This is a genomic window from Bradyrhizobium sp. PMVTL-01, assembly GCF_051861855.1.
Taxonomy (GTDB): Bacteria; Pseudomonadota; Alphaproteobacteria; order Rhizobiales; family Xanthobacteraceae; genus Bradyrhizobium.
Map to the genome: position 1 here is coordinate 7,005,143 of NZ_CP193982.1, position 224,951 is coordinate 7,230,093.

Consider the following 224,951-nt stretch of genomic DNA (forward strand, 5'->3'; position numbering starts at 1 on the left):
CGGGGGCGGTACCCGGCGCCTCCACCAAAGCCCACATCGGGCAGGCCCTGAAAGCGGGCTTTGGCGGGGGCGAAATAGGATCGACGAGGGCGTAAAGGGCGTACTTTTTCCCGGTATTGTTCCGCCGTTATCGGGCTACTGCAATAGTTGCCAACGACAACTTTGCTCCGGTTGCTCAGGCTGCGTAACGCAGTTTGAAAGACCACTCTAAAGTCCTAGCGGGTTAAGCTCCGCTAGGCGGGGTTCGGAGGCACCTGGCAACAGAAGCCTCCACTTACCTCTCATTTCCTCCCCTGCGGGGGACTCCTGCTGACCCGTCAGGCGCGATACTATGCGGCTTGGCGAGTCGGGCCGGCAGGGCCCAACTCCTGGAATGCGACAGGACCACCATGGCGACCGATCATATCCGATACGATGTGCTGGCCCGCGACGCGCTGCGCGGCGTGCTGCGGAAGGTGCTGACCGACGCCGCGGCCCATGGCCTGCCCGGCGAGCACCATTTCTTCATCACCTTCGTGTCGAAAGCCGAGGGCGTGAAACTGTCGTCGCGGCTGCTGGCGCAATATCCTGAAGAGATGACGATCATCCTCCAGCACCAGTTCTGGGACCTGACCGTGCACGAAGACCGCTTCGAGGTCGGCCTGTCCTTCGGCGGCATTCCGGAACGGCTGGTGGTGCCGTTCAGCGCCATCAAGAGCTTCCTCGATCCGTCCGTGAAATTCGGACTCCAGTTCGACACCTCCGATGTCGCCGAGGTCGCGCCGGAGAATTTGCCGGCAACGCCCGCTCCATCGGCTGTCGCCGTGCCGGCGCCGGCTGCTGAAACGGCAGAGGCCACGGAAGAGCCGACGCCGCCGAGCCAGGGCGGCGCCGAGGTCGTGCGGCTCGATCGTTTCCGCAAGAAATGATCCAGGTTGGGCCCGCCCCCGTCGCGCCCGGCCAAACTCGCTATATAGAAGAGCACATGAAGAAGCCGCGCGGCATCTCGCGCGGCAGAATGGATGTGCTCATGGCCAAAGCTTCCCGCGCGAAGACCGCCCACCCCGCAACCCGCATCGAGACTGACAGCTTCGGTCCCATCGAAGTGCCCGCCGATCGCTATTGGGGGGCGCAGACCGAGCGGTCGCGCCAGAATTTCCGCATCGGCACGGACCGCATGCCGATCGCGCTCGTGCATGCGCTCGGCATGGTCAAGCTCGCTGCCGCGCAGTCCAACCTCGAGCTCGGGCTGCTCGATCAGCGCCGCGCCAACGCCATCATCCGCGCCGCGCGCGAGGTGATCGACGGCAAGCTGGACGACCATTTCCCGCTTGTCGTGTGGCAGACCGGCTCGGGCACGCAGAGCAACATGAACCTCAACGAGGTGATCGCCAACCGCGCCAATGAGCTGCTCGGCGGCGAGCTCGGCGCCAAGAAGCCGGTGCATCCCAACGACCACGTCAACATGAGCCAGTCGTCGAACGACTCCTTCCCGACCGCGATGCACATCGCAGCCGCAAGCCGCATCAATGCCGATCTCGTCCCGGCCCTCGGCGAGCTGCTTCGCGCGCTGCGCAAGAAGGAGAAGGAGTTCTCGAAGATCGTGAAGATCGGCCGCACCCATACCCAGGATGCGACACCGCTGACGCTCGGCCAGGAATTCTCCGGCTATGCCGCGCAGGTCGAGAGCGGCATCGCGCGGCTCAAGGTCGCGGTGAAGGATCTCTATCCGCTGGCGCAGGGCGGCACTGCGGTCGGTACCGGCCTCAACTCGAAGCCGCGCTTCGCAAAGCTGTTCGCAAAGCACGTTGCCGGGATTACGAAGCTGCCCTTCACCAGCGCCGCCAACAAATTCGAGGCGCTGGCCTCGAACGATGCCTATGTGCTGGCGCACGGCGCCATCAATTCGGTCGCGACCGGCCTGTTCAAGATCGCCAACGACATCCGCCTGCTCGGCTCCGGCCCGCGCTCGGGGCTGGGCGAGCTGATCCTGCCGGAGAACGAGCCGGGCTCCTCGATCATGCCGGGCAAGGTCAATCCGACGCAGTGCGAGGCGATGACCATGGTGTGCTGCCAGGTGTTCGGCAATCACACCGCCATCACGGTCGCCGGCAGCCAGGGCCATTTCGAGCTCAACGTCTACAAGCCGGTGCTGGCCTACAACATGCTGCACTCGATCCGCCTGATGGCGGATGCCGCGCGGTCCTTCACCGAACATTGCGTCAGCGGCATCCGCGCCGACGAAAAGCGCATCAGGGAGCTGATGGAGCGTTCGCTGATGCTGGTGACGGCGCTGGCCCCGAAGATCGGCTACGACAACGCCGCCAAGGTGGCCAAAACCGCGCACGCCAACGGCACCACGCTGAAGGAGGAGGCGCTGCGGCTCGGTTTCGTCTCGGCCGACGAATTCGACCGCCTGGTGCGCCCGGAGAAGATGACCAGCCCGGGCTAGATTTCCGAATTCCGATAGTCATCCGTAATGATACGGACGCCGGACGGTCAGAAATATGCATTTTTGGGGTCGGGACTTGATTACCGTCAATGTTCCGGTGGGGCGCCGTGTTACGCAGCCCCACCGCCCTTGAGGGGCGAAATTCATCGTTTGATGGCCCGAAGGGCCGATTGACGAGGACCAGCGAATGGCGATCAAGTCTTGTGGGGCGCAATGCGCCACCCTGTTTCTGAATATTTCATCCTGCCTGCAGAGGATCGGATGATGGAGACGCGGCATGGGGAACGTCATCAACCTGAATCGTTTCAGGAAGCGCGCCGAGCGGGAAGCCTCGGCGAAGCAGGCGGACGCCAACCGGGCGAAGTTCGGCCGCACCAAGGCGGCGCGGTCGGCGGAGGAGACGCGCGCGGACAAGGCGAAGGCGCACCTGGACCAGCATCGGATCGATCGCGAGGAGCAGCCATGAAGTCGCCCGTCGTGAAGCGATCGATCGTGGTCGCCGGCCACAAGACCAGCGTCAGCCTGGAAGAGGCGTTCTGGAACGGTATGAAGGAGATCTCGGGCCTGCGTAACATGACGCTGTCCGAGCTCGTCGGCGAGATCGACGGCAACCGCCAGCAGGGCAATCTGTCCTCGGCGATTCGCCTGTTCGTGCTCGACTACTTCAAGAGCCGGGCCATGGCCGCCCAGCCGGACAAGGTCCCGGCGCAGTAGCCGCCGGGGCGTGTTTCCGGCGCGGCTCCGCCCCCTGCACTTTAAAATTACTCTAAGGTGCAGTTTCGGTCGCCGTGCGCGCTTGACCTCAATGCCCTGCGTTGAAAATACAGGGCATGACCGACCATGATGATACGCGCCCGCATATGCCGCTGGGTCTGGCCCTGCGCGGCTATACCGGCGTCATCCAGCACCTTTCCACCAAGGACACGGGTTCTGCGCTTTCGGACATCGAGCTCGAAAGCCGGCTGATCGAGCTTGGCTTCGTCGAGGGCGCCCGGGTCGAGGTCCTGCACGAAGGGCTGGTCGGGCGCGACCCGATCGCGGTCAGGGTCGACAGCATTACGATCGCGGTCCGCCGGCGCGAAGCCATGGCCATCATCGTCGCCTAGTCGGCGACCGGATAACTGCCCCCAGGCCTTTGATCCCATGGAAGCACCCCTGCTGCATCTCGCCCTGGTCGGCACGCCCAACAGCGGCAAGACCTCGCTGTTCAATGCCCTGACCGGCAGCCGGCAGAAGGTCGCGAACTATCCCGGCGTCACTGTCGAGCGCAAGGAAGGCTTCTTCGTCACCCCGCTCGGCCGCCAGGTCTCCGTGGTCGACCTGCCCGGCACCTATTCGCTGCGTGGCCGCAGCCCGGACGAGGAGATCACCCGCGACTTCGTGCTCGGCAAGGCCTCCGGCGAGACCGTGCCCGATCTCGTGCTGTGCGTCGCCGATTCCACCAATCTGCGCCTGACCATCCGCCTGCTGCTGGAGCTGAAGCGCACCGGACGGCCGATGATCCTCGTGCTCAACATGTTCGACATCGCGTCCCGCCGCGGCATCACTGTCGATGTCGAGCGGCTCGCGAGGGAGCTCGGCGTGCCCGTGGTGACCTCGATCGCGGTGCGCAAGGGCGGCACGGCCGACCTGCTGGCGCTGACCGACGAGATCTCGGCCAAGCTCGCTAGTGAGCCGCAGGAGAACAGCTGGCGCGCGCTCAGCGTCTCCGAGCTGCGTGCCACCCAGCGCGAGGCGGACCGCATCATCGCCGACTGCGTCAGCCTGCCAAGCCGGCCCGACACCTGGACCGCGCGGATCGACGCCGTGGTGCTGCATCCCGTCGGCGGTCTGATCGTGCTGGCGCTGATCCTGTTCGTGATGTTCCAAGCGGTGTTCGCCTGGGCGCAGCCGGCGATGGATCTGCTCAAGTCGGGCTTCGACGCCCTCGGCGAGTTCGTGAAAGCCACCCTGCCCGACGGCCTGCTGCAGAGCTTCCTTCAGGACGGCGTGATCTCCGGCGTCGGCAGCGTCATCGTGTTCCTGCCGCAGATCATCCTCATCTTCCTGTTCATCCTGCTCTTGGAAGATTTCGGCTACATGGCGCGCGCGGCGTTCCTGATGGACCGCATCATGGGCGGCGCCGGCCTGCACGGCCGCGCCTTCATTCCGCTGCTGTCGAGCTTTGCCTGCGCCATTCCCGGCATCATGGCGACACGCGTGATCGACAACAAGCGCGACCGGCTGACCACGATCCTGATCGCGCCGCTGATGACCTGCTCGGCGCGCATTCCGGTCTACACGCTGATCATCTCCGCCTTCATTCCGGCCAGGGACGTCTGGGGCTTCATCAACCTCCAGGGCCTCGTGATGTTCGGCCTCTACACCACCGGCATCGTCAGCGCGCTTGCCGTCTCGTTCGTGATCAAGTTCTTCATGATCCGCGACTACGCGCCGGCCCCCTTCATGCTGGAGCTGCCGGACTACAAGATGCCCCGGCTGAAATCGATCGCGATCGGTATCTACACCCGCGCAAAAATGTTCCTGCAGCGCGCGGGTACCACGATCTTCTCGATGATGGTGCTGATCTGGTTCCTGGCCTCGTTCCCGCAGCCGCCGGCGGGCAGCACCGAGCCCGCCATCGACTTCAGCCTCGCCGCCATGATCGGCAAGGCGCTCGAGCCCCTGCTCGCGCCCGTCGGCTTCAACTGGCAGATCGCGGTCGCGCTGATCCCGGGCATGGCCGCCCGCGAGGTCGCGGTCGCGGCGCTCGGCACCGTCTACGCCATCGAAGGCGGCAAGGAAGCCGCCGAGCAGATCGGCCAGGTGCTGGCGACGAAATGGTCGCTCGCCACCGCGCTGTCGATGCTGGCCTGGTACATCTTCGCCCCGCAATGCGCCTCGACGCTCGCCGTGATCCGGCGCGAGACCGGGAGCTGGGGATGGATGGCCGTCACCTTCACCTACATGCTGGTGCTGGCCTATGCGGCGAGCCTCGTGACCTACAACGTCGCGGTGGCACTCGGCGCAGGCTAGCAGACCTTCCAAACGAAACTGCGAAAACAACCCCATGCACAGTAGGCGGGGACTGTGAAATCAATGGCTTACGCGAGTGCCAGCCCGTAGCCCGGATGGAGCACTGTGAAATCCGGGAATCTCGCCCAAAGCACCACCGGACCCGGATTGCGTTGCCCTCCATCGGGGCTGGGGGCTGCACCCCATCGCCGGTTGCGCCGTCGGGCAAAACACTGGCATGATGGCATCATCGCGAAAATCATCGACGCTGCACACGCTTCATCTCGTGAGGCGCGGTTTATGCGATTGGGTGCAAGCTTCGGTCATGCGCAGCCTGGCAGGTACCGGCTGCCCGATAGGCAAGACGTTCTTGCCGAGAGCGTCACCGCGGCGCGTTGCTTGCGCTCCACTCGGAGTTCGACCTTTGATTTCTGTCAATGGTGGGACTCATCGGCATGTCACGTTTTCTCGTCGTGCAAAGGGAGAGAATACATGACCAAATATGCCAAGCTGCTTGGACTGTTCGTAGTCGCCGCGCTGTTCACGGCAACGCCCTTGTCGCTCCGCTACTCGCCGGTGGATGCGTTGTCAGTGTCCACTGACACGGCCGAGGCCCGGGTCGGGCGTCCCCTTACACCGATGAGCGTTGCCGGCGTCAACCGCAGGGTCCATCGGCGGGCGTATTACGGTGCAGCAGCGGCAGGAGCCGCAGCCTATGGTGCCTATGGCTATCGCCGGGCCTGCGGATACTACCCCTACCCGCCCTGCTATTGAGGGCCGCACGATCGCATCCAGACATCAAACAGATCAAAGGAGGCGGCCTGAGCCGCCTTGCTGTTGCTCGACGAGCCAAGCTGCGATCCGGACGCCGGAATGAGCCGCCTCGGAAGGCGGGATTGATCGTGCCCGCGAAGAGAGCGAAGCGTTCATCGAGCTTTGCGCGCGCGAACAGCTTGGCCTCGGCCTCCGTCGCAAAGGTCTTCGTCTCGCGCGGGCTGCGTTGTCTTGGAAGTAAGCCTCGCCTTCGAACAGAGGTGACTTACCAATTCGGGACCATTGCGCCAGCCAGCGGTTCGAGTGTGCGCTGGCTATCGTAAACCTGCATTTTCCACTGCGACGGTCGGAACAAATAAACCCAGGGGATAGCAGTTCCATTCTGTTGCGACGACGCCGACCTGAACAGTCATTCAAGAAAGTTTCGTCGCTGTTCCTGCAACAGGCGGAGGCGACGGTCGTTGACTCGCGACGAACGCAAGCCAAGGAGGAACAGATGAAGAAGCTGACTTACGCTCTTGCAGCGCTAGCGACGCTTGCAATCGGTACCCCCACAATCGCCAACGCGGCCGGCTTCGGCGTCTATATCGGCGGCGACAGGGATTACTATGACGGCCGCCGCGCGCGCATCTACGAGCATGACCGTGGCTGGCACCGTGGCTGGTACAATCACGATCGCGACTACGACCGAGGCGTCGTGATCCGTCGTTACCATCACTGGGACGATTAGTGCGAACCAGCATGATCGAACAAGGAGGCCCCGCTTCGGCGGGGCCTTTTTGTATTTGCGTGGACGCAATGAAGGCGCGGCCCAGAGCTGCAGCCTACCTGAAATATCCCACCACGAGATCGACGTCGGAGCTGCGGGCGGCGGTGCCGTTCAGCTCGGCGTCGATGACGCGGCGGCAGGCCTCGATCGCGGCGTCGTCGCCGAGGTCGTTGGCGGCTTCGAGCACGAGCCAGGCTGCGTCCACCGAGGCCTTGTCGGGTGCTCCGCCGCCGAGATCGGTGGCGACAGCATTGTTGAGGTTCTTGTTCTTGCGAACTGCGGTGCCGAATTGAGGCAACATCTGCAATACTCCCCTCTCGAATTCCTGCTCAGTACAACTGTTCAGTGAACCTGGAGCTCGGGCTGACGGCCCGCGGCGGAATCGGCACCCGCGCTGTTCTTGCGCGACTGGTAGAATTTCAGGATGCTGCGCGACGTCTCGATCTTGAGCCGGCCGTATTCGCGCTCATTGTCCTGGAGGTCGCGCGCGGTGATCAGATGATCCTTGGCGCCGAGGAAGAGCAACGACATGGTCGTGTCCCAGGAGAAGTCGAGCGCCTTGCACAGCACGAGCAGCATCTCGCGGTTGCGGTCCATCAGCGCGCGTTCGATGACGTCGACCGGCAGCGCCGACAGCAGTGACAGGCCGATCTGCACCTCGTCGAAGCGGTGCTGGCGCGCATAGTTCGCGATCGAGTCCTCATTGAGGTTGCCCTGCCGGTACTGCGTCGTCACCACGCGCTTGGCGACGAAATAGCTGCGCGAGGACGGACCGAACTTGGATTGCAGATCGCCGGTGACCTCGGTCACCGAGCTCTGGATCTGCGGCATCATCTCGGGACGCTCGGTCTCGAGGCGGCGGCGGACGTCTTCCGACGCCTTCGCGATCAGCTGCTGGAAGATGTGGCGCGGCACGTCCTTGCGCAGGCCAAGCTGCTCGGCAAGGATCGAATCGCCCTCGGCACGGCGGACCATGTGCAACAGGCCAGAACCGGAGAAGCGCGCGCCCGCGTTCTTCGCAACCGAGGTCACGACCTCCTGGTTGCCGCGCTTGACCAGCACGTCGGTCACGGCCTCGCCGATCGACTGGCGCTGCGAGATCGCGAGCAGATGCGCCTGGCCCTTGGTCAGGGCACTCGCGACCAGCATCTTCTCGTCGATTCGATTGGAGTCGCGCAGTACGGGACCGGCGACCTCGATCTCGTCGTCCAGCGCGAGCTTCTCGATGACGTTGAGCGGAGCGTGGTCGCAGGCCGACATCAGCTCCGAGAGCTGCACGCGGGCGGCGACCTCGATCTCGTCGGCGAGCCGGCCGATCACCTCGCCGAACATGCTGATCTCGTCGTCGCTGTAGCGGCCGGTGATCAGAATGTCGGTCGCGTGCCACAATGCGCGTGCCCGGCTTTCGTCGGTGCCACGCGCGATCGCGTCGTCCAGATCCTGTAGAAGCGATTTCGCCCCGTTCATCTCGATACCCCAGTTCTTGGTCGTTCTTCGGCGAACCGTTCGCCTCAACTGGCGCGACGCCGAATTCCTCTGGGACCGACGCTAGAGATGAAACGCGAGAATTCGGTAAAATCGGCAAATCAGTTTTACCGACTAAAATTCATTCAAATGCGAGGGAATGGGTTAACCGGCATGCAAGTGGCTGCGCGGGCGGTGCGGCCCCTCTCCCGCTTGCGGCAGAGGGTTGGGGAGAGGGTGTCTCCCCAACGGGACTATCCCCTAGAGGAGCAGTGCTATCGCATTTGAAAACTTTTCCCGCGGCCATCCTTCAGGCGGGCTCCCCAGGATGAGGACGGAGTGCGCGGCAGCAGTTTCAACGGGCACTGATGCTGATTAGCCTCATCCTCAGGAGGCGCATAAGCGCCGTCTCGAACGACGAGGCGTGCGCGCAGGCCGCCGCAACGAATCATAAGCGATAGCCCTGCCTAGAGGAGAAAGCCCTCACCCGCGCCTCCGGCGCGACCTCTCCCGCAAGCGGGAGAGGTTAAGAAAGCTCGCGGCTCAATCCACATAAACCAGGTTCAAGGATTCTGCGGCGTCAGCACCAGCGGCGGCTTCGGCCTGGGTTTTGCGGGCGCAGGACCCGGCGCCGGCCGCACCTCGATCGGCGGCGGCAAGGGCGCGACCTGCTGGCTTGCGAGCGGCGGGCTCGTGAGTGGAGGGCTCGTGAGTGGAGGGCTCGTGAGTGGAGGGCTTGGCGCTGCGGGCGCGGCATGCGGCGCCTTCGGCGTCGGCGCGGCCTTCGCCTTTGGCGTCGGCATCCGGCGCGGATCGCGGCCGGGCACCGGTACCTCCGTCAGGGCCGGCTCGGGCGCGGGCTCAGGCGAGACCAGCGTCGGCAGCGCGGCGGTGGCCGGCGGCGGCTCGCCGCGCTCGATCGCATCGAGCCGGCGCGTCTCGCGGTCGATCGTGCGCACCGCAAGCCATGACGATAGCGGCGCAAGATCGACGGTGCGAGTGAGCTTGTCGGGGGGACCGGCCGCAAACAGCTGGATCTCGGGCGGCGCGCCGGAAAGCCCGGTCATGATCGGTGTCAGGCTGGCGCGGATGTCGGCCTGGTCGGCGGGAATGTCGTAGCCGCCCGAGACGATGGCGCGGGCATTCTTGGCCTCCAGCGGCGTTGCGCCCACGCGCAGCCGTCCGTCGCGGATGGTGAAGGGGATCTGCGCCGAGGCGACCGCGATGGGGCCTGCCGACAGCGCCGGCTCGACCAGTTGCCGCAGGCGGTTGTCGTCGCTGACCTGGCCGCCGTCACTGGCGCGAATGGCGATCTCGAAGGCGCGCGGGTTGAGGCCGCTGATCTCGGCGGATTCGAGCGTCACGGTGCCGTTGCCGGCGAGCGCGCCGGTCAGCGCCGCGACGCTGCGGCCCTGGGTGGTCAGCGCCATCTGTACCGAGGCACGGCCCTTCGGCAGCGCGAGGTCGCGGTAGCGCAGCACGGTCGCATCGACATTGCTGAGCTCGATGCGCGCGTTCAGCGCCAGGCCATTGGCGCCGTTGCGCGCGTCGAAACTTGCCGACATCTCGCCGCCGCCGAGGACGCCCTTGAGGCCATCGAGCGCAAGCGACTGGCCGTCGCTGCGGATCATGCCGCCGAACGGGCGCAGCTCGATGCCGCCGGGCATCGTGCCGCGCAGCGCCTGGAACGCGATGCGGCCGCGCCAGCCGCCGAGCAGCCCCGCACTCAGCGGCTCGCTCGCATCCCGTCCCGCCGCGCCGATCGCCCTCGCGAGCGCTGGCCCAAGGTCGAGCGTATCGAGGCCGACCTCGCCGTCGACGCTCTTCTCTGGATCGAGCGTGACCGCGAGACGGCCGCGCAGGTGCGAGCCGGCCGCGCTGCCGTCGAGATCGTTGAAGGTCAGGCTGTTGCCGGAGAGTGTGAGGCGGGAAGACAGGTTGACGCTCTGCACCGACTTGTCCGCCGTGCCGGTCCCGAACAGCGGCGCAAGGTTGACGTTGCGCACGCGCAGATTGACGCCGGCTTTCGGCTCCGACAGCTCGACGGTCCCTTGCGCATCCGCGTCGAGCCCGCCGCCGCTGATTTTCGCGTTCAATTGCAGCGGCCGCCGCCAGGCACCGCTCAAGCGGCCCTCGAACTGCGAAGCACCCTCGCCCGCGGCCACCACGCGATCGAGCCCGAGCAGCGCCAGCAGCGCGCCGGCCTGCGGCGTCGAGGCTTTCGACTCCAGCGTGAAGTCACTGCTCTGCAATTTGTCGAGATCGATGCCGTTGACGGCCGCCACCGGTGTCTGCCCGACCAGCGTCGCACTGGCCTTGAGCTGCGGCGCGTCGAGATCGAGCACGGCCCGGGCGGCGCTGCGATCGGCATGCTCGGCGTTCTTCTCGAGGCTGAGGTCGAGCTTCAGGCGAGCTGCGCCCGGCAGCGACGGCAGCGCGTCGAAGCGCGCTCGCACCGACGGCGCGAACGGCTCGAGCAGTGCGGTGAGTTCGTGCAGCGAGCTGCCTGAGGATTTCAGCGCGAGCTTGCCGGTGGCCCTGGTGCGGTCGAAGCTGCCGCTCGCTTCCGTGGTCACGCCGCTGGCCTGGCCGAACCGCAACTGCTCCAGCGACAACGCGTTCGGCCCGTAGCCCAGCTTCGCCGCGAACGGCCGCAGCTCCTGGCCGGCGGAGATGGCGCGGCCGACATCGAGCGACAGCTTGGCTTCCTCCGGCCATTCGCCTTGCGGCCCCGCGAGCGCGCGGACGAAACTCGCGGCGGCGTCGAGATCGAGCCGATCGGCTCTCAGCTCGGCGTCGATCCGCGAGCCCTTGCTCGCGCCGGTCTGGACGAAGGCAATCCGTCCCTCGACCGCGCCGCCCTCGATGTCGGCCTTCAGCCTGTCGACGGCGAGATGGTTGGCGGCGATCGTCACGTCGCCGGCAAGGCGCAGCGGCCGGGTGCTGCGGCGGTTGATCTCGCTGCGGCCCTGGAGCCAGGCCACCAGCGTGTCGGGGTCGGACGACTCGACGTTGAGGCGGCCGCTGAAGCTGTCGGCGCCGGGCGTCGCGCCGTTGAGCGAGAGCTGCGTCATGCCGGGCGCGCGCAGCTCGAGCCGCCGGAAGGTCCAGGAACGGCCGTCGGTCGCAAGCTCAGCCGCGATATTCTGGAGCGGGCGGCCACCGAGCATGATCTGGTCGGAGTTGAACTCGATCTGCGCCGGGATCGGCGCCTGCGGGATCGCGGCGAGGCCTGCGCGCAGCGCCGGCAGGATGCGCAGCGGCTCGGCATCGTCCCTGCCCGCGAGCTTGTCGGCATCGACTTGTCGTGCCGACAGAACCGCGCGCAGCAAAGGCGAGGCGCCGAACCTGAGCTCGCCGACACCGCCCGCTTTCAACGCATTGTCCTCGGCGCCGAAGCTCGCATCGATCTGGTCGAACCTGGCGCCGGCCGGATCGGCCTTGAGTTTTGCGGTGAGCTTCCAGGGCGTCGGCCCCGCCTCGCCCGGCTTCTTCGCCGCTGGCACGGCGAGCGTCAGCGCGCCGTCGAACTTCGGCTGGCGGTTGTCGAAGGCGAGCACGCCTTCGAGATCGGCCAGCATCGCGCGCTCGCCGGGATCGATGTTGAGATGCAGGCGCGTGGCGCTGCCGTCGGCGCTCGGGCCCGAGGAAACGCGGAACGGATAGCGCGTGCCCGACAGCTTGAAGCTGCCGTCGCCGCGCACTGAGCCGGCGAGCGAGCGGACGTCGCCGGCGAATGCGATGTCGGTCAGCTCCAGCGTCGAGCGGCTGGCGGCGTCGTGCAGCGCGATCCGGCCGGTGAGGTTCAGCCGCTCGATCGCGAGCGAGGCCAGGTTGAAGCTGCCGCTCGCGGTGGACGGCAAATCGACCCGCCCGCGCGCATCGAGCCCGAGATCGGCCGCCATGCCGCCGACGGTCAGCTCGGTGGCGCGCCATTCGCCGCGCATGAGGGAGCCAAGGCTGAACTCGACGTCGAGCTTGTCGGCGCGCAGCCGGCCGAGATCGTTGTTGCCGCCGAAGGTCACGGAACGCAGCCGCAGGGTCGGCGCCGGCAGGAGCCGCGCGTCCAGCTCGCCCGCCACCCGCACCGGCACGCCGATAATCCGGCCGGCCTCCGCCTCGAACCGGGGCCTGAACTGGTTCCAGTCGATGAAGTAAGGCCCGATCAGCGCGGCCAGAAGCGCTAAGATGAAGGCAATCGCCAATCCGAGCAGCGTCGTCTGCACGGGTCTCCCCTCGGCCAAACCGGCACCCGGGCCACATCTTGGCCCTGCAAACCTTGGCCTTGAGGCTTCAGGCGCGCCGGAACTGCCCCTTATATAGAGGGAAGTGTGGCGAAGTCACAGCGCCTGTTGCGCGCGGAGGTTAACGCGCCGGCTTCGCCAGCTCGCTGGGAGCTGCGTCAGGCCGCGCAGCACGAAGGTCGGCCGCCATTTCGGGTTCTCGACGTCGTCGATGCGCAAATCGGGCAGCCGCCGCAAGAGCGTGGCGATGGCGATCTCGGCCTCGATGCGCGCCAGTTGGGCCCCGAGGCAGAAATGGATGCCGCCGCCGAAGGACAGCGGCTTCACGTTCTGCCGGGTAACGTCGAGCCGGTCGGGGCGATCAGGGTACACGGCGGGATCGCGGTTGGCCGAGCCGAGCAGGCAGAGCACGGTCTCGCCCTTGGGGATCCGCCTGCCGCCGAGATCCTCGATGTCCTCGAGCGTGACACGTCCGGTCATCTGCACCGAGGAGTCGTAGCGCAGAAATTCCTCGATCGCGCCCACCATCAGCTCCGGCCGCGCCTTCAGCAGCGCGAGCTGGTCCGGATTGCGGTGAAGCGCCAGCAGGCCATTGCCGATCAGATTGACGGTGGTCTCGTGACCGGCGCCGAACAGCAGGATGATGTTGGCCGTCAGCTCCTCATTGGTGAGCTTGTTGCCGTCCTCCTCGGCCTGCACCAGCTGCGTGATGAGGTCGTCGCCGGGATTTTTGCGGCGCAGCTCGAACAGCTGCTGGAAGTACATCTGCGCCATCATGTTGCCGGCGTTGCCCTTGGCGATCTCCTCCTTCGAGAGCGGCACGGGATCGAGCAGCCGGCCGCCGTCGCGCGAGCTCTTGTAGAAGACCTCGCGATGGTCCTCGGGGATGCCGAGCATGTCGCAGATGATGGTGACGGGCAGGCGGAAGGCGAAATCCTCGATCAGGTCCATGTGGCCGCGCGCGATCACGGCATCGATGGCCTGGTCGACGATCTCCTGGATGCGCGGCCGCATGTCCTCGACCCGGCGCGCGGTGAAGGCTTTTACGACGAGGCCGCGCAGGCGCGTGTGATCCGGTGGATCGGACTGCAGCATCCAGTGGCTCATGCTGCGGAACACCGGCTCGTCCATGATCTTTTCGCTGTAACGGCGTTTGGACCGCTCGACGAAATCCTTGCCGAAGCGCTTGTCGCGCATCACGAGGCTGACGTCGGCGTGGCGGCTGGCGACGAACTGGCCGAACGGCGTCACGTGAATCGGATCGATCGCGCGCAGCCGGTCGTAATGCGGATAGGGATCGCGGATGAAATCCGGCGACAGCGGATCGAACAGCGGATCACCGCCTGCGGGTTGCACTTGCTGGTTCATGGTGACCTCAATCGGTTGCCGCATGACACGCATACGCAAGGCACCCTGCCCGGCGTTACCATCCCCAAACTGCTGAACTTCTGCAACTCGATACATTGTTGTATCGAGTTGCATTCTGCCCTAAGCTGCGCCGATGTCAAGGGTGAGAACCAGGCCGACCAGGGACGACACGCGCGACAAGTTGTTCGAGGCGGCCGCGCGCGTGTTCGAGGAGGACGGCATCGGCGGCGCCAGCATCGAGGCGATCGCGGCGGCCGCGGGCTTCACCCGCGGCGCGTTCTATTCCAACTTCAAGAGCAAGGACGAGCTGATCATCGCGATGCTCGAGGACCATGTCGAGCAATCGATCCGGCGCAACATGGACATCCTCGCCCAGCACGACAATCTCGACGATTTCATCGCGGCCCTGAAGGCGATGGATCGCAGCAAGCAGGACCCGCTCGGCCGCGCGCCTCTCCTTCACATGGAGATGATCCTCTACGTCGCGCGCGCCGAGAAGCGCCGCCCCGAACTCGCAAAACGCCTGCGCGCACGGCGCAAGCTGGTCGCCGACATCGTCGAGGCGACATTGAAGGGCAACGCGAAGGGCGACACGGTGAACCCGCCCTGGATGGCCTCCATCGTGCTGGCCCTGGAAGACGGCTTCCGCCTGCACCGGCTGATCGATCCCGAGACCACACCGGCCGACAGCTTCTTGCGCGCCATTACGGATCTGCGGCGAAGGACGGGGTTGGCGTCGGACTAGGGCGGCTACGCATGTGCCAAACCGCCGCAGGCTCGGCCGCGAACGACGCGACGCGATCGACAAACGTCCGCGGAACAACCTGGGTCGCCGTTCAACCATCGCGATTAGTCCTGAGGCGACCGCCATCAGGAGATGCGAGACGATGGAGGTGAACGCTCGTTTATCTTCATGACTCTTTGTCGCTCCCGAATGCACGGTTGCAACTTTTGCCCGTCGTTGATGTTGGGTCGGCATCACATCACCAGAGGAGGACAGCAGATGAAGACCGCGCTAGTTCTGGCAACCGTCGGCACGCTCGGCCTGAGCGCGGTGGCAGCACCGACGCCCGCGGAAGCCCATTGGCGTGGCGGCTTCGGTCCGGCGCTGGCAGGTGGATTGATCGCAGGCGCCGTGATCGGCGGCCTCGCCTCTTCCGCTTACGCGTATGGGCCGGGTTACGGCTATTACGGCCCGGGCTACGGCTATTACGGCGGCGGCTACGCGCCGGCGTATTACGGCGGCTACGAACCGTATCCCTGGGGCGGCTACACCAGGACCTACTACAGCACTGGTTATGCCCCCGCCTATGACGGGTACCGCTATCGTCGCGTCGTGCGTCCGGCCTACGCCTATTACGGCGGACCGTTGCCGCGCCGGCACTTCTATCACCATCGTTGGCACCATCACTGGTGATGTGAAGCGCCAAAGACAGGCCCGGCACGGATCGCTGAGCCCGTTGGAATGATGACCACTCGAAGCCTTGGGCTTCGACCTGAGAATTCAACGCGTGCGGTCGCATCAGGACGGAACCTGAGCCGTCGCAACGAAAGCAAACCAAGGAGCTTCAGATGAACACGAGGAAGAACAAGTTTTTGCTGACCACGGCAATCCTGCTCGCCGGCGTCAGCCTCGCATCGGCGCAAGGCATGCGTGAAGGTGCCGGCGGAAGCGGCATGAGCAGCGGTAGCGGTGCCAGCGGAGGTGCTGCGGAACACGGATCCGGCGGCGCCACATCGCAGGGCGCAGGTGCTGCCTCCCGCGGCGAAGGAATGACGCAGGGCCGCACGGGCGGCCGGGCTGAAGGTTCCTCTGCGGCGCAAGACAGCCGGCGGGCCGCGGACAAGGGCGACAAGCAGACCACCGGTCAGGGTCGCGACCGCGAGGATTCGCGTCAGTCGCAATCGCAGCCGAACAAGCAAGGCAAGGACCAGACGATCGGCGAGAGCCGTGGCGACAGGGACCAGGCGCGTCAGTCCAAGTCCGAGAGCGACAAGAGCGGACAGAAGGAGCAGACCGTCGGACAGAGCCGCAGCGACCGCGACCGTACGCATCAGTCGCAGGGCACCGACCAGAACAAGAGCACCCCGGGCGCCAATACCAGGGACAATGTCCAGGATAGGAATGCACAAGGCAAGAATGCCCAGGGCAAGAACGCGCAGGGTCAGAGCACGACGACCACCGGCGCGAACACCCAGGGCACCGCGCCAGACAAGAACACCGCGCAAGACAAGAACGCACAAGACAATCACGCGCAGAGCCCGAGCACGACAACGACCGGCGCGAACACTGGCGCCAGCGCCCAGGGTAACGTCCAGAACCAGAGTGCCCAGCAGGGTCAGGGCATGACGACCGGCACCAACGCGCAAGGTCAGGCCAACGCTCAGGCTCAGACCCAGGGCGCGGGCACCCAGAGCATGTCCGGCCGCGTGCAACTCAATCCGCAGCAGCAGGCGACGCTGCAGCAATCGGTGCTGAGCTCACGCAACGTGGACAGCGTGCGCGTCAACACCAATTCCATCAACTTCGGGATCAGTGCCGGCGTGGTGGTGCCGCAGGGCATCGCCGTGGTTTCGGTCGCGGATTATCCCGCGCTGATCGACGTCTATCCCGACTACCGCGACGACAGCTTCTTCGTGGTCGACGACGAGATCGTCGTCACCGACCGCAGCCGCAGGATCGTCGACGTCATTCCCGCGGGGCCGCGGACGCACTATGCCCGGAGTGGTGGCTCCAGCGGAGGTGGCGGCAGCATCGCTGCGCTGAATCTCAGCCCGAACGAGATCCGCGTTGTTCAGCGGGTCCTGATCGAACGCGGCATGCTGTCCGGCGAAGCCGACGGCGTCATGGGGCCGGGGACACGCAGGGCATTGATGACCTTCCAGAGACAGGAGGGCTTCGAGGCCAGCGGCACGATCGATACCCGCACCGTTGCTGCGCTCGGCGTCTCCAACCAGATCCGCGCCACGCAGGGCCAGTCGACGACGGTTGGCCAGGGCCAGAACAGCCAGACGGCGCCGCAGAACACGACCGGGCAAAGCACCGGCCAGAGCAGCGTGCCGGCGCAGCAGAACCAGACCACCGGTCAAGCCCCGCAGAACCAGCCGTCCACAACCGGCCAGGCTCAGCAGAACCAACCGGCCACAACTGGTCAGGCTCCGCAGAACCAACCGGGCACCACGGGCCAGGCCAGCACGCAACCGCCGTCAGGCCAGACCACCGGCCAGGCTCCGGCACAAAGCAACGCGCCGTCCACCAGTCAGCCCAGCACCAACCAGAACACGCAGACTGGACAGACCAACCAGAACAGTGCGCCGCCGCCTTCGACGTCGAGTCAGCCAAGCCAGAAGTAGAGCGGCTGACCACGCTTTCGAGCCCCGCCTCCCGGCGGGGCTCTTTCGCTGCGGCCTGCGGCATTGAAGGCGATGACCAGCAGCGGGCAGAACGAGGTTATGTCGAAACGCCAGGTATTCGGACAGTGGCGCGCTCGTTCGGTCCTGTCTCGCGTCGATCCCCATTTGCGATCAAAAGGACACACTCCACGTCCGCCGCCGCATGCTGTCACAGATTTGATTTGCACCCCGCGATTGCCGGACGTAACTGCCACTCGAGAGCGACGTGATCCGGCACTGACCGAGAAGGCGCTGCACCAACAGCAAGAAAAGCAAGCACGCGGCTACTTTTCGTTCAGGAGAATTCATTGCCCGGCATCGTCCATGTCGTGGATGACGACGCATCGCACCTTTCGGCCATCCAACAAGTTCTAGAGGCAAGCGGTTACCGCGTTGCCACCTATGCATCGGCGCAGCAACTGCTGGAGCAGCAGCCCGACGAAAACAAGGGCTGCATTCTGCTGGATGTCAGGATGCCGGGCATGAGCGGGATCGAGTTGCAGAGCCGCCTGACCGAGCGCGGCTCGACACTGCCCATCATCTTCCTGAGCGCATATCAGGACGTCAGCATCACCGTGAAGGCGATCAAGGCGGGCGCGGACGACTTCTTGATCAAGCCTGTTGGCCCGGTTGATCTCCTGAAAGCCATCGCACGCGCGATCGCGCGGCATCGCAACGCGCGCGAGCTCGACGGCGAGCTGGAAGCGCTACGGGGCCGGCTTGCGACGCTCACCCCGCGCCAGCGGCAGGTCTTCGAGATCATCGTCCAGGGCAAGACGAGCAAGCATGCCGCGCGCGAGCTCGGCAGCACAGAGCGGACCATCAAGGCGCATCGAAGCGCGATCATGGACAAGCTTCAGGTCCAGTCGGTGGTCGAACTCGTCAGGATCGCCGAGCGGCTCGGCGTGCTCGGAGCAAAGGACGAGCCGGGAACGGCGGTATGAGCGTGACGCGGCGGTTCATGGTTTTTCGGGTCGACATCAGCGACAAATCCATCCGCCGCTCACCGTGGGGCTGATCCGGGTGACGCTGGTCGCTCGCGACAATGGCAATTCACCCGCTATGTGGGTCGGCGTAGTCGATGCGCGAGGTCGCGCCGTATTTCGTCGAGAAGATCTGCTCGACCTCGCGATGCATCGTGCCATGACATTCGCACGCTGCGGCCGCGAGTCTTGCTCGGTCGATCTCGATGCGGCCTCGTCGATCAGATCTGATCGCGCCGGATGCACGCAGATTGCGCATCAGGAGCGTCACGGTCGTTCGGCGCACACCGAGCATTTGCGACAGCGCCTCCTGAGTGAGAGGCAGGACATCGTCGTCGATGCGGTCGCAAATGTGCAGCAGCCAGCGTGCCATCCGGGCTTGCACCGGATGTAGCGCATTGCAGGCTCCGCCGCGCTGAAGCTGTACCAGCATCGCCTTGATGTGAATCTGGATCGCGTGCCGGATCGCGGAGCTTCGGTGAAACGCCGCGTGAAATCGCCGCGCCGGGATTCGCGAGGCGGTCCCCGCCGCACGAACGATGGCGGTAAGACCCGAGGATGACGGTCCAAACACGGAGAGAGTACCTATTGCCCCCTCGCGACCGATCAGGGCGCTGGCAACGGTCTGGCCGTCCGCCAAGTCGACCATCAGCGAGACCGCACCGCTATGAGGAAACAAGACATAGTCGACCGGATCACCGTCGTGCGAAATCGACGCGTCCTCGAGCAGCGCGACCGTCTCCAGCTCGGGCGCCAGCAGATCGAAATCGGCAGACGGTAGTGCTGCCAGGAGGCGATTACCAATTCCGCCAACTTGTCTCACTGCGGGTGGCCCACGAAATATCCGCTTTCACCACTCCGAGCGACGCGAAACAGCGGTCTTAGCATTTGCTCTGATCTGTCTTCGCGACCCGCATCAAGATCCAGTCCACTGACAAAGTATCCTCACGCTCAACGACAAAACCGTTTGCCACGGGGGAAATTTCCTCGTGCGCTCAATGCGATCTAGATGCAGGCGAGGCGCGGATTAGACAACTGCAAATCAGGTATGGGTAACACCGTATGGGGCAAGTTCCGTCCCAGCCGTTCCTTTTGGTCCTCTGGTTCCATTAGGTCGCGCACGACGAGCCGCCGAAGGATCTTGATGCGTCCGGAACCTATTCGCACGCCGGTGCAAGCCTGTGCAGCCGCCCGGCCACGGCGCGCACCTTGCCCGGCGAGGCCCGCCACACCGACAGCGCCGACAAGCCGCTCACGACCATTGCGATGGCAAAGGCGAGCGTGTAGTCGCCGGTGCGATCATAGAGCAGGCCGGTGAGCCAGGGACCGGCCGCACCGCCCGCCAACGCCGCCAGCATGATGGTGCCGAAGATGCTGCCCTGGTGCCTGCCCTGAAAGATCTCGAACACCACCGCGCCCATGATCGAGGTGAGGCCGTAGCCGAGCGCGCCCTGCGTGAACACCATGACGTAGACCAGCCACAGCGACGGCTGGAACTTGAGCGCGATCAGCGCCGCGAAACAGATCGCAAAGCCTGCGCAGCTGATCGCCCAGACCCACTCACGGCCGATTCGATCAGAGACGTGGCCGAGCACGATCTGGCCGGGAATGCCGAGCAGGCTGACGATGCCGAGCGCCCACACCGCGACACCGGGGCTGAAGCCGATATCGAGCAGGAATTTGGTCTGGTGCACCTGCACCGCGTACCAGATGTACAGGCCGGAGAAATAGCCGACGGCAATCCACCAGAACCGCGCGGTCGCCACCGCGCGCTTCAGCGTCCATTCGGTATTGACCCAGACCGGATCGACCACGTTCGAGATCGGCTTTGCGGCGCCGGCGCCAGGTGCGGCATCGCCGTCCGCCTGCAGACCGATATCCTCGGGGCGCTTGTGCAGCAGCAGGTTGATCGGCGCCAGCGCGATCAGGACGAGCAGGCCCATCGCCGTGCAGGCGGTGCGCCAGCCGGCCTGCTCGATCATGTGCTGCACCCATGGCAGCAGCGTCACCGAGCCGATGCCGACACCGGCAAAGGCGATGCCGATGGCAAATCCGCGCTTGCGGATGAACCAGTTCGGCAGGAACAGCGACTGGCCGGAATAGCCGAGACAGACGCTGCCGGCGCCGACCATGACGCCGATGGTGAGATAGAGATGCCAGGGCTGGCTGGTGAGCGGTGCGAGCAGCAAGCCGCCGCCCATCAGCACCACGCCCAGCTCCATCACCGCGCGGGGACCGGCGCGATCCATCAGACGGCCGATCAGCGGGCTCGCGACGCCGGAGGCGACGAAGCCGAACGAGAAGGCGCCCGCGGTGATGCCGCGCTCCCAGCCGAATTCGGAGATGATCGGCGGAAAGAACAGAGAGAAAGCGGTGCGCGCGTTGACGCCGATGGCCATGGTGACGAACGTCACCGCGACCACGACCCAGCCGTAGAAGAACGGAAGCCGCATGGTGTTTTTATTTCATCCCTAGACGGTGCTACCGACCATCCGGGGCCGTCTGGGTCAAGCGATTTTCGCGAGATGCCCCTAGAGCGGGAGCGCAATCGCATTTGGGAGCGCTCTCCCGCGGCCCATCCTTCGAGACGCCCGCTTTGGGCGGGCTCCTCAGGATGAGAGATGACGACCGCACATGAGATCCCCAAGTCCCAAGGCGCTGACAACGGCAAGCTGCATGTCCGAGCGGCCATTGGTGACGATCCGACTTTGATGCCATTGCCCCGGAGCTGGCGCAACAGTTCGGCCGCGCCCTGTCGCAAGCGGCAGGCCTTTGGAAACGACCGCAGATACCTTCAAAAGGCGCTCGTCAGCGTGCCGTGCTGGCGGAAACTCTCGGCCCAACTCCCTGTAAACCTGATCCTTCCAGACCCGGCCGCGCTCCTCGAGCTCGACGAAGCGCTCCGCAAACCGTACAGCATCGGGCACTTGCATCTCCAGAAGTCGACGAGCCTGGGAGATGACGAACGCTGGAATGGCGGCAGAACGATCGAGAAGCGTGTCGTCAAGGTCGAACAGAACTGCTCGCTGCATTGCCACTCGCACGTTGCACCGACAACCGTGGCGCCGTGGAATGAATATGGACGAGCGCCATCACCTCGGCAACAGGAGCATCCGCCGCGACCGTCTTGCTTCCTAACGATCGGATTTCCTGCCGTTCGACTGGCCGTAAGGCGGCTTCGTGTCGGGATGATGTGAGGCAGGCGCTCAGAGACACGCCGATCAGGACGGCGCATACCGCAGTGATCAGAACCTTCATTTGCTCAATCCTGCTCAATGAACCATTTCACAACGGGCAGGGAACTTTGACGTCGCGGGTCGGAACGAGGTTCGAGGCAGGGCGAGCTTTCAGGGCCGCCTACTCCACCGCTCGGCGTTGACGGCGCCTTGCGGCACCTCGCCCCGCACGATCGCCTCGACCTGCCGCACGGTTTCCAGCGACTGGTACTCGATCGCCTGCGGCGTCAAACCGCCGACATGCGGGGTCGCGATGACGTTCGGCAGCTTCGCAAGCTCGGGCGTCGGCATCTGGTCCGGTGCACGACCGACGTCCATCGCAGCACCTGCGATGCGGTTCTCGCGCAGCGCGCGTGCCAGCGCCGCCTCGTCGACGAGATTGCCGCGGGAGAGATTGATGAAGACGGCATGCTTCTGCATGCGCGCCAGCGCGGCCTCCCCGATCAGGTTCTCGGTCTGCTCGTTGGCGATGGCGAGGCAGACGACATAGTCCGATGCGGCGAGAAGCTCGCCGAGACCGACTTGCCGGATTGCGGCATCGGTGACGGTTGCGAAGGGATCGGAGACCAGCACCCCCATGCGCAGCGCCTTTGCGATCTCGGCGAGATAGCGCCCGATGCTGCCATAGCCGATGATGCCAACCTTGCTGCCGGCGAGCTGGCGGCCCATCCGTGCTTCCGGCTTGCGGCCGGCCTGATAGTCCGCGGTCGTCCGCGACACGCCGCGCGAGAGATCGACCATGAAGCCGAGCGCGAGCTCGGCGACGGCCTGCACGAAGCCGGGCCCCGCGCGGGTCACGAGCACGCCGGCCTCCGAGGCTGCGTCCACGTTGACGTTGCGGATGTCGACGGCGCAGCGGACGAACGCACGCAGACGCGGCAACTGCGCAAAGATCTCACCGCGCCCCTCCGTCATGCGATCGGCGACGATGATGTCGACGTCCTTGGCGGCGCGCACGAGGCCGGCTGCATCCAAAGTCTCATCGCTGTCGTGCAGGATCACCTCGGCGGCCGCGCGCAGGCCGTTCAGGCTGCGATCGCCATAGTAATTGCGCCGCATCTCCGGCGTGTGCGCGAGCAGAACCTTCACGACAAGACTCCTTCAGTAGCCGAATGCCCGCGGCAGCGCGGTCGAGAGCCATGGCACGAAGGCGATGACGAGCAGGCAGAGGAACAGCAGGCCCAGATAGCCCATGATCGGCTTCACCGTCTGCTCGATCGGCACGTTGCCGATCAGGCAGGCGCCGTAGAGCCCGAGCCCGAGCGGCGGCGCGAACAGGCCGATGCCCATCGCGATGACGAGCACGACGCCGAAATGCAGGGGATCGACGCCGAGCTGCACCGCGACTGGCAAGAGCAGCGGCCCGAAAATGATCAGCGCGGCCGCGCCTTCCAGCACCGAGCCCATCACGATCAGCACGACGATCGCGAGCAGGATGAACAGCCAGACGCCCGAGGTCTTCGACAGCCCCAGCATGAAGTCGCCGACCGCGTGCGGCACCTGCTGCAGCGTCAGCGTGAACGCGAGCGACTGCGCGGCGGCGACGATGAACAGCACGAGGCCCGCGCGCGTTGCAGCCTGGACGAAGCTGTGCGCGGCCGTCCTGAAGTCGAGCTCGCGAAACACCAGGCTCCCGACGACCAGCGCATAGGCCACGGCAAAGGCGGAGATTTCGGTGGCCGTGGCAAAGCCGCTCTTGAAGCCGAAGAAGATCATGAAGATCAGGCCGAACGCGGCGATCGCGCCGCTCCAGAGCCCGGACACCGGCGCCTGCGGCGCGACTTCCTCGGCTTCCGCCGGCGGCTTGCCGAAGATGATGGAGACCGCGATCAGCACCAGCGCCATCAGCGCGGCCGGCAGCAGCCCGGCCATGAACAGGCCGCCGATCGACAGGTTGGCGACGAAGCCGAGGATGATCAGGTTGATGCAGGGCGGAATGGTTTCCGCCATGACCGCGGAGGCCGCCAGCAGCGCCACCGCGCCCCCCGGATTCTGCCTGGAGCGGCGCGCAGCCGGGATCAACACCGAGCCGACCGCGGCGACATCCGCCATCTTCGAGCCTGATATCCCCGAGAACAGCACCATCGAGGCCACCATCACGACGTTGAGGCCGCCGCGCATGCGGCCCACCGCGCGCTGCAGCAGCTCGATCAGGCGTACCGACATGCCGTTGGCTTCCATGAGGTAGCCGACGAGGATGAAGAACGGGATCGCGAGCAGCACGAAATTGTCGATGCCGCGTGCCATCTGCTGGGCGAAGATCACGCCGGGCAGCGCGCCCTCGACCCAGATGAAGATCAGCGCGGCGAGCGCCAGCGCAAAGCCGATCGGCAAGCCGCCGAACAGCGTTGCAAAGAAGCCGAGCAGCATCAAGGTGCCTGCCGACGGCACCGAGGACGGCGACAGATAATCCCAGGCGAGATAAAGGCCGGTCACCGCGATGATTGCGACCAGCCCCCTGACGATATCAGGCAGCGGCCGCGCGCAGAGATGGTCGATCGCGAACACCGCCATGAACAACGCACCGATGCCCATCGGGTAGAAGGTCAATTCCAGCGGCAGCCCGGAGCCGGTGGTCTGGCCGGCGGTGAGCGAGCCCAGCTTGATGGCATTGTAGGCGACATAGCCGGAGATCAGCACGATCAGCAGCGCGCTGGCGGCATCGACCAGCGTGCGCAGCCGCACCGGCAACAGGTCGCGGAAGAAGGAGACGCCGACATTCTCGCCGCGCGCGAGCGCGCTCGCCGCGCCGAAGAAGGCCGAGCCGACCATCAATCCGCGGGCGACGTCGTCGGACCATTCGACCGGCGCGTTGAAGAAGAAGCGCAGCAGCACGGAAGCGCAGACCACCACGAGATCGGCGGCCAGCAGGATGGCCGCGATCGCGTCGCTGAGGCGAAGCAGAAGCGTCATGCTACCGTGGCGGCCGCCCGAGAGCGGCACGGCCCCTGTCATCGCCATTTCGGACTTGGCCATCAGGCTTGCGTCGCGCGGATCATGTCGATGACCGGCTTGGATTCCGGCCGCGCCTTGATGAAGTTCTCGATCTGCGGCGCGACGCGCTTCTTGAAGGCTTCGCGGTCGCATTCGGCCACCGTCACGCCCTTCTCGCCGAGCGCCGCCAGCGCCTCCTTCTCGACTGCGAGCCCATGAGCACGTGTGTCGACCGCGGCCTTCTTCGCGGCATCGAGAAAACCCTCGCGCAGCTTCGGATCCATGCGCTTGTAGGTCATGTCGCTGAAATAGATCGCGAGCGGCGAGAAATTGTGCTGCGTCAGCCCGTAGAATTTCGACGTCTCGAAGAACTTGCTGGCGAGGATCGTCGGCGGATCGTGCTCGAGGCCATCGAGCACGCCGGCCTGCAAGGCCGTATAGATCTCGCCGAACGCCAGCGGCGTCGCAGCCGCCCCCATCAGGCGCAAGCATTCGGTGATGACGGGGTTGGGCAGGGTGCGGATCTTGAGGCCGGCGAGATCCTCCGGAGTCTTCACCGGCTTCTTCGCCAGCACGCTGCGCGAGCCGAAATTGTAGGCCCAGGCGATGATGCGGATGTTGCCATCCTTGAGCAGGGCATCCTCGATCGGCTTGGCGGCGCCGGCATCGAACGCCTTGGTCTGCTGCGGGAAACTCGAGAACAGGAAGCCGAGATCGAAGGTGCCGACCAGCGGTACCAGATTGGCCGAGATCGACGAGCCCGACACCATGAGGTCGATGACGCCGAGCTTCACCGAATTGATGACGTCGATCTCCTGGCCGAGCTGGTTGTCCGGAAAAAACGCGACCTCGACCTGCTCGCCCAGCCCATTGCCCTTCAGGTTCTTGACGAGGTTGTCGTAAAAGACGCGGCCGTTGGCGTATTTGGGATCGTTCGGCAGCGAGGAGGAGCATTTCAGCTTCATCGTCGCAGCCTCGGCGCGGCCGATGATCGCGGGAGAGAGAACGAGGCCGGCGGTGACCGCCGCCGATGACTTGATGAACGCGCGACGGTTCACGGGCACGATGGTCATGGTGCGGTCTCTCCCCAATTATTCTTTTTGCAGCCGCGATCATAGTCGCGGCGTGTTGGCTCGACTGTATGGCCAAAGCGACGGCACAGGCAAGGGATGCGGCGGCGGCGTCGCGATGGCACGAGCGACAGGCGCTGTGCGGAAGCCGCGATGGAACGCCTTTGTTTATCGGTGTTTTCGCGCATGCCGCACGGCAGCGACAACTCCTGCCATGCAGGATTGCGAGGGATCGATCCAATTCAGGTATGGATCAATGCCGAACGCATATCGATTGGATTGTACGAAGCACACGAACGAAAGCCGCGGGATCGTGGTCCCGCGGCTCGCGAGGTCTAAGCTAAACGTCAGCGCGAATGCGCGGCGCTGAGCTGGCCGCCCGCAGCGTGGACATCACGGGAGGGACGCAGCGCGTAGGCGCCGTCGCCGAGCAGGGCCTGCGCCGCGAGCGCGATCGCCCAGAAGGCGGGGAATTCCCAGCCGCCCTTCGGATTGGTGAAGAAGAAGCCGGCCGCGCCATGCACCGTGAAGATCGCGCCGAGCAGGATCGGAATGCCGGCCAGCGCAGCGTAGCGGGTCCAGACGCCGAGGATGAGGGCGACGCCGCCGAGAACTTCCACGGTCATGATGAGATAGGCGAGCTCGGGCGGGAAGCCGAGGCTGCCGAAGAACTTTGCGGTGCCAGCCGGGGTGAACACGAACAGCTTCAGGCTGGCATGGGCGAGGAACAGCGCGCCCAGGGTCACGCGCAGCACCAGTGCGGCATAAGGGGCGGTACGGGAATCGATCATGGCGGTCTCCTTTGCGGCGCACCATGATCTATTCTCAAATCGATGATAATCTGCTATTTTCGAAATATACTTCACACCAATGGAGTGAGATAGCTCTTGCTCGACCGCCTGACCAGCCTGGAAGTCTTCGCGAAGGTGGCCGCCACCGGCAGCCTCTCCGGCGCGGCCCGGGCGATGGGACTATCGCAGACCATGGTCACCAAGCATGTCGCTTCGCTGGAGACCCGGCTCGGCACAAAGCTGTTCCATCGCACCACGCGGCGGCTCTCCATGACCGAGGCCGGACGGAGCTATCTGGAAGCCGCCGAGCGCATCCTCGCCGACATGGAGGCCGCCGACGCCGCGATCGCGCTCGAACGCGTCGAGCCGCGGGGGCTGCTGCGCGTCAATGTCCCGGTCGTGTTCGGCACAAGACAGATTGCGCCTGCGATCGCAGAGTTCTCGGCAGCCCATCCCGAGGTCACCGTCGAGCTCGGTCTCAACGATCGCCTCGTCGACCTCGCCGAGGAAGGCTGGGACCTCGCGATCCGCATCGGCAGCTTGCGCGACTCCAGCATGGTGGCCCGAAAGCTCGCGCCGAACCGCCTCGTGGTCTGTGCCGCACCTTCCTATCTTGCCAGCCACGGCACGCCGCGCACCGTCGCCGACCTCGCCGGGCATAATTGCCTCGGCTACACGCTCTCGCAGCAGGCGAGCGCGGCGGAATGGCTGTTCGGCGCCGAGGGCGAGATCCGCGTCCAGGTCAGCGGCACCTTGCGTGCCAACAACGGCGATGCGCTGCGCGCGGCGACGCTGGCCGGCCTCGGCCTTGCACGACAACCCACCTTCATCATCGCCGATGATCTGCGCTCGGGCGCACTGGTCGCGCTGCCGCTCGACCAGCCGGAGATCCAAACCTCGGCGGTGCATGCGGTCTACCTGCCCGACCGCCGACCGCCGGCCAAGGTGCGCGCCTTCATCGACTTTCTCGCCGCGCGCTTTGCGCCCGTGACGCCCTGGGACCGCGGACTGCCGTGAGGCGCTACGGCCGGACGCGCCGGCCGGGCAGACATCCTGCCCGATCTGTCGCACGCCAAGCGTGAGCCGGCGCACAGACAGTGTCATGGCCGGGACGTAGAAAAGGTGTCATCATCGCGCGCATTGCCGATGGAGGTGACATCATGCGCCGTCCAGTCCTTTCCAATTTGCTGCTTGCGTCCGGCCTTCTTGCTCTCACACAACTGACAATGCCGGCCGGTGCCGCGGCCGAAGCACGGCTCGCGCTGGTAATCGGCCAGTCCGCCTATCGCACCGTGCCGGAACTGCCCAACGCCGCCAACGATGCCAAGGGCATGACCGAGCTGCTCGGCAATGCCGGCTTCACCGTCACATCGGCAGCCAATCTCGATCAGAACGAGATGCGCGCGACGATCTCGGACTTCGCCGGCAGGGTCAGCGCCAGCGGCGCCGACACCGTCGCGCTGGTGTTCTATGCCGGCCATGGCCTGCAGATCGACGGCGAGAACTATCTGGTGCCCGTCGACCTCGATCCGAAGCGCGAGGCCGACATTCCGCTCCAGGGCGTGCGGCTGAACGACATGCTCAACACGCTCGGTGCGCTGCCGACGCGGGCGCGCATCTTCATGCTTGATGCCTGCCGCAACAATCCGTTCCCCGCGCTCAGCGGCGCCGGCCACGGGCTTGCGATCGTCGACACCAAGGCCGGCGCGCCCGGCTCCTTCATTTCCTATTCGACCTCGCCCGGCGCCGAGGCGGAGGACGGCAACGGCATCGACAGCCCCTACACCACGGCTGCGCTGACCATCGCCAAGCAGCCCAATCTGCCGATCGAGGAGGTGTTCAAGCGCATCCGCATCGCGGTGGCGCAATCGACCGACGGACGGCAGATCCCCTGGGAAAGCTCGTCGCTGACGACCGACTTCAAGTTCTTCGGCGGCGACAGCAGCGGTCAGCCAGCTCTCCCGGGCGCATCCGCCATGGCGCTCGCCAGCGGCTCGCGCAGCGTCGCGGACTGGCGCCGGGATTTGCAGGGCAAGGAGCCGAAGGCCGCCTATGAGCTCGTGATCGCGGACGACACCGTAGAGGCGTATCAGGCCTACATCGAGCTGTACGCGCAGGACGCCCGCACGCCGCGCCTGCGCACGGTCGTGGAGCGCCGGCGCCAGATGCTGGCCTGGGAGCGCGCGGTCGCGATCAACACCCGCGCCTCGTTCGAGGCGTATCTGGCGAACTGGGACAATAGCGATCTCGCGGCAACCGCGCGCAGGCTGCTGCTCCGCGTGCAGAACCGCAACTATGCCCTGCCCGTGGCCGCGGCGTCGACGCCTGTTCCGATCGCCGTCGCGATGGCCCCGACCTGCCCGTGCTCGACGCCCACGCCTCCGGCCTCTCCGGTCAACCCGGCCGTGGCGCCCGTGATCAAGAAGCGCGTCGACGACACCCCGCCGAAGCGCAAGGTGGTCGAAACGCCGCCGAAGCCGCGCCGTCCGCCGCCTGAGAACGTGGTCTACGAGCGCGCACCGCCGCCGGATCGCGGCCCGCCGCCCGCCGCCGTGATGCAAGGCATCGGCATCGGGATTGGCCTCGGCGTGGGCCTGGGTGGCGGCGGCGGAGGGATGGGACACGGCGACTACAACCGCGGCAGGTATTGAGAGGACGTCGCGAGATTCGGAGGGCAAACATGCCCTCCGTCATTGCGAGCGCAGCGAAGCAATCCAGATTGCCGCCGCGGTGGAATCTGGATTGCTTCGCTTCGCTCGCAACGACGTCGGATGTCGAGAGATTGCGTCTGCCGCCTTCCAATCCGGAAATGCTGTAGTCTAATCGATCGACACAGGCTTTCCGGGGACCTCGATGCCGCACGACGCCGACGCCAAGAGCGCAAGAGAGCACGCATGGCCGCTGCTCCGCTCGCTCGCCTCCCATTCGCTGCCGGGCGATCTGATCGCGGGGCTGACGCTGGCGGCGATAGCGATCCCGGAGCAGATGGCCACGGCGCGGCTCGGCGGCTTTGAGCCGCAGATCGGCTTCTTCGCGTTCATGGCCGGCTCGCTCGGCTTCGCGCTGCTCGGCGGCAACCGCTTCCTGTCCTGCGGCGCCGATTCCACGATCACTCCGATCTTCGCCGGCGGGCTTGCGGCGCTCGCCACTGTCGGCTCGCCGCAATATCAGGGGTTTGCGATCGCACTGTCGCTGATGGTCGGCGCGATGATGCTTGCCGGCGGCGCCTTTCGCCTCGGGGGCATCGCCAACCTGCTGTCGGTGCCGGTGATGGTCGGCTTCCTCGCCGGCATCTCCGTCCACATCATCGTGTCGCAATTGCCCGGCGTGCTGGGGCTGAGGTCGCCGAGCGGGCCGACGCTCGATCGCATCGGCGTGCTCGCAGGCGAACTTAACCGCAGCAATCCCTTCACGCTGTGCATCGGCCTCGGTGTGCTCGCAACGGTCTTCGTCTCCGAGAAGATCAGCGCGAAAATTCCGGGCGCGCTGATCGGGCTCGTCGTGGCGACGCTGGCCGTGATCGCGCTCGGTCTCGAGAGCAAGGGCGTGAGCGTGGTCGGCGCGGTGCCGGGGACGCTGCCGCGGCTCACCCTGCCCGAGCTTGCGCTGGAGCATTGGGTGCATCTGGTGCCGCTCGCCTTCGTGATCACGGTCGTGGTGATGGTGCAGACCGCCGCGACCACGCGCTCGTTCCCGTCCGATCCCGACAAGCCTGCCGACGTCGATCGCGACTTCCTCGGCGCCGGCGCCGGCAGCGTGCTGTCCGGCCTGTTCGGCGCGTTTCCGGTCAATGCCAGCCCGCCGCGCACGGGGATCGTCGCCGAGACCGGCGGACAATCGCAGCTCGCGGGGCTTGCAGCGGCGGCGATCGTGCTGGCGCTGCTCGCATTCGGCACCGGGCTGCTGCGGCACGTTCCGGACGCGGCGCTCGGCGGCATTTTGCTGTTCGTCGCGCTGCGCATCGTCCGCACGAAGCAGATCGTGACGGTCTACCGGCAATCCCGAAGCGAATTCCTCCTGATCCTCGCCACGGCGGCACTGATCATCGTGCTCCCGATCCAGCAGGGCGCGTTCCTCGGCATCGTGCTGTCGCTGCTGCACGGCATCTGGAGCACGACGCGGGCGCGGCTGGTCGAGTTCGAGCGCGTGCCGGGCACCACGATCTGGTGGCCGGCCCATCCGCACATCGGCGGCGAGCGGATCGACGGCGTTGCCGTGATCGGGCTGCAGGCGCCGCTCTCGTTCCTGAACGCACCGGGTTTCCGCAGCGACGTCGCGAAGGTGCTCGGCACGGCGAGGCCGCAACTCCTGGTGTTGGAAGCGAGCGGCATGGTCGAGATCGACTTCACCGCGGCGCAGATCCTGCTCGACATCTTCAAGGCGTGCAACGAGCAGGGCGTCACCGTCGCACTGGCCCGGCTGGAATCGGTGCGCGCACAGGACGCGTTCGAGCGCTTCAGATTGTACGAAGCCCTGCCCCGCGAGCGCGTCTTCCACAGCGTGGACGAGGCCGTGCGCAAGCTGGCGAAATAGTCGTCCTTACTGCGCCAGCTCGGGATGGTCCTGCTGCACCCTCTCGCGCATCCAGCTGGCATGGATCGCGCGAAACAGGATCTGCGCGGTCTTGAGATCGCCCGCCTCCATGCAGAGATCGACGATGCGACGGACCGCATCGTCGCGCATCAGTCCATCCGATATCTTCATCGCGATCTCCATCGCGACCTTGGCGGCGCGCTCGTAGCGCGCGCTTTCGCGCTTGTCGTTGCGTGCGGCCCCCGCGGCGCTCGCGGCCGCCGCCTCGCAGATCGCACGAATGCGCGCCGCGGCCTCGATGTCGCCGAGCGGCCCCTCGATGGCTTCGTCCCAGATCTCCCGCCGCGTCTTGCGCGCGAACCATCTCATCGTTCCACCGTCCGCGCTCTTCGCGCCGTCATCTCGCCGCGCTGCCGCCTCTCCCCAGCATAGAGAGCCCCGCCGAGATCGGCGAGGCGATTCTTCCGTCACGCTCCATACGCATTCAGGACGTCCGCCGTGGGCCGATGGCCTCGAACTGCGCCTTCTGCTCGTCATTCAGCGTGGCGTAGAAATCCTCCAGCGCTGCGCGCACCGACTTGACGCCGTCGAGCATCACATCGAGCCGCTTGCGGACCGCGGCCAATCGCGCCGGCGGCGTCATCACCTCGCTGGGCTGGCAGGCCGCCTTCAGCGATGCACTGACCTTGGCACTGGTATCCTGGAGCACCTGCAGCGCGGCGCGCTGGGTGTCGTTGGGGTGAAGCCTCGCCTCGATGTCGGTGCCGGGCCAATCGAGCGCGGCAGACGCACCGCAGGTCGGGACCAGCGATCCCCCGCTGCCGTTGGACGCCGTTGTGCGACGCTGATCTTCGGCCAGCGCATTGAACCGCGCCTTCTGTTCGTCGGTGAGCGAGCCATAGAAGCCGTCGAGGGCGGGCTGAACGAGATCGACGGCCTTCACCATGGCCTCGACACGCTGCTGCATCGCCGCCAGCCGGCCGGGTGCCGTCGCTGCGACCTGCGACGGACAGGACGCGCGGATCAGCGCGGCAGCGTCGATCGAGGCACTGCCGAGCGCATCGAGACTGGCGCCTTGCGCCTCGGTCGGCTGCACCACCGCGGCGATCTGGTCGATCGGCAGACCGACGATCTCGCGGCGGTCGCTGCCGCACAGCTGATCCAGCGCAACGCCGCGCGCTTGCCGCCGTCCCTGCGGGCGCTGCGGCAGATAGGCCGAGAGGCCGTCATAGCCATAGGGCCCGAAGAGGCCGGCATAGATGTCCGGATAGCCGTAGCCCCAGAAGCCGAGACCGTCGCCCCAGATGGTGTAGTCGTAGAAGTCGTTGTAGGCGAACGGCCAGAACAGCGGTCCGACCCAGCCGTAGCCGCCGCCTGGATGCTGCCACCATCCGCTGCTGGCGCCATGCCAGCCCGCAAGCGCGGCCGCAGCCGTGATCTGGGCGCGCGCCGCCGGGTTGCTGATGAGACGACCGTTCCGGAAGGCGCTGGAATGCAAATTGAGCGCGTTGCGGAAGTTCGCGGGGCGCACGGACGCGTTGCGGATCTGACCGAAATTCGAACCGTGTCGGGCGCCCGTTGCAAACCGCATCGCGCGATGATGACCGCCGCCGTGCGCGTGCCCGAAACCGTGGCCATGGAAATGGCCGCCGCCGTGATGGCCACCGCCGTGATGGCCACCGCCATGGCCGCCACCATGGCCACCGCCGTGACCGCCGCCGCCTTTGCCCAAAGCCGTGCCCGTCAGCAGACAGGCAAGCGCCATCACGGCAATTCCAATGACCGGTCGCAACATCGCATCCTCCCGCAAAGCCGCGCCATTGAGGCATCGGAAATTGTCGGGAATTGGAACCGGTGGGACTGCTGAAAGTTCCCGGATTGCGTTACGCCTCCGGCACGATCTTGCCGGGGTTGAAGATGTTGAGCGGATCGAGTGCCTTCTTCAGTGCCCGCATCGCCTCCAGCGCCTCGGGACCGAGCTCGGCCTTGAGGTATTTCTGCTTGCCCTGGCCGATGCCGTGCTCGCCGGTGCAGGTGCCGTCCATCGCCTGCGCGCGCTCGACCAGGCGGTGCATGAACTCCTCGCCGCGCGCCATCTCGTCGGCGTCGTTGGTATCGCAGACCAGCGAGCAGTGGAAATTGCCGTCACCGACATGGCCGACGATCGGCGACAACAAATTGAGACGCTTGAGATCCTCCTCGGTCTCGCTGACGCAGTCGGCAAGCCGCGAGATCGGCACGCAGACGTCGGTTGCAACCACGCCGATGCTGTCGCCGGGACGCAGCGCCTTCACCGACCAATAGGCGTCGTGCCGCGCCTGCCACAGCTTGGTGCGATCCTCCGGCTTGGTGGTCCAGGAGAATTCGCCGCCGCCGCAGTCCTTTGCGATCTCGCCGAACGCCTTGGACTGCTCGGCGACCTCGATCTCGCTGCCGTGGAATTCCATCAAGAGCAGCGGCGTCTCCGGCAGCGTCAGCTTGGAGTATGCGTTGCAGGCCTTCACCTGCGCGGCATTGAGCAACTCGATGCGCGCCACGGGAATGCCGGTCTGGATCGCCAGGATCACGGCCTGACACGCCCCGTGCACCGTCTCGAACGACACCGCACCGGCCGCAATCGTATCGGGAATGCCGCGCAGGCGGATGGTCAATTCCGAGATGATGCCGAGCGTGCCCTCGGCGCCGACGAACAGATGCGTGAGGTCGTAACCCGCGGATGATTTCTTCGCGCGCGTACCCGTCGTGATGATCTCGCCGTCGCCGCGCACCACCTTCAGCGCGAGCACGCTGTCGCGCATGGTCCCGTAGCGCACCGCGTTGGTGCCGGAGGCGCGGGTCGAGGCCATGCCGCCGAGGGAGGCATCCGCGCCGGGATCGATCGGGAAGAACAGGCCCTGGTCGCGCAGATGCTCGTTCAGCGCCTTGCGGGTGACGCCGGGCTGGATCACGCAGTCGAGGTCCTCGGCATGCACCGCGAGCACCTTGTTCATGTCGCGCAAATCGATCGAGATGCCGCCGGCAGGCGCGTTGACCTGGCCCTCCAGCGAGGTGCCGGTGCCGAAGGCGATCACGGGCACGCGGTTCTTCGCGCAGATCCGCACCACGTCCTGGATGTCGGCGGTCTCCTGCGCCATCACCACGCCGTCCGGCGGCTGATTGACGATCCACGTGGTGGTATGGCCGTGCTGCTCGCGGACGGCCTGCGAGGTGATGAGGCGATTGCCGAAGCGTGCGGCAAGCTGTTCCAGCGCGCTCGCGAGGGCTTTCGGCTCCGGCCGCGGCGGACTATTGGTGATGGTCGTACCCACGGAAATTCCTCCCGACGAGAAGAGACCGTGGCAAAGGACATATAACCGGTCAAGTCAAGGGACCGGACGCATAGCTTGGGAAGGACACATGCCGGAGACCGCCGCCACAGCGCCGAGCGCAGAGCCGTTCCGCTCTTCGATCATGCAGGTCGAGCCGCAATGGATCGACTACAACGGCCATCTCAACATGGCCTATTACAACGTGATGTTCGACCGGGCGATCGACGAGTTCTGGCTCGAGCTCGGGATTGGCCCGGTCTACAAGAAAGAGCGCCACGGCTCGACCTTCACCGCCGAATGCCATGTGCGCTATTTGCGCGAGATCCATCTCGGCGACCCCGTGCAGATCCTGGTGTGGCTGCTGGACGCCGACGACAAGCGGCTGCACACCTTCGAGGAGATGAGGCACGGCACCGAGGGCTGGCTGTCGGCGACCTCCGAAAACATGTCGCTGCACATGGACATGAAGGCGCGGCGCGTCGCGCCGTTTCCGCCCGACATCCAGCAGCGCATTGCCGGGGTCGCCAAGTCTCACAGCGCCCTGACGCGCCCCCAGGGCATCGGCCGCAGCGTGGCGATGCCCTCGAAGCGGTAAGTTCAGCGCGATCGAGCAGCAGCGGCTTGATCGCGCGCCGGCCGCAGGGAAGCACCTATATCCTGTTGCGGCCGCGCGCCAAGCCGACCACGGCCGAGACCAGGAACAGGACGACCGCGATGAAGAAGATGATCTTGGCGATCTCGATCGAAGCGCCGGCGATGCCGCCGAAGCCCAGGATGCCGGCGATCAGTGCGATAACCAGAAACGTCACAACCCAGCCTAGCATGGTCAAACCCTCGTCTTGATGTCTCTCGGCACGGCTGGCCGCGCCACCTGCCCAGACAATCTCGACGCGGGAACGATGGTTCCGGCACGTACAACGGCGAAATTCGCACCTCGCGCTGGAACAAATCGGGCCGCCGCGCACGTGGAAAACCCACCTCGCCGCCCCATATAGGGGGCCAATCCCTGTTAAGAAGGCTCCCTCCCGTCACCCCGCGGTGCCATCGTGGGGCCAAATGATTCGCATGACCGAGCCGAGCAAGATCACCAGCGTTCCCGACCACCAGCCCGCAGCCGGCGGCATCGCCGCGCGTGCGCGCGCCTCGGTGGGCCCGAAATATTTGTCCGGGCTCAATCCCGAGCAACGCGAGGCGGTGGAGACGCTGGACGGCCCGGTCCTGGTGCTGGCCGGCGCCGGCACCGGCAAGACGCGCGTGCTGACCACGCGCATCGCCCATATCCTGAGCCAGGGCCGCGCCCGCCCCGCCGAGATCCTGTCGGTGACCTTCACCAACAAGGCCGCGCGCGAGATGAAGCACCGGCTCGGCCAGATGCTCGGCCACGCCGTGGAAGGCATGCCGTGGCTCGGCACCTTCCACTCCATCGGCGGCCGCATCCTGCGTTTCCATGCCGAGCTGGCGCAGCTCAAGTCGAACTTCACCGTGCTCGACGTCGACGACCAGGTGCGGCTCTTGAAGCAGTTGCTGCAGGCCGAGAACATCGACGACAAGCGCTGGCCGGCGCGCATGCTGGCCGGCCTGATCGACGGCTGGAAGAATCGCGGCCTGATGCCCTCGCAGGTGCCCTCGGGCGAAGCCGCGATGTTCGGCAACGGCAAGGGCGGCAAGCTCTATGCGAGTTATCAGGAGCGGCTGAAGATTTTGAACGCCGCCGATTTCGGCGATCTGCTGCTCGAGAACATCCGCATCTTCCGCGAGCACCCGGATATCCTCCGGCAGTACCAGCAGCGCTTCAAGTTCATCCTGGTCGACGAGTACCAGGACACGAACGTCGCGCAATATCTGTGGCTGCGGCTGCTGTCGCAGGCGCCTTCGTTCGCCTCTCCCCGCGTGCGGGGAGAGGCCGACGCACTCGGCAGCGCAATTGCGCGCGAGAGTGCGGCGGGTGAGGGGGACTCTCCGAGCACCGAGCTCATGGAGACAGCCCCTCACCCCGCCCCTCTCCCCGTGAAGGACGGGGAGAGGGAGAAAACCAAAAACATCTGCTGCGTCGGCGACGACGATCAGTCGATCTATGGCTGGCGCGGCGCCGAGGTCGACAACATCCTCCGCTTCGAGCACGATTTCCCCGGCGCCAAGGTGATCCGCCTCGAGCGGAACTATCGCTCCACCGGCCACATCCTCGCCGCCGCCTCGCATCTGATCGCGCACAATGAAGGCCGGCTCGGCAAGACGCTGCGCACCGAGGACCAGGACGGCGAGAAAGTCACCGTCACGGGCTCGTGGGATTCGGAAGAGGAAGCCCGCGGCATCGGCGAGGAGATCGAGCAGCTGCAGCGCCAGGGCGAGAAGCTCAACGAGATCGCCATTCTGGTGCGCGCCTCCTACCAGATGCGCGAGTTCGAAGACCGTTTCGTCACGCTCGGCCTGCCCTGTCGCGTCATCGGCGGCCCACGCTTCTACGAGCGCGCCGAGATCCGCGACGCGCTGGCCTATCTGCGCGTCATCAATTCGCCCGCGGACGATCTCGCCTTCGAGCGCATCGTCAACACGCCGAAGCGCGGCCTCGGCGATGCCACCATCCAGATGCTGCATGACCACGCCCGCAAGCGCCGCATTCCCCTGTTCGAGGCGGCGCGCGCCGTGGTCGAGACCGACGAGCTGAAGCCGAAGGCGCGCGGGTCCTTGCGCGATCTCGTCGCCCAGTTCGACCGCTGGGGCGCCCAGCGCGAGGTCACCGCCCACACCGATCTCGCCCAGATCGTGCTCGACGAGAGCGGCTATACCGAGATGTGGCAGAAGGACCGCTCCGCCGATGCCGCGGGCCGGCTTGAGAACCTCAAAGAGCTCGTGCGCTCGATGGAGGAGTTCGAGAACCTGCAGGGATTCCTCGAGCACATCTCGCTGGTGATGGACCGCGAGGGCGGCGCCGAGGAGGACGCGGTGTCGCTGATGACGCTGCATTCGGCCAAGGGCCTCGAATTCGACAACGTGTTCCTGCCGGGCTGGGAGGAAGGCCTGTTCCCGAGCCAGCGCACGCTGGACGAACAGGGCCGCGCCGGCCTCGAGGAAGAGCGCCGGCTCGGCCATGTCGGCCTGACCCGCGCGCGCCGCCGCGCCATGATCTATTTCGCGACCAACCGGCGCATCCATGGGACATGGTCGACCACGATCCCGTCGCGCTTCCTCGACGAATTGCCTGCGGCCAATGTCGAGATCACGGAGTCCAAGGGCGGCTCGGCCTGGGGCGGCACCGGCGGCTACGGCGCCTCGCGCTTCGACGACATGGAGGCGTTCGGCTCCAGCTACACGACGCCGGGCTGGCAGCGCGCCCAGGCCAACCGCAACCGAGGTGGTGGCCGCAATAGCAGTGGCCGAAGCGGCGGCTTCGAGGAAGAAGCCACGACGTTCTCATCGTCCTCGTCATCCGGACCGGATTTCGGCAGCTTCTCCTCGCGCCGGCGCGGACCGCTGACGATCGAGGGCGAGCTGGTCGCCAAATCCACAGGAACGACCTCCGAATTCTCGCTCGAAGACCGCGTCTTCCACCAGAAATTCGGCTACGGCCGCGTCACCAAGATCGACGGCAACAAGCTCACCATCGCCTTCGACAAGGCCGGCGAGAAGAAGGTCGTGGACAGCTTCGTGCAGCGGGCGTGAGGCCCGACATGGCTCAATATGTTGCCATCATCGAGGACGCAGATCCCGACGCCGTCAGCCTGTGGTTTCCGGACCTGCCGGGCTGCATCTCCGGCGGCGACGACGTGGACGAGGCCCTGGAGAATGCACCCGAGGCACTCGCATTCTACGCGCACGACCTCAGCGACGAGGGCCGCCGGCTTCCCCCGCCGAGGACGCTGGCCGAGCTCGAGGCCGACCCAGAGTTTGCCGAGGACCTCAGGAACCACACGGCCGTCGTGATCGAATGGCCTCCCGCCACGGACGCCGAGTGAGGACTGTTCGCCGCACTTGCCGGACTCTCGACGGTTCTCCCCCGAACAGCCCTTGACCACCGCGAACTTCCCCGTATCAGATAAACCCATGGTCCGGGGCTCCATCACATTGATCGTGCTGGCATTGGTTATGCCGTCGCTTGCGGCGGCCGAGACCATGAGCTTTGGCGATTCGATCGGGAAGCTGGCGGCGAGTTGCGGCGCGGAAATCGTCGCCAATTGCCGCGGCGTCAATCCGGACTCGACCCGGCTCAAGGAGTGCCTGTCGCGCAACCGCGACGTGCTCTCGCCGCAGTGCCAGAGCGACTATCTCCGCGTGTTCGACGCCATCCAGAAGCGCGTCGCCGCGCGCGTCACCGTGGCGCAGGCCTGCCAGCGCGAGATCGTCAAGGTCTGCGGCGGCTCGACCAAGGAGACCAGCAAGTCGATCCCCTGCCTGGTCTCGGCGCCCAAGGGCATCAGCAACAACTGCCTGAAGGCCGTTGACGACGCGGGGTATCGCTGATGCGCGCGAAGGGGCTCTCGACCGTCGGACTAAGCGTGGCGTTCGGTCTCGCCCTGCTCGCGGGCGCCGCGCGCGCGCAGACGGCTGCGCCGACCCGCGACGAGATCGTCGGCAAGCTCAACCATTTCGAACAGGCCGCCGAGGTCGACCTTCCCGCGCTGAAGCAGCAGGTGATGGAGCGCGCCAAGACCAGGATCAAGAACGATCCCGGCCCGGTGAACCGCCCGCTGATCGCGCCTGACCTCGCGAGCCTGCCCGCCTTCAACGCGCAGATCCAGTTCGACGCCGACACGCCGATCATCCAGCCGGCGTCCTACCAGACCGTCGGCCGCATCGCCGACGCCCTGGTTCACGCCTCTCTGCTGCCCTACACCTTCCTGATCGTCGGCCATGTCGAATCCAATTCGAAGACGCGCGAGGCCAACGCGATCCTGAGCCAGCGCCGGGCAGACGCGATCCGCGACGTGCTGGTCAACACGTTCAAGATCTCGACCAAGCGGCTGCATCCGATCGGCCTCGGCGAGGAGCAGTTTCTCGACCGGGCCAAGCCGACCTCGGCCGTCAACGGTCAGTTGCAGATCCTGACCTACGCCAAGGTGCCCGAGGACGCGCCCGCGCATCCGGCCGCGGCACCTGCGCCTGCGGCGAAAAAGCCCGCCAAGAAGCGGTAAGCAGACGCTCCCAAGCGTCCCACGGAACCCTTTGAAGTGCTGACCCTTTTGTGGTCTGTCCCACAGCGCGACGATATGGTCTTGCGCGACAATAGTGCCGGTTTGTGCACCGCTCTATCCGGTGCTATAGCCTTTGCTCGTCCTTCCCAGACCCCGTGCTGCATGAGACCAAGATGGGTGGCTTTTTTCAACGCCAACTTGCCGTTTATGTCGAGTACCATCGCGATCCCCGGAACACGGCGATGCATGTGGTGGGCATCCTCCTGCTGTTCACGGGCGCGGTGATGCCGCTGACGCTGGTGAAGGTCCCGCTGTTCGGGTCCGAGGTCAGCCTGGCGGTGATCCTGGCCCTGCCGGTCCTGATCTACTGGCTGCTGCTCGATCTGGCGCTCGGGGCCGGCATTCTGGCCGTCTCCATCGTGCTGTTCTCGATCGCGTCGACCATTGCGAACGGAGTCAGCACCGTCGCGATGTGGGGCATTTTCGCTGCCCTGGTCGCGCTCGGCTTCGCCGCGCAGGCCATCGGCCACAAGGTTTTTGAGGGGCGCGAGGCCTCGCTGTTCACGTTTCCCTCGCATCTCTTGCTGGGACCGATGTTCGTCATGGCAAAATTATTCATTGCACTGGGCTTCCGTCGCGACCTTGCCGCGATTCTGGCGCCTCTTCCGGCCAATTCCCTTTCAACCCGATAGCTCCAGAAGCGAAACAGCAAACCTTTCTTCATGGCTCTCGTACTGGTTACCGGTGGCAGCGGTTTCATCGGACATCATCTCGTAGAAGCGCTCCGCGCCCGTGGGCAGCGGGTGCGCGTTCTCGATGTTCGTCCGCCGGCCGCGCCGAACTCTGACGTCGACTATGTTCATGGCTCGGTGCTGGACGGCGCCGCGGTCGATACCGCGCTGTCCGGCGTCGGTCAGGTCTATCACCTCGCCGGCCTGCCCGGCATGTGGGTCGCGAACAAGCAGGACTTCCACGACGTGAATTGCCGCGGCACCGAGGTCGTGCTGGCGGCCGCGAGGAAGCGCGGCGTGTCGCGCTTCCTGCACTGCTCGACGGAATCGATCCTGTTCCGCTATACCGACCTCAACGGCGTTCCGGCCGAAGAGGCGCTGCAGCCGGCCGAGGCGATGCCGGGCGCCTATACGCGCTCGAAGTCGCTGGCCGAGCATCATGCCGCCAAGGCCGCGGCCGAGGGCTTTCCGCTGGTGATCGGCACGCCGACCATGCCGATCGGTGCCGCCGACCACAATCTGACGCCGCCGACCGCGATGCTCTGGTACTTCCTGCAGAAGAAGGTGCAGCCGCATCTCAACTTCCTGGTCAATCTGGTCGACGTCCGCGACGTCGCCATGGGACTAGTGCTGACCATGGAGCGCGGCCGCATCGGCCAGCGCTACATCCTCGGCGGCGACTGCGTGCCGCTGGGCAACATCCTGCGGATGATGTCGGCGATGAGCGGTCGCCGCCAGTTCCCGGTCGTCGTGCCCGGCAAGATCGCCGAACTCTCCGGCATCATGCTCGAATATTTGTCCGACAATTTCACGCGCCGCCCGCCCAACGGCACCGCCGAGGGCGTGCGCATCGCGCTGGCCGCGAGCGACCTCTCGATCGGCAAGGCACGCACCGAGCTCGGCTATTCGCCGCGCCCGATCGAACCGGTCCTGCGCGAAACCATCACCCATCTGCTCGCCCGCAACGGCCAGCAGCCTTCCGGCGCCATCGAGCATCACGCGCTGTCCTCGCGCGCGGGCTGACGCCGCCGCCTAACGCAAAGAACCTTCATGTCCTTCGATTTCAGCAAGCTTCTCTCTGTCGCCTGGGGTGGCTGGACCACGACGTGGCCGACGCAACTGCTCGCCCTGATCTGGCTCGCCTGGCTCGCCAGCTGGGTCGGCGCCTCGTTCTGGCAGGGCCGCACCCAGAAGCAGGTCATGACGCTGGAATCCGGGCGCTATCGCATCCCGATCCTGGTCGGCGGCATCCTGTTCACGCCGTGGACCGCGGAAGTGCTGAACGAGAAGCCGCTCTGGGTGTTCAGCAACATCGCTGTCTACATCACGGCGCTGATCGTGCTCGCCGGCATCTCCTTCACCTGGTGGGGACGGCTGCATCTCGGAAAATTCTGGTCCAACACCATCACCCACAAGGAAGACCACCGCGTCATCGACACCGGCCCCTACGGCATCGTGCGCCATCCGATCTACACCGGCCTGATCGCCGGCATGCTCGCGACCGGCATCGCGGTCGGCACGGTGACGGCCATCCTCGGCGCGATCCTGATCTCGCTCGGCATGTGGCAGAAAGGCCGGATGGAAGAGGTGTTCCTGTCGAAAGAGCTCGGCGAGGACGCCTACGGCGCGTATTGCCGCCGCGTGCCTATGATCATTCCGTTCACCTCGCCGCGGTGAAGGCGGACTCCGCCTACTGCTTTCTCCCCGCGACGCTACTGCTCAGTCCCGTCATCCCGAGGTGCGAGGCCTGCGAGGCCGAATGCATCGCAAGCCGAAGCCTCGAAGGATGCACGGCCTAGATCCAGCCGGGCCGTGACGCGTTGCGCCGGTTCGCACCTCAGGATGACGGGGGTAGAGTCGGAACGCTGGCGTCATCAGGAACCGCCCCTTCCCCCGCTTGTTATCTCCCGACACCTGCACCAGCCGCAGAGCATCGAGCCATGTCTGATGCCTACGATTATTTTCGTGCACACGCCATCGCCGCCGCCCGCAAGGCGCGGGCGATGCCGCCGGGACGGCCCAAGCAGAAGCAGCGCACCGTGGCGCGGGTCTATCACCTGCTATCCAAGGAAGCTGCGCTGACTCCGAACGTCCATCATCTCGACGATTTCCGCGCGGCGCGGCGGCTGGAACGGCAAATCGGCCGCTGATGTCGGTCCATGCAAATTTGGTCATCTGCCATTCCGCGGGAATAGACGTCCGTCCAGTTCCGCGACGGTTGACCTTTTTACCGCCAGCCAGTTGGATGCGCGCGCAACGAGGCACGACGACACTCTATCGTGGATCCGGAGAGGTCGACGATCTGGCCTGAGCCCGCGCGGGGTTTCGGGCGATCCGCCGTGGACTGTGCCTCAGAGTTCGACAGGGGCTTCTCATGAGCTTTTCCAGTATCTTCGCGCAGTTCGTCGCGTTCGTCGGCGGCGTCGCGCTGCAATGGCGCAAGATGACCGGCACCGAGCCGCCGCCCGCCTGGGGCCAGGCGCCCGCCATTCCCGAAGCCAAGCCGCAGGGCGCGATCCCGACGCTGAAGATGCCGACCGCGCGCGGCTGGCGCGAGGGCCAGAAGCCGACGGTTGCACCCGGACTCAAGGTCAATGCCTTTGCGACCGGCCTCGACCATCCGCGCTGGATCGAGGTGCTGCCCAATGGCGACGTGCTGATCGCGGAGGCGACGCAGATCGCAGGCGCTCCGCGCAGCGTGTTTCACTACGCGATGCAGGCGACGATGCGGCGCGCCGCGGCGCTCGGGTTCTCCGCCAACCGCATCACGCTGCTGCGCGACAAGGACGGCGACGGCGTTGCCGAAGTTCGCGGCGCCTTCATGGAGAACCTCAACCAGCCGTTCGGCATGGCTCTGGTCGGTGACACCTTCTACGTCGGCAACACCGACGGTGTGATGGCCTTTCCTTATGTCGCCAATGCCGACCGCATCGCGGCGCCGGGCAAGCGGCTGACCACCTTCAAGCCGGCCGGACACTGGACACGCAGCCTGCTCGCAAGCCCCGACGGCAAGAAGCTCTATGCCGGCGTCGGCTCGCTCAGCAACATCGCCGAGATGGGCATGGAGGTCGAGGAAGGCCGCGCCGCGATCTACGAGCTCGATCTCGCCGCCGGCACGCATCGCATCTTCGCGGCCGGCCTGCGCAATCCGGTCGGCCTCGCCTGGGAGCCGACGACCGGCGTGCTCTGGACCGTCGTCAACGAGCGCGACGGGCTCGGCGACGAGACGCCGCCGGACTATCTCACCTCGGTGCGCGACGGCGGCTTCTACGGCTGGCCCTATTGCTACTGGGGCAAGACGGTGGACGATCGCGTGCCGCAGGATCCGGCGATGGTCGCCAAGGCGATTCAACCGGACTATGCGCTCGGCGGCCACACCGCTTCGCTCGGCCTGTGCTGGATGCCCGCAGGGACATTGCCCGGCTTCCCCGACGGCATGGTGATCGGCCAGCACGGCTCGTGGAATCGCAGCAAGCTGTCCGGCTACAAGCTGGTGTTCATCCCGTTCGAGAACGGCAAGCCCTCCGGCCCCGGTCGCGACATCCTGTCGGGCTTCCTGTCCCCGGACGAGAAGGAATCCTACGGCCGCCCAGTCGGCGTCGTGATCGGCCCCGACAAGAAGTCGCTGCTGATGGCCGACGACGTCGGCAACGTGATCTGGCGCGTCACGGGGGCGTAAGACGCGATAGTCGAGATAGGAGCCGCGGCTCCCTGCACCTCTCCCGCTTGCGGTAGAGGTCGGCGCGTTCCGGGCGATGCGAAGCATCGTCCCGAGCGCCGGGTGAGGGCTCTCTCCTCTGGGGGAGTGTCCCGCTGCGGAAACACCCTCTCCCAAGCCCTCCCCCGCAAGCCGGGGAGGGAGCGCACCGGTGTTCGGACTAACGAAGTCTCACGCCAACTACGTCCCCACACACAGCGTGGCGCGCTGCTTGCGCAGCAGCGCGATCACGGACAGTGCGGTGATCAGGCCGGTCTTGGGATTTTCGGACGGGATGTTCTCGATCGACATCGAGAAGCGTGCCGAATCGGCCTCGACCTCGACGCGGTGAACGTTGCGCGTCACGGTGGGGTCGGCCCAGACCTGCATCTGGGTGCGATCGGGACCGATGCCCGCCAGCGACAGCGCGACGGCGACGTTGACGTTCGCCGGAAAGCCTCTTGCTGCCTCGCGCGCGCTGCCCTCGAACAGTTTCAGCGGCTCGCGCAGATTGTCGATATCGATGTTGTTCTGGACGATGAAGGGCGCGCCCTTCAGCCCGTCGATCGGCTTGCGCGTCACCATCTTCACCGAATGGATGGTGCCGATCGCGGCGGCGTTGACGGCGTCAAGCCCGATCAGCGCACCGGTCGGCACGATGATGCGGCCGCCATTGGCGCGGGCGAGATCGACCAGATCGAAATTGTCGAGCAGCCCGCCGACGCTGACGACGACCGCGGCCCTGCCGCGCTTCACCGCGGGCTCGACGATCGCACGCAATTGGCTGCTCGGCGCGCATTCGACCACGATGTCGGCAGCGTCACCGAGTTGGTCGATCGGCAGGACTTTCGGCGGACGACGCAGGCCGTTGATGAAGGCCTGATGCTTGGCCGGATCGCGCACCGCGACGGCTGACAGCGCCAGTCCCTCGATGCCTTGATCGAGGGCGGTTGCAATCTTGGTGCCAATCGAGCCCAGCCCTGCAATGGCCACCCGCAATTCGCCCGAGACCTTCTGATCCGTCATCGCATCACACCTTCTGTCCAGGCTGATGTCATAGCCTCTCAAGCGTCCCGCGCATAGCTGCGCAGGCGGCCCTCAAGAACGGCCAGCATGGCATCGCGGGCCGGATCGCGCGAACCGCGCAGCCAGGCGAGCGGCAGCCGGCCGACCGGGCCGTTCTGCTTCGGCCGCAGCGGCACGAAGCGCACGCCTGAGACGGCCATCCGCGTGGTCCAGCGCGGCACGATCGCAACCCCGAGCTTCGTTGCCACCAAGTTGATGATGGTCTGCTGCTCGTCGGCAACCTGCACGATGCGCGGCGTCAGGCCGGCCTGCTCGAACAGCTCCACGGCTCGAACGTCTCGCAGATAACGCGAGCTTCGGCCGCCGATCCTACCGTCACTTGACGCCGTAGCGGGCGAACGCGTCGGCGATCTTGAGGTCGATGAGCTTTGCAGCCGAGACGTCGCGGTTGCCGCCGGCGCCGTCGCCCTGCCTGAGCCTGGCAAGTCCGCGTCCATAGAGCGCGCTTGCCAGGTTCGGCGCCAGGCGCAACGCGGAATTGTAGTCGTCGATGGCCGCGGCGAACTGGCCCATCTTCAGATGGATCAGCGCGCGTGAATCGTATGTCGCGGCATCGCTCGATCCCGACCGAATCACCCTGTCGCAGTCGACGAGCCCGGCCTGCAGATCGCCGATGATCGCCCGGGTCCAGCAGCGCCCGCTCCATGCCCACGTCAAGTTCGGATCGAGCCGGATGGCCTCGTCGAAATCGAGCGCGGCTCGATCATACTGGTTCAACTTCAGACGGGCTTCGGCACGGTTGGCAAAAGCGCTGCCATAGGCCGGGTTGAGCCTGATCGCCTCGTCGAAGGACTTGACCGCGTCCTCATATGCCCCCTTCCGCAAATAGGCGACGCCGCGATTGTTCACCGCCTTGACATAGCCTGAAGCGAGCTCGATCGCCCGATCGAAATCGCTGATCGCACGGTCGTATTCCGCCGCTGCGGCATAGGCGTTGCCGCGATTGTTGTAAGCCAGAGCCAGCGCCTCCGGCCTGGCATCACCCGAATTGATGAGCGCCGTACAGCCGGCGATCCGAACCTGGGCCGGAATAGTGTCCGCACCGTTGCACTGCTCAATGTTCTGGAGGTGACTTTTCTTCTGCGGCTGCTGCGCGACCGCGGGCGAGCCGATCGACAGCAGCACGAGAACGGCCGCGACGCTGGCGATGATGGCGGCCCTGATCGTCATGTCCGTGCCGCTTCAGCATCCCCTGCAGATGTTCGGCCTGGGACCACTCCCCTGCTCCGGCGCCGCGGCAGTCGTGCGCTTCTTCACCAATTTGCTCTTGCCCTCTTCGATGAGAGTCGAGAACTTGACCGCGCCGTCATCCGCGATTTCGATATGCGGCGTGGTGCCCCGGATTCCCATCGTTGCAACGGGCGTATCGACTTTCATGTCGCCGCTCTTCGCGATCTGGCCGGCGACGAAAGTCGCCGTTCCCCTGGCCAGATTGAAGAACGTTGCGTTGGATTTGCCCGCCGGCTCGTACACGTACTCGTCGAGGGTCATGCGGGCGTTGCTCGACAGATTGAACGACGAGCCATCGCTGAAATTGATGCTGACCCGGCTGTCCGCCCCGGTTCGCACGACGTCGCTCAGATACACGACATCGCCGACCTTGGTTTGCGCAGCCGGATCGCCGAGCTTCGCCTGGACGACGACCGCACCTGCGTGCTCGATCGAGACCGAACCTGCAACGGCGACGACCTTGCCGATGGGTTTCGGCACAACGTTCTCAGGGCCGCGTGTTGCGGGATTGACTTGAGCCTGCGCTGGCGCAGCGAGAACACACGCCGCGGCCCAAATGAAGCCAGTCACAAAAACCGCAATCGTATGCCTGCACATGACCCGCCCCTTTCCGAGAAGATCTGCGTGGCGCCTGATGGGAGCTATGTGAGCTTCGACCAAGCTCGCAATTCGTGCATTGTGAGTATCTACAACCTGGATCGATCCTAACGGACCGGTCCTCCAAAAAAGCAATTCTTCCGTGCATGATCTTAGGCTCAAGCCGTTTGCCTGGCCAGCGAAAGTGGGCTAGATTTCGCATAGCTCAAGCGTCAACTTCTTGAGAGCGCAAATTGCTGTTGCGGGGAAGCATCTCCGCTGAACCTGCCATCACGTTGCCTATACCAATAAAGTTCGCATTTCAAACCAGACGTTTTCGGCGTGCAGGCCTGGGGTTGCTAACGCCAAAAATTGCGCCCGCGGCGTAGCAATACCGACAAGAAGCCGCGGCACCGCGCCGAGCCCGAATTGTTCGGCGCGCGAGGCCACGGCCATGTCAGTTGCGTTCGGCGTTGGCCCCCAGAACGGGGGCACCAAGACCTTTCCCCTCCAGATCATCGGCATCGTTCAAAGCACGTTGGGATACGTTACCCTCACGCGCGATGACGGTCCGGCCACGCAGGTCAGCATCGGCGACCTTGTCTGCCGCCATGACGTAATAGAGACGGCTGCGCATGCGCAGATCGGGATTCGGCTTCTCGACGACACCATATTCAGCGTCGGCAGCGGAGCTCGCGTCGAACTGCGCGAGTTCGCCTCCGAATCCGACTGCGCCTCGCGTTCGACCATCGTTGCGGTCAGCAGCGGAAGCTTTGCATTCGCGGCCGGACGGCTGGCAAACAGCGGCACCCTGACGGTCGACACACCTCTTGGCAGCGTTCGCGGCCGCTCCCATGCGACCGGCTTCGGCATCCTGACCATGGCGGCGCTGACTTTCGCGATGGTGAAAGAGGCGCAGGGCTCGGACCCCGACGCCACCTATCTCGACAGCGATACGCTCAGTTACAAGGACCTGCAGCACGGCGCCTTCGAGCTCATCACCAAGGAGCGGGTGCCTCGGCACATTATCGTCGACGATCCAGGCGAAACCGTCATCCTGCACAGGATCGGCTCCTCCGTCAGTGTGAATCAGGTTACCAACAGCGCTGCTCGCATGGAGGAGCTGCACGCAGCTCAACAGGACGTGCTCGCCAATCTCACGCGAGGCCCAACTGGATCCAGTACGCCGCCCGGCGTCATCGCCCCCTCGCTGCAGCACATCAACTTCAACCCGGACAACGCGCCGGCGCCGCTAAACCTGCTTCCGCCACTGCCGCCGGCCGACATCCCCTTGATCGTACGCCCGCCGCCATCACTGAACGTGCCGGGCGGACCCACCGAGATCGACACCATCGCATTCAACGACACGTTCACCGCGACAACCGGCACTTTCACCGCCAGCAGCCCGCTCAATGGCGCCCTCACCTTCGGCCTCAGCGGCGGGACGGCCGGCACCACGGTCGTTAATGGGGAAACCTACGATCTCTCGCAGACCGGACCGTATGGCACCCTGTATCTGAACAGCGCATCCGGCGCCTACACTTTTGTTCCGAATGCGCAAGCCATCAATGCCCTGTCGTCGCCGACGACCGCGAGTTTCGTCATCACGGTCTCGGACACCGGGTTCTCGACGAGCCGAACATTCGTCGTCAACATTCTCGGCGTCAACGATACGGCCATTATCTCCGGCAACGCCGCCGGCACAGTGGTGGAGGCGGGCGGCGTCGCCAATTCGGCGCCCGGCACACCGAGCGCAACCGGCACGCTGACAGACGCCGACGTCGACAATCCGCCCAACACCTTCACGGAAGTCAGCTCGCCGACCAGGAGCGCGGGCGGCTACGGTACGTTCACGATGACAGCCGGCGGCGTGTGGACCTACACGCTCGACAATGGCAACGGTACAGTGCAGTCGCTGAACGTCGGCGATACGCTGATCGATCGGTTCACCGTGACCACGATCGACGGCACCCCGCAGCTGGTGACGATCACCATCAACGGCACGAATGACGCCGCAATCATCTCGGGGACCGCGATCGGTTCCGTCGTCGAGGCGGGCGGCACTTCGCCTGGCACCCCGGTCGCGACGGGCACGCTTCTCGCCGCGGACGTCGACAATCCCGCCAACACCTTCGTGGCGGTCGATACGCCGACTGCAAGCGCGCACAGCTATGGCAGCTTCACCATCACCGCGGCTGGATTATGGACCTTTACGCTCGACAACAACAATACCGCGGTCCAGGCGCTCAACAACGGTGCCACGCTGACAGACAGTTTCACGGCGACCTCGGCCGACGGCACCCCACAGACGGTGACGATCACGATCAACGGCAGCAACGATGGGGCAATCATTTCCGGGACGACGCGCGGCGCGGTCGTAGAGGCCGGAGGTGTGGCCAATGGTACGCCCGGCACGCCGACCGCGACCGGGACATTGACCGATCTCGACCCTGACAATGCGGCCAATACCTTTACCCCGGTGACCACGCCAAAGACGAGCGCCGGCGGCTTCGGCACCTTCACGATGACCGCGCTTGGCACGTGGACCTACACGCTCGACAACAGCAACGGCGCAGTGCAGGCGCTCAATGTCGGCGCTACGCTGAACGATCAGTTCACCGTGACCACGGTCGACGGCACGCCGCAGCTGGTGACGATCACGATCAACGGCACCAATGACGCCGCTTCCATTTCCGGAACGACGACGGGTTCGGTGCTCGAGGCCGGCGGCATCGCTTCCGGCACGCCAGTCGCGACCGGCACGCTCACCGATACCGACCTGGACAATCCCGCCAACACCTTCACGGCGGTGACCTCGCCCAGGGCCAGCGACGGCGGCTACGGCACTTTCACGATGACCGCGTCCGGGCTGTGGACCTATACGCTCGACAACAACAACGCAGTGGTCGACGCGCTGGATGTCGGCGACACGCTCACCGACCATTTCACGGTGACGTCAATCGACGGCACCACGCAACAGGTGACGATCGCCATCCATGGCGCCAGCGACGCCGACCCCAACGACTTCGACAATCTGGCGACGGGATCAACCGTCGTCTCCGATCCCCCGTTCGTCTTCGGCACGCCTGGACACGACAGCGTCGCCGGTGGCGGCAGCGTTTCCCAGATCGTCTACGGCGGCGCCGGTGACGACACCCTCAACGGGACCGGCGTGAACGACACCATCTACGGCGGATCCGGTAACGACACGATCAAGGGCAACAACGGGGCCGACCTCATTTACGGCGGCTCCGGGCAAGACACGATCGGCGGCAGCAATGACAACGACACCATCATCGGCGGGTTCGGTGCGGACAAGCTCACGGGCAGCAACGGCAATGACGTCTTCGTCTATCTGTCGGCGGTCGACTCCAGAGCCGGCCAGTTCGATACGATCACCGATTTCGGATCGGGAGCCGACAAGATCGATTTGACGGCGCTCGGCGCGCTCGGATTCGTGATCCTGGCGTTGAGCTCGACAAGCTCGCCGGTGCCGCCCCACACCATCGCCTGGCTCTACGACAGCTCGGCCAACGAAACCATCGTGTATGTCAATCCAACCGATCAGACCCTGGAGATCGGCGATTCCAGCCTGCTGGAAGTTCATCTCCAGGGTGTCGCGACCATCGATTCCTCGGACTTCATCGTGGATCAAGCCGCGGCACCGGTGCTGGCGGCGAGCGATACAATCGATCCGGCCGCCGCCACGCTGGGCGATGCGGCGGTCATGACATCGACTACCTCCGATGCCTCCACCGAGGCGACGAACAGCAGCGGCTCCATTTCGTTGGACGGCAGCACGACCGCAATCGATGTGAGCTTTCCCTTCGATACCAATCGGGATCTCAGCAGCCACGAGATCGCCGCTTCCACCCCGGACGAGACTGCAACACTCCCCGGCCCGTCACAACCGGCAGTCCATTCGCTGTCGATGGAGCCCGTCAAATTTGTCTTCGAACCACCCCGGACCGACGACGGCATCCATCCAAACGGAAACGCCGCAACCGGTACGACGGAGCAAGATCATGCCGTCACTTTCAGCGTGCCGGATGCGCTCGTTGCCAGCGACCAGCATCCAGAGAGCGGCAAGGCTGCCGAGGCGCATGGCCATGCAAGCCTTGCCGATACCGCCAGTGCGCTTCTCGATATCGCCTCGGAGAAAGGTCTCGGAAACGGCGGCAACCCTCATTCGGATCAATCCCAGGAAAGCAAACACAGTCATGCCTCGATAGAGAGCCCCGACAAGTCCAATGGACAACCTCATGCTGCGCCAGACGACACGCACGGCCCGCACGGAAACGAGAAGGCCCATCCGCCGGGGCCGGGCGATTCCTTCAAATTCCTGACCCCGGCGATGGAGAACTCCAGCATCGCTTTTGTGGACGATCTCGCAGTGCCGCTCGATCGTCATGAACGCGCGGCACATGACAACGGACATGGTCACGCCACGGCACCGGACGAGGGTCCGCAGCTGGACGATGGCGCTCACGGCGTGGGCGGCTCAGGCGGGCCTCATGGGCAGCACGATCTCCTGGTGTGAGCTCGATCTGACAGGCGAGGCCAAGACCATGTCAGTCGCGTCCGGCGTTGAACCCAGGGATAAGGCCGGTGCGACTCTCCCTCACCAGATCATCGGCGTGGTTCAGACGGCAATTGGTTACGCCACTCTCACGCGTGACGCCGGCACTGCAGCTCAAGTCAGCGTTGGCGCCCCTGTCTGTCACGGTGACATAGTCGAGACGACCACCGGCGGGCGGATCGGAATTCTGCTGATCGATGGCACCGTTTTCAACGTCTGCAGCGGCACTCGCATCGAGCTAAGCGAATATGTTCGCGATCCCGGCGGTGCCGTGCATTCGATCGTGCTTGCGGTCACCAGAGGAAGCTTTTCCTTCGCTGCCGGCCGATTGGAGAACGGCGGCGCCCTGACGTTCGACACGCCGCTTGGAAGCATTCGCGGGCGCTCCAATTCGAGCGGTTTCGGCGTGTTGACGCTTGCGGCGTTGACCTTCTCGATGATGACCGACGCAAACGCCGCGGATCCGGACGCCGCATTCCTGGATGACGACAAGATCAATTACAAGGACCTGCGGCACGGCGTCTTCGAGCTCATCACCAAGGAGCCGGTGCCGCGACACATCATCGTTGAAGATCCCGGCGAGACCGTTGTCCTGAGCAGGATCGGCTCCTCCGTCAGCGTCAACCAGGTTGCCAATAGCGCGTCTCGAATGGAGGAGCTGCACGCAGCTCAACAGGACGTGCTCGCCAATCTCACGGAAGGAGCGACAGGTTCCAGCACGCCACCTTTTGCCAATTCGCTTTCCTTCGAGCACATCAATTTTACGCCGGCGGACAACACGGCTGCGCCGCAAAGCCCGCTTCCACCGCTTCTTCCGATCAACCTGCCCTCGATCGAACGGCTGCCACCGTCGCTTACCTTGCCGGCCGGGCCGGTCGAAATCGACACGATCGCTTTCGACGAGTTCAGCGCGACGAGCGGCACTTTCACTGCCAGCAGCTCTGGCGGCGGCGCCGTGACCTTCGGCCTGAGCGGAGGGACATCCAGCAGCACGACACTGAACGGAGTGACGTACAATCTTTCGGAGACCGGCCCCTATGGCACCCTGTACCTCAACAGCACAAGCGGCGCCTACACCTTCGTTCCGAACAGCGATGCAATCAATGCCCTGTCGTCGCCGACGACCACAGCCTTCCTCATCACGGTCTCGGACGGCTCGTTGTCGCTGAGTGAGCCCTTCACGATCAACATCAACGGCGCCAACGACGCCGCCACCATCTCGGGCAACACCGGTGGCTCGGTTGGAGAGGCGGGCGGCGTCGCCAACGCTGCTCCGAACATCCCAACCGCAACCGGCACGCTTACAGACACCGACGTCGACAACCCGTCCAACACCTTCACGGCGGTCGATTCGCCCACCAGAAGCACGGCCGGCTACGGCACCTTCACGATGACGGCAACCGGTGTGTGGACCTACACGGTGGACAACACCAATAGTGCGGTACAGGCCCTCAATGTCGGCGATACTCTGACCGATACCTTGACGGTGACCAGCATCGACGGCACCCCCCAGGTCGTAACGATCACGATCCACGGCAGCAACGACGCCGCAGTCATTTCCGGGGCCGTGACCGGTTCAGTCGTGGAGGCCAGCTGCCTGTTGCCGGGCGCGCCGATCGCGGGCACGCTCGTCGACGCGGACGTCGACAATCCCTCCAACACGTTCGTGGCGATCGGCTCGCCGACGGCAAGCTCGGGCGGCTATGGCAGCTTTACGATGACGTCAGCCGGCGTGTGGACTTATATGCTCGACAATGCCAACCCGGCCGTGCAGGCGCTGAACATTGGCGGCGTGCTGACCGACAGCTTCACGGTAACGACCATCGACGGCACCCCTCAGGTGGTGACGATCACCATCAACGGCAGCAACGACCCGGCCGTTATCTCCGGCATCACGACCGGCTTGGTGGTCGAGGCCGGATGTGTAGCCAATGGGGCGCACGGTACGCCTGCGGCGACAGGCACGCTGACCGACACAGATCCCGACAACACGCCCAACGCCTTCATCGCGGTGAGCTGTCCAACGACGAGCACGGGCGGCTTCGGTAGCTTCACCATGACGGCGTCGGGTACTTGGACCTACACGCTCGACAATGGCAACAGCACGGTACAGGCTCTCAATGTCTGCGATACGCTGACCGACGAGTTTACGGTGACGACCATCGACGGCACGCCGCAGGTCGTGACGATCACGATCAAAGGCGCGAATGACGCCGCCATCGTTTCTGGGGTCACGACAGGCTCGGTGGTCGAGGCGGGCGGCATCTCGCCCGGCACGCCGGTTGCGACCGGTGCGCTCGCCGATACCGACGTCGACAATCCGTCCAACACTTTCACTGCTGTGAGCTCACCCGCTGCGAGCGACTGCGGCTACGGCACGTTCACGATGACCGCCGCGGGCGTGTGGACCTATACGCTCGACAACCACAATTGCGTGGTGGACGCGCTCAATGTCGGCGACACGCTCACCGATCACTTCACGGTCACGACCATCGATGGCACCAGGCAACACGTGACGATCTGCATCCATGGCGCCAGCGAGGCCGATCCCAATGATTTCGACGACCTGGCCGCGGGGGCTGCCGTGGTATCAGCCCCTCCGTTCGTCTACGGAACTCCTGCAGGCGACTGCATCACCGTTTGCGGTGATACTCCTCGGATCGTCTATGGCGGCGCCGGCAACGACACCGTTAACGGGGCCGGCGTGAACGACACCATCTTCGGCGGCTCGGGCAACGATACGATCAAGGGCAACAACGGGGATGACGTCATCTACGGTGGCTCGGGACGAGACACTATCGACGGCGGTTGCGGGAACGACGCCATCACCGGCGGGATCGGCCCGGACAGGCTCACCGGAGGCAATGGCGACGATGTCTTCGTCTATTTGTCGACAATGGATTCCAAAGCAGGTCATTTCGACACGATCAATGATTTCAATTCAGGATGCGACAAGATCGATTTGACGGCGCTCGGCGCGCTCGGATGCGAGATCCTGGCATTGAGTTCGGCAAGCGCATCCGTGCCCGCGCATACCATCGCCTGGCTCTACGACAGCTCAGGCAATGAAACGATCACATATGCCAATCCGACGGACCAAGCCCTTCAGATCGGCGATTCCGGCATGCTGGAGGTTCATCTGCAGGGGATCGCGGCCATCGTTTCCTCGGACTTCATCGTGGATCAAGCCGCGGCACCGGTGCTGGCGGCGAGCGATACACTCGATCCGGGCGCCGCCACGCTGGGCGATGCGGCGGTCATGACATTGACTACCGCCGATGCCTCCACCGAGGCGACGAACAGCAGCGGCTCCATTTCGTTGGACGGCAGCACGACCGCAATCGATGTGAGCTTTCCCTTCGATACCAATCGGGATCTCAGCAGCCACGAGATCACCGCTTCCACCCCGGACGAGACTGCAACACTCCCCGGCCCGTCACAACCGGCAGTCCATTCGCTGTCGATGGAGCCCGTCAAATTTGTCTTCGAACCACCCCGGACCGACGACAGTCCAAACGGAAACGCCGCAACCGGTACGACGGAGCAAGATCGTGCCGTCACTTTCAGCGTGCCGGATGCGCTCGTTGCCAGCGACCAGCATCCAGAGAGCGGCAACGCTGCCGACGCGCATGGCCATGCAAGCCTTGCCGATACCGCCAGTGCGCTTCTCGATATCGCCTCGGAGAAAGGTCTCGGAAACGGCGGCAACCCTCATTCGGATCAATCCCAGGAAAGCAAACACAGTCATGCCTCGATAGAGCGCCCCGACAAGTCCCATGGACAACCTCATGCTGCGCCAGACGAGACGCACGGCCCGCACGGAAACGCGCAGGCCGATCCGTCCGGGCCGGACGATTCCTTCAAATTCCTGACCCCGGCGATAGAGAAGTCCTGCATCGCTTTTCTGGACGATCTCGCAGTGCCGCTCGATCGTCATGAAGGCGCGGCACATGACGACCGACATGGTCACGCCGCTGCACCGGACGAGGGTCCGCAGCTGGACGATGGCGCTCACGGCGTGGGCGGCTCAGGCGGGCCTCACGGGCAGCACGATCTGCTGGTGTGAGCTCGATCTGCTGAAACCGCTGTTCCTTACTTCCGCGCGGCGGGCGGCGGCGTCGCCATCGCGGCGGCAGGCGCCGGTGGCGTCAGATGGCGCGGGACGATGATGGTCTGGCCCGGGGTGAGCTGCGCGTTCTCCGCCAGCGAGTTGCTCTGCGCGAGCGTCCACAGCGGCACGCGATTGGCCGCGGCGATGCTCTCCATGGTGTCGCCGCGACGCACCGGCACCCGCACGCCGCTGTCCCACAATTCGACCAGCGTATCGGCGGGCACGAGATAGCGCAGCGGCACGGCACCGGCCTGGGTCTGCGGCGGAATGCGCGGCAGCTGCGTCACCATCTCGACGATCTGGCGATGGATCTCGTCGGACTTCTCGATGTTGATGTGCGAGACGCGGCTGTTCTCTTTCAGATCGTAGCTCGCATAATGGCCGCGATAGCCAGGCACCGCCACGACGTCGCCGCCGCCGAGCACGCTGTCGGACATGAAGATGTTGATGAAGCGCTCGACATTGAGCGGCACGTCGCCGGTCGCATGCGCGGGATCGATGGCGATCACCAGGCTGATCGGGATGTTCTCCTTGGCTGCCATCTCGGAGATGATGACCGAGCATAGCCCGCCCATGGAATGGCCGATCAGCACGATCGGCGCGGGGCTCTCCTTGTAGCTGGCGATGGCGCGGTTGCCGATCAGCCGGCAGACCGTGAATTCATAAACGTCGGCCGAGAAGCCAGCCTGCGTCAGTTTCTCGCTGAGCCGGTCCATGCCGGTCGAGAAGATCGGCCCCATGGCACCGCGGAACAGGTAGACTTTCGGCGGCGGCAGCGGCTCGGCGGGCGGAACGGGAGGCGTCGATGTGACTGTCGCGGCCGGGCGCTTCGACTTGGCGGGTGAAGCCACGGCTATGCCGTTGCCCAAGGCGAGCAACGCCACCGCTGCCAGCACGACTAACCGCCTCAAATCAATCATCAATCCAGCAGTCCCGCGACGGGAGGCAAAGGGCGTCTCCCAAACCGGCTTAGTGACGACCGATTTGGTGGATTTTGGGGCGCGGGAACCGTGGCGCGACGCACCGTCGCGGGTCAAAGCTCCGTGACCTGCCGGATGAGCCCGCCCCCGACCCGTCATTGCCGGCCCTTGAGCCGGCTGCGATGCGCGGCCTGCTTGGCGCGGTTGCCGCACCGCCTTGCGCGACTGCGGGTGTGGTCGGCGAACAGCATTCGTGCAGTTATGGCCCTCGCACGCCTTGACGTCGGACAAGTCTTCCTCGCAGACGAACTTCGCCATCGCCTCGCCGACGGGCAGCAGAAGAGCTTCGGCTGATTGCCAGCGCCGCATCCTCTGCCGTGCAAGGCCTTCCTCATCGTGGCGAGGCGCGATTTGCAGGAACGCCTCATCGCGCTCCAGGATGCTGTTCAACGGGCCAAGCTCGTGCAGCGCCTTCGCGGTCAGCGGCCTGCCGGCATGCTCCAGAACAAAGCCCCTGAACCACTCGCGCAACGCGCGGGCCTGATGGGCGACCTTGTCGAGCTCGCCCGGCTTGGCGCGCCCCATCAACGCGTCCAGCTCCTCCGCCGGCACCAATTTCGCCTGCGACAGCCAGTCGACCAAGCCATCGCCATCGCCGATCCAGTCGACCGCTGTATCGACCGGTGTTGCAACCGAGTTGAGAAAATCGAGGCCGAGTGGGTCGGCGATGAACATGGCGGGCGGTCCATGAGCGCAGTCCTTGGCCGACGAATAACGGCTGATCGATAGTAACCATTAAAATGGCAGTTGCGACTACAAGAGCGACGTCGCGCTCTATCCGTCATTCCAGGAAAATTTCCGCAAGCACAAGCCGCCCTTCCTGGCGGTCTGGGGGAAGAACGATCCGTTCTTCATTCCGCCCGGTGCCGCAGCGTTCAAGCGCGACAATCCCAATGCAATCGTGCAGTTCTTCGACACCGGCCATTTCGTGCTGGAAACGCACGCCCGGGAGATCGCGGAGAGCATTCGTGCGTTTCTGGGGTGAGATGAGCTGTGGCGATCTTCGATTGCCGCATCGCGCGCCGGCCTAAAGCGGCAGCATGCGGTTCAAGAGGTCGAGCAGCGTGCGCTGCTCGGCCTCGCTCAGCGGCGCCAGCATCTTGCGGTTATAGGGCTCCGTCAGCCTCGCCCCCTCGGCGATGAGCTTTGCCCCCTTTGGCGTCAGGATGAGCTCGACCGCACGGCGATCGGACCTCGAGCGGTTGCGCTTGATGAAGCCGGACGATTCGAGCTCGTTCAGGATCTTGATCAGGTTCGGCAAGCGCAGCCGGAGCAGGCTGGCGAGGCTGCTCGGCGGCACGCCGGGATTGTCGCGAATGACGGCGAAGATCGCGTAGGTTGCCGGCGTCAGCCCCAGTGCGGCGAATTCCTCATAGAAGCCTTCGAAGAACTTCAGCTGCGCGAGGCGCAGCATGAAGCCGGGTGTGCGCTGAAGCGCATTCAGGTCCAGCGCTTTCTCCTGCAGTTCGGCAGATTTGGCGCCGGATTTCGGGGTCTTCGGGCTCATGATATGCATCCAAAGCGGGCCAAATTGACACTCTCGAAAATAGCTATAAAATATAACTATTATGAAGCGGCACCAAGACCGCCCATGGGAGGGACACAATGAACAGCAAATTCCTGCATAGATTGTGCATGCTGGCGGCAATGCTGACCACCGCACCGGCGTTCGCCCAGGACGCTGTGAAGATCGGCATCCTCAACGACCAATCCGGTCCGTTCGCGAGCTATCAGGGCATCGGCTCGGTCGTCGCCGCCAAGATGGCGGTCGAGGATTACGGCGGGAAGGCTGCCGGCAAGCCGGTCGAGGTCGTCGCGGCCGACCATCAGAACAAGACCGATATCGGGATCGGCATCGCCCGGCGCTGGTACGAGAACGAGAGCGTCGATGCGATCTTCGACATTCCGAACTCGTCGATTGCGCTCGCGGTGGCCGGCATGAGCGCCGAGAAGAACAAGGTCTTCGTCGGATCGGGCGCCGGCACGGTGCTGCTGACCGGCGAGAAGTGCACGCCGAACACGGTGCACTGGACCTACGACACCTATGCCTATGGCCGCGGCCTCGGCAAGGCGATCGTGCAGCAGGGCGGCAAGAAGTGGTTCTTCATCACCGCCGACTATGCCTTTGGCCATGATCTGGAGAAGCAGGCCGCGGAGGCCGTGAAGGCGTCCGGCGGCGAGGTGCTCGGCAGCGTGCGGCATCCGCTGGGAACGGCCGACTACGCCTCCTTCCTGCTCCAGGCCCAGGCATCTGGCGCGAACGTCGTCGGCTTCGCCAATGCCGGCGACGACACCATCACCTCGATGAAGCAAGCCGCCGAGTTCGGGCTGACCAGGGATCACAAGCTGGTCGGATTGATCCTGGGCATGAACGGCCTTCCCGCGCTTGGGCTGAAATTTGCGCAAGGCGCGCAGATCATGAATCCGTTCTACTGGGATCTCAATGACGGCACGCGGGCGTTCGCCAAACGGTTCGCCGAGCGCATTCCGTCAAAGGCCTATCCGAACGACATGCAGGCCGGCGTCTATGCCTCTGTCATCCACTACCTCAAGGCGGTCGACCAGGTCGGCAGCGCCCGGGACGGCAAGGCCGTCGTCGCCGCGATGAAGGAAACGCCGACCGACGATCCGCTGTTCGGCAAGGGCTACATCCGCAAGGACGGCCGCAAGATCCACCCGCTCTACCTGCTCCAGGTGAAGGCCCCGGAGGAATCGACGTCGGCCTGGGATCTCTTGAAGGTCGTCACCACCATCAAGGGCGAGGACGCGTTCCGCGCCCAGAACGAAGGCCAGTGCCCGCTCAGCCGCTGACGGCCGAGCCGAAGCGCAGGCTCAACAATTCGCTGCGCGGGCTGGAGAGCGTGCCGGTGCGTGTGACTGCGGCTTTGGCGTGATGGACTCGATCGGCGGCCGGGATCCACCTCACCCTAGGGGAGAGGTGAATCCTTGGCGCATCGAGTCAACCAAAGGTCATATCGTCTTCAGGCTACACCACGTGCGCTCAGTTCCTCGCCGGAGCCGTCGCCGCCGCCGACCGCGCCTGCCGCGGCGCGCCGGGCTCGGCGACTGGGGCAGCCGGAGCGCGCGAGCGCATGACCGCGGCCTCGATCTCGGCGATGACGCGGCGCTGGATCGCCTCGCTCTTGTCGATCGAGATGTGGCCGACGCCGGTGCCGCGTACGTCGACATTGTCGAGCTTGCCGCGCAGGTCCGCCGCGGCCCGCACCGGCTCGCCGGGACCATCGCCGATATAGATGTTGATGTAGCGCTCGGCGCCCGTCGATAGCCTGGTCTTGAACACGGAATCGAGGCCGATCGCGAGCTTTACGGGCACGCCGAGCTGGTTGAGCTTCGCAATCATGTCAGGCAGTGCAGTCGCGCCGGAGGAATGGCCGACCAGGATGATGGTCTTGATGCGGCCGGCCTTGTAGGCGGTCGCGGCTTCATCGGCAAGCGAGGACCAGGACACGAAGTTGGCGACGGTCACCGGGATGCCCTCCGCCTGGAGGCGGGCACCGATCGTGTCGAGGCCGAGCGAGAAGATGTTGAGCACGCCGCGCAGCAGGTAGACGTGCGTGGTCGCGACCTGGGCCTGGCCCGGGGCCGCCCTCGCGGTGGTCGGGCTGATGGCAACAGCTGACAGCAGAAGCAGGCAAATCGCCCACACACGGAGGGCGGGCAATTGGCTGGCGCCGGCGGTGTGACGGCCGTTCGGTCTCATCGATGTTTTCCCTGGGGACAATACGCTTGGCGATTGGCGGGAATCGTAGCCACGGCCTGCTCACAGACGCAACAAAGAGCCGCGTAAGCGACAATCTTAGCAGCAAGCCGTGGCGGTTGTGCAACACTTGCCCGGAACCCGCCCCTGAAGAGCCGGTTTCGAGACGATTTTTCTCCGACCAATTGCGACCGGGCAAGGGCATTCCTATTTCAGGGCACCGCTGACCCGCCCTTCCCGGCAGATCCAGCCTCCCTCCCCCAGCCTTTTGCCCCAAGCCTTGCGGCCATCATGTCCTCCATCATTTCCGTCGCCAATCTGTCGAAGACCTATGGGTCCGGCTTCAAGGCGCTCAAGAACGTCAATCTCGACATCAAGCGCGGCGAGATCTTTGCGCTGCTCGGGCCGAACGGCGCCGGCAAGACCACGCTGATCTCGATCATCTGCGGCATCGCCAACCCGAGCGAGGGTCGCGTCCTCGTCGGCGGCGAAGACATCCAGACCTCGTACCGCAAGGCGCGCTCGCTGATCGGCCTGGTGCCGCAGGAATTGCACACCGACGCCTTCGAGAGCGTGTGGGCGACCGTGAGCTTCTCCCGCGGCCTGTTCGGCAAGCCGAAGAACCCTGCGCACATCGAGAAGGTGCTGAAGGACCTCTCGCTCTGGGACAAGAAGGACAACAAGATCATCACGCTCTCCGGCGGCATGAAGCGCCGCGTGATGATCGCGAAAGCGCTGTCGCACGAGCCGCAGGTCCTGTTCCTGGACGAGCCGACCGCCGGCGTCGACGTCGAGCTGCGCAAGGGCATGTGGGAAGTCGTGCGCACGCTGCAGCAGTCCGGCGTCACCATCATCCTCACCACGCACTACATCGAGGAAGCCGAGGAGATGGCCGACCGCATCGGCGTCATCAACAAGGGCGAGATCGTGCTGGTCGAGGACAAGGCGACCTTGATGCAGAAGCTCGGCAAGAAGCGGCTGACCGTCCACTTGCAGGGCAAGGTCACCTCGCTGCCGGAGAGCCTCGCCCATTACGAGCTCGAGCTTTGCGATGGCGGCGCGACGCTGGTCTACGACTACGACACCAAGGGCGAGCGCACCGGCATCACCAGCCTGCTCAGCGACCTGCGCACCGCAGGCATCCGTTTCAACGATCTCGACACGACGCAATCGTCGCTCGAGGACATCTTCGTCGACCTCGTGAGGACGTCATGAATCACCGCGCCGTCCGCGCCATCTACCTGTTCGAAATGGCGCGCACCTGGCGCACGCTGCTGCAAAGCATCGTCTCGCCGGTGGTTTCGACCTCGCTCTATTTCGTGGTGTTCGGCGCCGCGATCGGCTCGCGCATCAGCCAGGTCGAGGGCGTCAGCTACGGCACCTTCATCGTGCCGGGCCTGATCATGCTCTCGGTGCTGACGCAGAGCATCGCCAACGCGTCCTTTGGCATCTACTTCCCGAAATTCACCGGCACGATCTACGAGATCCTGTCGGCGCCGATTTCCTATTTCGAGATCGTGCTCGGCTATGTCGGCGCGGCCGCGACCAAGTCGATCATTCTGGGCCTTATCATCCTGGGGACAGCCGGCCTGTTCGTGCCGCTGCATATCCACCATCCCATCTGGATGCTGGCCTTCCTGGTGCTGACCGCGGTGACCTTCAGCCTGTTCGGCTTCATCATCGGCATCTGGGCCGACGGCTTCGAGAAGCTGCAGATGATCCCGATGCTGGTGGTGACGCCGCTGACCTTCCTGGGCGGCAGCTTCTACTCCATCGACATGCTGCCGGCGGGCTGGCGCACGGTCGCGCTGCTCAACCCGGTCGTCTATCTGATCTCCGGCTTCCGCTGGAGCTTCTACGAGATCGCCGACGTCAGCGTATCCGTCAGCATCGGCATGACGGTGGCATTCCTGACGATATGCCTCGGCGTGATCTGGTGGATTTTCCGCACCGGATATCGGCTGAAGAACTAGCCATCATTCCGGGGCGCGCGTGGCGCGAACCCGGAATCCATTCAGCCACCGGCGCTGCCGCTCGATGGATTCCGGGTTCGCCCTTCGGGCGCCCCGGAATGACGGCCGTGGACTCACCGGTAGCAATGAAAGCGGTGGTAGCCGTCGTAGTACCCGTGGCAGCGGTGACGATAGTGGCGGTGAGGAATGCCGAACACGCCCTCCACCGCACCCACGGCGCCGCCGACACCGGCGCCGACCGCGCCACCGACTACGCCCCCCACCGGACCGGCGATCCGGTTACCTTCATAGGCCCCTTCCTGCGCGCCGCGCACGATGCCCTGGGCATGGCTGGCGTGCGGCAGCGCCAGCAGTGCGAGCAGGACGGCGGCGGCTGCGAACAGCAGGCGGACAGGCAAGCCTGCCGGCAGGACGGCGGCGGTAACACGGGCTTTGTTCATCTTCAGTCCCAGGGAAGTACGGAGCAAGCGGCGGCGAAAGCCGCCAATGGCAGGCCATCATCAACGCGCCGAGCGGCCAAATGGTTGCGCCTTTGTGACGAATTGTCGGCGACATGAACGCGTGTCCGCTCGCGAAAATGTCAGCATCGCCGCCAGCTGCGCGGCACAAAGCGGCCTTGCTTACATCAGGCATCACGTTGACGATGGGCGGACGGGCCCGGTGGAACGAAAGCCGGATTGCAGGCATATTGCATGCCGGGGGACGGAGAGCCGCGGTGTTATTGTTCGAGCATGATCTTTTCGGAAAACCGCTACACACTTTTTCCGGATCATGCTCTGGCGTGAACAGGCCGGAGGCCAGAACCCAGATGCGTTTCCAGATGCGTTCGTTTTTTATTGCTTTCACCTCCCTGATGCTTTTGAGCGCGGGCACCGCGCAGGCCAAGGTCGAGATCACCGTCGACAAGGACAATCAGCAGATGACCGTCGCCGTCGACGGCGTCGCGCGCTATCACTGGCCGGTGTCGACGGGCATCCCCTCGCGCGAGACGCCGAACGGCGCCTTCCGTGCCTTCCGCATGGAAGAGGATCACTTTTCCAAGGAATTCGACGACGCGCCGATGCCGCACGCGATCTTCTTCACCAAGGTCGGGCACGCCATTCACGGCACGGACTCGGTCGGCCGGCTCGGCTCACCGGCCTCGCATGGCTGCGTGCGGCTGTCGCGACAGAACGCATCGACGCTCTATGCGCTGGTGCAGCAGCAAGGCGTGCTCAACACGACGGTGACGCTGACCGGCTCGGCGCAGGTGGCACTCGCTCGCAATCCGCGCGGCCGCAGCAACACTGCCGTGGCCGCCCGCGCTCCGCAGCAGCCTGCCGAAGAGCAGTATGCGACCACGGGTGATCCCGTGAACCTGACGCCGCCGCAGCAACCCGCCCGCCGCTACATGCCGCAGGACGACAATTACATCTATCCGGCGGACGGCAGCGACACCGGCGCGCGCTATCCGGCGCCGCGCCCGATCACGCGCCCCTATGGCACGCAGGCCTATCAGCAACTGCCGCAGCCGACCTACGACCAGGGCTATGGCCAGCAGGGCTACTATTATCAGCAGCAGCAGCAGCCTCGCCAGTATTATCAGCCGCGCAATTATTACTATCAGAACTGACGCGGCCGCCACCGAGCGCCCTTAACAGTCGGGGCACCATGCCGTCACGTGCCACGACCATCCTGACCGTGCTCGCGGTTCTTGCTGCAGGACGAGCTATGGCCTTTGATCTCGAGGCGCATCGCGGCGGGCGGGCGCTGCTGCCGGAGAACACCCTGCCCGCGTTTGCCAACGCGCTGTCGACGGGCGTCGACACGCTGGAGCTCGACGTCGGCGTCACCGCCGATGGCGAGGTCGTCATCTCGCATGAACGCGGGCTCAATCCGGATCTCGCACGAGATGCGAGCGGCGCCTATGTGGCCGCCCCCGGCACGCCCTTCGTCAAGCTGCGGCTCGAAGAGGTCAGGAGTTATGACGTCGGTCAGATCCGCCCGGACAGTGCCTATGCCAGGCAATTCCCCGAGCAGCGCGCCGTGCCGGGGACGCGCATCCCCACGCTGAAGCAATTGTTCGCGCTGGTGCGCAAGTCCGGCAACACCAATGTGCGCTTCAATATCGAGACCAAGATCGATCCGAACCATCCGGATGAGTCCCTCGATCCGCAAGCTTTCGTCACAAAACTGCTCGGGCTGATCGAGGCCGAACGGTTCACCGACCGCGTCATGATCCAGTCGTTCGACTGGCGGACCCTGCAGCTCGTCCAGCAGCGAGCGCCGAAGATTCCAACCGTGTACCTGACGCTCCAGCGCGGCTCGGCTCCAACGGTGGCGCTCGACAAGGCCACCAGCTGGACCGCGGGTTTCAGCCCGGCCGATCACGGCGGCTCGTTGCCGCAAACCATCAAGGCTGCGGGTGGCGCGATCTGGTCGCCCTATTTCGGCGACGTGACCGCGGCGCTGGTCTCCGAAGCCCACGCGCTCGGCTTGCGCCTCGTGGTCTGGACGGTCAACAAGCGCGAAGACATGGCGCGGATGATCGATACTGGCGTCGACGGGATCATCTCGGACAATCCGGACCTGCTGCGACAGGTCGCCAGCGAGAAGGGAATTGCGCTGCCGGCGGGGACGCCTGTGGAACCGTAGGCCCGGGGTCCTACTCCCCGTCCCTCAAACGCCGGTACAGCGCGCCCAGGATGTTCGAGTAATCGTCGGTCCACACCCGCACCCGGTCGTCGGCTTCGGTCTGCTCCCACGATTTGGAGGCGGCGAGCTTGCCGACATCTTCCTCCTCGCGCGCGGAGATGACGACGTCGGTCGAGAAGATGTAGTCGGAATCGCGCCCCGAATCCTCGTTGAAGACCCAGCTCTTCAAGTCATTGGCGTCGGCGATGCCGACCACGACGGTCTCGAGATCGAGGTGGCGGTTGGAGACGTGCATCACCACGGCGCCGTGCGGCGCGAGCTTGTCCTTGTAGATCTTCATCGCCTCTTCGGTGGCGAGATGGATCGGGATCGCATCGGACGAATAGGCATCGACGATGATGAGATCGTAGGCGCCGTCCGGCTCCTTGGCGAAGGTGAGGCGGGCGTCGCCGATGACAGGCTTCAGGCCCGGCAGGCAGCTCGAGATGTAGCGGAAATTCCTGGGGTCACGCGCCGCGTCCACCATGGACTGGTCGATCTCGAAAAATGTCCAGTCCTCGCCCGGCTCGGCGGCGCAGGCGAGCGTGCCCGAGCCGACGCCGATCGCGGCGACCTTGAGCGGCGCGCCCTTGCGCTCGCGGATCGCGGCGACGGCCTGACCGATGCCGCCATCCTTGTGATAATAGGTGATCGGCTCGGGCCGGCCGGTGACCGGCGTGCCGTCATTGTTGCGGAAGCGCTCGGCGCCGTGGATGGTGGTGCCGTGCATCAGCACGTGGAAATAGCCGCCGGGCGTCTCCACGATCTTGTGCACGCCGAAGAAGCTGCGCACCGTGGTGACGCGGCCCTCGTCCGCCGGATAGATCCGGATCAACGCCAGCGCCAGCGCGACGGTGGCGAAGATCTTCCAGCGCCCGGCATTGAGCGCCAGCGTCAACACCGCGGCGAGCGCGCCGACGGCGCCTGCGACCCAGACACGGTGATCCTCGAACCAGGTCGAGAGATTGCCGGTCGTATAGGACGGCGCGATCAGCGCCACCGCGAGCGCGGCCAGTGCCAGCCAGTACCATCTGACGATGCCGGCGAGACGCTCGTTCGCGGACGGGCGGCACAGCGCGGCGAGCGCGATCAGGATTGGATATTCCGCGATCCACGAGAAGGTGAAGGGCGCGACCAGGCCGGCAAAGAGACCGCCGACCATGCCGCCGAACGACAGCGCCACATAGAAGCCGGTGAGATATCTGGCGGCCGGCCGGGTTCGCGCCAATTCGCCGTGACACGCCATGGCGATGACGAAGAAGCACAATTGATGACCGCCGAGCGTCAGCAGCAGATTCTGCTCGCCGCCGAAAGCCAAGAGGACGACGACGCCGGCGATCGCGACCGGCTGCAGCATCAGCATCCATTTGTGCGGCAGCAGCGGCCGCGACTGGAACACGATCACCCAGGTCAGCAGGTACAGCGACAGCGGCAGCACCCAGAGCAGTGGCGCCGCCGCGACGTCGGTCGAGATGTGCGCCGTCACAGCGATGAGCAGGCCTGACGGCACCGCGGCGAGGAAGATCCAGCGCAGCCGCCTCGGAAGCCGCGGCGCCGGCGCGTTGACGTCCTCGGTTCGCGCATCAGTCACAGCGAGCTTCGGCGAGCGCAGCAGCAGCACGCCGCAACCGCCAATCAGGAGGATCAGGAGCCCATAGCCAACCGTCCAGAACCGGTTCTGGGTGTGCAGCGTGAACATCGGCTCCAGCAGGAAGGGATAGGACAACAGGGCCAGGAAGCTGCCGATGTTGGAGGAAGCATAGAGGAAATAGGGATCATGGCCGGCCGGATGGCCGGTGCGGACGAACCAGGCCTGCAGCAGCGGATTGTTGGCGGCGAGCGCGAAGAACGGCAGCCCGATCGAGACCACGAACAGGCCGAGCAGCCAGAACGCGTAGCCCGAAGCCGGCGGCTCGCCATACGCCGACGCGATGCCGAGCGGCAGCGTGGCGAAGGCCGCGATCAGCAGCACCAGATGCACCGTGACCGGAACGATCCGGTTCCTCGCCTGCATCAAGAGATGCGCATAGGCATAGCCCGCCAGCAGCAGCGACTGGAAGAACACCATGGCCACCGACCATACCGCCGGCGAGCCGCCGAGCCGCGGCAGCACCATCTTCGTGAACAGCGGCTGCACCGAGAACAGCAGCAGCGCGCTGACGAAGATCGCAGCGGTGTAGACCGTCAGCAGCAGCCGGTTGCGCGACGACGAAGGCTGCTCCGTGGCGGCGGGTTGCACGGTCGAATCCATGAAAGCTCCGGCAAAAGCGTTTTCCAGCGAAGTGGGCACCGGTTCGCGCGAGAAAACGCGTCGGATAAGTCCCCCGGCGGGCGCCGGACGCGCGCAATGGAGCACACTGCGCCTGAACGGGCAATAAAGGGGCTCGTGATGTTGCAGCGACGAATGCTTGATATAGAGATGTCACTCCGGGTCCGGTCGTTCCGACCCATCCCGGAATGGCCGGGGAACATTTTGAATCTTTCATGAGCGAAACCGACGTCGTCATCATCGGCGCTGGCCATAACGGCCTCACCTGCGCGGCCTATCTCGCGATCGCGGGCCTGCGCGTGCGCGTGGTCGAACGACGCAAGGTGGTCGGCGGAGCCGCGGTCACGGCGGAGTTTCACCCCGGCTTTCGCAATTCGGTCGCGGCCTACACCGTGAGCCTGCTCAATCCGCAGGTGATCGGCGACCTCAAGCTCGCCGAGCAGGGCCTGCGCGTGGTCGAGCGCCGCGCGCAGAACTTCCTGCCCGCGCCCGACGGCAGCTATCTTCTCACCGGCGAGGGGCGGACCAAAGCGTCAGTCGCGCGGCTCAGCGCGCGTGACGCGGAGGCGCTCGACGGCTTCTCGCGCGAGCTGGAAGACATCGCCGACGTGCTCAGGCAATTCGTACTGCGCGCACCGCCGAACCTGCTCGACGGCTTCGGCACGAACGCGATCCGCGAGGCCGTGAACGCATTGCAGAGCGCCAACATCCTGCGCGGCCTGACGCTGGAACAGAGCCGCAGCCTGCTCGATCTCTTCACCCGCTCGGCGGGCGAGATGCTGGACGAGCGTTTCGAGCATGATCTGGTGAAGGCGCTGTTCGGCTTTGATGCCATCGTCGGCAACTACGCCAGCCCCTACGCGGCAGGATCCGCCTATGTGATGCTGCATCACGCCTTCGGCGAGGTGAACGGCAAGAAGGGCGTCTGGGGCCACGCCATCGGCGGCATGGGCGCGATCACGCAAGCGATGGCGCGCTCCGCCAGGGATCACGGCGTCGCGATCGACACCGATGCCGGCGTGCGCGAGGTGATCGTCGAGCGCGACCGCGCGGTCGGCGTGGTGCTGGAGAACGGCGAGACGATCCGCGCGAAATATGTCGCGGCCAACGTCAATCCAAAGCTGCTGTATACGCGGCTGATCGCGGCCGATGCGCTGCCGCAGGACTTCCTCGCCCGCATCAGGCACTGGAAGAACGGCTCCGGCACCTTCCGCATGAACGTGGCGCTGGACCGCCTGCCCTCCTTCACGGCGCTACCGGGCGAGGGGGACCACCTCACCTCCGGCATCATCCTGGCGCCAAGCCTTGCCTACATGGATCGCGCCTATCTCGATGCGCGCGCGCAGGGCTGGAGCCGACAGCCTGTCGTCGAGATGCTGATCCCCTCGACGCTCGACGATACGCTGGCGCCCGCCGACAAGCATGTCGCAAGCCTGTTCTGCCAGCACGTTGCGCCGGAGCTTCCCGCTGGAAAATCCTGGGACGACCATCGCGACGAGGTCGCCGATCTCATGATCGCGACGGTGGATGCGTGCGCGCCCGGCTTTGCGGCGAGCGTGCTCGGCCGCCAGATCCTGTCCCCGCTCGACCTCGAACGGCAGTTCGGTCTGCTCGGCGGCGACATTTTCCACGGCGCGCTGACGCTGAACCAGCTGTTCTCGGCGCGGCCGATGCTGGGCCATGCCGATTATCGCGGGCCTCTCAAGGGCCTCTATCACTGCGGCTCCGGCGCCCACCCCGGCGGCGGCGTCACCGGCGCCCCCGGCCACAACGCCGCGCGCGTGATCCTGCGGGACCACCGCGCGCTGTTCGGAAGCCGGTGATAGGGCTGTGGATGGGCTGTCGAGATGTCCGTGGACAGGCAGGGAACCCGATCCGGAGATGCTGGGGAGAAGGCGGTGGATAACCGCGGGACAGCTGGGGGATGAGCCGGTGGACGATGCCCTGATAAAGGGCTGACGGGCTGTGGACACCTCCCCCAAAACGACCTCGCCCGCCGAGGGCAATTCCCCGCGCGGGCGCTTGTCTGGACATCCTCAAGAAAGTAGCCCCCTCTGGAAATCGGAGGCGGAAATTACTTCAAGGAGGTGCTAATCGAACCGAACTTGTCGTTCATCGTGCTGCCCAGGCTGTTCACCACGGTGATGATCGCCAGAGCGATACCGGCCGCGATGAGGCCGTATTCAATTGCGGTCGCACCGGATTCATCGGACCAGAACTTAAAAACCATGCGCTTCAAGATACGCCTCCAATTCAATCACAGGCTGAGTTGGTCAGCCCCAACAGCCGCAAATCTACGGGCTGCAACCTTCGGTCCAGTTAATTCCGAGCTTCAAGTTGTGCGGAAAATTGCTCGCGAAGGTTCCCAAAATTGAGCCCGATACAACCACAGAGCATGCCTTCCCCCACGCACCGCGCCAGTTTCTCGATCGGCACCGAGGCTGCCGCACGGCGCGTCGTCGATGTACTCACCGAGGTGTTTTTCGAGGGCGACGCGGCGGTCGCCGCCTTCGAACGGCCGGACGGCCAGTGGGACGTCACGCTGCATTTCGCCGAGCCGCCGGACCAGGCATGGCTGCGCGAACTTATTGCAACTTCAGCAGGAAATGAGATTGCCGGCACGCTGGTGTTCGATATTGTCGAGGCCAAGGACTGGGTCAAGGCGAGCCTGGAGGATCTGGTCCCGGTGCCGGCCGGGCGTTTCGTCGTACACGGCAGCCACGACCGCGACCGCGTCGCGCCGAACAAGCTCAAGATCGAGATCGAGGCGGCGCTCGCCTTCGGCACCGGCCACCATGGGACCACGCGCGGCTGTTTACTCCTGCTTGACCACGTCCTGAAGAGTTCCCTTCCGCGCAATTTGCTCGACCTCGGCACCGGCACCGGCGTGCTGGCCATCGCGGCGGCCAAGGCGCTGCACCGGGCGGTGCTGGCCTCCGACATCGACCCGCCTTCCGTGCGGGTGGCGGCCGAGAACGCGACGCTGAATGAAGTCGGTCACCACGTCCGGGTGATCCGCGCCACCGGCTTCGCCGCGCCGGATTTTGCCCGCGCAGGCCCGTTCGACCTGGTGCTGGCGAACATCCTCGCCAACCCGCTGCGGCAGCTGGCGAGCCCGATGGCGCGGCACCTCGCGCCCGGCGCCCGCGTCATCCTCTCCGGCCTGTTGACCCACCAGGCGCCCGCCGTGATCGCCGCCTACCGCGCGCGCGGCCTTGTGCCACTGCGGCATCTGAGGATCGAGGGGTGGAGCAGTCTGTTGCTGAGGAAGGTGGAATAAAGCGCGCCCGCGGCGCCGGTGCGCTCCCTCGCCCCGCTTGCGGGGAGAGGGAGAGTCTTCGCCGGGACGGTGAGAACTGGACTCGCGGAGAGTCCCCCTCATCCGGATCGCGCTGGACGATGCTCCGCATCGCCAAGTGCAATCCGACCTCTCACCGCAAGCGGGCCGAGGTGAACAAACAGCACCCTACTCCGCCGGCTTGTCGTCCCGGCGCGCGGCGCGCTTGCCCCGCAGGGCGCGCCTTGCGCGGCGCTCGGCAAAACGGTCGATCATCTGGCTGATGAGGCCGCGCGGCTTCTTCGGTCCCGTTGCGGCGGCCGGGGCGCGGCGCACCGGCGGCGAGATCTTCTCAAACGTGAACGCTGGCATCGTGTGTCCCCTCGCCGTTGAGATGAACCACTTGCTCGAATTTCCCTGTCATCCGGACGAAGCGCAACTGCCGCATCCTTTACTCCACTCAACCGAATGGAACATTTTCAAGCACAGTCCATGCCAGATGCGATGAAAATGCGTCTAGATTGCGGACCGATGCCCATGATCCTAGAGTGATCCGCATGTTCGAAGCGCACTTCCAGACATTCGAGGAGCCCGAGGCCGGCGTTGCGCTGACCGCGCGCCTTGCCGCACTCCGCGAAGAACTCGCCCGCCGCAAGCTGACCGGTTTCGTCATTCCACGCGCCGACCAGCAGCAGAACGAATATGTGGCGCCCTCGGAAGAGCGGCTGGCCTGGTTGACCGGCTTCACCGGCTCGGCCGGATTCGCGGTGGTGCTGACCCGCGAGGCCGCCTTGTTCGTCGATGGCCGCTACACGCTGCAGGCAGCCAAGCAGGTCGATGGCAAGGCCTGGGCGGTGGAATCGCTGATCGATCCGCCTCCGGAAAGCTGGGTGTCGGCCCATCTGAAAGCGGGCGATCGCCTCGGATTTGATCCGTGGCTGCACACTTTTTCGGCAGCCGAGCGCCTGTCCGTCGCCTGCGCCAAGGCCGGCGCCGAGCTCGTGCCGGTCGAGGGCAATCCGGTCGATGCGATCTGGCAGGACCGGCCCCAGCCCCCGCTCGCTCCCGTGGCCGTGCACAGCCTGCAGCATGCTGGCGTCACCGAAGGCGAGAAGCTGACGCAGATCAGGGCCGAGATCGCCAAGCTCGGCGCGGATGCGCTGGTGCTGTCGGACAGCCATGCCGTGGCCTGGACCTTCAACATCCGCGGCGCCGACGTCGCGCATACGCCGCTGCCGCTGTCCTACGCGCTGGTGCCCAAGGACGGCCGCCCCACCATCTTCATCGACCACCGAAAACTCTCCAACCTCTCGCGCGACCATCTCGAACAGTCCGCCGACGTGCGCGAGCCCGATGCGATGGCGCCGACGCTGATGGCGCTGGCCAAGAGCGGCGCCGCGATCGCGCTCGACAACGCCACCGCGGCCGACGCGCTGAGCCGGCTGATCGCCGGCGCCGGCGGCAAGCTGGTGCGCGGCAACGATCCGATTGCATTGCTCAAGGCGGTCAAGAACGCGACCGAGATCAAGGGCACCAAGACGGCCCATGTGCGGGACGCCGTGGCGCTGGCGCACTTCCTCGCATGGATCGATCGCGAAGCACCAAGTGGCAAGCTGACCGAGATCGACGCGGTCGAGGCGCTGGAGACCTTCCGCCGCGACACCGGCGCGCTCAAGGACGTCTCGTTCCCGACCATTTCCGGAACGGGGCCGAACGGCGCCATCGTGCACTACCGCGTCACCCGCAAGAGCAACCGGCGGATCGCGCCCGGCGATCTGCTGCTGATCGATTCCGGCGCGCAATATGAAGACGGCACCACCGACGTCACCCGCACCATGGCGATCGGCGAGCCGACTGCCGAGATGCGCGACCGCTTCACCCGCGTGCTGCGCGGCCACATCGCGATCGCGCGCGCGATCTTCCCCGACGGCACCACCGGCGCACAGCTCGACACGCTGGCGCGGCAATATCTCTGGGCCGCCGGCGTCGACTTCGAGCACGGCACCGGCCACGGCGTCGGCAGCTATCTTTCGGTGCATGAGGGGCCGGCGCGGATCTCGAAGCTCGGCACCACGCCACTGAAGCGCGGCATGATCCTCTCCAACGAGCCCGGCTACTACAAGACCGACGGTTTCGGCATCCGCATCGAGAACCTCGAGCTGGTGGTCGAAGCTGACATCAAGGGTGCCGAGAAGCCGATGAATGCGTTCGAGACGCTGACGTTGGCGCCGGTCGACCGCCGGCTGATCGATGTCGCGATGCTGAGCAGGGATGAGCTCGACTGGCTCAATGCCTACCACGCGCGCGTGAGGGCCGAGGTGCGGCCGGCGCTGGACGAGGCGACGAAGGCCTGGCTCGATCAGGCAACGGCGGAGCTGACATAGCGCATGGCACTACGCCACTAGCGCAAAGCTCCGCCGCCTTTGCCCGCGATCGTGGCCGGCTTGGCACGTTCCTTGAGCAGCTTCCCGTAAAACGACGGCTTCCGGCGCACTGTTGTTATACAGTCCCAAAATCCGAATAGCCGCATTCCGAAACGCCGGTATCCGTGTTGCGCGAGCACGCTACAGTGATTTCGACGAGACGGACATCTATGCACGGCATGATCAGCAGGCCGCCGGAGGCGGCAACGAAAAACATCGCGAGCTCGCGCGTGATGTTGCTGTTGCTCGTCTGCATGACGGGGGTTGCGCCGATCTCGCTTTACATGCTGGTTCCAGCGCTCCCCGTGCTGGCGACGAATTTCGGCCGCGATATCTCGGTCGCGCAGATGACGGTGTCGCTGTACATGGTCGGCATCGCCTGCTCGCAACTCATCATGGGCCCGCTGTCCGACAAGTTCGGGCGGCGCCCGGTGCTGCTGGCAGGGCTCGCGCTGATGGTCGCGGCAAGCATCGGCTGTGTCTTCGCCGGCAGCCTGCCGCAGTTGATCGCCGCACGTTTCTTCCAGGCGCTTGGCGGGGCTACCGGCATGGTGGTGAGCCGCGCCATCATCCGCGATCTCTACGAGCGCGAGCGCGTCGGCGCGATGATCAGCCTCGTCATCGCCGTCATGATGATCGCGCAGATGCTCTCGCCACTGACCGGCGGCCTGATCGAGACCGCGTTCGGCTGGCGCGCGATCTTCTACGCGATCACCGCAGGCTCTCTTGCGGTCGCGATCGGCATCGCGCTCGCGTTGCCGGAGACGCGCCGCGACCGTGCAGCCGGCGGCGGCTTTCGCGGCGATGTCGGCAGCCTGATCAGGAACCGCGCCTTCGTCGGCTACGTGCTGTGCCAGGTGCTCGCCTCGCAGATCATCTTCACCTTCGCCGGCGGCGGTCCGTACATCGTGGTCACGCAGATGGGCCGAACCACCGTCGAATATGGTACGTGGTTCGCCACCAGCAGCCTCGCCTTTCTCGCCGGCAATCTGCTCTGCGTGCGCTTCGCGCCGCGGCACTCGCTGGAGAAGCTGATCTGGTTCGGGCTGGCGCTGCAGCTCGGCGGCAGCATCTTGAACCTGCTCTGGAGCTTGACGGGACTGAACGCGGCCCCACCCTGGCTGTTCGGCACCCAGATGATCGTGATGGCCGGCAACGCCATCGTGATGGCAAATTCCGCGGCCGGCGCCATCAGCGTCCGCCCCGAGGCCGCCGGCACGGCGTCAGGCGCGATGGGCTTTCTGCAACAGGGCCTCGGCGCGCTGATGTCGCAATTCGGCGCCTATCTCGGCGGCCACTCGACGACGACGCTGCCGTTGACCGCCGCGGTGCTGGCGATCTCGCTACTCTGCGCCGGTGTGATGATCTTCGTCGTCCCGCGCCGCGAGGTGGTGGTGAGCGAAGAGCTGATCGAGCAGGCGGAGGAGGAAGAGACGGGGATGATGTAGAGGGGGCGGCCACCTCTCCCCGTCATTGCGAGCGTAGCGAAGCAATCCGGACTGTCACCGCGGAAAGATCCTGGATTGCTTCGCTGCGCTCGCAATGACGGAAGAAACGCTCACTCCCCGATCAGCTTCAGCCACTCGTCTTCGGTCAGCACCTTGACGCCGTGCTTGTTGGCGTCCGCGAGCTTCGAGCCGGCACCCGGGCCGGCGACGACCAGGTCGGTCTTCTTCGACACCGAGCCCGACACTTTCGCACCCAGCCGTTCCGCGGTCGCCTTCGCTTCGTCCCGCGTCATCTTCTCCAGCGAGCCCGTGAACACCACGGTCTTGCCGGCGACGGGCGAGTTGCTCTTCGGCTTCTCGGCGTCGACGATCTCGACCTCCCTGGTCAGACGCTCGACGATGCCGCGATTATGGCTTTCGCCGAAGTAATCGGCGATGCTCTTGATCACGGTGTCGCCGATCTGGTCAAGCGCATCCATATCCGCCATCGCCTCCTCGTCGCCCTTGGCGACCTTGAGGCAGGCATCGTGGAAAGCCTCCCACGAGCCGTAGCCGCGCGCCAGCGCCAGCGCCGTGGTCGCCCCGACATGGCGCATGCCGAGCGCATAGATGAAACGCTCCAGCGCGATTTTTCGCCGGCTCTCGATCGCGCCGAACAGGTTGCGCACCGAGGTCGCGCCGTAGCCCTCGATCTCCTCGAGCTTGAGTTTTGAATTGCGCTTTTCCAGCGTGAAGATGTCGGCGGGCTCCCTGACCCATCCTTCGTCGAAGAAATACTGCAGCTGCTTCTCGCCAAGGCCGTCGATGTCGAAGGCGCGCCGCGAGACGAACAGCTTGAGGTGCTCGATCTTCTGATAGGGACAGGCGAACTCGCCGGTGCAGCGTGCGCGCGAGCCCTCCTCGCCCGTCGCGGTCTCCTCGCGCGTGACATCGGTGTGCAGCGGGCAGGGGCACTTCTTCGGGAACTGGAATTCCCTGGCGTTCTTCGGCCGCTTGTCGAGGACGACGTCGACCACCTGCGGGATGACGTCGCCGGCGCGCTGGATCACGACGGTGTCGCCGATCCTGATGTCGCGGCCCTCGCGCAGCACCTCGCCCTTGTTGCCGATGCCCTTGATGTAATCCTCGTTGTGCAGCGTGACATTCTGCACGATCACGCCGCCGACACCGACCGGCTCGAGCTTGCCGACCGGCGTGAACGAGCCGGTGCGGCCGACCTGGATCTCGATGTCGCGCAGCACCGTCATGGCACGCTCGGCCGGGAATTTATGCGCGATGCCCCAGCGCGGCGTGCGCGAGACGAAGCCGAGCCGCTCCTGCCAATCGATGCGGTCGACCTTGTAGACGACGCCGTCGATGTCGTAGTCGAGCTCGGCGCGCTGCTCCTCGATCGCATGATGGAAGGCGAGCAGCTCTTCCACGGAGTGGCACAGCTTGGTCAGCGGATTGGTCTTGAAGCCGCAGCGCTCGAACCAGCCGATCATGCCGCTCTGCGTATTCTCCGGCATCGCGCTCATCTGGCCCCAGGCATAGGCGAAGAAGCCGAGGGGACGCGAAGCCGTGATGGTCGGATCCTTCTGCCGCAGCGAACCCGCTGCCGAGTTGCGCGGATTGGCGAAGGTGGTGTCGCCGGCCGCCTTCTGCCGCTCGTTGAGCGCGAGGAAGGCCTTCTTGGTCATATAGACCTCGCCGCGCACCTCGCAGATGTCGGGGACGTTGCGGCCTTTCAACTTTTGCGGCACGTCTTCGAGGGTGCGGATGTTGGCGGTGACGTCCTCGCCCACCGAACCGTCACCCCGCGTCGCCGCGGTGACGAGCTCGCCGCCCTCATAGCGTAGCGACATCGACAGGCCGTCGATCTTCGGCTCGGCGGAGAAATTGATCCTGTCGTCGTCGAGCTTCAGGAAGCGCACGATGCGGCCGACGAAGTCGCGCACGTCCTCTTCCGCAAAGGCGTTGTCGAGCGACAGCATGGGCACCGAGTGCCGCACCTTCCTGAAGCGCCCGGACGGTGCCGCGCCGACCTTCTGCGACGGCGATTCTGCGCTGACGAATTCAGGAAAGCGTTTTTCGATCGCGTTGAGGCGCTGACGCAGAGCGTCGTACTCGGCATCGGTGACGGTGGGCGCGTCCTCCTGATAGTAGCGCTCGTTGTGCCCCTCGATCTCGAGCGACAACCGCATATGCTCGACCTTGGCCTGCGCTTTGGTGAGATCGGCGACGTCGCGGAGCGGTTTCGATTTTGCTGCTCTTGCCATGGTGCTTGGATACGACGGAGCGGGTAGCATGGTAAAGGCGTCTGGGTCCGGCGCGCGCTGCGCTCGTCCGGGAGACGAAGCCTAACTCGCCGCCTTCAGCAACCTCTCCGCGGCCGCCCTCGCCTCGGCGGTGATCTCGGCGCCGGCGAGCATGCGGGCGATCTCCTCGCGGCGATGGTCGGCGGCGAGCGCATTGACGCGGGTGGCGACGCGCTTGCCCTTGTCGAGGGCGTCCTTGGAGATGAGCAGGTGCTGGTCGGCCCGGGCGGCAACCTGCGGGGCGTGGGTCACGGCCATCACCTGCACCTTGCCGGCAAGCCGCGCCAGGCGCCCGCCGATGGCGTCCGCAACCGCGCCGCCCACACCGGTATCGATCTCGTCGAACACCAGTGTCGGTGCCGAGCCGCGGTCGGACAGCACGACCTTGAGCGCCAGCAGGAAGCGCGACAGCTCGCCGCCGGAGGCGACCTTCATCATCGGACCCGGCTTGGTGCCGGGATTGGTCTGCACCCAGAACTCGACGCGGTCGAAGCCCTGCGGGCCCGGCGCGGCCTCGTCGGTCGTGACCTGGGTCATGAATCTGGCGCGCTCGAGCTTGAGTGGGGCGAGCTCGGCGTTCACGGCCTTGTTGAGCTTTTCAGCCGATTTCTGCCGCGCCAGCGACAGCTTGTTGGCGGCGGCGGCATAGCGGCTGTCGGCCTCGATCGCGGCCTGCTCCAGCTTCTTCAGCTGCGAGGCGCCGGCGTCGATCAGCACGACGTCGGCCGCGTATTTGGCGGCAAGCGCCGCGAGCTGGTCGACCGGGGTCGAATATTTGCGCGAGGCGGCGCGCAGCGCGAACAGCCGCTCCTCGATGCGTTCGAGCTCGGCCGGGTCGAAATCGGTCGCGGCCAGCGCGGCCAGCAGGTGCTGGTCGGCTTCCTCCAGCGCGTTGATCGCGGCGTCGATCGCCTTCACCGCGGGCTCGACCAGCGCCGGCGAATTGACGCCGCGGCGCTCCAGCCGGCGCACCGCCGCGGAGAGCGCTGCGACCGGTGAATGGTTGCCGCCGACCGCCTCCTGCGCCTCGCGCAGATCGGAGGCGATTTTCTCGCCCTGCATCATCGCGGTGCGGCGGTGGGCCAGCGAGGTCTCCTCGCCCTCCCTCGGCGCGAGCTGCTTCAGCTCGTCGGAGGCGTGGCGCAGATAATCGGCCTCGCGCGCGGCGCGCTCCATGCCGGCGCGGTGCTCTTCCAGCGCGGTGTTGGCGGTACGGCGGGCGTCCCACAGCTCTTCGACGGCCGTGACGTCCTTCTCGAGGCCCGCGAAGGCATCGAGCAGGCGGCGGTGCGTGGCGGCATCGACCAGCGCGCGCTCGTCATGCTGGCCGTGGATCTCGACCAGCGCGGCGCCGACCGCCTTCAGCGTCTGCACGCTGATCGACTGGTCATTGATGAAGGCGCGGGTGCGGCCGTCGGCGAGCTGGACCCGGCGCAGAATCATCTCGCCGGTGTCGTCGAGACCGTTCTCGGCCAGGATCTTCGTCGCGGGGTGATTCTTCGGGATATCGAACACGGCGGTGACCTGCCCCTGCTCCGCGCCGTGGCGCACGAGGCCGGCGTCGCCGCGGCCGCCGAGCGCCAGCGCAAAGGCATCGAGCAGGATGGATTTGCCCGCCCCGGTCTCGCCGGTCAAAACCGCAAGGCCGGTGGCGAATTCGATATCGAGCCGTTCGATCAGGACGATGTCACGGATCGACAGACGCGCCAGCATGGAACCCCAAAATTTCCTAGCCGAGGCCCATCTTCTTGAAGGTCTTGCTGATCCAGGACCCCTGATTCTCGCTCGGCTCGAGACCACCCGATTTTACAAGATTATAGGCGTCCTTGTACCAGCGGCTGTCAGGAAAATTGTGGCCGAGCACGGCGGCCGCGGTCTGTGCCTCGCCGACGATGCCGATCGCCATATAGGCTTCGGTCAGCCGGTAGAGCGCCTCCTCGACATGGCGCGTGGTCTGGTACTGGGTGACGACGGCCTTGTAGCGGTTGATCGCGGCGGTGTAGTCGCGCTTCTGCGCGTAGTAGCGGCCGACGTTCATTTCCTTGCCGGCGAGCTGGTCGCGGGCGCCCTCGATCTTGGCCTTGGCCGAGGTCGCATATTCGGACGTCGGATATTTGCGCACCACCTCTTCCAGCGAGGCGATCGCCTTCTCGGTGCGGGACTGGTCGCGGCTGATGTCCGGGATCTGATCGTAGTGCGAGGCGGCAATCAGGTACTGCGCATAGGCCGCATCCGGGCTACCGGGATGCAGCGTGACGTAGCGGGTGGCAGCGCCGATGCAGCCGTCATAGTCGCCGCCCTGGTAGGCGGCGTAGGCCGACATCAGCAGCGATTTGCGGGCCCAGTCGGAATAAGGATGCTGGCGGTCGACCTCCTCGAACTTCTTGTTCGCCGCCTTCATGTCCTTCTTCTCGTTCATGAGGTACAGGCCCTCATTGTAGAGCTTGTCGGCAGGCTCCTCGACGAAGGTGTCGTCCTTGGCGGTGAACTTGTCCCAGAGCTCGCCGGTGCCGCAGCCGGCCAGCGGCAGCGCGAGCAGGAGGAAGCTGGCGGCCTGGAGCAGCCCACGGGCCGCGATCGAGGCCTTAGGCGAAATCCAAAGAGGTCCGCGCCTCATACGCTGTGCCGACATGAGTTTTGCCCTGACGCCCTGTGATGCGGTGCCCGCCAGCCCATGAACCCGTCATGAGCGCGAAATGGTGCCGTGGTGCCTGCCACGCGACCACGCCGATATATCCAAAAACGATCCCTAACCAACCGGATAGGCAGGCATTTCGCCCGGATTAAGGCGAACGTGCCGCGATGCTAGCCGATCATGGTTACCAGGAGTTTCCCGGGGCAAGTCGCCGTCAAAGGCCAGCGACAGCAGATCCCTTCAGGACACGTCCGGCCCGTAGGCGGCCGCAATCCGGCCGCCGACAATGCCGCGACCGACCTCGCCCACCGGACGGGTGCTGCGACGCACCGCCTCACCCACGACCACACGCCAGGCAGTACGGTCGGCAAGCAGCGCGGTCAGGACGGCGTGGTTAAGCTTGTGGCCGCCGCGGACCGAACGGTAGGCGCCGAGCAGCGGCAGCCCGGCCAGCGCGAGGTCGCCGATCACGTCCAGCACCTTGTGACGGGCACATTCGTCGGCGTAGCGCAGGCCCTCGGTGTTGAGCAGCCGCTCCTCGTCGAACACGACGGTGTTGTCGAAGGAAGCGCCGAGGGCATAGCCCGCGCTCCAGAGCCGGGCCACATCGCACATCAGGCCGAAGGTCCGGGCACGGCCGATTTCGCGGCGGAAGCGCTCCGGATTGAGGTCGAGGGCGTAGCTTTGCTGACCAATGACGGGATTGGTGAAGTCGATCTCGATCTCGGCGCGGAACCCGTTGGCATAGGGCCGGATTTCGCCGAAGGAGTCGCCGATCTTGACCGAGACCGGCTTCAAGACCTGGATGAAGCGGCGCTGTGCGGACTGGGTGACGATGCCGGCCTGGTCGATGGCGGCAATGAACGCTGCGGCGCTGCCGTCCATGATCGGTACTTCGGGCCCGTCGAGCTCGATCGTGGCGTTGTCCACACCCATGCCCCGCAGTGCAGCAAGCACATGCTCGGCGGTGGAAACCAGCGGGCCGTTACGATCGCCGAGGACGGTGGCAAGGTCGGTCGCGATCACCTGCTCGGCGGTCGCCTGAACTTCGCGGTCGCTTCCCTCGAGGCCGGTACGGACAAAAACAAAACCCGCATCAATCGGTGCAGGCCCAAGTGTGAGAGTGACGGGAAGACCGGAGTGAACGCCGACGCCGGCCACGGTGGCTTGCGCACGAAGCGTTGTTTGCCGGCTAAATTTCATCAAGAACCCGCCCCACTACGACCCGTTGCGACTTATACTCGACCCGACCGATCGGTTGAGACCGTCGTGCGAATCCGTATCCCCAAGTCACGGCAAACCATAGTTGCTGCCTGAAACAGCGCCAACTCACGGTTTTTTACCGATTGTTACCCCAAACCTGCCGTATTCGCGCCAAGGCTTAACCAAATTGCCCCGGGGTTTTGGGCCGCTGCCGGCGGTTTTAGTGAATCACCAAATAGGTAATTAATGATTTAAAATCAGTTGCTTGGCTGAGAAATCCGTGTGCTCCCGGGAGAAAAGGAAAGGTCCCGGCAAGCGTGTCGCCGGGACCTTTTTTCGTCTGCCTTGTTGTAACAATCCTCAGGTCGCCTGCCGCCGCAGGAAGGCCGGGATGTCAAGATGGTCGTCACCCTGTGGCGCCGGTGCAACAGGTGCGGGGCGGCCATGCATGTCGAGGCCCTGAGGCGCGGGACGGCGGGCATACTCCGATACCGGCTCGCTGGCCGCGATCTGCTGCGCCACGGTCTTCTGCGGCCGGCGCTCGGGCAGTGGCGGCATGGCCGGGCTGGCGGTGCGGGCGGCCACCGGCGGCTCGCTCTCCTCCTCGCGGCGGCCAAGGCCGACATTGGCGAGGCGCTGCAGCAGCGACAGGCGGGTCTTCTGCGGGGCCTCTTCCTCCACCTCGCCGCGGGCCTGGCGAATCTCGGCCTGGGCGGGCATCGGCAGCTCCTCGATTCGCGGCATCCTGGGCGCACGGACCGGCGGGCGCTCAGCCTGTGGCGGGATGAAGTTTTCCGGCGTCATGGGCTCCTGCATTGCGACGGCACCCATATCAGGCTCCGGGAACAGGGTCGGCTTCTGCGCGATCGGCCGCACGGTGACGTCGCCATAGGTCTGCGGCGCGGGCGCCTGAGGGACTTCGGCAACGGCGGCCGCGATGGCGGCGAGCGCCGCGCGCTCGACGTTCGGCCGCGGCGCGACCGGAGCGGCCGCAACCGGCGCTGGCGCGCCAGCCGGGATCTGGGCTTCCAGCTTCTGGGCGCGCTCGGCCAGGCGCTGGTTGTCGGCGCGCAGGCGCGCGGTGAGGTCCGCCAGACGGCTTTCGGCAGCGGCGGCTGGAGCTGCAGGAGCCTGCTGCACCTGGGGCGCGGCGTTCGCGACCGGCGCGGAGGTCGCCTGGCTGTTGCGGGCGATCGCGGCCTGCTCGATGCCGGTGGCGACGACCGAGACGCGGATCAGGCCATCGAGGGCTTCGTCGAAGGTGGCGCCGACGATGATGTTGGCGTCCTGGTCGACTTCCTCGCGGATGCGGGTCGCAGCCTCGTCGACCTCGAACAGGGTGAGGTCCTTGCCGCCGGTGATGGAGATGAGGAGGCCCTTGGCGCCCTTCATCGACGAGTCGTCGATCAGCGGGTTGGCGATTGCAGCTTCCGCGGCGGTCAGCGCGCGCTTGTCGCCGGAGGCCTCGCCAGTGCCCATCATCGCCTTGCCCATCTCGCGCATGACGGCGCGGACGTCGGCGAAGTCGAGGTTGATCAGGCCTTCCTTGACCATCAGGTCGGTGATGCAGGCGACGCCCGAATAAAGCACCTGGTCGGCCATCGCGAAGGCATCGGCGAAAGTGGTCTTCTCGTTGGCGACCCGGAACAGGTTCTGGTTCGGGATGATCAGGAGCGTATCGACCACCTTGTGCAGCTCGGCGATGCCGGCTTCAGCGGTGCGCATGCGGCGGCCGCCTTCGAAGTGGAACGGCTTGGTCACGACGCCGACGGTGAGGATGCCCATGTCGCGCGCGGTCTTGGCGATGACCGGGGCAGCGCCGGTGCCGGTGCCGCCGCCCATGCCGGCGGTGACGAACACCATGTTGGCGCCCGAGAGATGGTCGCGCAGTTCGTCGATCACCTCTTCTGCCGCCGCGGCGCCGACGTTCGGCTGCGAACCTGCGCCCAACCCTTGCGTGACCGCCGTGCCCATCTGCACGATGCGCTGTGCCTTCGACATCGTCAGCGCCTGTGCGTCGGTGTTGGCGACCACGAAGTCGACGCCCTGAAGGCCCGCCGTGATCATGTTGTTGACGGCGTTGCCGCCGGCGCCGCCGACGCCGAACACGGTGATCCGGGGCTTCAGTTCGTGAATATCAGGAACGTTGATGCTGATGGTCATGGTTGCCTCTCGATCACGCGCGTGTGGGTTCGCCCCGGCCGGCGGCCGCGGGAGTTGGTGAAAATGGGAAATTGCGGAAAGGAGTCATCAAAAGCCCTCGCGTAGCCATCGTCCAACCCTTCCGAAATAACCGCCGGTCCCTGTTCTGATCTGCTGCCGCGTATGCCGCGGTTCGACATGTTCCTGGTGAACATATTGCGGGTAGACGAGCAGTCCGGTCGGCACCGCGAACGCGGCGTTCTTCGCCTCGTTGGGCAGCCGGCCGAAACCGAGGGGACGTCCAACCCGCACGGGCCGGCCGAGAATTTGCGTTCCGAGTTCGACGAGACCGGTCAGTTGCGAGGCGCCGCCCGACAGCACGACGCGGCCGTTGGGCTCTGACGCGAAGGGCGAATCCTTCAGCCGGTCCCGGACCATTTCGAAGATTTCCTCGGCACGGTGCTTGACGATGTTGGCGATAGTGGCGCGGGAGACGATCTGCGGCAGATCCTGCTCGTCACCGGCTGTCGGTACAGACATCAGCTCACGCGAGTCCGATCCGCCGGTGATGACCGTCCCGTATAAAGTCTTGATTCGCTCGGCGTCGGCAATGGTCGCCGAGAGTCCGCGCGCGAGATCCATCGTGATGTGTTGCCCGCCGACCGCAAAACCCGCCGCATGCACGAAGCGGCCGCCGGAATAGACCGCGATCGTCGTGGTGCCCGCGCCCATCTCGACGACGGCCGCGCCGAGATCGGCCTCGTCGTCGGTCAGCACCGACAAGCCGGCGACATAGGAGCTCGCCGCCATGGCTTCGACATTGATGTGGCAGCGCTCCACCGCGAGCATCAGGTTCCGCGCCACGGTGGCGTCGCAGGTGACGACGTTCATGTCGACGCCGAACTGGTGCGCAACCATGCCGCGGGGATCGCGGATGCCCTTGACGCCGTCGAGCGTGTAGCCGACCGGCAGCGCGTGCAGCACGGTGCGGCCTTCGCCGGTGGCGTGGCGCATGCCGGTGGAGGTGACGCGGCTGACGTCGGCCGGCGTCACGGCGCCGCCGCGGATGTCGGCGGCGGCTTCGACCAGCTGGCCGGAGAGCCGGCCGCCCGACACCGAGAGCAGCACGGACTCGACCCGCACCTTGGCCATCTTCTCCGCCAGCGCGACGGCCTGGCGCACCGCCTGCTCGCATTCACCGAGATCGATCACCGCGCCGGCCTTCATGCCGCGCGCCTGGATCTGGCTGTAGCCGATCAGCTCCACCGCGTGGGTGCGGCCGCGCAAGGCTTCGCTCGGCGCCGACGGCTTCAGCCGCGCGATCATGCAGGCGATCTTGCTGGTGCCGATATCAAGACAGGCGACGAGGCCGCCGCGCTTGTGCGGCATCGGGCGCGTCTTGGGGGTCTGGGTGCGATCGAGACCGGTCATGCGGCGTCCCCGGCCTTCTTTTTCTTCTTGTCCTTGAACTGCTCTTCGCGCGCCTTGGCGGCGTCGTCGGACAGCTGCACCACCAGCCGATCGGGCAGGCGCATGTCGACGGCGACGATGTCGCGGGAGAACAGCTTGTCTTCCTTGTCGAGCCTGGACAGCATCGCAAGCGCGTTGCCGACGTCCTGCTCGGGCAGGCGAATGTCGAGGCCGTCCTTCAGCCTCAGGTTCCAGCGCCGCTCGCCGACATAGACGGCGGCCTTGGTCACCGCATTGACCTGCGGATAGCGCGCCAGGAGCGCCAGGAAATCGCGGGCCTGGGTGTCGGCGCCCTTGCCGACCACGAGCGGCAGCGACAGGAAGCGGCGCGAGACGTAGGGCTCGAGCACAGCGCCGTCGGCGGCGATGACGGAGAGGCGGCCCGCCTCCTGCCACAGCGCGAAGGCCTGGCGCTCGGTGATGTCGATCATCAGCCGGCCCGGATAGAGCTTCAGCACGGTCGCATCCGCGATCCAGGGATTGGCCTTGAGCTTCTCGCGCACGACGTCGGCGTCGAGGAACAGCAGCGAGGAGCGGCCGCTGACGCCGCCGATCGCGAGGATCTCGTCCTGGGTGAGCTGCTTGCGGCCGTTGATCACCACGGAGGTGATGCGGAAGCCGGCGGAATTGGCCATGGCGTTGCGGGCATCGCTGACCGCGGTGAGGAAATCCTGGAGATGGCCGCCCTTGACGATGCCGAGGCCGCAGCTTCCGAGCAGCAGCAGCACGGTCATGGTGATTCCGACCCGGCGCGGCGCATAGCGCTCGACCAGCGCGACCACGCGCGGCGGCGGCTCGCGCTCGACGACGGCTTTGGCCCTGGCTTTGGTCCTGATCCTGGCGGCCGCGCGCTTCTCCTCGCGCTTCTCTTGCACCCACTCGCGCAGAAGCACGACCGCTCCGATAGCGGCCGCCTTGAGGTCAGCTTGGGGCCTCAGCGATCTGAAAAGCGACCGGGTGAGGCTTCCTGCTCCATCCATTGCACGAGCTCGTCAACAGTTTGCCCGCGACATTGCGCGGATCCTGGCGAACATGACGTCTCGGTGCCGGGCCGGGTGCTGGTCTTCAGCAGAAGAAGCCTCCCCCCTTCAAAGCGTTCGCTCGGAGGTGACATCACCCGCCACAGCTCACGCGCCGGCAGCCAAAGCGCCATATGCGCCGCCAGCGTTAACCTTCGGATGTCCTGGTAAACAAAAGGTAAAATTCGTTAACGCGGGACGCTTTTTGCCCAGCCATGTGAGGCATTTATGCCGCGATGTCCGGCATTTTACCGGATTTGGACCCGAAACCGGGCCGTTTCGCCCGCTCGGCCGTTAACCAGTCCTAATTATTTCCGCACGGCCCGCCCGGCGAGCTCGACCAGCCCGTGCAGGAAGTCGACGAATTCGATGCCCTCGGCTTTCAGCGCCTTGGGGTAGAGCGAGGACTTGGTCAGCCCGGGCAGCGTGTTGGTCTCGAGGTAGACGAGGCCTCTCTCCGAGACGATGAAGTCCGAGCGGGAATAGCCGGTGCAGGACATCGCCCGGTGCGCCAGCATCGCCTGCTCCCTCAGCGCCGCGGTGATCTCCGGCGAAAAGCGGCCGGGACAGATCTCCTGGGTCGACTTCAAAAGATATTTTGCCGCGTAATCGAAGCTGCCCTCGCCCGGAATGATCTCGATCGGCGGCAGCGCGATGATCGAGCCATCGGTGCGCTCCAGCACGCCACAGGTTGCCTCGACGCCGGCGATGTAGGGCTCGATCACGTACTCTTCCTGCTTCGCCGCGTTGCGGACCGCGACGAGGTCCTGCTTCGCATTGACGAAAATCAGGCCATAGCTCGATCCGTCGCGCGCCGGCTTTGCGATCAGCCTGCCATATTCGGCGAAGGCCTCGTCGATGTCGTGGAGCGCCACGTTGGCCGGCGGCGTGACGCCGCCGAGCGCGGCGAAACGCTTGGCCGCGATCTTGTCGAAGGCGAGATGGGAGGAGGCCGAGCCCGAGCCGGTAAACGGCACGCCGCGCGCCTCGCACATCACCTGCAATTCGCCGTTCTCCGCACGCCCGCCATGCAGGCCGAGCACGAGCACGCGATCTTCCGCCTTGGCCCGGTCGAGCGCCTGCGCGAGCGGAATGCCCGATGTACCCGGCTTGAACTCGTCCTCGAACGGACGCGCATGCTCGAGCAGCTGCTTCGACTGCACCACATGCACCTTGTCCTCGACGTCCCACCACCAGAGATCGGCCTCGGGCAGCGCCTGATGCAGCGCCTGCGCCGAGGCGACCGAAACCAGACGCTCGCGGTTCGAGCCGCCGAAGAGGATGGTGATGCGCATGTTCTCTCGTCGCTCGTCCAGGTTAACCGGAAATCCCGATCCGCTTGATTTCCCAGTGCAGCTCAATTCCGGAATTCGCCTTCACGCGTTCGCGCACGGTCTCGCCGAGCGTCTCGATGTCCTGGGCAGTGGCATCGCCGGTGTTGATCAGGAAGTTGCAGTGCATCTCGGACACCTGCGCGCCGCCGACGCGCAAGCCGCGGCAGCCGGCGGCGTCGACGAGCTTCCAGGCGGAATGGCCCGGTGGATTCTTGAAGGTGGAGCCGCCGGTCTTCTCGCGGATCGGCTGCGCGCTCTCGCGATGGCTTTGCACCTCCGCCATGCGCGCGCGGATCGCCTCTGCATCCTTGATCTCGCCGCGAAAGCGCGCGGAGGTGAAGATGATGGAGGGATCGACGCCACTGTTGCGGTACACGAACTTCATGTCGGCATTGGAGAAGACGTGCTTGGTGCCGTCACGATCGACGCCCCTCGCCTCGATCAGCACGTCCTTGGTCTCGCCGCCATTGGCGCCCGCATTCATCCGCAGCGCGCCACCGATCGTGCCGGGAATGCCGAAAAAGAATTCGAGCCCGCCGATATTGGCGCTCGCCGCCACCTCCGCCACGCGCTTGTCGAGCGCGGCCGTGCCTGCGGTGACGATATCACCGCTCGCGGTCGCCTCGCCGAAGGCGCGCGGGGCAAGACGGATCACCACGCCGGCAATGCCGCCATCGCGCACGATGAGATTGGAGCCGACGCCGATGACATAGACGGGAATGTCGGAGGCAAGATGCGCGAGGAAGTAGGCGAGATCGTCCTCGTCCGCCGGTGTGAACAGCACCTGCGCGGGGCCGCCGACGCGAAACCAGGTGAGTTCGGCCAGCGACTGGTTGGCCAGCAGCCGGCCACGCAGGTCAGGCATCGCGGCTTTGAGAGCGGGGGTGATGTCCGGGAAGCTCATGCCTCGTCCTCAAGTGAGGAGAGCACGCTCTCTCCGTTCCTTCCCCCGTTGTGGGGGATCAGGGAGGGGGGTAGCCCCAAGCGAGATTGGAGTTTGTGGCTACCCCTCTCCCCCGCCCTCCGCCACGAGGGGGGAGGGAGCGCAGTTTGCCGTGCGGCTGGCTGCGAGTCTTTCATCAGATTCACCCCAGCGCCTTCAATTCGCCGGGCAGCGCATACGCCCATTGCGTGATGTTGCCGGCACCAAGACACACGACGAGATCGCCGGATTTCGCCAATCCCTTGACGATGCCCGCGAGCTCCGGGGCCGCCGGCAGCGGGATCACCTCGCGATGACCATGCGCGCGCAGGCCGGCGACGAAATGATCGCGGTCGATGCCGTCGATCGGCGCTTCGCCCGCGGCATAGACGTCGGCGACGACGACCGCATCGGCGTCGTTGAAGCAGGTGCAGAATTCCTCGAACAGCGATTGCAGGCGCGTGTAGCGATGCGGCTGCACCACGGCGATCACCTTGCCGGTGTAGGAATCGCGCGCCGCCTTCAGCACCGCTGCAATCTCCACGGGATGATGGCCGTAATCGTCGATCACGGTGACGCCGTTCCACTCGCCGGTCTTGGTGAAGCGGCGCTTGACGCCGCCGAAGCCTGCGATCGCGCTTCGGATCTTGTCGTCGGAAACGCCGAGCGCGTGAGCGACCGCAATTGCAGCCGTCGCATTCGAGGCGTTGTGCCGACCCGGCATCGGCAGCGCGAGGTCGGCGATCTCATGGGTGGCGCCGGTCTTGCGGTCACGGATCACGACCCTGAACTTCGAGCCGCCACCGCCCGCGGTGAGATCGACGAGCCGCGCATCGGCCTGCGGATTCTCGCCATAGGTGATGATGCGGCGATCCTCGATCTTGCCGACGAGGCTCTGCACCACGGGATGGTCGATGCACATCACGGCAAAGCCGTAGAACGGCAGGTTCTCGACGAAATGCCGGAACGCGTCCTGCACGGCATCGAAGGTCTTGAAGTGATCGAGATGCTCGGGATCGACATTGGTGACGATCGCGACATCGGTCGGCAGCTTCAGGAACGTGCCGTCGCTCTCGTCGGCTTCGACCACCATCCAATCGCCAGCCCCCAGACGCGCATTGGAGCCATAGGCGTTGATGATGCCGCCATTGATCACGGTGGGATCGAGCCCGCCGGCATCGAGCAGCGTTGCGACCATCGTGGTCGTCGTGGTCTTGCCATGGGTGCCGGCGATCGCGACGCAGCTCTTCAGCCGCATCAGCTCGGCAAGCATTTCGGCGCGGCGCACCACGGGAATGCGGCGCTCGCGCGCCGCCACCAGTTCCGGGTTGTCGCGCTTGATCGCGGTGGAGACGACGACGACCTCGGCGCCGTCGACATTCTCGGCCTTGTGGCCGACCGAGACTTTCGCGCCCTTCTTGCGCAGGCGGTCGAGATTGTAATTGTCGGACGCGTCCGAGCCCTGCACGGCATAGCCGAGATTGACCAGCACCTCGGCGATGCCGCTCATGCCGATGCCGCCGATCCCGACGAAGTGGATGGGTCCGATCTCGCGCGGCAGTCTCATGCTCTGTTCCCTGACCTTGCCGCCGGAAAGGCGGCATCTGGCGAAGGTCACGGCCAAATCAGCCGCGCGCCCTTCCTACTGGATGCCCCGCTTTGGAAGGCCATGACAAGGGCTTTTTCGCGTCAGATTCCCGCGACCTTGACCACCAGATCGGCCAGCCGCTCGGCGGCATCGAGCCGCCCTGCCCCCTTCGCGGCCGCGGCCATGGCGGCAAGGCGCGCGGGTTCGGCGGCGAAGCCGGAGATTTCGGCGGCGAGGCGGTCGGAGGTGAACTCGGTCTGCGGGATGCGGATGGCGCCGTCGACCTTGGCCAGCACGCCGGCATTGGCGAACTGGTCTTGGTCGATCGAGCCCGGCAGCGGCACCAGGATCGAGGGCCGGCCGATGGCGGCAAGCTCGGCGACGGTGCCGGCGCCGGAGCGCGACACGATCAGATGGTTGGAGGCGAGCCGCGCGGGCAAGTCGGCGAAGAACGGCGCGAGCTCGAACTTGATCTTGAGCTTGTCGTACACGGCGCGGACACGCGCCATGTCCTCTTCGCGCACCTGCTGGGTGAGTATGAGACGGCTCCACAGCGCAGGCTCGAGCTGCTCGATCGCGCCCGGGACGATGTCAGCCATGATGCGCGCGCCCTGGCTGCCGCCGACGACGAGCAGGCGCAGCGGCCCGTTGGTTTCGGGCGCCGTGTATTGCACGGCAGCCGCCGCGAGGATCGCGGGCCGCATCGGCGTGCCGACCGTCGTCGTCTTGGCCGACAGCGCCGGATCGCGATCCAGCACGCCAGGCAAGGACGTCGCGATCGCACGGACCCGGCCCGACAGGAACCGGTTGGCACGACCGAGCACCGCATTGGCGTCGTGGATGATGCCGGGCACGCCGGCGAATTTTGCCGCGACCAGCGGCGGCAGCGTCGGATAGCCGCCGAAGCCGACGACGGCGGCCGGCTTCAATCGCTTGATCAGGCCGTAGGCAGAGAGCGTGCCGACGGCGAGGGTGAGGCCGGCATAGGCGAGCTGGAACGGATTGCGGCCGCGCGCGGTCTCGCTTCTGACGACGTCGATCATGTCCTTGCTGAACAGTCCGCTGTAGCGCAGCGCGCGCTCGTCGGTGACGAGGCGGACGCGAAAGCCGCGCCGGATCAGCTCGACGCCGAGCGCCTCGGCCGGAAACAAATGGCCGCCGGTGCCACCCGCGGCGAGAAGAATCAGGGGGGAAGTGTCCATAAATGCCCTTTTACAAGGCCTTTGCCGTCATTGCGAGCGCAGCGAAGCAAGCCAGAATCCCTCCGCGGGAACAGCCTGGATTGCTTCGCTGCGCTCGCAATGACGGCTTACGCGTAACTGCGCATCGCCTCGGCGTGGCCGCTGGCCTCGACCTCGGTGCGCGGGCGCAGCCGCGTCAGCGCCAGCATCATGCCGACGCCATAGGCGAGCGACACGATCGAGGAGCCGCCATAGGAGATGAACGGCAGCGTCATGCCCTTGGCGGGGATGAGCTGCAGGTTGACCGACATGTTGATCGCCGCCTGCACGCCGAACAGGATCGCAAGGCCGGACGCCGCGAAGCGGGAGAACATGTCCTCATTGGCATAGGCGCGGGAGAGCGTGCGGATGACGACGAAGGCGAACAGCGCCAGCATGGCAAGGCACAGGACGATGCCGAACTCCTCGGCCGCGACCGCGAACACGAAGTCCGTATGGCTGTCCGGCAGGCTGCGCTTGGCAATGCCCTCGCCCGGCCCGAGGCCGAGCCAGCCGCCGTTGTAGAAGGCCTCCATGGCGGTATCGACCTGGAAGGTATCGCCCGAAGCCGGGTTCATGAAGCGCTTGATGCGCCCTGCAACGTGCGGGACGAACAGATAGGCGCTGAACAGGCCGGCGGCAGCGGCGCCGGCAAGACCAAACACCCAGATCATGCGCATGCCCGCGATGAAGAACAGCGAACCCCACACCATCAGGATCAGCATGGTCTGGCCGAAATCCGGCTCCATCACCAGCAGCGAGACCAGCATCAGCAGCAGCACCAGCGCCATCGAGGTCGCCGGCATCTCCGGCCGCTTGGTCGATTCCGCGAACAGCCAGGCGGCGATGACGACGAAGGACGGCTTTGCGATTTCGGAGGCCTGGATGTTGACGCCGAGCAGCGTGATCCAGCGCCGCGAGCCCTTCACCTCGGGGCCGATCGCGAGCGTCACCACGATCAGGATGATGCTGATCGCGAAGATGATCAGCGCGCTCCGGCGGATCGACCGCGGCGACAGGAAGGACACCCCGAGCAGCACCAGGCAGGACGGCAGGAGGAACATCACGTGGCGGCTGAAGAAGTGGAAGGGATCGAGCCCGATGCGGGTCGCAACCGGCGGGCTCGCCGCCAGCGACAGGATCACGCCGGTCAGCATCAGCGCCAGGATGGCGCCCATCAGCGGCTTGTCGACGGTCCACCACCACTCGGAAAAGGGGGTGCGTTCTTCACGGGAGAGCATGGGCGGCCGCCTTCGGACAGAGGTCCGCCCATTGGTCGCCGAGGTTGGTTACCGGAGGGTTAAGGAACTGCGGATGTTTGGAGATGGGAGCGAGCTACCCACCTCACATGCTCGTCATGCCCCGGCTTGACCCGGGCATCCAGTACGCCGCGGCCCATCGGCTCAAGCTCGGTCTCTGGAATTCTGGGCCGCCCGATCAAGCCGGGCGGTGACAGCGGAGAACGACGCGCCGACACGTCTCACACCACCGGCTTCACACCCGGCAGCGCCTGCACGACTTCGCGGAACTTGGCACCGCGGATCTCGAAGTTGCGGTACTGGTCGAAGGAGGCGCAGGCCGGCGACAGCAGCACGACGGCATCGGCAAGTCCTGAGGCTTCCGCATCGCGCGCGGCGTGCTCGACTGCGACGTCCAGGGTCTCGCTGATTTCGTGCGGGACTGAGCCGAGCGTTGCCGAAAACTCCTGCGCGGCTTCGCCGATCAGATAGGCTTTTCGGATGCGCGGGAAGAAGCCGGTCAGGCCAGTGATGCCACCCGCCTTCGGCTTGCCACCGGCGATCCAGAAGATATCGGCGAACGACGACAGCGCGTGCGCGGTGGCGTCCGCGTTGGTGCCCTTGGAATCGTTGACGAACAGCACGTTGCCGCGGCGGCCGACCTGCTCCATGCGGTGCGCAAGGCCGGGAAAGCTGCGCAGGCCGTTTTGCAGGACCTCGAGGCTGATGCCCATCGCGAGCGCGGCAGCTGCCGCGCAAGCCGCGTTCTGCGCATTGTGCAGGCCGCGCAGCGAGCCGATGCCGCCGAGCGCGGCGATCTCGCTGCGGGCGCCGCCCGAGGCGCGCACGATGTTGCCGTGCTCGACATAAATGCCGCTCGCGAGCGGATTCTTGACGGAGATGCGCACCACGTTCTTGCCGGCGCGATCGAGCCGGTCGGCGACATCGCGGCAAAAGCCGTCGTCGACACCGACGATCGAGGTACCGCCGGCTTGCACGCCGGCAACGAGACGTTCCTTCACCGCGGCATAATGCGCGAGCGTGCCGTGACGATCGATATGGTCCTCGCTGACATTGAGCAGGATGCCGACGGAGGGATCGAGTGAGGGCGTGAGGTCGATCTGGTAGGACGACATCTCGATGACGTGGACTCGGCCCATGCGCGGCGGCTCCAGCGACAGGATCGCGGTCCCGATATTGCCGCCCATCTGGGTGTCATATCCTGCGACCTTGGTCAGATGTGCGATCAGCGCGGTCGTGGTCGACTTCCCGTTGGTGCCGGTGATGGCGACGAACGGCGCATCCGGCGCGTGACGCCGGCGCTCCCGGCAGAACAGCTCGATGTCGCCAATGACCTCGACGCCGGCCTCGCGCGCCTTCAGCACGCTCCAGTGCGGCACCGGATGGGTGAGCGGCACGCCGGGCGCGAGCACGAGGGCCGCGAAATTCGTCCAGGAGACGTTGCGCAAGTCCGCGGTGATGAAACCGGCCTGCGCGGCCTTGGCGACATTCTCGGCATTGTCGTCGGCGGCGATCACCTCGGAACCGCCCGCTTTCAAAGCATGGCAGGAGGCGAGCCCCGAGCCGCCGAGGCCGAACACGGCGACCGTCTTGCCGGCGAAGGATGTGACGGGGATCATCGTGGTACCGTCAGCGCAGCTTCAGCGTCGAGAGGCCGGCGAGCGCCAGCATCACCGAGATGATCCAGAACCGGATCACGATCTGCGGCTCGGTCCAGCCGAGCTGCTCGAAATGATGATGGATCGGCGCCATGCGGAAGATGCGCTTGCCCGTCAGCTTGAACGACACCACCTGCACGATGACGGAGACCGCCTCCAGCACGAACAGGCCGCCGATCACCGCAAGCACGATCTCGTGCTTCACCGCGACCGCGATCGCACCCAGCATGCCGCCGAGCGCGAGCGAGCCGGTGTCGCCCATGAAGATCGAGGCCGGCGGCGCGTTGAACCAGAGGAAGCCGAGGCCGGCCCCCAGCAGCGCACCACAGAGCACCGCGAGCTCGCCGGTGCCGGCGACATATTTGATCTGCAGATAATCGGCGAACACGGCGTTGCCGGCGAGATAGGCGATCATCGCAAAGCTCGCGGTCGCGATCATCACGGGCACGATGGCGAGTCCGTCGAGACCATCGGTGAGGTTCACCGCGTTGCCGGCGCCGACGATGACGAAGGCACCGAAGATGACGAAGAACCAGCCGAAATGCAGCACCGTGTCCTTCAGGAACGGAATCGTCAGCGCGGTCGATGCGGGATCGCGGTTCAGCCGCACCAGCGCGTAGCAGGCGACCAGCGCGATCGCCGCCTCGATCAGCAGGCGCAGCTTGCCGCCGAACCCGGTCGTGGTCTGCTTGGTCACCTTGAGGTAATCGTCATAGAAGCCGACGAAGCCGAAGCCGAGTGTCACGGCGAGCACGATCCAGACGTAAGGGTTGAGCGGATTGGCCCACAACACGGTGCCGACCGTCAGGCCCGAGAGGATCATCAGGCCGCCCATGGTGGGCGTGCCCTTCTTGCTGAGATGCGATTGCGGTCCGTCGGTGCGGATCGGCTGGCCCTTGCCCTGGCGGATGCGCAAGTGGTCGATGATCCACGGCCCGAACAGGAACACGAACAGCGCGCCGGTGACGACCGCACCGCCCGTGCGAAAGGTGATATAGCGGAAAACGTTCAGGAGGGTGCGAAACGCACCCAGGCTCGGAAATGTATTGGAGAGCTCGATCAGCCAGTAAAACATTCAGACGGTCCTATGGCGTCTTTCGCACGCGGCCTTGTTCCTGACCCCGACGTGCCTCAAGCGAATTCGCTTCATCATGGGTCGGGCGACCTCCGGGACAACGGTGCCGCAAACGAGGGAATTGGGAACTGCGCCTTCCAAGCAGTTTACGCCTTTGCCTGCAAGGCGGCCACTAGGCCCGGCACAAACTTGTTGACCCAGAACATCTTCTTGCTGCCCTTGACAACCACGACATCGCCTGCCTGCAGCAGGCTTGCGACCTCATCCGGCTTCAGCGTGGCGGGATCGTCGTGCCAGCCGAGGCCCTTTCCCGATGGCAGCGCGTCATAGAGGTGGCGCATCAGGGGGCCGACGCAATAGACGCCGTCGATGCCTTCGAGATACCTGGTGAGGCCGGTGTGGTAGCTTGGTGCGTCATCGCCCAGTTCCAGCATGTCGCCGAGCACCGCGATGCGGCGACCGCCGGTCATGTGGCGCGCGTGAAGGCTCTGCAGTGCCGCGGCGACGCTGGCCGGGTTGCCGTTGAAACTGTCGTCGATCACGGTGATGCCGCCGACCGCCTGCTCGACGCCGCGGCCGGTCATGATGCCGACGCGGTCGAGCTTGATCGCGAGCGTCGCCGGATCGAGGTTGGCGGCACGGATCGAGGCGAGCGCGGCAAGCGCATTCTGGACGCGGTGCGGCGCGCCCGGCGTCAGGCTGAAGGCGATCTCCTTCTTGCCGATCATGGCCACGACCTGCCAGCTCTCGCCGTGCGGCGCGTGCGCGACCTCGTGCACCTCGGAATGCTCGCCGAAGCGCACCACCTTGCCCTTCCATTCCGACGCCTTGATCCCTGCGGGCAGCACCAGCACGCCGTCCTCGGGCAGGCCGAGGGCGATCGACACCTTCTCGCGCCTGATGGCTTCGAGCGAGCCGAGCTTTTCCAGATGCACCGGCTGAACGTTGACGACCAGCGCGACCGTCGGCCGCGTGAGTTCGCTGAGCCGCGCGATTTCACCTGGCTGGTTCATGCCCATCTCGACGACCCACAGGCTGGCGTCTGCCTTCGCATTGCACAGCGTCAGCGGCACGCCCCAGAAATTGTTGAAGCTGGACGGGCTGGCATAGGCGTTCGGATAGGCCGCCAGGAATTCCTTGGTGCTGGTCTTGCCGGCGCTGCCGGTGAGGCCGATCACCGGCCCCTTAAAGCGCACGCGTGCGGCGCGCGCGAGGCCCCAGAGACCGTCGATCAGCGTGTCCTTCACGACGATCTGGGGAATGCGGATGCCCGCGAGCTCGTGCGGCACGATCATCGCGACCGCGCCTGCGGCTTCCGCCTTGTCGGCGAACTCCCAGCCGTCGCGCGCGCTGGCGAAGGCCGAGATGAAGCCGCCGCTCGGCGTGCCGCTGAGGGCGACGAAGAGGCTGCCCGGCTTCACCAGCCGGCTGTCCTGGGTGACGAAGTCGATCGGCGTGTCCGGAAACGATCCGGCGGCGCCCAGCGCACGCGCGACCTCGGCAACCGTCCATATTGGCGCGCTCATGCAACCCTCGACGCTAGTGCGGCGGCGACCGCCTCGTGATCACTGAAGGGCAGCACTTCGCTGCCGACGATCTGTCCGGTCTCGTGTCCCTTGCCGGCGATGAGCAACGCATCGCCCTCTTCCAGCTCCTCGATCGCGACGCGAATGGCCTCGGCGCGGTCGCCGATCTCGCGCGCGCCCTTCGCTGTGGCAAGGATCGCGGCGCGGATCGCTTCCGGCTTCTCGCTGCGCGGATTGTCGTCGGTGATGATGACGCCGTCGGCGTTCTCCGCCGCGATCTCGCCCATGATCGGACGCTTGCCGACATCGCGGTCGCCGCCGGCGCCGAACACGACGACCAGCCTGCGCTTCGCATAGGGCCGCAGCGCCTGCAGCGCCTTCGCCAGCGCATCGGGCTTGTGCGCATAGTCGACGAAGATCGGCGCGCCGTTGCGCTCGCCGACGCGCTCGAGCCGGCCCTTGGCGCCTTCCAGATGCTCGAGGCTGGCAAACACGTTTGCGGCATCGCTGCCGGTGCCGATGGCCAGACCGGCCGAGACCAACGCGTTCTCGATCTGGAACTCACCGACCAGCGGCAGCCGGATCGCGTATCCCTTGCCGCGATGCTCGACCGTCAGCTTTTGCGAGAAACCCTCGACCACGGCCGCGGTGAGACGAATGCCCTCGCCTGTCCCATCGCCGTTGCGCCCGACCGCCATCACGCGCAGCCCGCGCGAGGTCGCGGCATCGATCGCCTCCGCCGAACAACCATGATCCGCCGAGATCACGGCAGCACCATCAGGCGGCACCAGTTCGCGGAACAGGCGGAGCTTTGCGGCGAGGTAATGCGCGACGGTCGGATGATAATCCATGTGGTCGCGCGAGAGATTGGTGAAGCCGCCGGCGGAGACGCGCACGCCGTCGAGGCGATATTGGTCGAGCCCGTGCGAGGACGCCTCGAAGGCGAGATGCGTGACGCCTTCGCGCGCGATCTCATCTAACTGCCGGTGCAGCGCGATCGGATCCGGCGTCGTCAGCGAGCCATAGACGGTGCGTTTCGGGGAGACGAGACCAATGGTTCCGATGCTGGCCGAGGCTTGCCCGAGCCGCTCCCAGATCTGACGGGTGAACGCCGCGACCGAGGTCTTGCCGCTGGTGCCGGTCACCGCGGCAATGGTCGCAGGCTGCGCCGGGAACAACTTTGCGGCCGCCAGCGCAAGCCCACGGCGCGGATTGGCGAGGGCGACGAATGGCACCTTGCAGGTATCAGGCGCGTGCTCGCCGACCACCGCGACCGCACCTGCGCCAATTGCGGCATCGATGAAGCGGGCGCCATCGGTCTTGCTGCCCGCGAGCGCGAAGAAGAGGTCGCCGGGCTTGACCGCGCGGCTGTCGAGCGCAACGCCGGTCACCTCGAGCGCCGCGACAGCGGGCTCGATCGCGGCATCATTGCTGAGAAGTTCGCGCAGCTTCATGGTCTTCCAGTCGACATGCCGTGCCGGAAAGCCGAATCGCAGCGGCAGCGGCAGCGGCCCACCCGGTTGATTACTGGGTTGTCCTGGATGCCGCAAGAATAAGGCGCTCCGCAGGCGAAAGGTCGAACCGCGGCTCGAGGCCCAAAAGTGGGGCGATCCGCTCGATCACCTTGCCGCCGGTCGGCACGGCGTTCCAACCCGACGTGATGAAACCGTGGGTCTCGGGCAGCGCCTGCGGCTCATCGAGCATCACCAGAACCTGGTATTTCGGATCGTCGCAGGGCATGATCGCGGTGAAGGAGTTCAGCACGCGCTTCTTGGCGTATCGGCCGTTGATGACCTTCTCGGATGTGCCGGTTTTGCCGCCCACATAATAGCCCTTCACGTCGGCCTGCCGCGCCGACCCGACCTCGGCATTGAGCCGCATCAGGAACCGCATCTTGTCGCTGGTCTCTTGCTTGATGACGCGCCTGGCCATCGCAGCCGCTTCCTCCGGGCTGCGCTTCATGAAGGTCGGCGGAATCAGATAGCCCCCGTTCACCAGCGCGTTGATGCCCATCACGGCCTGCAGCGGCGCGACCGACATGCCCTGGCCGAACGCGATGGTCACCGTGTTCAGTTCGCCCCAGCGGCGCGGGATCAGCGGCGCCGCGCTCTCCGGCAGCTCGGTGCGCAGCCGCGTCAGCTGGCCCATCTTGGCGAGGAACGCCTTGTGCGCCTCGACGCCCTGGCCGAGCGCGATCCGCGCGGCGCCGATGTTCGACGAGTAGGTGAACACTTCCTTGGTGTTGATGAAGCGCCCGAGCGGGTGGCTGTCATGGATGGTGAACTTGCCGTAGTGCAGGTTTCCGCGTGCATCCCACGACGAGTTCAAATTGATCTTGCCGGAGTCGAGCGCCATCGCCAGCGTGAACGCCTTGAAGGTCGAGCCCATCTCGTAGACGCCTGTGGTGAGGCGGTTGATGCGGTCGGGATCGTGCGCTTCCTTCGGGTTGTTGGGATCGAAGTCCGGCAGCGAGACCATCGCCACGATCTCGCCGGTCTTGACGTTGGAGACGATGCCGGAGGCGGCCTTGGCGTGGAACTTGTCCTTGGCCTTGAGCAGCTCGTCGCGCAGCGCGTGCTCGACGCGCAGATCGATCGAGAGCTCGATCGGCTTCTGCAGCCGGTCGGTGGCAAATCCCGCGCGGTGGAGATCGGCGAGGCCCTGATTGTCGAGCCACTTCTCCATGCCGGCGATGCCCTGGTTGTCGATGTTGACGAGACCGATGAGGTGGGCGACCTCGTTGCCGGTCGGATAGACGCGCTTGTTCTCGCGCAGGAAGCCGATGCCGGGAATGCCGAGCTTGTGGATGTCCTGCTGCTGCTTTGCCGTGACCTCGCGCTTCAGCCAGACGAAGCCCTTGCGCGTCTTCAGGCGCTCGCGCACCTCGGCCTCGTCGAGGTCGGGCACGGTCGCGGTCAGAAGCTCGATCGCCTCGTCCTTGTCGATGATGCGGCGCGGCTCGCCGAACAGGCTCGAGGCCTTGACGTCGGTGGCGAGGATCGCGCCGTTGCGGTCGACGATGTCGGGCCGCGCGGTCGCGACCACCTCCTGCGACGCCGCGCGGCGCGCGCTGTGCGCGTCGGCACCGATCGCGAACATCACGAGCCGGCCGCCGATCAGGACGTAGACCGAGGCGAAGGCGAGCATCGCAAGGCCGACTCGCGCCCGCGCCTTGGCGGCGCGATCCACGTTGCGCCCGTAGAGCAGGCTGCGGATCAGCCGCTGCCGCCACGGTTCGGTCGGTTTCGCAGGCGTTGCCGGTCTCATTGCTTGCCCTCGGACTGAGGCACGGAGCCCGTCACGGTGTCAGGATCGCTCGCAGCTTCGATGGTGTTGAGCATGGCCCCGATCGGGTCGGGCTCGCCGGGCCTGAACATCCGCGGCGGACGCTCGGGCAGGTTCTTCAGCGAGTCATATTGCGTGCCGTTGACCGGCTTGAGCGGCAGATGGCGCTCGGCGAGCCCTTGCAGGCGCTGCGGCGCATCGAGCTTGGCCCATTCGGAGCGGAGCGAAGCGATCGCGTCGCGCTGCTCGCGGATCTCCGCATGCAGCCGCAGCACTTTCTCGGTGCGCGCGGTGGAGTCCATCTTGATCCGGTAGACATAGGCCGCCGCGAAGATCAGCGCGCCGATGACGAGGAGGTGGATGATGCGCATGCTCTAGCCTCCTCTCATCACGTCGGAGAGTCTTGGCCAGGACGATTGCTCGCCCTCATCATGCGCGGGCGCATTCGTGCGCTCCGCGGCACGCAGCTTGGCGGAACGCGCGCGCGGATTGTTCGCCACTTCTTCTTCGCCCGCAACCACGGGGCGTCGGGTCAGCAACTGGAAGCTCGGCGCAGCTTGCGCCAGCTCGGGCAGATGCCGCGAGCCGCCGCCGCTCTTCGAGCGTTCGCCGAGCAAATTCTTGACGATGCGGTCTTCCAGCGAATGGAACGAGACGACGACGAGACGGCCGCCGGGCTTGAGCACGCGCTCCGCGGCGGCGAGCGCGGCCCGAAGCTCGTCCAGCTCCTCGTTGACGAAGATGCGCAGGGCCTGGAACGTCCGCGTCGCGGGATGGATGTCGCCGGGCTTGGAACGCACGATCCTGCCGATGAGATCGGCGAGCGCGCGCGTGGTCGTGAACGGGGTCTCCTGCCGGTCGGCGACGATGGCACGGGCGATGCGGCGCGACTGCCGCTCCTCACCCAGCTGATAGATGATGTCGGCGAGGTCGCCTTCGGAGGCACGCGCGACCACGTCGGCCGCGGTCGGACCCGTCTGCGCCATGCGCATGTCGAGCGGACCGTCGAGACGGAACGAGAAGCCGCGGCCGGCCTGATCGAGCTGCATCGAGGACACCCCGACATCCATCACGACGCCGTCCACGCCATCGACGCCTTGCGCGGCACAAACTTCGGCGAGGTTGGAGAAGCGGTCCTCGACCAGCGTCAGCCGTCCCGCGGCGCGCGCGACAAGCTCGGCGCCGCCTGCGATCGCGGTGCGATCACGATCGATCGCGATCAGCCGGGTTCCCGGGATGTCGAGGATGGCGCGGCTGTAGCCCCCGGCGCCGAAGGTGGCGTCGACATAGATGCCGCCTGCGCGCGGCGCGAGATGTTCGATCGCTTCGCGGCCAAGCACGGGAATGTGAGGAGCGGAACTCATGCGCCGCACCTGCCGAACGACCGTGACAGATCGGTGGCGAACCAGCCCATAACGCCTCGAATGATTCCGCGTCGCGGCGGTTCCACGACCAGGCCCCAGTCCAACATGGTTACCGAGCCCGGTGGTCCCAAGCGCCAAACCCAGAGTTCCCAGCGGAATTTGTCGGGCAGCCATGGGATTTCGAGCCAAATACGCTTTGGCCGCCTCCGGACGCGGGTCGGCTCTTTCGTCCCTCAGTAACGGCCCTTAGCGTTAAGAAAGCGTTGATCGGCTCGTGACAAGTCGAAATGGCGAGGCGGTGGTGATGCCTCATCCACACACCCTGTTCAAAATGCATCCGTTAACCGCGTCGCGCGATTGCGCTCGGCGGAGGGTAAAGGAATAGTAAAGAGACGGGCTCCGCCCACTCTCCTGTTCCGACTTGAGCTGCTTATGTCGCCCGGTTCGCCGTCTGGATCTGATTCGAAGCGTCAGCGCGTCCTCCCGGTTCCCAAGGCCGCGGCCAACATGCGCACGTTCGAGCCGGATTCCTCGATCGTCTCCGACATCATCCCCTCGCCGAATTATGGCGAGCGCAACGAGGGTCGGCAGCCGGACATGATCGTGCTGCACTACACCGGCATGCCCGACGTCGAAGGCGCGCTGGCGCGGCTGTGCACGGCGGGCACGGAAGTGTCGGCGCATTATGTCGTGCTGGAGGACGGCCGCATCGTGCAATGCGTACCCGAGGCCAAGCGCGCCTGGCACGCCGGCGTCTCGTCCTGGGCCGGCGAGGACGACGTCAATTCCTGCTCGATCGGCATCGAGATCGTCAATCGCGGTCACGACTGGGGCTATCCGGAGTTTCCGCTGCGCCAGATCGCGGCCGTGATCGCGCTGTGCCGTGGCATCATGCTTCGCCGCAAGGTACCGGCGCACCGGGTGCTCGGCCATTCCGACGTCGCCCCCGCGCGCAAGAAGGATCCCGGCGAAAAGTTTCCGTGGCATTCGCTGGCCAATTCCGGCGTCGGTCACTGGGTCACGCCCGCACCGGTCATGCGCGGCGAGACCCTGATGCTCGGCACCATCAGCGATGCGGTGCTGAGCATGCAGCAGGCGCTCGCAAAGTACGGCTATGGCGTTCCCCTCAACGGCAAATACGACGCCGCGACCATGGAGGTCGTCACCGCCTTCCAGCGCCATTTCCGTCCGGCGCGGCTCGACGGTGTTGCGGATCATTCCACGCTGTCGACCTTGCAGGCGCTGCTGGCGAGCCTGCCGCAGGACGGGACGACAATCGCGTCGAAGTGACGGCGTGTCTGCCACATCCTCCGTCATTGCGAGGAGCTCTTGCGACGAAGCAATCCAGACTGTCTCTGCAGAGGCAGTCTGGATTGCTTCGCTGCGCTCGCAATGACGGAGTGTGTGGCGACAGCTACCCCATCTCCCTCATTCGCCGCGCGTAGAGCCTCCGCAACGGCTCCAGCTGCGTCGCAGCCGTAGCCGCGACATACGCGGCCATCGCCTCCTCTGTCCGCCCTAACCGCCGCAACAGATCCGCGCGCACCGCGGGCAGCAGCTCATACCCATTGAGTCCGCCGCGCGCCGTGATCGCATCGACGAGATCGAGCGCACGCTCAGGACCGTCGACCATGGACACGGCCGCGGCGTGGTTCAGCTCGATCACCGGCGACGGATTGATGCGCAGCAGCACCTCGTACAGCCCGGCAATCTGCGGCCAGTCGGTCGACTCGAAACTCGGCGCGCGCGCATGCAGCGCCGCGATCGCGGCCTGCACCGCATAGGCTTGCGGCCGGCCGGGCATGCGCAGCGCCTCATCGACCAGACTCAACCCTTCCTCGATCTGCGCGCGATCCCAGAGCGTGCGATCCTGCTCTTCGAGCAGCACGATGTCGCCGGCCGACGTCTCGCGCCCGGCGCGGCGCGCATCATGCAGCAGCATCAGGGCGAGCAGGCCCTTCACGCCGCCGCGACCGGGCATCAGCCGGTCGAGCAGGCGGCCGAGCCGGATGGCTTCGACGGCGAGATCCGGCCGCATCAGATCCGCGCCTGAAGTTGCGACATAGCCTTCAGTGAAGACGAGATAGATCACGGCGAGCACGCCATCGAGCCGCGGCGCCAGCGCCTCACGCTCGGGCACCTCGTAGGGAATGCCGGCGAGCCTGATCTTCTGCTTGGCGCGGACCAGGCGCTGCGCCATCGCCTCCTCGCCGACGAGGAAGGCGCGCGCGACCTGCGCCGTCGAGAGCCCACAGACGGTGCGCAGCGTCAGCGCGACCTGGACCTCGGGTGCGAAGGCGGGATGGCAGCAGGTGAAGATCAGGCGCAGCATGTCGTCGTCGAGCGTTGCCGGCGGCTCGTCCGGGCCCAGCGCGTTCAGCTCGAGCTCATGCACCAGCGCCGGCTGCTTGCCGCGGAAGACAGCCCGGCGGCGGATGCGATCGATCGCCTTGTTGCGGGCGACATTGACCAGCCAAGCGCGGGGATTGTCAGGGATCTCGCACGCCGACCAGCGCTCCAGCGCCACCGCAAACGCGTCCTGCAGCGCGTCCTCGGCAAGATCGAAATCGCCGACGAGGCGGATCAGCGTTGCCAGCGCCCGCCCCGCCTCGTCCCGGAAGATGATTTCGATCTCGCTCGGAGTCATGCGTCGATGCGCGGCTTCGCCTTCACTTGTCGTACACCCAGATCGGCCGCACCTCGATCGAGCCGATGCGCGCGCTGGGAATCCGCGCCGCGATCTCGATCGCCGCATCGAGGTCCTTCGCCTCGATCAGATAGTAGCCGCCGAGCTGCTCGCGCGTTTCCGCAAACGGACCGTCGGTCGTCAGCGTCTTGCCGTCGCGCACGCGGACGGTCGTCGCGGTCGTGGTCGGCCGCAGGCGGTCACCGGCCTTGAAATTGCCACTCTGGATGATGCTTTGGGTGAAGGCCTGATATTCGGCCAGCATCTTCTGGCTGGTCGCCGCGTCGTTCTTCGCGTACTCGGCCTCGTTCTGGTAGATCATCAGCAGATACTGCATCGCTTCACTCCTGTTGTTCGGCTGCGTCGCCGACTTCCAGTCGAACGGGGCGCGCTCCAAACGACGTCTTCAGGATAAATTATTCTCGAGAACGCGTGCGCGGCGATCCCGGCTTGACGGAACCGTCACAAATGCTCCATGCGTTATCAGTCAGTCGGCCGGACGGCCGCTCCGGCAGGCGCCGAAAGGCCGCCGGGGAGGAAAGTCCGGGCTCCCTTGACATGCGGTGCCGGATAACGTCCGGCGGGGGTGACCCCAGGGAAAGTGCCACAGAGAACGAACCGCCCGCCTTCGCCCTTTGGGCTTCGGCGCGACAAGCCCGCGGGCCTGCCGTGCCGTAGCAGCGCAAGCTGCGTAGGCAGGTAAGGGTGAAAAGGTGCGGTAAGAGCGCACCGCGGCGCCGGCAACGGGGCCGGCATGGTAAACCCCACCGGGAGCAAAACCGAATAGGGACGGCGTAGCGGGCTGTTCGCGAAAGCGATAACGCCGCGGGGCGATGTCAGGCCCGCCGTCCGGGTAGGTTGCTCGAGGCCATGTGCAAACATGGTCCTAGAGGAATGGCCGTCACGTATCGTTCGCGCAAGCGGGCGGTGCCCTACAGAACCCGGCTTACAGGCCGGCTGATATTCTAAAGCGTTTTCGAGCGAAGTGTTTTCGGTTCGCGTGAAGAAAACGCATCTTTGCCAAGGAAGCAACGAGGGGTTCGATGCTAGCGCATCGGGCCCCTCACCATTTCGGCCCGGCTGTCGTTCCGGGGCTCGCGAAGCGAGAGCCCGAATCCATCGGGCCGCGGAGACGGAGGAGAAATGGATTCCGTGCTGCGCACGCCCTGGAATGACGGCCTGTGTAGCGGCCTCGCGCGCGATGTAAACGCTGCGGCGGCTTCAGGCGGCACGCGTATTCACTTTTGCGAGGACGAGCGCCCCGGCCTCGCGCCGCAGCTTGCTCGCCTCGAATCCGTGCATGCCGAGCTGCCATTGCAACCCGACGATGGCGCCTTTGGTCGGCTGCAGCAGCGCGAGCGACGAGAACAGCGTCACGGGCAGCCACACGGCCAATTGCAGCCAGATCGGCGGCGCGTAGGCGGTCTCGATTGCGAGGATCGCAGGCACGACGAGGTGGCCGACCACAACCATCACCAGATAGGCGGGAAAATCATCCGCGCGCTGGTGGAACAACTCTTCGCCGCAATGATCGCAAGCCTCGGCCACCTTCAGGAATCGACCGAACATATGCCCTTCGCCGCAGTTCGGGCACCTGCCCAAGAAGCCGCGCCACATTGCCTTCGTGAGAGAGACTGAACCGGTTGCCATGACCGCACCTCTTCCGTTTTGCTGATCCATACAATAATATACTGTATCCATACATTCAAAGAATATGGGCCTAAATTGCATGGATTGGACCCCTACAATCTCGGAGCTGAGCGGACCGCGGTACCAGCGCATCGTCGACGCCATGGAGGCCGACATCGCCGCAGGAAGGCTGGTGCGCGGCCAGCAGCTGCCGACGCAACGCGCGCTTGCCAAGGCCCTCGGCATCGACCTCACCACCGTGACGCGCGCCTACACCGAGGCGCGGCGCCGCGGCATCATGGAGGCCCGGGTCGGGCAGGGTTCGTTCGTTTCGGAGACCAGCGCGCGGCGCGCGGTCGACCTGCCGCATCCGGTGGCGATCGACCTCTCGATGAACGTGCCGCCGCATCCGCTCGAGGCACAGCTCGACGAACGGATCATCGCAGGGCTGGACGTCCTCCGTGGGCAATCGGGCCTGACCGCCTTCCTGAACTATCAACCGCCCGGCGGCAGCGCGCATGAGCGCGAGGTCGCGGCACGCTGGATGCGTGCACGCGTCCCGCATGCGCATGCCGACAGGCTGGTGATCTTTCCGGGCGCGCAGACCATCCTGTTCAACCTGCTCGCACACCTTGCGCGGCCCGGAGACATCGTGCTGACGGAAGCGCTCACCTTCCCCGGCATCAAGGCCGCCGCTGCGCGGCTCGGCGTCAAGCTCGTCGGCGTCGCCATGGATGATGGCGGCATCCTGCCTGATGCGCTTGCAGAGGCCTGCCGCACGCACAGGCCGAAGGCCGTCTACCTCATTCCGACGCTGCACAATCCGACCACCGCGACGCTTCTTCCCGAGCGGCGCAGCGCCATCGCCAGGATCATCCGCGATGCCGACACGATCCTGATCGAGGACGACGCCTACGGGCTGCTCGATCGCGCGGCTTCGCCGATCGCGAACCTCATTCCGGAACGGACCCATCTCGCGACCACGCTGTCAAAATGCATCGCGCCGGCGCTGCGTGTCGCCTATCTGATGACGCCCGACAACGCTGCGCAGCAGGAGATGCGCGCCTCCCTGCAAGCGACGGTGCAGATGCCGGCGCCGCTGATGGTCGCGCTGGTGACGCACTGGATCGAGAGCGGCATTGCCGATCGCATCATCACCGCCATTCGCAACGAGGCGGTCGGCCGCCAGCAACTCGCGCAGCGGGCACTGAAGGGATTTGAGTTCCGGGCCAAACCCGCCGCCCACCATCTGTGGCTACGATTGCCGGAGAACCGGCCCGATGTCGCAGCGTATCTGCTGCGCAATGGCCTCGCGATCGTCGCCGGCGATGCCTTCACCGTGGACGGAGCACCGCCGCACGCGGCGCGCGTCTCGCTGGGCGCGGCACGCAACAGGGCGGAGTTGACGGAAGCGCTACGCATCCTGGTCGGCGCGCTGCACAAGCCCGCCGACACCAGGCAGATCGTCTAACGACAATCTATTGATGATGGCGGCGATGGCGCGGGCGCACGACCGGCGCAACGGCTGACGGATAGGCCGCATAGGCCTCCCTCGGGATCACTGCCTCGCCACGGGCCGCGCGCCCCGCGGGCGTGAGCTGGCCGCCATTGAGCACATCGCGGTCGGGATGCGCGGCCTGATAGGCCGCAGGCTCGGAAAACTGCGCCTGCGCCAATGTCGGCGTCAGAGCGGCGGCCGATAACAATGCGGTCGCAACGGCAATGCTCAGGCGGGTCATGATCATGCTCCATCATCTCAACAGGGACGATGCGGCGTGACGCCCGGCAGGCCCCCAGGATTAAAGACAGGCGTGATGTAGGCGCCGCTTCGGCGAATGCCCGCCCCTGAGGATCACGCTTGCGTGCGGTTTTGCAATTGACCTTCCGGGCCGCATCTGTGCTATGCGCCGGATGACGATCAACCGTTCGAGATCGCCGCTAACGACAGGAAATGACAAAGGTGGAAACGTCCACTTACGCGCTGCTGCTGTTCGGCGCGCTGGCCGGCGGCTTCGTCTCGGGCCTTGCCGGATTCGGCACCGCGCTGATGGCGCTCGGGATCTGGCTCTACGTCCTGCCGCCCTCGCTCGCGGTGCCGCTGGTGCTGATCTGCTCGGTGATCGCGCAGACCTCGACGCTGCCGTCGATGTGGAAGAGTTTTGATCTCTCGCTGGTGTGGCCGTTCCTGATCGGCGGACTGATGGGCGTGCCGCTAGGAACCATGATGGTCGCCTCCGCGGATCCCAAAGTTTTCAAGCTCAGCGTCGGCGTGCTGATCCTGGTCTTTTCGAGCGCGCTCTACCTGAACAAGAGGCCGCTCGCCTTCAAGTTCGGCGGCCGCATCGCCGACGGCGCGATCGGTTTTGCCGGCGGCATTCTGGGCGGGCTGGCCGGACTGTCCGGGCCGCTGCCGATCCTGTGGGCGAACATCCGCGGCTGGAACAAGCACGAGCGGCGCGGCATCTTCCAGCTCTTCAACTTCACGGTGCTCGCCACCGCGCTGGTGTTGCAGACGGCGTCGGGCCTCGTGGCGTTCAAGGTGGTCTGGCTCGCTGCTGTCGCCTTTCCGGGCACGCTGATCGGAGCCTGGGCCGGCGCGCGCGTCTACCACGCGCTGAACGACAAGCATTTTGGCGATGTCGTGCTCGGACTGCTGTTTATGTCGGGCCTCACACTCGTTTGGAATAGTGTTGGCGCACACTGACGCGCACGCGAACACAACAATCAGCCGTCGCTATGCCGGTGCGCGCGCGGGAGGCGCTTCAGGCTCAGCCTCCATCTGCACGGGAACCTCAGCGTGCCGCAGCGGAGCCAGGCGCTTGCCGAACTCGCGGTGTAGCAACAACACGCTCAGCGCGGCCTGAAGCGTCGTTGTCGCGATCGACAAATACCAGACATGCTCCATCCGAAAGCCCGGCCACGTCGAGAGCCAGATCGACGGCAGGGAATAGGTGAGGACCCGCATTGCCGAGGTCACCAGCACGGGCTTGGTGTTGCCCAGCCCCTGGAACATGCTGGAGGTGGTGAAGATCAGCCCCTGCGCCACCATGTTGAACGAGACGATGCGCAGAAAGAGCGACGCAACTGCCATCGTCTCTCGATCATTCGAGAACCCGGCAAGCAACAGACCTGGCGCGAGCTGCGCGAGCGTCAGGAGGACAGTCATCACCGCGGTCGCGACGAGCGCCGCCTTGACAAAGGTCTCCCGCACGCGCGCGCCATTGCCGGCGCCGAAGTTCTGACCGGCGATGGGCCCCGCAGCCAGCGCGACGGCGAGCGCAGGCATCTGGATTAGGCCGAGGAGACGCGTGCCGATACCAAATCCGGCCTGCGCCGCCGGGCCGAAAACGCTGAGCACATAATAGCCCACAGCCATGATGATGAAGACCATAACGAACTCACCGCCAGCGGGCAGGCCGACATTGAGGATTCTCTTCCACTGCCGAAGCTGGGGCCGCCATTGCGCGGGATGAAAGGCGACGTAACGCTCCAGCTTCAGGAAATACGCGAGCAGCATCAGCACGCCGATGAAGACGGCAATCGAGCTTGCAAGGCCGGCCCCGGCGACACCGAGCGGATGCCCGGTGCCCCAGCCCGAGATCAGGATCGGCGCCAGCGCGATGTTGATGCCCACCGCGAGCGCCTGCACCAGCATGCTCGGCCGCACGATGCCGGTCGCCCGCAACGCGGACGCCATCACTTGCGTCGCGAATTGCAGCGCCAGTGCCGGCGTGAACCAGCGCAGGTAGATGGTGCCGGCTTTGACTGTTGCCTCGTCGGCCGCAACCGCGCGCATGTAGGGACGCGACAGCGCGAAACCCGCCACCAGTGTCAGCAGCCCGAACAGCACCGAAAGGACGGCCGACTGGTTGAACACCAGATTAGCATCGTCACGGTCCTTGCGGCCCACGGCATGCGCCATCAAGGCTACTGTACCGACGCCGAGCACCTGCATCAGGGCATTGACGAGAAAGCCGGCGTTGCCGGCCGCGGCCACGCCCGCGATCGCAGCCTCGCCCAGGCTCGAGACGAAATAGAGATCGACCAGCTGGCAGATCATGATCGAGATCATGCCGACCATGATTGGCGGGGCCATGGCCAGGACGTGTCGCACGATGGAGCCGTGTGTCAGGTCTTTCATCTCATTCCATCCTCAGGCCTCGTGACAGCGGGACATTCGCCCCGCCGCCGCGTGGCTCACTCCGCTGCCGCGATCTGTCCGAGCTCCACAACCTGGCGCTCGAACAGGCCGCGATAGATGCCCCCCGGCTTGCCCGCGAGCAGAGCATGCGTGCCCTGCTCGACGATCTCGCCGCGGTCGAACACCAGGATGCGATCGAGGCTCTTCACGGTCGACAGCCGGTGCGCGATCACGATCGAGGTACGGCCTTTCATCAGCCGTTCCATCGCCTGCTGGATCAGCGCCTCCGATTCCGAATCGAGGCTCGACGTCGCCTCGTCCAGGATCAGCACCGGCGCATCCGCCAGGAAGGCGCGCGCCAGCGCCACGCGCTGCCGTTCGCCGCCGGACAATTTCACGCCACGCTCGCCGACAAGGGTGCCGTACCCCTTGGGCAGACGCAGGATGAAGTCGTGCGCATTGGCGAGGCGCGCCGCCTGCTCGATCGCCTCGAGGCTGGCGCCGGGCCGGCCATAGGCGATGTTCTCGGCGAGCGAGCGGTGAAACAGGATCGGCTCCTGCTGCACGATCGCGATCTGGCTGCGCAGCGATTGCTGCGTCGCCAGCGCGATGTCCTGCCCGTCGATCAGCACGCGACCGCCGGTGACGTCGTACAGACGCTGCACCAGCTTGACGAAGGTCGTCTTGCCGGAGCCGGAGCGGCCGACCAGGCCGACGCGTTCGCCGGCGCGGATCGTCAGCGACAGTCCGTCGTACAGCGGCGCGCGATGGCCGCCATAATGGAACGTGACGTCGTCGAACACGATCTCGCCGCCCTCGATCGCGATCGGACGGGCGCCCGCGGCATCGACGATCCCGATCGGCTCGTCATGGATCGCCACCAGCTCGTCCATGTCGTTCACCGCGCGCTGCAGATTGTTGATGTGCATGCCCACGTCGCGCAAATAGGCGTGGATGACGTAGTAGCTCGTCAGCACATAGGTGACGTCGCCGGGCGAGGCGTGCCCCGAGATCCACAGCAGCACCGAGCCGCCGACCACCGAGGCGCGCAAGGCCAGCAGCAGCGCGAGCTGCGCCATGGCCGTGTAGTTGTAGCGGAACCAGGTCCGCCGCACCCGCACGCGCCAGCGGTTGACGACGCGGGCGAGCCGCGCATCTTCCCGCGCCTCCGCGCCGAAGGATTTCACCACCGCGTTGCAGGTCAGCGCGTCCGCCAGCGTACCGCCGACCTTGGTGTCCCAGGCATTGGAGACGCGCGCGGCCGGCGCGATGTAGCGCGTCGAGAACAGCACCGTCATCGTGACATAGACAAGCGCGCCGAGCGCGATCACCGCGCCGAGCGAGGCCCAGTGCACGCCGAGCAGAATCATCGACCCGATCAGCACGACCAGCGACGGCAGCAGTGCCAGCAGGATGGTGTCGTTGAGGAGGTCGAGCGCCCACATGCCGCGCGTGATCTTGCGCACGGTCGAGCCGGCAAAGGAATTGGCGTGCCAGTCGGTCGAGAAGCGCTGCACGCGCGTGAAGGCGTCCTGCGCGATCTCGGACATGAGCTTGAGCGTGAAAGGCACGATCGCCTGCAGCCCTGCGAGCCGCAGCACCATCGAGGCCGCGCCCAGCGCCACGATGGCGGCGAACGCAACCAATGCGGCGTGGCGCGCATCGGCATCTGACGGCCCGCGCGTCAGCGCATCGACCAGATGGCCCGAGAACACCGGCATGAACAGGTCGGCGGCCGTCGCCCCCAGCAGGCCGGTGACGATGGCGAGGGTTCGCGCCGGCTGCTTCAGCCAGTGCCTGAACACGAAGGGTAGCACCACGCGTATCGCCGCGGGCTTCTTTGACAGAGCGGTCATGACATCATCCGGCCGCTTCGCGCGGGCCGGCTCCATCGATGGACGCAAATCGGCCGCGAGGGCCCGGACGGCGTCACTTGAGACTGGTTTTGACTTGGGAAGCGGAGCGATGGGGAGGCAAAACCCAATCGAAGCTGGCGGAAGAGGCCTCTAGCAGGCCGCGTACATACCGAGCCAGGAGATCATCGAGCGCGGGCGTACGATCTGCGAATGCGACGAAATCATGCAAATCTCTCCCCGGTTCGAATGAATGAGGTGCGCTTTATAGATGTGCCGTGGGCGATTTGCAACGGGGCCCGCGCGAGATCACGGATGAGTGTTGCAATTTGGTGCGGGGCATCACCTCAAGCTCGCTGTCATGCCCGGCTTGCCGCCTTCGCTAAAGCTCCGGCGGGCCGAGCACCCTTGTGGCCCCGGCGTAGCGTTGGCGGAGACGGGACCGGGGCATCCAGTACGCCGCGGCGGATGTGGTGAGAGCGAGCTTGCCAATGCCGCCTCTGGAATACTGGGTCGCCCGGTCAAGCCGGGCGACGACACCTGTTGTGGCTCGCCTAATGCGCGTCGCCGCCGCCGGCCGGCGCGGCCGGCTTGTTCAGCAATGTGACCAGGAGGCTGAGACCGAGATAGAACACCGTCAGCACGAAGAAGGCATCGCCAAAGCTCATCACCACGGCCTGGCGGTGCACGATCTGGCTGAGCTGCTTCATCGCCATCAGCGTGGAATCGCCGAGCCCCTGGAACTTCTGCTGGAGCATGGTCAGGGTCTCGGTCGCGGTGGCGTTGCCCCAGGTCACGCGCTCCTGCAGGCGCGTGATGTGCAGGTCGGTGCGGTCGTTGAGCACGGTATTGATGACCGCAAGTCCGACCGCGCCGCCGAGATTGCGCATCAGGTTGAACAGGCCGCTGGCGTTCTTGACGCGGTCTGGCGCCAGCGTGCCGAGTGCGATGTTGTTGGTCGGCACCATCGCGAACATCATGCCGATGCCGCGCAGGATCTGCGGCACCAGCAGCTCGTAGAAATCGTAGTCGCGCGTGATCCAGGTCATCTGGTACGAGCCGATCGCGAACACGATGAGGCCGAAGGCAATCATGTAGCGCATGTCGATCTTGACCATGAGCCGGCCGACCAGGGGCGCGACCAGGAACATGGTGATGCCCGAGACGAACATGGTCTCGCCGATCATCAGCGCGCTGTAGCCGCGCACCTCGGCGAGATAGCGCGGATAGATATAGGTCAGGCCATAGAGGCCGATGCCGATGCAGAACTGCAGGAGGCAGCCGATCGCGAAATTGCGGTTGGAGAAGGTGCGCAAGTTGACGATCGGCTCGGCCGCCGTGAAGACGCGCCAGAAGAAGGCGATCGCCGAGATGGCGCAGATCCAGGCGCAGATCGCCACCGAGGTATCCTGCATCCATTCATATTGCGGGCCTTCCTCCAGCACATATTCCAGCGTGCCGAGGAAGCCGGCCATGAACAGCAGGCCCCACCAGTCGAAGCGGTCGAGCAATTCGAAATGCGGCTCGTCGAAATCGACCAGCGCCAGCACACCGAGCGTGATGCCGATGCCGGGCACGACGTTGATGAAGAACAGCCAGTTCCACGACATCGCGTCGGTGATGTAGCCGCCGACGGTCGGCCCGATCGTGGGAGCCAAGGTCGCGACAAGCCCGATGATGGGACCGACGATATGGAATTTCGTGCGCGGAAAGACGGTGTAGGCCGAGGCGAAGACGGTCGGGATCATGCCGGCGCCGAGAAAGCCCTGCAGCGCGCGCCAGAGGATCATCTCCTCGATGGTGGTGGCGAAGCCGCAGAGCAGGCTCGAGAAGGTGAAGCCCGCCGCCGAGATCGCGAACAAGAGCCGCGTGCCGAAGGCGCGCGACAGGAAGCCCGAGAGCGGGATCGCGATCACCTCGGCAATCAGATAGGCGGTCTGGACCCAAGAGACCTCGCTGGAGCTCGCCGACAGGCCGGCCTGGATTTCGCTTAATGAAGCCGAGACGATCTGGATGTCCAGGATCGACATGAACATCCCGAACACCATGATGATGAACGCGAACAGCCGCTTCGGCGCGATGCGCTCCGAAGCCGGGGTCGCCATCATGGTGGGTGAAGCGGTGGTGGCGTTGGCCATGGCGTGTCAACTCGGACCGGAGCAGGCTGCGAGTTGCGGACACCTCTCCCGCTTGCGGGAGAGCATAGGCCGCCTTCGGCGGCCGTCGTCCGAGAACGCCGAGGTGGACCCTCGGCTTTGCCGAGGGTCCGGGTGAGGGTTCTCTCCTCTGGGGGATTGTCCCGTTGCGGAGACACCCTCTCCCCGACCCTCTCCCGCAAGCGGGAGAGGGAGCGCACCTGCGTTCAGGGCTGCAGCGCGTCTCATGTCACCGCGCACCTACTGCGGATGGATCATGGTGGGATCGTCGAGATCGACCTCGCTGTCGGCGTCGGCCGCACCCTCGTTGGTGTCGACTGTGGCGTAGACCGACATGCCGGCACGCAGCAGGTTCTGCTTCGCGACCGATTTCGGCACGCGGATGCGGACCGGTACCCGCTGCACGATCTTGGTGAAATTGCCAGTGGCGTTGTCTGGCGGCAGCAGCGTGAACACCGAGCCTGCGCCCGCCGCGATGCTGTCGACCACGCCGGAGAACTTGCGCATGCCATAGGCATCGACCTTGATCGTCACCGGCTGGCCGGGACGGATGCGCTTGAGCTGCGTCTCCTTGAAGTTGGCGTCGATGTAGACCTCGTCGAGCGGCACGACGTTGCCGAGCCGCTGGCCGACCGCGACGAAGTCGCCGGCGTTGACCAGGCGGTTGGAGAATGTGCCATTGACCGGCGCTCGCACCGCGGTGAAGGCGAGATCGCGCTCGGCCCTGGCGAGCGAGGTCTTCAGCTCGGCGAGCTGCGCCTGCGCTTCGGCCTGCTGCGCCTTGGCGACATCGACATTGCTGACCGCGACGTCATAGGCGGCCTGCGCAGCCTTGACCGCGGCGGCGCCCTGGTCGCGTCCGGCTTCCGAGCTCTCGAAGGTGGCGCGCGAGGCAAAGCCCTTGCTGCTCAGCGCCTGTTGGCGCTCGTAATCGAGGTCGGCGCGCTTGAGGCCGGCTTCCGCGGAGACGAGCTGCGCCTTGGCCTGCGCGACCTGGCTGTCGAGGGCTGCGACCTGGCGGCCGATGCGATCGATGGTGGCCTGCTGGGTCGCGATCTTCGTCGCTGCGGCATCGACCGCGATCTTGTAGTCGCCGTCGTCGATGCGGAGAATGATGTCGCCGGCGCGCACGATGGTGTTGTCGCCGGCAAGGATCGAGGAGATGTGGCCGGCCACGCGCGCGCCCAGCATGGTGTTGTTGGCGCGGACATAGGCGTCGTCGGTCGAGATGTAGAAGCGGCCGACCAGCGTGTAATAGCCGGCATAGCTCGCGGCCGCGAGCGCCAGCACGAGGCCGGCGCCCATCAAGACGAATTTGCGCTTGCCGGATTTCGGCGCGCCGCCGGCGGCGGGCGCGTCCGGGGCAGGCCCGGCCGGCTTGTCGGTCACGGGCTTCTCCGGCGCCTCGCCGCGGCGCTTGGTTTCCTCGGCCACGTGGGAGCGCAACTGCTCGGCAAGGGCCGCAGGCGTCCCGGTCCCAGCCTCATCAGTCGCCGCCATCGTCTCCACCTTTTCCTGGCGAATGACGCGCGCAGCCCGGTCTCTCGATACGGCCATCAAGGCCTCCCCAAAAATAGCGCGACCAGGGACCGCCGCGTCGCGGCCTGTTCCCTCGTTCATCTCAGATATCATTGACCGAACCGTTCGGTCAATATATATAATGTCCCGGCCCGGGACCCTACTGGCCCGAATCCTTTATTTCCGTTGCATAGGTTGGCACCTCGTCCAGAAACCTTCCGAGACCCTGAACCAATGGTTGTAGCTGCCGGCGAACATCTGCACGTCATCCAGGAGGAGGACAGCTCCAAGCGCCGCCAGATTCTCGATGGCGCCCGAAAGGTGTTCATGGATCTCGGCTTCGACGGCGCCAGCATGGGCGAGATCGCGCGCGCCGCGCAGGTGTCCAAGGGCACGCTCTACGTCTACTTCGCCGACAAATGCGCGCTGTTCGAAGCCATACTCGAGCAGGAAGCGCTCCAGCACGGCCAGGTCGTGTTCAATTTCGATCCCGCACGCGACGCCGAGACCACGCTGAACGAGTTCGGCCGGGCCTATATCCATCTGCTGTGCCGGCCCGGCGGCGGATCAGCGATCCGCACCGTGATGGCGATCGCCGAGCGCATGCCCGATGTCGGCCGCCGCTACTATGCGCGGGTGCTGGACAAGACCATCAACCGCCTCTCCGATTATCTCAAGATCCATGTCGGTTCCGGCGATCTCAAGATCGACGATTGCGAGCTTGCGGCGTCGCAGTTCATGGAGCTGTGCAAGGCCTCGCTGTTCCTCCCCTTCGTCTTCCAGGCCGCGCCCGCGCCCTCCGAAGAGCGCATGACCGAGGTGGTCGACAGCGCGACGCGGATGTTCCTGGCGGCCTACCGGGCGAAGTAGCGCGCGTTGCGCGGGGCGGTCTGGCGGTTATATTCAGACCATGTCCCGTGATCTTCGCCCGCCTGTCGATATCCTCCATTACGAGATCGTCCAGGAACAAGCTTCGGCGCTTGGACGGATGGGCCGCACGCTCGAACAGGCGCTGGCGCGCTTGCGCGAGTTCGACGCCGCTCATGCGGCCACGGAGACACCGGCCTCGATGCAGCAGGCGAGGCGCAAGCTGGTAATGGAAGCCGGCGAGGCGCTCTGGATGTTCGTGGTGCAACGTGAGGCGACGGGCCTCCGCGACAGCCGCCACATCATGCGCACCTACAACGTCCCGGCCGAGGTGCAGCGCTGCATGGGGCTGGCCCCTGCAGCGTCGAAGCCCGGCGCGAAGTGAGCTGCTAATTCCGCCGCCCCTCTCCACTGTCGTCTCGCTCACGACGTTCGCCTTTCTCAATCGTCAGCGTAGTCGTCCTCTTCCTGCTTGCGCATGCTCTTGCGCGTTCCGAGCGAGCCGGTGACATAGGGATCGCGCCGGCCGGCGTAAGGGTTGCGCTGCTGGGCGCGGCCGGCGACCTCTTCACCCGACACCGCGGCAGGCTGGCAGATCAGGCGGCGGCTGGCGCGGCGCATCAGATCGACGTGGATGTGGTCGTAGTGATAGACGTTCGAGCCCGGCGCCAGCACCGTGGTGAAATGCGCGCAGGCACCAGATTGCACGTCGCGCAAAAAGCCCTGCTCTTCCGGCATGCCGCGCCAGCCGTCCTTCACCGTGACGCGACGGCCGTCGGCGAGCATGAAGGCGGAGATGTCGAGCGCGTTGCCGAAGGCGTGCTCGGAGATGTGGGCATGTGGATTGCCGTTCATGCCGCGGCAGGAATAGGCGGAGATCTGCTTGATCTCGGCCACGCGAGTGCCGAACCATCGCATCGCCGAGGGCTGCACGGTGTCGGCGAGCCAGCGGTCGAGCTCGGACACGATCGGGCAGGCCAGCGTCGCGGTCGGCTTGATCGCGACGGGGCCGACGGCGGTGACGGGATTGCCCTGCGCGGGACCAAGGCGCGGCGGCGGCTGCTGCGCCGGCGGCTGCGAATAAGGCGCTGCCGATCGCGCCGGATAGCTCGGCGCATTCATGTAGCGCGCCGCGCCCGCGGCATCGGTGCCCTCGGGCGGCAGATCGATCTCGTCCTCCTGCGGTTCGACGCCGGGCGCGTTGAGCGACATCGGCCCGGACGGCGCACCATAGCCCGTGGGCTGACGCACCGCGCTCTCGGGATAGTTCGACCGCTGCGGATAGGACGATGCCGGATAATTCTGGCTCTGCGGATAGTTCGGCTGCGGCTGCACCGGCCAGCGCGGCTGGTTGCCGATGCTGCCGGGCGGGCGCAGCACCTCGTCGGCGAACCCATAGGTGCTGGAAGCTTCGCCAATGGCAGCAACCTTCAGCGGATACTCGGCGCCGCACATGCCGGGCCCCGAGATCGGGTCGATGCGGACGATGTCCGCACTCTCCTTGACCGCGCCCGATTTCAGGCATGCGGCCTCCGCCTCGGCCCGCCATGGTTCACGTTCGGCCTGGAAGAAGCCGCGTCCGCAACCCGCTAGCGAAACAAGGACGATGGAGCCGACGAGATACAAACGAACTCCGCGCGTCATGCACGCACGTTCGGTGAATTTACTTAAAGACTCTTCAACACGTTGATTTCAGTGTTCTTTAACCATGCCGGGGCGATCGCTGCGGATTGCTGCCGACGCGAGCGACAGCAAGGCTCACTTTTTCGAAAAGAGACTTTCCGTTAACCATAACGTCTGTGCGCCAAACGGCGCGCACGGAGGAAGCGACCTCATGACGTTCGCCGGGAGACTGAGCGTTATCACCGCGTACCTCGCCATCGCCTTCGTCGGCGCCATCGTGCTCGGCATGATCTAGAGGGCATCGATCAACCACATTGCGGCCGCTTAGCGCTTGGCTACGCCTGAACGCACGCTCGTCCTTCGAGACGACCGCCTGCGCAGAAGCACCCATCGCTACGACCTTGCGCCACCCCACTGCTGCGAGGTCGTGACAATCCTCTCCTGCCGCTCCTCGACGCGTGTCCAGTCGTTGCCGGTGCACCAGAAGCGGCCGAGTGCGCAGGCCTCGACGTAAAGCCTGCCGGAGCTCTTCAGCGTCATCCTCGCATAATAGGTGTTGCCGCTGGAGCGGCTGTAGATGCTGCCCGTCCATACATTGTGCGTCTTCGGCTTCATGTTGACGAGCACGCTTTCGCCGCGGCTCGAGGTCTCGGTGCGCGCAAAGCCGCACAGCGCGGGGCCGCAGCGCTCGATGCTGACCGTGCTCTTGGCGCCGGTGCTCTCCCATTCGCCGAGCGGCAAATACGTCGCCTCGTCGTCGTTGCCATGTGCGATCGCCGTGCCCTGGATGCTCTCTGGCCTCGGGATAACCACCGGCGGCTCGAGGCGCGGCGGATCGAGCGCGACGATCTTCGGCGGATCCGGCGGCTGCAGATCAACCCGTGGCGGATTGGGACTCGCTGCCTCAACTCTTGCTGCCTCGAGTCGCGGCGCAGGCGGCACAAGGGGCTGCGACGTCGTCGAGGCAAGGACAGGCATCGTCGATGCGGGTGATCGTGCGACCACAGCTGGCTGCGGCCGGACCGGAGCGGCCGGGGTGACCGGCGGGGGCGCCTGGACAATCGGCGGGGGCGCAGGCGGCGGAGCCGGTCTCGTGTTGACCTCTTCCGTCGCCCGAACGCTGCGACTGAAAATCGAGACACAGGAGGCGGATCGGCAATTCCTGGGCGCCTCGACATGGAACCGGTGGCCGCCGATGGAGAAGGCGTAGGAACCGGCCTGGGCCGCAGGCGCAATCGCCGTGAATGCGATCAATAAACCAAGCGAAGTCGCAAGCTGCTGCATCGGCGCCATCCTGTCGTGTCGCGACGAGGTTACGCCGGACGAGCCGGGGCTGAATGTGCGCCGCCTCACCCAAGCGCGCGCGAGCCGTTGTGACGTCCGTCACAGAACGTCCGGGACGCCCGACATATTGTCGAACCACGCTTCATCCACCAGCGACTTCAGTCCATCTCGGGACCGCGCCATTTCGGAGGTTGTCATGAACAAGCTCACCATCGCCGCCGCGCTCTTCCTGGCTTCGACCGCCGCCGCGCACGCCGGCAGTTCGATCTCGTTCCAGATCCAGGGCCAGCACATCCGCATCGAGACGCCGCGCAACTGCGCCTCGCTCAACTGCGTGACCATCGTCGCCCCGGGCCTGTCGGACAAGCCGATCAAGCTGAACAACATCAATCTCAACGGCCTCGGCGGCTCCAAGGACGATGACGTCGACACCACGCCGGCTCCGGCCCCGGCCGCGCAGCCTGCACCGGCTCCGGTGCAGCAGCAGACCGTGCAGCAGGCGCCGTTTCAGGCGACCGCTCCGGCCGCCCCCGTTGTTGCTCCCGCCGCACCGACGCCGACCGTTGCCACCGCGCCGTCCATCGATACGACGGCGCAGCCTGTGCCTGTCGCAGCTCCCGCTGCGGTCGCGGCCCCGCCCGCTCCCGCTTATGTGCCCGCTCCTGCTCCGGCTCCGGCTGCCGCCGCGCCCGTGGCGGCCCCGAACTCGCCGATCGGCGTCTGGGCGACCGAACAGAACAAGGGCAATGTCCGCGTCGAGCAGTGCGGCGCCAATCTCTGCGGCTATGCCGAGAAGACCAACGAGCGCATCCTGATCAACATGAAGCCCGACGGCGCCAAGTGGAGCGGCCGCATCCACGATCCCGACTCCGGCCGCAACTACGACTCCACGATCGCCATGAAGGGCCCGAATGCGTTGCGTGTGCAGGGCTGCGCCTTCGGCGGCATGTTTTGCGGCGGCCAGACCTGGAAGCGGGTGAGCTGACACCGAACGCATCGCGACTGACAAGCCTTCTCGTTCTTATGATGGCGCCACGTCTCGGACACCGGGACGTGGCGTTTGAACCTTCGCCGGCCGCATGCGATAGATGTTCATCTGCCATTCAGCCCGATGCGGCTGATATCGGCGGACCTCGCCTCGCGTTCTCACCGGGACTTCATTCGTGGCTTTGATGGTGGCTTGGCGCCGCTTCGTGTTTGCTGTCCCGCTGCTGGCTTTGCCGCTGGCCGGCGCAAACTCCGCATATGCGTCCGACACGATCGAGCTTGCGCAAGCACCGCCGCAGGCCCAGCCGACGCCTGCTCCTTCACCGGCGCCGTCTGCTTCACCAACACCGGCCGGGGACGCACAAGCCACTGCCGTCGAGCCGATCGGCAACGTTGCCACGGTCGCGGGGATCGCGACCGTGATCCGCGACAGGAATTCCTATCCGCTGCGGGTGCGCGACGACATCTATCTCAACGACATCGTGCAGACCTCGTCGAACTCCGCGCTCGGCATCACCTTCAACGATGCGACCACGTTCAACCTCTCCGCCAGCGCGAAGATCACCATCGACAATTACGTCTATGAGGAGGGCGGCAAGCAGAATTCGGCGATCTTCGACATCGGCAAGGGGACCGTCGCCTTCGTCGCCGCGGCTGTGGCGAAGAGCGGTGACATGAAGATCGCGACGCCGACCGCGACGCTCGGCATCCGCGGCACCACCGGCGTGGTCGACGTGCCCGAGAACGCTGCAGCCAGCGCTGCGAACCACGTCAACATCAAACTCTATCCCGACGCCGACGGCCGGGTCGGCCACATCGAGGTCAACGACCGCTCGAGCGGCGCGCAGCTCGGCGCGCTGACGCAGGCCGCGAGCGGCTTTGCCATTCGTCCAGGCGCAGCCGGCGCCGGCATGCGCTTTGCGGCCGTGCCGATCACGATTCCAGCGCAGCAGATCGCACGCGATCGCGGCTTCGTCAGCCAGGTGCATCTGGCCCAGAGCACGGGCCGGCAGATCGTGACCGAGCAGCGCGACTTCCGCCGCGCCAATCCGGCCGCGATCAGCCGCCTTCCGCGGCCGGCGCAACCGCAGCAGCAGCAACAATTGCGGCCGACGACCGCGCCGGGCCAACAGCCGCAGCGGCCCAACGGCCAGCCGGGCCAGAACAACCGTCCCGGCCAGCAGCAGCCTGGCGCGCCGGGCCGGCAAGGGGCGCAACCACCGCAGCGGCAGGGACAAGGCGGCGCCGTGCAGCCGGGTGGCCAGCGCGCGGGCCAGGGGCAGCAGCAACAGGGCCAGCCGCAGGGGACTGGACGTCCGGGTGCACCGCGCCCTGGACAGGGCAGAGCGCCCAACGGCACGCCGCAAACGCAGCCAAAGCGCGACGGCCGAATTCAGCCTGGAGGAGTCGTGCCGCCAGAGCCGGGCGCAACGCCGCAACCCGGCCCGCAGCCGCAACAGCCGCACACCGGCGTGCAGCCCGGCCCGCCCCCTGCGGCTCAGCAGCCCGGCGGCATCCGGCGCCAAGGCGGATTCCAGCAGGGCCTTCCCGCCGCACAGCGACCCGCAGCCACGCGCAAACCGTCGCCCGCTTCGAAGGAGAAGGAGCGGCGGTGACCTTTGAGCAACCGGCGACATCGGCAACAGTTCAGCGCGGCGGCTGCCTCCGCAACGATGGTGCGAGTGAAGCGCTTCTCTGTCTCCTCTCCGTCATTGCGAGCGCAGCGAAGCAGTCCAGAATCTTTCCGCGGAGGGGATCTGGATTGCTTCGCTTTGCTCGCAATGACGGCTTGAGGGAGCTGAAGCTCCTGCGGACATGGCAACTCGCGGGGACCGGCTCACCGCAAGCTACCTGGTGTGAAAGGCCTCACGCCTCGCCGCGCAGCCAGGCCTTCACCTTCTGCAACAGGCCGTGCCGCAGCTCCTCGACCGATGCGGCTTCCGCCGGTGTCAACGTCTGCAAGGCGGCATCGATATCGTCCGCCGCAAGCGGCGGCTCGGGTGCCGGCGATGGCACCACTCCCGCCGCCGCAAGCGCGATCGGGCCGATCTGCGTCAGGAAAGCGCGCTCGTATTCACGCGACAGGCGGGCGATCGCGTGGTCCAGCGTCAGCCAGTCGACCGCCTTGATGTCGTTCATCAGCTTGCGGACCGGACCGCCGCCGGCCTCCATGCGCCAGAAATGCACGACTTTTGAGCGGCCGCCGGACTGGTAGACCAGCGTGCCCAGGAATTCGTGGATGGCGACGTCGTGGCCGGTCTCCTCCAGCACTTCGCGATGCGCGGCTTCCTTCGGCGTTTCGCCGTCGTCGAGCTTGCCTTTGGGCAGGACCCATTCATTGCGCTTGCGCTGACGCACGACTGCGATCAGCGGCACCGCTCCCCGCCGCAGCACAATACCACCCGCCGCCATCACCGGCGTCCGCGCCATCGCTCAATCCGTATCGTCGAATCGTCTCCGAAAGACGATATAGGAAGCGGGGACGGCGGATTGAAGGCTACTTCCTCCTGAGCAGCGCCTCGCCCGCGCGGATCCGCGTGCCCTCGGCGATGCCATCGCAGAAGGTAAAATCGCCGGGCGCGAGGATGATGATGGTCGAGCCATGCTCGAACCAGCCGAGTTCCTCGCCCTTGCTCACCTTGACGTCGCAAGGGAAATTGACCGGCCCGCGCGTCTGCGCGTTCAGCACCATGTCGAGGAAGTGCAGCCGGATGCTCGCGACCAGGATCGCGGCCACCGGCACCAGCGTCACGGCCTCGCCGGTCGACAGATGCGTGCGGATCACCGCGCGCTCGTTCTTGCAGAACAGACGCTCGACCCTCTTCAAGGCAATCGGGTTGACGTTCCAGACATCGCCATGGATCAGCGTGACGCGTTCGATATGCGCGTCATAGGGCGCGTGGAAGCGGTGATACATGCTCGAGGTCAGCCGCAGCGTGACGAAGGAGCCGTTGCGGTGCTGCTCGACCAGCGCGGAATCACCCAGCAAGTCCAATAGCGAATAGGGCGCGCCCTTGACCTGGAACAGTTCGGTGTCGGCGATCTTCCCGTGCGCGCCCACGATGCCGTCCGAGGGGCTGGCGACGATGGATGGATCGGCATCAAAGGGACGCAGGCCCGGCTTGAGCTCCCGCGTGAAACAGTCGTGCAGGCTCTTGAAGTGGGGCTTGCGCGCCTCCGACAGGTCGAGGTCGGAGAACAGCTTCCACAGCGCGATCGAGAAGTCCCGCACCAGGGGATTCTCGATCTTGGAGAACCAGCCCATGAAGCGGGTCAGCGCCGCGCGGGGGATGCGGTTGGTCAACAGGAAGTTGAGGTCTTCCTGCTGGGTGAAAGAGGCGATGAGGGCTTTGACTGTCATGAATCTGTCAGCTCGCAGTATTAGCGCTTGTTGTCATGGAAACGACACTCCCGATTCTCTCGATGTCCGTGGCCGCCGCAGCGTCTGCTGCCGCCGTCCTCCCGAAGATCAAGGCGCGGGTCGAGTTGTCCCGCGCCAAGCACCGCTCGCTCGCCGGGCACTCCAAGATGTCGCGCCGGGTGGCGCGGCTGCTCCCGTTCTACGAGTTTAGCGGTGATCAGTATTTCGGCTGCGACGGCGCGCCGGGGAACGTGGTGAAGCAGCGCAAGGAAGCCTTCTTCCGCCTCGCAGCTCTCTACGCCGAGCGCTACCCCAAGGGCCGCGCGATGACGAAGGAAGCGGCGGAGACGATCTCCGACCTCAACTTCACCGAGAGCTACCGCGTGCCGTTCCAGTTCTCGCGACTCGTCCGCGAGCATCTGGGCACCTCGACCTTCATGGAATCGTCCAGCGGCGTCACCGTCACCGATGTCGATGGCAACGCCTCCTACGACCTCACGGGGTCCTACGGCGTCAACATCTTCGGCAACGACTTCTACAAGGAATGCATCGAGGGCTCCGAGAAGCGCGCGCATGCGCTGGGTCCGGTGCTCGGCCCCTATCACCCCGTCATCCTCGAGAACGTGCAGCGGCTCTGCAAGATCTCGGGCCTCGACGAGGTCTCGTTCCACATGTCCGGCACCGAAGCCGTGATGCAGGCGGTGCGGCTGGCGCGCTATCACACCAGGCGCACGCATCTCGTCCGTTTCGCCGGCGCCTATCACGGCTGGTGGGGCGACGTGCAGCCCGGCGCCGGCAATCCGATTCCCGCGCACGAGACCTACACCCTCGCCGAGATGTCGGAGAAGACGCTGCATGTGCTGAAGACGCGCAAGGACATCGCCTGCGTGCTGGTCAATCCGCTGCAGGGCCTGCATCCGAACGCCAACGCGCCCGGCGATTCCTCGCTGGTCGATTCCTCCCGCGGCGGCAACTTTGACCGCGCCGCCTACACGGAATGGCTGAAGAAACTGCGCGAGGTCTGCGACCAGCGCGGCATCGTGCTGATCTTCGACGAGGTCTTCGTCGGCTTCCGCCTCGCGGCCGGCGGCGCCCAGGAATATTTCGGCGTCAAGGCCGACATGGTGACCTACGGCAAGAGCCTCGCCGGCGGCCTGCCGGTCGGCGTGGTCTGCGGCAGGAAGGATTTGATGCGCCGCTTCCGCGACGATCATCCCGCCGACATCTGCTTCGCTCGCGGCACCTTCAACTCGCATCCCTACGTCATGACGGCGATGGACGAGTTCCTGAGCCGGCTCGCCAGCCCGAACTTCCGCGCTGTCTATGACGGGCTGGAGGAAACCTGGAACGGCCGCGTCAGGAAACTCAACGAGATGATGGAGGCCGCCGACCTGCCGGTGCGGTTCGCCAACCTCTCGTCGATCTGGACGGTGAAATACACCACGCCCTCCCGCTACAACTGGATGCTGCAATATTACCTGCGCGCCGAAGGCCTGGCGCTGAGCTGGGTCGGCACGGGACGGCTGATCTTCAGCCTGAACTACACCGACGCCGACTTCGCCGAGGTCGCGGAACGCTTCGTCCGCGCCGCCGGGAAGATGAAGGCCGACGGCTTCTGGTGGCACGACGGCGTGCTGACCAACAAGCAAATCAAGCGGCAGATCTTGAAGGAGATGCTGACCAAGCGCTTTGGGCGCTGAGGCTTTCTCACACTTGGCCCCGATCACCGCTCGCCCTTCTCCCTCGCCCCGCTTGCGGGGAGAGGGTCGGGGTGAGGGGGACTCTCCGCGCACACGGTGAGAGTTACTGGACACCCCGTTAGCAACGCCCCCGCGGAGAGCCCCCCTCACCCGAATTCGCGCTGCGCGCAAATTCGACCTCTCCCCGCACGCCGGGAGAGGTGAAGGAGGCGCCGCGTTCGCAACCCCCAAGACGTGGATGCCCGGGACAAGCCCGGGCATGACGTAACCATCAGACATCGGAGTGTCGTGTGAGGCCAGCGCGCTCAGGCGTGCTGCTCTTCGAGGACGGGCTCGCTGATGAGGCCCAGCGTGTGCTCGGGGTTGAGGTGCAGGCCGGGGTCCATCAGCTCGCCGCGCATCAAAGCGAGCGGAGCGCCGCGATAAAGCATCAGGTCGTGGAACGGATCGGTCAGGATCTTGGTCATCCAGACGAGGCCAGTCTCGACGTCGCGGATGAAGAACAGGTGCACGGTGCGGAACAGAAGACCGCCGCCGCCGACCACGAGCCAGATCTTGGCGACCTGACGCATGAAGTCGGTCGCGCCGGCCCCGGGCGTGAACAGGCCGAACAGCGTGGGATCGACGACCAGCACCAGCGGCGACAGCGCCCAGATCGCCATCAGCACCACCTTGCGCTGCAGGTTGTAGCCGACCTTGATCTCTTCCTTGTACTCGTGCGTGGCCTGGTTGATGTGGTCGTAGGTGTGCGGCTCGAAGAAGAAGTGACCGGCCTGGCGCGAGGTCATCGAGACCAGCCAGCCGACCAGCGCGGAGACCACGGGATCGATGAACAGCCAGACATACGCGAAGAGGAAGCTCAGCGCGCTGACGAAGTGCAGGCTCTGATTGATGCGGCTGTGGTGATAGTAGCGATGGTCGTCCCAGCGCTGGATCCGCAGGTGCTCGAGGTAATTCTTGATCATGCTCTCCCCCAAAATGCTTTCGGGTTCAGGATTTACAGGGATTCGATGTAGGCCGTGTGACATCATCATTTTGTCATGTGACGATGTGCAGCGGCGCGATGACGCACGCATTACTCCAGCTCCTCATCCTGAGGAGCGCGGAACGCGCGTCTCGAAGGATGAAGGCCGAGGTGCAACGGCACGGGCCTTCATGGTTCGAGACGGCGCTTGCGCGCCTCCTCACCGAGGGGCGACAGTCAGGCCGCCTTGGCGATGTCGACCTTGCGGAAGCGCACCAGCGAGAAGTGTCCCAGCGGCGGGATCAGGCGGCGCTCGGCGAGCTCGATGCCGCTCGCACCGGCCAGCCACTTGGCATAGCGCGACCAGGCGAACTCGGCGGTGCGGAAGCCGAGCGGACGCACCACCGGCTGCAGCTTCTGCTCGATGAAGCGGCGCATGCCGGCATCCGCACTGACGCGGGTCAGGATGATCAGCTCGCCGCCCGGACGCAGCACGCGGGCGAATTCGTCGAGCGCCTTCTCCGGGTTCGGCACGGCGGTGACGACGTACTGCGCCATCACCACGTCGAACGAATTGTCGGGGAATTCGAGCTTCTCGGCGTCCATCACGGCGAGGCCCTCGACGTTCTGCAGCTTGCCCTCGGCGACGCGCTGACGCGCCTTGTCGAGCATCGCTTCCGAAATGTCGGTGCCGAAGATGCGCAGGTGCGGCGCATAGAGCGGCAGCGAGATGCCGGTGCCGACGCCGACCTCGAGCACGCGGCCGCCGATCTTGTTGGTGGCCGCGATCGCCGCCGCCCGGCCCTTGGCGAACACGCCGCCGAACACGAGATCGTAGACCGGCGCCCAGCGATCATAGGCCTGCTCGACCGTGCCGCGGGTGAGGTCGAGCTGCTGGGTGCCGTCAAGGTTCATGAGCTTGGCCATCGATGAGGTTCTCGCTGTGGGTCCAATGAAAGGTCAACCGCGCACCGGCCGGCGCGCCATGCGAGGCGAGGCGCGCAGGACGCGGCTGGGCTGAAGTGAGGTGAGATTGCCGACGAACTGCCGCGCGCTGTTTTCCCAGGAACGCTCCAGCGCGAAGTTGCGGCAGGTCTCGCGCGACATGGTGAGTGCCCGCAGGCACGCAGTACGCAAATCGTGGTCGATCGCGCCGATCGGGTGATCGGCGATGACGTCCTTCGGTCCCGTGACCGGAAACGCCGCAACCGGCGTGCCGCAGGCGAGCGCCTCGAGCTGCACCACGCCAAAGGTGTCGGTCAGACTCGGAAACACGAACACGTCTGCGGCGGCGAGATGCGCAGTGAGATCCGCGCCCTTCTTCTCACCGAGGAACACGGCATCAGGATACTTCCTCTCCAGCGCCGCCCTCTGCGGGCCGTCGCCGACAACGACCTTCGTCCCGGGCAGGTCGAGCGAGAGGAACGCTTCGATATTCTTCTCCACCGCGACGCGGCCCATGGTCATGAAGATCGGGCCCGGCAGATCGAGCCTGGCCGGCGCGTCGGGATGGAACAGCTCGGTGTTGACGCCGCGCGTCCAGAAGCCGAGCCGCTTGAAGCCCCGCTCGGACAGTTCCTGCCGCAGCGAGGGCGTCGCCACCATGGTCATGGCGGCAGCATCGTGGAAGTGGCGCAGCACGGCATAGCCGACGGCATCAGGGATGCCGGTCCGCACCGAGACGTATTCCGGAAAACGCGTCGTGTACGAGGTGGTGAAGGCAAGGCCGTTGCGGCGGCAATAGGCCCGTGCGGCCCAGCCGATCGGGCCTTCGGTCGCTATGTGCAGCGCTTCCGGCGCGCACGTCTCGATCCGCCGCGCAAGCTCTTTGCGGCTCGGCAGCGCGAAGCGCAGGCCGGGATAGGTCGGCAGCGGCCAGGACGGAAAGCCGTCCGGCGTCAGGAAGTCGATCTCGACATCGAGGGCCTTGGCCGCATTCGCCAGCGAGGTCAGGGTGCGGACCACACCGTTGACCTGCGGATGCCAGGCGTCAGTCGCGATTAATACCCGCATGGGGAAATCCCGAGAGTTTGATGATTCTCGGCTTTCGACCATCAACCACGGATATTTCAGGCGTGTGACGTCATGGAAGTGTCGGCCCGCTGTTTTGTTCGTTAACGGAGCCCTGCAGCCACGAAACTGTCATGAAACAATCCTTGCAGCGATGAAACCGTTTTCGCTTTTCCGCGCAAACGTCCCGAAACTTGTTTCCCTTAGTGATTTACGCAACGGAGCACCGCAACGGTGCCGGGGTGACCAAACACCCGCGCAAACAGGGGCGACCAATGTTCAATCTGGACACGTTCAAGACGTATTCGCGCGCCGTTGCCTTCGGCGCAGTCGCGATCTCGACAATCGCGTTCTCCGGTCCGGCCAAGGCCGCGCCGGTGCAGCTCTTCCCCTTCTTCCAGCCGCTGCCGCCGATGGCCGCGCCGCAGCCGATCCAGCCCTATCAGCCCTACCAGGCGGCGCCCTCTCGGGTCGCACCGTCGGAAGATCAGGACACCGTCGAGATGCCGGCCCGCTTCCGCCGCCAGACGGTTTCCTACGCAACGCGCGAGGCGCCGGGCACCATCATCATCGATACGCCCAACACCTATCTCTATTACGTACTCGGCAACGGCCAGGCGGTGCGCTACGGCATCGGCGTCGGCCGCGACGGCTTCACCTGGTCCGGCATCCAGTCGGTGAGCAGGAAGGCCGAGTGGCCGGACTGGACCCCGCCGCCGGAGATGATTGCCCGCCAGCCCTATCTGCCGCGCCACATGGCCGGCGGCCCCGGCAACCCGTTAGGGGCCCGCGCCATGTATCTCGGCGGCACCATCTACCGCATCCACGGCACCAACGCGCCCGAGACCATCGGCAAGCACGTCTCGTCAGGCTGCATCCGCATGACCAATAACGACGTCACCGACCTCTATTCCCGCGTCAACGTCGGCACCAAGGTGATCGTGCTGCCGATGACGGAACGCCGCGCGGACCTCGGCGCGCCGGCGCGCTGACACGTCAGGACATTGTGACGCGAACGGCCCAGGAACCCACCCGGGCCGTTTTCGTTTGCCCTCGACATTCCGTCACGCGCCCGCTGCGGTGGCGGTCCCCGATGGAGCCGCCGATGCAACCACGCCAGCAGACATCGCCAAGTACATGGCTGCGCGTGATCACCGCCGCCGGAGCGTTGACGCTGCTCCTCTCCGCGCCCTCCTCGCTCGCACAACAGCCGGCGAGCGATGACGCAGCTCAGCAGGCCTTCAACAATGCGTGCCGCACCTGCCACTCCGTGAAGCAAGGCGACAACCGCCTCGGTCCCAACCTCAACAAGATCGTGGGCCGCAAGGCCGGCTCGCTGCCGGACTACAATTATTCGTCGTCGATGAAAGACGCCGGCTTCGTCTGGGACCAGGACAAGCTCATCCACTTCATGGAGAAGCCCGACGAGGTCGTGTCCGGCAACAAGATGCAGCCCTATGGCGGCGTCTCGGCAGAGGAAGCGGGGAAGATCGTTGCGTATCTTCAGGCTGCCTCGCAGTGAAGACGCGGGGCCGCCTTCGTTTGCGTCGGCGATTGTGGCACATCCTTCGAGACGCCCGCCTGCGGGGGGGCCCTCAGGATGAGGGTGGATTCGCGCCCGCAATATATCCGCGGTCACTTGCATCAAGCCACGGCTGCCAGTTAGCCTCATCCTGAAGGAGCGCGCCCTTGCGCGCGTCTCGAAGGACGAGGCGCACAACGGCGGAAGTCGCTCATCGGCCCCACCGCTCCGCGATCAACCTCAGCCACGCGGCAGAATGAAACGCGCTCATCAAGAGATACATCGGCACCATGCCGCCGAGCAGGGAGCCCTGCCCGGCGCCGCACAGCATGTCCGCCGGGCCGCCGCCGGGCGCGGCGGTCAGCACGGCCATGACCGCGAAGGTGGGCGTCGCCGCCAGGGCCAGCCATCCGGCGAGGCGGCGCGCGGCCGTCACGCCATCGCGGCTGGCGTCAGCCGTTGCGCTCGCGGGACTAGTCACGGCCTTCCGCGGCCTCCTTGCGAAACGCCTTCTCGCCGGCGTCCGAGATCTCGACCCATTTCTTGTCCGGCGCGGCGCCTTCCTCGTAGCTGTCGTGCCAGTTCCACCATTTGTAGGTCGGCGTCTGCGGATAACCCTGCGGCGAATCCTCCCAGACCTCCTGGCGTCCGAGCGGGGTGATGTCGAGATAGTTCCAGGTGCCGCCCATCTGCTCGTCGCCGCGGCTCTTGACGAAATAGGTGCGAAAGATGCGATCGCCGTCGCGGTAGAACACGTTGGTGCCGTGCCACTCGTCCACCCCGAAATCGGCATCAAAGCTGTCGGTGATGGTGACCCAGGGCATGGTCCAGCCCATCCGCTTCTTCAGCCTGGCGATGTCGGCCTGCGGCGCGCGCGAGGCGAACACCAGCGTGGTGTCGCGGGCGTTCAAATGCGACACATGGGCGACCTGATCGGCCACCATGGAGCAGCCGCGGCAGGCGTGATCGGGCCAGCCGAACACGCCCGGCTCGAAGAAGGCGCGGTAGACGATCAGCTGCCGCCGGCCCTGGAACAGATCAACGAGACTGACCTTGCCGCCGGGCCCTTCGAACGCATAGGTTTTGGCAACCTCCATCCATGGCATGCGCCGGCGCTCGGCGGCCAGGGCGTCGCGGGCACGAGTATGCGCCTTTTCCTTCACGAGCAGTTGCTGCCGGGCGGCCTCCCAGTCCTGCGGCGACACCACCGGCGGGGCCTGCATGGCGGTCTGTCCGTTGGTTCCGGCCTTTTCTGCTGATGTCGTCATCATGACTCTCCAAAGCTTGACGTCCTGCCGACGATTTCTGGCACCAAGCGGTCGCGCGGTGGGAGTAACAAGTGTGGCGGGATTGACATGGAGTCGCTGATCACGGCCGCTGCGCGGGCGCTGGAGGCCGGCGATCCGCTCGGCGCGCTGAACCGCGTGGCGCTGCGCAACGATGCACCGTCGCTGGCGCTGCGCGGCATCGCGATGGCGCAGCTCGGCGATCTCGCCAAGGCCAAGACGCTGCTGCGCAGCGCTGCGCGCGCCTTCGGTCCGCGCGAGGCTGTGGCGCGGGCAAGATGCGTGGTGGCCGAAGCCGAGATCGCGCTGGTCTCACGCGACCTGGGCTGGCCGGTGAAAACGCTCGCGGCAGCACGCGCGACACTCGAGATGCACGGCGATCTCGCCAATGCGGCCCATGCGGGCCACATCGAAGCGCGCCGTCTTCTTCTCCTCGGGCGGCTCGACGAGGCCGAGCGCACCTTGGCCGCCCTCGGCATCTCCGCACTCCCGCCGGCATCGCAAGTCGTGCGCGAGCTCGTGGTTGCCGGCATCGCGATCAGGCGGCTGAAAACAGGGGATGCCCGCGCGGCGCTCGAGCGGGCAGCCAGGGCAGCGCGGCAAGCAAAAATTGGGGCGCTCATGGCCGAGGTCGACAATGCAAAGCTGGTCCTCGACACGCCGGCGGCGCGCCTGATCGCGCGCGGCGAGGAACACCCGTTACTGCTCGGAGAGGTCGAACGGCTGGCGAGCTCGACGGCGCTGGTCGTGGACACCTTCCATCATGTCGTGCGCAGGCAAGGCGTCGTCGTGTCGCTCGGAACGCGGCCGGTGCTGTTCGCGCTCGCCCGTATTCTGGCGCAGGCATGGCCGGCGGATGTCTCGCGCGAGAGGTTGATTGCCGCTGCGTTTCAGGCAAGACATGTCGATGAGTCGCACCGCGCGCGATTGCGCGTCGAGATCGGGCGACTCCGCACCCAGCTCAAGCCGCTGGCCGATGTCGGCGCGACCAGGCAGGGTTTCGTGCTGGCGCCGCGCAAGACGCGCGATGTCCTCGTGCTGGCGCGCCCCAATGAGGAGAAGCACGCCGCCCTGCTTGCCTTTCTCACCGACGGCGAGCCGTGGTCGAGCTCCGCGCTAGCCCTTGCACTTGGAATCAGTCCGCGCACCGTCCAGCGAGCGCTCGAGGAGCTGGCGCGGTCGAACAAGATCCAGAGCTTCGGGCACGGGCGTGCGCGCCGCTGGATGACCCCGCCGGTCCCGGGTTTCCCGACAGGCTTGTTACTCCCCACGCCGCTCTTGAAGACGTAAGCTGCGTCATCTCACAGGGACCAGGCAAATGAAGCGTTCAGCCGCCGAGATCGTCAGGGAATACGGACCTTTTGACGGGGTCGAAGCCGTGCATGGCGTCACCTATGACGGCACCCATGTCTGGTTCGCATCCGGCGACAAGCTGAACGCGGTCGATCCCGCGAGCGGCAGGATCGCGCGGTCCATCGACGTCGCCGCGCATGCGGGCACGGCATTCGACGGTCGGCACCTGTTCCAGATCGCCGAAGACCGCATCCAGAAGATCGATGCGGCCACCGGCAAGGTGATTTCCACCATCCCCGCGCCCGGAGGCGGAGGCGATTCCGGCCTCGCCTGGGCGGAGGGCTCGCTGTGGGTCGGTCAATATCGCGAGCGGAAGATCCATCAGATCGATCCGGCCACCGGGAAGGTTCTCCGCACCATCGAGAGCAAGCGCTTCGTCACCGGCGTCACCTGGGTCGACGGCGAGCTCTGGCACGGCACCTGGGAAGGCGAGGACAGCGATATCAGGCGCGTCGACCCTGGCACGGGCAAGGTGCTGGAGCAGCTCGACCTGCCCGCAGGCACCATGGTCTCGGGTCTGGAGTCCGACGGCGGCGACCGTTTCTACTGCGGTGGCGGAGATCGCGGCAATGTGAGAGCGGTCCGCCGTCCGAAGCGCGGCTAGGTGCGCGACAGGCGGCAGGCGCGTTAGCGACCGTTAACCTGTTCGCCCCAATTCCACCCCACCGGTGCGCTCTAGCGGCCTCCTCGCCCGCCCTGTAAAATCCCGCCGGGGCGGCTTGGGGGATTGATGCGACTGACGTTGAATTTGAAGACTATCCTGATCGCCGTCGCGGTGCTCGCGGCGTCGTTCTTCATCAGCCTGAAGGCGATCGACTTGCTGTCGCCGCGCGCGACGAATTCCGCGCCGCCGGTGGCACAACTGCCGCCGCTGCCGCCGGCCTCGAAGAGCTCGATCGTAGTCGCGCCGGTCGCCATCGCGCTGTCGGCGATCCGCGAGCAAGCCGAGAAGGCCGCGCCGCGCAATTTCGCGGGCAAGGCGGACAATCCGATCCCGCAGATCCTTGAGAACGCCGATATCGGCTGGACCGCCGCGCGCGGCCCGATGGCCGCCGCCGGTGACAAGGACGTGCTGACGATCTCGACGCCGCTCACCGGCAAGCTGAACGTGACGGGCTCCTTGTCGGCGAAGGCCACCGGCGCGCTCGGTGACGCGCTCGGCAGCGTCCTCGGCGCTGATGCGGCGAAGCGCATCGGCGCGATCAACATCAAGAATTTGAACGCCAGTGCCGAGATCAAGGGCAACGTCATCGTCACCTCGCGTCCGAAGCTCGCGGCGAACTGGCATCTCGAACCCAATCTCGGCGCCCAGGTCAATCTCGGCGACACCAACCTCAATGTCTCCGGCGCCAAGGTCAACGTGCCGGCGCAGGTGAAGCCGCTGATCGACAAGAACGTCAGCGAGCAGATCAACCTCGTCTCCGAGCGCATCCGCAACGATCCCTCGCTGCGCGAGAACGCCAAGCTGCAATGGTCCAAGGCCTGCCGCTCGATCCCACTGCAAGGCTCGGGCGCCTCGGCGGCGCTGCCGCCGCTCTGGCTGGAGATGAAGCCGGTCCGCGCCATCGCGGCGCAGCCGCGGGTGGATGCGCAGGCGGTGACGCTGCTGCTCGGCCTCGAGGCCGAGACGCGCGTGACCTCGACGCAGACCAAGCCGGAGTGCCCGTTCCCCGACAAGATCTCGATCGTGCCGCCGACCGGCACCGGCGTGAGCATCGGCGTGCCGATCGACGTGCCCTTCACCGAGATCAACAAGCTCGTCGCCGCGCAGATGGTCGGCCACACCTATCCCGAGGACGGTTCGGGCCCGGTCGACGTCACCGTCAAGACCGTCGACGTGATCCCGTCGGGCGACCGGCTGCTGATCTCGCTCCTGCTGCGCGCCAAGGAAAAGAAGAGCTGGCTTGGTCTCGGGGCGGAGGCAACCGTCCACATCTGGGGCCGGCCGATGCTCGACCAGGCGCAGCAGACGCTGCGGCTCGCCGACATTCAGCTCGCGGTCGAGTCCGAGGCGGCCTTCGGACTGCTCGGCGCGGCGGCGCGCGCGGTCGTGCCGCAGATGCAGCAGGCCCTGGTGCAGAAGGCGACGCTCGACCTGAAGCCGATCGCCGCCAATGCTCGCGAGAAGATCGCAGCCGCGATCGCCGATTACCAGAAGAGCGAGGACGGCCTCAAGGTCGACGCCAGGATCGACAGCCTGACGCTCGCCGACATTGCCTTCGACTCCAGGACGCTGCGCGTGGTCGCGGAAGCCGGCGGAACGCTCAACGTGTCGGTGACCAAGCTGTCGGGGATGTAGCGCGCCCACCGCAAGGCTATCGCATTTGAGAGCTTCTCCCTGCGGCCATCCTTGGAGACGTCCCCCTGTTTGCGGCCACCTCGGATGAGGACCGGAGCGCGCGGCAGCAGTCTCAACGAGCACCGATCCCGATTAGCCTCATGCCGAGGAGGCGCGTAAGCGCCGTCTCGAAGGACGTGGCGCGCGCAGGCCTCCACCACGAGTCGTATGCGATGCGCTGCCCCTTACCGGGCCGTCCTCGCCGCTTGCGCCGCTGGCATTCTCGCCGCAGGATGCTAGTCTCACGCGGCATTGTAGGGGACAACGCGAGGACAACATGGAAGCCGGCATGGTCACGCCTGCGCCGGCGCTGGTACGCTTTTCCGGCATTCAGAAAACCTACGATGGCGAGCACCTCGTGGTGAAGAACCTCGATCTCGACATCCGGAAGGGCGAGTTCATCACCCTGCTCGGCCCGTCGGGCTCGGGCAAGACGACCACGCTGATGATGCTGGCCGGCTTCGAGGTTCCGACCCATGGCGAGATCTACCTCGGGGACCGGCCGATCAAGAACGTGCCGCCGCACAGGCGCGACATCGGCATGGTGTTCCAGAACTACGCCCTGTTTCCGCACCTGACGATCGCGGAGAACATCGCCTTCCCGCTCTCCGTTCGCAAGATGAGCAAGGCGGAAGCGCAGGAGCGCGTCAGCGCGGCGCTGCGCATGATCAAGATGGAAACAATGGCGCAGCGGCGGCCCGGGCAGCTGTCCGGCGGTCAGCAGCAGCGCGTCGCGCTGGCCCGCGCGCTGGTCTTCAATCCGCAGCTCGTGCTGATGGACGAGCCCCTCGGCGCCCTGGACAAGCGTCTGCGGGAGCAGATGCAGCTGGAGATCAAGCAGCTGCACGAGACGATGGGCATCACCATCGTCTACGTCACCCACGACCAGAGCGAGGCGCTGACCATGTCGGACCGCATCGCCGTCTTCAACGACGGCATCGTGCAGCAGATCGACAGGCCCGATGCGCTGTACGAGCATCCGGTGAACAGTTTCGTTGCCCACTTCATCGGCGAGAACAATGTGCTGGCCGGCACCGTCGAGACCATCGACAAGGACTATTGCCGCGTCGCGCTGGCCGGCGGCGGCGCCGTGACCGCACGGGCGGTCAATGTCTCTGGCGCGGGCGCATTGACCTCGCTGTCGGTGCGGCCGGAGCGTGTCGCCATTGCCCCGGATGGCAGCTCCAGCGAAGGACCGAACCGGCTGCCGGCGAAAGTGCAGAACACCATCTATCTCGGCGATCACGCGCTGGCCGTGCTGGATGTCTCGGGGAATGCCGACTTCATGGTCAAGCTTCAACCGGGAGCGCATCACAGTCTCACACCTGGCGAAGGCGTGTTCGTCACCTTTCGGCCCGAGGATTGCCTGGCCCTCGATCCCGTCTGATCCAGACCTGCATCGATCAACTTCAACGTAACGCACAGGTAGAAGGAACAAGGACCATGCTGAAGCGCAAGATTGGCAAGATCGCTCTGGGTTTCGCCGCGGCACTGGGCGCCGGCGCTGCGCTGGCCACGGTCGCAGAGGCGCGTGACCTCACCGTCGTGTCGTGGGGCGGCGCCTATCAGGATGCCCAGAAGAAGGTCTATTTCGAGCCGTTCAAGAAGGCGTCCGGCGTTGCCATGAACGACGAATCCTGGGACGGCGGCGTCGGCGTGTTGCGCGCCAAGGTGCAGGGAGGCGCCGCAACCTGGGACGTCGTCCAGGTCGAGAGCGACGAACTGGCGGTCGGCTGTGAGGAAGGCCTGTTCGAGAAGCTCGACTATTCCAGGATCGGCGGTGAGGCCGCCTATATCCCGCCGTCGGTCAATCCTTGCGGCGTCGGCGCCATCCTCTACGATTTCGTTCTCGGCTACGACAGGGACAAGCTGAAGGAAGCACCAAGCGGCTGGGCCGACTTCTTCGACACCAAGAAGATTCCCGGCAAGCGCGCGCTGCGTCAGGGCCCGAAGACCACGCTGGAGATCGCGCTGATGGCCGACGGCGTCGCGCCGAAGGACGTCTACAAGGTGCTGGCGACCGACGAGGGCGTCGATCGCGCGTTCAGGAAGCTCGACACCATCAAGGGCGACATCGTGTGGTGGAAGGCCGGCGCCCAGCCGCCGCAATTGCTCGCCTCCGGCGAGGTGGCGATGACCTCGGTCTACAATGGCCGCATCGATACCGCGAACAAGAACGAGAAGAAGAACTTCGGCATGGTGTGGGATGGCGCGCTCTTCACCCTCGACAGCTGGGTCATCCTGAAGGGCAGCCCGAACAAGGATGCGGCCTACAAGTTCCTCGACTTCGCAGGCAAGGCGGAGAACCAGTCCAAACTGTCGGAGAACATTGCCTATGGCACCTCGAACAAGGACGCAGCCGCTCTGCTCGCGCCCGCCGTTCTGAAGGATCTCCCGACGGCGCCCGACAACATCAAGAACGCGGTCGAGATCAACGTGGCCTTCTGGCTCGAGAACATCGATCGCCTGACCGAGCGCTTCAACAAATGGGCCGCGAAATAGCGCGCGACAGCACCGCGGTGCGGCGCAGGCGGAAAGAAAGGTGGCTGATAGCTCCCCGCAGCGCGCCCGCCTGTGGCGGGCCCTCAGGATGAGGTCTGAGTCTGTGGCAGCGACTTTACAGACACTGATGTCGAGGAGCCTCATCCTGAGGAGACCGCGAAGCGGTCGTCTCGAAGGGCGAGGCGCGCGCTCAGGTCGCTATACCATTGCCCGCGCCGAAATGCCGAGGTACGTCCGGTCAAAGAGGTTCGCGCCATGACAATGGCGTCCCTGAGTGAGGCCGAGGTACCGCTCAAGCGCCGATTGAGGCGGGCGGAGCGGATGCGCCAAATCAAGGCATTGGCGCTGGTCATGCCGCTGCTCGTCTTCCTGCTCTTCACCTTCGCAGGCCCCATCGCCGGCATGCTGTGGCGTGCGGTCGATGACCGCGAGGTGCGCCAGGTCCTGCCGCAAACCATCGCCGCTCTCGCCGACTGGGACGGTAGGGACCTGCCGGATGAAAAGGCCTATGCGGCGCTGGTCAGCGACATCCTGGCGGCGCGCACCGCCGGCACCATTGCGATTGCGGCCAAACGGCTCAATTACGCGCTGAACGGTTTTCGCACGATCCTCACCAGCACGGCGCGCAATCTGAAGTCGGCGCCGGAGCCTGGGACGGCCAAGGAGACGCTGGGCAAGATCAATCCGGCCTGGCGCGAACGCACGACCTGGACGACGATCAAGGACGCCAGCGGCCCGGTGACCGGCTTCTATCTTCTGGCAGCGCTCGACCTGACGCGGAACGCGGACGGCGCGATCGTCGCGGCTCCGCCGGACCAGGCCATCTATCGCGATATTTTCGTCCGCACCTTCCTCATCAGCCTCGGTGTCACGGCCCTCTGCCTGATCCTCGGTTTTCCGGTGGCTTACCTCCTGGCGACGCTGCCGCCGGGCCGGTCGAACCTCTTGATGATCTTCGTACTGCTACCGTTCTGGACGTCGCTTCTGGTCCGCACCTGCGCCTGGATCGTCCTCTTGCAGAGCAAGGGCGTCGTGAACGACAGCCTGCACTGGCTCGGCATCATCGACGAGCCGTTGCGCCTGATCTACAACCGCTTCGGTGTCTGCGTGGCCATGACCCACGTTCTGCTGCCGTTCATGATCCTGCCGCTGTACAGCAGCATGCAGGCGATCTCGCCCGCCTATATGCGCGCCGCGGCCTCGCTCGGTGCCCCGCCTCTCGCCGCCTTCCTGCGCATCTACCTGCCGCAGACGCTGCCCGGCATCGGGGCGGGAAGCCTGCTCGTTTTCATCCTGGCGCTCGGCTACTACATCACACCGGCGCTCGTCGGCGGCGCCGCCGACCAGATGATCAGCTATTTCATCGCGCTCTACACCACCGAGACGGCCAATTGGGGCCTTGCTTCGGCGCTGGGTGCGGTGCTGCTGCTGGCCACCGTTCTGCTTGCCCTCGTCTACGGCAAGCTGGTGCAGGGGCAGCAGGTCACGGGAGGCATGAAGAATTGAGCGACAATTCTTCTCTCCGCACGCCCAGCCAGCGCATCGCCTGGAGCGCGGCCATCGTTCTCTCGACGCTGGTGTTCGTCTTCCTGATCGCGCCGATCCTTGCGATCATGCCGCTGTCCTTCAGCTCGGGCTCCTACCTGACCTATCCGCTGCCGGGTCTTTCCTTGCGCTGGTACGACGACTTCTTCACTTCGCCGCGCTGGATCAATTCGCTGAAGAACAGCATGATCATCGGCATCGCCTCGACCCTGCTGTCCATGGTCCTGGGCACGCTGGCCGCGCTGGGGCTCGCGCAGTGGAAGAGCCGGTTCAAGCCGCTCGTGCTGGCCTTCGTGCTGTCGCCGGTCGTCGTGCCCGGCGTCATCACTGCGGTCGGCCTGTATTTCTTCTTCGCGCCGATCGGCCTTACCGGCAGCTATCTCGGCCTGATCCTGGCCCACACCGCGCTGGCGACGCCCTTCGTGGTGATCACGGTCGGCGCGACGCTGCAGAGCTTCGACACCAATCTGGCGCGCGCCGCCGCCTCGCTCGGCGCCTCGCCGCTGCAGGCGTTCCGCCGCGTGATCCTGCCGCTGATCCTTCCGGGCCTCGCCTCGGGCGCGCTGTTCGCCTTCGCGACCAGCTTCGACGAGGTGGTGATCGTGCTGTTCATGGCAGGTCCGGAGCAGCGCACTTTGCCCCGCGAGATGTTCAGCGGCATCCGCGAGAACATCAGCCCGACGATCACGGCAGCGGCGGTGATCCTGACGACCGTGTCGGTCATCCTCCTCGCGACGCTGGAAGCCTTGCGCAGGCGCAACGAACGGCTCAAGGCGGGCGGGGGCTGATGACTTCCCTCTCCCCGCCTGCGGGGAGAGGCGAAGGGAACACCGCCCGCCCCTTCCGATTTTGCATTCCGCTATGCCGCGCGCCGCTTAGCTGCCGCGGCCGATAGCCGCTACAACGGTCCCCGCAAACAACGCCCGAACAACAAAACCCAGGGAGAAAACAACATGCAAAAACTCATCGCTGCCGTCGCGGCCGGCATCGCGCTCGCCGCCACGTCAGGTGCCGCGCAGGCACAGATTTCCGACGATGTCGTCAAGATCGGCGTGCTCACTGACATGTCGAGCCTCTATGCGGATGCGACCGGCAAGGGCTCGCTCGCCGCCGTCGAGATGGCGGTGGCCGATTACGGCGCCAAGGTCGCGGGCAAGCCCGTTCAGGTGGTCGCCGCCGATCACCAGAACAAGCCCGACGTCGGCGTCAACATCGCCCGCAACTGGTACGACAACGACAAGGTCGACGCGATCTTCGACGTGCCGACATCGTCGGTGGCGCTGCCGATCTCGGCGCTGACGCGCGAGAAGAACAAGATCAACATCAATTCGGGCGGCGGCTCCTCCGACATCACCGGCGTCGCCTGCTCACCCAATACCGTGCACTGGACCTACGACACCTACGCGCTGTCCAACGTCGCCGGCAAGGCGATGGTCAAGCGCGGCGAGGACACCTGGTTCTTCGTCACCGCCGACTACGCATTCGGCATGGCGCTGCAGCGCGACGCCGCGAACGTCGTCAAGGAAAGCGGCGGCAAGGTGCTCGGCGAGGTCCGCCATCCCCTCAACTCGTCCGATTTCTCCTCGTTCCTGCTGCAGGCCCAGGCCTCCAAGGCCAAGGTGGTCGCGCTGGCCAACGCCGGCGGCGACACCACCAACGCGCTGAAGCAGGCGGCCGAGTTTGGCCTGACCCAGGGCGGCCAGAAAATGATCGCGCTCTTGCAGGAGATCACCGACACCCATTCGCTCGGCATCAAGGCGACGCAGGGCCTGATCGTCACCGACGCCTTCTACTGGGACATGAACGACGAGACGCGCGCCTTCTCCAAGCGCTTCAACGAGAAGGCAGGCCACATGCCGACCATGATCCAGGCCGGCCTCTATTCGGCCACCATGCACTATCTGAAGGCGATCGAGGCCATCAACACCGACCAGGCGCCGAAGGTGATGGAGCAGATGCGCAAGACGCCGGTCAACGACTTCTTTGCGAAGAACGGCAAGATCCGCATCGACGGCCGCATGGTCCACGACATGTATCTGTTCGAGGTCAAGAAGCCCGAGGAGTCCAAGGGCGAGTGGGACCTCTACAAGCTGATCGCCACCGTGCCCGGCGACGAGGCCTTCCGTCCGCTCGACAAGGGCGGCTGCCCGCTGGTGACGCACTAGTCTCCGTTGCGAGCGCAGCGAAGCAATCCAGAATCCCTCCACGGCGACAGTCTGGATTGCGTCGTTGCAAGAGCTCCTCGCAATGACGAAGACGCGACGGCGCGCCGGGTGAAAACCAGGCGCGCCTCGCTCAGCCGATCAGAGCCGCATTACTCCGAGTACTTGAACTCGGGCATGTTCTTCAGCTCGTCCTTGCTCGCATTGAACACGGCGTGGTCCGGATACCACTTCGACGTGGACGACGTCGTGGTCGCCGCAGGCCTGTCGGTGCCGGTCGCAGCGCCCGTCGTCGTGGTCGCGGCGGGCTTGGCGCCCGGGTTCGTGCTGGCGCCGGTATAGGCCACGGCCTCGTTGACGAACTTCAGCTTCTCGTAGGGAACGGCGACCAGATGCTCGCCCATGCCGAGGAAGCCGCCGACGCCGATCACGGCGATCTTGACGGCGCCGCTCTTGTCCATCAGCAGGTCGTTGATCGAGCCGATGTTTTCGTTGGCATCGTTGTAGACCTTCAGGCCCGACATTTTCGAGACACGCCATTCACCGGACGCCGCGGTGGTCGTCGTTGTCGCGCTGGCCGCCTTGTCGGTGGTAGCCGTCGGGTTTTGCGCGAACGCAACGGTTGCAAGCAGTGCGGTGCCGGCGAGGCCGGCAGCGATCGATTTCATCAGCATGTTGTCCTCTCCTTCAAACAAGAAACCTTGTGCGGAGAAAACAGCGCCGAACATCAGCAGTTCCGAGCGCGGGGCAATTTCGTCGCGCGATACGCGAGGTGAACGTGCTCGGCGAATGTTCCTGAGTCACCCAGGAACATTTTGCGGCGCACTGTTCCCCCCGGCGATCATGCGCCCGCGTCACCAATCTGGTCGAGAACGCGGTGCGCTTCGGCGCCGAGGTCACGATCCGCCTCGACATATCCGGCACCAGGCTCGTCATCGACGTCAAGGATGACGGCCCGGCATTTCGGATGCGCAAGCAGGAGATGCTGGAGCCGTTCGTGCGCGGCGACGACGCGCGCACCATGGGCGAGTCCACTGGCTTCATCCTCGGCCCCTCGATCGCGCGCGCGATCGAGGCAATTTACGCCGCGAGCGGCGGATGCTCGATCGCGTGCTCATCGAAGATCGCGATCGCCTCGAAGCGGTAGCCGCAGGCCTGGCACTTCCAGAGATAGGAAACGCGCCCCTCGCCCGGCTCGATCCAGTCCGGGAACGGGATCGGCGTGCCACATTGTGCGCACGGGTTCTGCATGGGGATGTCGCCGATGTCTGCTCGGGTCATGGACGTCCTCCCAAATGCTGGCTTTGAATCGCACATTTTGGGCGGATGCGCGAATGGACAGACCTGCTGTCGCGCAAGGCGCTCCGCCAGCTCGAAGCTTAACCCAGGTTTGAGTCGTAAAAGCGACAGGCCGGCGAAAATCGCCGCTGGTGACATTTCGCCACATCATCGCCGTGTTCCCACGGCCTAACGCGCGGGGGCGGGTCCGTTCTGCCGAGGAAATATTTCGATGAAAATTTTGCGTATTGCCGTGCTTGCTGCAGCAGGGCTGATGATGACGCAGGCGGCGAATGCCGGCGAAGCCGAATATGCCGAGATGGTCGCGATGCATGCCCGCGCCAACGGCGTGCCGGAGGCGCTGGTGCATCGCGTCATCATGCGCGAAAGCCGCTATCAGCCCGGCCTCGTCGGACGTGGCGGCACCATCGGGCTGATGCAGATCAAGCTCGCGACCGCCCGCGGCGTCGGTTACACCGGCGATGCCGCCGGCCTGCGCGATCCCAACACCAATCTCACTTATGCGGTGAAGTACCTCGCCGGCGCCTATCGCGCCGCCAATGGCGACCACGCGCGAGCTGTGCGTTATTTCGCGGGCGGCTATTACTACGCTGCAAAGCGCCAGCGCCAGGAAGCCATGCAGGTCGCCAATGCGGGCGAGACCTGGCTCGAGCCGAACGGCAATCCGCAGCCGATGTTCGGCACCGTGCCGCACAGGAAGCTGGCGCCAGGCGTGCGCAACGCGCGGGCGCAGGCCGTGGGGTTCCGGGCCAAGCGTTGACCACCCCGCCTCCCTGGCATACATTAGAGGCGTTCCGAGGGGTGCTCCGAGGAGGAGCTGAGATACCGCTAAATGGGCAAGGCCGCCCAAGATCGGCTGCCCAAGTCCGCGGTGACCCTTTGAACCTGATCCGGGTCATGCCGGCGAAGGGACAGGGATGTTGCAGACCATCAAGCGGCCGGATTCACCGGTATCCATCATCGGCGCAGGCATTGCCGGCGCCTGGCAAGCCTTGTTGTTCGCGCAGGCCGGCCACACCGTGACGCTGCACGAGCGCGGTGATGCCGCCGTGACCTGTTCCGCCAGCCACTGGGCCGGCGGCATGCTGGCGCCCTATTGCGAGGCCGAGGTCGCCGAACCCATCATCTCCCGCCTGGGCCTGCGCTCCCTCGACATCTGGCGGCGCGAATTGCCGGACACCCCCTTCAACGGCTCCCTCGTCGTCGCCCATCCGCGCGAGCGCAACGATTTCGAGCGCTTTGCCCGCATGACCGAAGGCCATCGCCGGCTCGATGCCGCCGCTCTCGCCGAGCTCGAGCCCTCGCTGGAGGGCCGCTTCCGCGATGCGCTGTTCTTCCCGGCCGAGGGCCATGTCGAGCCTCGCCGCGTGCTGCCGAAGCTGCACGAGCGCATCAAGGCTGCCGGCGGCACCATCAAGTTCGACAGCGACGTTTCCGCAAAAGATCTCGCAAACCTTGATCCTAAAAGCATCGTGATCGACTGCCGCGGCCTCGGTGCACGCGAGGAGCAGCCCGGCTTGCGCGGCGTCAAGGGCGAGATGATCCTGATCGAGACCAACGAGGTGCAGCTCGCACGCCCCGTGCGGCTGATCCATCCGCGCTGGCCTCTCTACGTGATCCCGCGCGAGCAGAACCTGTTCATGCTGGGCGCGACCTCGATCGAGGCCGAGGACACCGGCGTCAGCGTCCGCTCGGCGCTGGAGCTGCTGGGCGCGGCCTACGCGGTGCATCCCGCCTTCGGCGAAGCCCGCATCGTCGAGTTCGGCTCGGGCCTTCGTCCCGCCTACCCCGACAATCTGCCGCGCATCGGCATCCGTGGCGAGACCATCGCCGTCAACGGCCTCTACCGCCACGGCTTCCTGATCGCGCCGGCGCTCGCCGAGCTGACGCTTGCCTATGTCCAGCGCGGCCAGATCGACAATGAGGTGATGCAATGCGCGTGATCATCAACGGCGAACAACGCGAGGTGAACGCGGCCAGCGTCGGCGCGCTGCTCTCCGAGCTCGACTACGAGGGCACCCATTTCGCCATCGCGCTGAACTACGACGTCGTGCCGAAAAGCCGCTGGGCCGAAACGAGCCTGAAGGCCGGCGACGAGATCGAGATCATCACCCCGCGGCAGGGAGGGTGATGATGATGAATGAAGCTGTCGCCTTCCTTCGCCTCTCGCCGCCTGCGGGGAGAGGCCGGAATTTGCAAAGCAAATTCCGGGTGAGGGGGACTCTCCGCGAGTCCAACTCTCACCGTCCCCGCGGAGGCTCCCCCTCACCCCAACCTTCTCCCCGCAAGCGGGGCGAGGGAGCACACTGAATGCGAGGAGACGCCTCACACATGGTGACCTTCTACGGCAAGACCTTCGCCTCGCGCCTGCTCATCGGCAGCGCGCTCTATCCTTCGCCCGCGATCATGCAGGAGGCGATCCGCGCCTCCGGCTCGAACATCGTCACGGTGTCGCTGCGGCGAGAGGCCGCCGGCGGCAAGACTGGCGACGCGTTCTGGAAGCTGATCCGCGAGCTCGACGTCACCGTGCTGCCGAACACCGCCGGCTGCCGTACCGTGCGCGAGGCGGTGACCACCGCAAAGCTCGCGCGCGAATTGTTCGGCACGAGCTGGATCAAGCTCGAGGTCATCGCCGACAACGACACGCTGCAGCCCGACGTCGTCGGTCTCGTCGAAGCAGCAAGCATCCTGATCAAGGACGGCTTCGAGGTGTTCCCCTATTGCACCGAGGACCTCTCGGTCGCCAACCGCCTGGTCGACGCCGGCTGCAAGGTGGTGATGCCATGGGCCGCCCCCATCGGCAGCGCCAAGGGCATCACGAACCGCGACGCCCTGAAGCTCCTGCGCGAGCGCCTGCCGGACGTCACGCTGGTGGTCGACGCCGGCTTGGGCGCGCCCAGCCACGCCGCGCAGGCGCTCGAGCTCGGCTACGACGCCGTGCTGCTCAACACGGCGATCGCCAAGGCCGCCGATCCCGTCGCGATGGCCAATGCCTTCCGCCTCGGCTGTGAGGCCGGCCGCACCGCATACGAAGCCGGGCTCATGAACGCCCGCGACTTCGCCTCCCCCTCCACCCCTGTCGTTGGGACCCCGTTCTGGCATGCCGTATCCTGATCGCTTCTATCCCGTCGTCGACAGCCTCAACTGGGTCGAGCGACTGACAAAGCTCGGCGTCGGCACCATTCAGCTCCGTGCGAAGGAGCTGAACGACGCCGACGCGCTGCAGATCGTCGCCGACGCTTTGGCGATCACCAAAGGCACGCAGGCCAAGCTGGTCGTGAACGACTACTGGCGCGCGGCGATCGTCGCCGGCGCGAAATATCTGCATCTCGGCCAGGAGGATCTGGCGGATGCCGACCTCAAGGCCATCCGCGAGGCCGGCCTGTCGCTCGGCATCTCCACCCATGACGATGCCGAGCTTGAAACCGCGCTCGCGGCCAAGCCCGACTACGTCGCGCTAGGCCCGATCTTCTTCACCACGCTCAAATCGATGCGCTTCGAGCCGCAGGGCATCGCGAAGATCACGGAATGGAAGAAGCGCATCGGCAACATCCCGCTGGTCGCGATCGGCGGCATCAAGTTCGAGCACGCAGCGGAGATCTTTGCGGCGGGCGCGGATTCCATCGCCGTCGTCAGCGACGTCACCCAGAATGCCGACCCCGACGCACGCGTGCGGCAGTGGCTCGGCGAGTCGAAGGAGGCGGCATGACCGAAACCCTCCCCGCTCCTCATTGCGAGCGAAGCGAAGCAATCCAGAATCTCTCCGGAGAGGCAGTCTGGATTGCTTCGTCGCAAGAGCTCCTCGCAATGACGGAGCAAGAATTCACCGCCGTCGCTCAAACGTACGCACCACGGAATTAACCGGAGGATCCCATGAACATCCGCTCCAACCCCGAAAAGACCGTCCCCGCCGTCACCACCGGCCCGCTGCCCTCCTCGCGAAAAATCTTCGCGACGCCCGATGCCGCGCCAGACATCCGCGTCCCCTTGCGCGAGATCATCCTGTCCGAAGGCGCCGGCGAGCCGAACCTGCCGGTCTACGACACCTCGGGTCCCTATACCGATCCGTCCGTCACCATCGACGTCAACGCCGGCCTTGCCCGCAACCGCAAGCAATGGGTGCTGGAGCGCGGCGGCGTCGAGGAATATGAGGGCCGGCAGATCAAGCCGGAAGACAATGGCAGCGTCTCGACCGACAAGGCCGCGCGCGCCTTCTCGGCCTATCACAAGCCTTTGCGCGGCCTCGACGGCCACAAGGTGACGCAGCTCGAATTCGCCCGCGCCGGCATCATCACCAAGGAGATGATCTACGTCGCCGCCCGCGAAAACCTCGGCCGCAAGCAGCAGCTCGAGCGCGCGGAAGCAGCGCTCGCTGACGGCGAGAGCTTCGGCGCATCGGTCCCCGCCTTCATCACCCCGGAGTTCGTGCGCGACGAGATCGCGCGCGGCCGCGCCATCATCCCCTCCAACATCAACCACTCCGAGCTCGAGCCGATGATCATCGGCCGCAACTTCCTGACCAAGATCAACGCCAATATCGGCAACTCGGCGGTGACCTCGTCGGTCGAGGAAGAGGTCGAGAAGATGGTGTGGGCGATCCGCTGGGGCGCCGACACCGTGATGGACCTGTCGACCGGCCGCAACATCCACACCACGCGTGAGTGGATCCTGCGCAACTCGCCGGTTCCGATCGGCACCGTGCCGATCTACCAGGCGCTGGAGAAGTGCAACGGGGATCCGGTCAAGCTGACCTGGGAGCTCTACAAGGACACGCTGATCGAGCAGTGCGAGCAGGGCGTCGACTATTTCACCATCCACGCCGGCGTGCGCCTGCAATACATCCACCTCACCGCCAACCGCGTCACCGGCATCGTCTCGCGCGGCGGCTCGATCATGGCGAAGTGGTGCCTCGCGCATCACAAGGAAAGCTTCCTCTATACGCATTTCGACGAGATCTGCGACCTCATGCGCAAGTATGACGTCTCGTTCTCGCTCGGCGACGGCCTGCGTCCGGGGTCGATCGCCGACGCGAACGACCGCGCACAGTTTGCCGAGCTCGAAACGCTCGGCGAACTGACAAAAATCGCGTGGGACAAGGGCTGCCAGGTCATGATCGAAGGCCCCGGCCACGTGCCGATGCACAAGATCAAGATCAACATGGACAAGCAGCTCAAGGAGTGTGGCGAAGCCCCGTTCTACACGCTTGGACCGCTGACCACCGACATCGCGCCGGGCTACGACCACATCACGTCGGGCATCGGCGCCGCCATGATCGGCTGGTTCGGTTGCGCCATGCTCTGCTACGTCACGCCGAAGGAGCATCTTGGGCTACCCGACCGCAACGACGTCAAGACCGGCGTCATCACCTACAAGATCGCCGCCCACGCCGCCGACCTCGCCAAGGGCCACCCCGCCGCGCAATTGCGCGACGACGCCCTCTCCCGTGCCCGTTTCGAATTCCGCTGGACCGACCAGTTCAACCTCGGCCTCGATCCGGACACGGCGAAGAACTTTCACGACGAGACCCTGCCGAAGGAAGCCCACAAGGTCGCCCATTTCTGCTCGATGTGCGGCCCGAAGTTCTGCTCGATGAAGATCACGCAGGACGTGCGGGATTACGCGGCGACGCTGAATGATCCGAACAGCGTGGGCATGTCGATCAGCGGCACCGCCGAGGACGGCATGGCCAGGATGAGCGCAAAGTTCAAGGAGATGGGCTCAAGCGTTTATCTGGATGCGGAGAAGGTGAAGGAGAGCAACAAGGTGCTGTGAGGGGCCGGCTCCAGAGATCTCATTGCAAGCAAGGCCGGGCCCATGCCCGGCCTTGCCACTAGGTATCATTCCTCGAACAACTCCTTGAACAGCCTCTTCGCGCGTTCGAGCCCCTCCTCCGTGAACACCACGGACTTCACCTTGCCGACGGGATCATCAATCATTCCCTTGTGATGAAGCCGGCCGAGCACCTCCCAGTCGAATCCCTTCCATGCCCGGTAACCATTGTGCAGCGTCAGATAGAGCAAGGCCAACGCCGCGTCATCGATCTTCTCCTTGTTGACCGCCATCTTGATCTCCCACTACCGGCCGCGCACGATTGCGTTCACGAGCAAGAAGGCGGCGCCCCATTGCGTCCACCACCACACCCCTGCATGCTGGCCCCGCCAACGGAGGAGCCTGCCCATGCTGACGCTCTATTCCTACCCGCAGCTGTTCGGCGTTGCCGACAACAACGGCTACGGCCTCAAGGTCTACGCCTTCCTGAAGCTCGCGGGCGTGCCGTTCGTGCACGAGCACATCTTCGATGCCTCCGCGGCGCCGCGCGGGCAGCTGCCTTACATCGTCGACGACGGCGAGACCATCGGCGACAGCGAGACCATCATCGCGCATGCGACCAGCAAGTATCGCCTGACCATCGATGCCGCGCTCTCAAGCGAGCAGCGGCGCACCAATCATCTCGTCACGCGCATGCTCGACGATCTCTACTGGGTGATGTCGTATTCGCGCTGGAAGGACGAGCGCTTCTATCCCGCGTTCCGCGACGGTTTCATCGCGCAGCATCCGCAAGTGAGTGCCGAGGGGTTCGAGAAGGCGAAGGCGTACAACGCGCAGCGCTATCACTACCAGGGCATCGGCCGCTACGCGCCCGAACAGGCCTATGCGCGGGGGCTCGCCGACCTGCAGGTGCTGGCGGAGATCGTGCCGGCCAAGGGCTTCGTGCACGGCGCCGCGCCGACCAGCTGTGATGCCGGGATCTACGGCTTCGTCGCCAACATCTATTATTTTCCGATCCCGACGCCGCTGAAGGCCTTCGTCGATGCGCACGCAAACCTCGTCGCGCATTGCGAGCGGATACATGCGGCGGTGACGGGAGCATAGCCGGATGAGCGAAAGCGACATCCGCGACTGAGACTTGCCCCGCATGTCGCTGGCGCTCATGCGGGCTACGAAGTGAGGCGAAAGCTGCCTACCGCATCGTGATCGCAAGACCACTGAGATCCGCATTTGCCATCAGGCCGACCTGCGTGCCGGTCAGCTCCAGCACCGCGCCCTTCTGGTTGGTGAGCACGATGGCGCGGGCGCCGCGGCCGACCGCAAGGCCCGCTCCGGCCGCGCCATAGACGCCGGCGACGTCGGAGGGACGGTTGATGTTGGAGACGCGGCCGCGCAGCACGGTCTTGGATCCCCCGAACACGAGGCCGTAGTCGAGCCCACCGGTCGAGAGCCCGTAGGAGCGGCCGTGGAAGTTCAGCACGCCGCTCCCGCCGGAGCCGCCGATGATCCAGCCCGCCTTGTAGATCGTCAGCACCACGGTGCCGCCGTCGGCCAGCGCCGAGGTCGAAGGGCCGGCGAGCGCGGCAACGGCGACCAACGCGGCGCGAAGGGTGCTAGCGATCTTCATGTAAGGCTCCGGGGCTATTTTTTGGAGGGGAAACGAATCAGACGCGGCAAATCTATCCGATCGATCGCGGCGGCAACATGATGGCAGGGCGTTTCCGCAAGTACGGTGGCGGCTAGACTCGTGGAAGGTGCCTCATTCTCCGTCATTGCGAGCGCAGCGAAGCAACCCAGAGTCCCTCCACGGAAAGACGCTGGATTGCTTCGCTGCGCTCGCAATGACGGGGTGGATGCATTCCGGCCTCGCCTGCCAGCGGCTGCATGCGGGGAGAGGCGGACCACTGCGCTCGCAGACAACCGTCTCCATCGTGCCATTCTGCCCCTGTTTTGCCCGACGGAGCAAGCGATTGTTTCGGACTTGCCGAATCTCAAAAGAGCCCGATGTTTTCGGCCTGACCTCTACTGTGCATGGGCTTGTTTTCGCATTTTTGTTTTTGCCCACCCGATTGCAACTCCCCCGCATCCCGCTACGCTCCTGCTCCCGACACGCCCCGAGAGGTGATCCCATGCCGATCCAGCATTTCGCAGCCCCGCCGCACGTCAAGGCGCCGCCGCTGTCCTTTGCGACGCGCGTCGGCGACTTGCTGTTCGTCTCGGGCATTCCCGGCTTCGATGCCCACGGCGCGCTGCCTGACGGCTTCGAGGCGCAGTTCGCCAATGTCGTCGTCAACATCAGGCGCGTGCTGGACGAGGCCGGAGCTGGTATCCGCGACCTCGCCAAGGTCAACGTGCTCTTGACCCGCGCCTCGGACGTTGCCGCCATGAACGCGCTCTATGCCGGCGCGTTCGGCCCGCCGCCTTACCCCGCGCGCACCACATGCGTGGTGCAGGCGCTACCCGATCCGAAGATGCTGATCGAAATCGAGGCGGTCGCGTCGCTGGCGAAATGAGCACGTGTGGCTTGCCGGGCACGCTCTAGGCTTGACGCGACAGATCGGATTGAAAAGGGCGGGTCGCCCTGGCGGGACGCGGCCTCACGCGTCCTTGTGGGCGCCGGGATGGATCAGGACGTCGCGCGCGGCAGCGAGGTCGATGAATGCTTGCGCGGTGCCGCCCTGGTCGGGATGCATGCCCTTGGCGGCGCGGCGGTAGGCCTGGTTGATGTCGTCGCAGGTGAGCTGCACCGCGAGCGGCAGGCCCAGCATCTTGCGCGCGCGATCCTCGCTGGAAAGCTTCTTCGGCATCGCGTTGCGGCGGCCGAACCGCGGCGCGGCGAGACCATGGAGAACCTCGAGCACCACACCGAGGCGGCGCTGGGCCGCCAGCGTGACGCTGTGATCATCATTGACCAGAGCCTGGCGCAGCACCGGCAGCGCCTGCTCGGCCGCCTGCCGCAGCGTGCCATCCGTGCTCATCCGCCCGATTTCGGCCACGACCCGGCCGGCCTCGGCCCAGTCGGCCGGCTGTGCCGACCGCAGGCGTTCGAGCGCGAGTTTCCAGGATTCAAGCCGTTCCATCATGCGCGCAACGTTTAGCAATGAAGATCAGTATGCCAAGGCCGCCGTTTCCGACCCCTTAATTTCGGGTTAGCCTTTCATGAAACTTAGAAACGAAATCGGGAGGACAATGTCATGGCATTGCTCGCAAACCACATCGCCGTCATCACGGGCGCCGGCTCCGGCATCGGCCGGGCGATCGCAGCCGGCTACGCCCGCGAGGGCGCGCAAGTGGTGCTGCTCGACGTGAACGGGGACACGGTCGCGGAAGCCGCGCAGGAGATCCAAAGATCGGGCGGAAACGCCGACAGCTTCGCGCTCGACGTGACCCGACGTGATGATTGCTTTGCGCTAGCAAAACAGGTCGCGGGCAAGGTCGGGCAGGTCTCGATCCTCGTCAACAATGCCGGCATCACCCGCCGCAACGCCTTCACGGCCGAAACCGAGACGGTGGCCAAGGACTGGAACGACATCATCTCGCTCAACCTCAACGGCGTCTTCAACATGACGCAGGCCTTCCTCGCGCCCTTGCGCGCGAGCAAAGGCCGCATCGTCAATATCGGCTCGATCCAGTCCTTCGTGCATCTGCGCACGCCGAGCTCGGCGGCGTATACGACCTCCAAGCACGGCGTGCTCGGCTTCACCAAGGCGCTCGCGGTCGAGCTCGGCAAGGAGGGCGTGCGCGTCAACGCGATCGGGCCGGGCTTCATCGAAACCAACATCAACGCCCAAGTGCGCGCGACCAATCCGGCGCTGGTGCAGGCTTTCGTCGACCACACCCCGCTGGCGCGCACCGGCAAGCCCGAGGACATCGTGGGCCCCGCGATCTTCCTCGCCTCGGACATGTCGGCCTACGTCACCGGAACGATCGTGATGGTGGACGGCGGCTACCGGACGGTGTGAGCGAAGCGCCCCACTCGATTGGTGGTATAGCGCGCTGCGCGAGGCATGATGGTCGAAAAAGCGGATCGAGATAGGTCCGCATCGCCATGCATCTTCTGCCAAACGCGGCCGCTTCGCGGCATTCCTGAGGTCAATTTGGTGCGATCGTCCGCGATTAACCTTTCATTAACCAAACCCGCCCACCGTAGATCTACGGCCTGGGGGTCGTTTGTTCTCGATCCGCTTCCGACGAAGGAAGCGGGCGTTGATCGGGGGTATGTTGATGACCACTGTTCATGTCGCGGCGCCGCAGGACGCACAATTCCTCGCTCCGAACCAGATCGTTCCACTGCTGATCGGCGCAACCGTCGACGAGGTCGAACGCGAGCTCGTGCTCCAGACGCTCGCCCGCTGCGACGGCAACCGCACACGCGCATCGCGCGTGCTCGGCCTGTCGGTGCGCACGCTGCGCAACAAGATCAGGCTCTATGCCGCCTCCGGCATCGAGGTGCCGGCCTGTCAGGACTAGTGCGCGACTGCGTGCGGATGATCAGTCGACTTGCGCGGCCGTGCCGCCAGACGGGCGGCGCAGCCCGCGCTGCGCACCCATGCCGACCGGCATCGCAAGCGCGATGACCGCGACCGCCGCCATCTCAGCTCGATGGCGCGAAGGACGAAAGCCGTCATGACAGCCCATGACGGCTGCGGCTCCTCGGCGAAGGCAACCGGCACGATATCAGGCACGAGCAGGCGGGCGATGACGATGGACACGGCAAGGACAGGCAGAACATTCTCCATGCTGCGCGCATCGATCGCTCCTCGCGACGATCATCGCCCTCACAACTCGATGACACGACGGCGCGTCCCGTCGCTTGATGTTGATCAAGCGCAGCATGGTGCGCGGGTGGAATTGCTGCTGTCGTCAAACGCCGGTAATTAGCTTGCTTCCGGCCACAAGAGCTGACGACGTGCTCGCGCCCAGACGCAGCGTAGCGCGCGTGGGATACATGCCGATCAAGAAGCCCTGGAGGAGTCATCCCGGCGCGGCAGCATGTCCATGCGCTCGAACTGCCAGCGCATGGCGCGGTACCAGAGATAGCCGACCGCAGCGCCGCACAGGGCCAGGATCACGACGGTCGCGCTCGAGAAGGAGCCGCTCCACCACATCATCCACGCGGTCCACAGCAGCGTGAAGATGATGGCACCTGCCTTGAGGGGAAGAAGGGGGCGGCTCATGGTCGTACTCCGGGCTGTCAAAACCCCGGCAGGCATCATTGCAAGTCGAGGCGACCCGTACCGTGAGCCAGATCACGGAAGGGACCCTGGAGCCACTAGCCGAACCGCAACCGCGAACGCTCCTTCGCCTTCTCCGCTTCGACCTCGCGGTCGCGCGCCGGGGCATGGGTATGCAGCGATGTCAGGAGCTTTCGCGCGACGTCCGAAACCTCTGCGACGGCGCGGTCGAAGGCGGCCTCATTGGCCTGCGACGGCTTGTTGAAGCCGGACAGTTTGCGCACGAACTGCAACGCCGAGGCATGGATCTCATCCTCCGTCGCCGGCGGCTCGAAGTTGAACAGCGTCTTGATGTTGCGGCACATGCAGCGTCTCTCCGGGGTTTCCATAGGACGATCGACGGAGCTGAAATCCTACATCCTTCCCCGCACTTCTGCTAAGTTCCGTCGCAAGGCGGCCGACGACCATGAGCCGCACGGGGAGAGAGACATGAAAGCTTCTTGCGCCGCGATGGCAGGCGTTCTGCTGTCCTTTTCGACATGGGCGATGGCTGCCGATTATCCCGCGCCCAAGCAGGGCGACTGGATCGCCAGGGACTTCAAGTTCCACACCGGCGAGACCATGCCGGAGTTGAAGCTGCACTTCACCACCGTGGGCGAGCCGACCGGCCAGCCCGTGCTGGTACTGCACGGAACGGGCGGCTCGGGCGCGAGCATGCTGACGCCGTCCTTTGCCGGCGAGCTGTTCGGCGCGGGGCAGCCGCTCGATGCGTCCAAATATTACATCATCATTCCCGACAGCATCGGCCATGGCAAATCGTCCAAGCCATCCGACGGCATGAAGACGAGCTTCCCGAAATACGATTACGACGACATGGTCGAGGCACAATACCGCTTGGTGACGGAGGGCCTCGGCGTCAAGCATCTGCGGCTCGTCATCGGCAATTCAATGGGCGGCATGCACACGTGGCTGTGGGGCGAGAAATATCCGAAGGCGATGGACGCGCTGATCCCGATGGCCTCGCAGCCGACCGAGATGGCATCGCGCAACTGGATGCTGCGGCGGATCATGCTCGACACCATCCGCAACGATCCCGACTACAACGGCGGCAACTACACCAGCCAGCCGCGCATGATGAAGTACGCCGTCACCGCTTACGGCATCGCCAGCATCGGCGGCACGCTGGCCTATCAGCAACAGGCGCCGACCGCGGCCAAGGCCGACAAGATCGTCGACGAGCGGCTGGCGTCGCCGATCACGGCCGACGCCAACGACTTCCTCTACCAGTGGGAATCTTCGCACGACTACAATGCGAGCGAGAAGCTCGAAGCCATCGAAGCCTCGCTGCTGCTGATCAATTCCGCCGACGACGAGCGCAATCCGCCCGAGACCGGCATCACGGACGCCGCGATGAAGCGGGTCAAGAACGGCCGCCTCTACCTGATCCCCGCCAGCACCGAGACGCGCGGCCACGGCACGACCGGCAACGCAAAGTTCTACAGCGAGGAAATCAGGCAATTGCTGCAAACGGCGCCGGAGCGGACGATGTAAGACGACGGGGCGCAAATCCTCATATCGCGATGCATCATATGCGACGCCTTTCGCGCCGCATATTATTTGAGCATGCAATGCGCCGGCAGCTCGGGCTTAATCGCATCAACCATACGAATCGACGCGCGGGACAGTCGCGCGCCAATGAACGATGCCCGAGGAGGAAGATCGCATGCACAGGCTTGCGCTGTGCGTCTGGCTGGCCGCAGCGACGGCGCTGACGAGCGCCGCCTTCGCGTTCGACAACGGGCAATATGATCACGTCCCCCCTGACATCCGCGCCTGGTTCAAAAGCGTGATCGCGCCGAACGGCGTGCCCTGCTGCGACATTTCCGACGGCCATCGCACCGAGTACGACGTGCGCGGCGGCACCTATTGGGTGCCGATCGAGGGCGAGTGGATGGCTGTGCCCGAGCGCGCCGTCATCCGCGATCAGGGCAATCCGGTCGGTCAGGCCGTGGTGTGGTACGTCCACCATCGCGGTGCCATCATCATCAGCTGTTTCGTGCCGGCGGATGCCGTGTAACGCGCCTGGACGGATTGCATTGGCTGGCGGCGGTGCGATCAGGTAGTTTGACGCCGAGCCGACAGGGAGGCACGCCGTTGACCTATCTTTGCGCCGAAGACCTCGCCACCATCTATCCCAAGCCGACCCCGCGCGTGATCGCGAAGGCACGTCCCGCGATCGATGCGCATGCGAAGAAGTTCATCGAGATGTCGCCGTTCTGCGTGCTCGCAACGTCGGGCACAGACGGAAGCGTCGACGCCTCGCCGCGCGGTGGTGGCATCGGCTTCGTCCGCGTCGCCGGTCCCAACCAGTTGCTGATGCCGGACCGCTCCGGCAACAACCGGCTCGACAGTTTTCGCAACGTCGTCGAAGGCTCGGGCTTCGTGCACCTGTTGTTCTTCGTCCCCGGGATCGACGAGACGCTGCGCGTCGGCGGACGCGGCACGCTCTCGGTCGATCCGGATCTGCTCGCCTCCATGGTGGAATTCGGCAAAGCTCCCCGCGCGGTGCTGAATGTCGCCGTCAATGAAGTCTATTTCCACTGCGGCAAGGCGCTGATGCGCTCGAAGCTATGGTCGGCGGACAAGGTGCAGCGCGCGGTGATGCCGAGCATCACCGAGGTCATTCACGAGCAGACCGGTCTCGGCGAGCCGGAGAGCCAGGCGATGACGGAAGAGCGCTACAAGGCGCAGCTGTAGCTGTTTCAGATGCGGTGTCGTCCCGGACAACCGCAGATGCCGACGACGCCGGGACAAACACCGACTATGCGACTGGCGTCGGAGGTTAATGCCCCTCGCCCTCGAGCCCGCCGACGTGCTTCTGGGTGTAGAGCTCGAGGCCGATGCGGCCGATCAGGTCGAGCTGGGTCTCGAGGAAGTCGATGTGATGCTCCTCGTCGCTCATCAGCTTCTCGAACAGGTCACGCGTCACGTAGTCCTTGACGCTGTGGCAATAGGTGGCCGCTTCCTGATAGAGCGCGCGCGCGCTCATCTCGGCGGCGAGATCGCACTCGATGATCTCCTTGACGTTCTGGCCGATGCGCAGGGGATCGAGCACCTGCATGTTCGGGAAGCCGTCGAAGAACAGGATGCGCGCGGTGAGCTTGTCGGCGTGCTCCATCTCCTCGATGGACTCCTTGCGCCAGACCTTGGCCATGTCGAGGAGGCCCCAATTGTCGAGGAAGCGGTAGTGCAGCCAGTACTGGTTGATCGCAGTCAGCTCGTGACGCAGTGCCTTGTTGAGATAGTCGATGACTTTTGCGTCGCCCTGCATGGTTCACTCCAGCTCTTGCATTCCAAAACGGCCCTAACCGTATTTAGAATGCTTCTAAGTCAGTTCAAAGACCAGCGCAACCGGCCACGGAGACGCCGCCGGGGAAAAGCTCAGTCGACAGTGCAGAAGATTTCAGCAGGCCGCGAGGGCGAATTCGGCGAGCTCGGCCGTCTCGTCATTGGCGGCCCCGGTGTAAGTATGCGGGCAGCCGGCACAGCACTTCTTGGCGCAGGGGCCAAGCGCTTCGTCGATGATCGTCTTGATGCTCCGCGCGCAGCGGCCGCATTCGGCGTTGCAGCCGAGGCATCCATAGACCTGCTTGGCATGGCGCACGGCGTCGTCCGACTCGGCGACGGCGGCGCGGATATCATCATCGCTCAATACGTTACAGGAACAAACGATCATGGAAGCGGCGGGCCCTTCGGTGATGCGCCATCATCGATATTTAACGGGCCCGCCGGATGCAAAGGGAAAAACCGGTATTTGAAGCTATTCCAAACTGGCCCGGAAACAGCCTAGAACGGCTCTAATGTAGGGTATTGCGGTGGATCAAGGTTGCACGCCTAGTCGCCGCCACCGCCTCCCCCACCGTCGCCGCCACCCCCGCAATCTCCACCACTGCTGCCGCTGTCGCCGCTCGAACAGCTGCCGCTGTCGGTCGCGCGGCCCGAACTGTCGCTGGAGAACCAGCTGCCCAGCGAGAAGCCGTCACTGGTCCCCGAATAGCTGTCGCCACCAGCTCCGCCATGACCGCCGGCCCCTGCGCGCGAGCGGCGCTGACCGCGATTTTGCAGATGGGTGATCCAGCCGTAACCGATGGCGAAGATCACCCCGGCCGCAATCAATGCATTGATCATCGCGTTGCCCATCATCGTCTCCTGACGGAGCTGTAGTCCATATCAATTGGTCGCCCCCGGCAAAGGTGCCGTTCATTGATCATTCAAGCGAAGTATGGAACTCTGGTCCCAAACAGTTCCCCCGTGCTTGTGCAAAGGTTCCATTGATGAAGAAGTCGCTCCTGGCAGTCGCTGCCCTCGCCACATTGGCCCTGACTGCCGGAACCCCGGCCCATGCCCAGCGTGGCGTCGCTGCCGGCGTGGCGGCCGGGATCATCGGCGGCGCCATCGTCGGCGGCGCGCTGGCCTCTCCGTATTATTACGGGTCAGGGCCGGGCTATTATGAACCAGGCTACTACGCGCCGCGCTACTATGCGCCGGGCCCCGGCTATGTCGCCGACGACTATTACGGCGGCTGCGTCTGGCAGAAGCAGCGCTTCTGGGACGGCTATGCCTGGCGCGCCCGCCGCGTCCGGGTTTGCGGCTGAGACCCTTGAGCCGGCTCCTTTGCAGCCCTTGCCTGAACCGGTTCACTACGGGTATGCCGTTCATCCTGGGGCCTGAAAAAGACCGCTTTTTCTCGTCACAGCTCCGTGTGCGTTTACCATGGATTGACCATTTGCGCGCTTCCTAGCCCAACGGCCAATTCCATCAGAGTGTGCGTGAACCTTTGAACCCCGGGCGCCTCTAACTAGAGGAACCCATCTCCCAGGAGAGCCAAGAGCATGAAGAAGACTTTCGTTGCCGCCCTCACGGTTGCGACGGTTGCCGGTTCGCTGGTGACCGCCACTCCGCCCGCCAAAGCGGGTGACGGCGTCGGCGCCGGCATCGCAGCCGGCCTGATCGGCGGCGCCATCGTCGGCGGCGCCATCGCGTCGAGCCGCCCCGCCTATGGCGGTCCCGTTTACGTCGCCGAGCCGCCGCCGCCCGCGCCCTGCTACTGGCGTCGTGAGCGCTATTGGGACGGCTACGGCTGGGTCAGCCGCCCGGTTCGCGTCTGCTACTGATCTGATCGCCTGATTGATTGCCCTGGCGCATACGCGCCGCGATCAAGAAGCCCGGCCGAGAGCATCGACCGGGCTTTTTTCTTGGGTCACCCGCTAAAGCATGATCCGGAAAAGTGCGAAGCGGTTTTCCGGAAAGATCATGCTCATCGCGCTTTAGCGCGCCGCCTGGATCGAGCGCAGCACCTCTTCGCTCGGCCAGCAATCGACCTTCAGTCCCGCCGACTTCTGATAGGCGCCGAGCGCGGCACGGGTCTGCATGCCGGCCTTGCCGTCGATCTTGTCCTTGTAGAGCCCGACGCGGGTGAGCCCGCGCTGCATGGTCTCGACATCCTTGGTGCGCAATTGCTTCGAGGCCGACCAGGGCGTTGCAAACGGCAGCGGGCTCGTCATGCGGTCGCTGAGATGGCCGACGAACAGCACGTAGAGGTCGGAGAAGTTGTATTCCTTGATGACGAAGTAGTTCTTCGTCGTGAGGAACGACGGACCATAGACTCCTTCCGGTTGCAGCAGCGAGGCCGGCTGCGCCTGCTCGGCAGCGCTCAGCTTCTGCCCGCGCACCGGCACAAAGCCTTCGCGTAGCCACTGGCCGATCGGCTTCGTCACCTCCGGCACACCGGTGGTGCAATCGACTGTCGCTGGCGCCTGCACCTCGTAGGCCCAGCGCACGCCGCTCTGCCAGCCCTTGTTGACGAGCTGCTGCGCGGCCGAGGCCAGCGCGTCCGGCACCGAATGCCAGATGTCGATGCGGCCGTCGCGGTCGAAATCGACGCCGTGCTTGTAATATTCGGACGGCAGGAATTGCGTGAGCCCGGTCGCGCCCGCCCAGGACGAACGCATGTCCTTGCGCGTCACCACGCCTGCGCCGAGGATCTTCAGGGCCAGGATGAACTCGTTGCGATAGGTATCCTTGCGCCGGCCGACATAGGCCTGCGTCGCCAGCACGCGAACCAGATCATAGGGCAGCGTGTAGCGGCCGTAATCAGTCTCTCGCCCCCAGATCGCCAGCATGACGGTCGCGGGCACGCCGGAGCTTTTCTCGATCTCGTTCAGCGCTGGACGATATTTTTGCAAGAGCCGCTGGCCCTCGCCGGCCAGCCGCGCGATCGATGCTTCCTTGACGTAGTCCGCCGGCACCTGCACGAACTCGGCCTGCGACGGCGCGCCGGTCGCGGGCCGTCCCGGCAGGATCAGGTCAGGCAGCTTGTAGTCGGGCTCGAGCCCGCGCGTCTGCTCGTCGAACGTCGCGCGCGAGACGCCGGCGGCCTGCGCCTCCGGCCAGAGCGAGGCGATGAACTGCGTGAAGGCCGCGTCGGCGGCGCGGGCGGACGACCAGCCGCAGGTGATCACGATCACCGCAGCGATGAGCGCCCGCCACATCATGCCGAAATCACCGCGTCAGCTTCTTGTACTTCACGCGGTGCGGAATGATGCTGTCCTGACCGAGCCGGCGCATCTTGTCCTTCTCATAGTCCTGGAAGTTGCCCTCGAACCATTCGACATGGCTGTCGCCCTCGAAGGCCAGGATGTGGGTCGCGATACGGTCGAGGAACCAGCGATCGTGGCTGATGATGACGGCGCAGCCGGCAAAATCCTCCAGCGCCTCTTCCAGCGCGCGCAGCGTGTCGACGTCGAGGTCGTTGGTCGGCTCGTCGAGCAGCAGGACGTTGGCGCCGGACTTCAGCATCTTGGCCAGGTGAACGCGGTTGCGTTCACCGCCCGAGAGCGCGCCGACCTTCTTCTGCTGGTCGGCGCCCTTGAAGTTGAACGACGAGCAATAGCCGCGCGAGTTCACTTCCTTCTTGCCGAGCAGGATCAGCTCGTTGCCGCCGGATATCTCCTCCCAGACGGTCTTCTTGCCGTCGAGCGCGTCCCGCGACTGGTCGACATAGCCGAGATGCACGGTCTCGCCGATCGTGATCGTGCCCTTGTCCGGCTGTTCCTGCTTCGTGATCATCTTGAACAGCGTGGTCTTGCCGGCGCCGTTGGCACCGATCACGCCGACGATGCCGCCGGGAGGCAGCTTGAAGGTGAGATCGTCGATCAGGAGGCGATCGCCATAACCTTTGCTGAGACCTTCGAAGTCGACCACGTTGGCGCCGAGCCGCTCCGCGACCGGGATGATGATCTGCGCGGTCTGGGTCTGCTTCTCGCTGGCCTGCTTGAGCAGTTCCTCATAGCGCTGGTAGCGGGCCTTCGACTTGGCCTGGCGCGCCTTGGGCGAGGACGCAACCCACTCCTGCTCGCGGGCGAGCGTCTTCTGGTGCGCGGCGTCCTCGCGGCCTTCCTGCTCGAGCCGCTTCTGCTTCTGCACCAGCCAGGACGAGTAATTGCCCTCGTAGGGGATGCCGCGGCCGCGATCGAGTTCGAGGATCCACCCCGTGACGTTGTCGAGGAAGTAGCGATCGTGGGTGACGATCAGGATCGCGCCAGGATAGTTGCGCAGGTGGCCTTCCAGCCACGACACCGACTCGGCGTCGAGATGGTTGGTCGGCTCGTCCAGCAGCAGCAGTTCGGGCTGGTCGAGCAGCAGCCGGCACAGCGCGACGCGGCGGCGTTCACCGCCCGAGAGTTTTGTGACGTCGGCATCGTCGGGCGGACAGCGCAGCGCGTCCATGGCCTGGTCGACCTTGCTGTCGAGATCCCAGAGGCCCTGGGCCTCGATCTCATCCTGCAGCTTGGTCATCTCGTCGGCGGTCTCGTCCGAATAGTTGACGGCGAGTTCGTTGTAGCGGTCGAGGATCGCCTTCTGTTTGGCGACGCCCTGCATGACGTTCTCGCGGACCGTGAGCTTGGGATCGAGCTGCGGCTCCTGCTCGAGATAGCCGACGCGGGCGCCCTCGGCGACCCAGGCCTCGCCGGTATATTCCTTGTCGAGCCCCGCCATGATCTTGAGCAGCGTCGACTTGCCGGAGCCGTTGACGCCGAGCACGCCGATCTTGGCGTCCGGGTAGAAGCTCAGATGGATGTTATCGAGCACCTTCCGGGTCGGGTAGCTCTTGGTCAGGCCCTGCATGAAATAGATGAACTGGCGCGCCATCGGTCCCGTGAAACCTTCGATTTGAGGAAATTTGCTTGCCGCCGATGTAACGATCCCGCCCGCAAAGGGCAACGTTTTCCCTCCGTTCACCACGGATGAATACGGGATGGACACCATCCCGAGGTAGATCCGGACAATTGAAACCATTTTTTAATAAAGCAGGCCAAAGCTCGGTTTCGCGCGGAAACAGCGCCGCCCGCTCAGAACGAACGGGGAGCACAGCGAGGCCGCATCATGGCTCTGACCGAGACCCATTCCCATCCCGTTCCGGCAGAAGCCGGCCACGTCTCCGGCTTCGTCGCGGAGATCAAGGCCTTCTGGAAGCGCTTCTTCACCACCGCCTTCAACCCCTACCGGCCCGAACTGCACTACATGCGCGGCCGCGGCCCCGCCTGGCGCGCCAAGCACGGCCTCGATGCGCCGATCCGGCTGAGGCCCCGCGACCTCTGAGCGAGGCCCCCCTATCGGATTTTTGAAGACGCAGGCTGCTTGCGCACGAGGCTGATTGCGCGCAACCATGGACCGGTGTCCCGACAACGGCGCCCTCGCCCAGCGCCGTCACCTCTCGCCATGGATGAATGCTGATGAGCCGGCTGCGCTGCGCGATTCTCGACGACTATTTCAACCTTGCCCTCGACGTCGCCGACTGGCCGAAATTGTCCGACCGCATCGACGTCACCGTGTTCAACCATCCCTTCGCCTCGGAGCAGGCCGCGGCGAGCGCGCTGGCCGATTTCGAAATCATCTGCGCAATGCGCGAGCGGACGGCGTTCCCCAAGAGCCAGTTCGACAGCCTGCCGAAGCTGAAGCTGCTGCTGACGTCGGGCATGCGCAACGCCTCGATCGACATGGAGGCGGCAAAGGCGAAGGGCGTTGCGATTGGCGGCACGCAATATTCGCGCGATCCGACGGCGCCGCTGACCATGGGCCTGATCCTGGAGCTGACCCGCGGCATCGGCCGGGAGAACGCGCGCATGCATGTGGGCGAACCCTGGCAGACCTTTGCCGGCGTCGAGATCGAGGGACTGACGCTTGGCATCGTCGGGCTCGGCAAGCTCGGCAGCAAGATGGCGGGCATTGCCAAGGCGTTCGGCATGAACGTGATCGCCTGGAGCCCGAACCTGACGCCGGAGAAGTGCGCGGCGGCCGGCGTCGGCTACGCCACCAAGGAGGAGTTGTTCGCCAAGGCCGACATCGTCACAATCCACGTCGTGCTGAGCGATCGCTCGCGTGGCCTGGTGAGCCGCGCCGACCTCGCGCGGATGAAGCCGACGGCCTTCCTCGTCAACACCGCGCGCGGGCCGATCGTGGACGAGCAGGCACTGCTGGAGACCTTGCAGCAGCGCAAGATCGCCGGCGCCGGCATCGACGTGTTCTCGGTCGAGCCGCTGCCCGTCGATCATCCCTTCCGTAAGCTCGACAACCTCGTGCTGACGCCGCATCTCGGCTACGCGACCAAGGACGGCTTGCGCATCCATTACGGCCAGATGGTCGAGGCGATCGACGCCTTCACCAAGGGCAGCGAACTGCCGCGCAAGCTGGCCTGAAAAAAAGGGCGTGCCGACGGCACGCCCTGTTGCAATCTGAATACTCGCGGAAGCGATTAGAGCGGTTCACGGATTTATTGAATCGGAAGGGATTCCGGGTCTGGGACGAATATGATTCAAGATGCTGGCTGGGCTGGAGGCCAGCATCCGATGGTCCGACCAATTTCCAACGATTTGCGTAAGCGTGCGGTATCCGCTGTTGCCAAAGGTGAGAGCTGCCGATCTGTGGCGGAACGGTTTGGCGTTGCTGTCTCGTCAGTTGTGAAGTGGTCACAGCGTTATCGAACGACCGGCTCGGTAGCGCCTGGCAAGATGGGTGGTCACCGCAAGCCTGTGCTTGATCCGCACCGCGCCTTCATCGTCGAGCGGATCACTCAGACGCCGCACCTGACGCTGCATGGTCTGAAGGCGGAACTGGCAGCCCGTGGGGTCAAGGTCTCACACAATGCGGTCTGGCTGTTCCTGCGCCGGGAAGGGCTGCGGTTCAAAAAAAACACTGTTCGCCCTCGAACAGGCTCGCGCCGACGTCTCTCGTAGGCGCTTGCGTTGGCGAGCCTGGCAGGCCGGGCTCGATCCGGGCCGGCTCGTCTTCATCGATGAGACCTGGATCAAGACCAACATGGCCCCTTTGCGAGGCTGGGGACCCAAAGGGGCGCGCCTGCGCGGCTTCGCTCCGCACGGTCACTGGCGTACCCTCACATTCCTCGGCGCGCTCCGCCATGACCAACTCACGGCACCCTGCGTCTTCGATGGCCCGATCAACGGTGAATGCTTCCGTGGTTACGTAAAGCACATTCTCCTGCCAACCCTGCGTGAAGGCGACATCGTCATTCTCGACAATCTCGGAAGCCATAAGTCGAAAGCCGTCAGGCAAATGATCAAGGCTGCTGGCGCCAGACTCTGGTACCTGCCGCCATACTCGCCCGACCTCAACCCAATCGAACAGGCCTTCTCCAAGATCAAACACTGGATGCGGCAAGCTCAGAAGCGCTCAATCGAGGAGACTTGGCGCCATATCGGTCACCTCGTCCAAGACATCCAGCCTCGCGAATGCGCCAACTACTTCGCCAGCGCCGGTTATGCTTCAATCAAAATGTGAAACGCTCTAGCGCACGGTGACCGGCGCGGGCAGCGGCGGCACGACCGTCGGCTGCGTGCCGGGGACCGGGCCGGCCTGGGCCGACATCGGGGCCGGCGCGGGCGCTGCAGACGCGGTCGCCGTTCCCGGCGCCGGACCGCCCGGCAACACCACCACGCGGGTGCCGACCTTGACGCGATCGAACAGGTCCGAGACGTCCTCGTTCAGCATGCCGATACAGCCCGAGGAGACGAACTTGCCGATCGTCGAGGGCTGGTTGGTACCGTGGATGCGGTAGACGGTCGAGCCGAGATACATCGCGCGGGCACCGAGCGGATTGCCGGGGCCGCCGGCCATGAAGCGCGGCAGATAGGGCTGGCGCTCGATCATCTCGGTCGGCGGATGCCAATCCGGCCACTCCGCCTTGCGGGTGATCTTCTGCACGCCGGTCCAGGTGAAGCCGTCGCGGCCGACGCGGACGCCGTAGCGGATCGCGCGGCCATTGCCGAGCACGTAATAGAGGTAGGTATTGGGGGTATCGACCACGAGCGTGCCGGCCGGCTCCTTGGTCTGGAACGAGACCTCCTGGCGGCGCAAGTTCGGCGGCAGCTGCACCGGCGCAGCATCGGGCTGCTCCTCGGGCGGCAGCGAGGCCAGTGTCATCGGCCGGCCGTCGGCGCCGACGGGCGGCTGGGCGGCCTGGACCGTTCCGGTCGCGGCGGGACCACCAACGGCTTCCGGCGGACGCAAGCCGTCATTGGCAGGCGCCTGGGCCGGGCGGTCGGCATAGATCACCGGCGGCGGGCCGGCTGGGCGGCCATAGCGGGGATCGTCGGGCGACATCACGGGGCCCTGCGGCGGAGCCGACGAATAGACCGGCGGAGCGCCGGCCGGACGGCCGTAGCGCGGATCATCCGGCGACATCACCGGCCCCTGCGGCGGGGCGGCGGAATAGACCGGCGGGCCGGCTGGGCGGCCGTAGCGCGGGTCGTTGGGCGAGGTGATCGGACCGCCCGGGCCGGGCGGCGGCAGCGAGGCCTGCGGAATCGCGTCGTCTTCGTCGTCCAGCGCGTCGAAATTCGGCATGCGGTCGCCGGGGCGATATTCGGCCGGCGGGCCATAGCCCGGCACCTGCTGGACCGGATAGCTTTGAGCCTGCACGAGCGAGGTTCCCGCCGCAGCGACTGTTGCGGCAGCGCATATCGTCAGAAAATGTTTGATCATCATCGCTCTTGTATAGCCCCGGGGCCCCATCAGGACCGTTAACGGCCAGATGACCGAAGATAGCGGCACATTCAAGACATATCAGGCCGATTTGCGCCCGATCTGCCGATTTGTGATCCGCAAGACGACCGTTGCCCCGTTACATCAGGGGGCGGAAATCCACTTATGTCCGAGACGCCGCAGTTTCCGGCCCCGTTTTTTACGGAACGCCTCTGAATCGTTGCGGTATGTTCGAATCAGCCTGATTCGCCACCGCCTTGAGCTCCGATCCCCGCGTGGCGAACGCGGCAAGCAGTACCGTCACCGCGTTCAGATGGCTCTTGGGTCCCGGTCGCCACCCGCCGGGGCGGAAATTCGTAACCCGTCCGATGCTTCCCGGCTTTCGCTTCCTGCTTGCCGCGATCGTTCTGTCAACCTCCATCCTGGTGTTCGGCCTAGGGGCTGCCGCGCTGCTGCGGGCGACCCATGAGCAATATGTCAACAACCCGTCCTGGCGGAACGGCCCGCAGGAGCAAGTGTTCGCGCAAGCCTCCGAGCCCGCCCAGCCGGTGCTCGCGGCCTTGCGCGCGGAGCCGGCCGAGCCCGCGCCGACGCTGCGCGACCAGGTGCCGACCATCGGACTGCCGATCCAGGAGCCCGAACGGACGGCCGCGGTGGCCAGCGAGGCCGATGCCGCGCCGCAGGTCGCCGCGCCCGCAGCTGACACCCCGGCCACCGAGCCGTCCAAGGCCGAGACCACGGCGGAAGCCGCCCCCGCCGCAACAGACACGCTCACTGCCGCCGATGCCGCGGCGTCGATTCCCGAGACGGAACCCGCCGCAACCGCCAGCGTGCCGACACCGGCTGATCCCGGTGCCGCTCCGGCCTCCCCGGCACTCGACACCGCGCCGGCCAAACTGGCCGCATTGGACGATCCCGCCACCACAGCCGCGAAGGATCCACCGGCGAAGCGCAAGGCCGATGCGAAGGCCGGCGCCGGCAAGCCGGAGAGCAAGGCGACCAAGCCCAAGCCGAAGAAGCGGCACCGCGTGGAGCGGCGTCCTCCACCTCAGCAGTTGAGGCAGCAGTTCGATCCATTCGGCCAACAGCAGGTATTTGCGACGACGCCGGCCACGAGGGCGCGCTGATCTTCACCTCTCGGATCGCCGCTGGCGATGCGAAGCATCGTCCGGCGCGATCCGGGTGACGGGGGTACAGCCCCCTCCCCCAACCCTCTCAGCGCGAGCGAAGCGCGTCGCGTCCCCGCAAGAACGGGGCGAGGGAGCGCACCTTCAACCGGCCATAGCGAAGTGGCCTACGCCGGCCCGGTCGCGATCGGCGGGCCGCCGGCCTGGCCCCATTCCGACCAGGAGCCGTCGTAGAGCGCGGTGCCGGTAATCCCGAGCCGATACAGCGCGAGCGTGAGCACGCCCGCGGACACACCGGAGCCGCAGCTCGTCACGATCGGCGCATCAAGCTTGACGCCGGCGCCGGTGAAGGCGGCGCGGAGCTCTTCGAGCGGCTTCATCTCGCCGGACGCGGCATCGAACAGCAGATTGTAGGGCACGTTGCGGGCGCCGGGGATGTGGCCGGAACGGATGCCGGGCCGCGGCTCGGGCGCGCGGCCCTCGAAACGATCGGCGGCGCGCGCGTCGATCACCTGCTCGGCACGGCTTTCGACATTGGCGATCAACTGCTGCATGCTGCGCACGCGCTTCGGATCGTAGCTCGCTTTGAAGGTTTGCGGCTTCGGCTTCACCTCGCCGCTCTCGACGGCGCGCCCCTCGGCACGCCACTTCTTCAAGCCGCCATTGAGGATGCGCACATTGGCGTGGCCATAGGACAGGAACATCCACCACGCGCGAGGAGCGGCGACCCAGCCGCCGGCATCGTAGAGCACGACGGTGTCGGCGTCGGAGATGCCGAGATTGCCGACGTCGCGGCCGAACTGCTCGGCGCTCGGAAACATGTGTGGCAGCGGGTTGGAATGATCCGACACCGCATCGACGTCGAAGAACACGGCGCCGGGAAGATGAGCGGTGAGGTAGTCGTCCTTCGGCAGCGGCAGCACGCCCGGCAGCTTGAAGCTGGCGTCGAGGATCTTGACGTTGGCGTCGCCCATGTGGGCGGCGAGCCATTCGGTGGAGACGAGGGGGTCGGTGGTCATCGATGCTTCCTTGTGGTCATTCCGGGGCGCCCGGAGGGCGAGCCCGGAATCCATCGTGCGGCTGAGTTGGTGGATGAATGGATTCCGGGTTCGCGCTTCGCGCGCCCCGGAATGACAAGTGGGGAGAGCGGGGCCCTCATCCCTTCTTCTTCGGCTCCCACTTCTCCGTCGGACCACCGGCGTCACGCCAGGCGGCGTAGCCGCCGGCGATGTGGGCGACGGGCTTTAAGCCCATATCCTGCGCGGTCTTGGCGGCGAGCGCGGAGCGCAGGCCGCCGGCGCAGTGGAACACGAACTTCTTGTCCTCCTGGAAGATCGGCTTGGCGTACGGGCTCTGCGGATCGATCCAGAATTCCAGCATGCCGCGGGTGCAGGCGAAGGCTCCCGGGATGCGGCCGTCGCGCTCGATCTCGCGGGGATCGCGAATGTCGACGATGACGACATCGCCGTTCCTGGAGATCTCGATGGCATCCTTCGCGGTGAGCGTCTCGATCTCCGCATTGGCCTCGTCGATCAACGCCTTGATGCCGCGGGTGATGGTCTGGGGCATATGGTTCTCCCTCTTGTTACGTCGTCGCCCCCCGGGCGATGCGAAGCATCGTCCGAGCGCGGCGGGTGAGGGCTCTCTCCTCTTGAGGAGCCTCGCTGGTGGAGAGACCCTCTCCCCAGCCCTCCCCCGCAAGCGGCGCAGTCCCGTCGCCGATGGAGCCGGACTCAATCATGCATCAGTGCGTCAATTCCTTCATCGCACTTTCGAGACCTTCGATCGTGATCGGGTACATGCGGTTGGCAAAAATGCGTTTGATGATGGTGGTCGATTCCGAATAGTCCCAGTGCTTCTGCTGCACCGGGTTCAGCCACACCGCATGCGGATAGGTGCGGATGATGCGGTCGAGCCAGACCGAGCCGGGCTCCTCGTTGACGTGCTCGACCGAGCCGCCGGGCACCATGATCTCGTAAGGCGACATCGAGGCGTCGCCGACGAACACGACCTTGTAGTCGTGCGGATATTTATGCAGCACGTCCCAGGTCGGCGTGCGGTCGGTGAAGCGGCGCTTGTTCTGCTTCCACACGCCTTCATAGAGGCAGTTGTGGAAGTAGAAATACTCCATGTGCTTGAACTCGCTCTTCGCCGCCGAGAACAGCTCCTCGACCTGCTCGATATGCGCGTCCATGGAGCCGCCGATGTCGAAGAACACCAGCAGCTTCACCGCATTGCGCCGCTCGGGGCGCATGTGCACGTCGAGATAGCCGTGATTGGCGGTCTCGCGGATGGTGGTGTCGAGATCGAGCTCGTCGGGCGCGCCGGTGCGCGCGAACTTGCGCAGGCGCCGCAGCGCCACCTTGATGTTGCGGATGCCGAGCTCGACATTGCCGTCGAGATCCTTGAACTCGCGCTTGTCCCACACCTTCACGGCGCGGTTGTTGCGGTTCTTCTCCTGGCCGATGCGCACGCCTTCGGGATTGTAGCCGTGGGCGCCGAACGGCGAGGTGCCCGCCGTGCCGATCCATTTCGAACCGCCCTGGTGGCGGCCCTTCTGCTCCTCGAGGCGCTTCTTCAGGGTCTCCATGAGCTTGTCCCAGCCCATGGCCTCGATCTGCTTCTTCTCTTCCTCGGTGAGATACTTTTCGGCGAGCTTCTTCAGCCACTCCTCGGGGATCTCCGCCTTCTCCATCGCGTCGAGCAGGCTTTCCAGCCCCTTGAACACCGTGCCGAAGACGCGGTCGAACTTGTCGAGATTGCGCTCGTCCTTCACCAGCGAGGCGCGCGACAGATAGTAGAAGTTCTCGACCGTGTAGTCCGCAAGGTCGGCGTCGAGCGCCTCCATCAGCGTGAGGTATTCGCGCAGCGTCACGGGGACCTGCGCGTCGCGCAGAGAGGTGAAGAATTGCAGGAACATGGGTGACAGATTGCCCGTCGGGGGGCGGACGTCAAGGGGCGCAGGTCGTCCTTGGGCGCTGGACCGGGAGGCATTTTGCTCTAGAATTGACCGCCTCAAGGGGTTGTTTTGGGGACGTTTGCAATGGGAATTCTCGCGGCGCTCATCATCGGCGCGATCGCCGGCTGGCTTGCCGGCAAGATTGTCCACGGGGCGGGATTTGGGCTGGTCGGCAACATCGTCGTCGGCATCATCGGCGCGCTGGTGGCGAGCTGGGTGCTGCCCCAGCTGCACATCGGGCTGGCCACCGGCACGGTCGGCGCCATCGTTGACGCCACGATCGGCGCGGTGATTGTGCTGGTGATCCTTTCGCTGATAAAACGGGTTTGAAAGCCTGACCGAACCAGGAACGGCCGCCGCGAGCGGCCGTTCGCTTGTCGTGACCAAGGCAACAGCCTCGCGACGACGACCAACAAGGACGTGCGATGAAATTTACCGGCACCAAGGACTATGTTGCGACCGACGATCTCAAGGTCGCCGTCAATGCCTCGATCGTGCTCGAGCGCCCGCTCCTGGTGAAGGGCGAGCCCGGTACCGGCAAGACGGTGCTGGCGGAGGAAGTGGCGAAGGCGCTGAACGCGCCCCTTTTGACCTGGCACATCAAGTCCACCACCAAGGCGCAGCAGGGCCTCTACGAATACGACGCGGTGTCGCGCCTGCGCGACAGCCAGCTCGGCGACGCGCGCGTGTCCGACATCAGGAACTACATCAAGCGCGGCAAGCTGTGGGAGGCGTTCACCGCCGAGCAGCGCCCGGTGCTGCTGATCGACGAGATCGACAAGGCCGACATCGAATTCCCGAACGACCTGCTGCTCGAGCTCGACCGCATGGAATTCCATGTCTACGAGACCGGCGAGACGATCAAGGCGAAGCAGCGCCCGATCATGATGATCACCTCCAATAACGAGAAGGAGCTGCCTGACGCTTTTCTCCGCCGCTGCTTCTTCCACTACATCAAGTTTCCCGACGCCGACACGATGGGCCGCATCGTCGACGTCCACTTCCCCGGCATCAAGAAGCGCCTCGTCGAGGAAGCCTTGCGCATCTTCTTCGAGGTGCGCGAGGTGCCCGGCCTGAAGAAGAAGCCCTCGACCTCCGAACTGCTCGACTGGCTCAAGCTGCTGCTCAACGAGGACATGAGCGTCGAGCAGCTGCGCGAACGCGACCCGCGAAAACTGATCCCGCCGCTGCACGGCGCGCTGCTCAAGAACGAGCAGGACGTGCATCTGTTCGAGCGGCTGGCGTTCTTGAGCCGACGGGAAGTGTAGGCTCACTGCTGCTCCCGTCATCCTGAGGTGCGAGGCATGGGACGCAAGGTGCCCCATGGGCGAGCCTCGAAGGATGAATGGCCGAGACGCAGCCGGGCCGTCGGCCCTTCGAGGGCCGCTGAAGAAGCGGCCGCCTCAGGATGACGGAGATGGATTGGGGCGCGCTCTCTCCACACCGTCATTGCGAGCGCAGCGAAGCAATCCGGAGTCTTTCCGCCGAGGGATTCTGGATTGCTTCGCTGCGCTCGCAACGACGGAGCAAGGGGCAATGGCGTCGTTCTCCGACTGACAATTCAAATTGCAGACACACGCTCGCATCCTCGCGGCTCATCTCGCCCGAGCTTTGCTTCATTCCATCGCCCCAAAAAAGATAGAGGGCGCAGGGAAGGCCGGGTGCCGACTGGCACCCGCGGTCTGCTGCGCGAATGAGGCGCAGAGAAACCGCACAGCAGCATACAGGTGTAGCCAATCACTCGGCCTTCCCTGCGCAGTGGTCGGACGGCTTATGCCGCGCTCTCCCGGGAGCCGAGTTCGTTCTGGCCTCCCTCGCCCCTGCGAATTGACGATGCCGTCTACCCGGTTGGGCTCGCGCACATCTCCGCGAGAGGCTTGACCGTAGCAACGACGGCCAGGACCACACGGTTTTGCCGTACGCGTTCAGCGCCGTTCGTCCGCACGCGGTTCCGGGCTCACAGGGACTACCCGCCCTGCCCACACCCTCTCGTGCCGACGCTGCCGCGTCCACCGCAACCCGGCCCGCGTTTCGAACGACTCGCGAATCGCCCCTCTTCGTCGGGCCGGGCTGTTGCGACTTATGCCGCAATTCCGAATTTCGGTAAAGTGGAATATTTTTAATGGCAGGGGTTGACGGGCGGCGACACAGCAAAGCTCGTAGGTGGGTTAGCGTCAGCGTAATCCACCTCCTTCGTTTCGGCATCGGCAGAAGTGGTGGGTTACGGCAGCGGACTGCGCTTCGCGTAACCCACCCAACGCAGTTGCGCTGCTCACGCCACCGCCGCATCCGGGATGCGCGCGGCTTCCATCGGCTGCTTGCCGCGGATGAGGTCCGAAGCGCGGTCGGCGATCATCATCGTTGACGCATTCAAATTCGCCGAGATCATGCGCGGCATCACCGACGCGTCGATGACGCGCAAGCCCTCCAGGCCGTGGACGCGGAGCTGGTCGTCGACGACGGCCCAGGTCGAGTCCGCGGGGCCCATGCGGCAGGTGCAGCCGGGGTGGAACGTGGTGGTGCCGCGCTCGGTGGCGGCTGCTAAGAATTCGTCGTCGGTGTTGACGTTGGGGCCGGGGAAATCCTCGTAGGCGTAATAGGGCGACAGCGGCGCCGACTTCAAAAGCCGCCGCGCGAGCTTCATGCCGCCGACGATGACGCGGCGGTCGAGCTCGGCAGCGAGATAATTGGTCTGGATGATCGGCGGCGCGAAGGGATCGGAGGAGCGGATGCGGACATAGCCGCGGCTCTCCGGGCGCTGCTGCCAGGAGGCCACGGTCATGCCGGGTTCGTCCTCGAGCTGGCCCTGCACGCCTTCCTTGTAACTCGCGGGCGTGAAGGTCAGCTGGAGATCGGAACTCTCGGCGCTCTCGCCGGAGTGCCAGAAGCAATAGACCATGGTCGGCGACAGCGACAGCAGGCCGCGGCGCGCGGTGGCCCATTTCATCGCCTCGACCCAGAGCCGCCAGCCGCGGCGGAGCTCGTTGATGGTCTTGATGTCCTTGACCCGCGCCACCGTGCGCGGGGCGTAATGGTCCTGCAGGCCCTCGCCGACCGGCAGCGCGTGACGCACCGTAATGCCGTTCTGCTGCAAGAGATCCGGCGAGCCGATGCCGGAGAGCTGCAACAGCTGCGGCGAATTATAGCTGCCGCCGGAGAGGATCACTTCCTTGTTGGCGCGCACTTCCACGGACTGGCCGCCTCGGCCGCCCTTGCTGTAGCGCACGCCGACGGCGCGCTTGCCTTCAAAAATGATCTCGGTTGCGTGCGCATGGGTGTGCACATGCACGTTCGGCCGCTTCATCGCCGGCTTGAGGAATGCGGTAGCGCCGGAGACGCGCAAGCCGTTGTTGATGGTGCGCTGGCAATAGGAGACGCCTTCCTGGGTCTTGCCGTTGTAATCGGGGTTGCGGGGGATGCCGAGCGAGACCGCGCCTTCCATGAAGGCCTCGCAGAGCGGATCGCGCCAGTTCATGGTGGTGACGATGAGGTTGCCGTCGCGCCCGCGATAAGTGTCCTCGCCTTCGCCGATCCGCTTCTCCAGCCGGCGGAAGTAGGGCAGCACGTCGGCATAGCCCCAGCCGCGATTGCCCATCTGCGCCCAGGTGTCGAAGTCCATGCGCTGGCCGCGGTTGTAGATGTGGCCGTTGATCGAGGACGAGCCGCCGAGCGTCTTGCCGCGCGGCGCGTAGATGCTGCGGCCGCCGGTGTAGGGGCCCGGCTCCTGCTGGTAGGCCCAGTTGATGCTCTTCATGTGGAAGGTCTTGATGAAACCCGCCGGCAGATGAATGTAGGGGTGCCAGTCGCTCGGCCCCGCCTCGAGCACGCAGACGCTGATATCAGGGTCTTCGCTCAGCCGGCTGGTGAGCACGCAACCGGCGGAGCCCGCGCCGACGATCACATAATCAAATCTATCCATGGTCCCTGCGCCTCTAAAGCGAAATGAGTCATGATTGAAGCGGCGCCAGAAGCAGGCGCTCTTCACCTCTCCCGGAGGGAGAGGTGATCGAGCGCGCGGCCAATTCGGTGCACATCATATTAGATATTAGCGCGGCTTGTCGTTGAGTTGAAATTCCAGATGCGCCTGCACCGTCGGCCATTCGGCGGCGGTGATGCTGTAGACGACAGTGTCGCGCAGCGTGCCGTTCGGCGCGATCTGGTGGCTGCGCAGGATGCCATCCTGCTTGGCGCCGAGACGCTCGATGGCGCGGCGGCTCTGGTGGTTGAAGAAATGCGTGCGGAACTCGACCGCGATGCAGTTCAGCGTCTCGAAGGCGTGCCGAAGCAGGAGCAGCTTGCACTGCGTGTTGAGCGGACCGCGCTGCGCGCTCTTGCCGTACCAGGTCGAGCCGATCTCGACGCGGCGGTTGGTGGCATCGATGTTCATGTAGGTGGTCATGCCGACGATGTTGCCGCCGGCGTCGAACACGGTGAAGGGCAGCATCGAGCCGGCGGCCTGCAAGCCGAGGCGGCGGTCGATCTCCTTGCCCATGTTCTCCGGCAGCGGGATCGCGGTGTACCAGAGCTTTGACAGATCGCCGTCCTTGACGGCCTCGACCAGCCCCCCGCGATGCTGATGCGACAGCGGCTCGAGACGGGCGTGCTGTCCACGCAGGGTGATGGGATCAGGCCAGGGCATTGAAATCTCTCTCCGTTGTCATTGCGAGGAGCGAAGCGACGAAGCAATCCAGACTGCCTCTGCGGACGCATTCCTGGATTGCTTCGCTTCGCTCGCAATGACGGTAACTAGCACCGTTCATTTGTTTAGGAAATTGAGAGGCAAACCGCCGCGCGGCCAGTCCATGGCGATCAGCTCGCCCTTGCCCGACAGCGTGATGTAGGCGGTCTTCAGCCCGGGGCCGCCGAAGGCGATGTTGGTGGTGACGCGGTCGCCGGTCGGGACCTGCTCGACCAGCGTGCCGTCGGGCGCAATCACCGAAATGCAGCCGGAGACGAGGGTGGCGACGCAGACATTGCCGTTCGCTTCGACCGCGAGCGAGTCGAACATCTGGTAGCCGCCGAGGCCGCAGATCGGCTTGCCCCGCTCACCGCGATAGATCGCCTCGCGCGGTTTCAGCGTGCCGGGCGCGGAGAGCTCGTAGGCCCACAGCCGGCCGGTCGGCGTCTCCGCGATATAGACGGTGCTCTCGTCCGGCGACAATCCGATACCGTTGGCCGGCAGCACGCCGTGCACGATCTCGACGATCTCGGACATGCCGGGCTTGAGGTAATACATGCCGCCGACATCCATCTCGCGCGCGCGGCGCTTGCCGAGATCGGAGAACCAGAGGCCGCCCTGCCGGTCGAACACGAGATCGTTCGGCCCGCGCAGATCGTGCTCGCCGCATTTGGTCACGACGGTCTCGACCCTGCCGGATTGCAGGTCGACGCGCTGGATCGAGCCGCCGAGATAGTCCCCCGGCTGCGGGCCGGGCATGATCATCTTGCCGGTCGGAATCCAGGAGAAGCCGCCATTGTTACAGATGTAGATCTTGCCGTCGGGGCCAAGCGCCGCGCCGTTCGGGCCGCCCGGGACCTTGGCAACGATCTCCTTGCGGCCGTCGGGGTAGACGCGGGTCAGGCGCTGGCCGCGGATCTCCACCAGCACCACCGAGCCGTCCGGCATCACGACCGGCCCTTCGGGAAATTCGAGGTCGGTGGCGAGAACGCGGACGTTGGACATGTGGGACCCTCCCGGCTGCTTGTTATGGCTTGCACGGGATGTCCGGCACGGGCCCCACACGCAAGATTTGCCTGCGGTTATGACAAAGTCACCAGGGCTTGCCAAGCAAGCGGGACGGTATGCCAGCCTTGCGCTACTCTTTCACTGGTATCCAAATCTCGAAGCCGCCATTGCCGGTGACAGGATCGAATTTCTCGTCGTAGCGCTCGAAATTCGGCGCGTCGGCGGCCTTCAGACCCGAGGCCGGCAGCCATTGATTCCAGATCGTATTCACGGTGCGGCGGATCGAGGCGACGTGCTCGGTGTGGGTGAACACCGCATAGCGCTGCTCGGGGATGCGGATGCGACCGAAGCGGCGCGGCAGGTCGGAGAAGTCGGCGACCTCGACGCCGGCGATGTAGTCGAAATTGCCGGCATCATCGCCGTTGCAGCAGACGCCATAGGCGACATTGCCGACGCGCGCCGGAATATCGGCGACCTCCTGATGGAAGCGGTGCCACAGGCCCGGGATCATGGCGCCGCTGTCGCAGGAGATGCGCTCGGTGGGGCCGGCGACGAGGAACGCTTTCGCGGTCGCAAAACGCCGGGCTTCGAGATGGTCGAGCATGGTGGAGTCCATGAGGATCGGCGCCTGAAGTTTGAGGTGGCTGACGCATGTCGCGGTCCGCACCGCTTCGGGCGTGGTGCCGAAGTGCTCGCGGAACGCGCGGGTGAATGCCTCGTGCGAGCCGTAATCCGCCTCCAGCGCGATGCTGAGGATGTCGGGTGCGCCATTCGCAAGGCTGCGCGCCGCCTCGCTCAGCCGCCGCGCGCGCACGTAGCGCATCGCCGACAGGCCGGTGGCCGCGGCAAACGCACGCACCAGGTGGAACCGCGACACGCCTGATACCGCAGCGATGTCGTCAAGCGTCATCGGCTCGGCCAGGTGGCTCTCGATGTACCAGAGCGCGCGCTGGGCTGGATTCATGACGGTCGGACCTCGTTCGCGAAGCAAAGACCATGATGCGCCGAAGCCCGCCGGCTTCGCTTGATCGGCGTTGCGGTCCTTATCGAGGATAACGCCGGAACAGCCGCTGGCAACGTGCGGGCGTTCGTGTCTACATTCGCATTCGGAGAACCGCTCACGAGAAAGCAGGAGGAACCGCGCCATGAAGATCACCGATGTGCGGGCGCACCATATCCGTGTTCCCTATGACGCCGGTGTCGCGAGCTTCCGCCAGGGCGCCTCCGCCATCACCGCCCTCGACATGGTGATCGTCGAGGTCACGACCGATGCCGGGCTGACCGGCTGGGGCGATGCCTTCGCCTATGTCTGCCCGCGCACCACGCGCAGCGCCGTCGAGGAGATGATCGCGCCGCAGGCCGTCGGCCTGGAGGTTCCTGATGCGGCTGGCATTCCCGCGGCGATGGAGCAGATCCAGCGCAACCTGCATCTGTTCGGCCGCTACGGCATCACCATGTTCGCGATCTCCGGCCTCGATATCGCCTTGTGGGACCTCGCAGCCAAGATCAAGGGTGTGCCGCTGCACCGCCTGCTCGGTGAGATCAGGCGCCCCGCCATTCCCGCCTATGCCAGCCTGCTGCGGATCGGCTCGCCCCACAACATCGCCGGCGAATGCCGGAAGGCGCTCGCGCTCGGCCACGGCGCGATCAAGCTGCATGAGACCACGACGCCGGCGGTGTTCGCCGCGCGCGAGGCGATCGGCCCCGCCATTCCGCTGATGGTCGACATGAACTGCCCGCTGTCGGGCGAACAGGCGATCGCATTCGCGAAAGCCTGCCGCGACGCCCGGCCGATGTTCCTGGAGGAGCCGGTCTGGCCGCCGGAGGATTTTGCCACGCTGGCCGAGGTCCGCAGCAAGGGCGGGCTCGGCATCGCCGCCGGCGAGAATGCCTGCACAGAATATCAATTCCGCCAGATGATGGAGGCGGGCGCGGTCAGCCACGCCCAGCCGTCGGTGATCAAGGTCGGCGGCATCACGGAATTTTTGAAGATCGCGGCGCTGGCCGATCGGCTCGGCGTCAAGATCGTTCCGCATTCCCCGTATTTCGGCCCCGGCCTGCTGGCGACGCTGCACCTGCTCGCGACACGCGAGGACGGGCTGGTCGAGATGTTCTACCTCAAGCGCGAAGCCTGCCTGTGGGGCGGCCGCGCCGATGTCGATGCCACTGGCCATGTCGCGGTGCCCTCGGGACTCGGGCTCGGCTATGAGCCCGATCGCGGTGTGATGGAGCGCTATCGGGTGGCGTGACCGCCACGCTTATTTCGCCGCGTCCTTCGGCGGCACGTCCTGCTTCTTCTTCAGGTCTTCGGCGGTCTTCGCCTGCGCAGCCTGGAGATCGCCGATCGTTTTCTGCAGGCCGGCGAGGCTGGTCTTCAGCGCGTCGATCTGGCGACCCGCCGCATCCAGCTTCTGCTGGTGGTCGAGGTTGAGCTTGGTGATCGTCTTCTGGAGGAAGTCGATATTGCTCTGCAGACAGCCGGTGCGGCGCTCCATGGTCTTCTCGACGGTGCAGATCTCGATGCCGGGCACGTCCTGCGCGCGGAGCGGCGCAACCGCCAGCGTCGCGAGCAGCAACATCGGGAAAAAGATGCCGGCGCTTCGAAGCGGCATGCGGGGTTCCTCGCCAAATGATCACAGCAATGTGCGCCGATTGCGCGCAGCGGCCGAAGGCTACCACACTCGTACCGCATTCTCGCGTTGAGCTTGGCTTGTTCCCTGGGACAGGGAGCATTGGACCGCGCGCGGAGGAAGGGGGCGCTCTTTCGCGGCTTTGATTAGGGGAGATTTTTACAATGGCAACGCGCGATAGACGTCTGGCGGAATTTGACGGCGCCGGCGAACCGCCACCCGGCCTGCCTGTCGAAGTGCTGTGCGAGGATCACAGCGGAACGTACCAACTCCCGTTCGCCTGCCGCTATGTCGGAGGACGCTGGCAGAACCACGAGGCCGGCATCGCGGTCGAGGCGACGGTCATTGGGTGGCGCCTGCCGCGGGTGAAGCACTCCGGCGTCGCCTGACTGCGGCTTGTGTTCCAAAATGCGACGGGGCCGCGCTCCGCCTTAACCAACGGAACGCGGCTCGAACGAATCACGTCCGAATCAGCGGACCGGCCCCGTACGCAGCTGTTCACGGCTAGATGTCGCCACCGGCCCGCGGGGCCACACAATATCTGCGCACGATGAGGGGCCGCCTCGTCGCGGGACGGGCGCCAAAAGTTAACGGCTTCAATGACATGGCTGCCGGGGGGCGGCGCCGCAAGGCCGCGCTCCCAAAACAGGCAGGGCGACGCCGCCCCTGCCTAATATTCGACCTCGAGCTCCTCGATCTCGGCCGGCTCCTCCTTCGCTGCCGCGATCCATTCCTTCATCTCGGGCATGGCCATGATGGTATCGGCATAGGCCCTGAGGCGCGGCTCGAGCTTGACGTCATAGGTGACGAAGCGCGTCACCACTGGCGCGTACATCGCATCCGCCATGGTGCGCCGCGCGCCGAACAGGAACGGGCCGCCCGACTTCTCCAGACAGTCGCGCCAGATGAACCAGACGCGGTCGATGTCGGCCTGCGCGCGCGACCAGATCTTGAAGCCGGGGAAGTGCCCCTTCAGGTTGACCGGCAGCGAGGCGCGCAGCGTGGTGAAGCCGGAATGGATTTCACCGCAAATCGAGCGGCAATGGGCGCGCTGAAGACGATCATCCGGCAACAACCCGGCATCGGGCATGACCTCGTTGAGATATTCGGCGATCGCCAGCGTATCCCAGACCACCGCGCCCTCGTGCCGCAGGCACGGCACCAGGATCGACGACGAGAGCAGCAGGATCTCCGCGCGCGCCGACGCATCGTCCGGCGCGGTCACAACTTCCTCGAAGTCGAGCCCGGAAAATTTCGTCAGCAGCCAGCCACGCAGCGACCAGGACGAGTAGTTCTTGCTGCTGATGGTCAGTGTCGCTTTCGCCATATGGCCCCTTCCCTCACGCCTTTGACCCGCACCCCGCTCGGCCGCGGACTGCTCATTCGCTGAGCTTCCCGGTGTCCTCACTCCACTTCCGGAGCAAGCGATGTGCCAATTTTGCGGGCGGCCCTGCTCCCGTCTGGCTTCGATATTGCATGACGACAGCGGGACAGGGTGGGCGTTTCAGTATGATGTCGATGTATTATCAAGCCTTTCAGAACCATATGGATCTGACGGCGCCGTGGCGGGCGGGCGCCTCGTCCGCGCTGAAATTCCTCAATCTGGCGCCCCAGGGCATGTCGCACCAGGTGGTCGGCCGGCTCTCGGCGGCGCTGGAGCTGATCTCGCGCTCCACCCTCACCTATGACCGCCCGGCCTACGGCATCGACGGCGTGATGGTCGGCAACCGCGAGGTCGCCGTCCGCGAGGAGATCGCCTACGCGACGCCGTTCGGCTCGCTGCTGCACTTCAAGAAAGACGACGTGGGCGAGCAGCCGCGCATGCTGCTGGTGGCGCCGATGTCCGGCCATTTCGCGACGCTCCTGCGCGGCACCGTGCAGACGCTGCTCCAGGACCACGACGTCTACATCACCGACTGGCACAATCCGCGCGACATTCCGCGCAGCGAAGGCCGCTTCGGGCTCGACGACTACACCGAGCATCTCATCGACTTCCTGGGACAGCTCGGGCCGCGCCCACACATGGTCGCGATCTGCCAGCCCTCGGTCTCGGCGCTCGCGGCCGCCGCGATCATGTGCGAGGACAATCATCCGTCCCGACCGGCGACGCTGACGCTGATGGCAGGTCCGATCGACACCCGGATACAGCCGACCAAGGTCAACGAGTTCGCCAAGAGCAAGCCGATCGAGTGGTTCGAGCGCAACCTGATCAACTATGTTCCGGTGCAGTGCCGCGGCGCGCTGCGCAAGGTCTATCCCGGCTTCGTGCAGCTCACCGCGTTCGTCTCGATGAATCTCGAGCGTCACATCAAGCAGCATCTCGACCTCGCCAACCACATCGCCAAGGGCGAGAAGGAGAAGGCGGCAACCATCAAGACCTTCTACGACGAATATTTCGCCGTGATGGATTTGCCTGCGGAGTTCTACATCGAGACCGTTCGCGACGTGTTCCAGGAGCACCTCCTGCCGCAAGGCAAGCTGATGCATCGCGGCCGTCCCGTGAACACCAGGGCCGTCAGCCGCATGGGGCTGATGACGGTCGAGGGCGAGAAGGACGACATCTGCTCGATCGGCCAGACGCTCGCGGCGCAGGACCTCTGCACCGGCGTGCGCGCCTATCGCCGCGTCCACCACATGCAGGCCGGCGTCGGCCATTACGGCGTGTTCTCGGGCAAGCGCTGGAACAACGAGATCTATCCGCTGCTGCGGGATTTCGTGCACGTGAATTCGTGACGGTCATCTCTGTCCAAACGACGACCGGCCAAGGGAAACGGCACGCGCCTCGTGCTCTTGCGCGAGCAACTCTTTCGCTTCCAGGAGCTCCGGAAGATCTCGCTCCGCCTCGAATTCGGCGATGATGGGAGCGAGCAGTTCAGACATCGCACCCGCTCGGCCGTTTGACTTGCACAGGCGTGCAAGCTCAAGCGCGCTACGCAGCTCGAAGGTCTTCGTCTGCTGGCGTCGCGCGATGTCCAGCGCTCGCCTGAGATCGTCTTCGGCACCGCTCGACGAACCATGGCGCGACAAAAGTTTGCCGCGGACACGATGCAGTTCGGCATCGAGCCAATGCTGACCGGACTGTCCGGACCGGGCGATCAGTTCGTTCAGGATTTCCAGCCCGGTCTCGACCTGGCCGACCTCTGCATTCGCCACCGCGACATGCATCCCCCAAAACGGTTCGCAGAGGTAGCAATCGTTCTCGTGCAGCAAGGTCCAGCCCTGACGCATGTCCGCCAGCCCGGCCATCCGATCGCCGGCACGCCACTTGGCCAGGCCATTCAGGTAGGTGCCCGCGGCAACGTACAGCGGCATGGTGTGGTCGCGCGCGAGACCGAGCGCCAGGATCGTCTCCGTTTGCTGCAACATGCCCCCGCATACCCCGTCGAACACGGCGCGATGAACCAGCGCATTGGCCTGGGACAGCGCCCGCTTTTCTCCCGAAGACCCCACCGCTTCGGCAGCGAGCTTGCGCGCGCGAGCGATGATACCGAGCGGCCAGAGGACCAGGGCAAGGAATCTCATGATCACGAACGGCAGATCCAGCGCCGAAGCCCTGAACGTCGCAGGATCCGGTTCGGCACCATAGATCGCCAGCGCCTGCTCGAGATGCGTTCGCGCGCTCACGTAATCGCCGGAAAACCAGCAGGTGACGCCGCCGGTCCAATGGGCGACGACGGCGGCCACCGGCGAGTCCGGTCGTCGGTGCGCGGCGCTCCTGATGGCATCCGCCAGCTCCCGCATCGGAGCGAGTTCGCCGTGTGTCAGGCAGGCATTGAAGAGCCCCGAATGGATCGGCGCAAGTTCAACGGGATCATCGATGTCGGCTGCGAACTGGCGCGCACGCGTCCACGCCGCGACCGTTTCAGGTGCGCTGTGCCCGAGGCTGCCCCGCAAGGCACGGCCATATGAGATTTGAAGATGCAGCCTGCTGATCATCCGGCGGGGATCGTCAGGCAACTCGTCGGCGGTCGCAATGGCCTTGCCGAGATGTGCGATCGCCTCGGAATAGGCAGAGCGTTTCAGCGCCTGCTGGCCCGCCTTGCGCCACCATTCGAGGGCGACCTCGCTCAGCCCCGCTTCGGTGAAGTGGTGCGCGAGAACCTCCGGCTCGGTCTCGGCGACGACTGGAAACTTCTCGCGCAGCACATCGCCAATTCGCGTGTGAAGCAGCTGCCGTTTGCTCTTGAGCAGGCTCTCGTAGGCCGCTTCCTGAACGAGGGCGTGCTTGAAACTATAGTTCGCTTCCGGCGGAGCCCCGCGACGCAACAGCAGTTCGGCCTCTTCAAGCTGTGCCAGCGCATTGGTCAGCGTCAGATCATCGCGTCCCGCCACGTATTTCAGCAGCGCGTAAGAGAAGTCGCGCCCGATGGCGGCGCCTATCTGCGCCACCTCCTTGACCGGAGCGAGCCGGTCGAGCCGCGCCATCAGCGAATCCTGCAGCGTCGCGGGAATGGCAAGCGGCGGGAGCGGACTACTCAGGCGATAGCGCCCGGCATCCTCGACGAGCAGGCCGGACTCCAGCACCATCTTGGTCAACTCCTCGACGAACAGCGGCACGCCATCGGTCTTGTCGATGATCTGCTTCATCATCTCGCGCGGCAGCTGGCGACCGACGACCACCTGTTCGACCAGCGCGCGTGTGTCCTGCCGATCGAGCCGGTCGAGTCGCAACAGTCCGACATTGGCAAGGCCCGACCAGGAAGGCTCGAACTCCGGCCGGGATGTCATGAGCACGAGGATCGGCAATGCCCTGATCCGATCGACCGCGAGATCGAACAGTTCGAGTGTGGTGGCATCTGCCCAATGCAAATCCTCGCAGATGATCAGCAGAGGCTGATCTCGCGCCAACCCCTCGAGCTGATCGAGAAGGGCGGCAAATGTCTGTCGCCGCTGCTGCGCCGGGCTCAAGCCAAGGGGCGGGCAATGGTCGCCGGTTGGAATCGAGAGCAGAGCCGCAATGAGCGGCGTTGCCCGGGCGACCTGCTGGGTTCCAAGCGCCAGCATTGCCTCGAGCCTGTCGAGCTTTTGTTCTGGCGTGTCCTGCGGGCGGATTCCGGCGGCGCGCTCGAGCTGCGCGACAAAGGGATGCAGCGCAGTGTTGGTATGGTAAGGCGAACACTGATACCGCACCCGACGGTGCACCCCCAACGAGGGACTTTCGGACAGCGTTGCGACAATGCGCGACTTGCCGATGCCCGCTTCGCCGGAAATCAATACAATCTGGCCCTGGCCCCGCCATGCCTCCCGCTGGCGCGAGAGAATGAATTCGATCTCGTCCTTGCGGCCGACAAAGCCGATCGAGCGCGCGGCGCGGACCGCCTCGAAGCGGCTCTCGGATGCGGTCGCTCCTTCCACCGCCCACACCGCGATGGGTTCGCCTATCCCCTTGACTTCGCGGCGGCCGAGATTGCGGAAGGTGAAGAGATCCCCAAGCAGCCGGCGCGTCGACGATGCAACGACGACCACTCCCGGTTCCGCAAGGCTCTGAAGCCGCGCAGCGAGGTTTGGCGTATCGCCGACGGTTGCGTGCTCCTCCGACGCATCTCCGCTGATGAGGTCGCCAACCACCACAAGCCCGGTCGCAATTGCGATCCGCAGCTCAACCTTTTCGCCCGCGCCTGTCCTGAGCTGGCGAACCGCGGAGATGACGTCGAGGCCCGCTCGCACTGCGCGCTCCGCATCGTCTTCGTGGGCGCGCGGATAGCCAAAATAGACGAGTATCCCGTCACCGACGAACCTGGCTATCCTGCCGTCATAAGCAGCAATGACGCGCGCGCATGCGGCGCGGTAGGCCCGGATCACTTCCCACATATCCTCGGGATCGAGGCGCGCGGAGAGCGCAGTCGAGCCGACCAGATCGCAAAACATCACGGTGAGGTGGCGCCGCTCGGCGTCATGACGAGGAGCCGGCGATGCGATCAACGCGGCTGGATCGAGCTCGGCAATGGCACGCAGCATCTTGCGGCGATGACCGAGCAGGACTCCGAGCTTTTCAAAGTCTTCGTCCATCAGCTCGGGGAGGACGCCCACATCGATCCCATTTTGGGCAAAACGCTCTGCGTATTGCCCAAGCCCCAATTTCTCGAGCCACTCCGCAATCTGCATTGGCTCCACCGATCGTGTGGCTGGCGGTTAGCAGAATTTTGGACCACGGCGCGGGAACAATATCCCAACGCCGCCGTGATGGCACGTCTTGTTTGTTGTGCGAGAATTTAGGTTACTCGGTACCGGTACGGTTTCGACCAGGACAGTGCTCGATGCGAACGGCTGCGCTACCAAAATCGCTGACGCGCCGCGTTGCTCGGCAGAGGTTGCGAAGAGCCTCACGACTCGTTCCGGGCTCGAAGCCGAACCGAGGCTGCGGCTATCGTTCACATACAATTTCGAGCGGACGTTTTCGTGAGCGGACCTCCTTCATCCCTCGTTCGTGGGCGCGTCGTGGCTGCGAGCCATCGTGCCCGCCGCAACTTGAAGCGAAGAACCAACCACCCAGCAGCCGGCGACAAAGCCTATCAGGCCGTTCGGCAGATTTTGATCAAGGACAAGGATGCTGACCGACAGAGTTGCGGCAACCGCCGCGCCGAACGTTCCGGCGGCACTCATGATCTCAGCCGGCTCGGAGCCGTTCCATTCTTCCGAGATGCTCGATGTCGGCTTGCGTGCGACATTTCCGGACAAGTCAATTCCGACATAATAACTGAGAGCGCCGTAGAGCATTGTCAGGAGCACGATCCAGCCGCTTTCGAACAGTTCGCCCTTCTGACGCAGCAGGGCTGCACCCACATAGAGGCCGCAAGAGGCTCCAACGGCCGCCAGCCCGATTCTTTCGAGAACATGGGCCGACTTGATCAGACTCGAGCGGGCGATCCGAAGACCGCCGACGTGCCTTCTTAGGGAAAAGGCGCTGGAAATTGCGCTACTTATCTTCATTGGGGGCTCCTTCTGAGTAATTGGCAGCCTCTTGCCGACCCCAAATAGAAGCTGCCGGGACGCGTTTCTCGATGCCCTTGATTCCAATTTCTGAAAGATCTGTGCTGAGTGATGGGGCTGGCTTGCTCGTGAGCAAGACGAGGAGCCAATCCAAAGCTGCGAGCACGCGGCTGCGCAGTCATTGCAACTCACCCGCGTCGTCAATTAAATCCGGGTGCGGCAATTTCTTGCGACAAGTGTTAGTTCAAATTGTAAGGGACCGACTATGAAGCGGTTCACAGACCGGCGCTTCCTGTCGCTCCATGCGGTCACGATTTCCGGAGGACGCGTGGAACTCGCGGTCAGACCGACCACTCCTCACCCCACACCTGCACCACGTGGCCAGGCGAGACTTCGCGATATTGCCGCACCGGCGGCTGGTAATCCGGTGCGCGCACCGGGCTTCTGATCTCGTCGTTGGAGGCTTCACGCTTCGTGCCGCGACGCGACGGATCGGGCACCGGCACGGCGGCCATCAGCTTTTTCGTGTAAGGATGCTGCGCATTGCCGAACACGGCAGCGCGCGGGCCGATCTCGACGATCTCGCCGAGATACATCACCGCGACCCGGTGGCTCATCCGCTCGACCACCGCGATGTCGTGGGAGATGAAGAGATAGGCAAGGCCCATGCTGGCCTGAAGGTCGAGCATCAGATTGACGACCTGCGCCTTGACCGAAACGTCGAGCGCGGACACCGCTTCGTCGGCGACGATCAGCTTCGGCCCGAGCGCGAGCGCGCGCGCGATGCAGATGCGCTGGCGCTGGCCGCCGGAGAATTCATGAGGGAAACGCGTGGCCGTGTCGGCCGCAAGTCCGACACGCACGAGCAGGTCGGCGACCTTGTCCCGCGCCTGCGCGGCAGTGGCGAGCCCGTTGGCGAGCAGCGGCGCGGCGATCGCCGCGCCCACCGACATGCGCGGATTGAGGCTCGCGAACGGATCCTGAAACACGATCTGCATATGCTTGCGGAAGTCCCGCAAGGTGCGGCCGCTCATCGCCAGCACGTCCTGGCCGTCGATCAGGACGGTGCCGCTGTCGGGCTCCGTCAACTTGAGGATGGAGCGGCCCGTGGTCGACTTTCCGCAACCGGACTCGCCGACCAGCGCCAGCGTCTCGCCGGCGCGCAGGGTGAAGGAGACGTTCTCGACGGCGTGCACGCGGCCGGAGACCTTTCCGAACAGTCCCGAGCGGATCGGAAAGCGCGTGGTGAGGCCTGAGACTTCCAGCAGCGGCCGCTCGGCGATCGAGACCGTATCGGGGGTCTCCATCGGCTCGTCCGAGGTGCCGGTCACCTTGTCGACGATTGGGAAACGCATCGGCCGCGGCCGTCCGTTCATCGAACCGAGCCGCGGCACGGCAGCAAGCAGCGCGCGCGTATAGGGATGCGAGGGCGCGGCGAAGATGCGCGAGGTGGCGTCCGTCTCCACCGCCTGCCCGCCATACATCACCACGGTGCGATCAGCGATCTCGGCGACCACACCCATGTCGTGGGTGATGAAGAGGATCGACATCTCCTCCTCCTGCTGAAGCTCCTTCAGCAGTTCGAGGATCTGCGCCTGGATGGTGACATCGAGCGCCGTGGTCGGCTCGTCGGCGATCAGAAGCTTCGGCTTGCAGGCGAGCGCCATCGCGATCATCACGCGCTGGCGCATGCCGCCGGAGAAGCGGTGCGGATGCTCGTGGAAGCGCGATTTCGCCGCGGGGATGCGGACGCGATCGAGCAGACGGATAGTCTCCGCCTCCGCCGCCGCCCGCGACAGGCCGCGATGCTGGATCAGCGCCTCCGCGATCTGGAAGCCGATCGTGAGCACGGGATTGAGGCTCGTCATCGGCTCCTGGAAGATCATGGCAACGTCGTTGCCGCGGACGTCCTTCATGCTTGCTTCCGGCAGCGTCAGGAGATCGCGCCCGGCGAGCCCGACGCTGCCCTCGACGCGGCCGATCTCTTTCGGAACGAGCCGCAGGATCGAGAGCGCGGTGACGCTCTTGCCCGACCCGGACTCGCCGACGATCGCCACGGTTTCTTGTGGCGCGATGTCGAACGAGACGTTGCGGACGACGGGAAGGACGTGGTCAGCCCGGCGACCGACAGCACCGGCAGCACCGGCGCCTGTGCTTCGGCAGCAATCTGGTCGGATGCGTTTGCGCCGATGCTCATGCGAAAACCCTAGCCTGCCGCGGAGAAGGTGTGCTCCCTCCCCGCTCGCGGGGGAGGGTTGGGGAGAGGGTGCTTCGACAATCGAGAACCCCCAAGAGGAGAGAGCCCTCACCCGCGCCTTCGGCGCGACCTCTCCCGCTTGCGGGAGAGGTGTGCTGAGCGCGTGGCTGCACCGATGCTCTCATGACCATCGAGCCCTCAGTATCCACGGCTGCGATCGACCAGCCCCGGCAAGGACTCGCCGCGGCGGTGTCGCGCGATGGTATCGAGCACGTAGTCGACCGCCGTTTCCGGCTTTGTCGTGCTGGCGATGTGCGGCGTCAGGAGAATGCGCGGATGAGTCCAGAACGGATGGCCCGCCGGCACCGGCTCGGGCTCGGCGACGTCAAGCACTGCAGCCGACAGCACACCGCTGTCCAGCGCCGCGAGGAGGTCCGCCTCGACCAGATGCCCGCCCCGCCCCACATTGAGCAGCCGCGCACCGCGCGGCAAGCGCGCGAACAGCTTTGCGTTGAGGATGCCGCGCGTCTCCGAGGTCAGCGGCAGCAGGCAGACCAGAATGTCGGCTTGCCCCAGGAACTCCGGCAAGGCGTCCGCGCCCGCATAACAAGTGACGCCGTCGATCTCCCGCGGCGAGCGGTTCCAGCCGGAAAGCGAGAAGCCGAACGATTTGATCCGTTCGAGCACCGCCTGACCGAGCAGGCCGAGTCCCATTATGCCGACACGCCGCTCGCTCGTGTACGTCGCCGGAAGCTCGCGCCAGACCTGATCGCGCTGCTGGGCGATGAACTGCACGAGATCGCGATGCAGCGCCAGCACCGACATGCAGGCATATTCGACCATGCGATCGGTGATGCCGGGCTCCATCATGCGGACCAGCGGAACATGCGGCGGCAACTTGGTGATGTCGAACTGGTCGACGCCGGCACCGACCGAGAAAACCAGCTCGAGATTGGGGAACGTCGCCGCGATATCGTCCGGCGGCACCCAGGTCACGAGATAGCGCACCTCCGCCGGATCGCCGATGTCGGGCCAGAGCCGGAACGGCATGTCGGGGGCGCGCTCCGCGAAGAAGCGGGCCCACTCCGCGCCGCGCACCATGTTGGCCTTGTAGAGAACCGTCATGTCACGGGCATCCTCAGAACGGGCTGACCGGCGCGAGCCGGCGGCCGTCGATCATGCGCTTGTGGCTATAGGCGGCGGGATCGACCAGCGGCATCGAGCCGGTCACGATATCGGCGGCGAGCTTGCCGGCTGCAGGGCCGATGCCAAAGCCGTGGCCGGAGAAGCCGGTGGCCAGGAAGAAGCCCGGCAGCGCATCGACCGGCGAGATCACCGGAATCGTATCCGGCGTACAGTCGATCGTGCCGCCCCAGGCTTCCGCGATCTCGATGTCCTTCAGCTCCGGGTTCGACTTGATCAGCGAAGCGAGCGCCGCATTGACCAGCGACATGTCGGGCGCGGGATCACGCACGCGCTCGGCCTCGAACGGCGACGGCTTGTCGAAGCTCCAGCTCGTGCCGCGCATGAGCTGGTCGAAGAACGACTTGCCGAACGACAGCTTCAATCCGTTCTTGCGATGCTGGTAGGTCGGCCAGAAGGTCCGTGCGTAGCGGAACAGGTCGGGCGACAGCTCGACCGTGCCGCGGTTGCGCAGCGCCAGCGTGAAGCCGCCGTCGAGCCGGCGGCGGATACAGTAGAAGTCGGTGCCGAGCGCGCCCGAGGTGATCTCCGGCGCCGGCGTGGTCCGGCAGGCGGTCGCGTTGACGAGACCGATCGGCAGCTCGATGCCGTGGCGCCGGCAGAACAGCGACGACCATGCGCCGCCCGCCAGCAGCACGGATTGGGTGCGAATGGTGCCCTTCTCGGTGACCACGGCACTGACCCTACCGCCTGTCGTCTCCAGCCCGCGCGCGGCGCAGCCCTGGTGAATGGTCACGCCCTGCTTGCGCGCGGCGGTGGCGAGCGCGGGTACGGCCATTGACGGCTCGGCGCGGCCATCGCTCGGCGTGTGCAGACCGCCCACCCATTTGTCGGCATTGCCCGGCAAGCGCTCGGCGACTTCGGCCGGCGTCAGCACTGTGGAGTGCACCTGCTGCTCGCGCGCGATCGCGGCCCACCGCTCCCAGCCGGCGAGCTCGTCCTTGCTCTTGGTGAGGAACAAGACGCCGGTGCGGCGGAAGCCGGCGTCGACGCCGGCATCGTTCTGCATGTCCTCCCACAGCCGCAGCGCCTCGCGCGCGAGCGGAATCTCCTCGCGGGCGCGGCCCTGCTGGCGGCACCAGCCCCAGTTGCGGCTCGACTGCTCGCCGCCGAGATGGCCTTTCTCGACGAGGGCGACGGATTGGCCCTTCTTCGCCAGATGATAGGCCGCGGACACCCCGATGACGCCGCCGCCGATGACGACGACGTCGGCCTGCGCCGGCAGGCGTTCGTCGCTGTTTATACGGTTGAGCGGCGGGGACATGGGGAACTCCTGGCATTCAGTTCGGTCGAGCTCTTGCTCGTCATGGGACGTTCATTCGTGGATCGAGCGCATCGCGCAGCCCGTCGCCGAGAAAGTTGAAGCTGGTCACCGCGAGCGTGATCGCGACACCCGGCACGATCGCGAGCCACGGCGCGCTGGTAAGATAGATCTGCGCGTTGTTGAGCATGTTGCCCCAGCTCGCGGCCGGCGGCTGGATGCCGAAACCGAGGTAGCTGACATAGGATTCGAGCAGGATCGCCTTGGCGACGTTCAGCGTCGCGGCCACCACGATCGGCGCGATCGCATTGGGCACGAGCTCGCGAAACATGATCCGCAGGTTCGACGACCCGAAGGCCAGCGCGGCGACCGCGAATTCACGTTCGCGCAGCGACCGCACCTGGGCTTCGACGACGCGGGCAACGGCCATCCAGGCGGTGGCCGCGATCAGCACGGTGGTGGTGACGAGGCCGGGCTCGGTGAGCGCCGCGAGCGCAAGCAGCAGGAATATCGTCGGAAAGCACAGCACGGCGTCGACGAGCCGCATCAGGACCGCACCGACGGCGCCCCCATGGAAGCCGGCGAAGGCGCCAACCACGATGCCGATCGCCATCGCCATCACCATGGCGACGATGCCGATCGAGAGCGAGACGCGCCCGCCCATCATCAACCGCGCCAGCACGTCGCGGCCGAGCTCGTCGGTGCCGAGGATATGCGCGCCCGACAGCGGCGGCGCGAACCGCTTCATGATGTCGATATAGGTGTCGTCGAACGGCAGGAGATAGGGCCCCAATGCCGAGCCGAGAAGGAGGACGAGAATGATCAGCGCACCCGCAAGCGCAAGACGGTGGCGGCAGAAGCGCCGCCACGCGGCCTGACCGGGCGTGCGCTGGACAGTGGAGAGAGTCGCAGTCGCCATCGGCTAGCCCACCCGGATACGCGGATCGACGACGGCATAGAGGATGTCGGCCAGCAGCGAGCCGATCAGCACCATGGTCGCCGAAAACATCAGGATGCCCATCACCACGGGATAGTCGCGGTAGCCGATGGAATCGAGGAAGAGACGCCCCATGCCGGGCCAGGTGAACACGGTCTCGGCCACCAGCGCACCGCCCAGCAGTGTCGGGAACTGCAGGCCGGCCACCGTGATGATCGGCAGCAGCGCGTTGCGCAACGCGTGCACGGTGAGGATGCGCCATTCCGGCATGCCCTTGGCGCGCGCGGTGCGGATGTAGTCCTGGTTGATGACCTCGAGCATCGAGGAGCGCATGAAGCGCCCCCACATCGCGGTCTCGACCAGCGCCAGCACCATGGCCGGCGCAATCAGATGATGCAGCAGGTCGAGGAAGGAGCCGTCGCCGATGGTCTGCCGGTTGCCGGCCGGGAGCCAGCCGAGCTTCACCGAGAACACGTAGATGGTGACGAGGCCGAACCAGAAGGTCGGAATCGACAGCGCGATCATGGCGCCGACGGTGGCGAGCGTATCGAACACCGAGTAGCGGCGCAGCGCGCCAAGGATGCCGATCCAGCAGCCGAGCAGCACCGCGATGATGGTTGCCGTCGCCATCAGCTCCAGCGTCGCGCCGAGATGCGAGGAGATCACCGCCAGCACGGCCTCGCCGTCGCGATAGGACTTGCCCCAATCGCCTTTCAGCATGCGGCCGAACCAGTCGAGGTACTGGATCGGCAGCGGACGGTCGAGGCCAAGCTGCTTCGTGACGCGGTCGAGGTCCTCCTGCGTCATCTGGCCGGAGACGGCAAACTGCGAGAGCGGGCCGCCCGGTGCGAGATGCAGAATGGCAAAGCCGATCGCCGAAACGATCACGAGCAGCATGATCGCCTGCGCCAGGCGATTGGCGACATAGCGGGCCATCTCAGGCGATCCAGCCGGCCTGAGACATCAGGCCCAATACCATTCGCGCATGTTCCAGCTGTTGATCGACATGTTGATGTTGGGACGGAAGCCTTGCAGCCCCTCTTTGATGCCCTCGGCGATGAAGCTCTGGAACAGCGGCAGGATCGCAAGGTCGTTGCGGATGAGCTTTTGCAGCTCGCCATAGGTCGCCTTGCGCTGCGCCAGGTCGAATTGCTTGGCGCCTTCGGAGAGCAGCCGGTCGGCCTCCGCGTTCTGGTATTGATAGGTGTTGTAGCCGCGGCCGCCCTTGGCGGGAATGGCACCGGAGCCGAACCGCGGCGTCACGTCGGGGTCAGAGCCCAGCATGAAGTTCACGCCGACGATCACCGAATTGAACTTCGATTGCTGCCAGAAGTCGCCCCAGATCACGGCCGCCGGCATGTTGTTGACGCGCATCGTGGCGCCGATCGCCCGCCAGTCCTGGATCAGGAGTTGCTGGCACTGCTCGCGCACGGCACTGCCCGCGGTCGTCGAGTTGGTGAATTCGAGCTTGACGCCGCCCTTCTCGCGAATGCCGCTGGAGCCGCGCAACCAGCCGGCGGCGTCGAGCAGCGCGTTGGCCTTGGCAGGATCGTATTTGTGCTGCGGCAGCCCTTGCTGGAACGACCACGCCTGCTGCGGCACAAAACTCTCGGTCTGCGTCGGCAGGCCGTAATAGAGCGCATCGATGATCGCCTGCTTGTTGATGCCGAGATAGAGCGCCTCGCGCACGGCGCGATCGGCGAAGGGACCGAACTCCAAATTGGGCGCGATATGCTCCACCGAGGAGGTCGAGGAGACGAAGATCTTGCGGCCTTTGAGCGTCTTCGCCTCCTGCACGAAGTTCGGCAGGATGCCCGCAAGGCCCGTATAGTCGATCTGTCCGGTGCGGAACTGGGTGTAGAGCACGGTGAGATCGGGAATGTACTTGAAGACCACGCGTTCGACGTACGGCCCCTTGCCGTGATAGCCGGTGTGGGCATTCAACTGGATATGATCGCCGGGCACGCGCTCACCCCAGCGGAACGGGCCGGTCCCAACCGGCGCGTTGTGGAATGGCGAAGCGTTCGGATCGGACGCCTTCTCGAGGATGTGCTTGGGCACGATGAAGGTGAACGACGCCAGGATCGACATGTAGGGCGAATAGGGCGCTTCCATCCGCCAATGGATCTCGTCGGGCGCCACGACGGTGATGTCCTTGACCAGGCTATGGCCGACCCGGCTCCGCGCGCGGAAAGCGGGATTGTTGATCAGCTCGATGGAGAATTTGACGTCCTCCGCCGTGAACGGCGTGCCGTCGTGCCACTTCACGTCGCTGCGGAGCTTGATCTTCCAGGTCAGGCCGTCGGCCGACAGGCCGCCATTCTCGAGGGTCGGGACTTCGCGGGCGAGGTCGGGAACGAAATTGCCGTCGGGATCGATGTACCAGAGGGGCGAAAACACCTGCCACCAGATGCCCTGATCGACCTCGATGCCCGGCATCAAGGGATGGAAGACGGTCGGCTCTTGCGACAGCGCCGCGATCACCTGGCCGCGTGGTTTGTCCGGCGGGCTGGTCGGGCGCTCGGTCTGCGCGAAAGCGCTGCGTGCGAGACTCCATCCCGCCGCGGCACCGGCGCCCAGCTGGAAGAACTGACGGCGATTCGGAACACCGAGATGCACTGCCCCAACGCCGAACTTGCCGGTGTCGTCTGCCATGACCCACTCTCCTTGTCGCACGCGGCACCGTCTCCCGCGCCCCCGAGACCCCGGCAAGGGACAAGGAGTGGGCTTTAGTGCTTCTAAATTTTTCAATCAAAAGTTCATCATGACTAAATACAGCTGTCAATCACATTGCTAGGATGCGCGACCTTTTCACTGTGACTGAACCTCGGATCGATGCGATCGCGAGGTGAGACGATGCATGGGAGAGCGACATGGGCGGTCGCGGCGATACGAACGGCAGCAAGGACGCTCCGGCAGTGGAGGGCGACGACGCGGTCGACCAACGCCTCGGCGAGACCGTGCGGCTGCTGCGCCAGCGCGCCGGGCTCTCGATCCAGGACGTCGCCAATAAGACTGGCCTCTCCAACGGCATGATCAGCCAGCTCGAACGCGCGCGCGCCATGCCGTCGATCCGCACCCTGCGCCTGCTCAGCATCGCGCTCGACGTGCCGATCTCCTACTTCTTCGAGGCCAGCGATCCCGGCGACGTGCAGCGCTACATCGTGCGCAAGAACGCCAGGCGCCTGCTGCGGCTCACCGCCAGCGGCGTCGTCAAGGAAGCGCTCACCCCGGACGGCAAGGGCCAGCTCGAGCTCTACGAACTCACGCTCAATCCCGGAGCGTCCTCGGGCACAGACTTCCTGCAGCACACCGGGGAGAAGGCCGGCTACATCCTGTCGGGCAGCCTGCGGCTGTGGCTCGACAACCAGGCCCATCTGCTCGAGGTCGGCGACAGTTTCCGCTTCCCGAGCACCGTGCCGCACATGTTCGACAACCCGACCCATCAGGTGGCGCGCGCAATCTGGGTGACGACGCTGCTTCAAACCGATTCGCCGGCAGGTTGAGGCAGGCGCACTGTTCCCGGCGCCCCCGGGGGCGCAAATTGACCCTCGACGGAGAGTTGGGCAGTCTGTAGCTCACATGAGGCGGGGCTCGTTGACGACGCGGCGGGCGGTCCGCGGCTGACGTCTTTGGTGTGAGACATGAAACTCAGGGGGCTTCTGACACTCGCGATGGCCGTGCAGGTCGTCGTGACCGCCGCAGCCCTCCTCGCCTCCTATGCCGTGACCGGAAAAGCTGGCGGCTTCGGCACGCCCGAGATCATTGCCCTCTTCGCAAGTGCCTCCATTGCTGCGCTGATCGCGCGACTGTGCGTGCGTTCGATCGAGACGACGCAGCACACGCAGACTGCCGCAGCCCTGGCGGATCAGACCAAAGCCATCGCCGAGAGTGCGCAGATGACGCAAGCCATCATCAAGACTGCGCTCGACGCCTTCATCCAGACCGATGAGCGCGGCATCGTCCTGGAGTGGAGCTTTCAGGCCGAGGCCCTGACCGGTTGGTCGCGACAGGAAGCGCTCGGCGGGGACGTCGTCGACCTCCTCGTCGCCGAGCCGCTCCGCGACGGCTTCCGGCAACGCATGATGCGGTTGCTGCCCGAACTGGCGCATGCGCCGATCGGCATCCGCTTCGAGACGAGCCTGCTGCACAGGAACGGCGACGCGATCCTGATCGAGGCATCCAGCACGGCGCTGCGTCTCGGCGGACGCCAGATCATCAACACCTTCGTCAAGGACGTCACGCAGAAACGGGCCGCCGAGGAGCAGCTGATCCAGGCCCAGAAGATGGAGGCGGTCGGACAGCTCACCGGCGGCATCGCGCACGAATTCAACAACATGCTCACGGTGATCACCGGCACGATCGAGATCCTCGCCGATGCCGTGAAGGACAACCCGCCGCTTGCGACCATCACCAAGCTGATCAGCGAGGCCGCCGATCGCGGCGCCACGCTGACATCGAGCCTGTTGTCCTTTGCCCGCAAGCAGGCGCTCCAGCCGGCCGAGATCGACGTCAACGAGCTGCTCGAGGAGCTGTCCAAGCTGCTGCTGGCGACCTTCGACAAGAAGATCGAGATCGTGACGAAGCTGGACACCAATGTCTGGCTGGCTTGCGCCGATCGCGGTCAATTGAGCTCGGCGCTGCTCAACCTCGCCATCAACGCCCGCGACGCCATGCTGGGCGGCGGCAGGCTGACGCTGACGGCGCGCAACGTGGTGTTCGGCGTGCGCGAGGCCGTCGCGGTCGGCGCCGGCTATGCCGGCGACTATGTCCAGATCGAGATCGCCGACAACGGAACGGGCATTCCGCGGGCCATTCTCGAACGCATCTTCGATCCGTTCTTCTCGACCAAGGAGGTCGGCAAGGGCACGGGGCTTGGGCTCAGCATGGTGTTCGGCTTCGTCAAGCAGTCGGGCGGCGGCATCAAGGTCGCCTCCGAGGAAGGCCGCGGCACGACATTCACGATCTGCCTGCCGAAGGCCGAGACCAGCACGCTTCGCCCGGCCGGCTACGACGAGCGCAAGATCGTGGGAGGACACGAAACCATCCTCTGCGTCGAGGACGACCGCGACGTCCGCCACTACGTCACGGTGCAGCTCGAGAGCCTCGGCTACAAGGTCATCCCCGCCGCCAACGCCACCGAAGCGCTCGCCGTCGCCGCGGAGGGCAAGGCGTTCGACCTGCTGTTCACCGACATCGTGATGGCCGGCGGCATCAACGGGCGCGAGCTCGCCAAGCAGATGGTGGCCGCGCGGCCGTCGCTGAGGGTGCTGTTCACCTCGGGCTACGCCCATGACTCGCACACGCAGGCCCGCGCCACGATGGGCGCACCGCTGCTGACGAAGCCGTACCGGAGGGCCGAGCTCGCCCGCATGCTGCGCCGCTCGCTCAACACCGCCGTCGATTCGGCGGGCGACGCGATCCCGACGCCCTATTCGGTGCAGGCGGACGTCGAGGCCTTTTTGCGCCGGCAGGCGGCTGAAGACGGCGGCACCGCGCGATCGCGAAAGTAGCCGGGCCTAGCTCATCCTCCGCCGCAGCGTCGCCGACGGCGTCTCGCCGAATTTTTCGCGGTAGGCACCGGCCATGCGACCGAGGTGCGTGAAGCCGAGATCGAAGGCGATCTCAGTGATCGAGGTATCGGGCGCGGCTTGCGCGAGGCGCGCGTGCAGGCCGGCAAGGCGCATGTCGAGCAGCATTTGTGAGATCGACACGCCGAAGTGACGGCGGAAGCCGAGCTGGAGCGCGCGGATGCCGATGCCGGAGGCGCGGGCAAGCTGCACGAGGTCGAGCGGCTCGCGGGCATTGCCAGCAAGATGGTCGCGCGCGGCGCGAAGCGCGCGCGGCAGACGCTCGGCTTGGCCTGAGAACGTCCGGATCGCATCCGACAGGCCATGCCTCTGCCCGTTGAGGAGCCGATCGAGCAGCGCCTCGCGGCAGTCGGCCATCGCAACCGGCGACAGCCTGCCGGACGGCCCGAGACGTTCGGCAGTCAGCATCAGCTCGGCAAGACTGGCCTGCAGGCAGCGCCCGGACGGTGTGTCCAAGTCGATCGCAGCATCGAACTCGACCGCGCCAGCCGCCCTGCCCGACAGCGCCGCGGCGCGCTGCTCGACCAAACGACGGTCGAGCAACAGGATCGCCTGCGCGCACTCGCTCCATATCATCCGGGTCGGGATGGTCGGCGAGAGAAGCGACGCCGTCCGGCCCGGGCTGGCATCGAAGTCGCCCACGCCGGCACGAATGCGCGCCGAGCCCGTGAGCGGGACCTGCACCAGGAAGAAGCGTTCGAGGCAGCCGGGATCGATACTGACCGACCCGCCATAAGCGACGTAGTTGATGGAAAAGCCATCGAAGGCCGCGCAATTGTGCCGGGCGGAGAAGCCGGAGGCGAGCGGCCGCGACGGCGTGAGATCGTGCCGGCAGAAGATGCGCCCGATCTGCTCGGCCGCTTCATCCACATCGTCGGTGGTGACGCGGGCGAAATCCACAAGCCGTTCGGCTGCAGACGCCCTTGCGCACATTTCCAGCACGGCTGCGGACATCGTCGACCACGCTTCGCGTCACGGAATTGCTTTAAGCCTATAATAGTTTCCCCAACGCGGAAAGGGCCGCCCGCACAATTGGCCTGCTGCATGGCAATAGCTGCCTCCGGATTCGTTTAGCGGATAGACAGGCGGCCCGTCGCTGGCCGAAGCTCCTCCCCGCCGGAATCCATGAGGAGCGAGCCATGACTGCACTCGAAAAGGGCATTACCGCCAACGGCACGGGCTATGGCGGCAAGAGCTGGAACATCCTTGGCCAGGTCTACTTCCCCAAGGCCGTCACCGATTCCACCTTCGCGTTCGAGACCAACAGTGATCCCGGCCAGTTCGTGCCGGTGCACATCCATCCCACCCAGGACGAGTTCATCCTGGTGCAGGAAGGCACACTCGACCTCAAGCTCGACGGGGTCTGGGTCAAGGCCCACGCCGGCGACCTCGTGCGCATGCCGCGCGGCATCCCGCACGGCTATTTCAACAAGTCCGACAAGCCGTGCCGCGCGCTGTTCTGGGTCTCGCCGATGCAGAAGCTGGAGGCGCTGTTCAACCAGCTGCACAATCTGACCGATCCTGCCGAAGTCGTGCGCATCTCGGCGCTGCACGAGGTCGACTTCCTGCCGCCCGAGGCCAACGACTAGCCGTCGCCGCTTCGTCCACTTTCATCTGCTTGCAGGTCCTGCCGGCCGCGCCTTGCGGCCGAACGTGGCCGCGTGCGCGAAACACATCGAGCAATCCCATGATCAGTCCCAAGCATGTGTGCGTGATCGGCGCCGGCGTCTCAGGCCTTGCCGCCGCAAAGGCCTTCGCCGCCCGCGGCCACCGCGTCACCATCGTCGAGCGCAGCGGCGATCTCGGCGGCGTCTGGGAGCCGGCGCGCTCCTACCCTGAGGTGCAGACCCAGAGCCCGAAGGAACTCTACCGTTACACCGATCGCGCCATGCCGGACGCCTATCCGGAATGGCCGACCGGGCCGCAGGTCCACGCCTATCTCGTCGAGTATGCCAGGAGTTTTGGCCTCGACCGCATGCTTCGCCTCAACACCGAAGTCGCCGGCATGGGGCGCCGCGCCGACGGCCGACCGGGCTGGACCCTCACCCTGACGAGCCGGGACGGCACGACGAACGAAGATTTCGATTTCGTCGCGGTCTGCACCGGGCAATTCAACGAGCCGCGCGAGCTGCATTGTCCCGGCGAAGACGGCTTCCTGGCGCAGGGCGGACAGATCCTGCACTCGTCGAAATACGGCGACCCCACGCTGGCGAAAGGCCGGCGCGTCGTCGTGCTCGGCGGCTCGAAATCGGCGACCGACATCGCGGTGAACGCAGTGAGGTCAGGCGCGCGCGAGGTCACGATCGTGATGCGCGAGCCGGTCTGGCGCATCCCCTATTTCATCGGCGGGCTCGTGAACTTCAAACGCATCCTCTACATCCGCGCGCAGGAGGAGATGTTTCCGGGTTGGGGGGCGAGCGCGATGGCACGACTTGCGCATCGCATCGCCGCGCCGCTGGTCTGGGCCAATTGGCGCGGGCTGGAGAGCCTGCTCAAAGCGCAGCTCAAGCTCAAGCAATGCAAGATGGTGCCGACGGAGCGGATCGAGGACGGCGTCAACTGCTCGGTGCCGATCGCAACGCCGGGCTTCTATCCGATGGTGGCCGACGGCCGCATCAAGGCGGTGTTCGGCACGTTCGACCATTACGAAGGCGACAGCATCGTGATGAGCGGCGGCGAGCGCGTCAGTGCCGATGTCGCGGTACTAGCGATCGGCTACAAGCTCGGCGTGCCGTTCCTGCCCGAGGCTTACAGGCAGAAGCTGGTCGATGCCGACGGCCAGTACCGGCTCTATCGCCTGATCGCCAACCCCGATTTGCCGGAGATGGGCTTCGTCGGCTTCAACTCCTCGTTCTGCACCGTGCTCTGCGCCGACCTCGCGGCCAACTGGCTGGTGCGCTACGCCGACGGCCAGCTCGCCAACCAGCCGACGGCGCAGGCGATGCGCCACAACATCGAGATGATGCTGCATTTCAAGCGCGTCGAGCGGCCGGCGGCAGGCGTCTATGGCGGCCTCTGCGTCGCGCCCTATCACTACCGCCATTTCGACGAGCTGATGGCCGATATCGGCGCGAAAGAGCAGAAGCGCGGCGGGCTCAAAGGACGCTTCCAGCCGCCGGACGCGGATGCCTATGCCAAGTTCCTGGCGACGGCGCCGGACTACCGGGCGGCGTGAGAGGAGAATTGCGGCGTCTCGCATCTGATGCTTACGATCTCCCTGGTCATCGAATCGACGGGAACCAGCCATGGGATCGAGACGACTTGCCGCCGCCGCCCTTGCGATGGTTGCCTGCTTCGTCGCGGCGCCCGCCGTTGCACAGAGCGGCGCACCGACGCCAAGGCAATCCGAGGCGCTCGCCGCCTATGACCGCGCGCTCGACGAGTTCAAGTCGATCCTCGCGGAGCGGCGGCGCCAGATCGAGGCGAAGGAGGCGCTGCCGAACCTGCCGGGTCAGGCGCTGTATCTCGCGCGCGTCGCCGTCATCAGCAGCTACAAGGACCTTACGGACGCCATGCCGTCGCGGATCGGCAAGCCTAACAAGTTCGAGATCCCCCCGGCCTATTTCGACGCCGCCATCGAGCCCCTGATCGACGAATATGCGCGGCTGTTCGACATCATGGAGGCGCCGCCTGCCAGCGCGCAGAACTCGGCGACGCCTTTCAAGGATGTCGTCGATCTTGCCGTTGCGATCGCGCGCGCCAAGGGGCTTGCGCCTGTTCACGCCGAAGCTGCGGGACGCATCAGCCTGGGACTGTTCTTTGCCGAGACCAATGGCAAGCAGAATGTCCGCAACGCGCGCTCGAACACCTATATGGGCAGCTTCCAGACTGGCCCCTCCGAGGACCGCAACGGCCGCAGGAAATGGGAAGCGATCAAGAGCGAGATCGCTACGATCGATCCCGAGCTGAACGCGCGTGACGACAAGGAAGAGGCGCGCGCCCGCGGCACCGATCACCGCTTCAATCACTGGACCAATGTGCGCGACGGCCTGATGAACGCACATGCGGACGTCTTCCGGGAGATCCCGGCAATCGTGAAGACGCTCCCCGACCCGATCGACCAGATGAAGCTGTTCGAGCTGATCCAGATCGTGCCGACTCCGACGAGGTCCGCGCTGAAGTCCGGCGACCTCCTGAACTATCGGGTGTCCAGCCCTATGGTCATGAAGCATTTGCGCAACAACAGCATTTTCGCCTTCGGACAGGCCGACCGGGCGAGAACCTCAGCCAGCTTCCGCGAGATCCTGGCGGCGATGTGGCTGTTCAATCGGAAGTTCGAGAAGGCGATGGCGAAATATGCGGAGATCAAGCCACGCTGAGGAACCCGGCCCAGGCAAAAATGATCGCAGTCAAGTTGTTGCATCCAGCGCCCGATTGCATCTAGCTTTGCCGGACAAGAACAAATCCCAGGGGGAAACATGAGAACCACTTCTCGCATACGCGCGCGCCATGCCGCGTCAGCTCTGGTCGCAACGTCCCTGGCCAGCCTTGCCAGTTTCACCACTCATGCCGAGATCGTCGTCAGCGCCAATGACGGCAAGATGGTGCTGGAGAACGGCAGCGCCGTGGTGCGCAGGCAGCCACTGCCGGATACGGTCAGCGTCATCGACTTCACCGACGGCGCCCTGAAACTGCTGGGCGAGGTCCCCGCACCGGCCAGCGTCGTCGGCCCGCCGCCGAGCGTGGCGATCGCCCCGGATGGTTCGTTTGCGCTGGTGACGGGCGCGATGAAGATCGATCCGGCGGACCCCCACCAAGACGGTGCCGGACGACAAGCTTTCGGTCATCGACCTGAAGTCCTCGCCGCCAAAAGTGCTCGCGACCCACCAGGCCGGCGCGGGCGCGGCCGGTGTCTCGATCAATCGCGCGGGCACGCTGGCGCTGGTTGCGAACCGCAGCGAGGGCACGGTCTCGGTCTTTGCGATCAGCGGCAACGCGCTGGCGCCGGCGGGCAAGATCCAGCTCGGTGACGCCAAGTCAGGACCGAGCCATGCCGTGTTCTCGCACGACGGCGCGACCGCGCTGGTCACGCGCGACGGGGACAACAAGATCTCGCTTCTGACCGTGGACGGCACCAAGGTGGAGTACGCCAGGCGCGACCTCTCCGCGGGCATTCGCCCCTACGACATCGATCTCACCGGTAGCGCCGCCGCCGTCGTCGGCAATGTCGGCGCCGGCAGCGGCGACAACGACACGATCAGCCTGATCGACATGACCGCAAAGCCGATCCGCGTCGTCTCGACTGTGACCGTCGGTCAGACACCCGAAGCGGTGAAGATGTCACCGGACGGCAGCCATGTCGCGGTGACCGTCATGAACGGCTCGAACAAGCCGCCCGCCGCGCCGTTCTTCAACGATTTCGGCCTGCTCAAGGTCTACCGGATCTCGGGCACTGACCTTACACCGGTGGCGGAGGCCAGGATCGGCCATTGGTGCCAGGGCATGGTGTGGTCGAAGGACTCCAGGCATGTCGTGGCGCAGTGCATGGTCGAGAACGAGCTGATCGCGTTCGCCTTCGACGGCAAGGCGCTGACCAGGACGTCGACGCTCAAGCTGCAGGTGAGCCCCGCGGGCATGCGCACCGCGGAGCCGTGAGGTTCGTGGGCGGCGCAGCCTCGCTGCGCCGGGTGCCCTATTCGGTGCGGATCGGCGAGTCCTTCAGGCCGTTGTTGTCATAGGCCTTGCGCAAGGTGCCGTTCGTCACCGCTTCGTTCATGAATTTGGACACGAAGGTCAGGGCCTGGTTGTGGCCGAGCGGAACGGCGACGGCCGTTACAGTCTTCTTGAAGGTCTCGTCGAGCACCCTCGTCCCCGGAATCTTTTGCGCCATCTTGTTGAGCTGGTCGCGCGACAGCGCGAAGGCGTCGATCTCGCCGCTCTTCAGCAGGCCGAAGATTTCATCATATGTCTGATAGCCGGTCACCGTCGCATTCCTCAGATGCGCGACGGCCCCGCGCATGGTGGCGGTGGCGTTGACGGCCGCGACCTTGATGCCAGGTTGATCCAGCGTGGCGAAATTGGTGATGCTCGATCCCGGCCTGACGATGTAGGTGGCGTCCGCGACCTCGTAAATCGGGCCGAACAGCATCCTGGTCTCGCGCTCGGGATCCTTGGGCAGCCATGTGACGTCCCAGGTACCCTTGCCGGCCGCGTCGGTGATCTGTCCGGAATTCTGGTGCACGACATATTCCACGGGCACACCGAGCTGTGCAGCCATCTCCTTGCCGAGGTCGACCGGCACGCCGGCAAAGCCGGCTTCCGTCCTGGTCGACCAGAACGCGCCGCCTGCCGGGCTGATCGCGATCGCAACCCGGAGCTTGCCGGTCGGCGCGATCTCGTCCTTCAGGCCTTCGGCTAGCGCCGGCATGGCGACCGCCACTGCGAGAGCGAGACCGGCAAGCACCGCGTGGAGCATTGGGGGCATGTCATGTTCTCCTCACCTTTTCTCTTTTTCTTCTTTCAACTGCTCCGCCTCTGGCACGGCCTCTGACGCAATTCTGGTCGATCGTGCGCGCGGTGAAAAGCGGTTTGTGATGACGAACCTGCCAAGGGCCGCGGCGCGGGTTGCAGTGCAAGGTCCGTGACTGCCATGGCTATGGTGTTCCACGGCCGGGCGTTTATTGGTAGCCTGCGGCACCGACAGACAGAAATCGGGGGCCACCGAATGACCTCAGCGAATCCCGCATCGCTCGCCCATCGCAATGGCGCGTGGGGACATGTCGGACGGGCGCTCGCCGCCGCAAGCGCCGTGGTCGCGCTCGCCGGCTGCGAGGACAAGAACGCCTATGTCGCCCCGCCGCCGCCGAAGGTGGATGTGGCAACTCCGGTGCAGCGTCCGGTGACGCGTTATGTCGAGGCCACCGGCAACACCGCCCCGATCAAGAGCGTCGATCTGGTCGCGCGCGTGCAGGGTTTCCTGCAATCGATCGACTATCAGGACGGCAGCTTCGTCAAGCAGGGCACCCAGCTGTTCACGATCGAGCCGGAGACGTACAAGCTCAAGGTCGAGCAGGCGAAGGCCGCGGAGGTCGGCGCACAAGCCACGCTCAAGCAGGCCGAAGCCGATTACAAGCGGCAGGTCGAGCTCGTGCAGCGCCAGGCGGTCTCGCAGTCCACCCTGGACACGTCGACATCGACCCGCGACAACGCTCAGGCCAACCTCCAGCAGGCCCAGGTCAATACCAGGCTCGCCGAGGTCAATTACGGCTACACCAACGTGACCGCGCCGTTCGACGGCATCGTCAGCGCGCATCTGGTTTCGGTCGGCGAGCTCGTCGGCGTCTCCTCCCCGACCCAGCTCGCGACCATCGTCGCCATGGATCCGATCTGGGTGAACTTCACGGTCAACGAGCAGGACGTCCTTCGCATTCGCGCCGAAGCGATCCGCCGCGGGCTGACCGTCGCCGAACTCAAACAGTTGCCGGTCCAGGTGGGCCTCCAGACCGAGACCGGATATCCGCATGAAGGCCACCTCGACTACGTCTCGCCGACCCTGAACACATCGACGGGCACGCTCGCGGTGCGCGGCGTCATACCCAATGACAAGCGGGCGCTGCTGCCCGGCTATTTCGTCCGCGTCCGCGTGCCCTTCGACCAGGAGAAGAGCGCCCTGCTCGTGCCCGACACCGCGCTCGGCAGCGACCAAGGCGGCCGCTATCTCCTCGTCGTCAACAACGACAACGTCGTCGAGCAGCGCCAGGTGCAGATCGGGCCGACCGACAACGGCCTGCGCGTGATCGAGAGCGGGCTGAAGCTTGACGACCGCGTCGTGATCGCGGGCCTTCTTCGCGTGATCCCGGGCCAGAAGATCGACCCGCAGGTGACGAAGATCGAACAGTCCCAGGCCTCCACCAAGTAGGAGCCGCCGGCCATGATCTCAAAATTCTTCATCGAGCGGCCGGTCCTCTCGAACGTCATCGCGCTCTTGATGATCCTGATCGGCGGCGTCGCGCTGTTCAATCTTGCGATCGCGCAGTATCCCGACGTGGTGCCGCCCACGGTACAGGTCACCACGCGCTATCCCGGCGCCAGCGCCAAGACCGTGATCGACACGGTCGCCTTGCCGATCGAGCAACAGGTCAACGGCGTCGAGGACATGCTCTACATGCAGTCCTACAGCGGCTCCGACGGTACCTACACGCTGACCGTGACCTTCAAGATCGGCACCGACCTGAACTTCGCGCAGGTGCTGGTCCAGAACCGCGTCTCCAGCGCGTTGTCGCAGCTGCCGCAATCGGTGCAGAACCAGGGCGTCACCGTCCAGAAGAAATCGACCTCGATCCTGCTGTTCGTGACGCTGACCTCCCCGGATGCGAAGTACGACAGTCTCTACCTGAGCAACTACGCCACCATCAACATCCGCGACGAGCTCTCGCGCCTGCCCGGCGTCGGCAACGTCACTGTGTTCGGTGCCGGCCAGTATTCGATGCGGGTCTGGCTCGATCCGAACAAGCTGCAGGTCCGTGGCCTCGTGCCGCAGGACGTCATCAACGCAATCCAGCAGCAGAGCCAGCAGGTCTCCGCCGGCCAGGTCGGCGCGCCGCCGACGCCGCCGGGCCAAGCGTTCCAGTACACGCTCAACGTCAACGGACGGCTCGACGACGCCACCCAGTTCGAGAACATCATCGTCAAGACGGGGACCAGCGGCGACGTCACGCGGGTGCGCGACGTCGGCTGGGTCGAGCTCGGCGCGCAGACCTACAGCCAGATCTTCTCGCTCAACAAGCAGCCCGCCACCGGCATCGGCGTGTTCCAGTCTCCTGGCGCCAACGCGCTCCAGGTCGAGCAGGCGGTCGAGAAGAAGATGGCGGAGCTCGCCAAGCGCTTCCCGGAAGGCATCAAGTACGACACGCCGTTCGACACCACCAAATTCGTCGAGGCCTCGGTGCACGAGGTCTACATGACCCTGATCGAGGCCGGCCTCCTGGTGCTGGTCGTGATCCTCGTTTTCCTGCAGGACTGGCGCGCGATGCTGGTGCCTGCGACGACCGTGCCGGTCACCATCATCGGCGCCTTTGCCGCGATGGCAGCGCTCGGCTTCACCATCAACATGTCGACGCTGTTCGCGATCGTGCTCGCGATCGGCATCGTCGTCGACGATGCCATCGTCGTGGTGGAAGGCGCCGCGCACAACATCGAGCAGGGCATGAACGGCCACGACGCCGCGATCAGGGCGATGGACCAGCTGTTCGCGCCGATCGTCGGCATCACCCTGGTGCTGATCTCGGTGTTTTTGCCGGCCTCGTTCCTCGCCGGCCTGACCGGCCGCATCTATTCCCAGTTCGCGCTGGTGATCGCGGCGACCGCACTGCTGTCCGCCATCAACGCGGCGACCTTGAAGCCGACGCAATGCGCGCTGTGGCTGCGGCCGGCGGTGCCGCCGGAGCAGCGCAACTTCTTCTATCGCGGCTTCAACAACGTCTATAACCGGGTCGAGCGGGGCTATACGCGGCTGATCACCTTCCTGGTCAGGCACGCCACGGTGTCGGTCGCGGTCGCGCTGGTGCTGATCGGGATCGGCGGCTACGGCCTGTCGCGGGTGCCGACCGGCTTCCTGCCGATCGAGGACCAGGGCTACCTGATCGCCGCCATCCAGCTGCCCGACGGCGCCTCGCTGGAGCGGACCCAGAAGGTGCTCGACCGTGCCAGCGAGATCGTCAAGGACGCGCCGGGCGTGGCGCAGGTCATCACCATCGCCGGCATCTCCGCGCTCGACAGCAGCGCCAGCCTTGCCAATGCCGGCGTTGCCTACATCATCCTGAAGGACTGGGATGCGCGCAAAGGCCCCGGCGAGGATTTGCGCTCGCTGGTCTTTGGCCTCAACGACAAGCTCGCCGTGATCATGGAGGCGCGCACCATCGTGCTGCCGCCGCCGCCGATCCAGGGCATCGGCAACGCCGCCGGCTTCTCGATGCAGGTCGAGCTGCGCGACGGCAACAGCGATTTCGCCAAGCTGCAGGCGATCACCGGCGCGATGGTCAGTAACGGCCAGAGCCAGACCGCGCTGCAGCGCGTGCAGTCCTCGTTCCGTTCCTCGGTGCCGCAGTTCAACGTCGAGATCGACCGCATCAAGACCCAGACGCTGCACGTCACCACCGACCAGGTGTTCTCGGCGCTGTCGACCTATCTCGGCGCGTCCTATGTCAACCAGTTCAACAAGTTCGGCCGCGTGTTCCAGGTCTACACGCAGGCCGATCCCGCCTTCCGCGTCACCGAGCGCGACATCGCCAACATGCAGGTGCGCAACTCGAACGGCGACATGATTCCGATCGGCACCGTCGCCACGATCACGCCTGCGACGGGACCATCGCTGATCAGCCTCTACAATCTCTATCCCTCCTCGACCGTCATCGGCCTGCCGGCGCAGGGCTACTCCTCCGGCCAGTCGCTGAAGCTGATGGAGGAGATCGCGGACAAGACGCTGCCGCCGGGCACCGGCTATGAGTGGACCGCGATGTCGTACCAGGAGAAGGCGGTGTCCAACCAGATCTACTGGGTGTTCGGGCTTGCCATGCTGCTTGTCTATCTCGTGCTCGCCGGCCAGTACGAGAGCTGGTACGCGCCGATCTCCGTGATCCTCGCCGTGCCGCTGTCGCTGATCGGGCCGATGCTGATCCTCAATGGCCTGAAGATCGACAACAACCTCTACTGCCAGATCGGCCTGATCCTGCTGATCGCGCTGTCGGCGAAGAACGCCATACTGATCGTCGAGGTCGGGCTCGAGCTGCACGTCCGCGACGGCAAGCCGCTCCTGGAATCGGCGATCGAGGCGGCGCGCGCCCGCTTCCGCCCGATCCTGATGACGTCGTTCGCCTTCATCCTCGGCGTCGTGCCGCTGGTGCTCGCGACCGGCGCCGGCGCCAGCGCCCGCAAATCGATCGGCATCACGGTGTTCTCGGGCATGCTGGCATCGACCTGTCTCGCGGTGCTGTTCGTGCCGGCGTTCTTCGTGGTGGTGCAGCGCTTCGAGAACTGGCGCGCGGCGAAGAAGGCGCCGAAGCCGCAGGCCGCTGCCGAGGTGAAACCTTAGGCGCCGAGCATCCACATCGTCATTGCGAGCGCAGCGAAGCAATCCAGAGTGCCTCCGGGAGGCAGCCTGGATTGAGCCGGGCGAAAACGGAAAGTGCGAAAACAACCCCATGCACAGTAGAGATGGCGTTGAAAAAGCTCGAGAGGATTTCGGCTCCGCCGAAACTACTTGCTCCGTCGGGCAAAACAGGGGCATAATGGCATCATGGGTGGCATGGCCGACGTGCTCTCTCCCCCGTCATTGCGAGCGTAGCGGTCGCGGTAGGGACGCTCATTGCTGGGCGCCCCCCGCACAGATCCGTACGTGCGGCTTTCCCGCATACGGCTCCCACCTCGGGTGAGTAGCGGTGAAGCGTGTTCGGGGCCAAGGATGGAGGATTTGTGGCTTGGGGAGCAAGTCGGAGGCAAGCCGCGCGACCCGCTGCCACGTGGTCCCGTCAATCTGGCTGCGGCGCCGAAGCATCCGCCTCCATTGTTCGGTGACGAAGTAGCGGAAGGCGCTGAGCGCTCGGCTGTTGGTCGGTACCGCGTGGTAGTTGAAGTACCCGGTAACGACCTGCCGCAGCCATTTGCCCTGTTCGAGCACCGACTGGTGCATACGCCGTCGCATTCCCTGCTTCACGGCTTGCAGTTTCGCCCGCATGCGGTCTTTGCGAGACTTGCGCCTGATCTGGAACTTGCCTTGCTTGGATCGGCTGCAGATGAAGGTGAAGCCGAGGAAGTTGAAGGTCTCCGGCTTGCCGAGCCCGCGCCGCCTGCGGTTGTCCTCCGCATGACGTCCGAACTCGATCAGCCGGGTTTTCTCAGGGTGCAGTGACAGCGCGAACTCCTGCAGCCGTTTGCGCAATTCTTCGAGGAAGTGCCGGGCCTCATTCTCATGCTCGAAGCCGACGATGAAGTCGTCAGCGTAGCGCACGATGATCATGTCACCCGCGGCCTCGCGCCGTCTGAAGCGTTCGGCCCACAGATCGAGGGCATAGTGCAGGTAGATGTTGGCAAGCAGCGGCGAGATCACCGCCCCTTGTGCCGTCCCCTGTTCGCTGACCCTGACCGTTCCTTCTTCGAGAACACCCGCCTTGAGCCATTTGCGGATCAGACGGATGATACGCTGGTCGCCGGTCCGATGTTCGACGAAGCGGATGAGCCATTCCTGGTCCACCATGTCGAAGAACGAGCGGATATCGGCGTCAACAATGAAGTTCACCCGCCGGCTCTCGATTCCGACCAGCAGCGCATCCATCGCATCGTGCGCGCTGCGCCCGGGCCGGAACCCATACGAGAACCCGAGGAAGTCCTCCTCGTAGATCGCGTTGAGCACCGTAGCGGTTGCCCGCTGAACGATCTTGTCCTCGAGGGACGCAATCGCCAGCGGTCGCTGCCGCCCATCCTGCTTCGGGATATGGACCCGCCGCGACGGCTGCGGCCGGTACGCTCCCCGGTGAACACGAGCATGCAGGTCCTCAAGATTGGCCTTGAGGTCTTGCTCGTAGTCCCGCCACATCATTCCGTCCACACCCGGCGCGGCATGCTTCTTCAGCGCGAAGAACTCCGCCTCGAGCAGTTCAGGCGTGATGTGGTGAAGCAGCGCAGTGAACCTCTCCTTCTTCCTTTCCCTTGCAGTTCGCCGTATGCGTTCCAACGCCTGTGTCACGCTTGTCCGGCTCGGCGTCCGGGGCGTGCTTTGCTGGTCCGCATTCCCCTTGGTCGCGGCCCTTCGCTCCACCAACTCCTCCGCGGATCGCTCCGCTTCGTTCGCAGGCTTCGACGCTACTACGGCCGCGTCCGACTTCCCGCATCCGTTCGTCATCGGCTTTGGCTCCTCGCCTTCCCGATGCGGACCTTGGGGGCATGTTGCCATCGGTCAGATGCGGGACCTCCCAGGTTCCGACGCGGTCCTTTGCTGCGTGATGGGGTCTTCGACCACGGCAGAGCGTCAGCGCCTCGCATAACGGCGCCGCACATGTTGCCTTCGACGTTGCTTACCGGCTCGGCCTCTGCGAGTTTCTGTCTTTCGCGGCTCAATAGCCCACCCCACAGCATCGTTGTGTACGCTTCGCAGCCGCCGTTGCCGACGGCCACGCAACACTCACTACCGGGCGCTCGCTACCGCTTACCCGGACCGGACTTCCACCGGTTGGACCACGCCAGCTTGCCTGGCGCACAAGCAATCCAGAATCCCCCCCGCGGAAAGATCCTGGATTGCTTCGTCGCAAGGGGCTCCTCGCAATGACGGGTGGAGAGAGTTGCGGAAGGGCCGCCACGTCCTCGGTCATTGCGAGCGCAGCGAAGCAATCCAGAATGCCTCCGCGGAAAGATCCTGGATTGCTTCGTCGCAAGGGCTCCTCGCAAAGACGGGTGGAGAGAGTTGCGGAAACCGCCACGTCCCCCGTCATTGCGAGCGCAGCGAAGCAATCCAGAATGCCTCCGCGGAAAGATCCTGGATTACTTCGTCGCAAGGGCTCCTCGCAATGACGGGTGGAGAGAGTTGCGGAAGGGCCGCCACGTCCCCCGTCATTGCGAGCGCAGCGAAGCAATCCAGAATGCCTCCGCAGAAAGATCCTGGATTGCTTCGTCGCAAGGGCTCCTCGCAATGACGGGTGGAGAGAGTTGCGGAAGGGCCGCCACGTCCCCCGTCATTGCGAGCGCAGCGAAGCAATCCAGAATCCCCCCGCGGAAAGATCCTGGATTGCTTCGTCGCAAGGGCTCCTCGCAATGACGGGTGGAGAGAGTTGCGCAACTGCGCTCGCAGTGACGGTGTGGCGCGAGCCGCCTGCCTCACTTCCTCACGCCGCCTGCGGCGTCCGGATCTCGCGCGGCAGGATCAGCGCGGCGGCGATTGCGAGCAGGCAGAGTGCGGCGAAGGCGTGCAGCATGGTGACGAAGCCGCCCTGCTCGTAGAGCCAGGCGACGAGCCCGACGGACGCCCCGGCGGCGGTGAAGCCGACGAAATAGCGCACGGCATAGGCGCGCGAGCGCCACTCTTCCGCGGTGTATTTGCCGACCATGGCGTCGTTCACCGTGACCTGACCGAATGCGCCCATGACGATGCCGATCGAGACCAGGATCAGCGGCAGATTGTTCAGGCTGGCGGCGAGATAGAGGAACGGCGCCAGCATGAAGGACAGCGGCAGCGCCACGGTCTTCAGCGAGTAGCGGTCGAGCAGCCGGCCGATCGTGTACTGCGTCATCGCGCCGAACACGTAGACGCAGGCCGCGATGCCCCCGAGCAGCGCCGGGCTTTTGGTGAGATCGGCGAGACGTTCGGCAAACAGCTTCGGCAGCGCCACGGTGACGGCGTTGAAGGTCGTGGAGATCGCGATGACCACGATCAGCAGCGCCAGGATCACGCGCCACATGTCCTGTTTGGCCACCCGCGCCTGGGCCGCCGCCTGCTTCGAGCCCTTGCGGTCCTCGTGCACGACGCTCATCGCAAACGCGATGCCGACCAGGATCGTCACGACGCCCGGGATGATGAAGGCAAAGCGCCAGCCGAGATACTGGCCGATCACACCGGTCACCAGCGCCGAGGAGGCCACGCCGAGATTGCCCCAGACGCCGTTGATGCCCATCTCGCGGCCGAGCCTGTCGGCGTAGGACACGATCATGGCGGTGCCGACGGGATGGTAGATCGAGGCGAAGATGCCGATCGCGAGCAGCGCGGCGCCGAGCTCGACCTGTGTCTGGACGAAGCCGACCGAGATCATGGAGGCCCCGATGCCGACGAAGAAGATCAGCATCATGTGGCGGCGGCTCCAGCGGTCGCCGAGCCAGCCGGTGAGCAGCGAGCCGGCACCGAAGGCGATGAAGCCGGGCGTCGCGTAAGGCAGCAGCTCCGAATAGGCCATGCCGAGCGCCGGCCCCATGATGATCACGGCGGCGGCGAAGATCAGCATCGAATAATGGTCGATGAAATGGCCTGCATTGACGAAACCGATGACCCGGCTTGGGCTGTTCATTACGAATCCTCTCCTGCTCCGAAATGAGTTATATGTCGGACCCATGACGGGATGCTGCCAATGAATGTCTTGGAAACGCCAATCTCGGAAACGCCAATCCTGCGCGAGGTCCGGAGCAACCACCGCTCGCCCGCGGGCGTGCACCTGGTCGCCCGCGACTATCCCAAGGGCATGCGGATCGACCTGCACATGCATCGCGAGGCGCAGCTGATCTATGCGGCACGCGGCACCATGCAGGTGACGACACCCGGCGGACGCTGGCTGGTGCCGCCGGACCGCGCCGTCTGGGTGCCGGCCGGGATGGAGCATGCCATCGACCTGCTGGCCGACATCGAGATGCGCACGCTGTATTTCGACCTGTCCTGGCTCAAGCGCGAAAAGCGCTACGAGGGATTGACGAGGGAATTCGTGGTGCGGGTATCGCCGCTGCTCAACCAGGCGATCCTGGCGCTGTTCGACGCACGCAACACGGAAGAGCGCACCGAGCTGCTGGTCCGCCTGGTGATGCTGGAACTGCACCAGGCCGAGGATTCCGCGACCTTCGTGCCGCTGCCGCGCGAGCCGCGCTGCCGCCGCGCCGCGATGATCGTGCTCGACGATCCCACCGGCCTGCACGACATCGACACCCTGGCGCGCGAGGTCGGAACCTCCGCGCGCACGCTGTCCCGGTTGTTCTCGAGCGAGACGCAGCTGAGCTTCAAGAGCTGGTGCCAGCGCGCCAGGATTGCGGCGGCGATCCAGCGGATATCGACCGATGCGAGCGTAGCGGTGAAGCAGCTCGCTACCCAGCTCGGCTATGCCAGCGTGCCGGCATTCTCGGCGGCGTTCCGCCAGGTGACGGGGCGGACGCCGACGGAGTTTGCGGGGAAGGGGTGAGGTGGCCGTGCCCTCCCGAACCGTCATTGCGAGCGCCGCGGTCGCGGTAGGGACGCTCATTGCTGGGCGCCCCCCGCACAGATCCGTACGTGCGGCTTTCCCGCATACGGCTCCCACCTCGGGTGAGTAGCGGTGAAGCGTGTTCGGGGCCAAGGATGGAGGATTTGTGGCTTGGGGAGCAAGTCGGAGGCAAGCCGCGCGACCCGCTGCCACGTGGTCCCGTCAGTCTGGCTGCGGCGCCGAAGCATCCGCCTCCATTGTTCGGTGACGAAGTAGCGGAAGGCGCTGAGCGCTCGGCTGTTGGTCGGTACCGCGTGGTAGTTGAAGTACCCGGTAACGACCTGCCGCAGCCATTTGCCCTGTTCGAGCACCGACTGGTGCATACGCCGTCGCATTCCCTGCTTCACGGCTTGCAGTTTCGCCCGCATCCGGTCTTTGCGAGACTTGCGCCTGATCTGGAACTTGCCTTGCTTGGATCGGCTGCAGATGAAGGTGAAGCCGAGGAAGTTGAAGGTCTCCGGCTTGCCGAGCCCGCGCCGCCTGCGGTTGTCCTCCGCATGACGTCCGAACTCGATCAGCCGGGTTTTCTCAGGGTGCAGTGACAGCGCGAACTCCTGCAGCCGTTTGCGCAATTCTTCGAGGAAGTGCCGGGCCTCATTCTCATGCTCGAAGCCGACGATGAAGTCGTCAGCGTAGCGCACGATGATCATGTCGCCCGCGGCCTCGCGCCGTCTGAAGCGTTCGGCCCACAGATCGAGGGCATAGTGCAGGTAGATGTTGGCAAGCAGCGGCGAGATCACCGCCCCTTGTGCCGTCCCCTGTTCGCTGACCCTGACCGTTCCTTCTTCGAGAACACCCGCCTTGAGCCATTTGCGGATCAGACGGATGATACGCTGGTCGCCGGTCCGATGTTCGACGAAGCGGATGAGCCATTCCTGGTCCACCATGTCGAAGAACGAGCGGATATCGGCGTCAACAATGAAGTTCACCCGCCGGCTCTCGATTCCGACCAGCAGCGCATCCATCGCATCGTGCGCGCTGCGCCCGGGCCGGAACCCATACGAGAACCCGAGGAAGTCCTCCTCGTAGATCGCGTTGAGCACCGTAGCGGTTGCCCGCTGAACGATCTTGTCCTCAAGGGACGCAATCGCCAGCGGTCGCTGCCGCCCATCCTGCTTCGGGATATGGACCCGCCGCGACGGCTGCGGCCGGTACGCTCCCCGGTGAACACGAGCATGCAGGTCCTCAAGATTGGCCTTGAGGTCTTGCTCGTAGTCCCGCCACATCATTCCGTCCACACCCGGCGCGGCATGCTTCTTCAGCGCGAAGAACTCCGCCTCGAGCAGTTCAGGCGTGATGTGGTGAAGCAGCGCAGTGAACCTCTCCTTCTTCCTTTCCCTTGCAAATGCGTTCCAACGCCTGTGTCACGCTTGTCCGGCTCGGCGTCCGGGGCGTGCTTTGCTGGTCCGCATTCCCCTTGGTCGCGGCCCTTCGCTCCACCAACTCCTCCGCGGATCGCTCCGCTTCGTTCGCAGGCTTCGACGCTACTACGGCCGCCTCCGACTTCCCGCATCCGTTCGTCATCGGCTTTGGCTCCTCGCCTTCCCGATGCGGACCTTGGGGGCATGTTGCCATCGGTCAGATGCGGGACCTCCCAGGTTCCGACGCGGTCCTTTGCTGCGTGATGGGGTCTTCGACCACGGCAGAGCGTCAGCGCCTCGCATAACGGCGCCGCACATGTTGCCTTCGACGTTGCTTACCGGCTCGGCCTCTGCGAGTTTCTGTCTTTCGCGGCTCAATAGCCCACCCCACAGCATCGTTGTGTACGCTTCGCAGCCGCCGTTGCCGACGGCCACGCAACACTCACTACCGGGCGCTCGCTACCGCTTACCCGGACCGGACTTCCACCGGTTGGACCACGCCAGCTTGCCTGGCGCACAAGCAATCCAGAATTGTTTCCGAGGTGGCAGTCTGGATTGCTTCGTCGCAAGGGCTCCTCGCAATGACGGGGAAAGAGCGCTGGCATATTCCCAGGCGCCTTGGCCCGCGACGGACCTCGGCGTGGACGTTGCGCGAAATGCCGCCACATTCTCCGTCATTGCGGACGCAGCGAAGCAATCCAGAATCCTGCCGCGGCGACAGTCTGGATTGCTTCGCTGCGCTCGCAATGACGGTGTTTGAGGCAGCTTCCCCCTTCTCCAAATGTCACCGGATGCCCGCCCTCGCCGGGATGACAGCATTCTCCAAACGCACGGCCCAACTAAAGTTGCCAAATCCGCCTGCTTGATTGTGATCGGCTTTCGGCTAAATCCCGTGTAAGCTTCGCGCACCGCACAAACCGGATTCGAAAAGCCCAGATGGCCAACGCCTTCTTCTCCGACCTGCTCGCCACCATCTCCGAGCGTGGCCGCACGCTGCTTCGCCGCGGCGATGGTGCTGACACCAAACAGGATGCCGACGGGCTGATCGAGCTCTGCGGCGCGCTGCTGTCGGGCCGGGGCGAGGCCTCCGGCACGGCAATGGCACGCGAGGTGCTCGACCTCTACCGGGCTCTGGATGCGGCGGGACGCCGCGCCTTCTTCGAGGCACTGGTGCGCGATTTCGGGCCGGACCGGGAACGGCTGTCCGCGGCGATCGAGAAGTGGCGCGCCAAGCCGACGGACGAGGACGCCAGCTCGCTGCATTTCGCCTCGGAGCCGCGGCGGCAGGAGCTGATCCGCCGCCTCAACCGCGCGCCCGGCGGCACCGGCGATCTCGTCGCCATGCGCGCCGACCTGCTCGGCATGATGAACGGGCACACCGATCTCGCCGCGCTCGATCGCGACGTCTCGCATCTCCTCTCTTCGTGGTTCAACAGGGGGTTTCTCGTGCTGCGCAGGATCGACTGGTCGACCCCGGCCAACATCCTCGAAAAGATCATCCGTTACGAAGCCGTGCACGAGATCAGCGACTGGGACGATCTGCGCCGCCGCATCGATCCGGTCGACCGCCGCTGCTACGCCTTCTTCCATCCGGCGATGGTCGACGAGCCCTTGATCTTCGTCGAGGTGGCGCTGACCGAAACCATCCCCGGCGCGATCGCGCCGCTGCTTGCCGTCGATCGCCAGCACCTTCCCATCGAGAAGGCGCGCACCGCCGTATTCTACTCGATCTCCAACACCCAGCGCGGCCTTGGCGGCATCTCCTTCGGCAGCTTCCTGATCAAGCAGGTGGTGGAGGAGCTGCGCCGCGAGCTGCCGAAGCTCGACACCTTCGTGACGCTGTCGCCGGTGCCGGGCTTCATGCCATGGGTGAAGCAGGACAAGGACCTGCCGCTGTCGGACGAGGACCGCGAGGTGCTGAAGCGCCTCGACGATCCCAAATGGTTCGAGAGCCCCGAGACCACGACGCTGCTCCGCGGCGTGCTGGAGCCGCTCGCGGCCTATTATTTCCTGAAGGCGCGCACGCCGAAGGGCCGGCTGATCGATTCCGTCGCCCGCTTCCATCTCGGCAACGGCGCGCGTCTGGAGCGCATCAACTGGCTGGGCGACCTCTCGCCGAAGGGCGTGCGCGAGTCCGCCGGCGTGATGGTCAACTACCTCTACCGCCTCGACGACATCGAAAAGAACCACGAGGCCTACGCCAACGACGGCGAGGTGGTGGCCTCCAGCGCGGTGAAGAAGCTGCTCAAGGGCGAAGGACGGCGGCTGCTGGATATGCGGCTCTCGTAAGGGGCGGACGCTTGCCACGCCGTCATTGCGAGGAGCCCTTGCGACGAAGCAATCCAGACCGCCGCCGCGGAGAGATTCTGGATTGCTTCGCTGCGCTCGCAATGACGGCGTGCGGGGCGGCGGCTCGCGACTTGCTACTGCCGGTCAGATCAGCGTCTCGTACAAATCTTTCCAGTCGGGATTGAGGCTCTCGATCAGCGCGAGTTTCCTTGCCCGACTGCCGCCCTTGATTTGCTTCTCGCGCGCAATCGCATCGGGCATGGTGGCGTGCAACTCGTACCAGACGAGGAGCTTGCAGCCGTACTTCGACGAAAAGCCCTTGACCAATCCCTCGCGATGCTCGAACGCGCGGCGCGGCGGATTGGAGGTGACGCCCGTGTAGATCGTCCCATTGCGGCGATTGGCGAACATGTACACGCAGGGCTGCTTCATGATAGTACTCGGCTGAGAACAGCCATTATAATAGCACAACCAGGAGATGATTGCGAGGTTTTTGCTACTTCGTCATTGCGAGGAGCCCTTGCGACGAAGCAATCCAGACTGCCGCCGCGGAGAGATCTGGATTGCTTCGCTGCGCTCGCAATGACGGCGTGCGGGGCAACGGCTCGCGCAACCCAACGACCGCCCGCCGCAGGCTCGGATCCACGGGTGACTTCCGCTCTCTCCACCGTCATTGCGAGGAGCCCTTGCGACGAGGCAATCCGGACTGCTTCCGCGGAGAGATTCTGGATTGCTTCGCTGCGCTCGCAATGACGGAGTTTGAGGCAACGGCTCGCGCAACCCAACGACCGCCCGCCGCGGGCTCGGACGACCACGGATGACTTCCGCTCTCTCCACCGTCATTGCGAGGAGCCCTTGCGACGAGGCAATCCAGACTGCTTCCGCGGAAAGATTCTGGATTGCTTCGCTGCGCTCGCAATGACGGAGTTTGAGGCAACGGCTCGCGTAACCCAACGACCGCCCGCCGCAGGCTCGGATCCACGGATGACTTCCGCTCTCTCCACCGTCATTGCGAGGAGCCCTTGCGACGAGGCAATCCAGACTGCTTCCGCGGAAAGATTCTGGATTGCTTCGCTGCGCTCGCAATGACGGCGTGCGGGGCGGCGGCTCGCGAAACAACGACCGCCCGCCGCGGGCTCGGACGACCACGGATGACTTCCGCTCTCTCCACCGTCATTGCGAGGAGACAGATTGCGCTTCTCGCAATGACGAGGGGAGAGCGGCGCTCTGCTCGAACTATTTCTTGTCGCGAAAATACGGCTCGACCGGACCGTGCACCTTGATGGTCAGCGGGTTGCCGTAGCGGTCCTTGGCGTTGCCGGCGGTGACGCGGACCCAGCCTTCGCTGATGCAGTACTCCTCGACATTGGTCTTCTCGATGCCTTTGAAGCGGATGCCGACGTCGCGCGACAGGATGTCCGCGTTGTAGTAGGGGCTGTTCGGGTCGACCGACAGGCGGTCGGGAAATTCGTCGCTCATGATTGTCTCGCTCACAACAGTGTTTCGATTTGCTGCCGCAATCCTTCCGGCTTTGCGGTCGGCGCGTAGCGCGCGATCACCTTGCCGGCCCGGTCCACCAGGAATTTGGTGAAATTCCATTTGATGGAGGCGCCCAACAGGCCGGATTGCTGACGTTTCAGATACTCATACAACGGATGCGCCTTCGGCCCGTTGACGTCGATCTTCTCGAACAGGGGAAAAGTGACGTCGTAACGGGTCGAGCAGAATTCCCGGATCTCGCTCGCCTGCCCCGGCTCCTGCGCGCCGAACTGATTGCAGGGAAAGCCGAGCACGGAGAAGCCGCGCGGCGACAGATCGCGATAGAGATCCTCGAGGCCGCGATATTGCGGCGTGAAGCCGCATTTGCTCGCGGTGTTGACGATCAGGAGCACCTGTCCCTCGAACCGGCGCATGGGCACCTCCTCGCCCGCAAGCGAGTTGGCCTTGAAGTCGTAGATCACGGCCATCGCTTAAGCCACGGGGTCGATCGGCGACGGCGGCACGCCGCCGGCCTCGATCGCCTCGCCCGCGCGCAGGCAGAGGTCCTCGCGATAGCGACCGGAGACGATGTGCACGCCGACCGGCGCCTTGCCGACGAGGCCGGTGGAGACCACGAGGCCCGGCAGGCCCATGAAGGGAATCGCGATCTGCGGCAGCTGCGCTTCCCAGACGCGCTTGAAGGACGCCTCGTCCTTGCGGTCGAGATGATCGGGGAACGGCAATTCGCCGGAGACCGGCGTCAGCAGCACGGCGTATTTTTCGAAGAACAGCATCCAGTCGCGCGTCAGCGTAGCTCTTCGGGTCAGCGCCTTGGCGTAATTGGCCTGGTCCATCGGCGTCACCCTGCCGCGGTTGCCGCGCAGGCAGGCCAGCGCGCCGGGATCGCCCTCGCGCTCGGCCATCTCGAGCTGCGCCTCATAGCCGTCGCCGAGCCACAGCTTGATCTGCCACTCGACCGCTTCACGCATCGGCGGGGTGTCCCCGATCACGTCGACGGTCCAGCCCGCGCGCTCCAGGCGCTTGCCGGCATCGCTGACCGCCGCCTTCACCTCCGGTGTCGTGGCAAGGCCGTTCGGGTTGAGGCAAAGCGCAGCGCGTTTCGGCCGCGCCGGACCTTCGAGCGGCGCAGGGACATACCAGGGATCGCGGATGTCGCGGGCCGACATCGCTTCGAGCGAGATGCGCAGATCATTCACGGTGCGGGCCAGCGGGCCCGAGACCGCCATGATCTGAGGCCCGATCGGGCGCTCAGGCAGCGCCGGATTGAAGGCGGGAATGCGGCCCAGCGTCGGGCGCAGGCCGTGCACGCCGCAGGCATAGGCGGGATAGCGGATCGACCCGGCAATGTCGGTGCCATGGGCGATGTGGCCGATGCCGGCCGCGACCGCCGAGCCGGCGCCGCCGGAGGAGCCGCCCGGGGTCAGCGAGGCGTCGCGCGGGTTCTTGGTGTCGCCATGGACCAGGTTGGTGGTGAACCAGCGATAGGAGAAGGCCGGGCAGTTGGTGCGGCCGAGCAGGACGGCGCCGGCTTTGCGGAAATTGCCGACGACCGGATTGTCCTCGCGCGCGATCAGGTCGCGCTGCAGCTTGAGGCCGTTGGTGGTGGCAAAGCCCTCCTGGTCGACATTGGCCTTGATGGTGACGGGCACGCCGGCCAGCACACCGGGGTCCTCGCCCCTGGCAATGACGGCATCGACGGCGTCGGCCTGCTTGAGCACGTCCTCCGGCCGGTGGTCGATCACGGCATTGAGGGCCGGGTTGACCGCGTCCAGGCGGTCGAGGCCGGCCTTGGCGGCCTCCCGGGCGGACACTTTTTTGGACCTGACGAGGGTGGCGAGGTCGGCGGCCGACAGGCGCCAGAGATCTTGCATGGCTTGCTCCGTATGACCCGCGTCTTTTAGCGCCGGGAACGCGGCAAAGCCATGCGGATTTCGCAAGGGCAAAGGGGGTTTGGTGCCGGATGGTGCCTCATTCGCCGCCATTGCGAGGAGCCTTTGCGACGAAAACAATCCAGACTGCCTCCGCGGAGGGATTCTGGATTGCTTCGCTACGCTCGCAATGACGGTGGAGAGAGTGGCGCGCTCCTTACCCGAGCATGGGCCTCTAATGCCGCGTCACCGACGGGTCCGGCATGTCCAGCAGCGCCTCGGTGAAGGGAAACTCCAGCACGATATCGCCGTCGGAATCGGTGACCTCGATGACCGCCTCCAGCAGCGCCGGCTGGGTTCCTTCCGATTTCAGGACCTCCAGGATCATCTGGCGGGCGACCTCCGAGGCGCGATCGGGATTGCGAAGGTCCTCGCCGTCAGGATCCACGATCAATTCGTCGCCGATACGGGTGTTGAAGAAATATCTGGGCATGCATGATCCAATGGGGTCGCCTGTAGCCGATTGAAAGCCGTTCCATACTCACAACTGGGTTATCCCGACAGGGATCACGACCTATCGGCTATTTTGCGGATGTCATTCGCTCATCTTTACGGCCGCAATACGCTCTCTTTGCAACGCAACAATCCCGCCGGTCTACTACCTAGGTCGGGAAAATTTCACTGGCGAACTTTTCGGCCCGCATTAATTTATCTGCGGGCGGATACGTCCGAATTCGCGAAAATGGAGAGCCAAATGGCCTGGAAAGCCCCGAAGATCGTCGAAGTGCCCTGCGGCATGGAAATCAACATGTATGTGAGCGCCACCCGCAAGTAAGCGGTTGGTGTGTACGCGTTCTGCGCAGGTGGTTCTTGCGGTCGAGCACTTTCGGTCACGACGCGTTGCCGGAAGGTAGATTTGGTGTCGGCCTGAGTTCCACCTCGCGACGTTGCCTCCAGGAGACGGATCATGCTTCGCGTCGTCGTCCTGGGCGCAGGGGCCGGCGGCGGAGTGCCGCAATGGAATTGCGGTTGCGAGGGCTGCCGCGCGGCCCGTGCGAATGGACAAGGGCTCCATCGAACCCAGGCCTCGGTTGCCTTCAGTGGCGACGGCGAGCACTGGTTCCTGATCAACGCCTCGCCCGATCTCCGCCAGCAATTGAACGCCACGCCGCAGCTGCATCCGAAGGCCGGCGCGCTGCGCCATACGCCGGTTGCGGGCGTGATCCTGACCAACGGCGAAGTCGATGCCGTGGCCGGCCTGCTGTCGATGCGCGAAGGCTCGCCCTTCACGGTCTATGCCCATGAGAAGGTGCTGGCGATCCTGAAGAGCAACAGCATCTTCAACGTGCTGAACGAGAAGAACGTCAAGCGCCAGGCGATCGGAATAGGCGAGCCGTTCGAGCCGCGGCTGCCTGACGGCGCCCGCACAGGGCTCGAGGTGCTGCCCTTCGCCGTGCCCGGCAAATCGGCCTGGTATCTCGAAGGCAAGGCCCATCCCGGCGGCGAGACCGGCGACGGCGATACGCTGGGGCTGAAGATCACCGACAAGGCCACCGGCAAGTGCTTCTACTTCATTGCCGCCTGCGCCGAGGTCACCGACGCGCTGAGGGCCGAGATCGATGGCGCCGCGCTGGTGTTCTTCGACGGCACGGTGTGGCAGGACGACGAGATGATCAAGGCCGGGCTCGGCCACAAGACCGGCAAGAGCATGGGCCATGTCGCGATGTCCGGCGCGGACGGTGCGATCGCGCGGCTCGCCGATCTCGATATCGACAGGAAGATATTTCTGCATATCAATAACTCGAACCCGGCGCTGCTGCCCGGCTCAAGCGAGCGAAAAGCGGTCGAACAGGCGGGCTGGCAGATACCTGGGGATGGAACGGAGATCGTGCTGTGAATGCCGCGTCAATAACTGGAATGACCGCGCTCTCGATCGGCAAGGACATCAGGCTCGCGAGCGCCGAGGAACTGGAGGCGATGCTGCGCCACATCGGAGCTACGCGCTATCACAGCCTGCATCCGTTCCATAAGCTGTTGCACGGCGGCAAGCTGAACAAGGGCCAGGTGCAGGCCTGGGCCCTCAACCGCTACTATTACCAGAGCACGATCCCGATCAAGGACGCGGTGGTGATCTCGCGCTTCCGCGACCGCGCCACGCGCGTGGAATGGCGCCACCGCATCGAGGACCATGACGGCGACGTCGGCTCCGAGGGCGGCATCGAGCGCTGGCTGAAGCTGACCGAAGGGCTCGGCCTCGACACCGCGTACGTGGAATCCACCGAAGGCATCCTGCCCGCGACGCGTTTCGCGGTGGAAGCCTACGTGCACTACTGCCGCGAAAAAAGCCCGCTGGAGGCGATCGCCTCGTCGCTCACCGAGCTGTTCGCGCCGAACCTGCATGAAGAGCGCATCTCCGGCATGCTGGCGCATTACGACTTCGTCAATCCTGATATCATGAGCTACTTCAAGCGGCGGCTGACCCAGGCGCCGCGCGACGCCAATTTCGCGCTCGACTACGTCAAGGCGCACGCCACGACGCCGGAGCAGCGCGCGCTCGTGTGCAACGCGCTGATCTTCAAGACCAACGTGCTGTGGGTGCAGTTAGATGCGCTCCAGCACGCCTATGTCGAGGGCCACATTCCGCCGGGCGCGTTCGTGCCCGAAGCGAGCTGAGGGATTAGAGTTATGGCCGGGCCGCGAAACATCAGCGTCAGCGAGGCAAGCCGCCCGTTGCTGCCGCGGCATGCCAGGCTGAAATATGACGAGACGCGGAAGGTCTGGGTCATTCTCGCGCCCGAACGCGTGCTGGCGCCCGACGAGATCGCGGTCGAGGTCTTGCAGCTCTGCAATGGCGAGCGCAATGTCGGCGACGTCGCGGATCAACTGGCGGCGAAGTACGCCGCACCGCGCGAGGCGATCCTGGCCGACGTCATCGTCATGCTGCAGGATCTCGCCGACAAGGGCTTCCTCACCGAGGCCCGGGAGAAGACGTCATGAGCGACGTGCTCGGCAACATCCCGCCCGGGACCAGCGACGGCCTCGCCGTGCTGGAGAAGCAGCGCTCGACGGCGGAGACTTTCGGCATCCCGCTCGCCGTGCTGCTGGAGATCACCCATCGCTGCCCGCTGCAATGCCCCTACTGCTCCAACCCGGTCGAGCTCGACCGTTCGGGCAAGGAGCTGACCACGGAGGAATGGAAGAAGGTGCTGAGCGAGCTCGCCGAGATCGGCGTGCTGCAGGTGCATTTCTCCGGTGGCGAGCCCACCGCACGCAAGGACCTCGTCGAGCTGGTCAAGCATGCGAGCGACGCCGGCCTCTACACCAATCTCATCACCTCGGCCGTGTTGCTGACACGCGAGAAGCTCAGCGATCTCGCCGACGTCGGGCTCTGCCACGTCCAGATCTCTTTCCAGGGCGTCGAGGAAGGCCTCGCCGATCGTGTCGCCGGCTACAAGAACGGCCATCGCAAGAAGCTCGAGGTCGCGAAATGGACGCGCGAGCTCGACCTGCCGCTCACCGTGAACGCGGTGATGCATCGGCAGAACCTGCACCAGCTTCCCGAGATCATCCAGATGGCGCTGGATCTCGATGCCGACCGGCTCGAGGTCGCCAATGTGCAATATTACGGCTGGGCGCTGAAGAACCGCGCCGCCTTGATGCCGACCGTGGCGCAACTCGATGAGTGCACCCGCCTCGTCGAGGAAGCGCGCGAACGGCTGAAGGGCCGGCTGACCATCGACTACGTCGTGCCCGACTATTACGCGCTGCGGCCGAAGAAATGCATGGGCGGCTGGGGCCGGCAGTTCTTCAACATCTCGCCCGCCGGCAAGGTGCTGCCGTGCCACGCCGCCGAGAGCATCACGGGGCTCGATTTCGAATCCGTCCGCTCCAACCATTCGATCGCCTGGATCTGGCAGAACTCGGACGCCTTCAACCGCTATCGCGGCACCGGCTGGATGAAGGAGCCGTGCAAGTCTTGCGAATTCCGCGAGATCGATTTCGGCGGCTGCCGCTGCCAGGCCTTCGCGCTGACCGGCGATGCCACCAACACCGATCCGGCCTGCGCGCTGTCGCCGCTGCACGAGACCATCTTCAAGCAGGCCGAGCGCGAGGCCGAGGGCGAGACCAACCGCTTCCTGTATCGCAACTTTGCCGGCGGCACCCTGGAATCCGAGAATGACGCCTGACGCCGACGCAGGCACAGCGGTCAGGCGTGCCGATCCCTTTGCGCCGCTGACCTCCGACATGCTCGACGTCGGCGGGGGCCATGAGCTCTATGTCGAGAGCATCGGCCGCGCGGACGGAATCCCTGCGGTCTATCTGCATGGCGGGCCCGGCAGCGGCTGCCAGCCCGATCATCGCCGGCTGTTCGACCCCGACCGGTTCTGCGCGGTGCTGTTCGACCAGCGCGGCTGCGGCCGCAGCCGTCCCAAGGGATCACGCGAGCACAACACCACGGCGCATCTGATTGCCGACATGGAGAAGATCCGCGAGAAGTTCGGCTTCGAGCGCTGGATGGTGGTCGGCGGCTCCTGGGGCGCGACGCTGGCGCTGGCGTATGCAGAAGCGCATCCCGAGCGCGTGTCGGGCATCGCGCTCCGTGCAACCTTCCTGGGCACGCGGGCCGAGGTCGTGACGGCCTTCACGACGCGCCTGTCGCAATTCTATCCCGCGCTTTACGAGGACTTCCTCAGCGTTCTGCCACCAGAGGAGCGGGACCAGCCGGTAGACGCCTGTTGGCGCCGCATCCTCGATGCCGACCCGGCCGTGCACGGCCCGGCGGCGAAGGCCTGGCACGACACCGAGCGCATCTTGTCCGAGCACAAGCCCGCGAGGACGCGGCTCGACCTCGCCTCGCTGAACGTCTGGCGCACATTGCCCGCGACACCGTTCATGGAAGCGCATTATTTCGTCAACGACGGCTTCATGACCGCAGAGCAGCTGCTGCAGAATGCGGGCAGGCTCGAAGGCATTCCCGGCATCATCGTCCAGGGCCGCTATGACCTGTTGTGCCCGCCTGAGACATCGCATGCCCTTGCGAAAGTCTGGCCCGGTTCCGAGATTCGGATCGTGGAAGAAGCCGGCCATTCGCTCTATGATGGCGGCGTGAGGGACGCGGTCATGAAGTCGATCGCGGATCTTGCTTCGAAGGCCGCGCGCTGAGGCGCGATAACAGGACAACAAGAACAATGCCGCTCGCCGGGAAAGGCATGCTGCTGACGTCGATGAACATCGACGCCGCCGATGAAGCCGAGCTCAATCGCTGGTACGATCGCGAGCATCTGGAAGAGCGGGTCGCGATCGAGGGTTTCCTGGAAGCGCGGCGCTATGTCGCGCATGCCGCCAATCCAAAGTATCTCTGCCTCTATTCGACAGCGACGCTCGACGTGCTCGACAGCCCCGACTACAAGGCGCGGCTCGCCAACCCGACCGACTGGTCGCGGCAGACCATGGCGCGTTTCAAGGACATGCTGCGCGTCGTGGCCCGCATCACGATCAGCAACGGCACCGGGCGCGGGGCGGCGCTCGGGGTGGTGCGGCTGCGGCCGACGCCCGAGAATGCCGCAGTATGGCGTGACGCACTGCAAGAAAGGCTGGCGCCGGAAAATCACGCCGGCATCATCTCGATGCATCTGCTCGAGAGCGAGCCGGAATTGTCGGGCGCAACGCCTGAGATTCCGGCCGTGCGCCACGAAGGTGCACGCGACTGGTTCGTCCTGATCGACGGCACGCATGTCGGTGCGGTCTCGGCAGTCATCGCCGAGCGCTTCACCGGTCCCGCAGCGGCGCCGTTCCTGCTTCCCGTCTCGGTCGGCACCTACTGTCTGATGTGGGACCTCGCAAAGAGCGACATCGCGCGCTGAAGCAGCCATCTGCATCGCAACATATTGCACCGCACCCACACGTCGCGCGGCGCGTTAATGCTGTGCACGCGCAGCTCCCATGAAAGCAGGTCATCACCCAAATTTGCCGTTGTGCTTCGGACTGGTTCTAATAAGCTAACCCAATGACGTCATTCAGAAACCAGATCGACGCACAATAAGCGTCCGAGAAGCTCAGAAGAGGCCGCCGGGTCTTTGAGCCTGCGCGGACAGGGTAGGAATGAAACCGACCGATATCGCGGCCCCCGACTACTTTCACAAAGTGGTCGATTGCCAGTGGGCCTGTCCTGCGCACACCCCGGTTCCCGAATACATCCGACTGATCGCACAAGGCCGCTACAGCGACGCCTACATGATCAATTGGAAATCGAACGTGTTTCCCGGAATTCTGGGACGCACCTGCGATCGTCCCTGCGAGCCGGCGTGCCGCCGCGGACGCGTAGAGGAAAATCCGGTGGCGATCTGCCGCCTCAAGCGCGTCGCTGCCGACTTCAAGGACGACATCAAGCAGCGTCTGCCGCGCCCCTCGCCGAAGAACGGCAAGCGTGTTGCCCTTGTAGGCGGCGGTCCGGCGTCGTTGACCGTTGCACGCGATCTCGCGCCGCTCGGCTACCATTGCACCGTGTTCGACGGCGATCCCGAAGCCGGCGGCATGATGCGCTCGCAGATCCCGAAATTCCGCCTGCCCAATTCTGTGATCGACGAGGAGACCGGCTACATCCTCAACCTTGGTGTCGACTTCAAGGGCGGCCATCGCATCGAAAGCATGAAGTCGCTGCTGGCAGAGAAATACGACGCGATCTTCGTCGGCTCCGGCGCGCCGCGCGGCCGCGAGCTCGAAATTCCCGGCCGGAAAGAGGCCGCCGCGAACATCCATATCGGCATCGAATGGCTGGCCAACGTGTCGTTCGGCCATGTCGACAAGATCGGAAAGCGCGTCATCGTGCTCGGCGGCGGCAACACCGCGATGGATTGCTGCCGAACCGCGCGCCGGCTCGGCGGCGAGAAAGTCACGGTGGTCGTGCGTTCCGGCTTCGACGAAATGAAGGCCTCGCCCTGGGAGAAGGAAGACGCGATCCACGAGGACATCCCGATCCTCAACTACATGGTGCCGGTGGCATTCAAGCATGTCGCCGGCAAGCTGATCGGCGTCACTTTCGAGCACGTCAAAGCCGAATACGACGCCAAAGGCCGCCGTAATCTGGTGCCTTCGGGCGATCCCGATCAGACCATTCCCTGCGACGACGTGCTGGTCGCGGTCGGCCAGGAGAATGCCTTCCCCTGGATCGAGCAGGATTGCGGCATCGAATTCGACAAATGGCACATGCCCAAGGTCGACCCGAGGACGTTCGTCTCGACCAATCCAAAGGTTTTCTTCGGCGGCGACGCCGCATTCGGGCCGAAGAACATCATCTGGGCGGTCGCACACGGCCATGACGCCGCGCTGTCGATCCACAAGATGCTCTCGGGCGAAGACATCACCGAACGTCCGCTGCCAGAGGTGCAAATCTCCTCGCAGAAGATGGGCATCCACGAATGGAGCTATGACAACGACATTTCCAACGACAAGCGCTTCAAGGTGCCACATCGCGACAAGGTCGTCGCGCTGAAGGACATCCGCGCCGAAGTCGA

General features: G+C 65.3%; 199 protein-coding genes, 2 other RNA genes, 6 pseudogenes and 1 riboswitch (2 of these 208 running past the window's edge). Of the genes and pseudogenes, 103 read left to right on the plus strand and 104 right to left on the minus strand.

The features are described 5' to 3' along the window. From ssrA to ACRQ5Q_RS33875, 9 genes are all read left to right on the plus strand, one after another. Positions 1-275, plus strand: a transfer-messenger RNA (tmRNA) gene (gene ssrA, locus ACRQ5Q_RS33835); it begins 92 nt to the left of the window's first position. 114 nt (positions 276-389) lie between these two features. Beyond that, positions 390-908: an SspB family protein gene (locus tag ACRQ5Q_RS33840; RefSeq protein ID WP_439369950.1), complete on the plus strand. Its 519-nt coding sequence runs from the start codon at positions 390-392 to the stop codon at positions 906-908. Positions 909-997: 89 nt separating this feature from the next. Beyond that, entirely contained in the window at positions 998-2,431 is a 1,434-nt protein-coding gene (gene fumC, locus ACRQ5Q_RS33845) for a class II fumarate hydratase (protein ID WP_439399922.1), read from the plus strand. A gap of 277 nt (positions 2,432-2,708) precedes the next feature. After that, positions 2,709-2,897 (plus strand): DUF4169 family protein, encoded by a 189-nt coding sequence (locus ACRQ5Q_RS33850; RefSeq protein WP_439369951.1) that lies wholly within the window; start codon positions 2,709-2,711, stop codon positions 2,895-2,897. After that, a complete protein-coding gene (locus ACRQ5Q_RS33855) occupies positions 2,894-3,145 on the plus strand; it encodes a ribbon-helix-helix domain-containing protein (protein ID WP_018640860.1) in 252 nt (83 codons plus the stop codon). Before ACRQ5Q_RS33850 ends, ACRQ5Q_RS33855 begins: the two co-directional genes overlap by 4 nt. A gap of 116 nt (positions 3,146-3,261) precedes the next feature. After that, positions 3,262-3,537: a FeoA family protein gene (locus tag ACRQ5Q_RS33860; protein ID WP_018640861.1), complete on the plus strand. Its 276-nt coding sequence runs from the start codon at positions 3,262-3,264 to the stop codon at positions 3,535-3,537. 37 nt (positions 3,538-3,574) lie between these two features. Beyond that, a complete protein-coding gene (feoB, locus tag ACRQ5Q_RS33865; protein ID WP_439369953.1) occupies positions 3,575-5,446 on the plus strand; it encodes a ferrous iron transporter B in 1,872 nt (623 codons plus the stop codon). A 471-nt stretch (positions 5,447-5,917) separates the two neighbouring features. After that, complete coding sequence (locus tag ACRQ5Q_RS33870) at positions 5,918-6,199, plus strand: hypothetical protein (protein WP_439369954.1); 282 nt, start codon at positions 5,918-5,920, stop codon at positions 6,197-6,199. Positions 6,200-6,695: 496 nt separating this feature from the next. Beyond that, on the plus strand, positions 6,696-6,929 hold the full coding sequence (locus ACRQ5Q_RS33875) for a hypothetical protein (protein ID WP_439369956.1): 234 nt from the start codon (positions 6,696-6,698) through the stop codon (positions 6,927-6,929). A gap of 94 nt (positions 6,930-7,023) precedes the next feature. On the opposite strand, the gene ACRQ5Q_RS33880 is transcribed toward ACRQ5Q_RS33875, so the two are convergent. The 4 genes from ACRQ5Q_RS33880 to ACRQ5Q_RS33895 all read right to left on the minus strand — a co-directional run bounded on the left by ACRQ5Q_RS33880 (position 7,024) and on the right by ACRQ5Q_RS33895 (position 14,044). Continuing rightward, a complete protein-coding gene (locus ACRQ5Q_RS33880; RefSeq protein ID WP_439369958.1) occupies positions 7,024-7,269 on the minus strand; it encodes a hypothetical protein in 246 nt (81 codons plus the stop codon). Between the two features lie 41 nt (positions 7,270-7,310). Then, positions 7,311-8,435: a DUF2336 domain-containing protein gene (locus ACRQ5Q_RS33885; protein WP_439369959.1), complete on the minus strand. Its 1,125-nt coding sequence runs from the start codon at positions 8,433-8,435 to the stop codon at positions 7,311-7,313. Between the two features lie 560 nt (positions 8,436-8,995). Further along, on the minus strand, positions 8,996-12,658 hold the full coding sequence (locus ACRQ5Q_RS33890; RefSeq protein ID WP_439394270.1) for an AsmA family protein: 3,663 nt from the start codon (positions 12,656-12,658) through the stop codon (positions 8,996-8,998). Positions 12,659-12,772: 114 nt separating this feature from the next. After that, on the minus strand, positions 12,773-14,044 hold the full coding sequence (locus ACRQ5Q_RS33895; RefSeq protein WP_439394272.1) for a cytochrome P450: 1,272 nt from the start codon (positions 14,042-14,044) through the stop codon (positions 12,773-12,775). A 133-nt stretch (positions 14,045-14,177) separates the two neighbouring features. On the opposite strand from ACRQ5Q_RS33895, the gene ACRQ5Q_RS33900 reads away from it, so the two are divergent. The 4 genes from ACRQ5Q_RS33900 (at position 14,178) to ACRQ5Q_RS33915 (ending at position 18,381) form a co-directional block, all read left to right on the plus strand. Then, the gene (locus ACRQ5Q_RS33900) at positions 14,178-14,789 is read left to right on the plus strand and encodes a TetR/AcrR family transcriptional regulator (protein ID WP_439394274.1); all 612 of its coding nucleotides are present in this window, start codon (positions 14,178-14,180) and stop codon (positions 14,787-14,789) included. Positions 14,790-15,047: 258 nt separating this feature from the next. Then, a complete protein-coding gene (locus ACRQ5Q_RS33905) occupies positions 15,048-15,461 on the plus strand; it encodes a hypothetical protein (RefSeq protein WP_439369963.1) in 414 nt (137 codons plus the stop codon). A gap of 155 nt (positions 15,462-15,616) precedes the next feature. Continuing rightward, on the plus strand, positions 15,617-17,398 hold the full coding sequence (locus tag ACRQ5Q_RS33910) for a peptidoglycan-binding protein (RefSeq protein WP_439394275.1): 1,782 nt from the start codon (positions 15,617-15,619) through the stop codon (positions 17,396-17,398). A gap of 347 nt (positions 17,399-17,745) precedes the next feature. Beyond that, complete coding sequence (locus ACRQ5Q_RS33915) at positions 17,746-18,381, plus strand: response regulator transcription factor (RefSeq protein ID WP_439394276.1); 636 nt, start codon at positions 17,746-17,748, stop codon at positions 18,379-18,381. Between the two features lie 109 nt (positions 18,382-18,490). On the opposite strand, the gene ACRQ5Q_RS33920 is transcribed toward ACRQ5Q_RS33915, so the two are convergent. The 8 genes from ACRQ5Q_RS33920 to ACRQ5Q_RS33955 form a co-directional block, all read right to left on the minus strand. Next, a complete protein-coding gene (locus ACRQ5Q_RS33920) occupies positions 18,491-19,243 on the minus strand; it encodes a Crp/Fnr family transcriptional regulator (RefSeq protein ID WP_439369966.1) in 753 nt (250 codons plus the stop codon). A gap of 334 nt (positions 19,244-19,577) precedes the next feature. Further along, a complete protein-coding gene (locus tag ACRQ5Q_RS33925; RefSeq protein WP_439369967.1) occupies positions 19,578-20,873 on the minus strand; it encodes an MFS transporter in 1,296 nt (431 codons plus the stop codon). Positions 20,874-21,029: 156 nt separating this feature from the next. Beyond that, entirely contained in the window at positions 21,030-21,452 is a 423-nt protein-coding gene (locus ACRQ5Q_RS33930) for a hypothetical protein (RefSeq protein WP_439394278.1), read from the minus strand. After that, positions 21,424-21,678 (minus strand): hypothetical protein, encoded by a 255-nt coding sequence (locus ACRQ5Q_RS33935; RefSeq protein WP_439394280.1) that lies wholly within the window; start codon positions 21,676-21,678, stop codon positions 21,424-21,426. Before ACRQ5Q_RS33935 ends, ACRQ5Q_RS33930 begins: the two co-directional genes overlap by 29 nt. An 89-nt stretch (positions 21,679-21,767) precedes the next feature. Then, positions 21,768-22,745 carry a hydroxyacid dehydrogenase gene (locus tag ACRQ5Q_RS33940; RefSeq protein ID WP_439394282.1) on the minus strand — a complete coding sequence of 326 codons (978 nt, stop codon included), beginning with the start codon at positions 22,743-22,745 and terminating at the stop codon, positions 21,768-21,770. A 12-nt stretch (positions 22,746-22,757) separates the two neighbouring features. Next, positions 22,758-24,611 (minus strand): TRAP transporter large permease, encoded by a 1,854-nt coding sequence (locus ACRQ5Q_RS33945; RefSeq protein ID WP_439399923.1) that lies wholly within the window; start codon positions 24,609-24,611, stop codon positions 22,758-22,760. A gap of 20 nt (positions 24,612-24,631) precedes the next feature. Continuing rightward, positions 24,632-25,663: a TRAP transporter substrate-binding protein gene (locus ACRQ5Q_RS33950; RefSeq protein WP_439394284.1), complete on the minus strand. Its 1,032-nt coding sequence runs from the start codon at positions 25,661-25,663 to the stop codon at positions 24,632-24,634. 344 nt (positions 25,664-26,007) lie between these two features. After that, positions 26,008-26,451 (minus strand): DoxX family protein, encoded by a 444-nt coding sequence (locus ACRQ5Q_RS33955; protein ID WP_439394286.1) that lies wholly within the window; start codon positions 26,449-26,451, stop codon positions 26,008-26,010. A gap of 96 nt (positions 26,452-26,547) precedes the next feature. Between ACRQ5Q_RS33955 and ACRQ5Q_RS33960 the strand changes: the two genes are divergently transcribed. The 3 genes from ACRQ5Q_RS33960 to ACRQ5Q_RS33970 all read left to right on the plus strand — a co-directional run bounded on the left by ACRQ5Q_RS33960 (position 26,548) and on the right by ACRQ5Q_RS33970 (position 30,984). Continuing rightward, complete coding sequence (locus tag ACRQ5Q_RS33960; protein ID WP_439394288.1) at positions 26,548-27,468, plus strand: LysR substrate-binding domain-containing protein; 921 nt, start codon at positions 26,548-26,550, stop codon at positions 27,466-27,468. A gap of 143 nt (positions 27,469-27,611) precedes the next feature. Beyond that, positions 27,612-29,102, plus strand: a complete 1,491-nt coding sequence (locus ACRQ5Q_RS33965; protein ID WP_439394290.1) for a caspase family protein — start codon at positions 27,612-27,614, stop codon at positions 29,100-29,102. 202 nt (positions 29,103-29,304) lie between these two features. Then, positions 29,305-30,984: a SulP family inorganic anion transporter gene (locus ACRQ5Q_RS33970; protein ID WP_439394292.1), complete on the plus strand. Its 1,680-nt coding sequence runs from the start codon at positions 29,305-29,307 to the stop codon at positions 30,982-30,984. Positions 30,985-30,990: 6 nt separating this feature from the next. On the opposite strand, the gene ACRQ5Q_RS33975 is transcribed toward ACRQ5Q_RS33970, so the two are convergent. Both ACRQ5Q_RS33975 and ACRQ5Q_RS33980 read right to left on the minus strand, forming a co-directional pair. After that, entirely contained in the window at positions 30,991-31,353 is a 363-nt protein-coding gene (locus ACRQ5Q_RS33975; RefSeq protein WP_439394294.1) for a hypothetical protein, read from the minus strand. 115 nt (positions 31,354-31,468) lie between these two features. Then, positions 31,469-32,482, minus strand: a complete 1,014-nt coding sequence (locus ACRQ5Q_RS33980; protein ID WP_439394296.1) for a Spy/CpxP family protein refolding chaperone — start codon at positions 32,480-32,482, stop codon at positions 31,469-31,471. Between ACRQ5Q_RS33980 and ACRQ5Q_RS33985 the strand changes: the two genes are divergently transcribed. Continuing rightward, the gene (locus ACRQ5Q_RS33985; protein ID WP_439394298.1) at positions 32,477-32,851 is read left to right on the plus strand and encodes a hypothetical protein; all 375 of its coding nucleotides are present in this window, start codon (positions 32,477-32,479) and stop codon (positions 32,849-32,851) included. The two genes, ACRQ5Q_RS33980 and ACRQ5Q_RS33985, sit on opposite strands and share 6 nt — an antisense overlap. A 16-nt stretch (positions 32,852-32,867) precedes the next feature. Here the strand turns inward: ACRQ5Q_RS33985 and ACRQ5Q_RS33990 are convergent, their stop codons facing one another. After that, positions 32,868-34,292, minus strand: coding sequence for an FAD-binding oxidoreductase (locus ACRQ5Q_RS33990; protein WP_439394299.1), 1,425 nt, complete (start codon positions 34,290-34,292; stop codon positions 32,868-32,870). An 88-nt stretch (positions 34,293-34,380) separates the two neighbouring features. Between ACRQ5Q_RS33990 and ACRQ5Q_RS33995 the strand changes: the two genes are divergently transcribed. Further along, entirely contained in the window at positions 34,381-34,887 is a 507-nt protein-coding gene (locus tag ACRQ5Q_RS33995) for a thioesterase family protein (protein WP_439394301.1), read from the plus strand. 55 nt (positions 34,888-34,942) lie between these two features. Here the strand turns inward: ACRQ5Q_RS33995 and ACRQ5Q_RS34000 are convergent, their stop codons facing one another. Continuing rightward, positions 34,943-35,116, minus strand: a complete 174-nt coding sequence (locus ACRQ5Q_RS34000; protein ID WP_008556598.1) for a DUF1328 domain-containing protein — start codon at positions 35,114-35,116, stop codon at positions 34,943-34,945. Between the two features lie 232 nt (positions 35,117-35,348). Here ACRQ5Q_RS34000 and ACRQ5Q_RS34005 point away from each other — a divergent pair, with 232 nt between their 5' ends. The 9 genes from ACRQ5Q_RS34005 (at position 35,349) to ACRQ5Q_RS34045 (ending at position 43,831) form a co-directional block, all read left to right on the plus strand. Beyond that, positions 35,349-37,952 (plus strand): ATP-dependent helicase, encoded by a 2,604-nt coding sequence (locus ACRQ5Q_RS34005; RefSeq protein ID WP_439394303.1) that lies wholly within the window; start codon positions 35,349-35,351, stop codon positions 37,950-37,952. Between the two features lie 8 nt (positions 37,953-37,960). Further along, the gene (locus tag ACRQ5Q_RS34010) at positions 37,961-38,245 is read left to right on the plus strand and encodes a type II toxin-antitoxin system HicB family antitoxin (RefSeq protein ID WP_439394305.1); all 285 of its coding nucleotides are present in this window, start codon (positions 37,961-37,963) and stop codon (positions 38,243-38,245) included. A gap of 88 nt (positions 38,246-38,333) precedes the next feature. Beyond that, a complete protein-coding gene (locus ACRQ5Q_RS34015) occupies positions 38,334-38,750 on the plus strand; it encodes a hypothetical protein (protein ID WP_439369980.1) in 417 nt (138 codons plus the stop codon). Then, a complete protein-coding gene (locus tag ACRQ5Q_RS34020) occupies positions 38,750-39,421 on the plus strand; it encodes an OmpA family protein (protein WP_439369981.1) in 672 nt (223 codons plus the stop codon). Before ACRQ5Q_RS34015 ends, ACRQ5Q_RS34020 begins: the two co-directional genes overlap by 1 nt. 173 nt (positions 39,422-39,594) lie before the next feature. Continuing rightward, entirely contained in the window at positions 39,595-40,113 is a 519-nt protein-coding gene (locus tag ACRQ5Q_RS34025) for a DUF962 domain-containing protein (protein WP_439375672.1), read from the plus strand. A gap of 30 nt (positions 40,114-40,143) precedes the next feature. Continuing rightward, on the plus strand, positions 40,144-41,175 hold the full coding sequence (locus tag ACRQ5Q_RS34030) for an NAD-dependent epimerase/dehydratase family protein (protein WP_439394307.1): 1,032 nt from the start codon (positions 40,144-40,146) through the stop codon (positions 41,173-41,175). A gap of 27 nt (positions 41,176-41,202) precedes the next feature. Next, positions 41,203-41,829, plus strand: coding sequence for a methyltransferase family protein (locus ACRQ5Q_RS34035; RefSeq protein ID WP_439369983.1), 627 nt, complete (start codon positions 41,203-41,205; stop codon positions 41,827-41,829). Between the two features lie 263 nt (positions 41,830-42,092). Next, positions 42,093-42,302 carry a hypothetical protein gene (locus ACRQ5Q_RS34040; protein ID WP_212339627.1) on the plus strand — a complete coding sequence of 70 codons (210 nt, stop codon included), beginning with the start codon at positions 42,093-42,095 and terminating at the stop codon, positions 42,300-42,302. Between the two features lie 224 nt (positions 42,303-42,526). Further along, the gene (locus tag ACRQ5Q_RS34045) at positions 42,527-43,831 is read left to right on the plus strand and encodes a PQQ-dependent sugar dehydrogenase (protein ID WP_439394309.1); all 1,305 of its coding nucleotides are present in this window, start codon (positions 42,527-42,529) and stop codon (positions 43,829-43,831) included. Between the two features lie 219 nt (positions 43,832-44,050). Here ACRQ5Q_RS34045 and ACRQ5Q_RS34050 read toward each other — a convergent pair whose 3' ends face one another. The 4 genes and pseudogenes from ACRQ5Q_RS34050 to ACRQ5Q_RS34065 form a co-directional block, all read right to left on the minus strand. Further along, positions 44,051-44,875, minus strand: coding sequence for an aspartate dehydrogenase (locus ACRQ5Q_RS34050; protein WP_439394311.1), 825 nt, complete (start codon positions 44,873-44,875; stop codon positions 44,051-44,053). Positions 44,876-44,913: 38 nt separating this feature from the next. Continuing rightward, positions 44,914-45,198 (minus strand): annotated as a pseudogene (locus ACRQ5Q_RS34055) (LysR substrate-binding domain-containing protein); the annotation flags it as partial. A 52-nt stretch (positions 45,199-45,250) separates the two neighbouring features. Next, entirely contained in the window at positions 45,251-46,105 is an 855-nt protein-coding gene (locus ACRQ5Q_RS34060) for a tetratricopeptide repeat protein (protein ID WP_439394312.1), read from the minus strand. Positions 46,106-46,117: 12 nt separating this feature from the next. Then, positions 46,118-46,645, minus strand: a complete 528-nt coding sequence (locus ACRQ5Q_RS34065; RefSeq protein ID WP_439394314.1) for a FecR family protein — start codon at positions 46,643-46,645, stop codon at positions 46,118-46,120. 550 nt (positions 46,646-47,195) lie between these two features. On the opposite strand from ACRQ5Q_RS34065, the gene ACRQ5Q_RS34070 reads away from it, so the two are divergent. Beyond that, on the plus strand, positions 47,196-51,281 hold the full coding sequence (locus tag ACRQ5Q_RS34070; protein ID WP_439394315.1) for a VCBS domain-containing protein: 4,086 nt from the start codon (positions 47,196-47,198) through the stop codon (positions 51,279-51,281). Next, a complete protein-coding gene (locus tag ACRQ5Q_RS34075) occupies positions 51,256-55,386 on the plus strand; it encodes a VCBS domain-containing protein (protein ID WP_439394317.1) in 4,131 nt (1,376 codons plus the stop codon). Before ACRQ5Q_RS34070 ends, ACRQ5Q_RS34075 begins: the two co-directional genes overlap by 26 nt. Positions 55,387-55,412: 26 nt before the next feature. On the opposite strand, the gene ACRQ5Q_RS34080 is transcribed toward ACRQ5Q_RS34075, so the two are convergent. Then, positions 55,413-56,351 (minus strand): LysM peptidoglycan-binding domain-containing protein, encoded by a 939-nt coding sequence (locus ACRQ5Q_RS34080; RefSeq protein WP_439369990.1) that lies wholly within the window; start codon positions 56,349-56,351, stop codon positions 55,413-55,415. Positions 56,352-56,506: 155 nt separating this feature from the next. Beyond that, positions 56,507-57,086, minus strand: a pseudogene (locus ACRQ5Q_RS34085) (CGNR zinc finger domain-containing protein). Between the two features lie 76 nt (positions 57,087-57,162). Between ACRQ5Q_RS34085 and ACRQ5Q_RS34090 the strand changes: the two are divergent. Further along, positions 57,163-57,396, plus strand: a pseudogene (locus ACRQ5Q_RS34090) (alpha/beta fold hydrolase); the annotation flags it as partial. Between the two features lie 42 nt (positions 57,397-57,438). Here ACRQ5Q_RS34090 and ACRQ5Q_RS34095 read toward each other — a convergent pair. Continuing rightward, entirely contained in the window at positions 57,439-57,918 is a 480-nt protein-coding gene (locus ACRQ5Q_RS34095) for a MarR family winged helix-turn-helix transcriptional regulator (RefSeq protein WP_439394319.1), read from the minus strand. A 98-nt stretch (positions 57,919-58,016) separates the two neighbouring features. On the opposite strand from ACRQ5Q_RS34095, the gene ACRQ5Q_RS34100 reads away from it, so the two are divergent. Continuing rightward, a complete protein-coding gene (locus ACRQ5Q_RS34100; protein WP_439394321.1) occupies positions 58,017-59,222 on the plus strand; it encodes an ABC transporter substrate-binding protein in 1,206 nt (401 codons plus the stop codon). Between the two features lie 190 nt (positions 59,223-59,412). Here ACRQ5Q_RS34100 and ACRQ5Q_RS34105 read toward each other — a convergent pair whose 3' ends face one another. Next, positions 59,413-60,132 carry a hypothetical protein gene (locus ACRQ5Q_RS34105; protein ID WP_439369994.1) on the minus strand — a complete coding sequence of 240 codons (720 nt, stop codon included), beginning with the start codon at positions 60,130-60,132 and terminating at the stop codon, positions 59,413-59,415. A 288-nt stretch (positions 60,133-60,420) separates the two neighbouring features. Between ACRQ5Q_RS34105 and ACRQ5Q_RS34110 the strand changes: the two genes are divergently transcribed. Together ACRQ5Q_RS34110 and ACRQ5Q_RS34115 are read left to right on the plus strand one after the other, a co-directional pair. Further along, the gene (locus ACRQ5Q_RS34110; protein WP_439394323.1) at positions 60,421-61,344 is read left to right on the plus strand and encodes an ABC transporter ATP-binding protein; all 924 of its coding nucleotides are present in this window, start codon (positions 60,421-60,423) and stop codon (positions 61,342-61,344) included. Continuing rightward, positions 61,341-62,102 (plus strand): ABC transporter permease, encoded by a 762-nt coding sequence (locus ACRQ5Q_RS34115; RefSeq protein WP_439369997.1) that lies wholly within the window; start codon positions 61,341-61,343, stop codon positions 62,100-62,102. The genes ACRQ5Q_RS34110 and ACRQ5Q_RS34115 overlap by 4 nt, the downstream gene beginning before the upstream one ends. A gap of 113 nt (positions 62,103-62,215) precedes the next feature. Here ACRQ5Q_RS34115 and ACRQ5Q_RS34120 read toward each other — a convergent pair whose 3' ends face one another. After that, positions 62,216-62,542, minus strand: coding sequence for a hypothetical protein (locus tag ACRQ5Q_RS34120; protein WP_439369998.1), 327 nt, complete (start codon positions 62,540-62,542; stop codon positions 62,216-62,218). A gap of 380 nt (positions 62,543-62,922) precedes the next feature. Between ACRQ5Q_RS34120 and ACRQ5Q_RS34125 the strand changes: the two genes are divergently transcribed. Both ACRQ5Q_RS34125 and ACRQ5Q_RS34130 read left to right on the plus strand, forming a co-directional pair. Next, a complete protein-coding gene (locus ACRQ5Q_RS34125; protein ID WP_439394325.1) occupies positions 62,923-63,714 on the plus strand; it encodes a L,D-transpeptidase in 792 nt (263 codons plus the stop codon). Between the two features lie 38 nt (positions 63,715-63,752). After that, positions 63,753-64,736, plus strand: coding sequence for a glycerophosphodiester phosphodiesterase (locus tag ACRQ5Q_RS34130; RefSeq protein WP_439370002.1), 984 nt, complete (start codon positions 63,753-63,755; stop codon positions 64,734-64,736). Between the two features lie 10 nt (positions 64,737-64,746). On the opposite strand, the gene ACRQ5Q_RS34135 is transcribed toward ACRQ5Q_RS34130, so the two are convergent. After that, complete coding sequence (locus ACRQ5Q_RS34135; RefSeq protein WP_439394327.1) at positions 64,747-67,026, minus strand: fused MFS/spermidine synthase; 2,280 nt, start codon at positions 67,024-67,026, stop codon at positions 64,747-64,749. 233 nt (positions 67,027-67,259) lie between these two features. Between ACRQ5Q_RS34135 and ACRQ5Q_RS34140 the strand changes: the two genes are divergently transcribed. After that, positions 67,260-68,867 (plus strand): phytoene desaturase family protein, encoded by a 1,608-nt coding sequence (locus ACRQ5Q_RS34140; protein ID WP_439370006.1) that lies wholly within the window; start codon positions 67,260-67,262, stop codon positions 68,865-68,867. Between the two features lie 251 nt (positions 68,868-69,118). Here ACRQ5Q_RS34140 and ACRQ5Q_RS34145 read toward each other — a convergent pair whose 3' ends face one another. Continuing rightward, a complete protein-coding gene (locus tag ACRQ5Q_RS34145; protein WP_439399924.1) occupies positions 69,119-69,274 on the minus strand; it encodes a Flp family type IVb pilin in 156 nt (51 codons plus the stop codon). A 165-nt stretch (positions 69,275-69,439) separates the two neighbouring features. Between ACRQ5Q_RS34145 and ACRQ5Q_RS34150 the strand changes: the two genes are divergently transcribed. After that, positions 69,440-70,324 carry a 50S ribosomal protein L11 methyltransferase gene (locus ACRQ5Q_RS34150; RefSeq protein WP_439394329.1) on the plus strand — a complete coding sequence of 295 codons (885 nt, stop codon included), beginning with the start codon at positions 69,440-69,442 and terminating at the stop codon, positions 70,322-70,324. A gap of 186 nt (positions 70,325-70,510) precedes the next feature. Here the strand turns inward: ACRQ5Q_RS34150 and ACRQ5Q_RS34155 are convergent, their stop codons facing one another. After that, positions 70,511-70,693: a hypothetical protein gene (locus ACRQ5Q_RS34155; protein WP_439370009.1), complete on the minus strand. Its 183-nt coding sequence runs from the start codon at positions 70,691-70,693 to the stop codon at positions 70,511-70,513. Between the two features lie 185 nt (positions 70,694-70,878). Between ACRQ5Q_RS34155 and ACRQ5Q_RS34160 the strand changes: the two genes are divergently transcribed. Both ACRQ5Q_RS34160 and ACRQ5Q_RS34165 read left to right on the plus strand, forming a co-directional pair. Then, the gene (locus tag ACRQ5Q_RS34160) at positions 70,879-72,705 is read left to right on the plus strand and encodes an aminopeptidase P family protein (protein ID WP_439394331.1); all 1,827 of its coding nucleotides are present in this window, start codon (positions 70,879-70,881) and stop codon (positions 72,703-72,705) included. 209 nt (positions 72,706-72,914) lie between these two features. Then, entirely contained in the window at positions 72,915-74,192 is a 1,278-nt protein-coding gene (locus ACRQ5Q_RS34165) for a multidrug effflux MFS transporter (RefSeq protein ID WP_439394333.1), read from the plus strand. Between the two features lie 110 nt (positions 74,193-74,302). Here the strand turns inward: ACRQ5Q_RS34165 and ligA are convergent, their stop codons facing one another. The 19 genes from ligA to rsmH all read right to left on the minus strand — a co-directional run bounded on the left by ligA (position 74,303) and on the right by rsmH (position 100,189). Further along, positions 74,303-76,450: an NAD-dependent DNA ligase LigA gene (gene ligA / locus ACRQ5Q_RS34170; protein ID WP_439394335.1), complete on the minus strand. Its 2,148-nt coding sequence runs from the start codon at positions 76,448-76,450 to the stop codon at positions 74,303-74,305. An 81-nt stretch (positions 76,451-76,531) separates the two neighbouring features. Continuing rightward, positions 76,532-78,202 (minus strand): DNA repair protein RecN, encoded by a 1,671-nt coding sequence (recN, locus tag ACRQ5Q_RS34175; RefSeq protein WP_439394337.1) that lies wholly within the window; start codon positions 78,200-78,202, stop codon positions 76,532-76,534. A 16-nt stretch (positions 78,203-78,218) separates the two neighbouring features. Continuing rightward, the gene (locus ACRQ5Q_RS34180) at positions 78,219-79,121 is read right to left on the minus strand and encodes an outer membrane protein assembly factor BamD (protein WP_439370018.1); all 903 of its coding nucleotides are present in this window, start codon (positions 79,119-79,121) and stop codon (positions 78,219-78,221) included. Between the two features lie 243 nt (positions 79,122-79,364). Then, complete coding sequence (gene lpxC, locus ACRQ5Q_RS34185; protein ID WP_439399925.1) at positions 79,365-80,327, minus strand: UDP-3-O-acyl-N-acetylglucosamine deacetylase; 963 nt, start codon at positions 80,325-80,327, stop codon at positions 79,365-79,367. Between the two features lie 360 nt (positions 80,328-80,687). After that, entirely contained in the window at positions 80,688-82,490 is a 1,803-nt protein-coding gene (gene ftsZ, locus ACRQ5Q_RS34190) for a cell division protein FtsZ (protein ID WP_439394339.1), read from the minus strand. An 87-nt stretch (positions 82,491-82,577) separates the two neighbouring features. After that, entirely contained in the window at positions 82,578-83,900 is a 1,323-nt protein-coding gene (gene ftsA, locus ACRQ5Q_RS34195; RefSeq protein WP_439370022.1) for a cell division protein FtsA, read from the minus strand. Next, entirely contained in the window at positions 83,897-84,919 is a 1,023-nt protein-coding gene (locus ACRQ5Q_RS34200) for a cell division protein FtsQ/DivIB (RefSeq protein ID WP_439394341.1), read from the minus strand. Before ACRQ5Q_RS34200 ends, ftsA begins: the two co-directional genes overlap by 4 nt. 347 nt (positions 84,920-85,266) lie before the next feature. After that, positions 85,267-86,253: a D-alanine--D-alanine ligase family protein gene (locus ACRQ5Q_RS34205; RefSeq protein ID WP_439370024.1), complete on the minus strand. Its 987-nt coding sequence runs from the start codon at positions 86,251-86,253 to the stop codon at positions 85,267-85,269. A 22-nt stretch (positions 86,254-86,275) separates the two neighbouring features. Next, on the minus strand, positions 86,276-87,196 hold the full coding sequence (murB, locus tag ACRQ5Q_RS34210; protein ID WP_439394343.1) for a UDP-N-acetylmuramate dehydrogenase: 921 nt from the start codon (positions 87,194-87,196) through the stop codon (positions 86,276-86,278). A 181-nt stretch (positions 87,197-87,377) separates the two neighbouring features. Next, positions 87,378-88,781: a UDP-N-acetylmuramate--L-alanine ligase gene (gene murC, locus ACRQ5Q_RS34215; protein WP_439370027.1), complete on the minus strand. Its 1,404-nt coding sequence runs from the start codon at positions 88,779-88,781 to the stop codon at positions 87,378-87,380. A 122-nt stretch (positions 88,782-88,903) separates the two neighbouring features. Continuing rightward, the gene (murG, locus tag ACRQ5Q_RS34220) at positions 88,904-90,004 is read right to left on the minus strand and encodes an undecaprenyldiphospho-muramoylpentapeptide beta-N-acetylglucosaminyltransferase (RefSeq protein ID WP_439370029.1); all 1,101 of its coding nucleotides are present in this window, start codon (positions 90,002-90,004) and stop codon (positions 88,904-88,906) included. Positions 90,005-90,111: 107 nt separating this feature from the next. Continuing rightward, positions 90,112-91,263: a putative lipid II flippase FtsW gene (ftsW, locus tag ACRQ5Q_RS34225; protein ID WP_439370031.1), complete on the minus strand. Its 1,152-nt coding sequence runs from the start codon at positions 91,261-91,263 to the stop codon at positions 90,112-90,114. 239 nt (positions 91,264-91,502) lie between these two features. Beyond that, the gene (murD, locus tag ACRQ5Q_RS34230; protein ID WP_439370033.1) at positions 91,503-92,900 is read right to left on the minus strand and encodes a UDP-N-acetylmuramoyl-L-alanine--D-glutamate ligase; all 1,398 of its coding nucleotides are present in this window, start codon (positions 92,898-92,900) and stop codon (positions 91,503-91,505) included. A 10-nt stretch (positions 92,901-92,910) separates the two neighbouring features. Continuing rightward, positions 92,911-94,014, minus strand: a complete 1,104-nt coding sequence (gene mraY / locus ACRQ5Q_RS34235) for a phospho-N-acetylmuramoyl-pentapeptide-transferase (RefSeq protein ID WP_130365024.1) — start codon at positions 94,012-94,014, stop codon at positions 92,911-92,913. A gap of 146 nt (positions 94,015-94,160) precedes the next feature. Beyond that, positions 94,161-95,540: a UDP-N-acetylmuramoyl-tripeptide--D-alanyl-D-alanine ligase gene (locus tag ACRQ5Q_RS34240; RefSeq protein ID WP_439370036.1), complete on the minus strand. Its 1,380-nt coding sequence runs from the start codon at positions 95,538-95,540 to the stop codon at positions 94,161-94,163. After that, on the minus strand, positions 95,537-96,994 hold the full coding sequence (locus ACRQ5Q_RS34245) for a UDP-N-acetylmuramoyl-L-alanyl-D-glutamate--2,6-diaminopimelate ligase (RefSeq protein ID WP_439370037.1): 1,458 nt from the start codon (positions 96,992-96,994) through the stop codon (positions 95,537-95,539). Before ACRQ5Q_RS34245 ends, ACRQ5Q_RS34240 begins: the two co-directional genes overlap by 4 nt. 70 nt (positions 96,995-97,064) lie before the next feature. Then, positions 97,065-98,807 (minus strand): peptidoglycan D,D-transpeptidase FtsI family protein, encoded by a 1,743-nt coding sequence (locus ACRQ5Q_RS34250; protein WP_439370038.1) that lies wholly within the window; start codon positions 98,805-98,807, stop codon positions 97,065-97,067. Further along, positions 98,804-99,196, minus strand: coding sequence for a cell division protein FtsL (gene ftsL / locus ACRQ5Q_RS34255; RefSeq protein WP_439370039.1), 393 nt, complete (start codon positions 99,194-99,196; stop codon positions 98,804-98,806). The genes ACRQ5Q_RS34250 and ftsL overlap by 4 nt, the downstream gene beginning before the upstream one ends. Positions 99,197-99,199: 3 nt before the next feature. Continuing rightward, positions 99,200-100,189, minus strand: coding sequence for a 16S rRNA (cytosine(1402)-N(4))-methyltransferase RsmH (rsmH, locus tag ACRQ5Q_RS34260; protein ID WP_439370040.1), 990 nt, complete (start codon positions 100,187-100,189; stop codon positions 99,200-99,202). 507 nt (positions 100,190-100,696) lie between these two features. Between rsmH and ACRQ5Q_RS34265 the strand changes: the two genes are divergently transcribed. Continuing rightward, positions 100,697-101,479, plus strand: a complete 783-nt coding sequence (locus ACRQ5Q_RS34265; protein WP_439370041.1) for an N-acetylmuramoyl-L-alanine amidase — start codon at positions 100,697-100,699, stop codon at positions 101,477-101,479. A 124-nt stretch (positions 101,480-101,603) separates the two neighbouring features. Here the strand turns inward: ACRQ5Q_RS34265 and ACRQ5Q_RS34270 are convergent, their stop codons facing one another. Beyond that, positions 101,604-102,836 (minus strand): RNA polymerase sigma factor, encoded by a 1,233-nt coding sequence (locus tag ACRQ5Q_RS34270; RefSeq protein ID WP_439370042.1) that lies wholly within the window; start codon positions 102,834-102,836, stop codon positions 101,604-101,606. A gap of 22 nt (positions 102,837-102,858) precedes the next feature. After that, entirely contained in the window at positions 102,859-103,212 is a 354-nt protein-coding gene (locus tag ACRQ5Q_RS34275; protein ID WP_439375673.1) for a YciI family protein, read from the minus strand. A 150-nt stretch (positions 103,213-103,362) separates the two neighbouring features. On the opposite strand from ACRQ5Q_RS34275, the gene rnpB reads away from it, so the two are divergent. Further along, positions 103,363-103,840: RNase P RNA component class A (rnpB, locus tag ACRQ5Q_RS34280), an RNA gene on the plus strand. A 256-nt stretch (positions 103,841-104,096) separates the two neighbouring features. Here rnpB and ACRQ5Q_RS34285 read toward each other — a convergent pair. Then, on the minus strand, positions 104,097-104,525 hold the full coding sequence (locus tag ACRQ5Q_RS34285; protein ID WP_439394344.1) for a DUF983 domain-containing protein: 429 nt from the start codon (positions 104,523-104,525) through the stop codon (positions 104,097-104,099). Positions 104,526-104,604: 79 nt separating this feature from the next. On the opposite strand from ACRQ5Q_RS34285, the gene ACRQ5Q_RS34290 reads away from it, so the two are divergent. Next, positions 104,605-105,975 carry a PLP-dependent aminotransferase family protein gene (locus ACRQ5Q_RS34290; RefSeq protein ID WP_439394346.1) on the plus strand — a complete coding sequence of 457 codons (1,371 nt, stop codon included), beginning with the start codon at positions 104,605-104,607 and terminating at the stop codon, positions 105,973-105,975. Positions 105,976-105,982: 7 nt separating this feature from the next. Here the strand turns inward: ACRQ5Q_RS34290 and ACRQ5Q_RS34295 are convergent, their stop codons facing one another. Then, on the minus strand, positions 105,983-106,243 hold the full coding sequence (locus tag ACRQ5Q_RS34295) for a hypothetical protein (RefSeq protein WP_439394347.1): 261 nt from the start codon (positions 106,241-106,243) through the stop codon (positions 105,983-105,985). Between the two features lie 221 nt (positions 106,244-106,464). Here ACRQ5Q_RS34295 and ACRQ5Q_RS34300 point away from each other — a divergent pair, with 221 nt between their 5' ends. Next, positions 106,465-107,208 (plus strand): sulfite exporter TauE/SafE family protein, encoded by a 744-nt coding sequence (locus tag ACRQ5Q_RS34300; protein WP_439394349.1) that lies wholly within the window; start codon positions 106,465-106,467, stop codon positions 107,206-107,208. 30 nt (positions 107,209-107,238) lie between these two features. Here ACRQ5Q_RS34300 and ACRQ5Q_RS34305 read toward each other — a convergent pair whose 3' ends face one another. The 4 genes from ACRQ5Q_RS34305 to ACRQ5Q_RS34320 form a co-directional block, all read right to left on the minus strand. Then, complete coding sequence (locus ACRQ5Q_RS34305; RefSeq protein WP_439394351.1) at positions 107,239-108,645, minus strand: MATE family efflux transporter; 1,407 nt, start codon at positions 108,643-108,645, stop codon at positions 107,239-107,241. A 56-nt stretch (positions 108,646-108,701) separates the two neighbouring features. After that, positions 108,702-110,501: an ABC transporter ATP-binding protein gene (locus ACRQ5Q_RS34310; RefSeq protein ID WP_439370048.1), complete on the minus strand. Its 1,800-nt coding sequence runs from the start codon at positions 110,499-110,501 to the stop codon at positions 108,702-108,704. Positions 110,502-111,052: 551 nt separating this feature from the next. Then, positions 111,053-112,636 (minus strand): DHA2 family efflux MFS transporter permease subunit, encoded by a 1,584-nt coding sequence (locus tag ACRQ5Q_RS34315; protein ID WP_439394353.1) that lies wholly within the window; start codon positions 112,634-112,636, stop codon positions 111,053-111,055. Positions 112,637-112,894: 258 nt separating this feature from the next. Further along, positions 112,895-114,211: an HlyD family efflux transporter periplasmic adaptor subunit gene (locus ACRQ5Q_RS34320; protein ID WP_439394355.1), complete on the minus strand. Its 1,317-nt coding sequence runs from the start codon at positions 114,209-114,211 to the stop codon at positions 112,895-112,897. Positions 114,212-114,406: 195 nt separating this feature from the next. On the opposite strand from ACRQ5Q_RS34320, the gene ACRQ5Q_RS34325 reads away from it, so the two are divergent. Together ACRQ5Q_RS34325 and ACRQ5Q_RS34330 are read left to right on the plus strand one after the other, a co-directional pair. Next, positions 114,407-115,042 (plus strand): TetR/AcrR family transcriptional regulator, encoded by a 636-nt coding sequence (locus ACRQ5Q_RS34325; protein ID WP_439370051.1) that lies wholly within the window; start codon positions 114,407-114,409, stop codon positions 115,040-115,042. A 40-nt stretch (positions 115,043-115,082) separates the two neighbouring features. Continuing rightward, positions 115,083-115,424, plus strand: coding sequence for a DUF6665 family protein (locus tag ACRQ5Q_RS34330; protein WP_439394357.1), 342 nt, complete (start codon positions 115,083-115,085; stop codon positions 115,422-115,424). A 56-nt stretch (positions 115,425-115,480) separates the two neighbouring features. Here the strand turns inward: ACRQ5Q_RS34330 and ACRQ5Q_RS34335 are convergent, their stop codons facing one another. After that, positions 115,481-116,683 carry an extensin-like domain-containing protein gene (locus tag ACRQ5Q_RS34335; RefSeq protein WP_439370053.1) on the minus strand — a complete coding sequence of 401 codons (1,203 nt, stop codon included), beginning with the start codon at positions 116,681-116,683 and terminating at the stop codon, positions 115,481-115,483. Positions 116,684-116,747: 64 nt separating this feature from the next. Between ACRQ5Q_RS34335 and ACRQ5Q_RS34340 the strand changes: the two genes are divergently transcribed. Further along, complete coding sequence (locus ACRQ5Q_RS34340) at positions 116,748-116,957, plus strand: hypothetical protein (protein WP_439394359.1); 210 nt, start codon at positions 116,748-116,750, stop codon at positions 116,955-116,957. A gap of 98 nt (positions 116,958-117,055) precedes the next feature. Here the strand turns inward: ACRQ5Q_RS34340 and ACRQ5Q_RS34345 are convergent, their stop codons facing one another. Beyond that, the gene (locus ACRQ5Q_RS34345; RefSeq protein WP_439394361.1) at positions 117,056-117,640 is read right to left on the minus strand and encodes a DUF2147 domain-containing protein; all 585 of its coding nucleotides are present in this window, start codon (positions 117,638-117,640) and stop codon (positions 117,056-117,058) included. A 502-nt stretch (positions 117,641-118,142) separates the two neighbouring features. Between ACRQ5Q_RS34345 and ACRQ5Q_RS34350 the strand changes: the two genes are divergently transcribed. Continuing rightward, on the plus strand, positions 118,143-118,931 hold the full coding sequence (locus ACRQ5Q_RS34350; protein ID WP_439394363.1) for a DUF2147 domain-containing protein: 789 nt from the start codon (positions 118,143-118,145) through the stop codon (positions 118,929-118,931). Between the two features lie 187 nt (positions 118,932-119,118). Further along, the gene (locus ACRQ5Q_RS34355; RefSeq protein ID WP_439399926.1) at positions 119,119-120,549 is read left to right on the plus strand and encodes a FecR domain-containing protein; all 1,431 of its coding nucleotides are present in this window, start codon (positions 119,119-119,121) and stop codon (positions 120,547-120,549) included. A gap of 250 nt (positions 120,550-120,799) precedes the next feature. Here ACRQ5Q_RS34355 and ACRQ5Q_RS34360 read toward each other — a convergent pair whose 3' ends face one another. Next, positions 120,800-121,363: an NUDIX hydrolase gene (locus ACRQ5Q_RS34360; protein WP_439370057.1), complete on the minus strand. Its 564-nt coding sequence runs from the start codon at positions 121,361-121,363 to the stop codon at positions 120,800-120,802. A gap of 67 nt (positions 121,364-121,430) precedes the next feature. Continuing rightward, complete coding sequence (asd, locus tag ACRQ5Q_RS34365) at positions 121,431-122,294, minus strand: archaetidylserine decarboxylase (protein WP_439394365.1); 864 nt, start codon at positions 122,292-122,294, stop codon at positions 121,431-121,433. 35 nt (positions 122,295-122,329) lie between these two features. On the opposite strand from asd, the gene ACRQ5Q_RS34370 reads away from it, so the two are divergent. Then, the gene (locus ACRQ5Q_RS34370; RefSeq protein WP_439394367.1) at positions 122,330-123,994 is read left to right on the plus strand and encodes an aminotransferase class III-fold pyridoxal phosphate-dependent enzyme; all 1,665 of its coding nucleotides are present in this window, start codon (positions 122,330-122,332) and stop codon (positions 123,992-123,994) included. Between the two features lie 305 nt (positions 123,995-124,299). On the opposite strand, the gene ACRQ5Q_RS34375 is transcribed toward ACRQ5Q_RS34370, so the two are convergent. From ACRQ5Q_RS34375 to ACRQ5Q_RS34385, 3 genes are all read right to left on the minus strand, one after another. Continuing rightward, the gene (locus ACRQ5Q_RS34375; RefSeq protein ID WP_439394369.1) at positions 124,300-124,959 is read right to left on the minus strand and encodes a hypothetical protein; all 660 of its coding nucleotides are present in this window, start codon (positions 124,957-124,959) and stop codon (positions 124,300-124,302) included. A 236-nt stretch (positions 124,960-125,195) separates the two neighbouring features. Next, positions 125,196-125,885: a methyltransferase domain-containing protein gene (locus tag ACRQ5Q_RS34380; protein ID WP_439394370.1), complete on the minus strand. Its 690-nt coding sequence runs from the start codon at positions 125,883-125,885 to the stop codon at positions 125,196-125,198. 33 nt (positions 125,886-125,918) lie between these two features. After that, positions 125,919-126,971 (minus strand): glycosyltransferase family 4 protein, encoded by a 1,053-nt coding sequence (locus tag ACRQ5Q_RS34385; RefSeq protein WP_439370062.1) that lies wholly within the window; start codon positions 126,969-126,971, stop codon positions 125,919-125,921. A gap of 272 nt (positions 126,972-127,243) precedes the next feature. Here ACRQ5Q_RS34385 and ACRQ5Q_RS34390 point away from each other — a divergent pair, with 272 nt between their 5' ends. Together ACRQ5Q_RS34390 and ACRQ5Q_RS34395 are read left to right on the plus strand one after the other, a co-directional pair. Beyond that, entirely contained in the window at positions 127,244-127,960 is a 717-nt protein-coding gene (locus tag ACRQ5Q_RS34390; RefSeq protein WP_439370063.1) for a L,D-transpeptidase, read from the plus strand. 113 nt (positions 127,961-128,073) lie between these two features. Further along, the gene (locus ACRQ5Q_RS34395) at positions 128,074-128,490 is read left to right on the plus strand and encodes a c-type cytochrome (RefSeq protein ID WP_439394372.1); all 417 of its coding nucleotides are present in this window, start codon (positions 128,074-128,076) and stop codon (positions 128,488-128,490) included. A 211-nt stretch (positions 128,491-128,701) separates the two neighbouring features. Here ACRQ5Q_RS34395 and ACRQ5Q_RS34400 read toward each other — a convergent pair whose 3' ends face one another. Both ACRQ5Q_RS34400 and ACRQ5Q_RS34405 read right to left on the minus strand, forming a co-directional pair. After that, positions 128,702-128,971, minus strand: coding sequence for a hypothetical protein (locus ACRQ5Q_RS34400; RefSeq protein ID WP_439370065.1), 270 nt, complete (start codon positions 128,969-128,971; stop codon positions 128,702-128,704). Then, positions 128,964-129,758, minus strand: a complete 795-nt coding sequence (locus ACRQ5Q_RS34405) for a DUF899 domain-containing protein (protein ID WP_439399927.1) — start codon at positions 129,756-129,758, stop codon at positions 128,964-128,966. The genes ACRQ5Q_RS34400 and ACRQ5Q_RS34405 overlap by 8 nt, the downstream gene beginning before the upstream one ends. 87 nt (positions 129,759-129,845) lie before the next feature. Here ACRQ5Q_RS34405 and ACRQ5Q_RS34410 point away from each other — a divergent pair, with 87 nt between their 5' ends. The 8 genes from ACRQ5Q_RS34410 to ACRQ5Q_RS34445 all read left to right on the plus strand — a co-directional run bounded on the left by ACRQ5Q_RS34410 (position 129,846) and on the right by ACRQ5Q_RS34445 (position 139,679). Continuing rightward, complete coding sequence (locus ACRQ5Q_RS34410) at positions 129,846-131,066, plus strand: helix-turn-helix domain-containing protein (protein ID WP_439394373.1); 1,221 nt, start codon at positions 129,846-129,848, stop codon at positions 131,064-131,066. A gap of 28 nt (positions 131,067-131,094) precedes the next feature. Then, complete coding sequence (locus ACRQ5Q_RS34415; RefSeq protein WP_439370068.1) at positions 131,095-131,733, plus strand: Vgb family protein; 639 nt, start codon at positions 131,095-131,097, stop codon at positions 131,731-131,733. 126 nt (positions 131,734-131,859) lie between these two features. Further along, positions 131,860-133,428: a DUF4403 family protein gene (locus ACRQ5Q_RS34420; protein ID WP_439394375.1), complete on the plus strand. Its 1,569-nt coding sequence runs from the start codon at positions 131,860-131,862 to the stop codon at positions 133,426-133,428. A gap of 316 nt (positions 133,429-133,744) precedes the next feature. Beyond that, entirely contained in the window at positions 133,745-134,854 is a 1,110-nt protein-coding gene (locus ACRQ5Q_RS34425) for an ABC transporter ATP-binding protein (protein WP_439375675.1), read from the plus strand. A gap of 56 nt (positions 134,855-134,910) precedes the next feature. After that, entirely contained in the window at positions 134,911-135,969 is a 1,059-nt protein-coding gene (locus ACRQ5Q_RS34430) for an ABC transporter substrate-binding protein (protein WP_439370070.1), read from the plus strand. Positions 135,970-136,224: 255 nt separating this feature from the next. Continuing rightward, positions 136,225-137,475, plus strand: coding sequence for an ABC transporter permease (locus ACRQ5Q_RS34435; RefSeq protein ID WP_439394376.1), 1,251 nt, complete (start codon positions 136,225-136,227; stop codon positions 137,473-137,475). Then, positions 137,472-138,302 carry an ABC transporter permease gene (locus ACRQ5Q_RS34440; RefSeq protein WP_439394378.1) on the plus strand — a complete coding sequence of 277 codons (831 nt, stop codon included), beginning with the start codon at positions 137,472-137,474 and terminating at the stop codon, positions 138,300-138,302. The genes ACRQ5Q_RS34435 and ACRQ5Q_RS34440 overlap by 4 nt, the downstream gene beginning before the upstream one ends. Before the next feature lie 165 nt (positions 138,303-138,467). Further along, entirely contained in the window at positions 138,468-139,679 is a 1,212-nt protein-coding gene (locus tag ACRQ5Q_RS34445) for an ABC transporter substrate-binding protein (protein WP_439370073.1), read from the plus strand. A 149-nt stretch (positions 139,680-139,828) separates the two neighbouring features. On the opposite strand, the gene ACRQ5Q_RS34450 is transcribed toward ACRQ5Q_RS34445, so the two are convergent. Continuing rightward, the gene (locus tag ACRQ5Q_RS34450) at positions 139,829-140,350 is read right to left on the minus strand and encodes a PRC-barrel domain-containing protein (protein ID WP_439394380.1); all 522 of its coding nucleotides are present in this window, start codon (positions 140,348-140,350) and stop codon (positions 139,829-139,831) included. 179 nt (positions 140,351-140,529) lie between these two features. Here ACRQ5Q_RS34450 and ACRQ5Q_RS34455 point away from each other — a divergent pair. Beyond that, a pseudogene (locus ACRQ5Q_RS34455) lies at positions 140,530-140,748 on the plus strand (ATP-binding protein); the annotation flags it as partial. Positions 140,749-140,756: 8 nt separating this feature from the next. Here the strand turns inward: ACRQ5Q_RS34455 and ACRQ5Q_RS34460 are convergent. Beyond that, positions 140,757-140,957, minus strand: coding sequence for a hypothetical protein (locus tag ACRQ5Q_RS34460; RefSeq protein ID WP_439370075.1), 201 nt, complete (start codon positions 140,955-140,957; stop codon positions 140,757-140,759). A 229-nt stretch (positions 140,958-141,186) separates the two neighbouring features. Here ACRQ5Q_RS34460 and ACRQ5Q_RS34465 point away from each other — a divergent pair, with 229 nt between their 5' ends. From ACRQ5Q_RS34465 to thiC, 6 genes are all read left to right on the plus strand, one after another. Further along, entirely contained in the window at positions 141,187-141,735 is a 549-nt protein-coding gene (locus tag ACRQ5Q_RS34465) for a transglycosylase SLT domain-containing protein (RefSeq protein ID WP_439370076.1), read from the plus strand. 27 nt (positions 141,736-141,762) lie between these two features. Further along, a riboswitch (TPP riboswitch) is annotated at positions 141,763-141,905 on the plus strand. Continuing rightward, positions 141,893-142,918: an FAD-dependent oxidoreductase gene (locus ACRQ5Q_RS34470; RefSeq protein WP_439394382.1), complete on the plus strand. Its 1,026-nt coding sequence runs from the start codon at positions 141,893-141,895 to the stop codon at positions 142,916-142,918. (Overlaps the previous riboswitch by 13 nt.) Then, the gene (gene thiS / locus ACRQ5Q_RS34475) at positions 142,909-143,106 is read left to right on the plus strand and encodes a sulfur carrier protein ThiS (protein ID WP_439370078.1); all 198 of its coding nucleotides are present in this window, start codon (positions 142,909-142,911) and stop codon (positions 143,104-143,106) included. Before ACRQ5Q_RS34470 ends, thiS begins: the two co-directional genes overlap by 10 nt. A 200-nt stretch (positions 143,107-143,306) precedes the next feature. Then, entirely contained in the window at positions 143,307-144,089 is a 783-nt protein-coding gene (locus tag ACRQ5Q_RS34480) for a thiazole synthase (protein WP_439370079.1), read from the plus strand. Then, positions 144,076-144,684, plus strand: coding sequence for a thiamine phosphate synthase (locus ACRQ5Q_RS34485; RefSeq protein WP_439394384.1), 609 nt, complete (start codon positions 144,076-144,078; stop codon positions 144,682-144,684). The genes ACRQ5Q_RS34480 and ACRQ5Q_RS34485 overlap by 14 nt, the downstream gene beginning before the upstream one ends. 164 nt (positions 144,685-144,848) lie before the next feature. After that, positions 144,849-146,747, plus strand: coding sequence for a phosphomethylpyrimidine synthase ThiC (gene thiC, locus ACRQ5Q_RS34490; RefSeq protein WP_439370081.1), 1,899 nt, complete (start codon positions 144,849-144,851; stop codon positions 146,745-146,747). A 65-nt stretch (positions 146,748-146,812) separates the two neighbouring features. Here thiC and ACRQ5Q_RS34495 read toward each other — a convergent pair whose 3' ends face one another. After that, positions 146,813-147,037, minus strand: coding sequence for a DUF6429 family protein (locus tag ACRQ5Q_RS34495; RefSeq protein WP_439394386.1), 225 nt, complete (start codon positions 147,035-147,037; stop codon positions 146,813-146,815). Positions 147,038-147,152: 115 nt separating this feature from the next. On the opposite strand from ACRQ5Q_RS34495, the gene ACRQ5Q_RS34500 reads away from it, so the two are divergent. After that, the gene (locus ACRQ5Q_RS34500) at positions 147,153-147,848 is read left to right on the plus strand and encodes a glutathione S-transferase family protein (protein ID WP_439394388.1); all 696 of its coding nucleotides are present in this window, start codon (positions 147,153-147,155) and stop codon (positions 147,846-147,848) included. Between the two features lie 88 nt (positions 147,849-147,936). Here the strand turns inward: ACRQ5Q_RS34500 and ACRQ5Q_RS34505 are convergent, their stop codons facing one another. Then, positions 147,937-148,371, minus strand: coding sequence for a hypothetical protein (locus ACRQ5Q_RS34505; RefSeq protein ID WP_439370084.1), 435 nt, complete (start codon positions 148,369-148,371; stop codon positions 147,937-147,939). 502 nt (positions 148,372-148,873) lie between these two features. Between ACRQ5Q_RS34505 and ACRQ5Q_RS34510 the strand changes: the two genes are divergently transcribed. Beyond that, positions 148,874-149,257, plus strand: a complete 384-nt coding sequence (locus ACRQ5Q_RS34510) for a RidA family protein (protein WP_439370085.1) — start codon at positions 148,874-148,876, stop codon at positions 149,255-149,257. Positions 149,258-149,341: 84 nt separating this feature from the next. On the opposite strand, the gene ACRQ5Q_RS34515 is transcribed toward ACRQ5Q_RS34510, so the two are convergent. After that, the gene (locus tag ACRQ5Q_RS34515; protein ID WP_439370086.1) at positions 149,342-149,827 is read right to left on the minus strand and encodes a J domain-containing protein; all 486 of its coding nucleotides are present in this window, start codon (positions 149,825-149,827) and stop codon (positions 149,342-149,344) included. Positions 149,828-149,938: 111 nt separating this feature from the next. On the opposite strand from ACRQ5Q_RS34515, the gene ACRQ5Q_RS34520 reads away from it, so the two are divergent. From ACRQ5Q_RS34520 to ACRQ5Q_RS34530, 3 genes are all read left to right on the plus strand, one after another. Then, entirely contained in the window at positions 149,939-150,706 is a 768-nt protein-coding gene (locus tag ACRQ5Q_RS34520) for an SDR family NAD(P)-dependent oxidoreductase (RefSeq protein WP_439370087.1), read from the plus strand. Positions 150,707-150,968: 262 nt separating this feature from the next. Then, positions 150,969-151,214: a helix-turn-helix domain-containing protein gene (locus ACRQ5Q_RS34525; protein ID WP_439370088.1), complete on the plus strand. Its 246-nt coding sequence runs from the start codon at positions 150,969-150,971 to the stop codon at positions 151,212-151,214. A 156-nt stretch (positions 151,215-151,370) separates the two neighbouring features. Beyond that, a complete protein-coding gene (locus tag ACRQ5Q_RS34530; RefSeq protein ID WP_439394390.1) occupies positions 151,371-151,625 on the plus strand; it encodes a hypothetical protein in 255 nt (84 codons plus the stop codon). 74 nt (positions 151,626-151,699) lie between these two features. On the opposite strand, the gene ACRQ5Q_RS34535 is transcribed toward ACRQ5Q_RS34530, so the two are convergent. Together ACRQ5Q_RS34535 and ACRQ5Q_RS34540 are read right to left on the minus strand one after the other, a co-directional pair. Further along, a complete protein-coding gene (locus tag ACRQ5Q_RS34535) occupies positions 151,700-151,921 on the minus strand; it encodes a hypothetical protein (RefSeq protein ID WP_439370090.1) in 222 nt (73 codons plus the stop codon). Between the two features lie 95 nt (positions 151,922-152,016). Continuing rightward, positions 152,017-152,283: a DUF2277 domain-containing protein gene (locus ACRQ5Q_RS34540; RefSeq protein ID WP_439370091.1), complete on the minus strand. Its 267-nt coding sequence runs from the start codon at positions 152,281-152,283 to the stop codon at positions 152,017-152,019. A gap of 124 nt (positions 152,284-152,407) precedes the next feature. Here ACRQ5Q_RS34540 and ACRQ5Q_RS34545 point away from each other — a divergent pair, with 124 nt between their 5' ends. The 3 genes from ACRQ5Q_RS34545 (at position 152,408) to ACRQ5Q_RS34555 (ending at position 154,675) form a co-directional block, all read left to right on the plus strand. After that, positions 152,408-153,469 (plus strand): alpha/beta fold hydrolase, encoded by a 1,062-nt coding sequence (locus ACRQ5Q_RS34545; protein ID WP_439394392.1) that lies wholly within the window; start codon positions 152,408-152,410, stop codon positions 153,467-153,469. Positions 153,470-153,641: 172 nt separating this feature from the next. Next, a complete protein-coding gene (locus ACRQ5Q_RS34550) occupies positions 153,642-153,995 on the plus strand; it encodes a hypothetical protein (RefSeq protein WP_439394393.1) in 354 nt (117 codons plus the stop codon). Positions 153,996-154,072: 77 nt separating this feature from the next. Next, positions 154,073-154,675 (plus strand): MSMEG_1061 family FMN-dependent PPOX-type flavoprotein, encoded by a 603-nt coding sequence (locus ACRQ5Q_RS34555; RefSeq protein ID WP_439394394.1) that lies wholly within the window; start codon positions 154,073-154,075, stop codon positions 154,673-154,675. Positions 154,676-154,760: 85 nt separating this feature from the next. On the opposite strand, the gene bfr is transcribed toward ACRQ5Q_RS34555, so the two are convergent. The 3 genes from bfr to ACRQ5Q_RS34570 form a co-directional block, all read right to left on the minus strand. Continuing rightward, the gene (bfr, locus tag ACRQ5Q_RS34560) at positions 154,761-155,249 is read right to left on the minus strand and encodes a bacterioferritin (RefSeq protein ID WP_018641014.1); all 489 of its coding nucleotides are present in this window, start codon (positions 155,247-155,249) and stop codon (positions 154,761-154,763) included. Positions 155,250-155,381: 132 nt separating this feature from the next. Further along, positions 155,382-155,654, minus strand: coding sequence for a (2Fe-2S)-binding protein (locus tag ACRQ5Q_RS34565; RefSeq protein WP_439394396.1), 273 nt, complete (start codon positions 155,652-155,654; stop codon positions 155,382-155,384). 158 nt (positions 155,655-155,812) lie between these two features. Beyond that, positions 155,813-156,121 carry a hypothetical protein gene (locus tag ACRQ5Q_RS34570; protein ID WP_439370097.1) on the minus strand — a complete coding sequence of 103 codons (309 nt, stop codon included), beginning with the start codon at positions 156,119-156,121 and terminating at the stop codon, positions 155,813-155,815. A gap of 131 nt (positions 156,122-156,252) precedes the next feature. Between ACRQ5Q_RS34570 and ACRQ5Q_RS34575 the strand changes: the two genes are divergently transcribed. Together ACRQ5Q_RS34575 and ACRQ5Q_RS34580 are read left to right on the plus strand one after the other, a co-directional pair. Then, entirely contained in the window at positions 156,253-156,573 is a 321-nt protein-coding gene (locus ACRQ5Q_RS34575; RefSeq protein ID WP_439370098.1) for a hypothetical protein, read from the plus strand. A gap of 237 nt (positions 156,574-156,810) precedes the next feature. Then, a complete protein-coding gene (locus ACRQ5Q_RS34580; protein ID WP_439370099.1) occupies positions 156,811-157,092 on the plus strand; it encodes a hypothetical protein in 282 nt (93 codons plus the stop codon). Positions 157,093-157,245: 153 nt separating this feature from the next. On the opposite strand, the gene ACRQ5Q_RS34585 is transcribed toward ACRQ5Q_RS34580, so the two are convergent. Together ACRQ5Q_RS34585 and ettA are read right to left on the minus strand one after the other, a co-directional pair. Then, positions 157,246-158,472, minus strand: a complete 1,227-nt coding sequence (locus tag ACRQ5Q_RS34585; RefSeq protein WP_439370100.1) for a lytic murein transglycosylase — start codon at positions 158,470-158,472, stop codon at positions 157,246-157,248. Positions 158,473-158,479: 7 nt separating this feature from the next. Next, positions 158,480-160,129 carry an energy-dependent translational throttle protein EttA gene (ettA, locus tag ACRQ5Q_RS34590; RefSeq protein WP_439370101.1) on the minus strand — a complete coding sequence of 550 codons (1,650 nt, stop codon included), beginning with the start codon at positions 160,127-160,129 and terminating at the stop codon, positions 158,480-158,482. A gap of 234 nt (positions 160,130-160,363) precedes the next feature. Here ettA and ACRQ5Q_RS34595 point away from each other — a divergent pair, with 234 nt between their 5' ends. The 3 genes from ACRQ5Q_RS34595 to ACRQ5Q_RS34605 all read left to right on the plus strand — a co-directional run bounded on the left by ACRQ5Q_RS34595 (position 160,364) and on the right by ACRQ5Q_RS34605 (position 162,775). Next, positions 160,364-160,579, plus strand: coding sequence for a hypothetical protein (locus ACRQ5Q_RS34595; RefSeq protein WP_439394398.1), 216 nt, complete (start codon positions 160,364-160,366; stop codon positions 160,577-160,579). 134 nt (positions 160,580-160,713) lie between these two features. Further along, positions 160,714-161,676, plus strand: coding sequence for a D-2-hydroxyacid dehydrogenase family protein (locus tag ACRQ5Q_RS34600; RefSeq protein WP_439394400.1), 963 nt, complete (start codon positions 160,714-160,716; stop codon positions 161,674-161,676). A 150-nt stretch (positions 161,677-161,826) separates the two neighbouring features. After that, a protein-coding gene (locus ACRQ5Q_RS34605) for an IS630 family transposase (protein WP_439368321.1) occupies positions 161,827-162,775 on the plus strand; the annotation gives its coding sequence in 2 pieces (ribosomal slippage) (positions 161,827-162,162 and positions 162,164-162,775; 948 coding nt in all). A 6-nt stretch (positions 162,776-162,781) separates the two neighbouring features. Here the strand turns inward: ACRQ5Q_RS34605 and ACRQ5Q_RS34610 are convergent. After that, positions 162,782-163,978 (minus strand): L,D-transpeptidase family protein, encoded by a 1,197-nt coding sequence (locus tag ACRQ5Q_RS34610; RefSeq protein ID WP_439370104.1) that lies wholly within the window; start codon positions 163,976-163,978, stop codon positions 162,782-162,784. A gap of 368 nt (positions 163,979-164,346) precedes the next feature. On the opposite strand from ACRQ5Q_RS34610, the gene ACRQ5Q_RS34615 reads away from it, so the two are divergent. Next, entirely contained in the window at positions 164,347-165,105 is a 759-nt protein-coding gene (locus ACRQ5Q_RS34615; protein ID WP_439394402.1) for a hypothetical protein, read from the plus strand. A gap of 167 nt (positions 165,106-165,272) precedes the next feature. Here the strand turns inward: ACRQ5Q_RS34615 and sseA are convergent, their stop codons facing one another. The 3 genes from sseA to ACRQ5Q_RS34630 all read right to left on the minus strand — a co-directional run bounded on the left by sseA (position 165,273) and on the right by ACRQ5Q_RS34630 (position 168,025). Continuing rightward, the gene (gene sseA, locus ACRQ5Q_RS34620) at positions 165,273-166,124 is read right to left on the minus strand and encodes a 3-mercaptopyruvate sulfurtransferase (protein ID WP_439394403.1); all 852 of its coding nucleotides are present in this window, start codon (positions 166,122-166,124) and stop codon (positions 165,273-165,275) included. Between the two features lie 136 nt (positions 166,125-166,260). Beyond that, positions 166,261-166,674, minus strand: a complete 414-nt coding sequence (locus ACRQ5Q_RS34625; protein ID WP_036013188.1) for a rhodanese-like domain-containing protein — start codon at positions 166,672-166,674, stop codon at positions 166,261-166,263. 175 nt (positions 166,675-166,849) lie between these two features. Further along, positions 166,850-168,025, minus strand: a complete 1,176-nt coding sequence (locus tag ACRQ5Q_RS34630) for a vWA domain-containing protein (RefSeq protein ID WP_439370107.1) — start codon at positions 168,023-168,025, stop codon at positions 166,850-166,852. A gap of 123 nt (positions 168,026-168,148) precedes the next feature. On the opposite strand from ACRQ5Q_RS34630, the gene ACRQ5Q_RS34635 reads away from it, so the two are divergent. Both ACRQ5Q_RS34635 and ACRQ5Q_RS34640 read left to right on the plus strand, forming a co-directional pair. Then, the gene (locus ACRQ5Q_RS34635; RefSeq protein WP_439370108.1) at positions 168,149-168,394 is read left to right on the plus strand and encodes a GlsB/YeaQ/YmgE family stress response membrane protein; all 246 of its coding nucleotides are present in this window, start codon (positions 168,149-168,151) and stop codon (positions 168,392-168,394) included. Between the two features lie 95 nt (positions 168,395-168,489). Further along, a complete protein-coding gene (locus ACRQ5Q_RS34640) occupies positions 168,490-169,332 on the plus strand; it encodes an AAA family ATPase (protein WP_080134205.1) in 843 nt (280 codons plus the stop codon). A gap of 1,004 nt (positions 169,333-170,336) precedes the next feature. On the opposite strand, the gene ACRQ5Q_RS34645 is transcribed toward ACRQ5Q_RS34640, so the two are convergent. From ACRQ5Q_RS34645 to ACRQ5Q_RS34660, 4 genes are all read right to left on the minus strand, one after another. Further along, on the minus strand, positions 170,337-171,983 hold the full coding sequence (locus tag ACRQ5Q_RS34645) for a GMC family oxidoreductase (RefSeq protein WP_439394405.1): 1,647 nt from the start codon (positions 171,981-171,983) through the stop codon (positions 170,337-170,339). Between the two features lie 126 nt (positions 171,984-172,109). Further along, positions 172,110-172,703, minus strand: a complete 594-nt coding sequence (locus tag ACRQ5Q_RS34650) for a GNAT family N-acetyltransferase (RefSeq protein WP_439370110.1) — start codon at positions 172,701-172,703, stop codon at positions 172,110-172,112. A 117-nt stretch (positions 172,704-172,820) separates the two neighbouring features. Then, entirely contained in the window at positions 172,821-173,747 is a 927-nt protein-coding gene (locus tag ACRQ5Q_RS34655) for an SMP-30/gluconolactonase/LRE family protein (RefSeq protein ID WP_439370111.1), read from the minus strand. 133 nt (positions 173,748-173,880) lie between these two features. Beyond that, the gene (locus ACRQ5Q_RS34660; protein ID WP_439375676.1) at positions 173,881-174,714 is read right to left on the minus strand and encodes a GyrI-like domain-containing protein; all 834 of its coding nucleotides are present in this window, start codon (positions 174,712-174,714) and stop codon (positions 173,881-173,883) included. A gap of 181 nt (positions 174,715-174,895) precedes the next feature. Here ACRQ5Q_RS34660 and ACRQ5Q_RS34665 point away from each other — a divergent pair, with 181 nt between their 5' ends. After that, positions 174,896-175,999 (plus strand): mandelate racemase/muconate lactonizing enzyme family protein, encoded by a 1,104-nt coding sequence (locus ACRQ5Q_RS34665; protein WP_439394407.1) that lies wholly within the window; start codon positions 174,896-174,898, stop codon positions 175,997-175,999. Positions 176,000-176,008: 9 nt separating this feature from the next. Here the strand turns inward: ACRQ5Q_RS34665 and ACRQ5Q_RS34670 are convergent, their stop codons facing one another. After that, complete coding sequence (locus tag ACRQ5Q_RS34670; RefSeq protein WP_439394409.1) at positions 176,009-176,362, minus strand: hypothetical protein; 354 nt, start codon at positions 176,360-176,362, stop codon at positions 176,009-176,011. 182 nt (positions 176,363-176,544) lie between these two features. Between ACRQ5Q_RS34670 and ACRQ5Q_RS34675 the strand changes: the two genes are divergently transcribed. Beyond that, on the plus strand, positions 176,545-176,769 hold the full coding sequence (locus ACRQ5Q_RS34675) for a hypothetical protein (protein ID WP_211406954.1): 225 nt from the start codon (positions 176,545-176,547) through the stop codon (positions 176,767-176,769). A gap of 281 nt (positions 176,770-177,050) precedes the next feature. Here the strand turns inward: ACRQ5Q_RS34675 and ACRQ5Q_RS34680 are convergent, their stop codons facing one another. After that, the gene (locus tag ACRQ5Q_RS34680) at positions 177,051-177,707 is read right to left on the minus strand and encodes a glutathione S-transferase family protein (protein ID WP_439370114.1); all 657 of its coding nucleotides are present in this window, start codon (positions 177,705-177,707) and stop codon (positions 177,051-177,053) included. A gap of 182 nt (positions 177,708-177,889) precedes the next feature. Here ACRQ5Q_RS34680 and ACRQ5Q_RS34685 point away from each other — a divergent pair, with 182 nt between their 5' ends. Then, on the plus strand, positions 177,890-179,113 hold the full coding sequence (locus ACRQ5Q_RS34685; protein ID WP_439399928.1) for a polyhydroxyalkanoate depolymerase: 1,224 nt from the start codon (positions 177,890-177,892) through the stop codon (positions 179,111-179,113). Positions 179,114-179,116: 3 nt separating this feature from the next. Here ACRQ5Q_RS34685 and ACRQ5Q_RS34690 read toward each other — a convergent pair whose 3' ends face one another. The 8 genes and pseudogenes from ACRQ5Q_RS34690 to ACRQ5Q_RS34725 form a co-directional block, all read right to left on the minus strand. Then, complete coding sequence (locus tag ACRQ5Q_RS34690; RefSeq protein WP_439394411.1) at positions 179,117-182,485, minus strand: adenylate/guanylate cyclase domain-containing protein; 3,369 nt, start codon at positions 182,483-182,485, stop codon at positions 179,117-179,119. 309 nt (positions 182,486-182,794) lie between these two features. After that, a complete protein-coding gene (locus ACRQ5Q_RS34695; protein ID WP_439370116.1) occupies positions 182,795-183,310 on the minus strand; it encodes a hypothetical protein in 516 nt (171 codons plus the stop codon). Between the two features lie 341 nt (positions 183,311-183,651). Further along, positions 183,652-185,507, minus strand: a pseudogene (locus ACRQ5Q_RS34700) (ABC transporter ATP-binding protein). 198 nt (positions 185,508-185,705) lie between these two features. After that, positions 185,706-186,632: a 2-hydroxyacid dehydrogenase gene (locus tag ACRQ5Q_RS34705; RefSeq protein WP_439394413.1), complete on the minus strand. Its 927-nt coding sequence runs from the start codon at positions 186,630-186,632 to the stop codon at positions 185,706-185,708. A 13-nt stretch (positions 186,633-186,645) separates the two neighbouring features. Further along, the gene (locus ACRQ5Q_RS34710) at positions 186,646-187,974 is read right to left on the minus strand and encodes an NAD(P)/FAD-dependent oxidoreductase (protein ID WP_439394415.1); all 1,329 of its coding nucleotides are present in this window, start codon (positions 187,972-187,974) and stop codon (positions 186,646-186,648) included. A 40-nt stretch (positions 187,975-188,014) separates the two neighbouring features. After that, positions 188,015-188,890, minus strand: a complete 876-nt coding sequence (locus ACRQ5Q_RS34715; RefSeq protein WP_439370120.1) for an ABC transporter permease — start codon at positions 188,888-188,890, stop codon at positions 188,015-188,017. A gap of 3 nt (positions 188,891-188,893) precedes the next feature. Next, positions 188,894-189,844: an ABC transporter permease gene (locus tag ACRQ5Q_RS34720; RefSeq protein ID WP_439370121.1), complete on the minus strand. Its 951-nt coding sequence runs from the start codon at positions 189,842-189,844 to the stop codon at positions 188,894-188,896. Between the two features lie 27 nt (positions 189,845-189,871). Further along, positions 189,872-191,563, minus strand: a complete 1,692-nt coding sequence (locus ACRQ5Q_RS34725) for a peptide ABC transporter substrate-binding protein (protein WP_439370122.1) — start codon at positions 191,561-191,563, stop codon at positions 189,872-189,874. A gap of 218 nt (positions 191,564-191,781) precedes the next feature. On the opposite strand from ACRQ5Q_RS34725, the gene ACRQ5Q_RS34730 reads away from it, so the two are divergent. Continuing rightward, on the plus strand, positions 191,782-192,414 hold the full coding sequence (locus ACRQ5Q_RS34730; RefSeq protein WP_439370123.1) for a cupin domain-containing protein: 633 nt from the start codon (positions 191,782-191,784) through the stop codon (positions 192,412-192,414). 138 nt (positions 192,415-192,552) lie between these two features. Then, the gene (locus ACRQ5Q_RS34735; protein ID WP_439394417.1) at positions 192,553-194,421 is read left to right on the plus strand and encodes an ATP-binding protein; all 1,869 of its coding nucleotides are present in this window, start codon (positions 192,553-192,555) and stop codon (positions 194,419-194,421) included. A gap of 6 nt (positions 194,422-194,427) precedes the next feature. Here ACRQ5Q_RS34735 and ACRQ5Q_RS34740 read toward each other — a convergent pair whose 3' ends face one another. Next, the gene (locus ACRQ5Q_RS34740; protein ID WP_439394419.1) at positions 194,428-195,453 is read right to left on the minus strand and encodes an AraC family transcriptional regulator; all 1,026 of its coding nucleotides are present in this window, start codon (positions 195,451-195,453) and stop codon (positions 194,428-194,430) included. 185 nt (positions 195,454-195,638) lie between these two features. On the opposite strand from ACRQ5Q_RS34740, the gene ACRQ5Q_RS34745 reads away from it, so the two are divergent. The 4 genes and pseudogenes from ACRQ5Q_RS34745 (at position 195,639) to ACRQ5Q_RS34760 (ending at position 200,094) form a co-directional block, all read left to right on the plus strand. After that, positions 195,639-196,088, plus strand: a complete 450-nt coding sequence (locus ACRQ5Q_RS34745; RefSeq protein WP_057743125.1) for a cupin domain-containing protein — start codon at positions 195,639-195,641, stop codon at positions 196,086-196,088. Between the two features lie 98 nt (positions 196,089-196,186). Next, complete coding sequence (locus tag ACRQ5Q_RS34750) at positions 196,187-197,674, plus strand: flavin-containing monooxygenase (RefSeq protein ID WP_439394421.1); 1,488 nt, start codon at positions 196,187-196,189, stop codon at positions 197,672-197,674. A 70-nt stretch (positions 197,675-197,744) separates the two neighbouring features. Continuing rightward, a complete protein-coding gene (locus ACRQ5Q_RS34755) occupies positions 197,745-198,818 on the plus strand; it encodes a hypothetical protein (protein WP_439394423.1) in 1,074 nt (357 codons plus the stop codon). 99 nt (positions 198,819-198,917) lie between these two features. Beyond that, positions 198,918-200,094, plus strand: a pseudogene (locus ACRQ5Q_RS34760) (YncE family protein). 37 nt (positions 200,095-200,131) lie between these two features. Here ACRQ5Q_RS34760 and ACRQ5Q_RS34765 read toward each other — a convergent pair. Continuing rightward, positions 200,132-200,923 carry an ABC transporter substrate-binding protein gene (locus ACRQ5Q_RS34765; protein WP_439394425.1) on the minus strand — a complete coding sequence of 264 codons (792 nt, stop codon included), beginning with the start codon at positions 200,921-200,923 and terminating at the stop codon, positions 200,132-200,134. A 240-nt stretch (positions 200,924-201,163) separates the two neighbouring features. On the opposite strand from ACRQ5Q_RS34765, the gene ACRQ5Q_RS34770 reads away from it, so the two are divergent. Together ACRQ5Q_RS34770 and ACRQ5Q_RS34775 are read left to right on the plus strand one after the other, a co-directional pair. Then, on the plus strand, positions 201,164-202,357 hold the full coding sequence (locus ACRQ5Q_RS34770; protein WP_439394427.1) for an efflux RND transporter periplasmic adaptor subunit: 1,194 nt from the start codon (positions 201,164-201,166) through the stop codon (positions 202,355-202,357). Positions 202,358-202,369: 12 nt separating this feature from the next. Then, a complete protein-coding gene (locus ACRQ5Q_RS34775) occupies positions 202,370-205,528 on the plus strand; it encodes an efflux RND transporter permease subunit (RefSeq protein WP_439394429.1) in 3,159 nt (1,052 codons plus the stop codon). A gap of 270 nt (positions 205,529-205,798) precedes the next feature. Here the strand turns inward: ACRQ5Q_RS34775 and ltrA (ACRQ5Q_RS34780) are convergent, their stop codons facing one another. Next, a complete protein-coding gene (ltrA, locus tag ACRQ5Q_RS34780; protein WP_439368145.1) occupies positions 205,799-207,178 on the minus strand; it encodes a group II intron reverse transcriptase/maturase in 1,380 nt (459 codons plus the stop codon). A 1,132-nt stretch (positions 207,179-208,310) separates the two neighbouring features. Beyond that, positions 208,311-209,483, minus strand: a complete 1,173-nt coding sequence (locus tag ACRQ5Q_RS34785; RefSeq protein WP_439394431.1) for an MFS transporter — start codon at positions 209,481-209,483, stop codon at positions 208,311-208,313. 51 nt (positions 209,484-209,534) lie between these two features. On the opposite strand from ACRQ5Q_RS34785, the gene ACRQ5Q_RS34790 reads away from it, so the two are divergent. Beyond that, positions 209,535-210,359, plus strand: a complete 825-nt coding sequence (locus tag ACRQ5Q_RS34790) for an AraC family transcriptional regulator (protein ID WP_439370133.1) — start codon at positions 209,535-209,537, stop codon at positions 210,357-210,359. 56 nt (positions 210,360-210,415) lie between these two features. Here the strand turns inward: ACRQ5Q_RS34790 and ltrA (ACRQ5Q_RS34795) are convergent, their stop codons facing one another. Beyond that, entirely contained in the window at positions 210,416-211,648 is a 1,233-nt protein-coding gene (gene ltrA, locus ACRQ5Q_RS34795; protein ID WP_439394432.1) for a group II intron reverse transcriptase/maturase, read from the minus strand. 1,068 nt (positions 211,649-212,716) lie between these two features. On the opposite strand from ltrA (ACRQ5Q_RS34795), the gene ACRQ5Q_RS34800 reads away from it, so the two are divergent. Further along, positions 212,717-214,069: a malonyl-CoA decarboxylase gene (locus ACRQ5Q_RS34800; protein WP_439370134.1), complete on the plus strand. Its 1,353-nt coding sequence runs from the start codon at positions 212,717-212,719 to the stop codon at positions 214,067-214,069. A 144-nt stretch (positions 214,070-214,213) separates the two neighbouring features. On the opposite strand, the gene ACRQ5Q_RS34805 is transcribed toward ACRQ5Q_RS34800, so the two are convergent. From ACRQ5Q_RS34805 to ACRQ5Q_RS34825, 5 genes are all read right to left on the minus strand, one after another. Continuing rightward, the gene (locus tag ACRQ5Q_RS34805) at positions 214,214-214,501 is read right to left on the minus strand and encodes a GIY-YIG nuclease family protein (protein WP_439394434.1); all 288 of its coding nucleotides are present in this window, start codon (positions 214,499-214,501) and stop codon (positions 214,214-214,216) included. An 804-nt stretch (positions 214,502-215,305) separates the two neighbouring features. Further along, on the minus strand, positions 215,306-215,548 hold the full coding sequence (locus ACRQ5Q_RS34810) for a DUF3297 family protein (protein ID WP_164937929.1): 243 nt from the start codon (positions 215,546-215,548) through the stop codon (positions 215,306-215,308). Positions 215,549-215,559: 11 nt separating this feature from the next. Continuing rightward, positions 215,560-216,036 carry a glutathione peroxidase gene (locus ACRQ5Q_RS34815; protein WP_439370136.1) on the minus strand — a complete coding sequence of 159 codons (477 nt, stop codon included), beginning with the start codon at positions 216,034-216,036 and terminating at the stop codon, positions 215,560-215,562. Positions 216,037-216,039: 3 nt separating this feature from the next. Continuing rightward, on the minus strand, positions 216,040-217,440 hold the full coding sequence (locus ACRQ5Q_RS34820) for an amidase family protein (RefSeq protein WP_439370137.1): 1,401 nt from the start codon (positions 217,438-217,440) through the stop codon (positions 216,040-216,042). A 232-nt stretch (positions 217,441-217,672) separates the two neighbouring features. Beyond that, positions 217,673-217,930 (minus strand): DUF6894 family protein, encoded by a 258-nt coding sequence (locus tag ACRQ5Q_RS34825; protein WP_439394436.1) that lies wholly within the window; start codon positions 217,928-217,930, stop codon positions 217,673-217,675. A 261-nt stretch (positions 217,931-218,191) separates the two neighbouring features. Here ACRQ5Q_RS34825 and pqqA point away from each other — a divergent pair, with 261 nt between their 5' ends. The 8 genes from pqqA to ACRQ5Q_RS34865 form a co-directional block, all read left to right on the plus strand. Then, a complete protein-coding gene (gene pqqA, locus ACRQ5Q_RS34830; RefSeq protein WP_007595659.1) occupies positions 218,192-218,272 on the plus strand; it encodes a pyrroloquinoline quinone precursor peptide PqqA in 81 nt (26 codons plus the stop codon). A 132-nt stretch (positions 218,273-218,404) separates the two neighbouring features. After that, positions 218,405-219,334: a pyrroloquinoline quinone biosynthesis protein PqqB gene (gene pqqB, locus ACRQ5Q_RS34835; RefSeq protein ID WP_439394438.1), complete on the plus strand. Its 930-nt coding sequence runs from the start codon at positions 218,405-218,407 to the stop codon at positions 219,332-219,334. A 20-nt stretch (positions 219,335-219,354) separates the two neighbouring features. Next, on the plus strand, positions 219,355-220,110 hold the full coding sequence (pqqC, locus tag ACRQ5Q_RS34840) for a pyrroloquinoline-quinone synthase PqqC (RefSeq protein WP_439370140.1): 756 nt from the start codon (positions 219,355-219,357) through the stop codon (positions 220,108-220,110). 12 nt (positions 220,111-220,122) lie between these two features. Further along, a complete protein-coding gene (gene pqqD, locus ACRQ5Q_RS34845) occupies positions 220,123-220,434 on the plus strand; it encodes a pyrroloquinoline quinone biosynthesis peptide chaperone PqqD (RefSeq protein ID WP_439370141.1) in 312 nt (103 codons plus the stop codon). Continuing rightward, on the plus strand, positions 220,431-221,624 hold the full coding sequence (gene pqqE / locus ACRQ5Q_RS34850; RefSeq protein WP_439394440.1) for a pyrroloquinoline quinone biosynthesis protein PqqE: 1,194 nt from the start codon (positions 220,431-220,433) through the stop codon (positions 221,622-221,624). Before pqqD ends, pqqE begins: the two co-directional genes overlap by 4 nt. After that, complete coding sequence (gene pip, locus ACRQ5Q_RS34855; protein ID WP_439370143.1) at positions 221,614-222,600, plus strand: prolyl aminopeptidase; 987 nt, start codon at positions 221,614-221,616, stop codon at positions 222,598-222,600. The genes pqqE and pip overlap by 11 nt, the downstream gene beginning before the upstream one ends. A gap of 26 nt (positions 222,601-222,626) precedes the next feature. Continuing rightward, positions 222,627-223,301: a hypothetical protein gene (locus ACRQ5Q_RS34860; protein ID WP_439370144.1), complete on the plus strand. Its 675-nt coding sequence runs from the start codon at positions 222,627-222,629 to the stop codon at positions 223,299-223,301. Between the two features lie 238 nt (positions 223,302-223,539). Then, positions 223,540-224,951, plus strand: the 5' portion of a protein-coding gene (locus ACRQ5Q_RS34865) for an FAD-dependent oxidoreductase (protein ID WP_439394442.1). Its footprint extends 388 nt past the window's final position; only the first 1,412 of its 1,800 coding nucleotides appear in the window; it begins with the start codon at positions 223,540-223,542; the stop codon falls past the right edge of the window.

What these genes read in the sequence shown, in the direction of transcription:
- ACRQ5Q_RS34655 (WP_439370111.1), bottom strand. Translation starts at nt 173,747, where the DNA reads ATGTCCAACGTCCGCGTTCTCGCCACCGACCTCGAATTTCCCGAAGGG.
- pqqB (WP_439394438.1), top strand. Translation starts at nt 218,405, where the DNA reads ATGCTTCGCGTCGTCGTCCTGGGCGCAGGGGCCGGCGGCGGAGTGCCG.
- ACRQ5Q_RS34315 (WP_439394353.1), bottom strand. Translation starts at nt 112,636, where the DNA reads ATGGCCAACGCCACCACCGCTTCACCCACCATGATGGCGACCCCGGCT.
- ACRQ5Q_RS34450 (WP_439394380.1), bottom strand. Translation starts at nt 140,350, where the DNA reads ATGCTGATGAAATCGATCGCTGCCGGCCTCGCCGGCACCGCACTGCTT.
- ACRQ5Q_RS34050 (WP_439394311.1), bottom strand. Translation starts at nt 44,875, where the DNA reads ATGACGGATCAGAAGGTCTCGGGCGAATTGCGGGTGGCCATTGCAGGG.
- ACRQ5Q_RS34380 (WP_439394370.1), bottom strand. Translation starts at nt 125,885, where the DNA reads ATGGCCAAGCTCATGAACCTTGACGGCACCCAGCAGCTCGACCTCACC.
- ACRQ5Q_RS34345 (WP_439394361.1), bottom strand. Translation starts at nt 117,640, where the DNA reads ATGCCTGTCCTTGCCTCGACGACGTCGCAGCCCCTTGTGCCGCCTGCG.
- ACRQ5Q_RS34550 (WP_439394393.1), top strand. Translation starts at nt 153,642, where the DNA reads ATGCACAGGCTTGCGCTGTGCGTCTGGCTGGCCGCAGCGACGGCGCTG.
- ACRQ5Q_RS34130 (WP_439370002.1), top strand. Translation starts at nt 63,753, where the DNA reads ATGCCGTCACGTGCCACGACCATCCTGACCGTGCTCGCGGTTCTTGCT.
- ACRQ5Q_RS34505 (WP_439370084.1), bottom strand. Translation starts at nt 148,371, where the DNA reads ATGAAGATCGCTAGCACCCTTCGCGCCGCGTTGGTCGCCGTTGCCGCG.
- ACRQ5Q_RS34665 (WP_439394407.1), top strand. Translation starts at nt 174,896, where the DNA reads ATGAAGATCACCGATGTGCGGGCGCACCATATCCGTGTTCCCTATGAC.
- pqqD (WP_439370141.1), top strand. Translation starts at nt 220,123, where the DNA reads ATGGCCGGGCCGCGAAACATCAGCGTCAGCGAGGCAAGCCGCCCGTTG.
- ACRQ5Q_RS34120 (WP_439369998.1), bottom strand. Translation starts at nt 62,542, where the DNA reads ATGAACAAAGCCCGTGTTACCGCCGCCGTCCTGCCGGCAGGCTTGCCT.
- ACRQ5Q_RS34425 (WP_439375675.1), top strand. Translation starts at nt 133,745, where the DNA reads ATGGAAGCCGGCATGGTCACGCCTGCGCCGGCGCTGGTACGCTTTTCC.
- ACRQ5Q_RS34810 (WP_164937929.1), bottom strand. Translation starts at nt 215,548, where the DNA reads ATGAGCGACGAATTTCCCGACCGCCTGTCGGTCGACCCGAACAGCCCC.
- ACRQ5Q_RS34580 (WP_439370099.1), top strand. Translation starts at nt 156,811, where the DNA reads ATGAAGAAGACTTTCGTTGCCGCCCTCACGGTTGCGACGGTTGCCGGT.
- ACRQ5Q_RS33840 (WP_439369950.1), top strand. Translation starts at nt 390, where the DNA reads ATGGCGACCGATCATATCCGATACGATGTGCTGGCCCGCGACGCGCTG.
- ACRQ5Q_RS34690 (WP_439394411.1), bottom strand. Translation starts at nt 182,485, where the DNA reads ATGCAGATTGCGGAGTGGCTCGAGAAATTGGGGCTTGGGCAATACGCA.
- ACRQ5Q_RS34250 (WP_439370038.1), bottom strand. Translation starts at nt 98,807, where the DNA reads ATGAGACCGGCAACGCCTGCGAAACCGACCGAACCGTGGCGGCAGCGG.
- ltrA (WP_439394432.1), bottom strand. Translation starts at nt 211,648, where the DNA reads ATGATGTGGCGGGACTACGAGCAAGACCTCAAGGCCAATCTTGAGGAC.
- ACRQ5Q_RS34525 (WP_439370088.1), top strand. Translation starts at nt 150,969, where the DNA reads ATGACCACTGTTCATGTCGCGGCGCCGCAGGACGCACAATTCCTCGCT.
- ACRQ5Q_RS34395 (WP_439394372.1), top strand. Translation starts at nt 128,074, where the DNA reads ATGCAACCACGCCAGCAGACATCGCCAAGTACATGGCTGCGCGTGATC.
- ACRQ5Q_RS33995 (WP_439394301.1), top strand. Translation starts at nt 34,381, where the DNA reads ATGCCGGAGACCGCCGCCACAGCGCCGAGCGCAGAGCCGTTCCGCTCT.
- ACRQ5Q_RS34420 (WP_439394375.1), top strand. Translation starts at nt 131,860, where the DNA reads ATGCGACTGACGTTGAATTTGAAGACTATCCTGATCGCCGTCGCGGTG.
- ACRQ5Q_RS34075 (WP_439394317.1), top strand. Translation starts at nt 51,256, where the DNA reads ATGGGCAGCACGATCTCCTGGTGTGAGCTCGATCTGACAGGCGAGGCC.
- ACRQ5Q_RS34325 (WP_439370051.1), top strand. Translation starts at nt 114,407, where the DNA reads ATGGTTGTAGCTGCCGGCGAACATCTGCACGTCATCCAGGAGGAGGAC.
- ACRQ5Q_RS34585 (WP_439370100.1), bottom strand. Translation starts at nt 158,472, where the DNA reads ATGATGTGGCGGGCGCTCATCGCTGCGGTGATCGTGATCACCTGCGGC.
- ACRQ5Q_RS33870 (WP_439369954.1), top strand. Translation starts at nt 5,918, where the DNA reads ATGACCAAATATGCCAAGCTGCTTGGACTGTTCGTAGTCGCCGCGCTG.
- pqqA (WP_007595659.1), top strand. Translation starts at nt 218,192, where the DNA reads ATGGCCTGGAAAGCCCCGAAGATCGTCGAAGTGCCCTGCGGCATGGAA.
- ACRQ5Q_RS34725 (WP_439370122.1), bottom strand. Translation starts at nt 191,563, where the DNA reads ATGGCAGACGACACCGGCAAGTTCGGCGTTGGGGCAGTGCATCTCGGT.
- ACRQ5Q_RS33950 (WP_439394284.1), bottom strand. Translation starts at nt 25,663, where the DNA reads ATGACCATCGTGCCCGTGAACCGTCGCGCGTTCATCAAGTCATCGGCG.
- ACRQ5Q_RS33955 (WP_439394286.1), bottom strand. Translation starts at nt 26,451, where the DNA reads ATGATCGATTCCCGTACCGCCCCTTATGCCGCACTGGTGCTGCGCGTG.
- bfr (WP_018641014.1), bottom strand. Translation starts at nt 155,249, where the DNA reads ATGCAGGGCGACGCAAAAGTCATCGACTATCTCAACAAGGCACTGCGT.
- ACRQ5Q_RS34340 (WP_439394359.1), top strand. Translation starts at nt 116,748, where the DNA reads ATGCCGGGGCGATCGCTGCGGATTGCTGCCGACGCGAGCGACAGCAAG.
- ACRQ5Q_RS34470 (WP_439394382.1), top strand. Translation starts at nt 141,893, where the DNA reads ATGTTGCAGACCATCAAGCGGCCGGATTCACCGGTATCCATCATCGGC.
- murG (WP_439370029.1), bottom strand. Translation starts at nt 90,004, where the DNA reads ATGGACACTTCCCCCCTGATTCTTCTCGCCGCGGGTGGCACCGGCGGC.
- ACRQ5Q_RS33880 (WP_439369958.1), bottom strand. Translation starts at nt 7,269, where the DNA reads ATGTTGCCTCAATTCGGCACCGCAGTTCGCAAGAACAAGAACCTCAAC.
- ACRQ5Q_RS34060 (WP_439394312.1), bottom strand. Translation starts at nt 46,105, where the DNA reads ATGACGATCAGGGCCGCCATCATCGCCAGCGTCGCGGCCGTTCTCGTG.
- ACRQ5Q_RS34740 (WP_439394419.1), bottom strand. Translation starts at nt 195,453, where the DNA reads ATGTCCGCAGCCGTGCTGGAAATGTGCGCAAGGGCGTCTGCAGCCGAA.
- ACRQ5Q_RS34720 (WP_439370121.1), bottom strand. Translation starts at nt 189,844, where the DNA reads ATGGCCCGCTATGTCGCCAATCGCCTGGCGCAGGCGATCATGCTGCTC.
- ACRQ5Q_RS34610 (WP_439370104.1), bottom strand. Translation starts at nt 163,978, where the DNA reads ATGATCAAACATTTTCTGACGATATGCGCTGCCGCAACAGTCGCTGCG.
- feoB (WP_439369953.1), top strand. Translation starts at nt 3,575, where the DNA reads ATGGAAGCACCCCTGCTGCATCTCGCCCTGGTCGGCACGCCCAACAGC.
- ACRQ5Q_RS33985 (WP_439394298.1), top strand. Translation starts at nt 32,477, where the DNA reads ATGCAAATTGAGCGCGTTGCGGAAGTTCGCGGGGCGCACGGACGCGTT.
- ACRQ5Q_RS34495 (WP_439394386.1), bottom strand. Translation starts at nt 147,037, where the DNA reads ATGGCGGTCAACAAGGAGAAGATCGATGACGCGGCGTTGGCCTTGCTC.
- ACRQ5Q_RS34265 (WP_439370041.1), top strand. Translation starts at nt 100,697, where the DNA reads ATGCGCACGTTCGAGCCGGATTCCTCGATCGTCTCCGACATCATCCCC.
- ACRQ5Q_RS34305 (WP_439394351.1), bottom strand. Translation starts at nt 108,645, where the DNA reads ATGAAAGACCTGACACACGGCTCCATCGTGCGACACGTCCTGGCCATG.
- ACRQ5Q_RS33965 (WP_439394290.1), top strand. Translation starts at nt 27,612, where the DNA reads ATGCGCCGTCCAGTCCTTTCCAATTTGCTGCTTGCGTCCGGCCTTCTT.
- ACRQ5Q_RS34445 (WP_439370073.1), top strand. Translation starts at nt 138,468, where the DNA reads ATGCAAAAACTCATCGCTGCCGTCGCGGCCGGCATCGCGCTCGCCGCC.
- ACRQ5Q_RS34695 (WP_439370116.1), bottom strand. Translation starts at nt 183,310, where the DNA reads ATGAAGATAAGTAGCGCAATTTCCAGCGCCTTTTCCCTAAGAAGGCAC.
- ACRQ5Q_RS34635 (WP_439370108.1), top strand. Translation starts at nt 168,149, where the DNA reads ATGGGAATTCTCGCGGCGCTCATCATCGGCGCGATCGCCGGCTGGCTT.
- ACRQ5Q_RS34675 (WP_211406954.1), top strand. Translation starts at nt 176,545, where the DNA reads ATGGCAACGCGCGATAGACGTCTGGCGGAATTTGACGGCGCCGGCGAA.
- ACRQ5Q_RS34765 (WP_439394425.1), bottom strand. Translation starts at nt 200,923, where the DNA reads ATGCCCCCAATGCTCCACGCGGTGCTTGCCGGTCTCGCTCTCGCAGTG.
- ACRQ5Q_RS34375 (WP_439394369.1), bottom strand. Translation starts at nt 124,959, where the DNA reads ATGATCAAGAATTACCTCGAGCACCTGCGGATCCAGCGCTGGGACGAC.
- ligA (WP_439394335.1), bottom strand. Translation starts at nt 76,450, where the DNA reads ATGGCAAGAGCAGCAAAATCGAAACCGCTCCGCGACGTCGCCGATCTC.
- ACRQ5Q_RS34150 (WP_439394329.1), top strand. Translation starts at nt 69,440, where the DNA reads ATGCCTTCCCCCACGCACCGCGCCAGTTTCTCGATCGGCACCGAGGCT.
- ACRQ5Q_RS34520 (WP_439370087.1), top strand. Translation starts at nt 149,939, where the DNA reads ATGGCATTGCTCGCAAACCACATCGCCGTCATCACGGGCGCCGGCTCC.
- ACRQ5Q_RS34530 (WP_439394390.1), top strand. Translation starts at nt 151,371, where the DNA reads ATGACAGCCCATGACGGCTGCGGCTCCTCGGCGAAGGCAACCGGCACG.
- ACRQ5Q_RS34385 (WP_439370062.1), bottom strand. Translation starts at nt 126,971, where the DNA reads ATGCGGGTATTAATCGCGACTGACGCCTGGCATCCGCAGGTCAACGGT.
- ACRQ5Q_RS34410 (WP_439394373.1), top strand. Translation starts at nt 129,846, where the DNA reads ATGGAGTCGCTGATCACGGCCGCTGCGCGGGCGCTGGAGGCCGGCGAT.
- ACRQ5Q_RS33930 (WP_439394278.1), bottom strand. Translation starts at nt 21,452, where the DNA reads ATGCAGCGAGCAGTTCTGTTCGACCTTGACGACACGCTTCTCGATCGT.
- ACRQ5Q_RS34480 (WP_439370079.1), top strand. Translation starts at nt 143,307, where the DNA reads ATGGTGACCTTCTACGGCAAGACCTTCGCCTCGCGCCTGCTCATCGGC.
- ACRQ5Q_RS33975 (WP_439394294.1), bottom strand. Translation starts at nt 31,353, where the DNA reads ATGAGATGGTTCGCGCGCAAGACGCGGCGGGAGATCTGGGACGAAGCC.
- ACRQ5Q_RS34515 (WP_439370086.1), bottom strand. Translation starts at nt 149,827, where the DNA reads ATGATGGAACGGCTTGAATCCTGGAAACTCGCGCTCGAACGCCTGCGG.
- ACRQ5Q_RS34155 (WP_439370009.1), bottom strand. Translation starts at nt 70,693, where the DNA reads ATGCCAGCGTTCACGTTTGAGAAGATCTCGCCGCCGGTGCGCCGCGCC.
- ACRQ5Q_RS33885 (WP_439369959.1), bottom strand. Translation starts at nt 8,435, where the DNA reads ATGAACGGGGCGAAATCGCTTCTACAGGATCTGGACGACGCGATCGCG.
- ACRQ5Q_RS34460 (WP_439370075.1), bottom strand. Translation starts at nt 140,957, where the DNA reads ATGACCCGAGCAGACATCGGCGACATCCCCATGCAGAACCCGTGCGCA.
- ACRQ5Q_RS34335 (WP_439370053.1), bottom strand. Translation starts at nt 116,683, where the DNA reads ATGACGCGCGGAGTTCGTTTGTATCTCGTCGGCTCCATCGTCCTTGTT.
- ACRQ5Q_RS34860 (WP_439370144.1), top strand. Translation starts at nt 222,627, where the DNA reads ATGCCGCTCGCCGGGAAAGGCATGCTGCTGACGTCGATGAACATCGAC.
- ACRQ5Q_RS34540 (WP_439370091.1), bottom strand. Translation starts at nt 152,283, where the DNA reads ATGTGCCGCAACATCAAGACGCTGTTCAACTTCGAGCCGCCGGCGACG.
- ACRQ5Q_RS34000 (WP_008556598.1), bottom strand. Translation starts at nt 35,116, where the DNA reads ATGCTAGGCTGGGTTGTGACGTTTCTGGTTATCGCACTGATCGCCGGC.
- ACRQ5Q_RS34600 (WP_439394400.1), top strand. Translation starts at nt 160,714, where the DNA reads ATGAGCCGGCTGCGCTGCGCGATTCTCGACGACTATTTCAACCTTGCC.
- murD (WP_439370033.1), bottom strand. Translation starts at nt 92,900, where the DNA reads ATGATCCCCGTCACATCCTTCGCCGGCAAGACGGTCGCCGTGTTCGGC.
- ACRQ5Q_RS34685 (WP_439399928.1), top strand. Translation starts at nt 177,890, where the DNA reads ATGATGTCGATGTATTATCAAGCCTTTCAGAACCATATGGATCTGACG.
- ACRQ5Q_RS34640 (WP_080134205.1), top strand. Translation starts at nt 168,490, where the DNA reads ATGAAATTTACCGGCACCAAGGACTATGTTGCGACCGACGATCTCAAG.
- ACRQ5Q_RS33895 (WP_439394272.1), bottom strand. Translation starts at nt 14,044, where the DNA reads ATGAACCAGCAAGTGCAACCCGCAGGCGGTGATCCGCTGTTCGATCCG.
- ACRQ5Q_RS34800 (WP_439370134.1), top strand. Translation starts at nt 212,717, where the DNA reads ATGGCCAACGCCTTCTTCTCCGACCTGCTCGCCACCATCTCCGAGCGT.
- ACRQ5Q_RS34390 (WP_439370063.1), top strand. Translation starts at nt 127,244, where the DNA reads ATGTTCAATCTGGACACGTTCAAGACGTATTCGCGCGCCGTTGCCTTC.
- ACRQ5Q_RS34535 (WP_439370090.1), bottom strand. Translation starts at nt 151,921, where the DNA reads ATGAGCCGCCCCCTTCTTCCCCTCAAGGCAGGTGCCATCATCTTCACG.
- ACRQ5Q_RS34275 (WP_439375673.1), bottom strand. Translation starts at nt 103,212, where the DNA reads ATGCAGTATCTGCTGATGATCTACCAGAACGAGGCCGAGTACGCGAAG.
- ACRQ5Q_RS34200 (WP_439394341.1), bottom strand. Translation starts at nt 84,919, where the DNA reads ATGGATGGAGCAGGAAGCCTCACCCGGTCGCTTTTCAGATCGCTGAGG.
- ACRQ5Q_RS34405 (WP_439399927.1), bottom strand. Translation starts at nt 129,758, where the DNA reads ATGACGACATCAGCAGAAAAGGCCGGAACCAACGGACAGACCGCCATG.
- ACRQ5Q_RS34145 (WP_439399924.1), bottom strand. Translation starts at nt 69,274, where the DNA reads ATGGTTTTTAAGTTCTGGTCCGATGAATCCGGTGCGACCGCAATTGAA.
- ACRQ5Q_RS33860 (WP_018640861.1), top strand. Translation starts at nt 3,262, where the DNA reads ATGACCGACCATGATGATACGCGCCCGCATATGCCGCTGGGTCTGGCC.
- ACRQ5Q_RS33935 (WP_439394280.1), bottom strand. Translation starts at nt 21,678, where the DNA reads ATGAAGGTTCTGATCACTGCGGTATGCGCCGTCCTGATCGGCGTGTCT.
- ACRQ5Q_RS34330 (WP_439394357.1), top strand. Translation starts at nt 115,083, where the DNA reads ATGTCCCGTGATCTTCGCCCGCCTGTCGATATCCTCCATTACGAGATC.
- lpxC (WP_439399925.1), bottom strand. Translation starts at nt 80,327, where the DNA reads ATGAAATTTAGCCGGCAAACAACGCTTCGTGCGCAAGCCACCGTGGCC.
- ACRQ5Q_RS34630 (WP_439370107.1), bottom strand. Translation starts at nt 168,025, where the DNA reads ATGTTCCTGCAATTCTTCACCTCTCTGCGCGACGCGCAGGTCCCCGTG.
- ACRQ5Q_RS34485 (WP_439394384.1), top strand. Translation starts at nt 144,076, where the DNA reads ATGCCGTATCCTGATCGCTTCTATCCCGTCGTCGACAGCCTCAACTGG.
- ACRQ5Q_RS34160 (WP_439394331.1), top strand. Translation starts at nt 70,879, where the DNA reads ATGTTCGAAGCGCACTTCCAGACATTCGAGGAGCCCGAGGCCGGCGTT.
- ACRQ5Q_RS34360 (WP_439370057.1), bottom strand. Translation starts at nt 121,363, where the DNA reads ATGGCGCGGACGCCGGTGATGGCGGCGGGTGGTATTGTGCTGCGGCGG.
- ACRQ5Q_RS34045 (WP_439394309.1), top strand. Translation starts at nt 42,527, where the DNA reads ATGAGCTTTTCCAGTATCTTCGCGCAGTTCGTCGCGTTCGTCGGCGGC.
- ACRQ5Q_RS34705 (WP_439394413.1), bottom strand. Translation starts at nt 186,632, where the DNA reads ATGACGGTTCTCTACAAGGCCAACATGGTGCGCGGCGCGGAGTGGGCC.
- ACRQ5Q_RS34710 (WP_439394415.1), bottom strand. Translation starts at nt 187,974, where the DNA reads ATGTCCCCGCCGCTCAACCGTATAAACAGCGACGAACGCCTGCCGGCG.
- ACRQ5Q_RS34730 (WP_439370123.1), top strand. Translation starts at nt 191,782, where the DNA reads ATGGGCGGTCGCGGCGATACGAACGGCAGCAAGGACGCTCCGGCAGTG.
- ACRQ5Q_RS34820 (WP_439370137.1), bottom strand. Translation starts at nt 217,440, where the DNA reads ATGCAAGATCTCTGGCGCCTGTCGGCCGCCGACCTCGCCACCCTCGTC.
- ACRQ5Q_RS34595 (WP_439394398.1), top strand. Translation starts at nt 160,364, where the DNA reads ATGGCTCTGACCGAGACCCATTCCCATCCCGTTCCGGCAGAAGCCGGC.
- ACRQ5Q_RS34080 (WP_439369990.1), bottom strand. Translation starts at nt 56,351, where the DNA reads ATGATTGATTTGAGGCGGTTAGTCGTGCTGGCAGCGGTGGCGTTGCTC.
- ACRQ5Q_RS34105 (WP_439369994.1), bottom strand. Translation starts at nt 60,132, where the DNA reads ATGAGACCGAACGGCCGTCACACCGCCGGCGCCAGCCAATTGCCCGCC.
- ftsW (WP_439370031.1), bottom strand. Translation starts at nt 91,263, where the DNA reads ATGCTCTCCCGTGAAGAACGCACCCCCTTTTCCGAGTGGTGGTGGACC.
- asd (WP_439394365.1), bottom strand. Translation starts at nt 122,294, where the DNA reads ATGACAGTCAAAGCCCTCATCGCCTCTTTCACCCAGCAGGAAGACCTC.
- ACRQ5Q_RS34415 (WP_439370068.1), top strand. Translation starts at nt 131,095, where the DNA reads ATGAAGCGTTCAGCCGCCGAGATCGTCAGGGAATACGGACCTTTTGAC.
- ACRQ5Q_RS34435 (WP_439394376.1), top strand. Translation starts at nt 136,225, where the DNA reads ATGACAATGGCGTCCCTGAGTGAGGCCGAGGTACCGCTCAAGCGCCGA.
- ACRQ5Q_RS34545 (WP_439394392.1), top strand. Translation starts at nt 152,408, where the DNA reads ATGAAAGCTTCTTGCGCCGCGATGGCAGGCGTTCTGCTGTCCTTTTCG.
- ACRQ5Q_RS34500 (WP_439394388.1), top strand. Translation starts at nt 147,153, where the DNA reads ATGCTGACGCTCTATTCCTACCCGCAGCTGTTCGGCGTTGCCGACAAC.
- ACRQ5Q_RS34135 (WP_439394327.1), bottom strand. Translation starts at nt 67,026, where the DNA reads ATGGATTCGACCGTGCAACCCGCCGCCACGGAGCAGCCTTCGTCGTCG.
- ACRQ5Q_RS34030 (WP_439394307.1), top strand. Translation starts at nt 40,144, where the DNA reads ATGGCTCTCGTACTGGTTACCGGTGGCAGCGGTTTCATCGGACATCAT.
- ACRQ5Q_RS34370 (WP_439394367.1), top strand. Translation starts at nt 122,330, where the DNA reads ATGGAAACGACACTCCCGATTCTCTCGATGTCCGTGGCCGCCGCAGCG.
- ACRQ5Q_RS34750 (WP_439394421.1), top strand. Translation starts at nt 196,187, where the DNA reads ATGATCAGTCCCAAGCATGTGTGCGTGATCGGCGCCGGCGTCTCAGGC.
- ftsL (WP_439370039.1), bottom strand. Translation starts at nt 99,196, where the DNA reads ATGCGCATCATCCACCTCCTCGTCATCGGCGCGCTGATCTTCGCGGCG.
- ACRQ5Q_RS34825 (WP_439394436.1), bottom strand. Translation starts at nt 217,930, where the DNA reads ATGCCCAGATATTTCTTCAACACCCGTATCGGCGACGAATTGATCGTG.
- murC (WP_439370027.1), bottom strand. Translation starts at nt 88,781, where the DNA reads ATGAGACTGCCGCGCGAGATCGGACCCATCCACTTCGTCGGGATCGGC.
- pqqC (WP_439370140.1), top strand. Translation starts at nt 219,355, where the DNA reads ATGACCGCGCTCTCGATCGGCAAGGACATCAGGCTCGCGAGCGCCGAG.
- ACRQ5Q_RS34100 (WP_439394321.1), top strand. Translation starts at nt 58,017, where the DNA reads ATGAACAGCAAATTCCTGCATAGATTGTGCATGCTGGCGGCAATGCTG.
- ACRQ5Q_RS34290 (WP_439394346.1), top strand. Translation starts at nt 104,605, where the DNA reads ATGGATTGGACCCCTACAATCTCGGAGCTGAGCGGACCGCGGTACCAG.
- ACRQ5Q_RS34310 (WP_439370048.1), bottom strand. Translation starts at nt 110,501, where the DNA reads ATGACCGCTCTGTCAAAGAAGCCCGCGGCGATACGCGTGGTGCTACCC.
- ACRQ5Q_RS34670 (WP_439394409.1), bottom strand. Translation starts at nt 176,362, where the DNA reads ATGCCGCTTCGAAGCGCCGGCATCTTTTTCCCGATGTTGCTGCTCGCG.
- ACRQ5Q_RS34815 (WP_439370136.1), bottom strand. Translation starts at nt 216,036, where the DNA reads ATGGCCGTGATCTACGACTTCAAGGCCAACTCGCTTGCGGGCGAGGAG.
- ACRQ5Q_RS33910 (WP_439394275.1), top strand. Translation starts at nt 15,617, where the DNA reads ATGAACACGAGGAAGAACAAGTTTTTGCTGACCACGGCAATCCTGCTC.
- ACRQ5Q_RS33970 (WP_439394292.1), top strand. Translation starts at nt 29,305, where the DNA reads ATGCCGCACGACGCCGACGCCAAGAGCGCAAGAGAGCACGCATGGCCG.
- ACRQ5Q_RS34005 (WP_439394303.1), top strand. Translation starts at nt 35,349, where the DNA reads ATGATTCGCATGACCGAGCCGAGCAAGATCACCAGCGTTCCCGACCAC.
- ACRQ5Q_RS34285 (WP_439394344.1), bottom strand. Translation starts at nt 104,525, where the DNA reads ATGGCAACCGGTTCAGTCTCTCTCACGAAGGCAATGTGGCGCGGCTTC.
- ACRQ5Q_RS34510 (WP_439370085.1), top strand. Translation starts at nt 148,874, where the DNA reads ATGCCGATCCAGCATTTCGCAGCCCCGCCGCACGTCAAGGCGCCGCCG.
- ACRQ5Q_RS34180 (WP_439370018.1), bottom strand. Translation starts at nt 79,121, where the DNA reads ATGTCGGCACAGCGTATGAGGCGCGGACCTCTTTGGATTTCGCCTAAG.
- ACRQ5Q_RS34570 (WP_439370097.1), bottom strand. Translation starts at nt 156,121, where the DNA reads ATGATGGGCAACGCGATGATCAATGCATTGATTGCGGCCGGGGTGATC.
- ACRQ5Q_RS34790 (WP_439370133.1), top strand. Translation starts at nt 209,535, where the DNA reads ATGCTGCCAATGAATGTCTTGGAAACGCCAATCTCGGAAACGCCAATC.
- ACRQ5Q_RS34140 (WP_439370006.1), top strand. Translation starts at nt 67,260, where the DNA reads ATGAGCGAAACCGACGTCGTCATCATCGGCGCTGGCCATAACGGCCTC.
- ACRQ5Q_RS34430 (WP_439370070.1), top strand. Translation starts at nt 134,911, where the DNA reads ATGCTGAAGCGCAAGATTGGCAAGATCGCTCTGGGTTTCGCCGCGGCA.
- ACRQ5Q_RS33900 (WP_439394274.1), top strand. Translation starts at nt 14,178, where the DNA reads ATGTCAAGGGTGAGAACCAGGCCGACCAGGGACGACACGCGCGACAAG.
- ACRQ5Q_RS33905 (WP_439369963.1), top strand. Translation starts at nt 15,048, where the DNA reads ATGAAGACCGCGCTAGTTCTGGCAACCGTCGGCACGCTCGGCCTGAGC.
- ACRQ5Q_RS34355 (WP_439399926.1), top strand. Translation starts at nt 119,119, where the DNA reads ATGGTGGCTTGGCGCCGCTTCGTGTTTGCTGTCCCGCTGCTGGCTTTG.
- ACRQ5Q_RS34070 (WP_439394315.1), top strand. Translation starts at nt 47,196, where the DNA reads ATGTCAGTTGCGTTCGGCGTTGGCCCCCAGAACGGGGGCACCAAGACC.
- rsmH (WP_439370040.1), bottom strand. Translation starts at nt 100,189, where the DNA reads ATGAGTTCCGCTCCTCACATTCCCGTGCTTGGCCGCGAAGCGATCGAA.
- sseA (WP_439394403.1), bottom strand. Translation starts at nt 166,124, where the DNA reads ATGACCACCGACCCCCTCGTCTCCACCGAATGGCTCGCCGCCCACATG.
- pip (WP_439370143.1), top strand. Translation starts at nt 221,614, where the DNA reads ATGACGCCTGACGCCGACGCAGGCACAGCGGTCAGGCGTGCCGATCCC.
- thiC (WP_439370081.1), top strand. Translation starts at nt 144,849, where the DNA reads ATGAACATCCGCTCCAACCCCGAAAAGACCGTCCCCGCCGTCACCACC.
- ACRQ5Q_RS34745 (WP_057743125.1), top strand. Translation starts at nt 195,639, where the DNA reads ATGACTGCACTCGAAAAGGGCATTACCGCCAACGGCACGGGCTATGGC.
- ACRQ5Q_RS33850 (WP_439369951.1), top strand. Translation starts at nt 2,709, where the DNA reads ATGGGGAACGTCATCAACCTGAATCGTTTCAGGAAGCGCGCCGAGCGG.
- ACRQ5Q_RS34755 (WP_439394423.1), top strand. Translation starts at nt 197,745, where the DNA reads ATGGGATCGAGACGACTTGCCGCCGCCGCCCTTGCGATGGTTGCCTGC.
- ACRQ5Q_RS34775 (WP_439394429.1), top strand. Translation starts at nt 202,370, where the DNA reads ATGATCTCAAAATTCTTCATCGAGCGGCCGGTCCTCTCGAACGTCATC.
- ACRQ5Q_RS34295 (WP_439394347.1), bottom strand. Translation starts at nt 106,243, where the DNA reads ATGACCCGCCTGAGCATTGCCGTTGCGACCGCATTGTTATCGGCCGCC.
- ACRQ5Q_RS34660 (WP_439375676.1), bottom strand. Translation starts at nt 174,714, where the DNA reads ATGAATCCAGCCCAGCGCGCGCTCTGGTACATCGAGAGCCACCTGGCC.
- mraY (WP_130365024.1), bottom strand. Translation starts at nt 94,014, where the DNA reads ATGTTTTACTGGCTGATCGAGCTCTCCAATACATTTCCGAGCCTGGGT.
- ACRQ5Q_RS34015 (WP_439369980.1), top strand. Translation starts at nt 38,334, where the DNA reads ATGGTCCGGGGCTCCATCACATTGATCGTGCTGGCATTGGTTATGCCG.
- ACRQ5Q_RS34735 (WP_439394417.1), top strand. Translation starts at nt 192,553, where the DNA reads ATGAAACTCAGGGGGCTTCTGACACTCGCGATGGCCGTGCAGGTCGTC.
- recN (WP_439394337.1), bottom strand. Translation starts at nt 78,202, where the DNA reads ATGCTGGCGCGTCTGTCGATCCGTGACATCGTCCTGATCGAACGGCTC.
- ACRQ5Q_RS34465 (WP_439370076.1), top strand. Translation starts at nt 141,187, where the DNA reads ATGAAAATTTTGCGTATTGCCGTGCTTGCTGCAGCAGGGCTGATGATG.
- ACRQ5Q_RS34240 (WP_439370036.1), bottom strand. Translation starts at nt 95,540, where the DNA reads ATGAGCGCGCCAATATGGACGGTTGCCGAGGTCGCGCGTGCGCTGGGC.
- ettA (WP_439370101.1), bottom strand. Translation starts at nt 160,129, where the DNA reads ATGGCGCGCCAGTTCATCTATTTCATGCAGGGCCTGACCAAGAGCTAC.
- ACRQ5Q_RS34715 (WP_439370120.1), bottom strand. Translation starts at nt 188,890, where the DNA reads ATGGCGACTGCGACTCTCTCCACTGTCCAGCGCACGCCCGGTCAGGCC.
- ACRQ5Q_RS33855 (WP_018640860.1), top strand. Translation starts at nt 2,894, where the DNA reads ATGAAGTCGCCCGTCGTGAAGCGATCGATCGTGGTCGCCGGCCACAAG.
- ftsZ (WP_439394339.1), bottom strand. Translation starts at nt 82,490, where the DNA reads ATGACCATCAGCATCAACGTTCCTGATATTCACGAACTGAAGCCCCGG.
- ACRQ5Q_RS34040 (WP_212339627.1), top strand. Translation starts at nt 42,093, where the DNA reads ATGTCTGATGCCTACGATTATTTTCGTGCACACGCCATCGCCGCCGCC.
- ACRQ5Q_RS34770 (WP_439394427.1), top strand. Translation starts at nt 201,164, where the DNA reads ATGACCTCAGCGAATCCCGCATCGCTCGCCCATCGCAATGGCGCGTGG.
- ACRQ5Q_RS34650 (WP_439370110.1), bottom strand. Translation starts at nt 172,703, where the DNA reads ATGCCCTGGCCTGATCCCATCACCCTGCGTGGACAGCACGCCCGTCTC.
- ACRQ5Q_RS34115 (WP_439369997.1), top strand. Translation starts at nt 61,341, where the DNA reads ATGAATCACCGCGCCGTCCGCGCCATCTACCTGTTCGAAATGGCGCGC.
- ftsA (WP_439370022.1), bottom strand. Translation starts at nt 83,900, where the DNA reads ATGACCGGTCTCGATCGCACCCAGACCCCCAAGACGCGCCCGATGCCG.
- pqqE (WP_439394440.1), top strand. Translation starts at nt 220,431, where the DNA reads ATGAGCGACGTGCTCGGCAACATCCCGCCCGGGACCAGCGACGGCCTC.
- ACRQ5Q_RS34575 (WP_439370098.1), top strand. Translation starts at nt 156,253, where the DNA reads ATGAAGAAGTCGCTCCTGGCAGTCGCTGCCCTCGCCACATTGGCCCTG.
- ACRQ5Q_RS34270 (WP_439370042.1), bottom strand. Translation starts at nt 102,836, where the DNA reads ATGACTCCGAGCGAGATCGAAATCATCTTCCGGGACGAGGCGGGGCGG.
- ACRQ5Q_RS34035 (WP_439369983.1), top strand. Translation starts at nt 41,203, where the DNA reads ATGTCCTTCGATTTCAGCAAGCTTCTCTCTGTCGCCTGGGGTGGCTGG.
- ACRQ5Q_RS34615 (WP_439394402.1), top strand. Translation starts at nt 164,347, where the DNA reads ATGCTTCCCGGCTTTCGCTTCCTGCTTGCCGCGATCGTTCTGTCAACC.
- ACRQ5Q_RS34625 (WP_036013188.1), bottom strand. Translation starts at nt 166,674, where the DNA reads ATGCCCCAGACCATCACCCGCGGCATCAAGGCGTTGATCGACGAGGCC.
- ACRQ5Q_RS33945 (WP_439399923.1), bottom strand. Translation starts at nt 24,611, where the DNA reads ATGACAGGGGCCGTGCCGCTCTCGGGCGGCCGCCACGGTAGCATGACG.
- ACRQ5Q_RS34680 (WP_439370114.1), bottom strand. Translation starts at nt 177,707, where the DNA reads ATGGCGAAAGCGACACTGACCATCAGCAGCAAGAACTACTCGTCCTGG.
- ACRQ5Q_RS34320 (WP_439394355.1), bottom strand. Translation starts at nt 114,211, where the DNA reads ATGGCCGTATCGAGAGACCGGGCTGCGCGCGTCATTCGCCAGGAAAAG.
- ACRQ5Q_RS34025 (WP_439375672.1), top strand. Translation starts at nt 39,595, where the DNA reads ATGGGTGGCTTTTTTCAACGCCAACTTGCCGTTTATGTCGAGTACCAT.
- ACRQ5Q_RS34125 (WP_439394325.1), top strand. Translation starts at nt 62,923, where the DNA reads ATGCGTTCGTTTTTTATTGCTTTCACCTCCCTGATGCTTTTGAGCGCG.
- ACRQ5Q_RS34095 (WP_439394319.1), bottom strand. Translation starts at nt 57,918, where the DNA reads ATGAGCCCGAAGACCCCGAAATCCGGCGCCAAATCTGCCGAACTGCAG.
- fumC (WP_439399922.1), top strand. Translation starts at nt 998, where the DNA reads ATGGATGTGCTCATGGCCAAAGCTTCCCGCGCGAAGACCGCCCACCCC.
- ACRQ5Q_RS34165 (WP_439394333.1), top strand. Translation starts at nt 72,915, where the DNA reads ATGCACGGCATGATCAGCAGGCCGCCGGAGGCGGCAACGAAAAACATC.
- ACRQ5Q_RS34805 (WP_439394434.1), bottom strand. Translation starts at nt 214,501, where the DNA reads ATGAAGCAGCCCTGCGTGTACATGTTCGCCAATCGCCGCAATGGGACG.
- ACRQ5Q_RS33875 (WP_439369956.1), top strand. Translation starts at nt 6,696, where the DNA reads ATGAAGAAGCTGACTTACGCTCTTGCAGCGCTAGCGACGCTTGCAATC.
- ACRQ5Q_RS34020 (WP_439369981.1), top strand. Translation starts at nt 38,750, where the DNA reads ATGCGCGCGAAGGGGCTCTCGACCGTCGGACTAAGCGTGGCGTTCGGT.
- ACRQ5Q_RS34565 (WP_439394396.1), bottom strand. Translation starts at nt 155,654, where the DNA reads ATGATCGTTTGTTCCTGTAACGTATTGAGCGATGATGATATCCGCGCC.
- ACRQ5Q_RS34785 (WP_439394431.1), bottom strand. Translation starts at nt 209,483, where the DNA reads ATGAACAGCCCAAGCCGGGTCATCGGTTTCGTCAATGCAGGCCATTTC.
- ACRQ5Q_RS34205 (WP_439370024.1), bottom strand. Translation starts at nt 86,253, where the DNA reads ATGCGCATCACCATCCTCTTCGGCGGCTCGAACCGCGAGCGTCTGGTT.
- murB (WP_439394343.1), bottom strand. Translation starts at nt 87,196, where the DNA reads ATGAGCTTCCCGGACATCACCCCCGCTCTCAAAGCCGCGATGCCTGAC.
- ACRQ5Q_RS34645 (WP_439394405.1), bottom strand. Translation starts at nt 171,983, where the DNA reads ATGGATAGATTTGATTATGTGATCGTCGGCGCGGGCTCCGCCGGTTGC.
- ACRQ5Q_RS34245 (WP_439370037.1), bottom strand. Translation starts at nt 96,994, where the DNA reads ATGAAGCTGCGCGAACTTCTCAGCAATGATGCCGCGATCGAGCCCGCT.
- ACRQ5Q_RS34010 (WP_439394305.1), top strand. Translation starts at nt 37,961, where the DNA reads ATGGCTCAATATGTTGCCATCATCGAGGACGCAGATCCCGACGCCGTC.
- ACRQ5Q_RS33925 (WP_439369967.1), bottom strand. Translation starts at nt 20,873, where the DNA reads ATGCGGCTTCCGTTCTTCTACGGCTGGGTCGTGGTCGCGGTGACGTTC.
- thiS (WP_439370078.1), top strand. Translation starts at nt 142,909, where the DNA reads ATGCGCGTGATCATCAACGGCGAACAACGCGAGGTGAACGCGGCCAGC.
- ACRQ5Q_RS34350 (WP_439394363.1), top strand. Translation starts at nt 118,143, where the DNA reads ATGAACAAGCTCACCATCGCCGCCGCGCTCTTCCTGGCTTCGACCGCC.
- ACRQ5Q_RS34110 (WP_439394323.1), top strand. Translation starts at nt 60,421, where the DNA reads ATGTCCTCCATCATTTCCGTCGCCAATCTGTCGAAGACCTATGGGTCC.